Below are 229,701 nucleotides of genomic sequence, written 5' to 3' on the forward strand. Positions count from 1 at the left end.
CTGCGTTGCGACCGCAAGCGGTGCAGCCAGCCCGTCCCCCGCCGGCCGGATCACAACAAGGACGCGATGGGCGCGAACCTTGTTCAACAGAAAGGAGAAAACATCATGGCCAACATCGGCACCTTCACCACCGACAAAGACGGCTTCACCGGCACGCTTCGCACCCTGACGCTCAACGTCAAGGTCAAGCTGGTTCCCAACGACAAGGGCAGCAGCGAGAACGCCCCCGACTTCCGCCTCCAGGCCGCCGGCCACGACATCGGCGCGGCCTGGAACAAGACCAGCGAGGCCGGGCGGGAATACAAGTCCGTGACCCTCGACGATCCTTCGTTCCCGGCTCCGGTCTATGCCCGCCTGATCGAAGGCGAGGACGGCACGCACGACCTGATCTGGTCGCGCAGCAAGCCCCAGGCGGCGTGACCGCCGCAGCGCCCCGCTCATTGCGGCGGGGCGCTGTGCTGCTGTGCGCAGCACATCACCGCGTCACGCGCGCGTTTTCGCCGCGTCGCGCTCCTTCAACACCGCCTCCAGCTCCCGGCGCACCTGCGCCAGCAACTCGTCGGCCTTGCGCGGGCTGTCGCCCGCGTAGGCCAGCGTCAGCAGCGTGAGCGGGTGGATCTCCATCACCTCGCACAGCTCGGCCAGCTTATGCAGGGTCGGGCTTTTCAGGTCGCGTTCGAGGGTGCTCATATAGGTACGGCTGGACACGTCGGAGAACGCTTCCTGGCTCAAGCCACGCGCCTTCCTGACTGTCTTCAACGCCTTCGCCAATGAGTTCCCAGCCGCCACCTATGGTTTCCCTCGAAAAACCAAGATGACAGCCCATTGCGCCCTATAGGGCTACAATCTATAGTGTTCATTTGGTGTTCTACGTTTTCGTGCCTTTACGGAAATCCACATCGGCGGGTTCCAGCAAAGCCACGCAAGCGCATCCGTGCTTACACACGAAGGCGTAAATCCGGTTATGCGGTTCTGTGCTTGGGCGTGAAACCGCATCCGTGCATCATTGGATTTGTGGGATTGCCGACCATGCCCCAGCCACTCGCCACCGTCCCGGAGCGCGCGCAACTGCTCGCCAACGGCGAGGCCCGCGCCGCTGGCCGGGCCATCGACCCGGTGCCCGTGGTTCGGCTGTTCACGCCGGACGCGCATGTGACCTGGCTGCTGGCCGCGCTCGATCCCGCCGATGGCGACACTGCCTGGGGCCTCATCGACCTGGGGATCGGCATGCCGGCCCAGGGCACCGTCAAGCTGTCCGAACTGGCCGGCATCGTCGGGCCGCATCAGCAGCCCGTGATGCGCGACCTCTTCTTCCGACCGACACGCACGCTGTCGGAGTACACCCGGCTGGCTGAGCGCGACGGGGCTATCCCGGACTGAACACAGCCTACTGTGACTTTTTCAGTCCGGTGTCATACCGGATAGGTCTCAATCGAGATTCTTGCGGCGTAGCCGCACCAATCTGATCCAAATAGACATGATGCCCGGCGCGGGCTGCGGCAGGCTGGCTTGTATGGCGCCCCACATTGGGGCGCTGCCGCCGCAGCATTGAGACGTGTACCGCAACGCATCGGAGCCAATCGGTCTTGACAGCCCCAATCCACTTTTTAACCCATGACGTTCTGACGATGGCGATGTAGCGCGTAGCCCTGCCGTGGCGGCGAGTCCTGTTCGCGGGAGGTTGCGTCATGGTCGATCCCCATCACGTCGCGCATTGGTATCCCACTGCCGCATACCTGTATGTCTTTTGGCTGGATGCGCTCGCACTGGCTTGGGAATACCTGCGCAGGCATCCCGACTACCGGCTCGACTGGCTGCGCTGTCACCATCGGCCACAGGCGGCACAGGAAGCGGCGCACCGCTGGGGCTTGCGCCTGCTGGAAGACCCGATACTGGATGCACGCGACGCGCATCCGGCTTGGCTGCCTGGCCATGCAGCCGTTGTGCAGCTCTATCCCGACGCTGACCCGCCACAGGATGCCGCCGCCTTCGCGTTCTGGCGCATCCCCGGCCACAAGCAGTTGCTCCACGACGGCAAAGGGCTGGCGTTGATCGCGCGCAGCCCAGGCCATTGCCTGCGCTTCGCGCTCGCGCCTGGACTGGAAGACGGCATGGCTGTCGCCTATGCCCACCGCGGCGGTACTGCAGCGCCTGCGCGCAGCCAAGCACCCGGTGCGGCCCTGGTCGATGCCAAGCCCAGGCCAATACCTTCCGCGCTGCTGGAACTGCATACCCTGCAGGCGCTCGACGCGACCCTGGCGGGCGCGTCCTTGCGCGAGATCGGCGAAGGCTTGTTCGGCGTGGACGCCGTGGCCGATTGGTACAGCGACGGCGGGCTGCGCTCGAAGGTGCGCCGCCTGGTACGGCGTGGCGATGAATTGATGTGCGGCGGCTATCGCCGACTAGCACAGCTTCCGCCGCTTGAGAAGGGTCGTTTTGAGGACGACGCAAAACGGCCCTGAGCAGGACAGCTTGGTTTTCTGAGACTGCCTCCATCCGGTCGCGCTGTGTGGCCGGGCGCTTTCAACCGATGGAGGTTCACACCATGCGTCCCGCTCCCTTGCGGCCTGCCGCCACTGTCTCGACCGCTGCCGCGCAGCCCCAACGCTATCTCACCAACGACGAAGCCGCCGAGTACCTGCGCCTGTCGCCGCGCACGCTGGAAAAGCAGCGCGTGATCGGCGGCGGCCCGCGCTTTCGCAAGTTCGGCCGCCGCGTCATGTACGCCGTGGCCGACCTCGACGCCTGGGCCGCCGACCGCAGTTTCGAGACGACTTCCGATCCCGAATACGCCGAGCACCACTCGGCCGACAGCCGTGCGCGCTGATCGGCGGCGCGCGGCAGGCCATCGCTATGTCCAGCACCGCGCTGCCGTCCCGGCAGCGGCCGTTGCAGGAGCGCGAACAGCTCGACCTGTTCCGCGCCTTGCCCGGCGACATGGCGCCGCGCGACAGCCAGGATTTGATGGCCTATCCGTTCTTCTCGCTCGGCAAGTCCAAGCGGGTCAAGCCCATCGACTTCCGTGCGGGCAACGTGACGATCCGCGTAGAGGGCACGCAGGAGCACGGCATCGCCACGATTTGGGATGCGGACGTGCTGATATGGGCGGCCTCGCAGATCGTGGAAGCGAAGGACGCGGGCCTGCGCCCTTCGCGGCTGATGCGCGCCACGCCCTACGAGATCCTGCGCTTCATCGGGCGCGGCAAGTCGCTGCGCGACTACCAGCGCCTCAAGGCCGCGCTGGATCGGCTGCAATCGACCACGGTGGCCACGTCCATCCGCGAGACGACCGGGCGGCGCCTGCACCGCTTCTCGTGGATCAACGAATGGAAAGAACTGGCCGATGCTCGCGGCACGCCGCTCGGCATCGAGCTGATCCTGCCGGACTGGTTCTTTGCGGGCGTGCTCGACGCCGCCCTGGTGCTGACCATCGACCCGGCGTATTTCCGGCTCACCGGCGGCATCGAGCGGTGGCTGTACCGCCTGGTGCGCAAGCACGGCGGCAAGCAGGCATACGGCTGGCAGTTCGACTTCCGCTATCTGCACCAGAAGTCCGGCAGCACCGCGAAGCCCTACGACTTCGCCTGCGATCTGCGCGCGCTCGTCGCGCGGCAGTCGCTGCCCGGTTACGTCCTGGGCATCGAGCGGATGCCCGACAACGGCATGGAGCTGCTGACGTTCCGGCCCGTGCCGCAGACGGCACGGGGATAACTCCGGGAAAGCCTGTGAATGGTGTCGTGCTATCAGGCGTGCGGGGTATCGTGCTATCAGGCGTGGGACTATCGTGCTATCAGGCGTGCCGATCAGCCGCAAACCCGCGCCAGCATTGGGTTTGCGCGCCCTCTAACTTCCCTAACTTAATTTCTCTAACTTTTAGTAGAGAAACGCCGCTGCGGTGGACAACCACCACGCGGCCACAAGCGCAGCAGCAACAACCCGGCTTTCCAACACGGAGGGCCGCGCCATGATCGTCGCCCTGCTCAACCAGAAAGGTGGCGTGGGCAAGACCACGCTCGCCACGCACATCGCCGGCGAGCTGGCGATGCGCGGCCAGCACGTCGTCCTGCTGGACGCCGACCCGCAGGGTTCATCGCTGGACTGGACACAGCGCAGAAGCCAGCAAGGCTTGCCACGGCTGTTCAGCGCCGTGGGCCTCGCACGCGAAACGCTGCATCAGGAAGCGCCAGAACTCGCCAGGCGGGCCGATCACGTCATCATCGACGGCCCGCCACGCATCGCGGCACTGGCGCGCTCCGCGCTGCTGGCGGCCGAGCGCGTGCTGATCCCCGTGCAGCCCAGTCCTTACGACCTGTGGGCCAGCGCCGAGATGGTGGCGCTGATCCGCGAGGCGCAGGTGTTCCGGCCTGCGCTGCGTGCGGCCTTCGTCATCAACCGGCGCGTCAGTACCACCGTGATCGGGCGCGAAGCGCGCCAGGCGCTTGCTGACCAGCCGCTTCCTGCGCTGCGCGCGGAAGTGCATCAGCGCATCGTGTTCGCCGACAGCGTGGCCGCTGGCCGGCTTGCACGCGAGACGGCGCCGGACAGCGCCGCCGCGCGCGAAATCACCGCGCTGGTGGACGAGCTGCTGCGGTGGCCGACATGACAGCGAAGCCGCCACCTCGCGCAAAGCGTGTCGGCATCGGCGCGCGTCCACCGGCGAATCCGCACGCCGAGGCGTGGATTCGCCAGGGCGATGCCGATGCGCTGGGCAAAGGCGACCTCTACACCGCCCGCCTGACCCTCGACATCACGCCCGCGATGCGGGCGCGCATCAAGGTATCGGCCTTCACGCAGGGCGTGACCGTGGCCGACCTGCTGCGCGGCCTGCTGGAGCGCGAGTTTCCAGAACACCGCAGGGAGAACACCCCATGACCGCATCCGCTTCGCCTGCCGCTGGCGCGGCCACGGCTGCGCTCGCAGCACCTTCCGGCCAGCGTGCCAGCGCGCCGCTGACGCGCGTGGCGCTGGCCTACATCGAACCGCGCTTCAAGCTCTACCTGCGCTTCGGTGAACCTGCGCGCACGCACCAGCTCGACCGCTGGCGGCGCTGCGCGGTGTTCCTGCCGGGCGCCATGTTGTGCCGCATCCGCTGGCAGGCCAACGACTACGGCACCGTTCGCTGGCAGCTCATGGTGATGCAGGCTTGCACGCCACTGGACGCGGCGCAGCGCATCCCCGGCGTGCAGCCGGGTGCGCGCCTGCTGCTGCACGCCGAGAGCGAGAACCAGGTGCGCGCCGTGCTGGAGCGCATCGACGCCATCGAGGCGCTGGGCATCGCACCCGCCACTGTCTCGCCCGCGTACTGGCGCACGCTCGCCAACCGGCTCGCTGCGCGCCTGCCGCTACCCGAATACACCGCCGAGCGGCACGCCGCCTGGCTGGCCGGGAGGGCGCTGCCATGACCGCCGTTTCGACTGCCGGCACCGCGCCGCGTCCTCGCTCGCGCCTGCGCGCTCGCATCGTGCTGGCGGGCCTGTCCGCCTGCGGCCTCGCTGCGCTGGCTTGGGCGTCCTTCGTGCATCCGCTGCCGCGCCTGATCTACAACCCATCCGACAGCGTGGCGGTCGGCTGGTATCGCGTCGATCCGCTGGGCGACGGCACCGACTCGCTGCCACGTCCCTTGTTCGTGGGCAGTATCGTCCTGACCGCGCTGCCGCCAGATGCCGCCGCGCTGGCCGCGCAGCGCGGCTACCTGCCGGCGCGCGTGCCGCTGCTCAAGCGCGTGGGCGCCGTCGCGCCGCAGGAGGTGTGCATCACCGGCCGCGTTGTCCGCATCGACGGCGTGCCTTCGGCCGCCGTGCTGCCTGCTGACCGCTGGGGTCGGCCGCTGCCATCCTGGCAGCAATGCCGCCGCCTCGAACCCGGCGAACTGTTCCTCTTGAGTGTGACCAACCCGGCGTCGTTCGACAGCCGGTATTTCGGGCCGGTCAGCACGTCCGCCGTGATCGGCGTCGCGCATCCGGTCTGGCTGGAGTCCCGCCCATGATGGCCGCCGACTCGCTGCACGTTGCCGTGCATCTCATCGTGCCATCGGGCGTGTCGTTCTGCTGTCCGTCGCCGTGCTGTCGCGCGTGCAGTGCGAGCGCATCCACGCCGCACTTCGCGCTGCCTTCGGCGCAGCCGTCCAACGTGCAGGCGTCTTGCCTCGAACGCGCCCGGCCTGCGGCCGTGTCCGCGTTCGCCGGCGCGCTGGCTGCTCGCGCAGCAGCGCCGCCGGGCCGCCGCTGCCCGGAGCGCCAGCGAGGGGCAAAGGCGGAAGGCAAGACAAAAGGACGCGGCACCAGGCCGCGTAGAAACCCAGTCTGCACATGGGGGGAACGCAGCACGGAGCGGCTTCGCCGCCGTGCCGCGTTCGGCGCGAGGGTCGCGCCAATGCAGGCATGTCCGCGTGCTTCGCACGACAGGACACGCCAGAGCTTGCAGGGAGCACAGCCATGACCGACCGCCGCGACGACGATTTCCGGGTGCGCCCCAGCGCCCCGAAGAACCGGGGCAAGGGCCAGGGCCAGAGCTTCGTTTCCAAGGTGCTCAAGCAGGCTGGCAAGGCCAGCGGAGGCAAGTCCTCGGTGCGCCGTCCGGCATCGCCGCGTGGCACCGGCCAGCGGCCCGGTTCGCGCCTCGGGCGCGGCCACACGGCGGCGCGCTTCGCGGGGGCGAAGCTCACGCCCATGTCGCGGCGCGTGACCATCAAGACGCTGCTGGTCAACCAGCGCCAGGCCAGCCCGCAGTCGCTCGCCAAGCACCTGCGCTACATCGAACGCGATGGCGTGGGCCGCGATGGCGAGCCGGGCCAAGCCTACGGGCCGCAGACCGATGCCGCCGACCTCGATGCCTTCAAGGAACGCTGCGCCGACGACCGGCACCATTTCCGCTTCATCCTCTCGCCCGAGGACGGTGCGGAACTCGAAGACCTGCGCACCTATACGCGGCACCTCATGGGCCGCATGGAGGCCGACCTGGGCACGAGCCTCGATTGGGTGGCCGTCAACCACTGGAACACCGACAACCCGCACACGCACATCGTCGTGCGCGGGCGCGACGACACCGGCAAAGACCTCATCATCGCTGGCGACTACATCGCCGATGGCTTCCGCCATCGCGCCGCCGAACTGGCGACCGAATGGCTGGGGCCGCGCACCGAGCTGGAGATCCAGCAGACCTTGCAGCGCGAGGTGGAGCAAGAGCGGTGGACGAGTCTGGATCGCACCTTGAAGCGCGAAGCCGGCGACGATGGTCTGGTGCATGCCGAACGGCTCAACGAACCCCGCTTGCAACGCCAGCGCCTGCTGCTGATCGGCCGCCTGCAACGCTTGCAGCGACTGGGCCTGGCCGACGAGATGCAGCCGGGCACCTGGGCCGTCCATGCCGACGCCGAAAAGACCCTGCGCGCCTTGGGCGAGCGTGGCGACATCATCCGCACTATGCAGCGCGCCATGCGCGGCGAGCCGCGCGAGCTGGCGGTGTTCGAGCCGGGCGACGACGGCCGAACCATCCTCGGCCGCGTGGCCGCGAAGGGGCTGGCCGACGAGTTGCGCGACCGGGGCTATCTGGTCATCGACGGCGTGGACGGCAAGGCCCACTACGTCGCACTCAACGCCCGCGACGAGCTGGCGAACTATCCGACCGGCGCCGTGGTGGAGGTGAAGGGGTCGGCCGACGTGCGCGCGGCCGACCGCAACATCGCCTCGCTGGCGAGCGATGGCCTGTACCGCACCGATCACCACCTCGCCATCGCGCAAGGCCAGGCCGTGCCCGGTCGCGATCCGCAGGAAGTGGTCGCGGCCCACGTCCGCCGGCTGGAAGCCCTGCGCCGGGCCGGCATCGTGGAGCGCGTGGCCGTGGGGCTATGGAAGGTGCCGGATGACTTGGCCGAACAGGGCCGCCGCTACGACGCGCAGCGCCTGGGCGGCGTGGCAGTGGAACTGAAATCGCACCTGCCCATCGAGCGGCAGGCCCGCGTGATCGGGGCCACCTGGCTCGACCAGCAGTTGATCGGCGGCGGCTCGGGCCTGGGCGACCTGGGCTTTGGCGGCGAGGCCAAGCAGGCGATGCAGCAGCGCGCCGACTTCCTCGCCGAACAGGGGCTGGCCGAGCGGCGCGGGCAGCGCGTGATCCTGGCGCGCAACCTGCTGGGCACGCTACGCAACCGGGAACTGGCGCAGGCCGCCAAGGACATTGCCACCGAAACCGGCCTGGAGCATCGCCCGGTGGCCGACGGCCAGCGTGTAGCAGGCATCTACCGTCGCAGCGTCATGCTCGCCAGCGGTCGCTATGCGATGCTCGATGACGGCATGGGGTTCAGCCTAGTGCCATGGCGGCCAGTGATCGAGCAGCGGCTGGGGCAACAGCTTGCCGCGACGGTTCGCGGCGGCGGAGCTACATGGGAAGTCGGGAGACAGCGAGGTCAGTCCGTTAGCTGAACAAGTCCATGCCCAATGCTCGTCAACATAGTCACCGGCCGATTAGGAACAACACAACCAGGCCCTGTTCTTCCTTATCGACCTCGACTAACCCCGGCATCCATTTTCCGCTGCTGTCACTACCGGAACCGTGGCACGATCGCGGATGTCCTCGTGCAGGATGCGGCGCAATTCGACGATCGCCGGCGCGGTTCCCTGGACACTGTGCGCGGAATGGACGATTTTTTCGGATACGGCACCGTCCAGATGGGCGCTCCAGTAGGGCACCAGGCCGTCGTCGGATTTGGTCAGCGGAACCTCGGGATCTTGGTGGCCGATGATCGAGTGGAAGCGTACGCACGGCGAAATTGACAGCCCGGCGGCGGCTTGGACGAATGGGTCGGAGCGGTCGAGGTTATCGATGCTGTTGGGTAGCCTGAGCTTATCCCCGCCGGCCTTCGCCGCCTCGCCATGGGCAAGATCGTCCAATACGTCGGCGAAGCCTTCCAGCAGGGTCAGTGGCAGGCGCACCAGGCGCTTGGCGAAACGCCCCAGGCGACCACCGGCAACCTCGGTGCCGCGGTGCGGGGCTGCAATGAAGATCGCGCGTTCCACTTGGGGAAGCGGCTCGAAGTGCATGAGCGGGCCGACCCGCTTGCGCAGTCGCTCCAGTCTGCCATCATCGAATTCGCGTCCGGCCAGCAGCTCGTTCCACAGGGCGTCGCCCCCCGACGAGGACACCATCAATCGCGAGATCACGCCTCCCATGCTGTGACCTATCAGCACCATGTCACGGGAGGCGGCAGCGTTCCCCTGTGGATCGAAGTGCCGCAGCGCCCCGTCCAGCGTCTGACGAATCGCGTGGTGGTTCAGTGCGATCGGCATGTTGGTCGGGTAGTAAAACTGCCAGACCTGGAACCGGCGGCGAATCTCCTCGTCGCCCATCAGTTCGTTGGCCACGTTGACCCAGGCTTCCGGGCTGCTGGCCAGGCCGTGAATCATCAGGAGGATGCGACGATCCGGGTCATAGGGCTGCATCAGGTATAGGTGCGGGCGTTCGATGCCCTGCTCACGTCCGAACAGGCTGCGCAGCGATTGCCGGTTGAAACCCGAGCGCGCCAGCCACAGTCCGTAGCTGGCGGTGAAGTTCGCCGCCAACGGCACATCCTGTCCATGCAGTTCGATCTTCGCGTCCCGGTATGGGTCGTGAACGGAAAGCGCGACCTCGCGAGTGGACAGCACTTGGGCGAGGTTTTCGCCAGAAAAGCGCAGCAACGCAGTGATTGCCGCTGTCGGCATTTCGCTCCACGCTTGGCCGGGCCGCTGCGGCGGTTGCTCGGTTCCTGTGCCGCCAGAGTCCGCTGCCGCCGTCGTCACGGGATCAGGGGCCATCACTGCCACCAGTTCGGCACCGAAGCCATCGCGTCGAAACGTGCTGCGCAGCCCGGCGAACGACAGCGACGAAGCCGGCAGCAGTTCGTGCGGCAGGATTGCCCGCGCCCGACCGGGGGACACCACATCCGGCGGTTCGAGCGTCACGACCCACGGCCCATCCCTGAACATCATCTCCGCACTCGCCAGCGCCTTACCGCGATAACTGGCGAACACGAGCGATGCCGCCTCCTGCACCGCCAGGTTGTAGTAGTCGCGCACCTGAGTCTGGCGATCCTCAAAGGCGCGCGCGTCCGGCGAGCGCTCGCTGAAGAACAGGTAGGCATAGGCATGCCGAGCCACCTCCAGCCAGGCATTCAGGCGTCGATCGCCGGCATCGGGAGCGACCTGTTGCTCGGTATCCGGCAAGGTCTGCGCCTGCTGTAGCCACAACTCCGACAAGGCCGACAGGCGCTGCTCGCTGGTCAACCCCTGAACATCCGACACGGCATGGATGCACCCGGCGGCCTCCGGCTTCGCACAGGCACCATCGTCCAGACCGGCAACGCGGATCGTCTCCAGGGTGGCGGCGCTGAGCTTGCCGCTGGTCAGGATGTCGCCGCGCTTGAGCGTGATGTATTCGCCGGGCGTCATTGCGGCGACTTCCACCGCCGGGCGGAAGTCGCGCAGAACCGCACAACCGCTCAGCAGCAGCGAGGTCAGCGCCAGCATCACCAGCGTTGTGTACCGGCTTCTCATCGCGCTACCTCGTCGCTGGCGAGCGGGGACTTCTTCGGGTTTTGGCCTGTTGCGCGTACTCCCGGGATATCGCCTCCAGCCCCCCTATGGCGAAGTTGTACAGGTGGCTCGCCATCGTCTGAGAAGACATCCGGAAGATCTCCTGCAACGGGCCGGGAAAGTTGCGCCCACCGACCAGCAGCATCAGGCAGGGGGCAATCACGTTGAGTAGGCACCGGGTCAGGGCGGGGTCTTCCGGGGGTATCTGCGTGATCTCGCCGAGCATGTGCTTAAGGAGCGCCATCTTCGGCTGCGCCTCGTCCTGGAAAAGGATCTGTAGGTGCGAGGTTGGTGCCAACACTTCCCTGGCCAGGACGCGCAACTGCCACGCTTGAGGTTCCTGCATCGCGCGCTCTACCAACTGCTCGATCAGCACGCGCAACTTCGACGCTGGAGGCAACTCGCTGCCGACAAGTTGCCGCAGGGCGGCCATGTCCAGAAGCCGGCCATGGGACTCCGCCAGCACGGCTTGATACAGACCACTGCGGTTGCCGAAGTGGTAGTTGATCGACGCCAAATCCACCTGGGCCTGGGCAGCGATGGCCTTGTTGGAGGTCTCGGCATACCCCGTGGTGGCGAACAGCTCGCCCGCCGCCTCAAGTATCCGGGTTCGGGTGGCCTCGCCATCCGAGCGAAGTCCGCGTGCAGGTTTGTTCATTCCTCGATTGTCCAGAGCAGCAGGTACGGCTTGCATTCTCGCCTAGACTAAAACTAAAATCCATTTAGTGTTATCGTATCGCAGCGCATCGTTCTGCCTCCACTCCGACTTCCTGGATCGTTTGACATGAAGAAGCCCCTCATTGCCCTTGGTCTCCTTGTAGTGCTGGCGCTCGGCGCATGGGCCTGGATGCACCAGCGAGACAAAGACCACGACGGTGCGCTGGTGCTGTACGGCAACGTGGACATCCGGCAGGTGTCGCTGGCTTTCGATGGCAGTGGCCGCGTGGCCGAATTGAAGGTCGATGAAGGCGATGCGGTGAAGGCGGGTCAACTGTTGGCCACGCTGGACACGCAAACGCTGGCTTTGCAGGCCGAACAGGCGCAGGCGCAGATCGGCGTGCAGCAGCAGAACCTGTTGCGCCTGAAGAACGGCTCGCGCCCCGAAGAACTGGCGCAGGCGAGAAGTAGCTACGCCGCTGCACAGGCCGATGCCGAGCGTGCGCGCAAGGACTTGGCGCGATTGCAGGGGATTGCCGCCAATACCGACAACCGTGGGGTCAGCGCACAGGAACTGGATCGCGCCCGTGCCGCCGTGCAGGTCGCCGACGCGCAGGCGGCACAACAGCGCGACGCGCTGCGCCTGACCGAAATCGGCCCGCGCAAGGAAGACATCGCCGCCGCCGAGGCGCAACTGAAGTCCTCCGAGGCGCAATTGGCACTGTTGCAGCATCAGGTTTCTCAGGGCCAGTTGATCGCACCATCCGATGCCGTGGTGCGCTCGCGCCTGCTGGAACCGGGCGACATGGCCACCCCGCAGAAGCCGGTGTACGCATTGGCGATCACCCGTCCGAAGTGGGTTCGCGTGTATGTGAATGAACCGGATTTGGGCAAGGTCAAGCCCGGCCAGTCCGCGCGCGTCACCACCGACAGCGCACCGGACAGGCCCATCACCGGCAAGGTCGGCTATATCTCCTCGGTCGCCGAGTTCACCCCGAAAGCGGTACAGACCGAGGAACTGCGCACTAGCCTGGTCTATGAGGTGCGGGTGGTCGTCGAGGACAACGACGATGCGCTGCGCCTGGGCCAGCCTGCCACTGTCGTATTGGGCGGCGACACGCAATGAGCCGAGCCGAGCCAGCCGGCGCCAGCGTCGTCGCCGACAGCCTGCGCAAGACCTTCGAGGCGCCGGGCGGCGGGCCGCTGCACGCGGTCGATGGCGTGTCGCTACAGGTGCGCCAAGGCGAACTGACCGCGCTGGTCGGCCCGGACGGCGCCGGCAAGACCACGTTGCTGCGAATGATGGCCGGCCTGTTGAAGCCCGACACCGGCAGCCTGCGGGTGCTCGGCATCGACGTGGCGCAAGACCCGCAGGCGGTACAGGATCGCATCAGCTACATGCCGCAGCGCTTCGGCCTGTACGAAGACCTGAGCGTGCAGGAAAACCTCGACCTCTACGCCGACCTGCACGGCGTGCCGCAGGACGTGCGCCGCGAGCGCTTCGCGCGGATGCTCGAAATGACCGACATGGCGCGCTTCACCGACCGCCCCGCCGGCAAGCTCTCTGGCGGCATGAAGCAAAAGCTCGGCCTGGCCTGCACGCTGGTGCGTTCGCCGGATCTGCTGCTGCTGGACGAACCCAGCGTCGGCGTCGATCCGCTGTCGCGGCGCGAACTGTGGAAGATCGTGCAGCAACTGGTCGAGGACGAACAGCTCAGCGTGATCGTCAGCACCGCCTACATGGACGAGGCCGAGCGCTGCGCACAGGTGTTCGTGATGAACCTGGGCAAAGTATTGGCCGAAGGCACGCCGCGGGCGCTGGCCGACCGCGCACGCGGGCTGGCCTTCGTTGCGCCGCCGGCGGCAGGCACGCCAGCCCGCGACTTGCAGGCCAGGCTGATCGACGCCAGCGAGTTGATCGTCGATGCCGTTCCCAGCGGCGGCGCAGTGCGTTTCATCCGCCAGCCGAATGCGGACGAAGCAAAGATCGCCGCGTTGCTCGATGGTTCGCCCCCGCAACCGCGCACGGAAGAACTGGAAGACGCCTTCATGATGTTGCTGCGCCAGCATCAGGACGGCGACGAAGCGGCCTCGCCGCAAGCCACGACACCGCAGGAAGCGAACGTCGATGCGCCGCGCGATGACGGAAAACCCGTGATCGTGGTGCGCGACCTGGTGCGCAAGTTCGGCGATTTCACCGCCGTGGCCAGCACCTCGTTCGAGGTCGCACGCGGAGAAATCTTCGGCCTGCTCGGCCCCAACGGGGCCGGCAAGACCACGACCTTCCGCATGCTGTGCGGGCTGCTGCCGGCCACCAGCGGCCATCTGGAAGTGGCCGGACTGAACCTGCGCCACGCACGCGCGAAGGCGCGCGCGCGCATCGGCTACGTGTCGCAGAAATTCGCGCTGTACGGGAATCTTTCGGTGCGCGAGAACCTGGAGTTCTTCGGCGGCGCCTATGGCCTGCGCGGCAAGTCTCGGGACGAACGGGTGAACGCGATCATCGAGCAGTTCGCGCTGGAACCCAAGGCGATCAGCGGCCAGTTGCCCGGCGGTTACAAGCAGCGCCTGGCGATGGCGGCGGGCCTGCTGCACCAGCCGGAGATCCTGTTCTTGGATGAACCGACCAGCGGCATCGACCCGCTGGCGCGGCGCGCGTTCTGGCGCACCATCACCGCGCTGGCACAAGGCGGCACCACCATCATCATCACCACCCACTTCATGGAAGAAGCCGAATACTGCGACCGCATCGCGATCCAGGACGCCGGCAAGATGCTGGCGCTGGGCACGCCGAAGCAGGTACGTGAGCAGGCCGGCGACGTGGGGATGGACATGAACGGCGCCTTCATCGCCATCGTCGAGCAGGGTCGCGCAAAAGTGGCCGAAGGAGTGGCCGCGTGAAGGCGCACGACACGCAAAGCGGCTTCCTGCGCCGCTTCAATGCCCTGTTCCGCAAAGAAGTGCGGCAGATGCTGCGCGACAAGAGCAACCTCGCGGTCGGTCTGTTCTTGCCGGTGGCGCTGATCCTGTTGTTCGGCTACGGCCTGTCGTTCGACGTGAAGAACGCGCCGGTGGCGGTGGTGCTGGAAGACCGTTCGCCGACCGCGCGTGAACTGGTCGATGGCCTGCAAGGCTCGCCGTATCTCGCTCCCGTATTCGCCGCCGACATGCCCGAAGCGGAGCGGCTGGTGCGCGCAGGCACGGTGGACGGCATCGTCCGCGTGCCGATGGATTTCTCGCGCCGCTTCCAGGCGGGCGACGGCCGCATCCAGTTGCTGCTCAACGGCGTGGATTCCAGTTCCGCCGCGACCATCGAAGGCTACGTCAGCGGTGCGATCGGTGCCTGGGCGCAGCAGCAGGCCGACCGTGCCGGCAACAAGCCCAGCGGCATCGGCCAGGTCGAAGTGGTGCAACGGATGTGGTTCAACGAAGCCGGCGAAAGCCGCTGGTTCCTGATCCCGGGCCTGATCGTGCTGGTGCTGACCCTGATCGGCGGCTTCTTGACCTCACTGCTGATCGCGCGCGAATGGGAGCGCGGCACGCTGGAATCGCTGTTCGTCACCCCGGTGCGGCCGATGGAAATCGTGCTGTCGAAAGTCGCGCCGTACATGGTCGTCGGCGTGATCGACCTGGCGATGTGCCTGTTCACCGCGCATTTCCTGTTCCATGTGCCGATGCACGGCTCTCTGGTCGTCATCGTCGTTGCCGGCTTGCTCTATCTGCTGGTGTCGCTGCTGCTGGGCTTGCTCATTTCCGGCGTAACCCGCAACCAGTTCCAGGCGAGCCAGGTAGCGCTGTTGGTCAGCTTCATGCCGGCAATGATGCTCTCCGGCTTCGTGTTCGACCTGCGCAACGTGCCGGTCGTCATCCAAGTCATCAGCCAGGTGCTGCCGGCCACGCACTTCATGGGGCTGATCAAGACCTTGTTCATGGCCGGCGACAACTGGCCAATGATCTTCCGCGATTGCGGCATCCTCGCGGTGTACGCGCTGGTGCTGATGCTTGCCACGCGCCGCACGCTGCGCAAGAGCCTGAGGTGATTCGGATGGAAGCCTTCTTCGCCACCCTCGCCCAGATCGGTGCGCTGATCCGCAAGGAAATCCTCGCGCTGGTCAAGGAGCCGGCCAGCCGTGCATTGCTATTGGCCCCGGTGTTGATGCAGTCGCTGCTGTTCGGCTACGGCGCCACCTACGACCTGACCAACGTGCCCTACGCGGTGCTCGACCAGAGCCGCGGCGCGGCCTCGACCGAGCTGCTGGCGCGGCTGGACGGCACTGGCGTGTTTCATCGCGCCGCTACCCTGACCACACCGGCGCAGATTGCCGAGCTGATCGACGGCAACGACGCGCTGGTGGTGCTGAACATTCCCGCCGATTTTCAGCAGCGTTTGAACGCAGGGCAGAGCGCGCCGTTGCAGGTCATCCTCGACGGGCGCAATTCCTCCACCGCAGGTTCCGCCGCCAGCTATGTCGGTTCCATCGTCGCCAGCTACAACGCTTCACTGGGCGGTGGCGCAGCGGGGGTCAGCATCGAGCGCCGCGCCTGGTTCAACCCCAATCTGGAATCGCGCTGGAACATCATGCCGGCACTGATCGGTGCCTTGAGCATGCTGCAAACCCTGCTGATCTCCGCGCTTTCGGTGGCGCGTGAGCGCGAGCAAGGCACCTTCGACCAGTTGCTGGTGACGCCGCTGACCCCATTCCAGATCATGATTGGCAAGGCGATCCCGGCCATCCTGATTGGCCTGCTGCAATCGACCATCATTTTCCTGGTCATTCGCTTCTGGTTCCAGATCCCGATGAATGGCTCGGTGTGGCTGCTCTACGCGGGTCTGCTCACCTTCAACATCGCTGCGGTCGGCATCGGCCTGTCGGTGTCGGCGCTGTCGCTGAACATGCAGCAGGCGATGCTCTACACCTTCCTGCTCATCATGCCGCTGATGCTGCTGTCGGGCCTGCTGACGCCGGTGAAGAACATGCCGGAAGTCCTGCAATTCGCCACTTATGCCAACCCGCTGCGCTTCGGCGTGAGCATCGTGCGCCGGGTCTATCTGGAAGGCGCCGGTTTCATCGACATCTGGCGCGATTTCATTCCCTTGCTCGCGATGGGCGCCATTTCGCTGCCACTGGCGGCGTGGCTGTTCCGTCATCGCCTTTCCTGATCGGGTATCGCCATGCACGCACCGCGTTCTCCAAATCGTCTCGTTCCCGGCATGCTTGCCGCTGCACTGGTCGCCGCGCTGGCCGGCTGCGCCATCGGCCCGAACTTCGTCAAGCCGACGCCCGCCGCGCCGGACGACTGGACGAGCTGGCGCAGCGGCGATGCGTCGCTGCGCATCCCGACCGAAGCCACTCAGGCATTGCCGGCCCAGTGGTGGCAGGCATTCAACGACGCAACGCTCGATGCGTTGCAGCGGCGCGCTTCCGATGCCAGCCCCGACCTGCGCACCGCCGCGCTGCGCTTCGCCCAGGCGCGTGCGCAGCGCAGCACGGTGGCCGCGCAGCGCGGGCCGGAAGTCAACGCCAGCGGAAGCGCCACCCGCCAACGCCAGAGCGAGAGCGGTGCCAGCACGCGCATGATCGGCATCATGGGGGCCGACCCCAGCCTCACCGAGTTGCTGGCCGAACCGTTCACGCTGTACCAGGCCGGTTTCGACGCTTCGTGGGAGCTGGATTTGTGGGGCCGCGTGCGCCGATCCGTGGAAGCCGCCGATGCCGATGTCGGCCAACAGGCTGCGCTGCTCGATCTGGCCCGCCTCAGCCTGGCCAGCGACGTGGCACGCAATTACTTCGAGCTGCGCACCGCCCAGCGGCAGATCCGCTTGATGCGCGAGGACATCGCCGCACTGGAAGACCGCGCCGCGCTGCTGCAAGCGCGCGTGGATGGCGGCGTGCTCGACCACACCGACCTGCAACGCCAGCGCGCCGAACTGGCCGCATTGAAAGCGCAACTGCCGCCGCTGCTGGCGCAGGAAGCCGCCAGCGCCAATCAGATCGCACTGCTGCTGGGCGAACGCCCGGGGGCGCTGCGGGCCGAACTCGCGCCGCGCGAAGCCGACGCCGGGACTTCGTTGCCCGATCTTGCCCTCGGCTTGCCATCGGAAGTCGCGCTGCGCCGCCCCGACATCCGCGCCGCCGAAGCGCGCCTGCACAGCGCCACCGCCAGCATCGGCATCGCCAGGGCCGACCTGTACCCCAGCATCCGGCTTGGTGCGACGTTCGGCTACGAGTCCTACCTGAGCGACGAATTTTCCGACTGGGGCAGCCGCACATGGTCGGTTGGCCCCAGCCTCGGCCTGCCGATCTTCGACCATGGCCGACGCAAGGCCACCGTGCAACTGCGCGAACTGCAACAGCAAGAGGCCGCCATCAACTACCAACAGACCGTGCTGAAAGCCTGGCAGGAAATCGACGATTCGCTGTCCGCCTACAGCGCCGAGCAGCGTCAGGCGCGCGAACTGCAAACCCGCAGCGATGCGGCCGGCGATGCCTATCAGCTTGCACAGGCGCGCTACGACGGTGGCGTCACCGATTTCACTGCCGTACTCGACGCCCAGCGCAGCTATCTGCAAGCCCGCCGTGACCTGGCGGCCAGCGAGGGACGTTTGAGTACGCGCTACGTCACCGTCAACAAGGCCATCGGCAACGTGCCGTTGGACACGGAGAACGCGGCAGGAAAAGGAATGGAGTGAGGAGAGAACCATGCGGAAAAATGGCCCTGAGCTGGAAGCAGACATGTCGAAGGCCCCTGCCGTGGCAAGGCGCACTGCGCTGGTGGTAGGACTTGGCATCAGTGGCATCGCGTGCGCGATTGCGCTGCACCGTGCGGGGTGGCATCCCGTCGTTGTCGAACGTGCGCCAGCCCGCCGCCGGGGCGGCTACTTCATTGCCGTGATGGGTGTGGGGCGATCGGCTGCCGCCGATCTAGGAGTCGGAGATCGCTTGGTCGATCACAGGGCCGAAAGCATGACCTATGTCATCGATCGGCAAGGGAATCGATCTCCGGGCCTGAGTTTCGCCGACATACCGATCAATCCCTACCTCACCATGCGGGGTGATGTCGAAGACGCAGTCTGGAAGACATTGCAAGAGGTAGCGCCCGACACGGAAATCCACTTCTCGACCACTCCGACCGCGATCGAGCAAGATGGGGATTGTGTCGAGGTGACGCTTGAAGGGCCGCAGGGCGTGAGCCGCCGCTGGTTCGACCTTGTGATCGGTGCCGATGGCATCCGTTCCACGGTGCGCCGTCTTGCATTCCCTCCTGCGCTTGGCGGCTTGCAGCGTCTTGGCACCATGATCTGCGCCTATGCGCTTCAGGAGGATCTACCCACGCTGCCAAGCGGGGTCGGAGGGCAGATCATCGAGCCTGGTCGTTCGTTCACCGTCTTTCCCTTCGATGATCGGCGATCGACGGTACTGTTCTCCTGGTATGCGGCCAATCCCGATGCCGAGCGCAAAGGGAAGGCCACCGAACAAATCCGCAAGGCATTCGGGCCAGAGCCTCTCGGCCCTATCCTGGAAGCTGCATTGGGGCAACTGGAGACGAGCGAGGCGGCCCTGTTCGACATCGCCGAGCAGGTTCGCCTTTCCACTTGGTATCAGGGGCGCGTGGTGCTGGTCGGTGATTCGGCTTGGTGCCCATCACTTTATTCGGGCATGGGCGCGTCGAGCGGCCTGGCCGGCGCCAATGTGCTGGGCAAGCGTCTCGAAGAACATGGCGACGACATCGCAGCCGCCCTCGCCGACTGGGAAGCCACGATGCGGCCGCGGATAGCGGAGTTCCAGAAGTCGGCCGAAACCGGCATTGGCGTCTTCACCCCCGCCAGCGACAAGGCAATCCGCATCCGCAAGCGTGCGATGTCACTTTTGACCAATCCCATAGTGCGCTGGGTGTTCTCGCACGTGGGCAAATTTCTGCCCGTCATGCAGCAACGAGAACGTCCGATTTCCTGAGTGTTCACTGCCGTCAGGTTGTGGGGGGTAGAGCTTCCAATCCAAGCGTCTGATCCAGATGGCATCAGGCAAAGACAGACTTCATCAGGGGGCAGCAGAGTTATGGAGATCCGACACCTGCGCTGCTTTCTTGCGGTAGCTGAAGAACTGCGCTTTGCGCGGGCAGCGGAACGACTGCACATGGAGCAATCGCCATTGTCGCGGGCGATCAAGGAGTTGGAAGAAGACTTGGGCGTGGCGCTGTTCGTCCGCACCACGCGCACCACACGACTGACCCGCGCTGGCACGCTGTTCTTGGAACACGTGCGCCGCGTGTTCACGGCCTTGGAACAAGCACGCGACAGCGTGAAAGCGGCGGCAAACGGTTTTCATGGCCAGTTGCGCGTGGCCTTGTCGGACGGCATTACGCCCTCGCGCTTGCCGGCCGTGCTGGCGCTATGCCGGCAGGAGGAACCGGAAGTCGAAATACGGTTCTTCGAGGTGCCGCTGTCGCAGCAGCTCAAGGGCCTGCATGACGACCTGTACGACGTGGGGTTCACGCAGTCCGATGAAGTGGGCGATGGCATCACCGCCATACCTGTCTGGAGCGATCCGATCATGGTGGCGGTGCCCGCGCGGCATCCGCTGCTGGCCCATAAGCGCATTCCCCTGGATGAACTGCTGCGCTATCCGCTTGTCCTGTGTGATCCGCAAGTGTGTGAAGGCCCTGCAAAGCACGTCGATCGGATACTGCGCCGGGTAGACATGGAGCCATTGGTCGCAGAACGAGTCGCTTCGTGTGATTTGATGATGGCGCTGGTATCGGCCGGCTTCGCGCTTGGCCTGGCAGGTGCCGCGCGTATTGCCGCCAGCCATGAACCGGGCGTAGTCGCCCGGCCGCTGGCGCTGCGCGTGCCACCGCTGACGACCTACCTACTGCACGCCGCAGGCGAGCCGTCCGAGGAGCTTGCGCGGTTCATTGAGCGCGTGCAGGCCGTCGAATCACCGGAACCCCCAAGGCCCAAGCCGGGCCATCATTCCGATCACCTGGAGGAACCTGCGCCATGAAGAAGATCGTCCCATTCTTGCTGGTGGCCGTGTTGACTGCCTGCGGCCAGTCCGAAACGACTCAGAAGGCCAACACTTCGGAAGCGAATATCCCAACGGTGGAAGAACTGGCGGCCAATCCCGAACGGCTCAAGGAACTGCGCCAGCAATGCAAGACCGACCGCCCGAAGCTCGGCGACGTGCTGTGCAATCGGGTAGCCGAAGCCACACGCAAGCGGTTCTATGGCGACGGCGAAACGCCGTACACGCCGCCGAAGGAACCGCCCAAGTTCTGATCGTTGGCGGTTCGCCGCATCGTCTTCATTTTTTTGATCGACACGCCGCAATGCGCCTGCGCTTGCGGCGTTTTTCTTTGGCTGGCTGTCGCACTCATTCTGCCTTTTTGCTCGACCTTTCTGCTGAAAACGGTCTTTGACCGGCACTGACCCGGCACCGAACCTGACGCCTGCGGCACGCCCTTGTGCCGCTTCTTCCATGAGGAATCAGCGCAGGAGAAATCGGAGGCCAGGTCATGCAAGGGACGAACGTGCTGTTCGGTCAGATCGCCGTGGTATTCGGCATCGTGATCGCCGGCGTGTGGGGCGCCACACAATGGACAGCAGCGGCCCTTGGCTATCAAGTACGCCTTGGCTCGCCCTGGTTCGACTTCCTTGGCACTTCGATTTATCACCCGTGGAAGCTGTTTGAGTGGTGGTTCTTCTTCGGCGCCTATGCGCCGGAAGTCTTCGACACCGGCGGCGCCATTGCCGGCGCCAGCGGCATGGTCGCCGTGGGCGTCGCCATCGCCATGTCGGTATGGCGCTCGCGCCAAGCGCGCCTGGTCACGACCTACGGCTCTGCGCGCTGGGCCAACGCGCAGGACATTCGCAGGGCCGGCCTCACGCAGCCTGCCGGTGTGTTCCTGGGCCAGCACGATCGCCAGTACCTGCGACATGAAGGCCCGGAACACGTCCTGACCTTCGCGCCCACGCGCTCGGGCAAGGGCGTGGGCCTGGTGGTGCCCACCTTGTTGAGCTGGCCCGCGTCGGCCGTCATCCACGACATCAAGGGCGAGAACTGGCAGATCACCGCCGGCTGGCGCTCGCGCTTCTCGCATTGCCTGCTATTCAACCCGACCGATGCGAAGTCGGCGGCCTACAACCCGCTGCTAGAGGTACGGCGCGGCGCGCATGAAGTGCGCGACGTGCAGAACATCGCGGACATTCTGGTCGATCCCGAAGGCGCGCTGGAGAAGCGCAACCATTGGGAGAAGACCAGTCACGCGCTGCTGGTCGGGGCCATCCTGCATGTGCTCTACGCGGGCGAAGACAAGACGCTGCGCGGCGTCGCCAACTTCCTCTCCGACCCGGCCAGCCCGTTCGAGCTGACCTTGCATCGGATGATGACCACGCCCCACCTGGGCGATGGGCCGCATCCTGTCGTCGCTTCGGCGGCGCGCGAAGTGCTCAACAAGTCGGACAACGAGCGTTCCGGCGTGTTGAGCACCGCCATGTCGTTCCTTGGCCTGTACCGCGACCCTACGGTGGCCGAAGTCACGTCGCGCTGCGACTGGCGCATCGCCGACCTGATCGCGGCAGAGCATCCGGTATCGCTGTACCTGGTGGTGCCGCCTTCGGACATATCGCGGACGAAGCCGCTCATCCGCCTGATCCTCAACCAGATCGGCCGGCGCCTCACCGAATCGCTCGATGGCTCCGACGGCATCGAGCGCCGCCACAAGCTGCTGCTGATGCTCGATGAGTTCCCGGCGCTGGGGCGCTTGGACTTCTTCGAGACGGCGCTGGCCTTCATGGCGGGCTACGGCATCCGCAGCTTCCTCATCGCGCAGAGCCTGAACCAGATCGACAAAGCCTACGGCCAGAACCATTCGATCCTGGACAACTGCCACGTTCGGGTGACGTTCGCCACGAACGACGAACGTACCGCCAAACGCATTTCCGAAACGCTCGGTACAGCCACCGAACTGCGCGCCCAGCGCAACTACGCGGGCCACCGGCTCGCGCCGTGGCTGGGCCACCTGATGGTGTCGCGCCAGGAAACCGCGCGCCCGCTGCTGACGCCGGGCGAGGTGATGCAGCTTCCACCGGACGAGGCCGTGGTGATGGTGTCCAGCGTGGCGCCGATCAAGGCGAAGAAGCTGCGCTACTACGCGGACGCCAATTTCAAGCGCCGCGTGCTGCCGCCGCCCGCGCTTGCGGGTGCGCAGTATGCCGACGCGCCGCCGCTGCGCCCTGACGACTGGAGCGGACTGGCGATTCCGCCAACGCCTGCCGTACCGGCCACGGCATCCGCCGATGGCCTGGGCAGCTTGGCCGCCGACGACGGCGGCCCGCGCCGTCAGCCCGAGCTTTCCGAAGCCGTTGCCTATGCCCCCGAGCTGGCCGCGCCTGCGGCCGACCTCGCTCTGCTCGACGACGACGACGACCTACCGCTTCCCCTTCCTCGCCAGCTTGATCCAGCCATGCAGCGCACGGCCCGGCTGGCATCGCTGAACCCCAACGACGGAATCGAGCTATGAGCCACTACCGCCTCAACTTGTTCATCCAGCCGGAGCACGCCAAGCGCCTGGACGAGCTGGCCGCCAAGAAAGGCGTGTCCAAGTCGTCCATCGTCGCCGCTGCCTTGGCGTCCTGGCTGTCGCCGGACGCAGCAGACCAGCGCGAGGCGGCCATCGCCAAGCGGTTGGATCGCCTATCGCGCCAGGCCGAGCGCCTGGAGCGCGACCAGAACATCCAGATCGAGACGCTGGCGCTGTTCATTCGCTACTACCTCACGGTCAGCACGCCAATCCCCGAGGCGCACCAAGAGGCTGCCCGCGCACAGGGCAAAGCGCGCTTCGAGCAGTTCGTAGAACAGTTGGGCCGCCACCTGCTGCGGGGCCGAAGCCTGGTGCGCGACGTGGTGGAGGAACTGCATCCCGACTCGATGCGGATGGAGGACGCGGCGGCAGCCGCGCAAGCGCAGGAGCGTGCGTCATGAGCGCCGTTCCGCAGTCCATGAGCGCCACGTCGCTCGACCGCCGCATCCAGATGCTGCGCACGGCGATGGGGCCGCTGATCGCCGCCGCGCTCGAAGACCCGGACGTGGTGGAGGTGATGCTGAATCCCGATCGCACCCTTTGGGTGGATCGGCTTTCCAGCGGGCGCGCACCGATGGGCGTGGAGCTGTCCGAAGCGGACGGCGAGCGAATCATCCGCCTCGTGGCCGCCCACGTCGGCGCGGAGGTGCATCGCGGCCAACCGCTGCTGTCGGCAGAGTTGCCCGAGACGGGAGAACGCTTCGAGGGCATCTTGCCGCCGGCTGCACCGGGGCCGGCCTTCGCGCTGCGCAAGCGGGCCATCGGCGTGATCCCGCTGGAGCGGTACGTCATCGACCGGATGATGACCAGCGCCCAGGCGGGCTTTCTCGTTCGCGCCGTGCGCGAGCGGCAGAACGTCTTGATCGCCGGCGCCACCAGCAGCGGCAAGACCACGCTCGCCAATGCCTTGCTCGCGGAAATCGCCGCCACCGGCGACCGCGTGCTGGTGCTCGAAGACACGGTGGAGCTGCAATGCGCGGCCCGCGACCACGTACCGCTGCGCACGCGCGCAGGCGTGGTGTCCATGACCGAGCTGGTGCGTTCGTCCATGCGCCTGCGCCCGGATCGTGTCGTCGTCGGCGAGGTGCGCGGCGCCGAGGCGCTGGATCTCATCAAGGTGTGGGGCACAGGCCACCCCGGCGGCATCGCCACGATCCATGCCGGCTCTGCGCTCGGCGCGCTGCTGCGCCTGGAGCAACTGATTCTCGAAGTGGCGGTGAATCCGCCCCGTGCGCTGATCGCCGAGGCGGTCAACGTGGTGATCCACATCGCCGGGCGCGGGCGCAAGCGCCGCATCGAGAGCATCGCCCGCGTCGTCGGCTTCGACGGCGTGGGCTACCAACTGGCGGACGCGATGGACGCGCCGTTTCCCGAGCTGCCGCCCGTTTCCGATGCCGCACCCGCTGCGGCGACTTTCCCATCCCCTGACTCACTTGGAGAACTGCCATGACGCAGACGACCGTTCCTGCTTTCCGTGTTTCCGTAAATCCGCCTTCGCACCTGTCCATCCTCGCGCGGCTGCGCTGCCTGGGCCGCCCTGCGGGGCAAGGGCTGCTGCTGGCCGCGCTGCTGCTGTTCTTGGCCGGAACCGCGCAGGCCGCCGGTTCCTCGATGCCGTGGGAAGGCCCGCTGCAATCCATCCTCGAATCCATCCAGGGGCCGGTGGCGCGCATCGTCGCGGTCATCATCATCATCGCCACGGGCCTCGCGCTCGCGTTCGGCGACACGTCGGGCGGCTTTCGCAAGCTGATCCAGATCGTGTTCGGCCTGTCCATCGCGTTCGCGGCTTCGAGCTTCTTCCTGTCCTTCTTCAGCTTCTCCGGCGGGGCTGTCGTATGAGCGCCCCGGATACATTCGCGGCCGGGTTCGAGGTGCCTTTGCATCGCTCGCTCACCGAGCCGATCTTGCTGGGAGGCGCACCGCGCACCGTGGCGATTGCCAACGGCACGCTGGCCGCCGCCGTCGGGCTGGGCCTGCAACTGTGGATTCCTGGCGTGGTGCTATGGATCGTGGGCCATTCGCTGGCGGTGTGGGGTGCGCGCGTCGATCCGCAGTTCATGGCCGTGTTCGCCCGGCACATCAAGCACCGCCCGCTGCTGGACGTGTGAGGGGATGCCGCCATGCTAAACCTCGCCGAATACCGCCAGCGCCCGGCCTTGCTTGCCGACTGGCTGCCCTGGGCTGGGCTAGTCGCGCCGGGCGTGGTGCTGAACAAGGACGGGTCGTTTCAACGATCGTTCCAGTTCCGCGGCCCCGACTTGGACAGTGCGACGCAGGGCGAATTGATCGCCACGGCGGCACGGCAGAACAACGCGCTTCGCCGCACCGGCTCTGGCTGGGCCTTCTATATCGACGCCGAGCGGATGCGGGCATCGCGCTATCCGCAGTCCTCGTTTCCCGAGCCGCTGTCGTGGCTGGTGGACGAGGAACGACGTGCGGCGTTCGAGGAGTCGGACAGCCATTTCGAGAGCATCTACCACTTCACGCTGCAATACCTGCCGCCGGAGGAGTCGCGCGCCCGAGCCGCCAAGATGCTCTACGAGAACACGCCGACGAATGGCGTGGACTGGCGCGAGCGGCTGCAATCCTTCGTTGCGGAAACGGATCGGGTCTTTGACCTGCTCGATGGCGTGATGCCGGAAGTCTCCTGGCTGGACGACAGCCAGACGCTGACCTATCTGCACTCGACCATCTCGACGCGACGCTATCGCGTGGGCGTGCCCGAAGTGCCGTTCCACATCGACGCGCTGCTGACCGACTCGCCGCTGGTCGGTGGCCTTGCGCCCATGTTGGGCGACCGGCACCTGCGCGTGGTGTCGGTGCGCGGCTTCCCGACCTCGACCTGGCCGGGGATTCTGGACGACCTCAACCGCCTTGGATTTGGGTATCGCTGGAGTACACGATTCTTGTGCCTCGACAAATCCGAGGCGGAACAGGAGTTGGGGCGCTTGCGCCGGCAGTGGTTTGCGAAACGGAAGAACGTCATCGCGCTGCTGCGCGAAACGATCTTCCAGCAAGAAAGCCCGCTGGTCGATACCGACGCCAGCAACAAGGCCGCCGATGCGGACGCCGCCTTGCAGGAACTGGGCAGCGATCAAGTCGCCTTCGGCTACCTGACGGCGACCGTCACCGTCATGGACGAGGACGCCGCCGTCGCAGACGAGAAGCTGCGCATGGTGGAGCGCGTCATCCAGGGGCGCGGGTTCGTCACCATCCCCGAAACGCTCAATGCCGTGGATGCCTGGCTGTCCTCGCTCCCCGGCAACGCCTACGCCAACGTGCGCCAGCCCATCGTCTCGACGCTGAACTTGGCGCACATGATGCCGGTGTCGGCGGTATGGGCTGGGCCGGAGAAGAACGACCACCTCGATGGCCCGCCGCTGATCGTCACGCGCACCGACGGCGCCACGCCGTTCCGGCTGGTGACGCACATCGGCGACGTGGGCCACACGCTGGTCGCAGGCCCGACCGGCATGGGCAAGTCGGTCTTGCTCGCCACGCTGGCGATGCAGTTCCGCCGTTATCGCGGCTCGCGCATCTTCGCCTTCGACATGGGCCGCTCCATGCGCGTCACCATCCTCGGCCTGGGCGGTGAGCACTATGACCTCGGCACGGATGGCGAAATCGCCTTCCAGCCACTCGCGCGCATCGACCGTGAGGGCTACCGCACCTGGGCCGCCGAATGGATCGAAGGCCGCTTGCTGCACGAAGGCGTGGCGGTCGGCCCCGACGAGAAGGCGGCTATCTGGTCGGCGCTGGGAAGTCTCGCTGGTGCGCCGGTGGAGCAGCGCACGATGACGGGACTTTCCGTGCTGCTGCAATCGAACACGCTGCGGCAGGCGCTGTCGCCCTATGTGCTCGGTGGCGCCCACGGCAAGCTGCTGGATGCCGACCACGACCGGCTGGGCATGGCCGACGTGCAGTGCTTCGAGATGGAGGAGCTGATGCACAGCAAGGCCGCCGTCATGGCCGTGCTGCACTACCTCTTTGCGCGTTTCGATGAACGCTTCGACGGGGCGCCCACGCTGCTGATCCTCGATGAAGCGTGGCTGTTCCTCGATGACCCGGTGTTTGCCGCGCGCATCCGGCAGTGGCTCAAGACGCTCAGGAAAAAGAACGTCAGCGTCATCTTCGCCACGCAGAGCCTGGCCGACATCAAGGATTCGAGCATCGCGCCCGCGATCATCGAAAGCTGCGCAAGCCGCATCTTCTTGCCGAACCCGCAGGCGACTGAGCCGCAGATTCGCACGATCTACGAGGGCTTCGGCCTCAACAGGCGGCAGATCGAAATCGTCGCCACCGCGCAGCCCAAGCGCGACTACTACTACCAATCCCGCCTCGGCAACCGCCTGTTCGACCTCGACCTGGGGCCAGCGGCGCTGGCGTTTGCGGGCGCTTCCACGCCGCAAGACCAGCGCGACATAGACCGCGTGCTGCTGGACGCCGGCGTGCCCGGCTTCGCGGGCGCCTGGCTGCGCCATCGCGGCCTCGATTGGGCGGCCGACCTGCTGCCCTCGTTCCCCGGCTTCGCGCCGGGTTCCCTCGCTGACCAACCCCTGGAGAACCTGCCATGAAAAAGCGCCTTATCGCCGCCGCCATTGCGGCCATGCTTTGCACTGCCACCGCCCATGCGCAATGGGTCGTGGTCGATCCGACGAACCTCGTGCAGAACACGCTGACCGCGATCCGCACGCTGGAGCAGATCAACAACCAGATCCAGCAGCTTCAGAACGAAGCGCAGATGCTGATGAACCAGGCCCGCAACCTCGCCAGCCTGCCGTCCAGCGTGGTGAACCAGTTGCGCGCCAATCTGGCGACAACCGAACGGCTGATCGCCCAGGCCAGGGGCTTGGCCTACGACGTGACGAATCTGGATCGGGAGCTCGCGCGCCTGTATCCCGAACAGTACGCCGCCACCGTCAGCGGCGACCAGATGTACCGCGACGCGCAGGAGCGTTGGCGGAACACGCTCAACGGCTTGCAGACCACCATGCAGATGCAGGCGCAGGTGTCGCAGAACCTGGGCGAAGACGAAAGCGTGCTGGCCGACCTCGTGGGCAAGAGCCAGTCGGCCGAAGGTGCGTTGCAGGCGATGCAGGCCATGAATCAGTTGCTGGCCTTGCAGGCCAAGCAGTCGATCCAGTCGCAGCGGCTCCAGATCACGCAAGACCGGGCGGCGTCGCTGGAACTGGCGCGGCAGGCGGCAGCCACGGAGCGCGCCCGCGAGGTGCGGCGGCGCTTCCTGGGCGACGGCACGCCGTACACGCCGCAGTCCGTGAACTTCTACGGCAACTGACGGGAGGCCGCCATGCGATGCGTCCTCGTCCTGTGTGTCGCGCTGCTGGCCGCTTGCGGCGAGCAGCCGGCCGACCACCTTGCCGATGCCTTGGCCGCCGATCCCGTGCGGCTGAAGGCATTGCGCGCGCAATGCGCGGCCGACCGGCAGGCCACGGGCGAGGACGCTTGCCGTGCCGCCGCCGAAGCCTTCCGGCGGCGCTTCTTCTCCGGCCAGGCCGGGCCGGATGAATACCAGACGCTGGCCGACCTGCCGCCGATCCCGCCGAGCTTCGAGGAACCGGCCGATGGCATGGCGCCGGCCGTTCCCGCCGAACCGGAGGACACGCCATGAATGACGTGACCATCATCGACCAATTCCTCAACACCTTTGCCGCTTATATCGACTCGGGTTTCGGGCTGCTGCGGGGCGAAGTGGCGTTCCTCACGGCCACGCTGATCGTCATCGACATGACGATCGCCGGCCTGTATTGGGCCATGAGCCATGCCACCGGCCAGGGCGAGGACGTGATCGCCAAGCTGCTGCGCAAGGTGCTCTACGTCGGCGCCTTCGCCTACATCATCAATAACTTCAACTGGCTGGCCAGCATCGTGTTCCGCTCGTTTGCGGGATTGGGCATCACCGCCACCGGCTCGGCCATCACGATGGAGAACTTCTTGCAGCCTGGCCGGTTGGCGAAAACCGGCATCGACGCCGGGGCGCCGATTCTGGAGCAGATCGGCGAGATGGCGGGCTTTCCCGAAGTGTTCGTGAACCTCGACCCCATCGTGGTGATGTTCCTCGCGTGGCTGGTCGTGGTCTTGTGCTTCTTCGTGCTGGCGATCCAACTGTTCATCACGCTGATCGAGTTCAAGCTGACCACGCTCGCCGGATTCGTGCTGGTGCCATTCGCGCTCTGGAACAAGACCGCGTTCCTCGCCGAAAAGGTCTTGGGCAACGTGGTGGCCTCCGGCGTCAAGGTTCTGGTGCTGGCCGTGATCGTCGGTATCGGCTCGGGCTTGTTCGCTCAGTTCCAAGTCCATCCCGCCGAGCCGTCCATCGACCACGCGCTGGTCATCATGCTGGCCTCGCTCACCTTGCTGGCGCTCGGGATCTTCGGCCCCGGCATCGCCACGGGCCTCGTCTCCGGTGCGCCGCAGCTCGGCGCTGGCGCAATGGCCGGTGCTGCTGTCGGCGCTGCCGGCACGGCCGTCGCCATCGGCGCCGCCGCGACGGGCGTGGGTGGCGCCGTGGCTGCTGGTGCGCGCATGGCCCCGGCTGCCGCCAAGCTGGCCGGTAGCGGTGCGCGCGCCGCCACGTCGGCGGCCAGCAGTGCGAAGTCGGCGTTCCAGGCCGGTTCCGCCGCCGCTGGCGGCGGCGCGAAGGGCGCGATGGCGGGCCTGGGCAACGTCGCCAAGACCGGCGCGCAGGCAGCCGGGCGAGGCGCTGCATCCCGCGCTTCCGCTGCCGGGCAACGCATGGCCGCTCCCTTCCGCGCTGGCTGGAATGGCGCTGCTGCCGATGGCGGCGCGGGCGCGGCATCCGGTCAGGGTGCCGCAGGCGAGGCCGCATCCGGCGCCGCTACGGCGCAGACACAGGAACAGCCCGCTTGGGCCAAGCGCCTGCATCGCCGCCAGCAACTCACCCACGCCGCGACCACCACCGCCCACGCACTGCGCGGTGGCGATGGCGGCGGCTCCGGCCAGGGGCCGAGCCTGCGCGATTCCGATTCATAAGGAGAACTGACCATGCGATTCAAGAAACCGCAGGTGCGCTACGCCGACACGCCGCAGCCTGCCACGCCGTACCAAGCTGCCGGCCAGGTGTGGGACGAGCGCATCGGCTCGCCGCGCGTGCAGGCGAAGAACTGGCGCCTGATGGCCTTCGGCTGCCTGACGCTTGCGCTGCTGATGGCCGGCGGCCTGGTGTGGCGCTCGGCGCAATCCATCGTGACGCCCTACGTCGTGGAGGTGGACAACGCGGGCCAGGTACGCGCCGTGGGCGAAGCCGCCACGCCATACCGGCCCAACGATGCGCAGACCGCGCACCACATCGCGCGCTTCGTGACGCTGGTGCGCTCGCTGTCTATCGACCCCATCGTCGTCCGCCAGAACTGGCTGGACGCCTACGACTACACGACCGACAAGGGCGCGGCCGTGCTCAACGACTACGCACGGGTCAACGACCCGTTCGCGCGCATCGGCAAGGAGTCGGTGACGGTGCAGATCACCAGCGTCGTGCGCGCCAGCGACACGTCTTTCAACGTGCGCTGGACGGAACGCCGCTACGTCAACGGCGCCGCGGCGGGCTTGGAGCGGTGGACGGCCGTGGTGTCCATCGTGCTCCAGCCGCCGCGCACCGAAGAACGCCTGCGCAAGAACCCCCTGGGCATCTACGTCAACGGCCTGTCGTGGAGCCGCGAACTGGATTCTTCCGAAGGAGCCAAGCCATGAATGATCTTTTCCGTAAATCCGCCTTGCCGGTGATCTTGCTTGCCCTGGCGGGCTGCGCCACGCAGGGCAAGCCACCGCCGACCATCTCGCTCGATGAGCCAGTGCAGGCCCAGCCGCTACCCGAGCCACCCGCGCCGGTGGAGGTGGTGGCGGTGCCCGAGGTGCTGCCGATGCCGGCGCAGTTGAAGCCATTGCCCGAAGCCGAGGACGCCAAGCCCACGCCGGAGCCAGCCGACGAGAAGGTGCGCGTCTCTCGGGCCAATGCCGAGGCGCGCGTCGCACCCACGCGCGAGGGATACGTCAACGCAATTCAGGTGTGGCCGTTCACCGATGGCGCGCTCTACCAAGTCTATGCAGCCGTGGGCCGCGTGACCGTGATTTCGCTCCAGCCGGGCGAGGAGCTGGTGACGGTGGCCGCTGGTGATACCGTGCGCTGGATCGTGGGCGATACGTCGAGCGGCAGCGGTGCTGACCTGCGCGTCAATGTGCTGGTCAAGCCGATCCGCTCGGGCCTCAAGACCAATCTCGTCATCACCACCAACCGCAGGACATACCTGCTGGAGTTGGCTTCGACGGAAAAGACATGGATGGCGTCGGCTTCTTGGGAGTATCCGCGTGACCGGATGCTGGCCTTGCAGCGCCAGGCGCAGGCGGCCAGCGCCGCCGCGCCGGTGGACTCCGGCTTGTCGCTGGAGAACCTGCGCTTCCGCTACGCGGTCAGCGGTAGCAACCCGCCGTGGAAGCCGCTGCGCGCATTCGACGACGGGCAGAAGGTCTATATCCAGTTCCCCGCCGGCATCGCGCAAGGCGAGCTGCCGCCGCTGTTCGTGATCGGGCCGGAAGGCGACGGGCAACTGGTCAACTACCGCTTCCGCTCGCCGTACTACATCGTGGATCGGCTGTTCGGTGCCGCCGAACTGCGCCTGGGCGGGGACAAGGGCGACGTGGTGCGAATTGAGCGCACGGACGGCGTTGCGCGGAGGAACTGACCATGAGCCAGGACGACACCCCCGACCTCGCCATGCCGCAGGCAGGCAAGGTCGCGCCGGAAGCGGTGGCGCTGCGCGCCCAGCCGCGTCCGGTCACTCGCCTGAACCGGCGCACGCTGGCCATCCTCGTCGGCGGCCTTTCGGTCGCCGTGCTCGGGGCCACGATCTGGTCGCTGCAACCGCAGCGGCGCAGCGCCGACGAGCAGACCGAGCTATACAACGTCGATCGCGTCTCGAAGTCCGAAGGGCTGGATGGTCTGCCGGCCGACTACTCGAAGCTGCCGCCGAAGGTGCCCGAGCTGGGGCCGCCGCTGCCGGGCGACCTCGGCCCTGCCATCGTGAACTCGCAGCAGCCGGCCGTGGCCGCTTACGCGGCCCCCGGCCACGACCCCAACGATGCCTTGCGCAAGGAGGCGGAAGCCGCTGCGGCTTCGTCGGTGTTCTTCCGCTCGGGCGGCCAAGGCCAAGCCGCCGCGACCGTGGCGCAGGCGACACCGGGTGCGCCTGGTGGTGCAAGCGCGCTCGCGGCCTTCGACCCACTCGCGGCCGGGCCGGCATCGGTGGCGACGCAGCCTGCCGACCCGACCGCCGTACAGAACCGGCAAGACCAGAAAGAGGCGTTCCTGAAAGCCGGCTCTACGGAAACCCGCAATTCCGGCAATCTGGCGCTGCCGGCGTCGCCCTATCAGGTGATGGCCGGAACCGTGATCGCGGGCGCGCTGGTGACGGGCATCAAGTCGGACTTGCCGGGCGACGTGATCGCCACGGTGACGGAGCCGGTTTTTGACACGGCAACTGGCAAGTTCCTGCTGATCCCGCAGGGATCGCGCATCCTTGGGCGCTACAACAGCCAGGTCAGCTACGGGCAGAGCCGTGTGCAGGTGGTGTGGAACCGGGTCATCCTGCCGGACACGTCTTCGCTGACGCTCGACAACCTTGTGGGCACCGATCCAGCCGGCTACGCCGGCTTGGAAGACGATGTGGACTGGCACTGGAAGCGCATCGTCGCGGGCGCGGTGCTGACGACGCTGCTGGGCGTCGGCGCAGAACTGGCCGCGCCGGAGAACCGCCAAGACGGCAACCGCATCGTCATCGCCGGGCGTGACAGCGCCCAGGACAGCATCAATCAGGTCGGCCAGGAGATCACCCGACGCAACATGAACATCCAGCCGACGCTGACCGAGCGGCCTGGCCTGCCCGTGCGAATCATCGTCAACCGGGATCTGGTGCTGCGGCCGTACCAGCCGCTGTTCTTCAATCGGGGAGCTTCGCAATGAGCACGACCAAGAAGCTGCGGCTCGGGCCGCTGCCCAAGACCGAAAGCGTCAAACTGACCTTTGCCTGCCCGGCCAGCTTGAAAGCCGACCTCGACCGCTACGCCGCGCTGCACGCGCAGGCGTATGGCGAGGCGGTCGATGCAGAGAAGTTGATCCCGCACATGCTGGAGGCGTTTATGGCGGGGGATCGGGGATTCAAGCGCACACAGCCCAAGAACGGAAAAGCCGCCCCTGCGTGAACAGGGGCGGCTCTGGATTGGTGCCCGAGGCCGGAATCGAACCGGCACGCCTTTCGGCGAGGGATTTTCTTACCACTTCGACTTTCGCCGCCGCCCTGCTCAAACGCAGGGCGTTCGTGGTCTGGAGCACGCCTTCACCATAGCCTTGCGGCCGTAGGTGCCCGCCGTCTGCTCTCTACACCTTCCCAAGCTGTAGCTTGGGCTTGGCTCGGCGTTGGCTCGGATGCAAAAGCATCCAGGGCGTTCGCCGACTTTGACGGGCTTCACTTCGGGCGTTTCCCCCCGAAGGCTCAAATTGTTCAAGTCCCTTGTGTCTACCGATTTCACCACTCGGGCGTAGTGCTCAACGCACTGAAAACACCTACCTCCATCTACTGGCGCCTAGCTGGCCCCTGGCCGTCAAGCCTAGCTGCAAAGCTACAGCTCGGATGCCCGCAAACCGTTGTCACTATTGACCTTCTGGCTCGGTAGTTCTAGCAGAAAGGACTTGACAAAACAGATTTTAAGTCCCTTGCGTCTACCAATTTCGCCATCGGGGCATAACGACAAGAGCAGGGAATATATACATCAAGGCCCTGCGAAGCAAGCCTGTCGGGTGCCGAGATGGCACAAGATGTTGCATTTCAGGCAAATTAAAAAATCTCGACAAATCATGGGCCTACAAAACAACGCTGAAATACGGCTTTAGCGTTCGGACGGTCTCACAGGCGTCTGAACGTGATCACCCACACCAGCGGGTTATCGCTCCAGGATTGCTCTCGGTGTGAAACCTGCCACCAACTGGCGAAGGCGATCACCGGGGTGGGACTGAGACCGGTGTGCGGGGCGGGCAAATGATTGGCGAAGTACACCTGGATACTGTCATTCACAGGGTAAAAACCTTCAGCCTGTGCCTGCTCATCGGTGATGTCGTGCAGTTGCTCGGTACTGATACTGATGACTTCTATCAGGCCGCGTGAAGCTTGGCGGGGCATCGAGCGACTGGGGCGGTGCCACCAGGCGGGATGGTCGGCGGGCGCTGCTGCGCTATTGAACGCCTCGGGAGGTGTGTGCTGATAGCTCTGCCCGGATTGCAGGGTCATGTCCACGAAGTGTTTGAGTTGACGATGCCTTGTCAGGCTGTATCTCGATTCCCAGAGGCCATAGGCGTAACAATCCTCTTTGAGCCACAAGCGTGTGCCGGGCGGCCCGTAGGGGCAGGCCGGTGGGGAGCGGGCGGTGATCGTGCGACGGGTGACCGTCTTTCTGTCTGCCAGAATGGTATCGACCATTGTTGTGCTGAATAAAATAGAGCGTTCCATGACAATTAGCCTCACTGAATCGAATGTTCACCTCATTACAACACAGCCCGAGGCCAAGGCGAGGCCTGTCAATGGGCTTCAAGTGCCTAACCGATGAATCGTCGTCAGGAACGGCTCCGGCATTCAGTAAAGACAGCCGCAGCCCCGAATTATCGAGGCTGCGGCAATCATTTAGAACGAGTAGTTGGCCGACAGAATGGCCGCGCGCGAATCACCGTATTCGATGGCTGACGAACGCGCAGCAGTACCGTTCTGCTGACGCACACGCTCTACATAGTCTTCGTCGAACAGGTTGTTGACGTTGAGTTGCAGGTCGAAGTTCTTGTTGACCTGATAGGCCAGCATTGCGTTGTGCACCCAGTAATCATCCAGCTTGGCTGTAGTGCTGGAGCTGACGTTACGCTCGCTGACATAGCGGGCACCGTAGCCGACAGTGAAGCCTGCTGGCAGTTTGTAGGTGGTCCACAGGTTGAGCGAGCGCGGCGGGGTGTTGCCCAGCGCCTGGCCTTCACGGGCAATACCGGCAGCGGTGTCGGCGGCCTTGAGGGTTTCGCTGCTGAGGATGGTGTAGTTGGCGAACACATCCCACTCTTTGCTGATGTGGCCAGTCACGCCGAACTCGATACCGTCTACACGCTGCTCGCCAGCCAGTTGCGTCGAGCCATCAGCCATGGTTTCCCGGGCGTTGCTCTTCTCGACGCGGAAAATGGCGGCATCGAGTTGCAGGCGCTTGTCGAGCAGTTCCCACTTGGTGCCCAGTTCCCAGGTTTCGTTCTTTTCCGGGTCCAGATTCTCGGTGGTGGCGCTCAGACCGCCGCCGCTGGAGGCCAGGCTTTCAGCCGACGGGTTGAAAGAGTTGCCCCAGGCCAGGTAAATGCGACCGTTTTCGACGGGTTTGTAGACCAGGCCTGCACGGCTGCTGACTTTGTCGTCGCTCGATTTGAAGCGGCTGGTGCGGACCTTGGCGGGCGAGAAGCCGTCGGCTTCGCCTTCAAAGTGGTCGTAGCGTACACCCAGGTTCAGGTCCCACTGCTCGTGCAGGGCGATGGTGTCGAAGGCATACAGCGCGTGGTTGGTCAGCTCGGTTTCGGTATAGGCCGTAGTGGCCTTGGCGGTTGGGCCGGCCCAGTAGCCCGGCGGGTTGCTCAGCGAGTAACCGGCGGCCGGGTAGTTGCCAATGCCGTAGTTGTAGGTCTTCAGATCCAGCGTCTCGCGAGAGATCTCGACACCGGTCACCAGGTCGTGGCGCATGCCCAGCAGGTTGAAGTTGCTGATCAGGTTGGTCTGGTTGATCCACATTTCGGTGCTGGCGTGGCGGCCATAGGCTTGCGGGCCGGCTGGCAGGTAGCGACCGGCAGGCAGCCCGGCAGTGTTGACGTGGGACGCCGAGACGGTGGTGTCACGGGTGATGTGACTGAACCGGGTCAGGTTCTGCAGGCGCAGATTGTCGTTGAAGTCGTGCTCGAAATTGGCGGTGAAGGCGTTCTGCTCGATCTTCTCTTTATCGAGGTTTCTCCAGCCGAAATAATCTTCACGGCTGACCCCGGCCAGCTTCTTGCCATCAAGCGCCGGCACGCCGTAGTCCGGGGTGTTGTCGTCGGTCTGGTGGAACGCGCTGAGGGTCAGGCGCGTGTCGTCGCTCAGGCCCAGGCGCAGCGACGGCGCGATGCCCCAGCGTTCACGCTCGATCACGTCGCGGCCGGCCACGTCGTTCTTGTGGCCCATCAGGTTCAGGCGAAACGCGCTGTCGGTGCCCACCCCTTCCAGCGGCTGGTTGGTGTCGACAGTGGCGCGGTAGTAGCTGTCGGTGCCGAGACTGCCGCCCAGACGGGTGAAGGCACGATCCATTGGCTGCTTGCTGATGATGTTGATGCTGCCGCCGGTGGTGCCGGCGCCGCCGAACACCGAGTTCGGGCCTTTGATGACCTCGACCTGATCGATGTTGAACGTGTCGGTACGGCTGGTCTGGGCGCTGTCACGCAGGCCGTCGATCTGGATGTTGCTGTTGGCCGAGAAGCCGCGAATGTTGATGCTGTCGCCGGAACCGCCGCCGCCTTCACCGGCGTTGAAGGTGATGCCGGACACGTTGGACAGCACCTGGCGCAGGCTGAGGGCTTGCTGCTCCTGGATCACCTGGGCGGGAACCACGGTGATGGTCTGTGGGGTGTCGACCAGTTGCGTGGTGATCTTGCTGGACGCCGAACGTTCGGTCTTGTAAGCGCCTTCGCCGGCAGCATCGACATTGATGTTGTCCAGTTGGACAGCCTTGTCGCGGGGTTGCTCGGCCAGCGCGTGTCCGGCGCAGGAAGCAACAGCCAGGCCTAGGGCGGAGAGCATCAGCGGGTTGGCTGAGCGGGTAGGGGTAAGCTTGCTAGTCATGAACAACGCTACCTTTGAGAATCCAAGTCGTGTTTTTTTTGATAGTTATTTGCATTTCTGCGGCCGCGAATATTGCTGATAATCATTATTATTTACAATAGTTTGTAATGAAATGTTTTCTGTGTAAGCTTTTCATTACAAATGAGCGGTTTTCCCGGCGCCGATCTGGCAAAGCAGAACGGACAGTTTCGGCAATCCCGCGGAGGGAGGCAGTCAGGCCCAGGCTCCGCGATGGCCAGAGCCTGACGACAAAATGTGCAGGAAAAGGCCGTCAGGCCAGTACGGCGACGCTCTTGATCTGCGCCCACAGCGGCTGACCGGGCTGCAGTTGCAGCAGGTCGCGGGAGTAGCGGGTGATCCGCGCCAGCAGCAAGGTGCCACCGGCATCAAGCTGGACCATGACATGCGCCGGGTGGTCCGCCGCGACCTCTTTGATCACCACCACCGGCAAGCGGTTGAGGATGCTGCTGTGTTCGTCGGGTTGCCGGGTCAGGCTCACGTCGCGGGCCTGCACCTTGAACCGCAGGCGGCTGCCGACCGCCTGCGGGGCATGGGCGATGCGCATCGTCTGGTTGCTGCCGGGCAGGTTCAGGGTCAGCAACTGGTACTCAGGGTCATAACCGCCAGTTACGCCCTCAATCACTACCCCGGCATCCGCTTGCATGGCGATCGGCAAGTCAAGACGCGCCAGGGTTTGCTGCAACGGGCCGCTGGCGATGGCCTGGCCTTCGCTCATCAGTACCAGATGGTCAGCCAGCCGCGCGACTTCGTCTTGAGAGTGGCTGACATACAGCATCGGGATGCGCAGTTCGCTGTGCAGGCGCTCCAGATACGGCAGGATCTCCGCCTTGCGCTTGCCATCGAGCGCCGCCAGTGGCTCATCGAGCAGTAACAAGCGCGGGCTGGTCAATAGGGCGCGGGTAATCCCCACCCTTTGCCGTTCACCGCCAGACAGTTTGTCCGGTTGCCTGTCCAGCAAGTGACCGATGCCCATCAGTTCGACTGCCTGGTCCATCTGCACGACGCGCTGCGTGGTCGCCACGCGTTTCTGGCCAAATTCCAGATTGCCGCGCACGCTCAAATGAGCGAACAGGCTGGCCTCCTGAAACACATAACCCAGCGCGCGTTTGTAGGTGGGCACGAAAGTGCGCCGTGCCGTGTCGTGCCAGACCTCGCCATTGACCTGGATGAACGCGCTGGCGGCCTGTTCCAGGCCGGCCACGCAACGCAGGCAGGTGGTCTTGCCTGAGCCTGAATGCCCGAACAGTGCGGTAACGCCCTGGCCAGGCAGGTCGAGGTCTACATCCAGGGCGAAGTCGCTAAACGCCAGCTTCAGGCGAATCTGCAAGCCGTCGCTCATCACTCAACTCCAGACGCTTTTGTTCTTGCCGCTGGAGTAAAGCGCCAACAGAACCAGGAAAGAAAACACCAGCATGATACCCGCCAGCCAGTGGGCTTGTTCATAAGCCATGGATTCGACATGATCGAAAATCTGTACCGATACGACACGGGTCTTGTCCGGAATATTACCGCCGATCATTAATACCACCCCGAACTCTCCGACCGTATGCGCGAATCCTAAAATTGCGCCCGTCAGGTAACCGGGTTTGGCCAGTGGCAGTATAACGTGAAAGAACGTGTCCCACGGCCCGGCGCGCAGCGTCGCGGCCACTTCCAGAGGGCGTTTGCCCATGGCTGAAAACGCATTCTGTAGCGGTTGCACGACAAAGGGCAGCGAATACACCACCGAGCCGGCCAGCAGACCGGCAAAACTGAAGGTCAGGGTGCCAAGCCCCAGGCTCTGGGTCAGTTGCCCGACATAGCCGTGGGGGCCCATCAGCAACAGCAGATAAAAGCCGATCACCGTGGGCGGCAGCACCAGAGGCAGGGCCACCACAGCACCGATCGGGCCCTTGAGCCACGAGCGGGTATGCGTCAGCCACAGTGCGATGGGCGTGCCGACCACCATAAGAATCAGGGTGGTCAGCGAGGCCAGCTTGAAGGTCAGCCAGATCGCGCCCAGATCGCTGCTGTCTAACGGCATTTACAGCTCATATCCGAATGATTTGATCACCGCTGCGGCTTTCGGGCCTTTTAGGTACTCGACCAGTGCCTTGGCGGCGGCGTTGTCCCGGCCTTTGGTGAGGATCACCGCATCCTGTTTGATCGGCTCATGCAGGTTGGCCGGTACGATCCATGCCGAGCCGCTGCTCAGCTTGCCATCCTTGTAGATCTGCGACAGCGCGACGAAACCGATCTCGGCATTGCCGGTGGAAACGAACTGATAAGCCTGGGTGATGTTCTGGCCTTCGACCAGTTTGGCTTTGGTCGATTCGCTCAGGTTCAGCTTGGCCAGGACCTGGGTGGCCGCCAGGCCATAAGGAGCCGTTTTCGGGTTGGCGATGGACAGGTGTTGCCAGCTATTGGCCTTTAGAATATCGCCCTTGGCATCGACGTAACCTTCCTTGGCCGACCACAGTGCCAGGGTGCCGATTGCATAGGTGAAGCGCGAGCCTGTGACGATGTCGCCTTCTCGCTCAAGTTTTGCCGGGGTGCTGTCGTCGGCGGCCAGGAACACCTCGAACGGCGCGCCGTTTTTGATTTGGGTGTAGAACTGGCCGGTGGAACCGAAGGCCGCAACCAGCTTGTGCCCGGTGTCTTTTTCGAAATCCTTGGCGATCGCCTGGATCGGAGCGGTGAAGTTGGCGGCGACCGCTACCTGGACTTCATCGGCGTAGGCCGGCATCGCGCCCCAGACTACAGCGGCCACAGCAAGGGACTTGAACGCGACGCGCAACGCAAATGCACTCATCAAACAGCTCCGGCAAAAAGTAGTGTGGGTGTGGCTCGAATCAGTTCAGGGTTTTCGCTATAAGCAGAAATATATAGCGATAACTCATAGGCAGGGAAGTGCTGATTTCAAAGTGACAGCTCAGCAAATGCTCTCGAAACAACCTGATTGACTTTTAAAACGCTCAGTCTAATATCTATTCTCATGAACGAACCCATCATCAAGCCCCGGCGTCCGGGGCGTCCGCCCAAGCTCGATCGCGATAACCTCGAAACCCGCGAGGTCTTGATCCGTCGCGGTCTTGAGGTGCTCACCGAGCAGGGCTTTACCGCCACGGGGCTGGACTTTCTGCTCAAGCAGGTCGCCATTCCCAAGGGCTCTTTCTATAACTACTTCCCCAGCAAGGAAGCGTTTGTCCTCGTGGTGCTTGAACACTACGCCGACTATTTCGCCCACCTGCTCGATCAGCACTTGCTCAACGATGCCTTGTCACCCTTGGAGCGGCTGGTCAGTTTTGTCCAGGCCGCCAAGGCCGGCATGGCGCGTCACGATTACCGGCGAGGCTGCATGGTCGGTAACCTCGGTCAGGAAATCAGCGTGCTGCCCGAGAGCTTCCGGCCGCTGCTGGAACAGATTCAACTGGATTGGCAGGCTCGCCTTGCGACGTGCCTGCGCAGTGCACAAACGGCCGGTGAGTTGCCGCGCAGTGCCAATTGCGACGAGCTGGCGGCGTTTTTCTGGATCGGCTGGGAAGGTGCGGTACTGCGCGCCCGGCTGGTAAAAGGCGACGCACCCTTGAACACCTTCATTGCCGGGTTCCTGCGCGGCTTGCCGCAGTGACCCTTCGACGTATTTAAAACGTTCGGTCTAATTCGGAGGCGACATGGCAGATGAATCATTCAAAGGCATCCTGATCGACAAGGATGACACCGGCTACCACGTCAGCCTCCGCGAGCTGCATGAGCAGGCGTTGCCTGAGGGGGATGTGACGCTGCAGGTCTCCCATAGCACCCTGAACTATAAAGACGCCCTGGCCCTGACCGGCAGCAGTCCGATCATCAAGCGTTTCCCGATGGTGCCGGGTGTAGACCTTGCCGGTAGCGTGATTGCCAGCGACAGCCCGGACTTCAAGCCGGGCGACAAGGTGCTGCTCAATGGCTGGGGCGTCGGTGAAAGCCATTGGGGCGGTCTGGCTCAGCGTGCGCGGCTCAAGGGTGACTGGCTGATTGCATTGCCTGAGGCCTTCACCTGCGCTCAGGCGATGGCGATCGGTACCGCCGGCTATACCGCGATGCTCAGTGTGATTGCCCTGGAGAAACACGGCGTTAAACCCGCCGATGGTGAAGTGCTGGTCACCGGCGCCAACGGTGGCGTGGGCAGTTTCGCGGTGGCGCTGCTGGCCCGGCTGGGCTATCAGGTGGTGGCCTCCACAGGGCGGCCGCAAGAAAGCGACTATCTCCAGCAACTGGGCGCCGCCGCGATCATCGACCGCAACGAACTCAATCAGCCCGGGCGGCCGCTGCTCAAAGAGCGCTGGTCGGCGGTGGTCGACTCGTTGGGCAGCCATACCCTGGTCAACGCCTGCGCCGCGACGCGTTATCGCGGCATCGTCGCGGCATGTGGTCTGGCCCAAGGCATGGATTTTCCCGGCAGCGTCGCACCGTTCATCTTGCGCGGCGTCACCCTGGCCGGTATCGACAGCGTCAATCGCCCCAAACAAGACAGGATCGAAGCCTGGTCACGGCTGGCCCGCGACCTGGCCCCGACGCTGCTGCCGCTGATCAGTCATGAAGTGGGCCTGAGCGAAGTCATCGACCTGGCGCCGCGGCTGCTCGCCGGTGAAGTGCGTGGTCGGGTGGTGGTCGATGTGAATCGTTGAAAGTGCTAAACCCTTTTCCAGTGGGCGATCGCCCGCCGCCTCGGCGCCGCGCTGTCGCGCAGCAAACACGGAACCCCGTAGGACCGGCTTCAGCCGGGAAGCCTTCGCGGCTGAAGCCGCTCCTACGGTGTACTCCTTGCAAATCAAAAGGTTGTGGTCTTGTTTGACGAGCGTTGGCTTGCCAACGAATGCAGGCAAAGCAGCTTCCGTGACCTTGCAGGTGAGCGACATCCACCAGAAAACCATTGTGAAATAAAAGAAGACTTCAGCCGTGACCGACCAGCCTGCTACCTCCCTTGCGCTGCCTGACATCAGCAATCCGCTGCGTCTGTACATGGCACGCCTGGCTCCGTCGAGCCGGCAAACCATGCGCTACGTGCTGCAGGACGCTGCTGACCGGCTGGGGCTGACCGACGCCGACATCTTCGAAGTGCCCTGGCACACCTTGCAGCCAGGGCACATCACCGCCCTGGTAGCGACCCTGCGTGACGATGACTACGCGCCCAATACCACCTCGCTATACGTCAATGCCATTCGCGGGGTGATGAACGAAGCCTGGCGCCAGGACTTGATCAGCCATGATCAGTTGCTGAAAATCCGCTCGGTCAAACCCATGGCCGGCAGCCGCCTGAGCCGCGGCAGCAACATCCGCCGTAATCTGATTCGCGAGTTGATGGACGTCTGCGCCGCCGACCCGCGCCCGCAAGGTCGGCGCGATGCGGCGATTATCGCCATTTTGTACGGTTCCGGGATGCGCAAGTCAGAGTCGGTGAACATCGACCTCAACCAGGTGGACTTCGAGCAGCGTTGCCTGCGCGTGCAAGGCAAAGGCAACAAGCAACTGATCAAGTACGCCCCGGCCTGGGCCTTCGAGGCGCTGCAAGGCTGGCTGGCACTGCGCCGCGAGCAACTGCCGGCCGGCCAGGCAGACGACGCCTTTCTGTTCAACCGCATCCGCCGTGGCAGCCACATCACCCGCGAGCGCATCACCAAGCACGCCATTTACTTCATCGCCCGCCAGCGCGGTCGGCAGGTGGGCGTGAACATCATGCCCCACGACTTCCGGCGCTCGTTCATCACCCGGGTCATCGAAGAGTTCGACCTGTCCATCGCCCAGAAACTCGCCCACCACACCCACATCGCGACCACCGCCAGCTACGACATGCGCAGCGATAACGAGCGGCGGCGGGTGGTGGATCATCTGGAACTCTGAGCCTCCCGGCAGCCGAGCACCTGGCAGATCTCCCTTAGCGCATCGGTGCGTGCCAAACCCCCCGATGCCTGGTTGGCGCCCACATGGGGCGCAGTGCGCACACAAGAATCGGCAAAACTGAACGGCTGCCCGGTGTCGCGGTTAACCAACTCGCCGGCCCGTTGTTCTTCGATTCGGCACAGCCGGGCGCTTTGTGCTCCCTGAGAGACCCGCGTGGTGAGCGGCAAAGGGTAATCGAAACCGTGTTGGCCATCGGCGTAGGGATACAGCTTCACATCCTGACCCGTCTGTTGCAGGCGGGTGACGTATTCGGCACAGCGCTCTATACCGTTGTAATCATCGGCAAGACCATGGAACACCCGAACTGGTGCGGCTTGCAGGCGGTTATCCTGCTGGTAACGGGTTGCACAATCGGGATAGAAGGCAAAGAAGCCTTTGAAACCGTTCTCGCCACCCCACAACGTCTGGAAGCGTAACAGGCTGGCGTACAGGGTTGCCTGACCGCCCCGGGAAAACCCCAACAGCGCGACCTTCTGACCATCAACGCGCGGGTGCTGTTGCAGGGCCTGTAGCGCGCGATAACTGTCCAGCACCATGTTCAGGCGGCCCAGGCTGGCCTGATCCTTCGATACATTGACCAGCCCACGGCCGCTGAAGCTGTCCAGAGTCAGCGTCGCCAGACCCTGGTGGTTGAGCCGTCGCGCCCAGTATTCGGTGCCCGCACCCAGACCGCTTGAGCCGTGCAGCAGGATCACCACCGGCGCCTTGTCGACGCCCTGAGGCAGGCGCAGCTCAGCACCCAGCCGCACGGGCTGACCGTCGTTTTGGCCAGTGAGAAACTGGCGGTCGCTCAGGGTCAGGCTGTCGATGCTCAACAGTTCTACCCGTGCCGGCAGGTCAGCCAACGAATCGTCGGCCACCGCCAGCGAAGCCGCGAGCGCGAGCAAGACGCCTGAAATCAACGCCTTCATAGTTCATAGCTCAGTGACAACAGCACGGTGCGCGGATCGTTCAGGCCGTAGGCCCGGGCGCCGCTGGAGGCTGAATAAATGACGGTTTGCGGATAGGCACGATCAAGGATGTTCTTCACCCCCAGACCAGCGCTCCAGTGGCCGTCAGCGGTGATGTAACGCAGGTTGGCGTTCCAGAAGAACTGCTCGGGCAGCTCGTAGATCGGCTGGTTAAGTGCATTGGTGGTCGAGCGCGCTTGGTATTGCAGGTCGGTGTTGAAGCTCAGCTCGCCCGGCAGGTTCACCGGCAACCGGTAGCTGGCAGCCGTGGAAGCGGTCCAGCGCGGTGAGTAGGGCATGCGGTTGTCGTCGGCATCCACACCGGGCCCACCCGCATTGGCAAAACGCTCGTAAAAGGCTTCCAAATAACCAAGATTCAAGGTCAGTTGCAGGGCATCGGTGGCAGCCCACTGGTTTTCCAGCTCCGCCCCGTAGGTATGCGCGCCACCGGCATTGATCCGCGCATAGAAATTGCCGATCGACGGCGCATACGCGCTGGCTTGCAGGTCTTTGTAGTCGTTGTAGAACAGCGCCAGATTGCTGCGCAGTCGGCCATTGAAAAACTCGCCCTTGATCCCGGTTTCCCAGGTGGTGACGGTTTCCGGATCGAACGCGGTTTGTGCTGAGGCCGCTGCGGTTGCGCGGTTATCGTAGCCGCCGGCCTTGAAGCCTTGGGACACCGATGCGTATTGCATCAGCTTGTCGGTCCAGACATATTCCAGGCCTAGCTTCGGAGTCCAGGAGTTCCAGGTCTGGTTTTCATCGGCGCTAAAGCGCAGGCCGTTGGGCTGGCGGTCAGTGGTGATGTCGTAGTTGGCGAAGGTGAAACCCTTGCGCTCATGGGTGAAACGCAGGCCGGCGGTCAGGCTCAGCTTGTCGGTCAGCTTGTAGTTGCCCTGGCTGTAGATCGCCGCGCTGTCGGTACGGGTTGTGCTGTACAGGCCGTTGCCGACGATGCGGTTCTGGGCAATGTTGCGGGTCAGGCTGTCGCGCTCGGCCATGAAACGCTCATGAAAGAAGAACAGCCCGGTACTGAAATTGAAACGGTCGTAATCGCCGTTGAGCTGAAGTTCCTGGGTGGCGTAGTTCTGCTTGTAGAGGATATACGAACGCTGAATGAACGCTGCAGCCCCTGAGTTTTCCGAATTGACCCGCTGGTTGAAGGCCGACCAGGCACTGACCGACTTGAAGCTCAGATGGTCGTCGATCTGGTAGATCGCGCGCAGTACCGAACTGCCTTGGTCCAGACGGTTATGCGGTACCCAGCTCAACTGCGTAGTGAACTTGTCGTAACGACCGTTGGCGTCAAACGGGGTGTAACTGCTGCTCTCGCCATGGTCGAAGGCGCCGCTCAAGGTCAGTTGCACGTCCCAGCGCGAATCAGTCGGTGCCCAGCGCAGCTTGCCACGGTAAGCCTGACTGTCGATGTCGTTGCCATCACGGCCCAGAGTCTTGTTGCGCACCGTGCCGTCACGTTGCAGGTCCATGGCCGAGAAGCTGGCGTACAAGGTGTCGTCGACCAGCGGCCCGGAAACCAGCAGGCGGGCATTGCGGGCGCTGTAGTTGCCCAGCTCCAGCTCATAGCGGGCCCGGGTTTCCTGGCTTGGGTCGCTGGTCAGAATACGGATGGCGCCGGCGCTACTGTTGCGGCCATACAGCGTGCCTTGCGGGCCACGCAGCACCTCGACGCGCTCGACGTCGTTGAAGTCGACCATCGAACCGATGGCCCGCGGGATGTAAAGATCGTCGGCGTATACCGCCACGGCGGCCTCCTGGATCGGGTCTGACTCGCCGATGCCGCGAATCGAATAGGTCTGGGTGCTATGGCCGATGGAGTTGCGCCCCAGGCCCAGGTTCGGTACCTGGCCTGCGAGGTCGCGCACGCTCTTGACCTGGGTCTGCTCCAGGCGCTGGCTGTCGAAGGCCGAGATGGCCAACGGGGTGCGTTGCAAGTCTTCGCTGCGGTGCTCAGAGGTCACGGTTACGACCGCCAGCGCCGCAGCGGGTGGCAGGTCGCTGGTGCTCAACGGTGTATTGGCGGCGGGCGCCGGTTCAACCAGAATTCCGTGGGTGCCAGGCCGTGCCACCAGCCCGCTGCCTTGCAGAGCGGCATCGATAGCCTGCTCGTTGCTCAGGCGACCGCGTACTGCCGGAGCCTGTAAAGGTGCGACCAGTTGCGGGTCGAACGAAATCGCCTCGCCACTCTGCTCGGAAATGCTCAGCAAGGTGCTGGCCAGCGGTCCTGGGTTGATCTGGAACTCATGGTCGGCAGCCAGTACCGTCAGAGGGGCGCAAAGGCCCAAGGCAAGGCTGAGGAGCGTACGGGGAAACGGCATTCGAGCATTCCTTTATGAGTGATGCTCTGATGTGCAACGGCATGGCGTTTTGTTAAGGGGTCGTTCAGACCGGTTCGGCATAAGCTTATGTCGGACTGATTCGCACCCAATAGCGGCTGAAGAACTGCAAGCGCAGACCCAGACTGTCGCTCAGCAGGGCCAGGCTGCGGTCGGTATCGTCCAGCGGATAGATCCCGCTGACCCGGCGGGGTGCCAGGCGCGGGTCCAATTGGATAACGCCGAGGCGGTAATCCTGCAAAGCGCCGATCACCTGTTCCAGCGGCTGATTCTCGACCCGCAGCAAGCCTCGGGTCCAGGCCTCGTCGGCACTGCTGCCGGTATCAATACTCTGCAACCCGTTGGCATCAAAGTGGGCTCGCTGCCCGGCACTGAGGCTGTGCTGTTGGCCGCGAACGAGCAAGTTGGCCGAACCTTCGAGCAATGAAACGCGGCTGGCCTCAGGCTCACGCCGCATTACCAGCCGGGCTTGGTGGGCGAGCAGCGTGCCGTGGGCTGTATCGAGCTTGAAGAGTTCCCCCGCTGCGATGCTCAGGCTGATTTGTCCCTGCTCCAGCTCAAGGCAGCGCACAGCGGGGCTACGCACTGAGCTGCAGGCATCCAGGGTCAACTGACTGCCGTCGGCCAGACGCCAGTGCCCGCGTTCAGCAGTACCCGTACGCCAGTGTTCGCCGGGCTGCAGTGCACGCAACACCTGCGGGCCGGCCAGCACCCCTAGCAATGCCAGGCTCAGACCGCTGCCGGCAGCGCGCAGGAATCTCCGGCGGCTGTCCGCTGCATCGACCACCGCCGCCAATTGGCGGCTCGACAGTTGCCCCAAACCCGGCGCCTGCAAACCTTGCAGTTGGCCAGTGAGCTGACCGATGGCTGCCGCTTCGCGGGGATGTTCGCGGGCCCATTGTTCATAGTCCTGACGCTGACCCGGCGTGGCTTCTCCGGAGCTGATCAGGGCCAGCCAACGGGCTGCCTGTTGGAGCGTATCGTTCGCGCTCATGGGGCCAGCAACACTTGCAGGCAGCAGCGATAGGCCCGCTCCATGTATTGATGAATACGCGGCCCGCTGACCCCCAACTCTTGGGCGATTTGCCGATAGGTCAGGCCGCCGAAATGATAATGGATAAACGCAGCCTTGACCTTGCCAGGCAAGCCGTCCAATAACCGATCAAGCATCTGTAGCGCCTCGCTGGCCAGATACTGGTCTTGCGGCGAGGGCTGGAGTTCTTGCGGCAGGCTGGCCAGACTCTCTCGATAGGCACGCTCAAGATCGGCACGGCGCCAGCTTTCATACATCACCCTTCGGGCAATGGTGGTCAGCAGTGCACGTGGCTCGCGGATGCGCTCACCGTTATCCAGGCGCAGCACCCGCAGGAAGGTCTCGGCAGCGAAGTCTTCGGCATCATGGCGGTTCTGGGTGCGGCGTTGCAGATGGTTGCGCAGCCAGGCGAATTCACGTTCGAACAGCAAGCGGGTCCAGGCGCTGTGGCCAGAGGATGGGAGGGTAGACATGACAGATCGGCACGCAATGGATACCGCGCTGGCTCAAGTCAGTGGCGGAAGCTCCTGGAAAGATACCTGGCCGCGAAAGTTGGATGTCCACTGGCCGGCCGTTGGAGGGCTAGCCTATCCTGATGCATGAAAAATCCTAAAGAATATAAAATTTATGCATTTGAACTGAAAGGAATATAACCCTGAACCAGGTGCGTGAAAATCTGTAGGCAAAAAAAGACCACCGCACTCAAGGTGAGGTGGCCGAACAGATCTAACCAAAGGATGATGAATGGAGCACGCGCCCGCCGCCGGAGCTGGCGACGGGCCGTAAATCATCGGGGCGCACGGTAGCATCCTCACGCGCGAAAGCATCATCGCTATTATCAATAGTGACTATCGTTACGCATTGTTTGGCGCCGCAAGCCGCTGCGGGCGCGACTTTCAGCGCTGTGTAAAGCATGGCGAAGGCTCTGCAACAGTCTTCTTCACGTACCTTGAGCACGTCTGGCAAACAGCCGGTTAGCAGAATCATTAAAGAAAATGTGTCCGCTATGTCAGGAATACAGGCGCAACTAGCGCTTGGCCGGCCGCTGGTTGACCGTGCCGGGCGTTGACCATCGGGGCGCGACAAGCCCCGCCGTTCAGGGCGGGGAAGGATAGCGCGGACGGCGTAGCCGTCCCTGGTTGCCGTGGGGTGTCTGCTGCTGTTCGGTGTACGCACCGCTGCAGCATGATGTGAAGTAATACGGCGACACAGATGCCCTTCTACAGCGGTATTTCGTTACAAAGACCCAGTGGGCATGCACCTTGAAAACACCGTGCCGTCCGCGCCTAATGTCGCCTTCATTGCTCATGGCTCAAGAGCAGCATGCAACGACTTCAAGCCTTCAAGCACGAACTCATGCCAGACGGCCGGCAGGAGCGGCAAATGCGCCGCTTTGCGGGCTCCTGCCGCTTCGTCTTCAACAAGGCGCTGGCGTTGCAGAAGGAGCGCCACGAGCAAGGCGAGAAGAAGCTCGGCTATGCGGGCCTGTGCAAGTTGCTGACCGAGTGGCGCAATAGCCCGCAAACCGCATGGCTGGCCGATGCGCCTGTTCACCCGTTGCAACAGAGCCTCAAGGATCTGGAGCGGGCCTACACCAACTTCTTCGCCAAGCGAGCCGACTTTCCCCGGTTCAAGAAGAAGGGGCAGCGCGACAGTTTCCGCTATCCCGACCCGAAACAGATCAAGCTCGACCAGCCCAACAGCCGCCTGTTCTTGCCAAAGCTGGGCTGGCTGCGTTACCGCAACAGCCGCAAGACGCTGGGTACTGTGAAGAACATCACCGTGAGTCAGTCGTGTGGCAAGTGGTTCGTGAGCATCCAGACCGAACGCGAGACCGATGAGCAGCCCACGGCGCAGGGTGCGGCAGTCGGCATCGACATGGGCATTGCCCGGTTCGCCACGCTTTCGGATGGCTCGTTCTACGCACCCCTGAACAGCTTCAAACGCCATGAAACCGCGCTGTGCAAAGCGCAGCAGGCGATGAGCCGCAAGGTCAGATTCAGCCGCAACTGGAAGAAGGCGAAAGCCCGCGTCCAGCGCATTCACTCGCGCATCGGCAATGCCCGCCGCGACTACCTACACAAGTGCTCCACCACGATCAGCCAAAACCACGCGATGGTGTGTATCGAGGACTTGCAGGTACGCAATATGTCCAGGTCGGCGGCAGGCACGGCAGAGGCGCCGGGAAGAAACGTTCGGGCCAAGTCTGGCCTGAACAGGGCCATCCTCGATCAGGGCTGGTTCGAGTTCCGCCGCCAACTGGACTACAAGCTGGCGTGGCGCGGCGGCTGGCTGATTACCGTGCCGCCGCAAAATACCAGTCGCACGTGCCCCTGTTGCGACCATGTGTCGGCGGCCAACCGCCAGACGCAAGCGCTGTTCAGGTGCGTGGGATGTGGTTTTGAAGGCAACGCCGATGTGGTCGGGGCGATCAATGTACTAAGGGCGGGACACGCCCGGTTAGCCTGTGAAGTGAGCGCAGAGGTCATGGCGCCAGCAGCAGGAACCCACCGAAGCGACTCGGGGGCGGCTCGATGCCGCGCCTGAGCGCCGTAGGAATCTCCGGCCTTCAGGCCGGGGAGGATGTCAAGTAAAATCGCCAACCCAAAAAAACGGCGTGCAAAGCGAGAAGGAGCTTCGATGCAGCGGGTAATGATTATTGGCCAGCCTGGATCGGGCAAAAGCACGTTGGCGCGTAAGCTCGGCCTGCTCACAGGCTTGCCTGTCGTTCATATAGACACTATCCACTGGCAGCCAGGGTGGGTTGAACGAAGCCCGGACCAGAAGACCCAGCTTTGTCATGAGGTCGAGGCCGGTGAGCGCTGGATATTCGAAGGAGGCCATTCAGCCACTTGGGAAAATCGGATAGCCCGCGCTGATCTCTTGATATGGATTGATCGCTCGGCGACGCTTCGATCCTGGCGTGTGCTGTTAAGAACCCTGCTCCAGCGCGGCCGGTCTCGCCCCGACTTACCGGAGAACTGCCCTGACCTGTTGGCGAAGCTGCCAGAGTTTTTCGGGTTCATGTGGCGTACGAAAAAAACAGCGCGGATGAAGATGCAGCAACTCGTGGCGACTGCACCCTCAACATGCCGCGTCGTTCACCTGCGCTCTAACCGGGATACCAGGGCTTTTCTGACGCGCATTGGATATCTATCTGCTCAAGCTGCGCGAGATTGATCAAGCGTTGGCCGCTTCGATACGCAAACGGCTGACCAGACTGCAACGACCAACGCAGAACCGTACAGACCTACGTGGGAGTCGGCTCAGCCGACGAATGCTGCGGTACATCCACAGCAGATGTGCCGGTTTTACTGGCCCTTTCGCGCAACGGGGTCAACAGCTTCAAGAGCCAATGCCTGGCACCCGGCAGAATCCTGCTTGTGTTCACACCGACATCTGCAACCCCCTCAACCCTCGCGCGCCAAACTAAACCCCTTGACCCCAAACTCCGCCTCCAGCGCCAGCAGATATTCACGCAGTGCATTGCGCGTCGCTTCTTCATGCAAGCTGTGCTGCACTCGATCAACCACTTGCTCAAAGGGCATTGGCTGGCTGTCTTGCCGCCCGTCAATCCATACCAGGTGCCAGCCATACCGCGAAGCCAGCGGCCGGTCATGCAAGCCCACCGGCAAGCGCCGCACAGCCTGATCCAGTTCGGCAACCGTCTGGCCATCGCGCAGCCAGCCCAGCTCACCGCCCTGATCTTTCGACGGGCAGGCGGAATGCCGCTGGGCCAGTTCGGTAAAGCGTTGCGGTTGTTCGGCCAGTTCGCTCAGCAGGGTTTCGCCCAGCCGGTATTGAGCATCGCGAGCCTGGGCGTCGTCGGGGGCGGCGGGCAGCAGGATGTGGCGCAGTTGCAGGCGAGCGGGCAGGGCGAAGCGTTGGGTGTGGGTCTGGTAGTAGCGGCGGCAGGCGTCCTGGTCTGGCTGCGGCACTTGCAGTTCGTGTTCCAGCAACTGGGCGATGGCCTGATCGTCGTTGCCGGCCAGGCCCAGTTGCGCGGCGCGCTGGGCCAGCAGTTCGCGCACCACCAGAGCGCGGGCGGCCTGCTGCTGGGCGTCGGCCAATGAGCTGGCGGGGTGGAAGGGGGTTTCCTGGGCGATGTCTGCTTCGGTCAGTGGCGTGTCGCCGACCATGATCACCGGCAACGGATTGGCGGGCAGGTTTTCCAGCTCGATGGTTTGCATGCTCAATTCTCCTTAGCCGCGCCGCCGCACGATCTGGTAATTGCGCCCCAAGTAACCCAGCGGTGCGCTCCACACGTGCACCAGGCGGGTGAAGGGAAAGATCAGCACGATGGTCAGGCCCAGCAAGATGTGCAGCTTGAAGATCAGCGGCACACCGGCCAGATGGCTGGCGGCATCGCCCTGAAAGAACACGATGGCCTGCGCCCAGTTGGCCAGCGCCAGCATCATGTTGCCGTCCAGGTGATCGATCGAGAAAGCGATGCTGATCAGCCCGAGGCTGACCTGCAGCACCAAGAGGGCGATGATCGCCAGGTCCATGGGGCTGGACGAAGCACGTACCCGCGGGTTGAACAGCCGTCGCCAGAGCAGCATGCTGCCGCCGATCAGGCACATCACTCCGGCCACGCCGCCGAACAGCATGGCCAGCAGTTGCTTGTGCGGGGCGGACAGAAACGGCGCGTAAACCCAGTGCGGGGTCAGCAGGCCGAACAGGTGGCCGAACAGGATCGCCAGCACGCCGACATGAAACAGGTTGCTGGCCAGACGCATGTTGCGGCTGGACAGCATCTGGCTGGAGCCGGCCTTCCAGGTGGCTTGTGCGTAGTCGTAGCGCAGCAGGCTGCCAAGCAGGAACACCACACCGGCAATGTAGGGGTAGATACTGTAAAGCAGGTGCATCAAGTAGTTGTCGAACATGATCAATCTCCTGTCACTGATGCAGGCTGGATCTGGATCACTTGAGGGATCGCCGCGTGTTTGCGTTCGGCCAGGCGCCGGCCTTCGGCCGATTGCAGGCTGCAGTCCTCATCGGTCTTGGCCTTGAAGCGTACCGCTTCTTCTTCCCACACCGCGTCCAGCGCTTGCGGCGTGTTGTCCGGTTGTTCGGCGCGCACGGCGGGTCTATGCGCCTCGATGGTGTCGGTGGCGCCGATCAGCGCCAGCAGGGCGCGGGGGATGAGTGCGTAGCGGGTAGCGCGATCCTCCAGGCGGGCGGTGAGCAGGGCGAGGATGTGCTGGATGTCGCCCAGCCACTGGCCGATCTGCCCGTGGTCGCGGGTCGACAGGTATTCCAGGAACAACGGCAGGTGGTCGGGCAGTTCACGGGCATCAAGCTGCCAGCCGGCGGCCTGGTACTCGGCCAGCAGGTTGACCATCGCCTGGCCCCGGTCGCGGGACTCGCCATGCACATGCTCGAACAGCAGCAGCGAGGTGGCGCGGCCGCGGTCGAACAGATCGACGTAGGCTTCCTGCAAGTCGAGCAGGTCGCTGCTCGCCAGGCTTTGGCACCAGTCGGTCAGTTGCCCGCGCAATGCCAATGGCAGGCGTTGTTCGGCGTCGAGAATGGCGATCAGCTCGCTGCTGGCGGCCTGCAGTTGTGCGCACGGGTAGTCGAGCAGCCGGGCCAGTACCCGCAGGCTCAGCAGGCCCTGTGCTGATGATTGATGTTCATCCATGACGGCTGTCCTCCACCGGGTCGAAGCTCTGCACCGGCTTGACCAGGGTGCTGGTGTGTTTATGTCCGCCAAACAGGCTGACCGGGTTGTTGCCTCCGTGGCAGCCGTTGCCGGAGCTGAACCCGCAACCGCCGCGCTCGGCATAGGCATCGGGAATCTGCTCGCGATGGCCGCTGGGGATCACAAAGCGGTCTTCGTAGTTGGCGATGGCCAGGTAGCGATACATCTCTTCGACCTGGCGGCGGGTCAGGCCGACCTGTTCCAGTACCGCGTCGTCAAGGCGGGTGTCGACGTGCTTGCCGCGCATATACACACGCATCGCCATCAGGCGCTTGAGGGCCAGTATCACCGGGGCTTCATCACCGGCGGTGAGCAGGTTGGCCAGGTATTGCACCGGGATGCGCAGCGATTCGATCTTTGGCAGCACGCCGTCGAACTCCACGTGCCCGGCGTCGGCGGCGGACTGGATCGGTGACAGTGGCGGCACGTACCAGACCATTGGCAGGGTGCGGTACTCAGGGTGCAGCGGCAGCGCCAGTTGCCAGTCGATGGCCAGCTTGTAGACCGGCGAGGCCTGGGCGGCGGCAATCACGCTGTCGGCAATACCGTCGCGGCGCGCCTGGGCGATGACTTCAGGATCATGGGGGTCAAGGAAGATTTCGCACTGGCGGTGGTACAGGTCGCGATCATCCGGCGAGGATGCCACCTGCTCGATGCGCTCGGCGTCATACAACAGCACGCCGAGGTAACGAATGCGGCCGACGCAGGTTTCCGAGCACACGGTGGGCTGGCCGCTTTCGATACGCGGGTAGCAAAAGATGCACTTCTCGGATTTGCCGCTCTTCCAGTTGTAGTAGATCTTCTTGTACGGGCAGCCGCTGATGCACATGCGCCAGCCCCGGCACTTGTCCTGGTCGATCAGTACGATGCCGTCTTCTTCACGTTTGTAGATCGCCCCGCTTGGGCACGAGGCCACACAGGTCGGGTTCAGGCAGTGTTCGCACAGGCGCGGCAGGTACATCATGAAGGTGTTTTCGAACTGCCCGTAGATGTCGGCCTGGATGCGCTCGAAGTTGGCGTCCTTGCGCCGTTTGGCGAACTCGGTGCCGAGCAGTTCTTCCCAGTTCGGCCCCCATTCGATCTTGTCGATACGCTGGCCGGTGATCAGCGAGCGCGGTCGCGCCACCGGCTGGTGGTCGCTCTGGGCGGCGCTGTGCAGGTGCTGGTAGTCGAAGGTGAACGGCTCGTAGTAGTCGTCGATTTGCGGCAGGTCCGGGTTGGCGAAGATATTGGCCAGTACCCGCCACTTGCCGCCAATGCGCGGGTTGATCGTACCGTCGGCGTTGCGCACCCAGCCGCCGTTCCATTTCTGCTGGTTCTCCCATTCCTTGGGGTAACCGATGCCGGGTTTGGTCTCGACGTTGTTGAACCAGGCGTACTCGACGCCTTCGCGGCTGGTCCAGACGTTTTTGCAGGTCACCGAGCAGGTGTGGCAGCCGATGCATTTATCGAGGTTCAGGACCATGCCGACCTGGGAGCGAATTTTCATTTCACGGCCTCCTGGCGGTAATCATTGTGTTCCCCATCGAGCCAGTCGATGTCGCGCATCTTGCGCACGATGACGAACTCGTCGCGGTTCGAACCCACGGTGCCGTAGTAATTGAAGCCGTAAGACAACTGGGCGTAGCCGCCAATCATGTGGGTCGGCTTGGGGCAGGCGCGGGTCACCGAGTTGTGGATGCCGCCGCGGGTGCCGGTCATCTCCGAGCCGGGGATGTTCAGAATCCGTTCCTGGGCGTGGTACATCATGGCCGTGCCGACCCGCACCCGCTGGCTGACCACCGCCCGGGCGGCAATGGCGCCGTTGGCGTTGTACAGCTCGATCCAGTCGTTATCGGCCACACCAATGGCCTGGGCATCGCTTTCACACAGCCAGACAATCGGCCCGCCGCGCGACAGGGTCTGCATCAGCAGGTTGTCGCTGTAGGTCGAGTGGATGCCCCACTTTTGGTGCGGGGTCAGCCAGTTCAGAGCGATTTGCGGGTTGCCGTTATCATTCGGTGCTGTAACGCTGGCCGCTGCTTTGGTGTTGATCGGCGGGCGATAGACCATCAGGCTTTCACCGAAGGCGCGCATCCACGGGTGATCCTGATAAAACTGCTGGCGGCCAGTGAGGGTGCGCCACGGAATCAGCTCGTGGATGTTGGTGTAGTTGGCCGTGTAGCTGACGTGCTCGTCTTCCAGCCCCGACCAGGTCGGGCTGGAAATGATCTTGCGCGGCTGCGCCACAAGGTCGTGAAAGCGGATCTTCTCGTCGTGCTTGGCTCGCGCCAGATGGGTGTGGTCGCGGCCGGTGACTTTCGACAGCGCCGCCCAGGCCTTGACCGCCACCTGGCCGTTGGTTTCCGGCGCCAGGGTCAGGATCATCTCGGCGGCATCCACCGCCGAGGCCAGTTGCGGACGGCCCTCGGTCGGGCCATCGGGCTTGCGGTGGTTGAGTTTGCCAAGCAGCTCCACCTCCTCGGCGGTCTGCCAGGCAATGCCTTTGCCGCCGTTGCCGATTTCGTCCAGCAACGGGCCGACCGAACTGAAGCGTTCCCAGGTCTGCGGGTAGTTGCGCTTGACCTCGATCAGCGAAGGCATGGTCTTGCCAGGAATCGGCGGGCATTCACCTTTTTTCCAGTCCAGCACCTGAGCCTGGGCCAGTTCCGATGGGCTGTCGTGTTGCAGGGGCAGGGTCACCAGGTCGGTTTCTTCGCCCAGATGGCCAACGCACACTTGAGAAAACGCCTTGGCGATGCCGTCGTAGATCTGCCAGTCGCTGCGCGCTTCCCAGGCCGGGTCGGTGGCAGCGGTCAGCGGATGAATGAACGGGTGCATGTCCGAGGTATTGAGGTCGTCCTTTTCGTACCAGGTGGCGGTGGGCAGCACCACGTCCGAATACAGGCAGGTGGTGGACATGCGGAAATCCAGGGTCACCAGCAGGTCGAGCTTGCCTTCGATGGCCTGCTCTTGCCACACCACCTCTTCAGGTTTCTGGCTGCCGTCCTGGCCAAGATCCTTGCCGAGCAAACCGTGCCTGGTGCCGAGCAGGTACTTGAGCATGTACTCATGGCCCTTGCCGGATGAGCCGAGCAGGTTGGAGCGCCACACGAACAGGTTGCGCGGGTGGTTTTTCGGGTTGTCCGGGTCTTCGCTGGCAAAGCGCAGGGTGCCCTTGGTCAGTTGCTCCACGCAGTAGTCGGCGGTGCTTTGCCCGGCCGAGTGCGCAGCGCCTGCCAGGTGCAACGGGTTGCGGTCCAGCTGCGGCGCGCTGGGCAGCCAGCCCATGCGCTCGGCGCGCACGTTGCAGTCCACCAGGCTGCCAGTAAATTCTTCGGGCCGCGCCAGCGGCGACAGCAGCTCCTTGACCTGCAGTTTTTCGTAGCGCCACTGGCTGGAGTGGTTGTAGAAAAACGAGGTGCTGTTCATCTGCCGGGGCGGGCGTTGCCAGTCCAGGGCGAAGGCCAACGGCGTCCAGCCGGTCTGCGGGCGCAGCTTCTCCTGGCCGACGTAGTGCGCCCAGCCGCCGCCGCTCTGGCCGATGCAACCGCAGAGGATCAACATGTTGATCAGCCCGCGATAGGTCATGTCCATGTGGTACCAGTGGTTGATCCCGGCACCGACGATGATCATCGAGCGGCCACGGGTCTTGTCGGCGTTGCTGGCGAACTCGCGGGCAATACGGATCACCTGTTCGGCGGGCACGCCGGTAATCGCCTGCTGCCAGGCCGGGGTGTAAGGCCGGGCTTGCTCGTAACCGGTGGCGCCGTCATCGTCGCCACTGCCGCCGACACTGGCCTGCAAGCCCCGATCAATGCCGTAGTTGGCGGCGGTCAGGTCGAACACCGTGACCGCCAGCACGTCGCGGCCATCGGCCAGGCGCAGGCGCTTGGCCGGCACATGGTGATAGATCACCTCGCGCAGCGGCGAGCTGGGGAAGTGCTCGTGGGCGATGCCACCGAAATAGGGGAAGGCGACCCGCGCCACTTCGTCATGGCGATCGAGCAGTGACAGGCACAGGGTCACCGGCTGGCCATCGGCGTCCACCGGCTCCAGATTCCACTGGCCGCTGCCGCCCCAGCGAAAGCCGATCGAGCCACGTGGCACCACCAACCGTTCGCTGGCTTGATCCCAGGCCAGGGTCTTCCAGTCCGGGTTATCGGCCTGTTGCAGATTGTCGGCAAAGTCGCTGGCGCGCAGTTGCCGGCCCGGTACCAGCTTGCCGTCTTCGCGCTGCTCCAGCTCGACCAGGATCGGCATGTCGGTATAGCGACGGATGTAATCGGTGAAGTAGGCGCTGGGGTTGTCGAGGTGAAACTCCTTGAAGATCACATGACCCATGGCGATGGCCAGCGCCGCATCGGTGCCCTGTTTGGCGCTCATCCACTCATCGCACAGCTTGGCGACCTCGGCGTAGTCCGGGGTGATGGCCACGGTTTTGGTGCCCTTGTAGCGCACCTCGGTAAAAAAGTGCGCATCCGGGGTGCGGGTCTGCGGCACGTTGGAACCCCAGGCGATGATGTAGCCGGAGTTGTACCAGTCGGCTGACTCCGGCACGTCGGTCTGCTCGCCCCAGGTTTGCGGCGAGGCCGGCGGCAGGTCGCAGTACCAATCGTAAAACGACAGGCATACGCCGCCGAGCAGCGACAGGTAACGGGTGCCGGCGGCATAGGAGACCATCGACATCGCCGGGATCGGTGAGAACCCGGCGATACGGTCCGGTCCGTACTGGGCGATGGTGTGCACGTTGGCGGCGGCGACCAGGGTTTGCAGCTCGTCCCAGTCGGCACGCACAAAACCGCCCCGGCCACGGATCGACTTGTACTGGCGGGCCTTGTTGGGGTTCTCGACGATGCTCGACCAGGCGCGGACCGGGTCTTTATGTTCGGCCACTGCATCGCGCCACAGTTGCAGCAGCACCTTGCGCACCATCGGGTACTTGAGCCGGTTGGCGCTGTACAGGTACCACGAATAGCTGGCGCCGCGCGGGCAGCCACGCGGCTCGTGGTCCGGCAGGTCAGGGCGGGTGCGCGGGTAGTCGGTTTGCTGGGTTTCCCAGGTGACCAGGCCGTTTTTCACGTAGATTTTCCAGCTGCACGAGCCGGTGCAGTTCACTCCGTGGGTGGAGCGGGCGATCTTGTCGAACTGCCAGCGCTGGCGGTAGCTGTCTTCCCACTCGCGGCTTTCATCACGGGTTTCGCCGTGGCCGTCAGCGAATTGGGGTGGGCGCTTGACCAGATAGCGCAAGCGGTCGATGAACAGGCTCATGGTGCTCCTCCTTGACATGGCACGCTGTAAATCAGCAGCGCACCCGGGCGTTGCGGCGGGTGTAGTTGAACCAGGTCAGCGCGATGCACAGCAGGTAAAACGCGATGAACCCGTAAAGTGCCCACTCAGGGCCGCCGCTGAGGTCGAACGAACTGCCGAACGACTTGGGAATGAAAAATCCACCGTAGGCGGCCACGGCCGCGATAAAACCCACCGCGGCAGCAGACTCTTGCTCACCCTGCCGGGTCTGTTGGGCAGCCGGCAGGTGCGGAAAAAAGCCTGGGGTTTGCTGGCGAAAAATCGCCGGGATCATTTGCGTGGTGCTGGCGTTGCCGACCCCGGAGAAGAAAAACAGCAACAGGAACATCGCCAGAAAGCCCCAGAACGCGCCGGGCTGATCTTTGATAGCGATGAAATGCAGCACGCCGATGACGCAGCCGGCCATCGCGACGAACACCCACAAGGTGATCCGCCCGCCGCCAAAGCGGTCAGCCAGGCCACCGGCAAAGGCCCGGCTGACCGCGCCGATCAACGGCCCGAGAAACGCAAAGCGCAGCACCTCGACTTCCGGAAACAGCCGCCCGGCCAGCAATGGAAAGCCTGCCGAGAAACCGATGAAGCTGCCGAAGGTGCCGGTGTACAGCACGCTCATCAACCAGGTGTGCGGGCGCTTGAAAATCGCCATCTGGTCTTTGAACGACGCCTTGGCACTGGCAATGTCGTGCATGCCGAACCAGGCCGCCAGCGACGCCACGATGATCAATGGCACCCAGATGAACCCGGCGTTCTGCAGCCACAGCGGGGTGCCTTGCGCGCTGATCTGCGGCGCACCGCCCAGGCTGCCGAGCACCCCGGCAGTTATCGCCAGCGGCACGGCAAGCTGCATCAGGCTCACGCCCAGGTTGCCCAGCCCGGCATTCAGGCCCATGGCGCTGCCCTTGGCCTGCCTGGGAAAGAAGAACGAGATATTGGCCATGCTCGACGAAAAGTTACCGCCGCCCAGGCCGCACAGCAGCGCCAGGATCAGCATCACCAGGTAAGGCGTCTGCGGGTTCTGCACGGCAAAGCCGATCCACAGCGCTGGCACCAGCAAGGACGCGGTAGACAGCGCCGTCCAGCGCCGCCCGCCGAACACCGGCACCATGAAGCTGTAGAAAATCCGCAAGGTGGCGCCAGACAATGCGGGCAGGGCGGCCAGCCAGAACAGTTGGTTGGCGCTGTAGTTGAAACCGGCCAGCGGCAGCTTGGCAACCACCACCGACCAGACCATCCAGATGGCGAAGGCCAGCACCAGACAGGCAATCGAGATCCACAGGTTGCGAGTGGCGATACGCTTGCCGCTGGCGGCCCAGAAGCTTGGGTCTTCTGGATGCCAGTCTTGCAGAACGTGGCGGTCGGCGCGGCTGCTGTCGGGGGTCGCCAGTTCCGGCAGGTCATGCTGCTGCGTGTCTTGCGCCCACTCCAGCCGCTCGGCCAGGCGGATCGAGTAGTGCATCCAGGCCAGCGCCCCGGCGGCGATGACCAACAGCAGCATGAAGCAGCTCTGCCAGATGCCGATCACATCGTTGAGCATGCCGAAGGTCAGCGGCAGGCAGAAACCGCCCAGCCCGCCGATCATGCCCACCAGCCCGCCAACCACCCCGACATGCTGCGGGTAATAGGTCGGAATGTGCTTGAACACCGCTGCCATGCCCAGCGACATGAAAAAGCCCAGCACCATGATCAGCACAATGAAACCGGCCAGGCCCATGTGCATGGAGAATTCGATCTGGCCGTGCACACCGCTGACGATGTAGCGCGTTGGCGGGTAACTGAGCAGCAAGCTGCACAGCACCGACAACCCCAGCGACCAGTACATCACCCGGCGCGAACCCTGGCGGTCGGCCAGCCAGCCGCCAAGAATGCGAAACAGCGCCGCCGGCACGCTGAACAGCGCCGCCACCAGACCGGCCTGGGTCAGGCTCAGGTCGTAGACTTGCATCAGATAGTGCGGCAGCCATAGCGCCAGAGCGACAAAGGCGCCGAACACGAAAAAGTAGTACAGCGAAAAGCGCCAGACCCGCAGTTCTGCCAGCGGCGCGAGCTGTTCAGTGAACGATGCAGCAGGCTGCCGGGTATCGCTGCGCTGCGGATCGTTACGCGCCAGGAGCATGAACAGCACGCCCATCGCTGCCAGCACCGCGCCATACACCAGCGCGGTGTCGCGCCAGCCGAGACTCAGCAACAACAACGGCGCGACCAGATTGGTCAGCCCGGCGCCCACATTACCGGCACCAAACACCCCCAGCGCTGTGCCCTGCCGGGCCGGCTCGAACCAGCGCGCCACATAAGCGGTGCCGACAATGAACGAACCGCCGGCCAGGCCCACGCCAAGTGCAGCCAGCAGCAATAGCGCGAAGCTGCTGGCCACGGTCAGCAGGACCACGCACAGAGCCGAGAGCAGCATCACAATGCCAAATACCCAGCGGCCGCCATACCGGTCAGTCAGCAGCCCGAGAAAACTGCGCGACAGCGAGCCGCTGAGCACCGGCGTTGCCATCAACAGGCCCAGCTGCGTGTCGCTCAGGGAAAATTCGTTCCTGATCTGCAGACCGAGAATGGAAAACAGCGTCCACACGGCAAAACACAGCGTGAAAGCCAGGGTGCACAGGCCGAGCGCCCGGTATTGCTCCCGGGGCACTGGAGGAGTGGTCATCACGGCACGGTCCTTGTTCGATGCACGAGGCAACGGCATGGGATCAGCCAGGGCAGTGCTCTTATCGGTGGCTACTTACCCGGCGGCTGTATCAGGTCGGATACAGACTAGGCCGGATTGGCCGACAGTGCCGTGATTCAAGTCAAGAAAAGGTCGCCATTTGTCTGGCGTAACCGGGCAACGTTGGTTAGTTGCAGCCAGCACATTGAAAGTAGCCGGCCGGTTTTACTGGCCCCTTCGTCGGAGTGCCGCCCAGACCAAGGTTGGCTCCTACCGAGAGCGAGCCAGGTCCGGGATTGCTTGGCTGATTAGCATTACACCTACAGTACCCGCCTCAACCATGCGACGAGCAGGTCTCACTCAAGCGTTTGTAGTGCAACTCATGCTCCACACCCTGGCTGTCCATGTAAACCATGCTCGCCACCACCGGCTCACACAGGTCGGACTCGGGTGCCTCAATGCTCACGACTTTTTTGATATCCAGATTCTGGCCATAGCCATATTGCTGAACAACCGGCTGCTCGACAGCAGCAGTCTGGTCATTGGCTGAGGCCATCAGGCTAGCCAGCGACAGGGCGGCAAACAGAACGTATTTCATGACAATCTCCACACTTATCAGGTTGCAAAGTCGCGAATGCGCTTTGCCTATGGCCATCATTTTAAGGAGGCCCCCTGATTCCCGGAAATGGTGGCTGTCGATACACAGAATCAACGAAACCGATGGCGTTCAGTACTGGCGACCGAAGGTTATCGATCAAATTCATTGATGCGTCGCCCCTGAGCTATCCGGCGATCCGATAGCGGCCTTGCGCCAGCAATTTCATGCTTGACCCACTTCAAACAGGCGGGTCAGCGCATGGAAACCTTCGACATTTACCGGAAAACCCGATTTGGCGCCCTCGTGCACGAATACGGCCTGGACGGCAGCCGGTTGCTGCCCTGGGCAGGCTATCCGATGCCGTTTGGCGGCGGCTGGTGCGTGGTGCGGCCCGGCACCACTACGCAAACCCACACGCAAATCGATCAGGAGCTGTTCATCGCCATCGAGGGCAGCGCCCGGCTGGTGATCGGTGACCAGCAGATGCCGTTCAGCAAGGGCGACATCGCGGCCATCCCGAAACACACCCACCACTACGTAATCAACGACTCGGCCGAGGACTTTCATTTCTACGTGATCTGGTGGGACCTGAATCACGTAAACAACTTCCTTGCCCAGCACAACGACACCACCGGGTGCCTGGCATGAGCCGCTTCATCGTCACCATCACCCCGCCAACGCCCAATGGCGACCTGCACATCGGCCATATCGCCGGCCCATTTCTGGGCGCCGACGTGTTCACTCGGGTCCAGCGCCAGCGCGGTCATGATTGTGTGCTGCTGTCTTATTCCGACGACTACCAGTCCTACATGCTGCGCAAGGGCCTGGAGCAGGGCGTCGACCCCGTGGAACTGGCGCGGCGCAACAGCGACCGTATCGAGGCGTCGCTGGCGGCAGTGAATATCCAGCCGGATAACTGGATGCGTCCGTATGACAATCGGTTTTTCAGGCAGGCGGTCAGCGAGGTATTTGCCAAGCTGCAACAGGCCGGCGCCATCGAATTTCGTGATAGCCAGGAGGCGTACTGCCCGGACTGCGACAAATGGGGCTATGAAGCCTTCGCCCGTGGCCTGTGCAATTACTGCGGCCATGACTCGGACCCCAGTCAGTGCGAGCAGTGTGCCCAGGCGCCGGATGCCGCACTGATGAGCGGGCTGTACTGCAAGCTGTGCCACAAGGCGCCGCAGTTCAGGAGCACCCACCGGGCGTTTCTCAAACTGGCCGACTTCAAGGCGCCGCTGCGTGACAGCCTGCTGGGCCGACAGTGGCGTGCGCCGCTCAACGCCTGGCTGCGCGACACCCTTGAACACTTGCACGACTGGGGCGTGACCCGGCCCCACGACGCCGGGCTGGACCTGGCCGCCGACGGCTCATGCCGGGTGCACACCTGGTTCATGGGCCTGGCCGGCTACATCGCGGCGTTTCGCGAGTATGCCGAGCGCATTGGCCAGCCGGAGCTGTTCAACCAGTACTGGCGTTCGGGGCAGGGCACGCTGGTCAATTTTCTAGGCTTCGACTGTGTCTTCAGCCATTGCATCGTTTACCCGGTGCAACTGGCGGTGCATGACGAGTTGCGGGTCCGTCAGCACTTCATGCCCAACCAGTTTCTCAAGCTCGACGGGCTCAACCTGTCCACCAGCCGCAACCACGCAATCTGGGTCGGCGATCTGGTGCGCCAGGCCTGTGCCGACAGTGTGCGCTTGTACCTCGCCAGCGTTGCGCCGGAGCAGAGCGAAGGCGACTTTCGCCTGCAGCACTTTCAGCGCTGGCGCCAGGATGTGTTCCTGGACTTTGTCCCGGCGCTGCTGCAAGCCGGTCCCGATCAGCGTGAGCACGGCTGGAACGGCTTTAACGGCGCCGATGCCGGGCTGCTCGAAGCGCTGCGCCTGCAATGGTGCAAGGCCACCGAGCTCAAGCAGTTTTCGATCCGTGGCATGGCTCAGGTGCTACTCGACACCATCGCGATTACCCGTACGCGGCTGGAGGCGGGCCGCCCGGTCAGTCACTTCGCCGCGCTGATTGCGGTGTTCGGCAAGGCGCTGGTCCCGCAAACCGCCGCCGACATCGTCAATGCCTACGCACTGCCCGAAGCACGGCTGAACGCTGTCGTGTTCGGCGGTCCGGCCCCTGACTATTCGATCTGAGCGGCCATCGCATGAGCATGGATTATCAAGTCGCGGTGATCGGTGCCGGCATTGTCGGCGCGAGTATCGCCGCCCGCTTGCTGCACCTGGGCCTGAGTGTGGTGCTGCTGGAGCAGGGCAGCGTCGCCAGCCGCGGTGCCAGCGCCAGTTCCGGCGGGTTGCTGCGTTTGTACGACGCGGACCCACTTTTGATGCAACTGACAGCGCATTCGCTACGGGTCATGGGGGAGGCGCCGTTTTCCGACACCTACACCCGAGCGCTGCGGCGCAGCGGCGTGCTGTATCGCGCCGATATCGCGCATGAGAGTGCACTGGAGGCAGCGATCGAGCGCTACGCCAGCGCGGAGTATCCGCTGCGCAGAGTCCAGGGTTTCGGTCCCTGGTCGGCACGTGCGGATCGCGCTGAGCTCTACGAACCGCATGCCTGCGTCGGCGATGTGCGCGGTGCCACCGCGCGGTTGTGCCAGCGTGTGCGCCGCGATGGGCTGCTGATCGAGCATTGCCGGGTCGAGTTCATCGACTGGCAGGCCGATGGTTCGGCCCACATTCAACTGGGAGAAGCGCGCCTGGATTGCCAGACCGTGGTGCTGGCCAGCGGCGCGTGGACGCATCGGTTGTTACCGGAGCTGGCGCTGCAAAGCCGCGCGATTCCGTTGGCCAGGGTCCAGACCGAGGCCGCCTGGCCGCTGCCGTTGATCGACGCGGTCAGTGGCAGTTATGCCATCCCGCTGGGGCCACATCTCGTGCAGAGCGGTTGCGGGCTGCGTGACCGGGCGCTGCTGCCGGAGCAACTGGCGCGGCCGGATGCCCGGCATATCGAGGATGCCCGGCAACGGGTCGGCCAACTGGCCGGCGGCGGGCGGGTCAGGGTGCTGGATGTGGTGCCGGGCTTTGACAGCTACAGCGCCGATGGCCGGCCACTGCTGGGCTTTGTGGATGAGCCGCGCGGTTTGTACGTGGCTTGTGGGCTGTCCGGGGTGGGCTTCAAATTCGCGCCGGGTATTGCCGACCTTGCCGCCCGGCAGATTCAAGGCTACTTGCATGACGGGCAGCGGTCGGTTGACCCGCATTGGGCCGGGCTGGACGCGCGACGGGGTATGCCGTCATGACGCCAACCGCCATGAAAGTCGGGATCAGCGCGGTGTTCGACCCGGCTGTCACTCCCCATGCACGGACCTTTCTGCGCGCGTTGGCAGCAGGCCGCAACCTGATACCGGGGCTGGCCGGCGTGCAGTGGCACTGGCTCGACGACGGGGCCGACCCCCGGCAGGCCGCCATGGTGGCGCAACAGATGGTCGAGTGGGGCGCCGATCTGGTGCTGGGCCATTTTTCGTCCGACGCCGCGCTGGCCGCCGCGCCGCTGTATGCCTGCCACCAGATTGCGCTGCTGACACCGGCGGCTACGCTGCAAGACTTGACCCGATTCCCCAACGTGCTGCGCGGTTGCCCGTCGGATCGGCAACTGGCCGGCGAGCTGTTGGCCTGGGCCATCAGCCGCTTGTGGCAACGCCTGTATGTGCAGGCTGATGACAGCGCACACGGCCAGGCACTGGCGGCGGCGATCCGGCACAGTGCGCTGGCCCATGGTCTGCAACCGGTAACCGACCGCGAGCAAGCCGACGCCGAGGTGTTTGCCGGGCGCCTGAAATCCAGCTGCGCCTACCTGCAGGCTCGACGCCGGGCCGGTTGCAGCCGACCGCTGATATTTACCGATGACGCCGTTTCGCCGTTTTTCGGCACTGGCCAGCCGGTTGGCGACCAACCGCAAGCCACTTGGGTCATCGGCTTTCACCCAGGCCCCGAGGATTGCCCGGCGGCCCGCCAGCACCGGCAGTGGTTCGCCAGCCCGGCGCAGACCTATTACCGAGAGAGCCTGCGCCTGCTGCATGGCATTGGCGTGCTGGCACGGCGCAATCTGCCCGATCGCCGCGCCTTGCTCGACGCCTTGTGCAACGAGGTGTTGGCCACCCCGCTGGGGCCGCTGGCTTTCTTGCAGAACGAAATACGCGATGCCTCCACCCAGCTCTGGCACCTCGGGCCGCAAGGCCTGCAACCGGTCACCCCGACCTTTTAACCCCCTATTCAATCAAGGACAGATTCCTGATGAGTCTTGCAACCACCACCGTCGATGCGCTGTGCATCGGTTTCGGCCCTGCCGGGATTGCCCTGGCCTGCGCTTTCGAAGATGCCCGCGAACAGGGTCTGCCATTGGGCCGCGTAGACATGCGCTTTGTCGAGGCAGCCGCCGACAGTCAATGGCACCCTGAGCTGTTGCTGGCCGGCACCGACATCAATCACCACGTGTTCCGTGATCTGGTGACGCCGCGCAACCCGCGCAGCCGTTTCTCGTTCGCCATGTACCTCAAGGACAAGGGGCGGTTGTTTGATTTCGGCCTGCTCGGGCGCCCGGCCAGCCGTCATGAGTGGTCCGATTACCTGGGCTGGGTCTCACGCCAGGTCGATGCACGCACCTGCTTCGATACGCGTATTGACGAGGTGCTACCGGTGATTCGTCATGGCCGGTTGTGTGAGCTGCGGGTCGAGACGGCGCACGGCGCGTTCGAAACCCGCAACCTGGTGCTGTCCAGCGGTAGCGCCGCGTACATACCGGAACTGTTCCAGCCCCTGCTGGGGCCGAAGGTGTTTCATACCTCAGGCTTTGTCAGCCATATGCAAGCCTTCGCCAGTGAGCGGCCCAAGCGCTGGCTGGTGCTCGGCTCCGGGCAAAGCGCCAGTGAGTCGGTGCTGGAACTGATCGGCCGCGATCGGCAGGTCGAGATTCACTCGGTGCACCGCACCGCCGGCTTCAAACTCACTCAATTGGGGCAATTCCCCAACCGGGTCTTCGGCCCCGAGCATGTCGATTACTTCCACAGCCTGGACGCTGGCGCCCGCCAGCAGTTTCTCGCCTACAGCCGCGCCACCAACTACGCCGGCATCGACCCGGATGAAAGCCAGAAGCTGTTCTCGCTGATCTACGAAGACACCGTTGCCGGTCGTCAGCAGCTGCACACCCATCACTACCAGCACGTCACTGGCGTGCAGCTGTGTGGTGATGCGTATCAGGTCACCCTGACCGACCGTTTCAGCCAGCAGACCCGGCAACTGGAGGTGGACGGCATCGTCCTGGCCACCGGCTATCAGCAGTACCGCGTGCCGCCGCTGCTCGCCGGCCTGCAGCCATGGCTGGCCGCCGATGAGCAAGGCGCGCTGGTGGTCGATCGCGATTACCGCATCCACACCCAGGGCGCCTGCGACGTGCAGCTATGGAGCAACGGCTTGTCCGAACGCAGCCATGGCATCAGCGACAGCCAGTCGTTCTCGATGCTGGCCCTGCGCGCCGGGCGGATAGCCAGCGCCTTGCACCAGGCATCGACCCGCCCGGTCACAGCTGCCGGCTGCAAAACTACCCTGGCCTTGAGCGAGTGACCGGTATGTATGACAGCATCGGCGACATCGTCCATGACCAGACCTTCCTCAAAATCAGCGGCCTGGGCGCGGACTTTCATCTGAAAATGGAGTCGTTCAACCCGGCCGGTTCGATCAAGCTCAAGACCGCCAGCGGGCTGGTCGACGACCTGCAGGCGCGGGGGCTGATCCAGCCCGACTCGATCCTCATCGAGTCGTCATCCGGCAATCTTGGCGTAGCCTTGGCCATGCTCTGCGCCGCCCGCGGCCTGCGCTTTACCTGCGTGGTCGACCCCAACACTGCCAGCCATAACCTGCGCCTGATGCGCAGCTATGGCGCCGAGGTCATTCAGGTCGAAAAAACCGACGCCAATGGCGGCTTTCTCGGCACCCGAATCGAGTTGATCCGCCAGTTGCAGGCCAGCGACCCGCGTTACCTGTGGCTTAACCAGTACGCCAATGCCGCCAACCCCAAGGCCCACGCGCGGACCACGGCCCGCGCCATCGCCGGGCACTTTGCCCAGGTCGATTATCTGTTCGTCGGGGCCGGGACCACTGGCACCCTGATGGGCTGCGTTGAGTATTTTCGCCAGCACAGCCCGCACACCAGAATCATCGCCGTCGACAGCGTGGGGTCGGTGACCTTCGGCACACCCGCCAGCCGGCGTTTCATTCCAGGTCTGGGCACCAGCCAGCGCCCGCCGATCTTCGCCGCCGAAGGCATTCATGCGCTGGAAATGGTCCCCGAGACCCACACGGTGGTCATGGCTCGGCTGCTGGCGCGCAGCCGCGGGCTGCTGGTGGGCGGCTCGACGGCCACGGTGATCAGCGCCGTGCATGCCTGGCGCGAGCGTATCGAACCTGGAGCGGTGGTGGTGGCGGTGTCGCCGGACTGGGGCGAGCGTTACCTCGACACCCTGTATGACGATACGTGGGTTGAGCAGCGCTTTGGTCGCGAGGTGCTGGCGATGAACTTGGCAGACCTGGGGCGCGAGCCTGCACGCACCACCTGGCTGCCCACCCCACAGGCGGATTTTCATGTGCTCGACGGGCAATGTGTGGCGCAGATTCTGGCGGCTGATCCGCTGGCCTGTATCGATGACGTGCGCCAGGCCTATCTGGATCACGAAGCCGGGCGCAGCATCAACCCGGACAGCTATTTCCTGCGTTTTCCCCGGCAGCCGGCTAACCGCATCATTGCCTTGCCGGCCAGCCTGGAGGGTGAGCAGCCGGTCACCGGGATCAAGTGGATTTCCAGTTTTCCGGCCAATATCGACAACGGCCTGCAACGGGCTTCGGCGGTATTGCTGCTCAACCGGCCCGACACAGGCTATGCCTATGCCTGCCTGGAAGCCTCTCGGATCAGCGCCATGCGCACCGCGGCCTCGGCGGTGCTGGGCGCCTGGTGGAGCAATGGCCAGCGCCGCGCCGCCGACCATCTGGCACTGGTGGGGGCGGGGTTTATTGCCCGCAGCATCGTTGATCTGTTGATTGCCGATGGCTGGCGGTTCCAGCGCATCACGGTGCATGACCCGCATGCGCCGTCGGCCGCCGCCTTGATCGGCCATCTGGCCGAACAGCACGCGCTGCAAGCCGAGCAGGTTGAGCTGGCGGCCAGTCTGAGCGCCGACCTATTGGTGTTCGCCACCACCGCGCCGACGCCTTACGTGCATGAGCCGCTGCTGCGTGCCGGTCAGGTGGTGCTGAATATCTCGCTGCGCGATCTGGGGCCAGCAGTGATCGCCCAGGCCAACAACCTGTTCGATGACGTCGAGCACTGCCTGAAGGCCGGCACCTCGCCGCAACTGGCGGTCGAGCACTATCAGCAGCGCTCGTTCATCAGCGGCAGCCTGGCGCAATTGATGCTCGGCCAGATCAGCCTTGATCCGGCCAAACCGACCATCTTCTCGCCATTTGGCCTCGGCGTGCTGGACCTGGCGGTAGGGCAGCGCGTGTATCGCCGGGCGCTGGAGCAGGGCCGGGCCTTGCCGGTGCCGAATTTTTTCTTTGAATCCAGCCGCTGGTGACGACCATGTACACAATCGCCATTGTCGGTATGGGCTCGCGCGGGCTGAGCCTGCTGGAGCAGTTCATTGCCCTGAGCCGCGCCAACCCGCATCTGCCGCTGCAACTGGACCTGTTCGATCCCGCTACTCCGGGCAGTGGCCTGCACCTGAGTGACCAGCCCGATTACCTGATGCTCAACACCATGGCCGGGCAGATCTCTGCGTTCTGCACCGCCCACCCGGCCACCCAACCGCCGGGGCCGAGCTTCCTGCAGTGGTGCCAAGCGCGAGATCTGCGCCTCGACGCCCGCGGCCATGTCGACCCCAGCGGGCAGGGCCGGCCGCTGGCCTTCGCTGACTTCGTGCCGCGTCGTTTGCTGGGGCTGTACTTGCAAGACAGCTACCGCTGGCTGCTGGGGCATTGCCCGGCACAGTTGCAGGTGCGTCACTACCCGCAGCGGGTGAGCCGTGCCCTGCCTGCGGCCGGTGGTTCGGGGTGGCAACTGACCACCCAAGAGGGCACTTGTCATCACTACCACGGATTGTTCATCACCAGCGGCCATGCGCCGGCCACGCCGCTGCCGGCCGAACCCGGCGCACGGGTGGCGATCGAGGGCCTGGGCCTGAGCGCCATGGATTGCATCGCCGAACTGACCCAAGGCCGTGGCGGCCGCTACGTGGCTGATAACGGCCTGGCCGGTTGGCGCTACCTGCCCAGCGGCCGCGAGCCGCAAATCTACCTGTATTCACGCAGTGGCTTGCCGTTTCATGCCCGGCCAAGCGGTTTTGACGCGCCGTGCCAGCCTTGGCCACGGCTGTTCTTCACCGCCGAGGCCATCGAACGGCTGCGCGCAGAGTCTGGTTGCGCGCGGCTGGACTTCGCCCGCGATCTGCTGCCGTTGATCACCGATGAAATGCGCGCGGTGTTCTATCAGGCCAGCGTCAGCCTGGCCGAGCCGCAAGGGTTGCCCGCAGTCCAGCAGGCCTTGCGCGAGACGGCGCAGCGCGATGAGTTGTTTGCGCAACTGGCCCGACAGTGGGGGGCTTTCGAGCCGCTGCACTGGATGCCGATGCAGCCGTGGACGGGCGACGATTACCCGCAGTGGCTGCGCCGCTGGCTTGAGCAAGACCTGATTCGCAGCCGCCTGGGCCGCCGCGCCAGCCCACTGACCCAGGCCCTGGAAGTCTGGCGTGACTACCGCGACCTGCTGCGCCTGGCGGTTGACCACGACGGCCTGCTGGCGCACTCACGGGTGGATTTTTACCGCCGTTTTGCCGGGCTCTCCAACCGTCTGGTCGGCGGCCCGCAGCAAGAGCGCTACGAAGACCTGCTGGCGTTGCTCGACGCCGGCGTGGTGCACCTGCTGGCCCCAGGTCAGGTGCCTGCGCAACTGGACTGCATCGTTCGGGCACGCAATGCCCACAGCGGCCTGAGACTCAATGCCAGCGGTTTGCTCGGCGACCTGCAACGTCAGGGCCTGATCCGAGCCGCTCAGGCGTTTCCCGCCGACGGCGTGTTGGTCAACGACCAACACCGCGCCATCCGCGCTGATGGCTGCGCACATTCGCGGCTATGGCTGCTGGGGCCAGTGGTGGAAGGCAGCAGCTTTTACAACCACTACGTACCGACCCCCGACCCGCATTGCCTGGCGCCGCTCCAGGCGCGCCGGGCGGTGCAGGACTGCCTGGGCGCATTGGCCTCGCCGTGCGCCGTGGCCTGTTGACCCCGTTTTCTCACTGACAAGGACCGACCCCATGTACTCGATACCCTACGAACTGACCCTGCTCACCGCGCTGGCCGGCGCCTTTATCGTGCTGATCATCAGCCCGGGACCGAATTTTCTGGTCATCACCCAATTGTCCTGCAGCCAGTCGCGCCAGCAAGGCATCTGTGCCGGTCTTGGCGTGGCCTCGGGCAGTATCATCTGGGCGCTGCTGGCCGTCACCGGCCTGGGCCTGATGTTCCAGCAGTTGCCTTGGCTGCAGCCGGCCCTGCAACTGCTTGGCGGCGTTTATCTGGGCTGGCTGGGAATCAAAAGCCTGCGCAGCGCCGGCAACCCGCCGGCCCCTCGCGATATCAACGCACTGGGCATTGCCAGCCTGAGCCGCGCCTACCGCTTCGGCCTGCTCACCAACCTGACCAACCCCAAGGCGTTGGCGTTCTATACCAGCGTGTTCACCACCGTCGCTGCACCGGGCCTGCCCATCTGGGTGCGCAGCGCCGGGGTCTCGATCATCGCGGTGTTGGCCATCTCTTGGTTCGTACTGCTCGCCACCCTGTTCTCGATCCCGGCCATCCAGGCCCGCTACCAGCGCATGAAAAAAGCCATCGACATCATCACCGGGCTGTTCATGGTCGGTTTTGGCCTGCGTTTGCTGGTGGGGTTGCTCTGATTCTCTCCAAATCTCTGATTGTTAATGAATATCTCGTAGGAGCGGTCGGGCGGCGATCCGCTTTAGCCGCGAAGGCTTTTACTGATGCAGGAGAGCACCATGCACACCAGCAACTGGCATTACCCCACCTCCATCCGCGTCGGCGCCGGGCGCGTCCGTGAGCTTGCCGACGCCTGCCGCAGCGCCGGCATCCAGCGTCCGCTGTTGATCACCGACCGCGACCTGGGCAGCCAGCCGATGATCCAGCAAGCCCTGGACGACTGCCGCCGCGAACTCGGCCAGTGCGCACTGTTCGATCAGGTCAAGGGCAACCCCACCGGCAGCAACGTCGCCGCAGGCCTTGAGCGCTACAAAGCCGGCCAGCACGACGGGGTGATCGCCTTCGGTGGCGGCTCGGCACTGGACGCCGCCAAGGCCGTGGCTCTGATGTCCGGCCAGCACCGCCCGCTGTGGGATTTTGAAGACATCGGCACCAACCACCTGCGCGCCAACCCCGACGGCATTGCGCCGCTTATCGCTGTGCCGACCACCGCCGGCACCGGTTCGGAAGTCGGTCGCGCCGCGGTCATCACCGACGAAGCGGCACGGGTCAAACGCACCATCCTGCACCTGCGGATGATGCCCAAAGTGGCGATTCTCGATGCCCGGCTGACCCTCAGCCTGCCACCGGCACTGACCGCCGCCACCGGCATGGACGCGCTGACCCACTGCTTCGAAGCCTGGTGCTCGCCGGTCTGGCACCCGATGGCCGAAGCCGTGGCGGTCAAGGGCCTGCAGATGATCCGCCAGCACCTGCCGCGGGTGGTGTGCGATGGCCAGGACCTTGAGGCCCGCGAGCAAATGCTGGTCGCCTCCAGCCTCGGCGCAGCGGCGTTTCAGCGCGGGCTGGGTGGCGTGCATGCCATTGCCCAGTCGCTGGGCGCGCTCTACGACCATCACCACGGGCTGCTCAACGCGATCGTGTTGCCCTATGTGCTGCTGGCCAACGAGGCGGCGCTGCATCAACCCATGAACGAGCTGGCCCATGACCTGCGTTTGCCCAAACCGGGCTTCAATGGGGTCATGGACTGGTTACTGCAATTGCGCCACGACTGCGGCATCCCGCACACACTGACGGCATTGGCTATTGATGAGCGTGATGCCGAATTGATCGGCCGGATGGCCTTCAAGGATGGCTGCTCGCACACCAACCCGGTGCGTCACAGTGCCGAGGGCTATCAACGGATTTTCAGCCATGCCGTGCAGGGGATGTGAGGGTGCAGCAGCTCAATGACTTCTGGCTGCGGCAGGTCGACAGCGGGCGGATTGTCGGTGGGGTGTTGTTGCTGGCCGAGGCCGGTGAACTGCGCTATGCCAGTGCTTGTGGCTGGGCTGACCGCGAGGCGCAACGACCCATGCAGCGCGACACCGCCATGCGCCTGGCGTCGCTGAGCAAACTGCTGACTTCGATCGCCGTGCTGCATCTGTGCGAAACGGGCGTACTGGACCTGAACGGCCCTGTCAGTGACTGGCTGGGGTATTTTCGCCCACGCCTCACCGATGGTCGCGAGGCAGTGATAACCCTGCGCCAGTTGCTGTGCCATACGGCGGGGCTGGGCTACGGTTTTGAATTAGCGCCGGGCAACGCCTACCAACGGGCCAGGGTGTCTGACGGGCTGGATGACCCAAGCCACAGCCTGCAAGACAACCTGCAGCGTTTGGCACAGCTGCCACTGTTGTTCGAGCCGGGTACGGCGTGGCGCTACTCGCTGGGCACTGATGTGCTGGGGGCGGTCATCGAGGTGGCCTGCGGTCTGGATCTGGCTGAGGCGATCAACCGCTATGTCACAGGTCCGCTGCAGATGCGCAGCACCGGCTTTACTGCCTGCGACTCTCTGGCCCGCGCCTACAAGGACGCCCCGACGCTGCCACAACCGATCAGCGATCATGATCGTCTGCCGCTGGATGGCGGGGTGGCACTGCTCAGTGCCCGCCGGGCGTTCAACCGCCAGGCTTACGCCTCAGCCGGCGCCGGGTTGGTCGGCACCGCCGATGATTACCTGCGCTTGCTTGAGTGCTTGCGCCTGGGCGGTGCGCCGCTGCTCAGCCCGGTCAGTTGCGCGTTACTGACCGCCAACGCGTTGGGCGAGCTGCCCATGACCAGTCGCGGCGCTGGCTGGGGCTTCGGCCTGGGGCCGGCGGTGCTGCTTGACCCTGTGGCTGCCGGCCAGCCGCAAGGGGCGGGTAGCTGGGGCTGGTGCGGGTTGTATGGTTGCCACTATTGGGTCGACCCGCAGGCCCAGCGCAGCCTGGTGGTGCTGACCAATACCGCAGTGGCCGGCGCCTGGGGCGAGCTGGCAGACGGGATCGTGCAGCACATCTATTGATGAGCGGCCACAGGGTATGGCTAATGAACGCGGCGGTTCTGGCTAGCGTTGGCGTTTGTTTGCCGGTTTGCTGCGTACCGGTTGCGACGGCATCGGCGCAAAGATCGCCCTGATGCCCCTGCATTGCGGATAGTCCGCACAGCCCCAGAAGTTGTCGCCAGCCTTGGCGCCGCTACGCGCCACTTTCATGACCATGGTCTTGCGGCAATGCGGGCAGGCCGGGGCATGTGTCTTCGCATCGGGCGGCGGGGCGGCAGGCTTGGCTTCTCTGGCCTTGGGCCGGGCGGTTGTGGTTTTGCCGGTCGGCGCGGGCCGCGCCTCTTGGGCCATCGGCGGTGCGGTGTCTGGCAGACTTTCGGGGGCTGCCAGTCGCTTGCGCTCGGCAAATGCCGTGACAAGCCTGCTGATAAAAGGCAGCTTTCTGGCGAGCCTGAGCAGCAGGGAAGGCGATTGGTGTGTCATGGGGGCTGTCGTAAAAGTGAACCGTGTGGGCGCCATGCAGGTGGCGGCCGGAGTCTGATGTTAGCGCAACCCTGGCGTGGTGATTGACAGGTGTCAGGCTGCTGGGCAGTCTGATGGCCTTACGACATTTGGGATGAGGGGCATCATGGACAACGAAGCACTCAGAAACAAGCTCAACGTCATGATTGCCGAGCAACTGGGCATTTCAGAGCAGGAGGTCAGCCGTGGCTATGGCGGTTACGGTCACACCCTGGAAAATCTGGGTGCAGATGAGTACGACATCATCAGCCTGCTGATGGCGCTGTCTGGCGAGTTTGGCATCAGCATCTCGGATGAAGACGCACAGACTCTGGATACGCCGAAAGCGATTTACGAGTACATACTCAAGCAGACTAAGGGCTGACCTGAATCGATTGATGGCCAAAGGCAATCAATTTTTGCTGATGTCTTTATGATGTCATGGTAAAACACGGGCTGGAATGACTTACCAGGCCAGGGAATGCCATGCTAAAAATCGTCAGTCACGTTGTTGCCTTGTTGCTTTTGTCCTGCACGCTGGCGGTTGGAGCCAAGGAAACCCGGGTCCCCGACTCGGTGATCGTGCAACGCCTGATCGAGGAGTCCATCGCCCAATACCCCGGCAGATGCCCTTGCCCTTATAACGCCGCGAGCAATGGCAGCCGTTGTGGCAAGCGCAGTGCTTACAACCGCGACGGCGGCTATGCGCCCTTGTGCTTCAAGGAAGATGTCACCAAGGAAATGGTCCAGGCGTATCGGCAGCGTTCTGCCAGATAGCTTGCTCACCGGTACGCGTACTTATGCGCGTGATCGGTGAGCAAAGCGGCCACAAATTTACTGAGCATTGATCCAGATGGTCTTAAGCTCGGTGTACTGATCATGCGCCCACTGCGACTTGTCGCGACCGCCAAAGCCTGACTCGCCGTAGCCTCCGAACGGCGTCGAAGCGTCGCCTTCACCGAAGCAGTTGACGGTGACGATACCGGCGCGAATCTCGCGCGATAGACGGATCGCGTTGCGCAGGTTGCTGGTGTAGGCCGAGGCCGCCAGGCCGTAAACGGTGTCGTTGGCCAGGGCAATGGCCTCATCAATGGTGTTGAAGGTGGTGACGCTCAAGACCGGGCCGAAGATCTCTTCGACGAACAGTTTGTCCCCAGCTTTCACGCCATCAACAATGGTCGGCTCGATGAACACGCCATCCCGGGTGTTGCCGCCTTCGACCACTTTAAGTTGCGCCTCGACGGCGTGTTCCAGGTACGAGCGAACCTTCTCGAAATGCGCTTTGCTGACCATTGCGCCCAGGCGGTTGGCCGGGTCCAGCGGGTCGCCCAGTTGCCAGTCGCGCACGTGCACCTTGATGCGCTCGAGCAGCTTGTCTTTGACGTCGCGGTGCACGATCAGCCGCGAGGACGCCGAGCAGTTCTCGCCCATGTTCCAGAACGCACCGGCCACCAGGTACTGGGCCACTTCGTCGAGGTCTTCGACGTCGTTCATCACCACCGCCGGGTTCTTGCCACCCAGCTCCAGTACCACACGTTTGATGTTCGACTCGGCCGAGTACTTGAGGAACAGTCGGCCGGTGTCGGTCGAGCCGGTGAAGCTCACCGCCGCGATGTCCATGTGCCGGCCAATCGGCTCGCCGACTTCGCGGCCACCGCCAGGCACGATATTGAACACACCCGCCGGTACGCCGGCCTGATGGGCCAGCTCCGCGACGCGCAGGGCGGTCAGGGTGGTTTCCTTGGCCGGCTTGACCACGATCGAGCAACCGGCGGCCAGCGACGGGCCGATTTTCCAGGCCAGCATCAGCAGCGGGAAGTTCCACGGCAGCACCAGACCGACCACCCCGATGGCTTCACGCACCACGGTGGTTACCGCACCGGCGCCGGTCGGGGCGCTGAAGTCGTAAATCTTGTCGATCAGCTCGGCATGCCAGCGCAGGGTGTGGATGGTCTCCGGCACGTCGACGTTCTGGCATTCGCTGACCGGCTTGCCGCTGTCGAGGCTTTCCAGCACTGCCAGTTCATGGGCGTGGTCTTCCAGCAGTTGGGCAAAATCCAGCAGGATGTGCTTGCGCGCCGCCGGCGCCAGCTTGCTCCAGCGACCGTCTGCGAAAGACTCTTTAGCGGCTTTGACCGCCAGATCGACGTCGTCGCTGTTGCCGGCGGCGATGTTGGCCAGCAGCTCACCGGTGGCCGGGTTGGTGGTGGCGAAGGTATTGCCCGACAGCGCATCACGGAATTCACCGTTGATGAATGCCTGGGTCGGGAATTTCAGTTCAGCGGCCAGCGCCTTGTATTGGTCTTTGCTCAGCAGTTCAGCCATTGGCGTGTCCTTGATGATGGGGTCAGGGGGAGTGGAGGCGAATCAGACTTCATGCCGGACTTCACGCGACGGCGGATAACCGAACACGTCGCTGTAGCACTTGCTGAAATGGCTGCCTGACACAAAGCCGCAGGCAATCGCCACTTCGAGCATCGAAAAGGTTGAGTTCTGAATCAGCCGGCGTGATTCGTTCAGTCGCAGTTGCAGGTAATACTTTTGCGGCGAAGTCCCCAGTTGCTCGCGGAACAGCCGCTGGATCTGGCGCTTCGACAGGCCGGCATAGTGCGCCAGTTGCTCCGGCTCCAGCGGCTCTTCAAGGTTGGCTTGCATCAGCGTGATCAGTTCGCGCAACGGCTTGCAGAGCTTGCGGCGCGGTGACTCACTGGTGCGCTGAAAACGGCTATGGTCGTAGTCGAGCAGGCTGGTCACCGCCTCGGCCAGGTCCGGTTCGCAGGCCTTGGCCAGCCACTTGCGCATCACCTCGAAGGCACCGGCCGGGGTGGCGGCAGTGAGGCGGTCACGGTCGAACACCATGCTATCAAGGCTTACATTGGCATTGGGCGAGCGTTCCGAAAGGGCAGTACGCTGTTCGGAGTGAATCGCACACCGGTAACCATCGAGCAGCCCGGCCCGGCCCAGATACCAGGCGCCGTTCCACAGCCCGCCCAGAGTTATGGGAAAACCGGCGAGCTTTTTCAGCAGGCTGACCAGCCAGTCCGGCACCTGGCGCGGGGTGCGCAGGCCGCCACAGACCATCATCAGGTCGAGATCGGCGATGCGGATGTCGGTCAGTGGCGTGTTGGGCCGGATTGGAATGGCCAGGTCGCTCATGACCTCGCTGTTGCGGTAGCCGAACGTATGGACCTTGACTGAACCAGGGCGGATCAGGTTCGCGGTGGTCAGCACGTCCAGCGCCTGGGTGAAACAGGGCAGGGAGAAATTGTCCAGCAACAGAAAGCCTATGTTCGCGGTTCGCTGGGCCGCGTGCGTTGCAGGTCGGTGCTGCGCTGCCGACGTTGCAATCGTCTCGCACCAGCCATTGTCTATCGCCGTGGTCATGATGGGCATTGTTGCGTGCCAGTGTCTGAAAGAAAGCTGTCCTCAAACGGATAATGGGTCAGCAGCTCATAACCGGTGTCGGTCACCAGCAGTTGGTTCTCCAGCTTGATACCGTCACGTCCGCCGACTTCCCCTACATACGCCTCCACGCACAGCGCCATCCCCGGCTCCAGCACGCCTTCGTAGCCGTAGGACTCCAGGTCTTCCGGATAACGGATGCACGGGTACTCGTCGCACAGGCCGACACCGTGGAACATCACCCCGTAACGCTGCGCACGGCAGCTCTCAGGCAGGCGGTGGCCGCGGCTGGTCAGCTCGGTAAAGCGCACGCCGGGTTTGACCATCTCGATATTGCGGGTGATGTGCTCATGGGCGATACGGTACAGGCGCTTTTGTTCAGCGGTCGGTTCGAGGTCGCCACAAATCCAGCTGCGCGACATGTCGACACACATGCCATAGACGCCGATCAGGTCGGTGTCGAAACTCAGCAGATCACCGTCGCTCAGTACCCGCGGGCCCGATTCCTGAAACCAGGGGTTGGTGCGCGGCCCGGAGCTGAGAATGCGCGTTTCGATCCATTCACCGCCACGGCGGATATTGCCGGCATGCAGAGCGGCCCAAACGTCGTTCTCGGTGGCGCCAGCACGCATCGCCAGGCGCATCTCGGCAATCGAGGCCTCGCAAGAGGCCACCGCGCAGCGCATGGCGAGGATCTCGTCCGGGCCTTTGATGGCACGGGCGAACTCGGTGACTTCCTGACCACTGCACACTTGCACGCCAAGGGCATCAAGGGCGCGCAGCCCAGCCACTTCGATGCGATCCACCGCCAGCCGGCGATTGCTGCCAGCATGGCTGCGCAGCAGCTCATCGACTTGCCCGGCGAAGCGGCGGGCGTGCTGTTCGGTGTGTTCACCGGTCTCGAAGTAGAAAAACGAAGCGCCGCTGCGCAGCTCGCTGACCAGCGGCAGGTGCGCCGACAGGTGATCGCAGCCGTGAAAATCCCACAGCACCACATGGCCACTGGCGGCGACGAAACAGGCGCGGGCCGGGTTGTGGGTGGTCCATAACTGCATGTTGGTGGTGTCGGTGGCGTAGCGGATGTTCAGCGGGTCGAACAGCAGGATGCCGCCCAGGTCGCGCTTGACCAGTTGTTCGCGAATCCGTTGCAGGCGGTATTCACGCATGCTCGGCAGGTGCGGGGCTTGCAGTCCCAGGCTGGCCCATTCGGCGAAGGCCAGCGGGGTGGGGCCGATCTCGACGCGATCGTTATCGTCCTCTGAACCATCGGCTTTGAGGGCGGCCCGTGGTCGGGCCGGGTCGATACGGCGGGCGTGGGTGGGGATGGAAAAAGGGCTGCTCATGACGGTCCGGGCTCACGGTTATTGTTATGAAACAGGCTGCTGTAGGGCTGTAGGAGCAGCAGTGACCTTCGCAAAAGCTTCGCAGTTGAAGCTGCTCCTACGGGCCAATGCCGATCAGGAAGTCTTCGCGGCTAAAGCCGCTCCTACGGGGCCGGCAAGCGAGCTTATTGTTTGGCGGCGTCGCGTGATGCCTGCAGCCACTGGTCGAACTGCGCACGGTGCGCGGCGACCCATTCCTTGGCGTGGCGGGTGACGTCTTTGGCCTTGTTCTCGCCTTGCTGCATTTTCAGGTTCTGGGTGCTCTCGTCATCGGTGCTGATTTGCACCAGCGACAGGAACTTCAGCGCTGCGGGGTTCTTGGCAGCGAAGTCCTTGTTGACCACGGCAACCACCTTGTCCACGGCAAAGCCCAGATTTTTGCCCTGGTACATCGTATCTACGCCGTTGTTGCCGCCGGGCAGGTCGGTCTTGGGCACCGGCAGCCAGACCACGTCCTTGCCTTCGACCAATACGCCCGAGATCCACTGCGGTACCCAGGTGTAATAGAGGATCGGTTTGCCCGCCTTGTAGCGAGTGATGGTGTCGGCCATCAGCGCGAAGTACGAGCCGCGGTTGACGTTGACGGTCTTCTCCAGACCATAGGCTTTCATGTGGTGATCGATGGTCAGCTCGCAGCCCCAGCCGGGGTTGCAGCCGGTCAGGTCGGCCTTGCCGTCACCGTCTACATCAAACAGCTTGGCGATTTCCGGCTTTTGCAGGTCGGTCAGGCTGGTGATGTTGTGGGCTTCGGCGGTCTTCTTGTCGATCAGGTAACCCTGCAGCACGCCGGGCAGAATGTCGCCTGCCTTGACCAGGGTCTTGTCGCCACCGGCCTTCTGGTAGAAGGTGTCGTGCAGGGTGTTCCATAGGTGGACGGTGAAGTCGGCATCGCCGTTGGCCAGGGCAACCATCATCACGGCATATTCGGTTTCCTTGGGCTCCTGGATCTTGTAGCCCAGCTCACGCAGGCCCTCCATGGCCACTTCGCCGCGAAAACGCTCCTCGGCAATCGGCGGGAAGATCGGTGTGACCTTGACGCCATCGCCGGGTTTCTCGGCAGAGGCCGAGGCACACAGCGAGGCGATGGCCAGCGACAGCGCGGTCGCACACTGCACAAAACGCCGGGAAACGTGGATCTTGTTCATCGTTGCTTACCTTCTTCTGGTTTTTATCCAAGGGCGGCAGATCAAAAAGAGCGAGTCATCAGGCGGTCTTGCGCCGACCTGTAGAAGGGTTGGAACCCAATATTCGCAGCACCAGGCCGACCGGGCCGGTATGGAACCAGCGCCGGCCAGGCTCGGCGGCGGTTCTTTCACCCATCGCCTGGGTCAGGCGGTCAAGGAAGATCGCCAGCAGTACCAGACCGACCCCGCCGACGGTGGCCAGGCCCATGTCCAGCCGGCCGATGCCGCGCAGAACCATCTGGCCCAGGCCGCCGACGGAAATCATCGAGGCGATGACCACCATCGACAGCGACAGCATCAGGGTCTGGTTCATGCCGGCCATGATCGTCGAGGTCGCCAGCGGCAACTGGACGCGGGTCAGCATCTGCCGTGGCGTGCAGCCAAAGGCGCGGGCGGCTTCGATCTTGTCTTCCGGCACCTGGCGAATACCCAGGTTGGTCAGCCGCACCAGCGGCGGCAGGGCAAACACAATGGTGACCAGCACGCCAGGCACGTTACCGATGCCGAACAGCATCACCACCGGCACCAGGTACACAAAGGCGGGCAGGGTCTGCATGGCATCGAGTGCCGGACGAATGATCTTTTCCAGCCGGTCACTGCGGGCGCAGAGGATGCCCAGCGGAATACCGATCACCGCACAGAAAAACACCGCCGTCAGCACCAGCGCCAGGGTGGTCATCGATTCTGACCACACGCCGATCAAGCCCAGCAGGGTCAGGGTGACAAAGCACAACAGGGCCATGCGCTTGCCCGCCAGTTGCCAGCCGAGCAATGACGACAACAGGATGCCGATGCTCGGCGGGATGCTTTGCAGGATGTATTCGGTGCCGTTGAGCACCTGGTCGATGGGCCAACGGATGGCACGGAACACTTCGCGGAAGTTTTGTACCAGGTAATTGAGGGCGGCTTCTACCCAGTCACCCAAGGGAATGGTGATCGACTGGAATGGATCGAGAAGGCTGAATTCGGACATGGGGGCTACCTCTTTTTGGCGTGGGCGCTTAGTCGCGGCTCAGGGTCTGGAGCAACAGGGTCTTGGAAATCGTGCCCTTGAACGCACCGCCACGGTCCAGTACCGGAACCGGGTAGGGCAGGCGGGCGACGATGCCGAGCACTTCGTGCAGCGGGGTGTCGGTGTACACCGGGTTCTGCTTGTGCTGGTCATGGCTGGAACCGGCAACGTGGGGGCTTACCGCGCCCGAGGCATCGATATCGACGACGCCAAGTAACTGGCCTTTCTCGTCCACCAGATAACCGTACGAACCGCCGCTGCTGAATTGGGCGGCTTTGCCGTTGACCTTGCACACGCTGGCCGGATCGAATTTCGCCACGTCACCGGCCTTGAGCACCCGCGAGCTGTCGAAGCCCTTGAAAAAGGTCCGTACGTAGTCGTTGGCCGGCTGATTGATCAGCTCTTGCGGGGTGCCGATCTGCACCACCCGACCGCCTTCCATGATCGCGATGCGGTGGCCGATCCGAATGGCTTCTTCGATGTCATGAGAGATGAAAATGATGGTGCGTTGCTGCTCGGCCTGCAGGCGGATCAGTTCACCCTGCATCTCGTGACGAATCAACGGGTCGAGGGCCGAGAAGGCCTCGTCCATCAGCAGGATCGCCGGGTCGTTGGCCAGCGCGCGGGCCAGGCCGACCCGTTGTTGCATACCGCCAGACAGTTGATGCGGGTAACTGTATTCGTGACCGGCCAGGCCCACCTGACGCAGCGCTTCACTGGCCCGGGCATGGCGCTCTTGCTCGGATACGCCGGAAATTTCCAGGCCGAAGGCGGTGTTTTCCAGCACACTCATGTGCGGCATCAGGGCAAAGGATTGAAACACCATGCCCATGTCCTTGCGGCGCACGTTAAGCAGGTCCTTGTCCGACAGCCCGGTGATTTCCTTGCCGTTGAGATGAATGCTGCCGGAGGTGGGTTCGATCAGCCGGTTGAACAGCCGCACCATGGTCGACTTGCCCGAGCCGGACAGGCCCATGATCACGAAGATCTCGCCACGCTTGACTGAAAAGCTGGCATCGAAGACCCCGACCACGTGGCCGGTCTTGTTGAAAATCTCATTCTTGTCGGCGCCCTGGCGCAGCATGTCCATGGCCATGTTCGGGTTGGGACCGAACACCTTGAATATATTGTTGACCGAAAGAATTTCGTCCGCTTGGCTCATACGACCCTCTTGTTATCGTTATGACCAATTAATCAAACATGCGCAGGAAGATCCTTTCGCACACTCAGGTAAATTGGCAGTCCGTTCAAATTGAACGTGAGTCAGTTCGGTACGCAGATACTTCTGTTGTAAGGGAAGTGGATCCCTTCGCGGCTACGCACCGGGGGTAATATTGTAGTTATTGGGTGATGCGTTATTGCCTGATTCCAATCGTCTCATCGCCCGTAGGAGCGGCTTAGGTATGGCTCAGACGATACGGTTGTTACCCGCTTCGCTCAGGCGGCGGATCATCAGTTCGCTGTACCAGTCGACGAACTGGCAGACGCCGTTTTCCACCAAGGGCGAATACGGGCCGGGCTGATAAGCCGGGGAGGTCACGCCGACCTGCGCGCCCTCCACCAACATGCGATCCTGGTCATTGGTCGCCATCCAGACTTTGGTCAACCGCTCGATCTCGTAGTCCACACCCTCCACGGCGTCTTTGGGCACCAGCCATTTGGTGGTCACCACGGTCTCACCAGGCCCCAGCGGCAGCACCCGGAAGCTCAGCGCGTGGTCACCCAGGAAGTGGTTCCAGGTGGAGGGGTAGTTGAAGTACAGCAGCGCACCGATGTTGTTCACCCCACTGCGATCCAGGCGCCGGGCCACGGCCGGTTTGCCGTCCATGGTGTAGCTGCTGGCGCCATGATTGAGCGGAATGCGGGTCATGCGGAACTGGCCATTGGGGTCCATATTGATCCGGCTGGCCAGGCCTGCGGCTTCACAGGTGTTCCAGTGTTCGGCCAGTTCCAGATCCTCTTCGCCGCCCAGACCCTGGACCGAAACGTTCTCAACGAAAGAGTTGAGCAGTTCCGGGTGGGTGCCGTCACAGTGGTAGCACTCGCGGTTGTTTTCGAAGACCAGCTTCCAGTTGCCTTTTTCCACCAGACTGGCTTCGAAAGCGACCTTGCAGTCTTCCAGGTAGTGCGGGCCAATGAACGGCGAAACGGCGCTGCGAAATTTCTCGAAATCCGGTGCAACCTTGGCCACGCATACATAGATATAGCTGTGCACCACCTCGCAGTGCGCCGGGTTCAAATGGTGATCGGCCGCGTTGAAGTCCGGGCCCATGTGGCCGGCGTACAGCAGCTTGCCGTCCAGCTCGAAGGTCCACTTGTGATAGGGGCAGACCATTTTGGCGACCTTGCCCTTGGCCTCGGTGCAGACCTTCGAGCCGCGATGGCGACAGGCGTTATGGAAGGCGCGGATTTCGCCATCTTTGCCGCGAATGACCACGATCGGATAGTTGCCAATCTGCAGGGTCAGGTATTGGCCGGGTTTTTCCAGTTCGAAGGTATGCCCGGCAAAGATCCATTCACGGTGCCAGATTTGCTCAAGATCTTGCTCATAAACAGCCGGGTCGTTATAAACCGCACCAGGGAGTGCATGTTGCGCCTTGCGTTGTTTGATCAGGTCTAATACAGCGTTGATGCGGGACATTATTATGTGCACTCCAAATAAGCTGAGGCTCTTATTGCGTGGGCCGTTTATTGCACGCAGGGCGGATTCCTGAATTAATCTGTTCAAGGTTTCAGGTAATTGAGCTAGGCTCTGGCGAATCTTGCGCTGCTATCGCTGCTGCTTGCGATCAGTCTAGGGCGAGGCATCAGGTATAAAAATCAAATTTTTCTATAGTCAATTGATTACCTAAGGTTATGGTCAAACACACCGAGCCCGATCAGGCACTGATCAAAATGCCCTCCCTGCGGGCGGTCAAAGCCTTTGTGGCAGCGGCCAAGTATCAGAGTTTTACCCGTGCCGCCGAGGCGCTGTGCGTGACCCAGGCGGCGATCAGCCGACAGATCCGCGAGCTGGAAGAACACCTGGGCGCCGCACTGTTCAACCGCGCCGGGCGCACCGTGGAACTCACCGCAGCCGGGGCGATTTTCTTCGATGCGGTGCAGTTGTCGTTCACCAATATTTCCCAGGCCGCTGACCGCATTCGCAGCAGCGAGAACCCCAAGCAGGTGGTAACGCTGTGTTGTTCTTCGGCCTTTGCCAATTTCTGGCTCGGTCCACGCTTGCCGGCGTTTTTCGAGGCTTACCCGGAAATCGACATCAACCTGGTGGTGACCCAGAACTTTCTGGTGATGGAGAACGGCGTCAACCCGGACATCATCATCTGCAAGATCGCCAAGACCCACGAGGGCTATCACAGCCAGCCGCTGGTCTGTGATGTCATCTACCCGGTGTGCACCCCGCAATACCTTGAACAACACCCGCAACTGCGCAGCCTGACCGGCATTCGCGATGGCGCGCTGTTAAACCTCAGTCCGTTCGGCCGTTCGCAGATTGCCGAACATGTCGACTGGGGCGTGTGGTTCGCCTACCAGAGCATCGATATCAAGACCCGCGCCAGCGATGCGCCGCATTACTTCAACTCCAACGACTACAACCTGCTGATCCAGTTGGCCCTGGCCCATCAGGGCGTGGCCCTGGGCTGGAACTATCTGGTCGAACCGTATCTGCAAAAGGGCCTGCTGGTGCGCCCGGTGGCTGAACAATTGGTGCACCGTGAAACCCGGCATTACCTGAGTTTCAACGAGGCCAAAAGCCGCGACCTCAGTTGTTGCCTGTTACGCGACTGGCTGCTGGAACAGTTCGCCAGTGATAGGCCAGGCGAGTTTATTGAAGCCAATGCATAACGCCAGCTCATCAATTGATGGGCATAAATGTCGCTGTAACCCTCTGCTGTTCGTAATTACTCTTTAACTCAGCCCGCGCAGGCCATTTACTTGCTGAAGCGGGGTTATTTGCAACTTCCTCACCTGCGTTATCGAGGCTCAGCCACCAGGTTTGCAACGGGCATTGTCGATCTCTCGACAGCGTCTGCTGGCTGCCTGCTGCCTGGTTTTGGCTGACCTGCAACGACATCACGAACAACAAGAGGCGCGACTCAATGTCTGCATTCCAGTTTTCCGGTATCAACCTGGCCATCACCACTCCATTCGATGCTCAGGGCAAGATTGACTATGCCCGTTTCGAGCAACTGATCGAGCGCTATCTCGCGGCAGGTATTCAGGGTTTCGTGCTTAGTTCCGGTACCGGCATGCATGTGTATCTGAGCAAGGATGAGTCCAGGGAACTGGTAGCGTTTGGCGCCAGGGTCATCAATGGCCGTGCCCGCATCATTGCCCAGACCTCCGCACTGCTGGCTGACGAGGTGGTCGAGCGCACCCGGCACGCGGCCAGCGTCGGCGCTAATGGCGTGATGGTCTTGCCGCCGTTTTTCGAAGGCCCGACCGATGACCAGGGCATTATCGATTTCTACTCCACCGTCAGTGAGGCCGGGCTGCCGATCATTGGCTACAACGTGCCACAGGCGGTGGGTGTGGAAGTGACGCCTTCGCTGTTCAAACAACTGAGCGAAATCCCCAACTTTGTCTCGGTCAAGGACAGCAGCGGTGACCTGGCGGCCCAGGCGGCGCTGATCCGCACCGGTCTGCCGACCATGAACGGTGCTGACCCGCTGGTGCCCTACGCGCTATATGCCGGTGCGGCCGGGCTGATCTGGGGCGGAGCCAATATTGCGCCGCGTACCTGTGTGGCGCTGGTCAATGCTGCGCTGGAAAAACAATGGGACCGCGCGCGGGAAATCTGGCGTGAGCTGGAGCCGGTCATGTCGCTGATCTGGCAGGGTGATTATGTGCAGTCGGTGTATGCCGCCGCCGAAATCACCGGTTACGCCGCTGGTAACCCGCGCCGTCCGCTGGCCCGTTTGTCGGCCGACAAGCTGCAGCACCTGCAGGCGGTGGTCGCACCGCTGGCCGCTTATGAAACCAGCCTGGCCTGACCGTCGCGGAGCAGCAGCTATGTACGTGGCATCGAAGTTTCCCAAGCACAACAGCCTGTCGGGCTGGGTCGCCATGCTCGCGCAGCGCAAGCCGGCTCCGTTGTTGAGCAGCGTGGTCAGTGTCGATGTGGCGATCATCGGCGCCGGCTTTGCTGGCCTGTCTGCCGCCCGGCGCCTGTCACAACTGGACCCGACCCTCAAGGTCGCGGTGCTGGAAGCCGGTGTGGTCGGCGAGGGCGCCACCGGGCGCAACTCGGGGTTCATCATCGACCTGCCTCACGAAGTCAGTTCCGAAGACTTCGGTGACACCTCCACCGAGCGCGCCCGGCGCGACATTTTCCTGTACCGCACGGCCATTGGGCTGGCCACCGACATGGCCGACGAGTTTGGCTGGGGACGTGAGGTTCTCGACCGCTGCGGTCGCTACAGCGTGGCGATCAGCGCCAAGGGCGATGAGCACATCCGCAGCTACGCCAGACAGCTCGACGGCCTGGGCGAGGCGCACCGCATTCTCGACGGCGACCAGATCCATGAGGTCACCGGCTGCCCGATGTACACCTCAGGGCTGTTCATGCCTGGCACCGTGATGGTTCAGCCGGCAGCGTATATCCGGGCGGTGGCCGATGGGCTGCGCGCGCCGGTGAGCGTGTACGAGAATACCCCGGTGCAGCGTTTCGAGAAGACCGGCAACACCTGGCAATTGAAAACCCCGCAAGGCACGGTCAGCGCTGGCAAGATCATTCTGGCCAACAACGGTCATGCCGAGAGCTTCGGGTTGTTCAAGGGCACGTTGCTGCACGTGTTCACCTACGCGTCGCTGAGCGAACCGTTCGATCCCAGGCGCCTCAGTGGCCAGCGTGACTGGGCCGCCACACCAGCCTTGCCGATGGGCACCACGGTGCGGCGGATCAGCAGCGAGCAGGGCGACCGGCTGCTGATTCGCTCGCGGTATTCGTACCACGCGGGGCTGGAAATCAGCGAAAGGCACATTCGCGCGGCGGGCAGGGTCCACGACCAGAAGTTCGCCACACGCTTTGCGGGCCTGCCGGATGTGCAGATGCAATACCTCTGGGGTGGGCCGATGGCGCTGACCGTCAACAGCGTGCCGGTGTTTGGCGAGGTCGAAAACGGCTTGTACGCCGCCATAGCCTGCAACGGCCTGGGTGCGTCGAAATCCACCGCGGCCGGTATTGCGGCGGCAGAGAATGTGCTGGGTCTGGATTCGCGGATGGTGCAGATCCTCAGCGGTTACGAGCAGCCGAAGAAACTGCCGCCCCAGCCGCTATTGAGCATCGGTGCCAAGGCCAACCTGCGCCTGCGCGAGTGGCGCGCCGGACGGGAGTAGGGCGGTCGTGGCCGGTAAAATCGGTCATCGGCCATTGGCCCATTTGCCATACAGCGCCTAACCTGATTCATGAGCCCCCGCAACGGGGGCTCTTCCACACGAGGGTGGGCAACAGCCCTACCAGGGATCAGGAGGCGTCGATGTCCAGACACAACGTAATCGAGAGTCTGTACGCATGGCTGATGATTGTGGCGATCATCAGTGTCTTCAATATCCAGTACCTGATAAACGCGCTGCTGATCGGGGTCCTGATCAGCCTGGCGTACTTGCCGGCCTACAAGTTTCTCGGCGACAGCGTGCGTTCGGTGAATCGCAATGTCCTGCTGCGCTTTGTCGGCATCGGCTTTGCCATGGCGCTGGCGGCGCTGTGCGTGCTGGGCGACGAGTCCAAGGGCAACGCCATGGTCGCGGCGATCCTCGGTTACGTGGCCGCTCGCCCGGCACGGATGATGGTCAGCACCTACCTGGTGGCTGAAGACTGACCGACAGCAGGCCGGGCCGGACAACCGCCCGGCCTGCCAGATCGTCGGAAACGACCTGCGCATACCTGATTGCGTCCGATGTCCGCCATAGACAATTGGCTATCCGTTGCCTGGCTTATACCTGCGGCATCTTTCGACTGGATGCAGCCACCCTCATGCTCACCACCGCTGACAACCCGCCTGTCAACCGCACCCGCCTGGGGATCGCCCTGTGCCTGTTATCGATGCTGATCTTCGCCAGCCAGGACGGTATTACCAAGCTGCTGATCCGCGACCTGCCCGCTGCGCAACTGGTGATGATGCGTTATTGGGTCTTCGTGCTGCTGGCACTGGTGCTGGCCTGGCGACAAGGTGGGCTGCGGGTGGCCGCCCGCAGCAGCCATCGGGGCTTTCAGATACTGCGCAGTCTGCTGGGCGTTATTGAACTGGCCCTGTTTGCCCTGGCCCTGCGCTACCTGGGCCTGGCGGAAACTCATGCGTTGTATGCAGTATTCCCGCTACTGGCCATCGCCCTTGCGGTGATCTTCCTGCGCGAGCGGGTCAGCCGCCGCCAGATCGTCGCGGCGGTGATCGGCTTTGCCGGCACCCTGGTGATTCTGCGCCCTGGCGCTGCTGCCTTTGATCTGGCCGGGCTGATCCCGTTGGCCGCGGCGTTGTGTTTTGCGGTGTTCAACGTGCTCAGCCGCAAGATCGGCGGCACTGACAGTTTTGCGACCAACACCCTGTACATGGGCGTGGTCGGCGCGATGGCCTCCAGCGGTTTCGGCCTGGCCAACTGGGTTGAACCCAGCCCTGTGCAGTGGAGCCTGATCGGCGTGCTGTGCGTCACTGGCGTCAGCGCGCAACTGCTACTCATCCAGTCGCTTAAATACGCCGAAGCCTCGACCCTGCAACCGTTCAACTACTCCTTGCTGGTGTTTGCCACTCTGGTGGGCGTGTTCGCTTTTGCCGAAGTGCCAGACAGGTGGGTCGTGGGTGGATCGATCATGGTCGTGCTGGGCGGGATGCTGGCGTTCAAGAGCGGCAAAAGATGATGGTCTGCGCCATTTGCCGGGCCGGCCTCAGGTCCGAGCATGCAGAATATTCAGCAAATACCGGCAGCCCCGAGTATCAGACGCTACAAAGCTCACCGGCTGATCCACCGCGAAATCCAGGTGATCACCGCTTTGCAATTGATAGACCTGCTCGCCATAGGTGACCTGCAGCTCACCTTCGAGCAACCATAGCCGCTGCCGATACGCATTGGCCTGCCAGCGCGGATAGTCGATGCGGCTGCCGGCCGGCAGGTCGATCTCGACCAGTTCACTGCCGCTGGCCTCATCGAGCTCCGCTACCTGTCGGCGCAGATAGCCGGTGGACGGATCGCGCCAGGTTTCCTGCTCGTCGCGCCGCCTTAGCCGCGATGCATCATCGGGCGTGTCGTCGGCCAGCAATTCGGTCAGGGCTATGCCCAGCCCGGCGGCCAGCTTGCCCAGCACCACGGCGGTGGGGCTGCTTTCCAGGCGTTCGATTTTGGAAATCATCGCCTTGCTGACGCCGGAACGTTCTGCCAATTGCGCCAGGCTCAGCCGTTGTTGCGTGCGCAGGTGAGCAATACGCCGGGCGATCAGATCATCAATGCTGGGTGGGCTGGCCGTCATCTTGGCGTCTCGGTTGGGCTTCTCATGATTTAAAATCCACTATAGGATACGAATCGTCTCTAATTGTGTTTTAGCCGGGAAGCGTCATAAATGCAAATGATCGATTGCACAGAACAGCACCATGCGCAGGCCATCCTGGACATCTTCAACCACGAAATTCGCCATTCTACTGCGCTCTACGACTACCAGCCCTGGGATATCAGCGTCATGAAGGCGTGGTTCGAAACCAAGCGCGCCGGCAACTTTCCGGTCATCGGTGTGCAAGGCGAGCAAGGTCAACTGCTGGGCTTTGCCACCTACGGCACCTTCCGCACCCGCGCCGCGTACAAGTACAGCGTCGAACACTCGGTGTACATCCACCCGGATCATCGCGGTGCCGGGTTGGGTAAATACCTGTTGGGCAGCCTGATCGAACAGGCACGCTCACGCGGTGTGCATACGCTGGTTGGCGGTATCGACCTGGGTAACCAGGCGAGCATTCACTTGCATGAGCGGATGGGCTTTGAACGCAGCGGAGTGATCCGCGAGGCGGCTTACAAGTTTGGCCAGTGGCTGGATCTGGTGTTTTACCAGAAGGTGCTGGATACGCCGCTGGTGCCGACGGAAGACTGATTAGCGAAAAAAACCACTTGGCGGCATGCCGAACTGCTTCTTGAACATGCTGGTGAACGCGCTGGGGCTGTCGTACCCCAGTTGCAGGGCCACTTCAATGATCCGCTCGCCGCACGCGATCTTCTCCAGTGCCATCAGCAAACGTGCCTGCTGGCGCCATTGGCCGAAGGTCATGCCGGTGTCTTTGCGAAACAGCCGCTGCAAGGTTTTTTCATCCACCTGCAGATGCCTGGCCCAGTCGGTCATGGTGGAGTGGTCGGCGGGGTTGTGCTGCAAGGTGCGGCAGATCAATTGCAGGCGAGGATCGGCCGGTTGCCGCAGCTCCAGTGGCAGGGTTGGCAAGACCACCAACTCATCGACAATCAGGCGCAGTAGCCGGGCTTGCCGCGAGTCGTCCGGGTAGATTCCGTCCAGCCCGACCGAGGCTTTGATCAATTCGCTGAGCAGTGGCGAGATGCTCACCGCTCGGGTCTGTTGCGGCAGATCCGGGGCGCAGTGCGGCTGGACGAAGACGCTGCGCATTTTCACCGCCCCCACGCAGCGAATCGCGTGGATCTGCCCACAGGGCATCCAGATGCCCCGGCTGGGCGGCACGATCCATTGGCGGTCAGCCGAGTGCACGACCATCACCCCCTCGATGGCGTAAATCAGCTGATGTTTATTGTGTTGGTGGGGCGCAATCAGCCAGTTTTCCGGGTAATCGGTGGCGCTGCTGATGATCATCCAGGCACCGGCATCGATCTGCGCAACGAACTGTTCTTGGGGTCTGAGCATCTGGCGGTTGGTCTCGGCAGGGCGGTACGCCGGTCAGGCGTACCTTACACAATTCATGCCGCGCGGGTGCGGGGCAACAGGAGGGTGGCCAGGCCCAGCAATGGCAAGAAGGCGGTCAACTGGTAGACCCAGACAATGCCATGGGTATCGGCCAGCGCGCCCAGGCCCGCCGCAGCAATTCCGCTGACCCCGAACATCAGGCCAAACATGACCCCGGACACCATGCCGACCCGGCCGGGCACCGCTTCCTGGGCGTAGACCACCAAGGCGGCGAAGGCTGAAGACATCACCAGGCCGATAATCACCGACAGCACCGCCGTCCAGACCATGCCGACATGAGGCAAGGCCAGCGCAAAGGGCGCCACGCCGACGAACGAGAGCCAGATGACCGCCTTGCGGCCGATCCGATCACCCACAGGTCCCCCGGCGAACGTGCCGACTGCCACGGCGGCGAGGAACATGAACAGGAACAACTGGCTGTCCTGCACGCTCAGGCCAAACTGCGCGATCAGGTAAAAGGTGAAGTAGTTAGTGAACGAAGCGATGTACACGAACTTGGCGAACACCAGCAGCGCAATCACCAGCATGGCCTGGATCACTTTGCCCCGTGGCAGCCCTGCTGCTTTGTTGCGCGCCATGCTGTCGAGCCGCGCCTGGCCGTGGCGCAGGGTCCAGCCGGTGAGGCGCAGCAGCAGGCAGATTGCCAGTCCCGCGGCGAGCATGAACCAGGCAATCGCCGGTTGGCCGTGGGGTATCACCACGACCGCCGCGAGCAACGGGCCGATAGCGGAACCTGCGTTGCCGCCGACCTGAAAGGTCGCCTGCGCGGTGCCGAAGCGCCCGCCCGAGGCCAGTCGGGCAATCCGCGACGCTTCCGGGTGAAAAGTCGCCGAACCGACCCCGACCATGGCGGCTGCCACCAGCAGCATTTCATAGCTACTGGCGAAGGCCAGCAGGGCAATGCCGAACAGGGTCATGAACATGCCCGACGGCAGCAGCCACGGCAGGGGGCGCTTATCGGTGTACAGACCAATCCAGGGTTGCAGCAATGAAGCGGTCACCTGATACACCAGACCGATCCAGCCGATCTGCGCAAAACTCAGGGAAAAGTCGCTTTTAAGCAGGGGATAGATCGCCGGCAATAACGCCTGGATCAAGTCATTGAGCAAGTGGGCGAAGGCGGCGGCACCGACCACCCGGATCAGGAAGCCCTGAGGCTGGTCGGCACGGGTCGGGCTGGGAGTGGATACCGTGGGAATGGCAGTCTGGCTGGTCATGACGGACTCTTGGCTGGAGGAACACATGGACGTCTGCGGGTAGCAGAGCGTCTGCAAGGTGTGTCCAGCGTAAGGAGCGCGCCAGCGCCTGTCTTGCGAAGTAAGGGTGTGGACTATCGCGTTTCGGGCATTGGCCTGCGTGGTCACCGGAGTCAGTCACCACTCCCAGACTTTCTCGGTGTATTGCGCGGTGGGCGGCAGGACCGTTTGCAGAAAAGTCAGGTATTGCTCGAACAATGCCCTGTTGGGGAAGCGGGTCTCGAAGCCCACCGTCGGGTCTTCCACATGCACGACGATGATCGCGTATTTGCGGTCTACGGTGACGAAGTTGTACTCCGACCACGGCAGGCCGGTGTAATGCTCGGCAGGTGGTGGCTGCCAGTTTTTCAGGCGGCTGATGGTCGGTAAAGAAGCGATGAAAAAAATGATAATGGGTAAAAAAGACATGAAGTAGATGGCGGCGCCGATCAATGTCAGGATGGCGAGATTTGCAAAGGTGCTGAAGAAAAAGCGGGTGTGGGGAGAGTGTTTTAATTGCTTTGTTTCTTCGCCGTGCGAGGTGTGGATGATATATGAGAATTGTGTTTTTCTTAATATGTCGTAGGTGAAGGCTGGTAAGCAGATGGTGGCGATCGTCATACAGATCGCCCAGATGTGGAACATCTCGTCCAGGCTGTCCAAAAAGAGCCAGCTTGTCAAAATGCATTGGATCAGCCAGCCGGCAGAAAAAGTGTAGATAACCCTCTTTATTTGATTTGATGGCATGTCAATCCCTTCGGTTTGCCATGTTATGGTCGGAGTGGCAAGGGCGTTACGTGGGGTGTTGTCATGTGTCAATGTGGTATGTGTCATTTTTTCTAGTTGGTTAATATAGACGAATTTAATTTTTATGCGTTTTTTTTGTTGTGTGCTTTATTTTTCTTATGGAGCGATTAGCAAAGGGAGTGCGGTCGATCGCGACGTGTTCTTCATCAGTAGCTGAGGCTTGAGCAGTCCGTCAAAAGTGCTGTTGGAATTTACTGATATTTCCAGTTGATAAAGATAGCCCGTGTCTTCCGGTGAAGGCTTAAAAGAGTCAACGGGATACCAAATCTGGATTTCCAAATAAACTGCCTCAGGTACCAGTGGTACCCAGGTCTGCCAGATCACATCTTCGTTGTCAGGTAGTAGGGGGCAGTGGAGCCTAGGGTATGTGAATACTGGCCGCTGGTTATCGATTTTGTCCCAATGCTCAATGCTGTAAAACAGCCCATTTTCTTGAAAGGACTCTCTGATGGGGAGGGCGCCAGGTCTCAATGGAAGTAACGGCAGGATTCTTGTACTGCTACTTGTTTCAAACAAGATCGTGCGACGCCTTATCGCGTGCGGAAACTGAATTTGTATCCAAGCGCCATTCTGAAGCTGCATTTGGGAGTCTGCCATGCCCATATAAGCTCTTTCTCGGGTGCTTTTCACCAGAACTTTTGGTGTTAATTGGATTTCATAAAAAGCACGTTGCTCTTCTGCGTTACCTTGTGGGGTGTCGGGGTAGCGGGTCTCCTGAATGCGTGACCAACTGCATTTTTTTAGCCAATAGCCAACGGAATCCTGTTTTATGGTGTTAAGGATGACGCTTGCCAACAGGTAAATTAAGCCGCCTATAAAAATGATTTTGGAGAATAAGCCGCTCATTACAAGTGTGGTCGCCGTTCCTAGTTGTCTTATAGTTGTTGTTGATGCCAGTACTTGTGCGGCTGCGCCGGTGCTCATGATATATACGCCAATCATCTTCGTTGCAATTGCGGACCGTTCTTCATCAGTCTTTGCATTTTTATAATCATCTCTTAAATCCCATATTTCCATTCCTGCTGCAGCAATCCCAAAGGCTCCGGTGACAAGCAGGCGTGATCTAAGTTGTGTGACTGTCTGGCTCCAATGCGTATTGCCTTGTGCTTTCCAGAAAGCCGCAGACCGCTCCAGAATCGATACGTTTTTCCGGTTAATCATCACCGGCTTGGCGTTCTTGACAACCTCCCACGGTGCCTCGACATATACCGCCATCAATAGATTCAGTGTGTAGCCCAGGCTGTAACCCACCTTGACCAGGTCTTTGTTGTTGAGCTGTCCATCCCGGCTGACTTCCTCCCAGACCAGGGCGGTGTTGATGAAATTGAGCATGATCACGCCCCATGCGATACCTGAGCCGTGCAATCCTGTTTGTTGTACCCAGCGTCTGGCCTCTGCATTCCAGTGTTTGGCAATGTCTTTGCCGGAGTGGAAGAAATCATGGATCTTGTCGCGCAGCAGGCGTGCGTACTGGTTGTCTTGAAAGTCGATGATCAGCGGTAATTTCAGTTCGTGAGCGCGTAACCGGTCACGTTCCTGTTGCAAGAGGCTTGAAAGATGTTTGCGCTGTCCACGTTCCTGCGGGGAGTTCCAGTGCGAATACAGGGTGCGCAGGTTGGCGTTTAATCTGTTCCAGTTGGCATGCCATGTCCTGACCTCGCTTCCTATCCGGGCATCGATCACCAGCCGTTGCGGGGCATTGCCCAGAACCAGCCCGATCAGCAGGCTGCGCAGCAATGCTGGCAGATCCTTGCGTTTACCCATGGCCCGCTGGCTGTCGATGGGCAGCCAAGCCATCAGAATGGCTTCGGCGGTCTGTTTGCCCGCGCCTCGGGCCAGTTCGCGCAGGGTGTTGAAGGTATCGCGGGCCGGTTGCTGCAGCGCTTTCATCCAGGCGGTATCGGCAAAGTCCGGGTGGTTGAGCACTGTATTGAGCTCGCCGAGGCGGGTGGCGAGGTTGGTCAGGTCGTTGAAGCCATTGAGCAGTTTGTCTGCTTCGGCCTGCAGCGCCTCCTTGAGGGCCGGGGAGAAGCCATATCGCAAGGTGCCGAACAAGGTTGAGGCGTTCTGCTCCTGATCGGCCAGCCATTCGTTTGCTCCCTGGCTTTGCGTAAGGATGCTCAGCAACTCTTCAAAGCTGTTCTGCAGGAGTAAAAGGTGCTTTGGATTACCGGTATCGCAGTGCAGGCGCAGCGGTTCCAGGCCGATCTGGATCGCCCACTGCTTGATGTCTGCCTGGGTATTCTGGACTTGCCGCAATAACCGGTCATGTTCTGGCTGCTGCTGCATGATGTGTTGCCGTGCAGCCTTGAGATCGACCTCGCGGCGCCACTTTTTTCGGTCTTGCCAGGCTTGCAACTGGTCCTCAGGAACCTTGCCGTAACGCTGGATCAGTTCACGGTGCATCCGTGCCGATTTGATTTCCGATACCAGGCTAAAACTTGAAGTCGAAGCACTGCCCGCCAGTGATGCCTGGTCGATGAGCCTTTCCCTGAAGTAGGCCTCCACGTCGAGCAGGTATTGTTGCCTCAGGGCCGGATCGTCCCGAACTGACTCGGGCAGACTGGCGGTATCATCGCTGACGCCGCATAGCTGACTCACCGTGCTGGCCATGCGAAGCTTGTGTTCATGTTGGCTCAGCCAGCTCTGGTAAGCCGCCTGGTCTGCCAATAATTGCATGCCGAGGTCTTCGAGTATGGACAGCGGCGCATCCAGAGCGATCAGCAATGAGCTGTCCTTGTCCTCGACACTGCCCAGCCAATGCACATCGGCGCCCAGTGGCACCCATGGGCTACTACCGTCTTGCCGGTTAAAGGGTGGCTGCGAGCTGGGAAGTGCCGAGTCGCTGAAGCGCAGGTCCTCATTCACCTTGCAAGGGTCGATATCGGCTACCGCACTGGCAAGCTGTGCGAGCGGTAACGTGTCAGGCTCGTTCATGGTGATGCAGTAGCTGCCCAGGTCCAGGCGTTTCATCCACTGGCTGCGACCGACCGCGTTCGAGCGCATGTGCTCGCAGATACGCCAGGTCCATTGCAAGGGGGCATAGGCAATGTGTAGCACGTGGTTACGCGGGTAAAGCAGGAAGGGCTGCGCGTTGGCTGCGCCGCTACGCTCATCCTGGCCCAGATGGGCTTGGGTCCAGGTGATACGCGCAAGGTGAGCATCGCTGGCCGTGTAGAGGTATTCGTGTAGCGTCCCGGCGGTTTCGTCGTATACGTACACGTAACCATCGTACAGTTGGCGCAGTGTGTAGGTGCGGCTCTTCAGGGGCGGCAGGCGTGCCCATTTACCGGCTCTGGCCAGCGGCTTGAGGGCTTCGGGCGCCGGATCGTAGCGCGAGCGGTCCAGAGCGTAACGTACCGGGACGATAGCAATGTTCGGCCCTTTGAACGGGCACAGGCTGGTTCCGGACAGTGGTCTTTTGTCGAACTCACTGGCGCAACGTTGGCGAGCGGTTCCATATTTTTCGGTCATGAGCATCCTGCGGCATCAAGGGTCAAACAGTGAAGCGCGAGCGCTGGATAGTGCCTGCTCAGGGCGGGATAACGCTGTAGGAGAAGTGGAGAGACTTGGTAGGACACGGCCTTATTACAAAGGGAATACCCACCAGTTCGCGTAGGTGATAAACCTCTGATGCGCTGTGTCTGTGGCATGATCGCCCGTGGCAAAGGCGCAGGCTCTCTGCGCCGCCGGCCCAGAGTCATACATTTCTCACTGGATACTGCGAATGCAATGGCAGCCGGTTTTCGAAAATCCGCTGATCGATAAACAGATCCGCGCACTGACCTCGGACCAGGCCAGGCGCCTGTTAGCCAGTTATCTGTACCGTCAGTTCAGGTTGGTGCGCAGCTTTGATCAGCGCTATCAAAGCAACCTGCAGGACCTGTTTGTGCGTCAACTCAGCGTTGCTGTTGCGGGAAGTGCGGCGCACGTGGAACTGGCCATTGGCGAGGTCTATGCCGCGATTCCCGACACTGACCATCGGGGCGCGACAAGCCCCGCCGTTCAGGGCGGGGAAAGATAGCGCGGACGGCGTAGCCGTCCCTGGTTGCCGTGGGGTGTCTGCTGCTGTTCGGTGTACGCACCGCTGCAGCATGATGCGAAGTAACACGGCGACACAGATGCCCTTCTACAGCGGTATTTCGTTACAAAGACCCAGTGGGCATGCACCTTGAAAACACCGTGCCGTCCGCGCCTAATGTCGCCTTCATTGCTCATGGCTCAAGAGCAGCATGCAACGACTTCAAGCCTTCAAGCACGAACTCATGCCAGACGGCCGGCAGGAGCGGCAAATGCGCCGCTTTGCGGGCTCCTGCCGCTTCGTCTTCAACAAGGCGCTGGCGTTGCAGAAGGAGCGCCACGAGCAAGGCGAGAAGAAGCTCGGCTATGCGGGCCTGTGCAAGTTGCTGACCGAGTGGCGCAATAGCCCGCAAACCGCATGGCTGGCCGATGCGCCTGTTCACCCATTGCAACAGAGCCTCAAGGATCTGGAGCGGGCCTACACCAACTTCTTCGCCAAGCGAGCCGACTTTCCCCGGTTCAAGAAGAAGGGGCAGCGCGACAGTTTCCGCTATCCCGACCCGAAACAGATCAAGCTCGACCAGCCCAACAGCCGCCTGTTCTTGCCAAAGCTGGGCTGGCTGCGTTACCGCAACAGCCGCAAGACGCTGGGTACTGTGAAGAACATCACCGTGAGTCAGTCGTGTGGCAAGTGGTTCGTGAGCATCCAGACCGAACGCGAGATCGATGAGCAGCCCACGGCGCAGGGTGCGGCAGTCGGCATCGACATGGGCATTGCCCGGTTCGCCACGCTTTCGGATGGCTCGTTCTACGCACCCCTGAACAGCTTCAAACGCCATGAAACCGCGCTGTGCAAAGCGCAGCAGGCGATGAGCCGCAAGGTCAGATTCAGCCGCAACTGGAAGAAGGCGAAAGCCCGCGTCCAGCGCATTCACTCGCGCATCGGCAATGCCCGCCGCGACTACCTACACAAGTGCTCCACCACGATCAGCCAAAACCACGCGATGGTGTGTATCGAGGACTTGCAGGTACGCAATATGTCCAGGTCGGCGGCAGGCACGGCAGAGGCGCCGGGAAGAAACGTTCGGGCCAAGTCTGGCCTGAACAGGGCCATCCTCGATCAGGGCTGGTTCGAGTTCCGCCGCCAACTGGACTACAAGCTGGCGTGGCGCGGCGGCTGGCTGATTACCGTGCCGCCGCAAAATACCAGTCGCACGTGCCCCTGTTGCGACCATGTGTCGGCGGCCAACCGCCAGACGCAAGCGCTGTTCAGGTGCGTGGGATGTGGTTTTGAAGGCAACGCCGATGTGGTCGGGGCGATCAATGTACTAAGGGCGGGACACGCCCGGTTAGCCTGTGAAGTGAGCGCAGAGGTCATGGCGCCAGCAGCAGGAACCCACCGAAGCGACTCGGGGGCGGCTCGATGCCGCGCCTGAGCGCCGTAGGAATCTCCGGCCTTCAGGCCGGGGAGGATGTCAAGAGTATGCGCAGCAGGAGGGTGCCTATGCCCAGAACCTGATGATTGCCTTGTGGTATCTGCTGTCGTTCGCTCATGAGCCAGACACCGAGCTTTTACAGGCGGCGGCCAATGCTGCGCTAAATAATGTCGACCTGCTGAACCATGAACTGGACGAGCATTACGACGAGTCAGCGGTGGTGGCCCGGGAAGTGGTGGTCGTCAGGCAGATGCTGCGCCGCATGCGCGCGGGCGCTGCCTGCTCAGGGGATGTTGCGGTGGATATTGCAGATTTGGCTGGCGGTCTGGCGCTTTGAGCGCTGCATTGGTGGATTGTTGCATCCAGCTTGCTCGACTGAAGACTTTGATATTGAACTCAAAGACGACCATCGGCATCACTGGCGGCTTGAGCAATCAAATCGTGAATCTCGACGGTTACCGCAGGCTCACCTTGCCGAGACCTCACAGTTTCAGCAAGACGCATATTGTCGATCAACTCCAGCATGGCTGCGTAGCGAGCTGGGGGCACAGCGTAAAACGCTGGTTTGTTTCGGTATGGCGTTTGATTTGGCTGGGGAGGCGACGCGACGCTATCGAGCTGAACCGCCAACCCGGAGAGAGTGGCCGCTCGGCGCTCCGTGTATCGAAGTGCTGAACCACAACGAAGAGGGCGGCTCATTTGCAATAGATGCAAGAACATTACCGGCCTCTTCGCTACCAAGGTAGCTCCCACAGAGGTATGCAGGGTGTAACCGAACAGTATTGGGCTTAGCGACGGTCATCAGACCGCAATGACCCGAGCACCCGGTTCCATAAGCCGGGCTTGCGTACAGGCAGGTGAGGCAGCACCTGCGGCATATCTTCCCAACGCACCCAGGACTTGTCGCGCCAGTGCAGCATCAGCAGCGAGCTGCCCAGCCAGTTCAGGCGGCTCAGGCACGGTTCGTCACCTGAGCCGTCATCCAGGCGGCGCAGTTGCGGCAGCACTTCATGGGCCAGCCATTGGCGCAGGGAACGGTTCTCGGGGATGTAGTGGTGAACCAGCAGGGCATAGACGCCCGATTCGCTGACCAGTACGCACTTTTCCAGACGGCCATGAGCCTCTACCCAGCCCATGCGGCGCTGGTCGGGATCAAGCTTGACGGTGGCCCGCTCATCCAGCCGGGCGCCCATCAGTCGCGAAATATCGGGCAGACAGAACCATGCCTGGGCATCGCGGTAGACGGCGCGCAGAAGACGGTGGTGGCGGAAGAAGAGGACGGCTTCGAAATGGTCATGGCACGGGGCCATGGGATCTAACGTATGCATCAGTAAGCTCTCATTTATTCAGTTGGAGAGCCACCGCCTACCGTCGCCAAACAATAAGGGTGGCAGCTGTGTGAGGGTTGGCGAACCGGGGCAAATGAGAAACCCGGCAGACCCGAAGGCCTCCCGCACACAGCCGCCATAACGCATGGCAACGCGCGCAACAAGACACCGGCATGTCTCATGCCGGTGTTGTTGAATCTCAAATGCTTGAAGGGTCGCCAAACCCGACTCACCGATTTGGCGGCGAGCGGCGCGCAGGTTAGCTAAACACGAGGGATAAGAGCAAGTGCTGGCCAAGTGGGCCGGCCAAGGTATCGCTGCTGAAACCAATCCTGACGGGATAAGGACCGCGCACCCGTCGGCCAGCCAACCCCCACCGAGTACGCGTGATACTCCAGTAGTGGCTAATACGCCGATTTGGTGAGCGTCGTCGGCCAGTGCTCCGTTACCCAGCGAGGGCTATGGCATGCCCACAGACAAACCGAACGACTTGCAGGGCCCCATGGAGCCGCCTACCGGCCTACCGAACAGTTTTATGTTTAAACCTCAAGCCCGCGCAAACTGCTTGCGGTAGCTGGTCGGGCTGACCCCGACCAGGTTGCGAAAATGCCGTCTGAACGACTCTTCCGATCCAAACCCGGTCTTTTCCACCACTTCACTGAGCCGCACCCGCGATGACTCCAGCAGTTCCTTGGCATACGCCACGCGCTCGCCCAACAGCCAGTCATACGGGGTCAGGCCGGTGCAGTCCATGAAGCTGCGGTGCAGGGTGCGGGTGCTGACCGCGGCTTTGTCGGCCATGTCTTTGATGGTGATGGGGCGCTGCAGGTCGCTGCGGATCCAGTCCATCAGGTTGGAGATTGGCGCGTCGCTGGTGCTGACCAGTTGCCGGGTGGCGTACTGTGACTGGCCACCCTCGCGGTGTGGCGGGATGACCATGCGCTGGGCGACCATGTTGGCGACCTTGGCGCCGTGGTCCTTGCGGACCAGGTGCAGCATCATGTCCAGGCCAGCCGCAGAACCGGCGGCGGTGACGATGCTTTCTTCGTCGACATACAGCTCGTTGGGCTGGATGGTCAGTTCCGGGTACATGCTGGCCAGCAGGTCGGTAAAACGCCAGTGGGTGGTGACCCGGTGGCCGTTGAGCAAGCCTGCAGCGGCCAGCACGAAGGCGCCGGTACAGATCGAGCAGATCCGCGCGCCGCGCGCATGGGCGGCCTGTAACTGGTCGATGAGCTTTTGTGGCACTTCGGACTCAACCCCGCGCCAGCCGGGCACGATGATGGTGTCGGCATTTTCCAGCAACACATCGCCCGCCGTCGGCGTGATGGTGATACCGCCAGCAGCGGTGATCGGCCCTTCGTCCACGGCGTAGGTGGCGAACTCGTACCAGGTTACGCCCAGCTCCGGGCGCTTGAGGGCGAAAACCTCAACCGTGCAGCCGAATTCGAAGGTGCACAGCTGGTTATAGATGAGTGCGACGACGAGATGATTCTTCATGGCGCGATGTGACCGGATATTGGCGTTACCGACAGTAGTTGCGTCTGATGCTACTCAGTAATCTGGCCCCTGTCACTGCTGTGCAGTTTTTACCAAGGGAGCCCGCCTCACATGACACTCAATATCGGCATCTACGTGTTCGACGACGTCGAAGTCCTGGACTTTGCCGGTCCCTACGAAGTGTTTACCACCGCGACCCGCATGCATAGCCGCAACAGCCGCGACGACAAGCCGCTGTTCAACGTGTTCACCGTCGGTCGCAGCACCGCGCCGGTGCGTGCCAGGGCAGGGCTGAAGGTCGACCCGGACTACTCGATCCATGATCACCCCGGCATGGACTGCCTGATCGTACCGGGCGGGGTCATCACCGCTGAGCTGGAAAAGAAAGACGTGATCAACTGGATCAGCGATCAGGCGATTCCCAGCCGCCTGGTGGCGTCGGTGTGTACCGGTGCATTTCTGTTGGCACAGACGGGCAAGCTGAACGGTCGGCAGGTTACCACCCATTGGGAAGATATCGCTGACCTCAAGGAAATGTTTCCTGCCGTCGATGTACTCAGCACCCTGCGCTGGGTCGATGAAGGCGCGTTCATTACCTCGGCCGGTATTTCTGCCGGTATCGATATGAGCCTGCACCTGGTTGAGCGCCTGCACAACCGTGCCCTGGCCGAGCGTACTGCGCTGCAGATGGATTTCGACTGGACCGAGAACGACTGAAACGCTCACTTCCTGCCCGGCGCCGCCGGGCAAGCTCGCGCCATCTGCTACAGACTCTCGCGGATTAAGCTCGCACGCTCTGGCCTGCTCGCCGTTGTCACGACTTCGTCCGGGGCGCGGGTCACTCAGCCAGCTTCCTTACCCATTGCCTGATCACAGGCCTGCGTCCCCTTGCCATGCAGAGTGCAGGAACCATGAAAACCCATTTCTTCAAGATCGTTCAAACCGTCGCGCAGCATGGCTCGTTCTCGGAAGCCGCCGCTATCCTCGGTTGCAGCCAGTCGAACATCAGCTACGCCATCAAGGAAGTCGAAGACTACTTCGAGAAACGCCTGTTCATTCGCAGCCGCACCGGCTGCACCCTGACCCCGGAAGGGCAGATCATCACCCAGAACCTGAGCAATATGCTGGCGACTCTGGAGCAGCTAAAAAAAATGGAGTCAGTGGCCGTGTAGCCATCCATTACAGCACCCATGTCCAAGAGACCAACCTCGGCGCATCTCTGGACTTTCTCGCCCGCAACTACCCCGATATCCAGTTGAGCGTGTTGCATAGCAACGACCCGCATCCCAGCCTTGACCCCTTGCAGCGTGAGCTGGCCGATATCCTGATTCTGCCCAGCACCGTGCTTGACGAGCAGCACATCGAACACCATCGCTGGTCAGACCACTACGTGCTGGTCATCGCCCGCCACCTGTATAAAACCGCGCCGCCCTTGAGCGATCTGGCGCGCTCGGTGCGCTATGTCGCCTGGCGCCATCCCGGTCAGGAGCGGCTGCACAGCCAGATGGCCAGCGCGCAGTTACGCCTGAGCCATCGCGGCGAACTAAGCTGCCTGGACACGTTGCTGGATCTGGTGATCAAGGGCCACTGCCTGACCGTGTTGCCCAGTGCGCTATTGCCGGTGCCCAACCCTGGCCTTGAATACCTGACCTTGCCGGTACCGGTCACGCGGCGAATCAGCGTGGTGGCGCGGCCCACCTCATTGCTGTCCAGCGCGGCGACAGTGGTGATCGACGCATTGAAAAAGTCTTCGGTATTTCAGGCGCGCGGCAAGCAGACGGCAGACGCGGTCTGACAAACCCGATGCAACGAATACTGCCGACAGGGCTCATACACAGTAGGCAAGATTTCATGGGGCCGACGGCCCCGGTCATACCACTTTGAACGGACCAATGGACGCCATGACGAAACCGGACAAGCAGTATGTGGACTGGCTGGTCGACCAATCGATGCTCAATGCGGCACGCCAACGGGCCAAGACCTATGGCGGTCAGGGCCGGCTCTGGCAGCGGCCGTTTGCCCAGGCCCGGCCACGCGACGCCACGGCGATTGCTTCAGTATGGTTCACCGCCTATCCGGCCTCGATGATCACTCGCGAAGGCGGTTCAGTGCTTGAAGCCTTGGGCGATGAGTCGTTGTGGCGGGCGTTGTCGGAGATCGGTATTCAGGGCGTGCATAACGGGCCGTTGAAGTTGTCGGGGGGCTTGCAGGGTTATGAGCGCACCCCGAGTGTCGATGGCAACTTCGACCGTATCAGCTTCGGTATCGACCCGGACCTGGGCGATGAAGCGCAATTGCTCAATCTCAGCCGTATTGCTGCCGCGCACAATGCCGTGGTGGTCGATGATGTGATTCCATCGCACACCGGCAAAGGCGCGGACTTTCGGCTGGCCGAGATGGCCTACGAGGATTATCCCGGCCTTTACCACATGGTCGAAATACGCGAAGAGGACTGGCCGCTGCTGCCCGACGTGCCTCAGGGCCGTGATGCAGTCAACCTGCTGCCGGAAACCGTCGATCTGTTACGTGACAAGCATTACATCGTTGGTCAGTTACAACGGGTGATCTTCTTCGAGCCGGGGGTCAAGGAAACCGACTGGAGCGCCACTGATGTGGTGGTCGGGGTCGACGGCAAGGCCCGGCGCTGGGTGTACCTGCACTACTTCAAGGAAGGCCAGCCATCACTGAACTGGCTTGACCCAAGCTTTGCCGCGCAGCAAATGATTATCGGCGATGCGCTGCACGCCATCGATGTGATGGGCGCGCGGGTGTTGCGGCTGGATGCCAACGGTTTTCTCGGGGTAGAGCGCAAGCTTGAAGGCGGGGCCTGGTCGGAAAGCCATCCGCTGTCGATCACCGGTAACCAATTGCTCGGTGGCGCAATCCGTAAGGCCGGCGGCTTCAGCTTTCAGGAGCTGAACCTGACCGTCGATGACATTGCGGCGATGTCCCATGGCGGCGCCGACCTGTCTTACGACTTCATCAACCGCCCGGCCTACCAGCATGCCTTGCTGACCGGCAGTACCGAATTCCTGCGTCTGATGCTGCGCCAGGTGCATGCGTTCGGCATCGACCCGGCCTCGCTGATTCATGCCTTGCAAAACCACGATGAGCTGACTCTGGAGCTGGTGCATTTCTGGACCCTGCACGCCCACGACACCTACCACTATCAGGGCCAGACCTTTCCGGGCAACATCCTGCGTGAGCACATCCGTGAAGAGATGTATGAGCGCCTGGCGGGTGAGCATGCGCCGTACAACCTCAAGTTCGTCACCAACGGTGTGTCCTGCACCACGGCGAGCATCATCACCGCGGCGCTGGGCATTCGGGATCTTGAAACCATCAGCGAGGACGATGTTCGCCAGATCCAGCACATCCATCTGCTGCTGGTGATGTTCAATGCCATGCAGCCCGGCGTATTTGCGCTGTCAGGCTGGGACCTGGTCGGCGCGCTGCCGCTGGCTGCCGAACAGGTCGAACACCTGATGCGCGATGGTGATACCCGCTGGATTCATCGTGGCGCCTATGACCTGGTGGACCTTGACCCGCAGGCCGAGCAGTCGCGGGGCGGGATGCCCAAGGCGCGGACCTTGTACGGCAGCCTGGCCGAGCAATTGCAACGGCCAGACTCGTTTGCTTCGCAACTGAAAAAAATCCTCGCGGTGCGCCGCGCTTACGACATTGCGGCCAGCAAGCAGATTCTGATTCCCGATGTCGAACACCCCGGCTTGCTGGTCATGGTCCACGAACTGCCCGCCGCCAAGGGCACCCAGATCACGGCGCTGAACTTCAGCAACCAGCCGATCACCGAAACCCTGCACCTGCCGGCAGATATCATTCCTGGGCCGGTGGTGGACATCATCAACGAGCGGGTCGAAGGCGACCTGACCGAGCAGGGCGAGTTCACCATCAATCTGGATGCCTATGAAGGCCTGGCACTGCGGGTGGTGAGCAATCTGGTATGAGGATGCGGTGCAGCCGGGGATTCGTGATTTAATACCCGGCTTTGATCAATTGTTTCCAGAAAAGGCGGTTATGGACACAGGCGCACGACTCAAGCTGGTTCGCGAAAGCCACAAACTGTCACAACGCGAGCTCGCCAGACGCAGCGGCGTGACCAACGCGACCATCTCGCTGATCGAGCAGAACCGCGTCAGCCCCTCGGTCAGTTCACTGAAAAAACTGCTCGAAGGCATTCCCATGAGCCTGGCGGAGTTCTTCACCTTCGATCAGCCGCCGGGGCAGGTCAACGAGCGTTATGTGTTCCGCGCCGGTGACCAGCCCGACCTGGGCCGCGACGGCCTGCGTTTGCTGTTGATCGGCGCCACCCTGCCAGAGCGGCAAATGCGCCTGCTGCGCGAACTCTACGCGCCCGGCGCAGACTCCGGTGACGAACCGATCGTGCATGCCGAAGGCGAAGAGTGCGGCCTGGTAACCCGCGGCACCATCGAGCTGACCATTGACGGCCAGATCCACACCCTCGGCCCCGGTGACGGCTACTACATCCCGACCACCTTGCCCCATCGGTTTCGCAACATCGGTCAGGACGAGGCCGAAATCATCAGCGCCAACACGCCGGCGAATTTCTGATTTCTGGTTTTCCAGCGGACGTGTGCCGTGCTCAAAAAGCAGCTACGACGCCAGCTCGCCGGGAGATCACCCGTCGCCCCGGCGCCGCGCTGTCGCGCAGCATAATCAGATCGAGGGGCTTTCCCTGAACCATCGATCCAGTTCCATTTGCCAGCATCCTGTCGGCTGGTTACTGTGCAGCCATCCAGTGTCTCCTGACCGCCCCGCACTCCGGTAGCCGCGCTTGAATTCCGCCGTATCCCCAGCAGATCCTGTTCCCGTCAGCGGCACCCGCTACAGCGTTGCGGTACGTGCCTTGTGTGAATTCACCGCCAAGGCCGGAGACCTGGACCTGCGCTTCACACCGTCGCCCACCGCCCAGGAAGGCATTATCGGCCACCAGAAAGTCGCGGCCCGGCGCGGCGATCGCTATCAGACCGAACTGAGCCTGAGCGGCGACTACGGCGCGCTGACAGTACGCGGCCGCGCCGATGGCTATGACCCGGTGCTGCGTCAGCTCGAAGAGGTCAAGACCTACCGTGGTGATCTCGCCGCCATGCCCGATAACCACCGGCAATTGCACTGGGCCCAGGCCAAAGTGTACGGCTGGCTGCTGTGCCAGCAACTCGACCTGCAGCAGGTCACGGTGGTGCTGGTGTACTTCAACGTGGTCAGCGAAAAAGAAACCCCGATCCGTCAGGTAATCAAGCGCAAAGAGCTGCAGGCGTTCTTTGAGCGCCAGTGCCAGTTGTTCATCGCCTGGGCCGAACAGGAGCTCCGGCATACGGCCACACGCAATGCGGCACTGACCGCGCTGACCTTTCCTCATGCCGAGTTTCGCGCCGGGCAGCGGGTATTGGCCGAGTCGGTCTATAAAGCCGTGAGCACTGGCCGCTGCCTGATGGCCCAGGCGCCTACCGGCATTGGCAAGACGCTGGGCACACTGTTCCCGCTGCTCAAGGCGATGCCCGGCTGCGGCACTGAAAAACGCGGGCTGGACAAGCTCTTGTTCCTCACCGCCAAGACCCCCGGCCGGCAGTTGGCGCTGGACGCGCTCAATACCTTGCAACGGCACACGCCGCAGTTACCGCTGCGGGTGCTGGAACTGGTGGCCCGCGACAAAGCCTGCGAGCACCCGGACAAAGCCTGTCATGGCGAGGCCTGCCCGTTGGCCAAAGGCTTCTATGACCGGCTGCCTGATGCGCGGCATGCCGCACTGCAACAGCCGTGGCTGGATCAGGCCGGGGTGAGGGCGGTGGCGCTGGCGCATCAGGTTTGTCCCTATTACCTGAGCCAGGAACTGGCGCGCTGGGCCGATGCGGTGATCGCCGACTATAACTACTGGTTCGACCTCAATGCTCTGCTGTTCGGCCTGGCCCAGCTCAATGGCTGGCAAGTGGCGGTGCTGGTGGACGAAGCTCATAACATGGTCGAGCGTAGCCGGGGCATGTACAGCGCCAGCCTGGACCAACACACGCTGGCCGAGGTGACGTCGAGCGCGCCGGACAAGGTCAAAAAAGCCCTGCAACGGCTCAACCGTCAATGGAATGCCTTGAACAAGGACCAGCTCGCCGCGTACCAGGCCTATGAGCAACCCCCGGTGAAGTTTCTCACCAGCCTGACCGGTTGTATCACCGCCCTGAGCGAGCACTTCAACGACAACCCGCAACTGGCGGTCGACGCTAGGTTACAGAACCTTTATCTGGAGCTGATTGGCTTTGCACGTATCGCCGAGCTGTTCGATGAGCACTTTCTGTTCGATATCACCCGCCGTGACATTGGTCGCCAGCGCAGCCGCTCGCGACTGAGTTTGCGTAACGTGGTGCCGGCGCGCTTCATTGGCCCGCGCTTGCAGGCGCCGCGCAGCACGGTGATGTTTTCTGCAACCCTCAGGCCGCAGTCGTTCTATAGCGACCTATTGGGTTTGCCGACCGGGACGGTGTGGATCGACGTCGAGTCGCCATTCGACCCCGACCAGTTGCAGGTGCAGATCGTCAGCCGCATTTCCACCCGCTACAACCATCGCCAGGCATCACTGGCGCCGATCGTCGAGCTGCTGGCCGAGCAGTATCGGGCACGGCCTGGCAATTACCTGGCGTTCTTCAGCAGTTTCGACTACCTGCAACAGGTGCTCGAGCTGCTGCGCACGCTTCATCCGCAGTTGCCGGTGTGGAGCCAGGCCAAGGGCATGAGCGAGACCGAGCGTCAGGCTTTTGTGCAACGCTTCACCCCGCACAGCCAGGGCATCGGTTTTGCCGTGCTCGGTGGCGCGTTCGGTGAAGGCATCGACCTGCCAGGGGCACGCCTGATTGGCGCCTTTATCGCCACCTTGGGGCTGGCCCAGCTCAACCCGGTCAACGAGCAGTTCAAACAGCGCATGGCTGCCTTGTTCGGCGCGGGCTACGATTACACCTACCTGTATCCGGGGCTGCAAAAGGTTGTGCAGGCGGCCGGGCGGGTGATCCGCACCCGTGACGACCGCGGCGTGGTGATGCTGATCGACGACCGCTTTGCCGAGCCCCGCGTGCAACGGTTACTGCCGGATTGGTGGCGGCTCAATTAACTCAACGGTTTGGTGAATCAAAACCGAGCAAGCCAGTCAAAGTGCCAGTAAACTGCCGCTTGCTATTGTTGCTGCGGCACCTTGTAGGACCGGCTTTAGCCGGGAAGGCTTCGCAGATGAAACACATCCCCTAGTCGCTCCTACAAAATTGCAGATATCTACCCTTTGGAGGTTGCATGAGTATCAGTCCACTCGCCGGCAAGCTGGCGCCCGAGCACCTGCTGGTCGATATCCCGCGGCTGGTCACGGCCTATTACACCGGCCAGCCAGATGCCTCGGTAGCCACCCAGCGCGTGGCCTTCGGCACCTCCGGGCACCGCGGCAGCTCCTTTGAACTGAGCTTCAACGAATGGCACGTTCTGGCCATCAGCCAGGCGATCTGCCTGTACCGGCAGAGCAAGGGCATTGACGGCCCGCTGTTCCTTGGCGCTGACACCCACGCACTGTCGACCCCGGCCGCTGCCACGGCGCTGGAAGTGCTGGCTGCCAACGGCGTGCAGGTGATGATCTCGCACAACGACGAATACACCCCGACGCCAGCGGTGTCCCACGCGATTCTTTGCTACAACCGCGGGCGCAGCAGCGGCCTGGCTGACGGCATCGTCATCACCCCGTCGCACAACCCGCCGCAGAGCGGCGGCTTCAAGTACAACCCGCCCAATGGCGGGCCGGCCGACAGCGACGTGACCAAGTGGATCGAAAACAAGGCCAACGAACTGCTCGCCGAGCGGGTGGTGGGGGTGTCGCGCATCAGCCATGAGCAGGCACTGCGCGCCGACACGACCCATCGCCATGACTACGTCAACACCTACGTGGCGGACCTGAGCAGCGTTATCGACCTGCAAGCCATCCGCGATGCCGGTCTGAAACTGGGCGTTGACCCGTTGGGCGGCGCTGGCGTGCGTTACTGGCAGGCGATTGCCGAGCATTACCAACTCGATCTGGACGTGGTCAACCCGCATGTGGACGCGACCTTCCGTTTCATGAGCGTCGACTGGGACGGCCAGATTCGTATGGACCCGTCGTCCAGCCACGCGATGCAGAGCCTGATCGGCCTCAAGGACCGTTATCAGATCGCGTTCGCCTGCGACCCGGACCACGACCGCCACGGCATCGTGACCCCGACGGGCGGCCTGATGACCCCCAACAGCTATCTGGCCGTGGCCATCGACTACCTGTACCAGAACCGTCCGCAATGGCGCGCGGATGCCGCCGTGGGCAAGACGGTGGTCAGCAGCGGCCTGATCGACCGGGTGACGGCACGTCTGGGCCGCCAACTGTACGAAGTGCCGGTGGGCTTCAAGTATTTCGCTGACGGTCTGTTCAACGGCAGCCTGGGCTTTGGCGGCGAAGAGAGCGCCGGCGCGTCGTTCCTGCGCCGTGACGGCAGCGTCTGGAGCACCGACAAGGACGGTCTGATTCCGGCCTTGCTGGCCGCCGAAATGACCGCCCGCAGCGGCCTGGACCCGAGCCAGCGTTACGCGGCGCTCACCGCCGAACTGGGTGAGCCGTTCTCGACCCGTGTCGACGCCAAGGCCAATCCGCAGCAAAAAGCCGCGCTGGGCAAGCTGGCACCCGAGCAGGTCAAGTCGACCGAGCTGGCCGGCGAGCCGATCCAGCAGGTCCTCAGCCATGCGCCGGGCAACAACCAGGCCATCGGCGGCCTCAAGGTCATGACCGCCAACGGCTGGTTTGCGGCACGCCCGTCGGGCACTGAAGACATCTACAAAATCTACGCCGAAAGCTTCATCGGTAACGATCACCTGCAGCGTCTGGTCGGCGAAGCCCAGGCCTTGGTCGACGAGGCCATCGCTGTACGATGAGGTGAAGTTCGGGCGGTGCGGCCCATACCGGGCCGCCCGCCAGACATTCATTCAGTGCATCAACCCCCACAAGGCCAGCAACGGTGCGTCTTCCGACTGCATCGAATGCACCACAGACGGGGCATTCCATAGCATCCCGCCCATTCCGGGCTGCCACCAGCCATCGCCTTGGCGATACCATTGCCCTTCAGACAGCACGATGTAGAACTCCTGCGGCGGATGCTGATGAAAGGGGTAGCGGGTTTCGGGCGCCATGACGGCCAGGCCCAGGGTCAGGGTCGGGCACGCCACCGGGCTGCCGTTGCCCAGCAGCAGCGCATGACGATGGCGTTCGACAAACGCGGGGTCTTCGCCATGCGCCGCGCTGCGTTTGATCCAGCGGGCATGCGCCAGCAGCGCTTGCAGGGCGTCCAGCAACGGATGGTCAACTGCCGGGTTGTGCCTGGCCAGCGCCAGGCTGGTGGCCAGCCAATGCTCAATGACGCCAGGGTCTTCCTGCTCAGGCACAGGCCGGCGCGCCAGGCTCAGTTGCGCATCGGCCGTGAGCTGGCCGCTGGCCTTGATCTGCTCGGCATGCCGCTCGCCCTGATAGCCGGTCAGCAGCCGGCTGATGGCGAATGTGAGCGCTGCTGCGTGGGTCAGGATTTCAGAGTCATGCATGGCGTCGGTTCCTATGCTTCGATGAGCCGAGTCTGACGCCGGACCGTTGAGCCTGCCATCCCAGGAGCGACACATAACGTACTGAGTAGTGGCACACAGCCAAGGCTGGAGCTTGCGCGTGTTTTTAGCCACCATAGGCGGCATTTTAGCCACCCCACGGAAAACCGCGTGTCTGACCACCTGCCTTCTGCAATGCCCCCGCAACTGGATATCGACCTGCAAGCCTGTGAGCGGTTGCCCTGGCTCAAGCGTGTCTTGGCCCGCGTCCTGGGCCGTGGCCTGAACGGTCTGGGTGCGCAACACCAGGCGTCCTGGGCGCAGGGGCATACCGACGGTTACCTGGCCGGGCACGGCGAAGGGGTCAATGAAGGCTACGCCGAGGGGCATCTGGACGGGATCGAGAAGGGCCGGCGCATGCTGTTGATCCGCGATACCCGGCCTGAAGCGCATCGCGGCCCGCAGGTCGAGGATCACCTGTTTGAAGATTGGCGGTTACCGCTGAGCGCCGAGCTGATCAAGCGCATCAAGGCCGACGTGGCGCAAAAGCTGCCGAGCCACGCCCAGCCCAGTGCCGCCCAGTGGAAGATGATCCTCAGCGATACCCCGGCGACTTGCGTGATCGCCGGCGCCGGGGCAGGCAAGTCGACCTCACTGGTGCTGCGCATTGTGCTGCTCACCCACTACCTGGGTTTTGAGCTGGACAGCATGACCGTGGTGACCTTCACCCGTGAGTCACGCAAGGACTTCATGACGCGGCTGATCGACGTCATGGCGCTCTGGGGCCATGCGCTGACTGCCCGTCAGGCGCGCGAGCTGGTCCGCACCTTTCATTCACGCATCCTGCCGCTGGTGCGCAGCCTGCCAGGCTTCGAGCATCTGCAAGCCTTCGAGACGCTGGGCAGCCAGAGTTCTGGCGTTGAAGAGATCGATAGCAACCCGTTTGATCTGCGCATCAACGATGCCCAGCGCGAGCAACTGAACCTGTGCTATCGCGACCTCTACGCCGCTGAGCCGCGCTTTCGTGAGGTCATCGCGCCGTTGTGTCGCCAGGCCCGGCAACTGAAAGAGATCGACCGCGACCACCCGGATGTGCAGAAGCGCGCCGCAGTGACCGAGCTGTCGGCCAAGCGTGACAAGGACTGGTGCGACACTGTCGAGACACAATGGCGGCGTGCCGGCGCCTGGCCGATTGCGGGGATCACACCGCAGCGCGAGAGCCTGCAGGTCAACGGCCATGCCTTTCACGTGCATGGTTACGCCGCCGAGCTGGACGCCTGGGTGATACTCGGTTGCGATGAGTGCGAAGATCGCGACTTCAAACGCCCCGGTGCCAAGCTGCCGCTGTGGGCCGAGGGAGTGATCAAGCGCACGCTGTTTCAGGCGTTTTGCAGCAAACCGGTGATCTGGCTCGAGAGTTATCAGGCGGGCAGCCAGTTATTGCACAACCTCACTGGCAACGCGTTGGCCGGGCCGGGGTTTGAGTACAAGGTCAAGGGTGAGCTGGCCAGCGCACCGCTGCTCGACTGTTTTGTGCTGGTCGCCGGTTTCATCGAAAACCTCGGGCTTGACGTGTCGGCGGCAGTGGCGCAGATGAGTTTTGCCAGTCATGACCCGGACCGGTTTTTCTTCGAGGCCCTGAGCCTGTTCTGGAAACGCTTCGAGTCGCAGTTGCTGGACCAGACCCCGCCGGTGATGACTTACAACCGAATGTTCGCGCTGTTCGGCGAAACTGCGCCGGAGAATCTTGCGCAACTGGACGACGAAGCGCTGCGCCCGCTGTCGCACCTGATGATCGACGAGTTCCAGGATGTGTCGCCGCAGATCGTCTCCTGGCTGCGTGCCAGTTTGCGTGAAATCCGTCGGCGTGGCCCGGCCATGCATGTGGGGCGCCGGGCCCATCATGCCTCGCTGCTGTGTGTCGGCGATGACTGGCAGTCGATCTACGGCTGGCGCGGCAGTTCACCGCATTACTTCATGGCGTTCAACGAGGAGTTTTCATCGCCGGCCAGCACTCGGGTAATGCTCAGCGAAAACTACCGCAGCCATCAGCACATCATTGATGCCGCCGAACACATCGTCCGCGCCGCGCCGGCGATTGCCGGCAAAAAGGCCAAGGCCAGCGGTAACCAGCAAACACTGTGGCCGGTGGTCGTGCTCGAGCGCGATGACCAGGTTCTGTTCGAACGGGTTCAGGCTCACCAGCAGCAGGGCGACAGCATCCTGCTGCTGTACCGCAAGGGCAGCGAGCGTCAGCGGATGTCGGAGCAACTGCTGGCATTGCTGCAGGCCGATGCCGCGCAAACGCGGCAGATCAAAACCCTGAGTTACCACAGTGCCAAGGGCTTGCAGGCTGATGCCGTGTTTTTGCTCGGTGATTGCCAGCACCTGACCCAGTCGCCGGCCAAAAACCAGCTGTACCGGATTGCCGGACTGGGTGATAAGGGCGAACCGCAGGCGTACGACAAGGCCCAGCAGGACGAGGTGCTGCGGCTGGCGTATGTGGCGATTACCCGTGCGGTACGCCAGTGCTACTGGTTTATCGATAGCCAGGACCAAGGCAACGGCCCGAAAGCCTCGGACCGGGTGGCCGCCGACCAGGCGTACTTCGACGACCAGCGGCTGGGCAAAGTGTGATCAGGCCCGGCGGTTGCTCAAGATAGCTGCGAGGTCATGACCGGCAGGCTGAACAGCTCCATTTCTGCTTCGATGGCTTCGATGATGATTTCCACGTCACGGGCGTTCATAACCGTGGCGCAAGGCAGGCCGGCAATGGCCACGAAGGTCTGGCCGCTGGCGCGATCGAACAGGCGGGCGATCATACTGCTGGGCGCGTCCATGGTGGCTTCAAAACCGACCGGATGGAAATGCCAGCGCATGAGCTGGCAGGCGTTGGGGAACGTGACCTTGTTCATGGGACCCACCTGTATCATGCGCGCATCATCGATGCAGCGAGTGGCAGGGCAAGACGTGGCTGAGCAAGCACTTATCCGAGGTGCTGTCGGAATTTTCCGGCACAATTGTCAGGCTTGTCTTGGTGAATAATGAAGATAGCACCGCCATATGAAACAAGCCGAAATATTTATCCCGAGGTTACAAAAAGTTCGATTTTTTTGACGTGAATCATGCTTGGGTGGGCTTGCGTACCGTCGGTCCGGTTTGCGCCGTTCGCTGGCCGCGTTGATGCTCTGTGCGGCGGTACTTTTTTCGTTGCTGTGCAGGTCGATAGAAGGCAAGCTGACAGCATGACGTCGAAGGGGTGCGCCATGTTCAAGTACACCATGCTGGGATTGCTGATGGCGGCCTCGGCCTCGCATGCAGCCGGGACGGTTAATGTCCACAACTGGACCGACTACATCGCCGACGATACCCTCAAGAACTTCCAGGCCAGCACCGGCATCAAGCCCATTTACACCACCTTCGAAAGCAACGAAGAACTCAACGGCAAGTTGCTGGCCAAGGGCTCGGGGTACGACGTAGTGTTCCCCTCGGTGCATTTCATGGCCCAGCAGATCAACGCCGGTGCGCTCAAGAAGCTCGACCTCAGCCAGTTGCCCAACTGGAAGAACCTCAACCCGGTGCTGCTCAAGGCTCTGCGGGTCAACGATCCGGGCAACACTCACGGCTTCCCTTACCTGTGGGGCAGCACCGGCATCGGCTATGACCGTGAGCAGATCGTTGCGGTGCTGGGCGAGAATCCGCCGGTGAACTCCTGGGATCTGCTGTTCAAGCCCGAGTACCTCAAGAAGGTCGCCCAGTGCGGCGTGGCGATCATCGACAACGCGCCGGAAATGCTGCCGATTGCCCTGAACTACCTGAACCTGCCGCCGCACAGCGATGTGCCGGCAGATTACGCCAAGGCCGAGGCTTTGCTGACCAGCGTGCGACCTTATGTGCGCTACTTTCATCTCAACAATTACATTCGCGACCTCGCGGCTGGAAAAATCTGTGTGGCAGTGGGTTTCTCCGGCGACATCGATCAGGCTCAGGACATCGCGGAAAAGGCCGGGCACAAGGACATTCTCTATTCGGTGCCTATGGAAGGGGCGCCGATGTGGTTCGACATGGTCGCCATGCCGGTGGATGCGCCCAATGAAAAGGCGGCCTACGCGTACATGAACTACCTGTTGCGCCCGGAGGTGATTGCCGCGATCACCAACCAGATGCATTACGCCAACGGCAACGAGAAAGCCGATGCGTTGATCGTGCGTGAGGTATGGTCTGACAAGACGGTGTACCCCGACGATGAGACCATCAGCCGGATGTTTGTTCTCGAGCCGGTCAATCCGGAGATTGACGCGCTGCGCAATCAGATCTGGGACCGGATCAAAAACCTCAAGTAAGCGGCCCGCATTCAGCATGGGTAGTCATATTTACTGACAACTGGGGCTGGTTTTTTTCGTCCGTTGTGCAACACAACGGCATTTTCCGACTCCCATAGAGGCTTATCGAGTCTGTCCGGGGGCAATGTTGCCCATGCCCCCGCTCATTCTTCATTGTGCAACATCTCCCGATTAGCCTTGGTAACAGGCTGTGCGAGGGATCGCGCACCGGCCTTCGAACGGACTCGTGAACCCGCCAGGTCTGGCAAATTTGCCGCAGTGACTGGACAGATTGCACCCGACTAACCTGTATCGGATTCAGAGAATATGACCCGTTTCAACTCATTGCTGACCAACGTGCGACAGCGCCGCTGGCTGGCGCTGCCAGCCGTTCTGACGGCCTCGGCAATTTTCTGGTTTTCCATCGGCGACGGCGTGCTGGCCGAACCCAAGAATGGCACCCAGACCCTGGTATTTCTGCGCCATGCCGAAAAACCTGCCATGGGCCTGGGGCAACTGAACTGCCAGGGTCTGAACCGCGCCCTGGACCTGGCCGAGCTGTTGCCCAATGAGTTCGGCAAGGCCGATTTCATCTTTGCGGCTGACCCTGGCCGGCATGTGGAAGAGGGCGAGGGCGATCATTCCTACAGTTACGTGCGGCCGTTGATGACCATCGGCCCGAGTGCTATCAAACTGGGCCTGCCGGTGAATATCGATTTTGGCGCCAATGACACCAGCGACCTGGCTCATGAACTGATGGACGTCAAATACCACGACGCGACGATTTATACCGCCTGGTCCCACGGTTATCTGCCGGAACTGGTCAACAAGGTCGCCGAAGAGGCCTCCGGCAAGAAGATGAACCTGATCGACGACTGGACGGGTACCGACTTTGACTCGCTATTGGTCATGACTCTGGAATGGACCAACGGTAAAGCCAGCATGGAGTATCAGGTGGTCAAGCAGAACCTCAACAACGGTGCCGCGAGCTGTCCGGGCAGGGCATGAAACACTGGCTTTAGCGGGGCCGGGTCGCTAGTGTGTGCGGCCATCCGCTCAGCCGTCTTGAGCGGGGTTGTCGCGGACCCTTCATGAATGTTTTGAACGCCCTGTGCCTGTCGGCCGTCTGCCTGTTGGCGGGCTGCATCGGCCCGCCCGTGCCGCTTACCGAACAGACCCGCACCCAGTTGAGCCAGCAGGCGCCAGTGCGCTTTGTGCTGACCTTCGACGACGGTCCCAGCGGCTCGGGCTGGTGGAACCCGACCGCACGAATCCTGGATGATCTGGCTGATAACCCGGTGATGCCCGGGATCAAAGCCGTGTTTTTTGTCCAGACCGGGGCAATCGGTGGCGGTGGCAGCGACACGGGCCGGGAACTGCTGCGCCGTGAAGGCCGTGAGCTGCATATTCTCGGTTTTCACAGTGCTACGCCACGACACACCAACCACCGCTCGTTGAGCCCTGAGCAACTGGAGCAGTCGTTACGCGACGGGCTGCGGATCATCGCTGAGCAAAGTGGTCAGCAGGCCACGTTGCTGCGCCCGCCGTTCTGGAACTATGACCATCGTACATTCGCGGCTTATCGGGCGAAGGGGCTGCGAGTGCTGCTCACCGACCTGAGTGCCAACGATGGCAAGATCTACGGCTTCAACATGAGCCCGCGCCGCCGCGCAAACCTGCTGCTGCAAGTCTCGCAAGTGCGCGAGCGGATCGCCAGGGGCGAGTTGCCCACGGTCGATGGCGCGACTCCGGTGGTGGTCACTTTCCATGACGTCAACCGTTATACGGCGCGGCATATCCATGAGTACTTGCAGATCCTGATCGACAGCGCCAGGGCCGATGGCTTGCCGCTGGCGGCCAAGCCGTTCTACGACGACCAGGCCCAATTACTGCGCGCCGCCACCGCGCGCACCGTACCTGATGATGGACGGGGCGTGCACCTGCCGGGGATCTGGGACTGGCTGTGGGACCATAACGGGCATTGAAACACTCGTTTCGACCGCGTCTGAGGTGTCGCAGCTAAAGCCAATACTGTTCAGATAAGCACTGCATGCCTTTGTGGGAGCGAGCTAGCTCGCGAAGAGGCCAGTAAAAGCACTAAATCTGCTGCGAATGTACCGCCGTCTTCGCCGGGAGGCCGGACCACAGCAACCGGAGTGCCGGCCGGCTGCTCCCACCAGTCTAATTGAACATTCTCGCCATCAGGCTTTATCCCGCCCGCCATGGGTCGCGCGCGCCTGGGCGAAGATTGCGTCCATGCGCCAGTGCTGGTTCTGGTAGCGCGGGTCTTCGGCCCATTCGTGCCAGCCTGAATCACGGCGGTACTGCCCGAGCAGGCCGCTGTGGCGAATCTGCCCGGCGTCCAGAACGTGTGGCTGGCTGCAATCGGGATCGACGTACAGCGCATCGCGGGTGCAGTACAACTCACACATGAAGCAGGTCTGGCAGGCCGACTGGTCGCCAATCGCTGGCAGGCCGTCGGCGTCCAGGGTCAAGGCGTTGGTCGGGCACACCTGCACGCAGGTGCCGCAGCCGTCGCACAGGTCTTTGAAGATCAGTTCAATCATGCCGGGGCTCCTTGCGCGCAGTGCGGTGTCGCAGGCTGGGGTTGCAGGGCATCGAAGCGATGCCAGTTGTGGTCCAGGCCGCCGATGCGCAAGTGCGCGTCGAAGCGCGCCAGTTGGGCAGGGCAATCGCTGCGCTGGTGCATGCCACGGCTTTCCTGGCGTTGTTCGGCGGCCCGGTAGCACCAGCGTGCGGTGGCCGCCATGGCGGCCAGCTCACGGGCGCGCAGCGGGTTGCCGAGCGGGCTGGCAGCCGCATGGCGGAGCTGGTCCCAGACGTTGTCCAGTGCCTGCAAGGAGCGTTGAATCTGTGCGCCGCTACGAAACAGGTTCTTGTCCAGCGGATGAACTTCGTCCTGAATACCGCGGATCACGGCCTGGCTGTCCTGAACGGTCGCATTCAGGCCCAGGCCGGCAAAGCCCAGCAGCGCACCGCCAGTGCGGCCCTTCTGCAAGGCGTGCCGGGCGGCGGCGCGGCCGGCCCATTGTCCGGTCGACAGCGCCCAGGCCGAGTTCTGCGCACCGCCGCCGGAGGTCGCCCCGGCAATCGGCTCACGGCTGGCGGCGTCTCCGGCGGCGTACAGGCCCGCCACGCTGGTCTGGCAATCCTCGTTGATCAGGCGCAAACCGCCCACGCCACGGATGGTGCCTTCCGGATGCAGGGTCACCGCAAAGCGCTGGCGGTACGGGTCGATGCCGCGACGGTCGAAGGGCAGCATCAGGTTGGGCTGGATGGTCGGCAACTGTTGGCGGATGTCGTGTGGCACCCGATGCAGGCGGCAGTACACCGGGCCGTTGAGTAACGCACGGGCCAGTTGTTCGGTAAAACCCGGTCCCTGGCTGATCGGCAGTTCCCGGTCATGGGCGTCATAGTACTGGCCGAAGCTGTAGACCATCGAACGGGTCATGCTGCTGCCCGCCGCTGCGATGCAGTAATAGTTGGAGAACTCCATGCCTGACAGTTCGGCACCGGCTTCGGCGCCCATCAGGTAGCCATCGCCGGTATTGTTGTGACTGCCCAGCAGGCTGGACAGAAACGCGCAGCCGCCGCTGGCCAGTACCACCGCTGGCGCCTGCACCTGCCAGTGACCGCCGGCCTGGCGCCGCCAGCCGCGCGCGCCGGCCAGGGTGCCGTGGGCATCGCGCAGCAGTTCCAGGGCCGGGCTGTGGTCGAGGACCGTGACGCCGCTATCCAGCGCCAGGCGGCGCATGCCGCGCATGTATTCCGGGCCGCGCAGGCCCCGGTAATGAGTCACGCCTTGGGCGTCGGTGGGGAAGTGGTAGTAACCCTGCAGGCCCGGCAGGCTGGTCCAGGTGGTGTCGATGGCGCGGGCCATCCAGTGCGGATCAGCCAGGCCAAACGCGGTTGCCAGGCGCTTGTCGATGGCCGCTTGACGCAACCCTGCATCCGGCGCCACCCACCAGTGGCCGGGGCCAGCGGTGGCCGTTACACCGCTGGTACCGCAGTAGCCCTTGTCGACCAACACCACCCGTGCACCTTCGCGTGCTGCCGCGACGCCCGCCCAGGTGCCGGCCAGGCCGCCGCCGATAATCAGCACGTCGGCTTGCAGTTCAAGGTCGGCAGAGGGGTGCAAGGGTGTGCTCATCAATGGCTCCAGGCAGCTCAGGATCAGGGCCTCCGCCTGGCAAGGGGTCGGTATCGCTGCGAATCTAAGCATAAAGATTATTTTTAATATTCTATTTTTTAATGATTAGCTTAGAAGAAAATGTGCTTTTTAAAGATCGCGTTATACGCATAGTCTGGGTGGCACGTGCTTCACGCAGCCATTTCAGGAGTTTCACCATGAGCAATGTCAGTGCCCTGCCGGTTCAGCCACCTTCCGCGTCGTCTGAAAGCAGCGTGCGCGAGCGGGTGTCTGCCGAAGAGTGGGAAGTGCGGGTCAAACTGGCCGCTGCCTACCGCCTCGCGGCACTCAAGCGCTGGACCGACCACATTTACACGCATTTCTCGGCGCGGGTGCCGGGCCCTGAAGAACACTTTCTGATCAACGCCTTCGGCTTGTTGTTCGATGAAATCACCGCGTCGAACCTGGTCAAGGTCGACATTGACGGCACCATCGTCGACGACCCTACCGGGCTGGGCATCAATTACGCCGGCTATGTGATCCACAGTGCGATCCACGGTGCACGCCCGGACCTGCAGGCTGTGCTGCACACTCACACCCGCGACGGCATTGCCGTGTCGGCGCAAAAGAGCGGCCTGTTGCCGATCTCGCAACATGCATTGGGTTTCTCCGGGCGTGTGGCCTACCACGACTATGAAGGCGTGGCACTGGAGCTGGACGAGCGCGGGCGGTTGATCGCCGACCTGGGTGACAAGGATGTGATGATTCTGCGTAACCACGGCCTGCTGACCGCCGGGGTCAGTGTCGAACACGCCTTTCAGCAACTTCAGGGGCTGGAGTACGCCTGCAACATTCAGATCGCCGCGCAATCGGCTGGCAATGACGAGTTGATCCTGCCGCCGCCCCAGGTGGTGGCCAAGGTCGAGGAGCAGGCCAAGGTGTTCAAGGACGGTAACGGACCGGGTGTGCAGCGACACTGGAAAGCGCTGATTCGTGAACTGGATCGTCACGGCACCGATTACCAGCATTGAGCGGTGTTTTAACTTCGCGCCTTGGTGTAGTGTGCGCTCCCAAAAACACGGGGCGCCCTGCATGCAAGAGCTGTTGAACGAAATCCTCGAAGAAGTCCGTCCGCTGATCGGTCAGGGCAAGGTTGCCAATTACATCCCGGCACTGGAGCTGGTGCGGCCCGATCAACTCGGTATTGCGGTGTACGCCAACAGCGGCGAGATCTATCAGGCCGGCGATGCGATGACACCGTTTTCGGTGCAGAGCATCTCCAAGGTGTTCAGCCTGGTGCAGGCCATCAGTCACTCGGGCGAGGCGATCTGGGAGCGGGTCGGTTATGAGCCATCCGGCCAGCCGTTCAACTCGCTGGTGCAGCTTGAGTTCGAGCGCGGCAAACCACGCAACCCGTTTATCAATGCCGGCGCCCTGGTGATTTGTGATATCAATCAGGGCCGTTTTGCCGCGCCGGCCTTGTCGATGCGCGACTTCGTGCGCCGCTTGTGCGGCAACCGCACCATCGTCTCCGATGCCAAGGTCGCCGAGTCCGAGTATCAGCACCGCTCACGCAATGCGGCGGCGGCCTGGCTGATGAAGTCATTCGGTAACTTCAATGGTGAAGTCGAAGATGTACTGCGCAGCTATTTTCATCACTGTGCGCTGAGCATGACCTGTGTCGACCTGGCCAAGGCCTTTGGTTTTCTGGCCAACGAAGGGTTCTGCACCCACAGTGGCGAGCAGATTCTCAGTGCCCGCCAGACCACTCAGTTGAATTCGATCATGGCCACCAGCGGGCTGTACGATGAGGCCGGTAACTTCGCCTATCGGGTCGGATTGCCCGGCAAGAGCGGGGTAGGTGGGGGCATTATCGCTGTGGTGCCGGGACGTTTTTCGGTGTGCGTATGGTCCCCGGAATTGAACGCGGCCGGCAATTCGCTGGTCGGAATGGCGGCGCTGGAACGATTGAGCGCGCGGATCGACTGGTCGGTGTTCTAACCCTCGCCTTGATCCGCTTACCCATTTAAGGAGCAAGATCAAGGTGAACTCAAGCCTGCTGTCGAGTCTGCTGCTGGCCAGCCTCCTGCTTGGGGGGTGCGCCAGCCGCCCGTCAGGGCCGCCACCGTTAAGCCCTGAGCAGGCCCGCGAGCGCGTGCAGGCACTGTTGCCGGCCAGTGTCGTCGACCGCCAGGGCTGGGCTGCTGATATCCAGACGGCGTTGACCACCCAGGACATCGCTGCGACCCCTGAAAACATCTGCGCGGTACTGGCGGTAACCGAACAGGAGTCAACCTTTCAGGCCGACCCGCCGGTGCCGGGGCTGGCGCGCATTGCCCGCGAAGAGATTGACCGCCGCGCGGCCCGCTTGCGGGTGCCCGCCAGCCTGGTGGATGCAGCGCTGGGGATTCGTTCGCCAGATGGCAAAACCTATAAACAGCGCTTGGCGGCTGCGCGCACCGAGAAGCAACTGAGCGCGATCTTCGATGATTTCACCGGCATGGTGCCGTTGGGCCAGACCCTGTTCGGGCGGTTCAATCCAGTGCACACCGGCGGTCCGATGCAGGTCAGCATCGCCTTTGCCGAGCAGCATGCAGGCAGCTACCCCTATGCCGTGGATGGCAGCATTCGCCGCGAAGTCTTCAGCCGCCGTGGCGGCATGTACTTCGGCACCAGGCACCTGCTGGGTTATCCGGCTGACTACCCCGAGCCGCTGTACCGCTTCGCCGATTTCAATGCCGGCTGGTACGCCAGTCGCAACGCGGCGTTTCAAAGCGCGCTCAGCCGCCTGACCGGTATCGAGCTGGCCCTCGATGGCGACCTGATCATCCACGACTCGCTGGCCACCGGCGCCACCGAGCGTGCGGTACGCAGCCTGGGGCCGCGGCTGGGGCTGAATAACCCGGCCATTTACAACCAGTTGAAAAAGGCCGACGGGCCGGATTTCGAAGACACCAAGGTGTACCGTCAAGTGTTCGAACTGGCCGAGCAGACAGCCGGTAAACAGCTACCCCGCGCCATACTGCCGGGTATCACCCTGCAAAGCCCGAAGATCACCCGTAAACTGACCACCGCCTGGTTTGCCAAGCGGGTCAATGAACGCTACCTGCGCTGCATGCAGCGTAACTGAAGGGTACCTCTAAAAACGTAAGCGATGGCAACGCAGGTAGTTTTTAGAGGTGCCCTGAACTGCTATTCATCACTCGATAAAAGGGAGTCATCGATGCAATTTCGTTCACTCGGCAAGACTGATATCTCGGTCAGCGCCATCTGCCTGGGCACCATGACCTGGGGCGAGCAGAACACTCAAGCGCAGGCCTTCGAGCAGATTCGCCTGGCCAAGGACGCGGCGGTCAACTTCATCGACACCGCCGAGATGTACCCGGTCCCGCCACGTGGCGAGACCTACACCCGCACTGAAAGTATCATCGGCGAGTACTTCAAGCAGTACGGTGATCGTCAGGATTGGGTACTGGCCAGCAAGGTGGCCGGGCCGGGCCGTATGGAGCACATCCGCGACGGCAATCCGCGCCTGGACCGGCGCAATATCACTGCCGCTCTGGAAGGCAGCCTCAAGCGCCTGAACACCGATTACCTGGACCTGTACCAGTTGCACTGGCCGGACCGCAAAACCAATTTCTTCGGCGTGCTGGGCTACCAGCATGATGCTGACGATCAGTCCACCGCCATTGAAGAAACCCTGGATGTGCTCGATGAGCTGGTCAAAGCGGGCAAGGTGCGCCATGTCGGCCTGTCCAACGAGACCCCGTGGGGCACCCAGCGTTTCCTGAATCTGGCCCAGACCCGTGGCCAGACCCGCGCCGTGTCGATCCAGAACCCCTACAGCCTGCTCAACCGAACCTTTGAAGTGGGGCTGGCCGAAATCGCCATTCGCGAGCAGATCGGCCTGCTGGCCTATTCGCCGCTGGCGTTCGGGGTGCTGGCCGGCAAATACCTCAATGGCGCCCGTCCGGCCGATGGCCGCCTGACCCTGTTCGATCGCTTCCAGCGCTACAACAACCCGCAAGCGGTCAGTGCCACCGCCCAGTACGTGGCGCTGGCCCGTGAACATGGCCTGGACCCTGCGCAGATGGCCCTGGCTTATGTCACCAGCCGGCCGTTCGTGACCAGCAACATCATCGGCGCGACCACCCTGGAACAACTGACCAGCAACCTGGCGAGCATTGATCTGGTGTTGTCCGACGAAGTGATCGCCGGCATTGAGGCGATCCACGTCAAACAGCCGAATCCGGCGCCGTAACAAAACCAGGGTTCATCAGGCGGCAGGTTGCGGTCATAATGACCGCAACCTGACCGCCTGCCTGTGGAGCCTTGATGCCTCATCCTTTGCTGCGTTCGCTGTTGCCGCTGGTAGCCGACTTGTCGCGTGAGCTGCCTGACGAAGAACGTTATCGGCGCCTGCTGCATTCGCTGCGTCAGTTGTTGCCCTGCGATGCGGTGGCTTTGCTCAAGCTTGAAGACGACATGCTGGTCCCGCTGGCGGTGGATGGTTTGAGTCCGGACACCCTGGGGCGGCGTTTTCGGGTCAGTGAGCATCCGCGGCTGGAAATCCTCTTGTACAGCGGCAAGCCAGTGCGCTTTGCTTCGGACTGTGAACTGCCCGATCCCTACGACGGCCTGCTTGATGGTCATGGGCATCTGGAAGTCCACGACTGCCTCGGCTGCCCATTGATTATCCAGGGCGCGCCGTGGGGGCTGATTACCCTTGATTCACTGGACCCGGCCAGCTTCGGCAGTGTCGATCTCGACACCTTGCAAGGCTTTGCCAGCCTGGCTGCGGCCACGGTCATGGCCAGTGAGCGCATCAAGCAACTGGTGCGCGGCTTCGAGGACCAGCGGCAACTGCTTGAAGTCTACAAACACGTTGCCGGCGGCCATGCGCCCCGCGAGCTGGTTGGCCAAAGCCCGGCGCACAAGCGCATGGGGCAGGAAATCCAGCTGGTGGCCAACAGTCCGCTGACGGTGCTGATTACCGGTGAAACCGGGGTCGGCAAGGAATTGGTCGCCGAGTCGATCCATCTGCATTCACCCAGGGCGCACAAGCCGCTGATCAGCATCAACTGCGCTGCACTGCCGGAAACCCTGGTGGAGAGTGAGCTGTTCGGCCATGTCAAAGGTGCATTTTCCGGCGCACTCAACGGCCGCAGCGGCAAGTTTGAACTGGCCGATGGCGGCACGCTGTTTCTCGATGAGGTCGGCGAATTGCCGTTACCGGTGCAGTCCAAGCTGTTGCGGGTGCTGCAGAGTGGCCAATTGCAGCGTCTGGGGTCAGATCAGGAACATCATGTGGATGTGCGCATCATCGCCGCGACCAACCGCGATCTGGCCCAAGAGGTACGCCTGGGGCATTTTCGGGCGGACCTTTATCACCGCTTGAGCGTCTACCCGCTGAACGTGCCGCCACTGCGTGAGCGCGGCCGTGACGTGCTGTTGCTGGCCGGTTATTTTCTCGAAGAAAACCGCGTGCGCATGGGCCTGCGCAGTCTGCGCCTGAACACCGATGCCCAGCAGTTGCTGGTGGCCTGGCACTGGCCCGGCAATGTCCGGGAGCTGGAGCACCTGATCAGCCGGGCGGTGCTCAAAGCGATCTCGGCACATGCCGAGCGGCCCAGGGTGTTGACCATCGAGGCCTCGATGCTCGGACTCGAAAGTGAGCTGGCTGCTGCTACTTTGCTCCAGGTGCCGGACGACGAGCCACTGTTGCCTGCCCAGGCAGGACTCAAAGCGTCGGTGGACGGCTTCCAGCGTCGGCTGATCGAGCAGGCTTTGCAGCGCCATGACGGCAAATGGGCGCAGGTGGCACGCGAGCTGGACGTTGACCGCGCCAACCTCAGTCGGCTGGCCAGAAGGCTGGGGATTCGCTGAACAGACGGCTCGCCATACGACCGTTGGGAAAAAACACGGAATCTTTCCTTTGGTGTGTGTGTCCCTTTATTCGCAGTGTCCGATTATTGCCAGGCTATTGCAGTGTCAAGGCAAAGCGTTGCGCACCGGGCACGGGGATTATTCAGACAAGGGAGGCAATGCCGTTAATGGCTCAGGAAAAACACTACCGGATCGACTACCTGTTGAACGGTGCATTTAAAAGCTTCTACATCCGATCTGTGCACATGGACAATGCCGAGGCCTGGCATTACGCAAGCGTCGATGCAGGCCTGGCACGCATTCCCAAGTACCGTCTGGAGAAGGTGGCGCGAGTGTCCAAACCCTACGCCGAACATTTTGGGATTACCAATGTGGAGTGGGCGCAGGCTTGAGGCGTCAGCCTGATCAGTCGCCGTCGTACGGGAACTCTTGCAGCGCCTCCAGCAGGGGACGGTCACCCGGCCCTTGCAGGTTGTCCAGAACCCAGCACTGCGAGGTCGGGTTCTTCGCCATCAGCAGCCGGGTGGTCTGTTCGACACCCTGCTGCCCGGGGGCATTCTTGTAACCCAGCAAATAGCTCATCTCGACGACCACCTGGCCGTCACTGTTGGACACCTGCTTCCAGGTGACCGGCTGTTGCACTTCGCCGTCCTGAGCGTCAGTCCAAGGGTTGGCGGTGATGGCGCAGACATCCCCGCCGCCCTGGCAGGCCCAATCCTTCTTCAGCCACTCCAGTAACGTTGCCGACAGGTATTGCGGCCCGCCCTTGCCCTTGACGTAGAAATCAGCGTGCTGAGTGTAGATCCAGCGTGCGGTATCGGTAGGCGTCGGCGCGGGGCAGGCGGCCAGCGCGGTTGTGCAAAAACTGAAGGCAACGACGCAAGCGATGGCTTTGTACATGGGCTGAACTCGATAAAAATGAAGATAATGGCTAAGGGCTGCCTTATAACTGGCATTTGTAGAGTTAAACAGCAAAAAAGCAAGAGCGCAGGCGCATTTCTGTGCTGTGGCCGCGAGTGAGGGTAATTTCCTTCAATACAGCTGTACGGACCTGTCACTACCTTGGCGCAGTCATTTCGATTGTGTGTGAGGTAGGCATGAGTGTCCTGATTTCCATGGCGACGTTTGCGCTGGCATCGTCCATTACCCCTGGGCCGGTCAATATCGTTGCGCTCAGCGCCGGGGTGCGCTTTGGTTTTGTGGCCAGCATGCGGCATGTGCTGGGGGCAACCCTGGGCTTTACCCTGTTGCTGGTGCTGATCGGCTTCGGCCTGCATGAAACCCTGCAACACTGGCCGTTCCTGACCCGGATGATCCAGTGGGGCGGGGTCGCCTTTCTGTTGTACATGGCCTGGAAACTGGCTGCTGATAATGGTGAATTCAGCGTCGAGCAGTCCCAGGCCCGGCCGACCCTGCTGCACGGAGCGATGATGCAATGGCTCAACCCCAAGGCCTGGCTGGCGTCCATTGCCGGCATGGGCGCCTTCGTCGCCGACGGCCAGGCCAGCCTGATCTGGCAGTTTGCCGGGCTTTACCTGGTGATTTGCTACCTGTCGCTGGGCTGCTGGGCCTATGCGGGCGCACGGTTGAGCCACTACCTGGGCAGCGCCGCCAGAATGCGGCTGTTCAACCGAACCATGGCCGCGCTGCTGGTGGGCTGTGCGGTGTATCTATTGGTCCCGTAGGAGGTAATGCCGTAGGAGGGGCTTTAGCCGCGAAGGCTTAGCCGCACAAGCTTTGCTCCTGCAACCGATACTGCCCAGGCGTCGCGGCCAGGTGTTTCTTGAATTCGCGCTGCAGGTGCGCCTGGTCGGCAAAGCCGGTTTCACACGCCACATCGGCGATCAACCGGCCACTGCGCAACTGGCTGTGCGCATGCTGAATGCGCCGGTTGAGCAGGTAGGCGTGCGGGGTCATGTGGTAGCGCTGTTCAAAGGCGCGGATCAGGTAAGACGGCGACAGCCCCACAGCGCGACAGATATCGTCCAGGCGCACGGCGTCTTTGAAATGGGCGTTGATGTAGTCAGCCGCCTGTTCGACCCGTGGTGCCGGCTTGCCCGCCAGCGGCCGTGCACCGCCGAGCAGATCCTGCATCAGGCCAAAAAACGCCACCGCCGTGCATTGCTTGTGCAGCAGCGAAGCGTCGCTATCCAGCAACGTGGCGTACAACCCCAGCAAACCTGCAAACAGCTGAGGGTCATGGCTGTGCGACGGGGCCAGCGGCGCAAAGCCGGTGGCAGTGTCATGCGAGATAGCGGCCAGCCACTGTGGGTCGACATACAGCATGATGTACGACCAGGGCTGGTCATCGATGGGGTTGCAGGCATGCACCTGGCCGGGATTCATCAGCACCACGGTCCCGGTGGCGATGCGCAGGGTGGATTTTTCCAGCAGGTAGGTACTGCAACCGGCGGTGATCGCACCGATGGAAAACACCTCATGGGAGTGCGGGGCGTAACACACCTGACGACCATCGGCCACCGAGCGGGCTTCGATGAACGGCAGGTCGGCGTGGCGCCAGAACAGGGGCCTGGCGGTGTGCTGAGGCTTGATTGCGCAGTCCATGTCCAGTGCTCCACCCACCCGATTATCCAGAGCGGGCAGGGTAGCCTGATTGGCGCCGCGATACCATGCCATTGGGCGCCTCACGACTGGCCTGGGTCGTTGCGCAACCGCCACAACAACGCTTGCCGCGCATGGGCGACCCGTGGCTGGCGCAGTGCGCTGGGTGTCCATAGCAGGTAGTAATTGAGTTGCGTGCGGCCCTGCGGGGCGGCAATCTCCATCAGTTCGCCGCTGGCGATCTGGTGCTGGCACAGGTACTGCGGCAAGACGCTCCAGCCCATCCCCTTGACCAGCACATTGCGCAGGGTGCGCAGGTCCTGGCCGACCATCGCCGGTCGCAGCGTCGGCAGTTGCAGGCGGTTGCGCTCCAGCCAGTGGTTGATCAGCGGCAATTCCAGGTTGTAGGCCAGCAGCGGTTGGTCAAGCAGCGCCGCCGCCAGTTGCCTGGCGGCGTTCAGGCGCTGTACGACGCTGGGCGCTGCCACCGCCAGCACGTCGGTGGTCAGAATAAGCTCGCTTTTCAGGCGCTTGTCGGTAGCGCCAAAAGCCGAGATACCCAGATCGCAGTGACCTTCGAGCAGCATCTGGGTGATCAGGTCAGCGCTGCCGGTATGCAGGTGCACCCGGATGCCGGCCTGCAGCAACGGCGGCAACTGATCGACGATCACCTCGGCGAGAAAATCGGCATGGCCGATGATCTGCAGCACCCCCGAAACGTCCTGCGAGCGTGCCCGAGCCGCCGATAACGCGGCCTCGGCGGCATCGAGCCGGTCACCGACATCGGCGGCCAAGTCATCAGCGGCGCTGGTCGGCTGGACGCCATTGTTCAGCCGCTCGAACAACTGTCGGCCGACCGCGACTTCCAGCCCGGCGATGTGCTGCGAGACCGCCGGCTGGGTCAGGTTGAGCGCCCGCGCTGCGCCGCTGATCGAACCCTGGCGGTAGACCTCGATAAAAGTACGTAAGCGAACCAGTGACACGCCAAACCCCATAAATATATTTATGCCTGTCGCAAAATAGCCTTGTTAGCGCGTTCAGGCCAGCCTCCGTAACCTGTTGGCAACCGTAATTGACCCCTTACGGAGGGATCCGACATGTGTGATCAACCCACCGCCGCCGAACTGCAATGCCGTCTGCGCGCCATGCAACAGGCGCACTTGCGGGCCGGGCCGGCAAGCGCCCAATTGCGTCGGGATCGTTTGCAGCGCAGTGCGCGACTGATTCGTGAAAATCATCAGGCACTGAGTCAGGCATTGAGCGAAGACTTCGGTCATCGCAGCCACTATCAATCGCTGGTGGTCGACATGCTGACCACGGTGAAGATGCTTGAAGAGTCTGCCGAGCAACTGGAGCAGTGGATGCAGCCTGAGGTCGTCGCGACTCCCGCCGCAGGCATGCAGGCCTGGATTGAGCAGCAGGCGCTGGGCGTGGTGGGCGTGATCAGCCCGTGGAATTTCCCGATCAATCTGGCCTTCGGTCCGCTGGCCGGTATCTTTGCTGCCGGCAATACCGCCATGCTCAAGCCTTCGGAGCTGACCCCGGCCACCTCGCAGTTACTGGCCGAACTGATCGCCCGTTACTTTGACCCCAACGAGCTGGCCGTGGTGCTGGGCGATGCCAGTGTCGGCCAGGCCTTCAGTGCCCTGCCTTTCGATCACCTGGTCTTTACCGGCAGTACCAGCGTCGGTCGCCATGTAATGCGCGCTGCGGCCGAGAATCTGGTGCCGGTCACCCTGGAACTGGGCGGCAAATCACCGGTGGTGATCGACAGCGATGCCGATATTGCCCAAGCGGTGCAGCGCACGCTGACCATCAAAACCTTCAATGCCGGGCAGATCTGCCTGTCGCCGGATTATGTATTGATGCCCGAAGCCGCAGCCCAGGCGTTTGTCGACGCGGCCAAGGGCTTCATGGCCAGCAGCTTTGCCACGCTGCAGGACAACCCGGACTACACCGCGATCATCAGCCCGCGGCATTATCAGCGGCTGGTTGGCCTGCTGGACGACGCCGTCAGCAAAGGCGCGACGGTGGTGAGCCTGGCGCCCCATGGCGAGCTCGCCTACGACCCTGACACGCGCAAGATCGCGCCGCATCTGGTGCTGGGTGCCACCGATGACATGGCCATCATGCAGGAAGAAATCTTTGGTCCGTTGCTGCCAATCAAAGCGGTTCAGGATCTCAATGAGGCCATCGGCTACATCAACGCTCAACCCCGGCCACTGGCGGCTTACTACTTCGGTGCTGATCCGGCACGCCAGGCTCAATTCAATCAGCGGACCACGTCCGGAGCCCTGGTGATCAACGATGTGATGACCCATGCGGCCATCGACACACTGCCGTTCGGCGGGGTCGGGGCTTCAGGAATGGGCGCCTACCATGGGGTGCATGGTTTCCGGCGCTTTACCCATGCCAAGGCGGTGGTGGTGCAGAGCACCGATGGCGCCTCGAACCTTCGACTGCGCGCGCCGTATGGTGAAAAACATAACGAACTTGTGGCCCTGCTCAAGGCCTGAATACCTATTCACATGGAGAATGCTATGAAAATCCTGATGGTTCTGACCTCTCACGATCAACTGGGCAACACGGGCAAAAAAACCGGCTTCTGGCTGGAGGAGTTTGCCGCGCCTTACTACACCTTCAAGGACGCAGGTGCCGAAGTGGTGCTGGCATCGCCGGCCGGCGGCCAGCCGCCGCTGGACCCGAAAAGCGCAGAGGCTGATTTTCAGACTGAGCTGACCCACCGGTTCAATGCTGACCCGGCCGCGCAACAGGCGCTGGCCAGCACCGTGCGCCTTGATAGCGTCAAGGCTGACGACTTCGATACGGTGTTCTACCCAGGCGGTCATGGTCCGCTGTGGGACCTGGCCGAATCAAAAGACTCGATTGCCCTGATCGAAGCATTCGAGCGCGCCGGCAAGCCCGTCGGCTTTGTTTGCCATGCGCCGGGTGTACTGCGTCACGTCAAGGCTGCCGATGGCCAGCCATTGATCAAGGGCCGTCGGGTGACCGGCTTCACCAACGGCGAAGAGGCTGACGTACAGCTCACCGACGTGGTGCCGTTTTTGATCGAGGATGAATTCATCCGCCTGGGTGGCGTGTACCAGAAAGGCCCGAACTGGGCACCTTATGTGGTCGAGGATGGCAAGCTGATTACCGGGCAGAACCCGGCCAGTTCCGAAGAGGTCGCCAAGGTATTGCTCAAGCAACTGGCCTGAGCCGGATGCGGGGGCGTGGCTACCACGCCCCTGCATGACTTCAGCGTTTTTTGACGTCGACGATTTCCATGATCCGGTTGTTAGTGATCTGCACTCGCAGGTACTTGTCTTCTACCTGAACCCACTGGCTTTCCTTGTCTGGCTCGGGCAGGCCTTTGGCCTTCCAGTCGATGGCGGCAGCAGGGCGGTCCGAATCACCGGGCGCTTTTTCGCCCACCTTGATCGGTGACGGATGCAGGACACCGCCCTTGGCTTCGGTTTGTGGCTGGGGTTGTTGTGCGTTGACCGCCAGGCTGGTGCCGCACAGGGCACCGGCCAGGGCCAGGGCCGCGATCAATGAGGTGCTTTTCATGCGTCTCTCCCTATTCAATCAGCAAAGTGGCGGCTGTATGCCATGCCTGATTAATGGGACAGAGCGGCGAGCAAATCATTCAGCGAATTTTCCCGAGCCTTATTCCAAGGCATATGGGTACCTCTAAAAACGTAGGCGAGACAGTCAGCGCAAGGCGAAAACAGGCGAGGAAGCGGAGTTTACGGGTTGTAAATGAGCATTCTGAGCCTGTTTTCAACGCAGCGATGACAACGCAGGTAGTTTTTAGAGGAGCCCATCCGCTAGGGTTTGCTGCCACGCAGTGGTCGGCCGCCCGATCAACTGGCTCAACTGCTTGCCCTCTTCGAACAGTCCGCCTTGCGCGGCACCGTTGTCGGAGTCAGACAGCAGATCGGCATAGATCAGCGGCAGACCGGCCTTGAGCAGCGCGGCCTGATAGTCGGCTGGCGACAGGTTGACGTAGGGCAGTGGCTGGCCGGCCAGCTCAGCGGCCTTGGCAGCAAACTCGGCCAGCGTGTAGCTACTGTCGCCCGCCAGCTCATAGACCTTGCCGGTCTGGTCATTGGCGGCCAGCAACACCGCCACCGCCGCAGCGGCATAGTCGGCGCGGCTGGCCGAGCTGATCCGGCCTTCGCCGGCGGCGCCATACAGGGTGCCCAGCTGCAGTGCACTGTCGATGGCGGAGGCGTAGTTCTCGGTGTACCAGCCATTGCGCAGCACCACGAACGGTACGCCGCTGCTGCGCAGATAGGCTTCAGTTTGGTGATGCTCGGTGCCCAGCGCCAGCGGTGTGCTGTCGGCACGCAACAGGCTGGTGTAGGCAAGCAATTTGACCCCGGCGCGCTGGGCGGCGTCGATAACGGCACGATGCTGAGCGGTACGCTGCCCCACTTCGCTGGATGATACCAGCAGTACCTTTTCGGCCCCGGCCAGGGCGCTGTCCAGGGTAGCCGGCTGGTTGTAGTCGGCCTGCCGCACCTGCACGCCCAGCGCCTTCAGGTCGCTGGCTTTTTCCGGGCTGCGTACGGCAGCGACAATCTGCGCCGCCGGGATTTTTTCCAGCAGTTGTTCGATAACCAGGCGGCCAAGTTGGCCAGTAGCACCGGTGACGACGATCATGATGATTTCCTTGCGTCTGATTGAAGATGAACCGAGCCTAAACCTTGTGCTAACTTTTAGTAAGTACGTACTAAAAGGTTAGTGCCATGTCAGATATTCCGGCTGCTCCCTCGGTCTTCAGCCAGTCCGTTTTTACCCGCCCTGGTGAATTGATGGCCAGCGAGTGCCCGTCACGCTCGGTGCTGACCCATGTCTGCAGCCGCTGGGGCGTGCTGGTGCTGGTGGTGTTGCGTGGCGGCATGCACCGCTTCAGCGAATTGCGCCGCAAGATCGGCGGGGTCAGTGAAAAAATGCTGTCGCAGACCCTGCAGAATCTGGAGCACGACGGCTTCGTCGAGCGCCGCTCGCTGCCGGTGGTGCCGCCCCATGTCGAGTACCGTTTGACGCCGATGGGCGAGGAGGTCGCCGCGCAGGTCGATGGCCTGGCCAGCTGGATCGAGCTCAACCTGCCGCGCATCCTTGAAGCGCGAGAAGCGTCCAGCGAGCCTGCGGCAGTCTGAAATGAGCGTGGCAGTTTTTCTGAACTGCCAGTGCAGGGCAGCGGTCGACCACAGCAGACCTTCAGCTTCGAGCTTTCAGTTTCGATAGGGAACCCTGCATGTCCAAGACCATTGCCGACCATCTTGCGCTCAGTCTCGCCGCTTCCGGTGTCACCGATATCTGGGGCGTTTCCGGCGACAGCCTCAACGGCCTGTCCGACAGCCTGCGGCGGTTGGGCAAAATCCACTGGCGCCACACCCGTCATGAAGAAGCCGCAGCCTTTGCTGCCGGTGCCCAGGCTGCGGCCAGTGGCCGCTTGGCGGTGTGCGCCGGCAGTTGCGGGCCGGGCAATCTGCACCTGATCAACGGCCTGTACGATTGCCATCGCAGCCGGGTGCCGGTGCTGGCGATAGCTGCGCATATCCCGTCCTCGGAAATCGGCCTGGACTACTTCCAGGAAACCCACCCGCAGGAACTGTTTCGCGAGTGCAGCCACTTCGTCGAACTGGTCAGCAGCGCCGAGCAGTTCCCTCGGGTGCTGGAACGCGCCATGCGCGCGGCAGTCAGCCAGAAGGGCGTGGCGGTGATCGTGGTGCCCGGTGATATCGCCTTGCAGGACGCCCCCGAAGCGCCGTTGAGCAAGGTCGAACCTATCGAGGCCAATGTCGTGCCGGGCGAAGCCGGCCTGCAAGCCCTGGCTGATCGTCTCGATGCCAGCAAGGCGGTCACTCTGCTGTGCGGCGCCGGTTGTGCCGGTGCCCATGAACAGGTGCTGGCGCTGGCCGAGCGGCTCAATGCGCCGATTGTCCATGCGCTGCGCGGCAAGCAGCATATCGAATACGACAACCCCTATGACGTTGGCATGACCGGGCTAATCGGCTTCAGCTCCGGTTACCACGCCATGCTGGGCTGCGACACGCTGGTGATCCTCGGCAGCAGCTTTCCCTATCGCAACTTTTATCCGCCAAAGGCCAAGGTGGTGCAAATCGACCTGGACCCGACCCAGATCGGCCGCCGGGTGCCGGTGGACCTCGGCCTGGTGGGCGGCGTCCGCGAGACCCTCGATGCGCTGTTGCCGCGCCTCAAGCCGCACAGTGACCGACGGTTTCTCGACAAGGCACTCAAACACTACGCCAAATCCCGTGCCGAACTGGATGAACTGGCGACCCCAAGCCCGGCGGGCGAGCCGATTCACCCGCAGTACCTGACCCGGATGGTCGATCAACTGGCCGACCCCGATGCGGTGTTCAGCGTCGATGTCGGCACCCCGACCCTGTGGGCGGCGCGTTACCTGCACATGAACGGCCAGCGCGGTTTGCTCGGCTCGTTCAGCCACGGCTCGATGGCCAACGCCATGCCCCAGGCGCTGGGTGCCCAGGTCGAGTTTCCTGAGCGGCAGGTAGTGGCACTGTGTGGCGATGGCGGATTGTCGATGCTGCTCGGCGACCTGTTGACCGTGCGCCAGTTGAACCTGCCGATCAAGATGATCGTGTTCAACAACAGTTCGCTGGGCTTCGTTGACATGGAGATGAAGGCCGGCGGGTATGTGCCGTTTGGCACCGACTTCAGCGAGATGCACTACGCCGGCATCGCGCTGGGCGCGGGCATTCTCGGCATTCGCGTAGAAAACGCCAGCGAGCTGCCGGCCGCCTTGCGCCGGGCCTTCGATCACCCTGGGCCGGTGCTGCTTGATGTGGTGGTGGCCAAACAGGAACTGGCGATCCCGCCGAAGATCAAGCTGGCCCAAGCCAAGGGCTTTAGCCTGTACATGCTCAAGGCGGTGCTGAGCGGGCGGGGCAGCGAGGTGCTGGAGCTGGCGAAAACCAACTTGCGTTAGCTGCGAGTTGCCAGGGTTTACCAAGCTGGCGCGAAAAGCCCCTTCCTTCAGGTGGGTGATGAAAGCGCCACCGCGAAGCGGTCATAGGGGTTAAGATCCATAAAACCGCCCTATCCTGTGTTTCATGACTGAAATGAAAGCGACCAAAACCCTCAGGATTCGAGTGCGAGACAAGCATGCAGCGCAGCTGCGTGAAGCTTCTCGTGCTGTGAATTTTGTGTGGAACTACGTAAACGAGTTGAGCAGTCGCTCGATTCGTGAGCACGGTCGTTTTCTGTCGGCGTTCGACATTCACAAGTACACCAACGGGGCTGGCAAGGATCTGGGACTGCACAGCCAATCGGTGCAGGCTGTTGCCGACGAATATGTCACACGGCGCAAGCAGTTCAAAAAGTGCCAGCTACGCTGGCGTTGCTCGGGCGGCACTCGGCGCAGCCTGGGCTGGGTGCCCCTAAAGGCCGGCGCTGCTGTCTGGAAAAACGGCCAGGTCGTCTTCAACAAACAGCACTTCAAGGTCTGGGACAGCTACGGCCTGGCGGGTTTTAAATTCAGATCCGGTAGCTTCAACGAAGACACCCGTGGACGCTGGTATTTCAACGTCGTGGTCGAGGTCGACCGGCAGTTATCGCCAGGCCAGGACGCGGTGGGTATCGACCTCGGACTGAAAACCACGGCCACCTGCAGCGACGGTGATCGCCTTGAAAGCGGCAGGTTCTACCGGGATCTGGAGAGCGCCCTGGGCACGGCCCAGCGCGCCGGCAAGAAAGCCCGTGTGCGGGCGATTCACGCCAAGGTTGCGAACCGTCGCAAGGATGCCCTGCATAAGTTCAGCAACGCGCTGGTCGCGCGTTGTGGCGTCATTGTGGTGGGCGATGTGAACTCACTGAAACTCGCGAAAACCAGGATGGCCAAGTCGGTGCTGGACGCCGGCTGGGGTCAATTGAAAACCATGCTGGAATACAAATGCGATCACGCAGGCACGGTTTTCAAGGTTGTTAGCGAGAGAAACACCACCCAAACCTGTTCGAGCTGCAAGCAATTGCCGGACTCGAGGCCGAGAGGTATCGCAGGGCTTGGAATAAGGGAATGGACTTGTTGTGGGTGTGGTGTCACCCACGACCGCGACGTCAACGCCGCAAAGAACATTCTCGCGCTCGGGCATGAGCGTCCAATTGTGGGAATCCCCGCCCTTTAGGGCGGGGAGGATGTCAAGGCTAACAGCGGGCGACTGATGTTTCAGTTAAGGCTGGAGAATGCGCTTAAAGAATACTGGCTAATTGCTAACTAGTGGCCTGTAACCGCAGGGAGGCGGTTACAGAAAATCTTGAATTTCAGCGTTGTGGCCGACGCTGATAATGAACAGATTAACCCGGCATTCAGTGCCAACTAATCGGGCGCAGGCCCGGCCTGTCTAGTTCGGCGTGGGGCATTGAATCGATGCCTTTAAAGATGGATTAGCGCGCTGATCAAGAGTGTGAAAAGTCTGGTAACAGGTTTTTCATTGAGCTGGATCCGTTGGATCGCTTAAAAAGCCACCCGCAAATCAGAATCGCTCAACATGGAAGTAAGCTTTTGCAGGATGCAGTTAAAGGACCTACTGCCGAGGTCCCGTTGTTTCGCCCCGAGGCCATGGCCTCGACGCAGGTGAACCGGTTCGGTCGCGTACTCATTCAGCAACCCTTGGGTTATACGGTTTCGGCGCTGCTGGCGGTGGCGTTGATTGCGCTGATCGCTGCATTCGCCTACTTCGGCACCTACACTCGAAAAGCGACAGTGACCGGTCTGCTGATGCCGGAGCAGGGCATCTTTCGCCTGGCTTCAAGCGGGGCGGGTTACATCGCCCAAGTCAAGGTTAAAGAAGGCCAGGCCGTTGAGCCAGGTGACGTTCTTTTTGTCGTCTCCGGCGAACGATTAAGCGCGGCCGGCGCGACTCAGCAACTAATCTCCGAACAACTGAACCAGCGCCAGTTGTTGCTACAGCGCAACAGAACGCTGGCTGATGAACGAACTCATGGCCAGTTACGCATGCTGGACGCGCGGCTGCGTTCTGTTGAGGAAGAGCAGGCTCGGTTGAGTGAAGAAGTGCAGTTGCTGGGGCGGCGCGTTGAACTCTCCCACGCCCACTTGAAACGCCAACAGGAACTGGTGGCGGCCAATTTTATTTCGCTTGCCCAACTTCAGCAGAGCGAGGCGGACCTGCTCGCGCTGCAGGGGCAGCAGCAGAGCCTGAGACGTACCCAGGCCAATCTGCGGCGTGAACGCACGGACCTGCTGGCGCAGCGGCAGGACACCGAGCATCGTCATCAGGGCGAAATTTCCGACATCGACAGCAGCGTAGCCGTGATCCGCCAGGAACAGGCCGAAAACGAGGTGCGTGGCGAACAGATCATTGCTGCGCCGTTCAGTGGCGTGGTGACCGGCTTGAGTGTTCAGCCCGGCCAGCAGGTGGCGGCCGGCGCGTTGCTGGCCAGTGTCATCCCTCGCCAAGTCAAACTGGCTGCCCATGTCTATGTCGCGGCGCGTCAGGCTGGGTTTGTCGAGCCGGGGCAAACGGCGCTGATGCGTTATGCGGCCTATCCGTACCAGAAATTCGGATCGGCCCGTGCCACGGTGCAGGACATTGTCCGCAGCCCCTATGCCCTGCAGGAATTGCCCGCGCACATCGCCAGCGTGCTGCAAAGCGCAGAGGGGGCCACGCAATTGTTCTACCGCGTGAGCCTGGCTATCGAGGCGCAGGACCTGTTGGTCTACGGCCAGCGCCAGCCGCTGCAGGTGGGCATGCTGCTCGAAGCAGACATCATTCAGGACAAGCGCCGCATCTATGAGTGGGCCCTGGAGCCTATCTACTCAGTGACTGGAAAGTGGTCCACTCAATAAACAAGGATTGTCATGGTGCGTTTTATCGTTTCGGCGTGGCTGGTGCTGGTGGCCATGCCGGGTCTGGTGCAGGCCGATACCCGGCAACCGGTGATGGCCGTCGAGCACATTGCCGAGTACCGGCTGGCCAACGGGCTGACCGTCATCCTCGCCCCCGATAGCTCGGTCGGTACGCTTAACGTCGATCTGGTCTACCGAAGCGGCTCGCTGGCTGACCCGCAGGGCCGCAGCGGTACTGCACACCTGCTTGAACACCTGATGTTCAAAGGCACACCCCAGCGCAGCGGCGAACAACTGACCGATGGTTTGCGCCAGCGTGGCATCCAGTTCAATGCCACCACCAGCTACGATCGCACCCGCTACTCGGCGGTGCTGAGTGACGACCCTCAAGCACTGGATTACCTGCTGGCGCTGGAGGCCGAGCGCATGACGGCGCTGCGCTTCGAGCCTGCGGCCTTGCAGGCGGAAACCGAGGTTGTTCTGCGTGAAATGGAGCGTGCGCAGGGCCAGGCGTTACCGGCCTTGACTCAACAGTTGCTGGCCGCCAGTTGGCAGGACCAGGGCTATGGCCGTCCAGTGCTGGGGCACCGTGATGAACTGCGGCGCATCAGCCTGGACGAGTTACGCCGTTTTCACGCGCTTCATTACCACCCCGCCAATGCCGTTCTGGTGCTGACCGGCAAGTTCGACAAGGCGGCTGCACTGGCGACCATCGACCGGCATTTTGCGCCGCTGCGCTCAACAGCCGAGGCCCCTGCGCTGGTGCTCACCGAACCTGCGGCAGCGCAAGCTCCGGTCACGGTCGAGCTCAAACAGGGCAAGCAGTGGGTGGTTGCCTTGAGCTACCCACTGCCGGCCGCTGCCGACGAGCGCAACCTGGCTGTTTCGGTGCTGGCCGATGCGCTGGCGGGCGAGCCGCATGGCCGTCTTTATCAGGCACTGGTGGTGCCGGGGCATGCGAGTGCTGTGTATGCCGTGCAACAGGTCTTTGGCCGGGGTGGACACTACCTGTTCGGTGCGTTGCTGGAGCATGAAGCGTCCCGTGAGACGGTGCAGCGCATCTTGCTTGAGCAGGTCAAGTTGCTGGCGACCCAGCCGCTGTCTGCCGCCGAACTGCAGCGTTCGAAAACCGTGGCTGCGCACAGCAAAGCACAGTGGTTGAGCAATCCGGCCCTGTTGTCCAGCGTACTGGCAGAGTCGGCGGTGGCGGGCGGCTGGTCTCTGCCGTTCCAGCGCCTGGAGCGCCTGGCACAACTGGATGTGCAGACGGTGAGCGTGCAAAACCGGGCATTGCTGGCCGAGGCCGTGCCGGTGATCGGGCACCTGGCTGCCGGCAGCGGCGCAGCTGTGGCTGTAAGTGAGCCGCCGCCGCGCCCGGTCGCACCGGCCGCCAGCACCGCAGCCGCGACTGAACCGGCGCAGCCCTTGGCGGGAGTGGATGTGCCAGCGTTCAATCAACGCATCATGGCGATTGAAAACGGTATCGCGCGTGGCAGCCTGAACAACGGCATGAAGGTGGCACTGCGACCGTTGCCGGGTTCTGCGCGACCGGTGCAGGGCACCCTGAACCTGCGCTTTGGCGATCTTGAAAGCCTGTGGGGCCAGCGTGCGGTGGCCGAACTGGCTGGCACCTTACTGATACGTGGCAGTCAGCATTCCAGCTATCAGCAGATCGTCGATCGGGTTAACCAGCTGGGCGCGGGTTTGTCTGTGGTGCCGCATGGCGGGGTACTGACGGTGCGTTTCCAGAGCCCGAAACAGAACCTGCCCGAGCTTCTGGCCCTGCTGGCCGAAGTGCTGCGCCAGCCGTCTTTTCCTGCCGAGGGTTTCGACCAGATCAAACGCCAGCGCCTGCAAGCCTTGCGCTCGCCCGCCGAGCCACCTGCGGCTGCCGCAAGCCGGGCATTGCGCCAGCACACTGAGCGTTACGCCCCCGGGGATATCCGCCACCATCCCGCGCCTGACCAGATGTATCAGGCGGTCGAGGCCGTCAGCCGCGATCAGGTACTGGCCTTCTACCAGAAATTCTACGGCACCCAGCACGGTGAACTGGCGCTCAGCGGCGACTTCGATGCCGAGCAGGTGCAGGCGCAACTGAACACCCTGTTTGGTGACTGGCTCAGCCAGGCTCCCTACCAGCGCATCGTCCCGCGTCATGAACCGGTCGCGGCGCTGCGTCAGCACGTGAAGTCCGATCCGGCACCGAGCGGGCATTTTATTGGCCGGCTGCATTTTGCCGCCAATGGCAGCGACGAAGACGCCGCCGCGCTGTTCGTCATCGAGCATATTCTGGGTCGTCATCCGCTGGCCTCGCGGCTGGGCAAGCGCCTGCGCGAGCGGGAGCAACTGAGCTACGACCTGCGCTCTTCAATCCGTATTCCGGCTGCCGGTGACGCCGCCTGGCTCAGCATCCAGGGTGACTACCCGGCCGGTCAGGGTGCCCGGCTGGCCGATATTGTTGCTGAGGAAGTACGGCTGCTGGCGACCAGTGGCATTTCCCAGGCCGAGCTGAGCCTGGCCAAACAGACCATTCTCGGCGAGCGCCAACGCGTGATGGCCGATGATCAGAGCATTCATAACCTGTTGATCGGCCAGATGAGCGAAAACGTGACGCTGGCGGCCTGGGTGACACGCAACGAGGCGTTTGCAGCGGTGACCCAGGAGCAGGTCAACACGCTCGCCCGTCGTTACCTTGAAGTGCCCCGGATGACTGAAATCATGGCTGACGCCAAGCCTGAAAGTACCTCAAGCCATTGAACAGGCGATCCAATGTATCCCTCTTATAAGGGCTTGATGACAGTTGGTCTTTTTCTGCTATTCGCCACGTTGTTGCAACTGGCTTGTCGGTTGTTTTTGCACCTTAACAAACGCCCTTATAACAGGCGTAAAACAGACCCGCTGGTGCTGATGGCGCAGATGATGCTGGCTTGGCTATTTGCCAATACGTGGGTCGGTCTGTTTCTTGATGAGTGACATAACCAGACCGTTTTCTGGTTTTTTGCAGCCGTGCCGGTTTTCAATATCAGCCGAGCCGGTTGCCTGTTTCAAAGACTGCAGCGGTCCAAGGTGTGCAATGGATCCTATGAAGATTAAGTATCAGGGCGTTGTTTTTCGTAGCGGAGGCACGAACGTAAATGGGTTTCTTTAGTGAGCTGCTGTTGACTGTGTTAGTGATGGGGTTGACCTATGGCGTGCTGTACGGTGGTTACCGGGCGTTGAAGGTTGTGACCGGACGCCGGCAAGACAAGAAGTTGGGGCATATTGAAGCTATTGTTTTGATCGTATTGGCGGTTGTGATCGGCAATATGATTATGTCGTTGGCCGTTAAAGGCTGATTTAAACCAGAAAAGGGAATGTAATAATGCGTGAATTGTCCATGAAGGATATGCAGATGGTGGCCGGTGCAGTCGGCCCGGTGGGCGCGGCCATTGGCGCTGCCAGCGCAGCGTCGATGTACTACGGATACTCTGCTACCTCCGGTTCAGGAAGTATGGCCGGATTCGTGGGAAGCGTTGTTGCCGGTGGCGTTGCAGGCTTTTTCACCGGCCCCGCCGTGACCGGTGTTCTGCAGGGCGGGGCTGCCACGATCCTGGGTACCCAGGCCGGTTTCTATGGTGGCATGGCGGGAGGGATGGTCGAAAGCGGGATCAACTCGGCGGGCACCGACTATGCCGGTACAGGTTATCAGTAACAGCGTTGTCAATTGTTCGCGTCTGAAAGTAGCGACCCTCAGTGGATGAGCGTTGCTATTCATGACGCCTGACACGTGTGCTTGTTAATCCATCGCCCAGCGATGGTTAATGTGAGTTTAATTCGACCGTGAGAGTAGGGCGGTGGCCGGTTTATTAACCGGCCACCGCCTGTCAACGCCATCAATGAATATGAATTTTGGTTTGTCCGCTGCCGAGTTTGCCGCGCAGTATCAGGAAAAGAAGCCGCTGCTGATAAAGGGTGCCGTTGAACCTGGCCTGTTTGACTGGGATGAGGTCAATCAGATTTTCGAGCGTAGTGATGTGGCGTCCCATGACTTCAAGTTGTCCTGTGACGGTATCCGGCCCAAACATGAGTACGTCGAAAGTTACTGGGATATCGGGACGCTGCGTCAGCGTCTGATCAAACCGGTGGTCTATGATTATTTACGCCAGGGCGCAACCCTGATTGCCAACAAGATTGCCAATGAGCCGCGCATCAATCATTTTTCCCGGCAGGTTGCCCAGTTTACCGGCAGGCAAGTGGTCAACAGTGCCTATGCCGCGTTTGGCACCCGCGATTCGTTTCGGGCGCATTGGGATACCCGCGACGTATTTGCCATTCAACTGATTGGCCGCAAGCGCTGGATTGTTTACGAGCCGACATTTGCAGCGCCGCTGTTCACTCAGCAGAGCAAGGATTACGAGCATCTTTATCCGTGCCCGGAAACACCGTACATGGATTTTGTGATGGAAGCCGGTGATGTGTTTTATCTGCCGCGTGGCTGGTGGCATAACCCGCTGCCGCTGGGCGAGCCGACGTTTCATCTGGCGCTGGGGACCTTCCCGGCCTACACCATGGATTACCTTGGCTGGGTCATGCAGCAACTGCCGCAGTTCGTGCAGGCCAGGCAGTCATTAAGCGATTGGTCGAACGATCAGCCTGCACTGGCCGATGTGGGCCGGCTCATCGACGGATTTATCAACGATCCCCACAACTACCAGCGCTTCATGGACGAGTTCACCGGGGCGCTGCGAGTGGAGTCGCCGTTGGCCATCGAGGTGTTTGGCGATCCGGCCAACCTTCAGCTCGATGACCAGACGCGCCTGCGTCTGAGTGCCCAGCGGGTTCAGGGGCTGGGTGAGGGTTATGTGATTGCCAACGGTGCCCGGCTGGTGCTGGACGAGCAGGGTGTGCAGCTGATTCGCTTGATCATCGAGCATCCCGGTATCAGCCTGGCGCAACTGCGCGCCGCCCATCCCGGCACCGATGCCGCACGGTTGCACAGGCTGGTTGCCGATCTTTGCCAGCAGGATGTGCTGGAGCGTGTACGTGACTGACCGGGCGATCTCATGAAGGCTGTATTGCAAGCAGAAAGCCAGGAGTGTGGGCTGGCCTGTCTGGCAATGATCGCCAGTTACCACGGGCTGTACCTTGATTTGCAGGACTTGCGCCGACGCTTTTCGATTTCGCTCAAGGGCACCAACCTGGCGCAACTGGTGCGGTATGCGCAGAATCTGGACTTCAATTGCCGGCCCTTGCGGCTGGAGCTTGAGGAGATGGGCAAGCTGAGGCTGCCTTGTATCCTGCACTGGAACATGAACCACTTTGTGGTGCTGGAAAAGGTTCAGCGCAACCGTTTGCATGTGGTCGATCCGGCTGGCGGCAGGCGGGTACTGACGCTGGCCGAAGCCTCGCGGCACTTCACTGGCGTGGCCCTGGAACTGAGCCCGAATGCCACCTTCCAGCCTGCCGAGCGAAAACCGCGGATTCGTCTGCGTGATCTCACCGGGCGGGCAACCGGACTCAAGCGTGCGCTGGGCAACATCTTCATATTGGCGCTGGCGCTGGAGGTGGTGGCCTTGCTGGCCCCGCAGGTGACCCAGTGGGTGGTCGATGGTGCGCTGGTCTCGGCAGATCGCGATCTGTTGCTGCTCGCCGTGCTGGGTGGCTGCCTGCTGATGCTGATCGATTTTGTCCTGCGCATGGCGCGCGGCTGGATGGGCTTGCGGCTCAACCAGCAACTGACCTTGCAGTGGTCGGGCAACCTGTTCAGTCATTTGCTGCGGTTGCCCTGGCCATTTTTCGAGAAGCGCCAACTGGGCGACATCACCGCGCGCTTCCAGTCGCTGGCGGCCATTCGCGGGGTGCTGACCAACGGCGCGATCATGGTGGTGCTCGATGGTCTGGTGACACTCATTACCCTGGGCATGATGCTGCTCTACAGCACCACGCTCAGCGCCGTTGTACTGGTGGCCTTGCTGTTGTACGCCATCTTGCGGGCCGTGTTCTACCAGCCGCTGCGTACGGCCTCGGAAGAGCGCATCGTGCTGGCCGCCCGCGAGAACTCCTACTTTCTTGAAACGATCCGCGCGGCGCAGCCGCTCAAACTGTTCAATATCGCCTCACTGCGCCTGGCCACCTGGCAAAACCTGCTGGCCGATGTGCAGAACCGGGACGTCGCCACGCAGAGGCTGCTGCTGGTGTTCGCCAGCCTCAATACCCTGATCTTTGGGCTGGAAGGCATGTTGTTGCTCTATGTGGGCGGGATCGCGGTACTGGAGCGTGAGCTGTCGCTGGGCATGCTGCTGGCCTTTATTGCCTACAAGAGCCAGTTCACCAGCCGGGCCAGCCAACTGATCGATCTGGGCGTGGAGATCCGCATGTTGTCGTTGCATGCCGAACGGCTGGCGGACATCGCGCTGGAACCCGCCGAGCCGGAAAGCAACCTGGAAACCGACCTGATGCGCATCGAGCCGCGCCTGGAGCTGCGGGATGTGTCATTTCGTTATGCCGAGGGTGAGCCCTGGGTGCTGCGTAACCTGTCGTTGAGCATCGACGCTGGCGACAGCGTGGCGATCGTCGGCCGCTCCGGGTGTGGCAAAAGTACGTTATTCAAGTTGCTGCTGGGGCTGTTGGTGCCTACCGAGGGCGATATTCTGGTTGGCGGTATTCCCGTGCGTCAGTTGGGACCGCAAGCGTTGCGAAACCTGGTGGGGGCGGTCATGCAGGAAGATCAACTGCTGGCCGGTTCCCTGGCGCAAAACATTGCCGCGTTCGATCCGGACGCGGATCAGCAGCGGGTCGAGGAGGCGGCGCGCCAGGCGCATATTCACCAGGCCATCATCAACATGCCAATGGGCTACCAGACGCTGGTCGCGGAAATGGGTAGCGGTCTTTCCGGTGGCCAGAAGCAACGCTTGCTGCTGGCCCGTGCGCTCTACAAGCAGCCACGTATTCTGGCCTTGGACGAGGCGACCAGCCACCTTGATCTGCACAGTGAGCAGCATGTCGTGCAGGCCTTGCACCAGATGCCGGTAACCCGAATCACCATTGCCCACCGCCGCGAGACGATCGCTTTTGCCAAGCGGCTGGTCTGCCTGGAAAACGGCAACGTGGTTGAGGACGTGCGTCTCGATCAGCAGCAGGCAATCAGCTGATGGCCGGGCTAGTCGCGCAGTGCCTGACCGTAAGCCTGATGATGCTGAGCTTGCCGCTGATGGCCCAGACCAGCGATCTGCTGGGCGTCTACCGCCAGGCGCTGGACAACGATGCGCAGTACGCTGCGGCCCAGGCGCAGCGGCGGGCCGGGCAGGAGCGTGAGCTACAGGGCCGGGCCGGCTTGCTGCCGCAGATATCCTTCGATGCCCAGACCAGTTGGAGCGAGACCGAGTATGAAGTGGTCAATGGCCGTCTGGAGCAGCGCCGCCAGAACCGCAGCTACGGCATTCAATTGGTGCAGCCGCTGTTTCGCTGGCAGAACTGGATCGAGTACCGCCAGGGCGGGCTGCACAAGGCGCTGGCCGAGCTACGCGCGCGCAGTGCCGAGCAGGCGTTGATTCTGCGAGTGGCGCAAGCCTACTTCGAGGTCTTGCATACTCAGGACGTGATTGCCGCCATGCTGCAGTTGCAGGCCGCTGATCTGGAACAACTGGCCAGTGCGCGCAAGAATTTCGAGCTGGGCAACGCCAATATCGTCGATGTGCATGAGGCGCAGATGAGCTACGACAGCACTCGCGCACAGTTGATCAAGGCCCGCAGCGATCTGGGCGTGGCGCGTCATGCGTTGGCGCGGCTGACTGGCCTGCCGGCGCAGGAACTCAGTGCGCTGGGCGAACAGATCAACCTGGTGTCGCCCGAACCGGGCGATGTCGAAACCTGGGTCCGGGCGGCCGAGCACAGCAGCCTTGAGGTGCAGATCCAGGAACTGACCACCGAAGTGGCTGAAAATGAAGTGCGCAGTCGCAAGGCAGAGCATCTGCCCAGCATCGACATGGTGCTTAGCCAGAACATGCAGCAGAACCCCAATGCCAACACCCAGCGCAGTGAGTCGGCGGCTATTGGGTTGCGGCTGAGCTTGCCGCTTTACAGCGGTGGGCGACTGACGTCCTCGGCACGCGAGGCCGTGGCGCTGCACCAGCAGGCTCAATACCAATTGCTCGATACCCGGCGCGCCGCTGCGCTGGCCACCCGTGAGGCCTGGGCGGGTGTGACCGATGGCATGGCGCAAATCAAGGCTCTGGAGGTGGCGCGGGTTTCGGCCCAGTCTGCGGTTGACTCCAATCGTTTGGGTTATCGCGTCGGGGTGCGCGTTGGTGCCGATGTGCTGGAGGTGCAGAGCCAGCTCAGCGAGATCGTGCGTCAGTTGGCGAAATCCCGTTACGATGCCTTGCTTGCCCAGTTGCAACTCAAGGCGGCGATTGGTGCGCTGGGTGAAGGTGATCTGGCTGACATCAATGCCTTTTTGCAATGAACGCCAGTCTGATGTTCAAAGCACCAGAGCGGCCTGCGCACATCCGTACAAGCGCTGGCTGCTGGTTTCATGCCTACTGATGCAAAGTCTTGCCTTGCCCATCAGAGTCCGAACTCATGAACCGTAACGACCTGCGCCGTGTCGACCTCAACCTGCTGGTGATTTTTGAAGCGCTGATGTTCGAGCGCAACCTGACCCGGGTGGCGGAGAAGCTGTTCATTGGCCAGCCGGCGGTCAGTGCGGCGCTGGGACGTCTGCGCGATCTGTTCGATGATCCGTTGCTGCTGCGCAATGGCCGGGTCATGGAGCCGACGGCGCGGGCGCTGGATATTCTTCAGGAGATTCGGCCGGCGCTGGACACCATTTCCGGCGCCGTGAGCCGCGCCAAGGACTTCAACCCGGCCAGCAGCACCGAGGTGTTTCGCATTGGCCTGTCGGACGATGCCGAGTTTGGTCTGTTGCCGCCGCTGATGGCGCAGTTGCGCGAGGAGGCGCCGGGTATCGTCGTGGTGATCCGCCGGGCCAATTACCTGCTGTTGCCCGCGCTGCTGGCCTCGGGAGAAATCTCGGTGGGGGTGAGCTGGACCGTGGACCTGCCGGCCAACGCCAAGCGCAAGAAACTGCGTGACATCCCGTGCAAGGTGATTCGCGGGGATAGCCGCCCCGAGCCGCTGACTCTCGACGACTATTGCCGACGGCCGCATGCCATGGTGTCGTTCTCCGGGGACCTGTGCGGCAATATCGATATGGACCTGGCGAGGGTCGGCCGGACCCGCAAGGTGGTGCTGGCGGTGCCGCAGTTCCATGGTTTGCGCGCATTGCTGGCCGGCACCGAGATGATTGCCACGGTGCCTGACTACGCCGCTTGCCCATTGGTCGAAGGCACTGCCCTGCGGGCTGAAGATCCGCCATTCCCGATCGATCCGGCCGAGTTGTCGATGGTCTGGAGCGGCGTCCATCACAATGACCCGGCCGAGCGCTGGTTGCGCGAGCGGATTGCCCACTACATGAGCAGGGCGCTGCCGATTGGTTGATGTTCAAGGCGCTGCTGAGCGGGCGGGTGCCAGTTGTAGAATATCGGGATGAAAGGGGTGCCCGGATCAATGCTGTTCGGGCACCTACGTGGACCTTCAGAAGTACACAGGGTTGTACGAGTGGAGTGCTATCTTTTTGAGGTTTTCAAGTTTCAACGGAAAGTCGCTGGCTTTTTTTACGACGTTGATCGTGAAGTTCTGTGCGGCATAATTGCTCAAGGCCGCTTCTGCCGAAAGTCCTCCTAGTGCCGAAGGTGAAAGGTTGCTCAGTTTTGCGATTTTGTCTGCCAATAAAGCACCGTCGTGTGACGCCGTCACCGGACCCACAAATGCTTTGACGGGCTTGTTGGTCAGGTTTCTGAATTGTGCCGCAAATGAATTGGCGCCTCCGTTGCCTGAATAGCAAATAATCAATCGAGTCGAGTCATAGAGCTTGGGATCAACGCCCTTGCCATTGAGTAACGTCAACACTTCTGCTGCTGAATATCCCTTGCCTTTGATGACGACCAGAGAGGGTTCATTCAATATGACTTCTTCGACAAAACTCAGGCTTTTGCCATGGATCGACAGATTTAGACGGCTCCCACCTTTGTACGTGTCGACAAATGTATACAGATCGTCCTGAACCATGGTCAGTTGCTTCATCGTGCCGCCCATGGTGACGTATTTAGTGGTGTTTTCGGTGCCACTCTTCACCGCACTGATCACCCGACGCTCGGAGTTCATGGCCGCGCCCATTCCCGAAGCCCCGGCGTAACGGCTGACTTTACTGACGGCGCTCAGCCCGGTAATCGCGCCTGCTATTGCGGTTACAAATGACAGCCCTGAAAACGCACTGGCCGCCTGTGGGTCGCGTTCTGCCAGCAGTGCCGCCGCGATACCGAACGCGCCTGAGGTGATTTCCAGGCCCAGCGCGGCAATGGCAAGACCCGATCCCACACCGCCAGTGGCCAGGGTTAGTCCGACCCCGATCGCCATGTTCATGCCAGCCTGCACGACTCTGTTCTGCGCCAGTGCCTCGTGGGTCACCGCGCTGTAGTGCGTGAGTTCCTCGTAGTGCCCGCTGGGGTCACTGAAGTTCACCGGGTCGTTACTGCAATACACATAGCCATTGGGGCCACCGTCACCGAACGGGCTGAGGTTGTCAGGGGTCTGGAACGCTTGCAGGGCAGTGTTGTAGACCCGGGCGCCGTTGCCCAGCAAATAGTGGCCGGTGGGCCTGTCCAACGGCTGGCCATTGAAGCCCAGCCAGTGGCGTTGGGTTTTATCGTCGGGGCGGTAGCCGAAGGGCGTGTAGCTGAACAGGGTCAGCGCCTTGGGAGTGGCGGTCAGATCGTAACTGGCGATAACCGAGCCTGCGGCATTTTTGAGCTCAAAGCTGCGCGTGGTGGTGTCGCTGCCGCCTTGCGGTTTGAGCGTCTGCTGCATGAGGACGCAGGCGGGGCTCTGGTTGGCCAGCAGCGAGAAGCGGTTGTGATAGACGTTTTTGATCATCACCCAGCCCTTGCGGGCATATTGCTGATCGTCACGGTAGTAAAAGCTGTCTTCGCAATCGTTGCCATAGCACGACCGTAGTTTGCCTTCCTGGTCATACAGGTAGTTGTATTCCCTGAACCCGCCATCGGTACGGTACATCTGGCTCAGCAGCCCGCTGCCGTTGTAGTCCAGCGTGTAGCCTGACTCGTTCTTCTTCAGTCGCCCCAAGGCATCGTAGTCGAGCTTGGCGGTGGCGATGCCTGCTGCGCTATGGCTGATCGAACGGAGTTGGGTCTGATCAGCGGTATCGCAGGTGTAGGTGGCTGTGTCCTGGCCGCCGTCAAAGACGCTGACGCAGCTGCTGATGTTGCCCAGCGTCGTGTAGGTGAAGGTTTGCTTGCTGAGCTTTTTGCCATGCACATCCACCGGCCGTTGCGTGCCACTGCATTGATACACCGCCAACTGGCCAATGGGAGTGTAAGTAAAGCTTTCCTGGGAGGTTTCGGTGCCGTCACGCAGGACCTTGACGCTGGCCAGCCGGCCATCGGCGTCGAACGCCTGGCGCACAACCAGGGTCGACAAGCCGCTGGCGCTGAATGTGCGTTCGGTTTCGCGGTCCTGGGTATAGTACTTGTAGGTGATGGTCATCGAGGTCTTGCCGACTTCGTCGGTGACAGTTTCCTCAGTCAGGCGCTCATTACTGTCGTAGCTCAGGCGGGTGCTGACCCCCGGTGCCGAAGTCTTGACCAGGCGGCCCAGCAAGTCATAGCTGTAGAGGGTCTTGTTGCCGAAGTCGTCGCGGTGCTCCAGCAGCAGACCGCGCATGGAGAACACCGAGGTCGCGGTTGTGGTTGTTCCGCCACGGTCTGTGGTCGTCAGGTTTACACCCGTGGTCGCAGCGTCATACCCGCGCTGGGTGCTGACCTGACCTGCAAGGTTTACCGCCTGGGGAACGGCGCTGGCAAGCAGGCCCCAGTCGTTGCTGCCGCTATAGCTGTAGGTTTTCTTGCGGCCTGCCACTTGTTCGGCAGTGACCCGTTCGAGGCCGTCGAAGGTGCGGCTGCCCCATTCATAATTGAACGTGTCCGCCGGTTTGCTGATCGCCAGGCGTGATGCCTGGGCCGAGGCGATGTGCGCCGGGTACTCGACAATACGCTCGATACCTTCACTGCTCAGCTTGACCAACCGGTCGAAGCTGTCCTAGGCAAATTGCTTGACCGAGCCTTTGAGTGGGGTTTGCCTGGTGACCCGCCCGGCGTTGTCGTACTGGTATTGCAGTGACTGATATTCGCTGCCACTTGCATCGCGCCAGGTCTGTTTTTCAATGCGCCCCAGTGCGTTGTAGTGGGTGGTCTGGCTGAGGTAGGACGCAGCCTGATACTGCTGTTTCTCCACCATGCTCCGGGTGACGGGATCGTATTCGCGGTATTGCGCCATACCGCCCACCACCAGAGATTTGCAGGGCTGCCCCCAGTTATCGTAGAACTGCTCCAGTTGGCGCTTGACGATGGCGGTGGCGGCATCGGTGGCGGGTTGGTAGTCGTACTCGGTGGTGAGCTTTTCCCGGCCCAGGCCATCGTAGGTAGTGCTCGATAGTTGTTTCCAGGCCACGCCGACGGCACTCGAGCGGCGCGCCTCGGTACTGGCGATGCGGTTGTGGGCGTCACGGATTTCCCGGTATTGCTCACCGCCTGGAAAGGTCGTGGTGACCGCGGGGCCGCCCTTGCTCAGCGAATACTCATAGCGGGTCTGTTTGGCACTGGTGGCTTCTTGCTCCTTATCTTCCTTGCTGAGCATCTGGCCATAGACATCGTAACTGTAGGCCACGCTATTGCCCTTCTGGTCCTTGGAGAACAGCAGTTGCTGGGTGCGCATGCAGTGCGTGACTTCGCTCGTGTCCTGGGTTTTTTCGGCCGACTCGAAGGTCATGGTGGTGGTCAGCTTGTCGCCTTCCAGCGTATAGGCGTAGCGGGTTTTCTGGATGGACAAGGCGATGTCTTGGCCTGTCGAGTCGAGCAGTCGCTGGCTCAGGGATTTTATCCGGCCGAACGAGTCTGTATCGGTCTGGGTGTAGTACTCGGTTTGCTGAACCACCAGGCAGCTGTTACGCCAGTTCTTCAGACGGATGCCGTCGTCGGACTGTGGCTGATGGATGACCAGTTTCAGCGAAGGTTTTACGGCGCTGCCCCGGACTGTAGTGCTTTTTACCGGGATTTCGGTGTAGCCATAGTAAGTCCAGCTCAGCTCTACCCGTTTGCCATCCACCGTCCGGTAGCATTTTTCCGACTCCACATTGACGCGGAAGTAGTTGGGGCCGCCGGGGTGGCTGATGTTGACCGGCAAGTTGTAAAGAAGCTTGCCGCCGTCGGTCGGCACCGGCTCGCGTATGACTGTGCGGTCCTCCACGGTGCCCCAGGTCATTCCCTGTTTGCCGAACGCCTGCATCGCCCAGCCAATTGCACCAAAGTGGTCTATCCAGTACCCGAGTTTTCCATGGAAGCCCGACGTGTCCGTGAAGGTGGATGTATTGGTGACGATGGTCGAGTCAACAGACTGGCCCTTGTAGTAGGTGTACTCGGTGGTGACATCGCCTTGCACCTGTTTGATCAGGTTGCCGGCGGCCTCGTAGACTTGCAGCTCGGTTTCGGTTCGCTGCGCGCTGCCTTTGCTGTAGGTGATCTGGGTTTCCAGGCTGAATTGCTGGGCTTTGCTGTCGAAGTTCCGTTTGAATTGCCGGGTTGTGACGCAATCGCTCTGGCTGCTGATCTGTTTGCTCAACACGTCGTTGATGTCGTAGTGCAGCTCGTTCAGTACTGTGGTGCCGTCGAAGGTTCTGGTCTGCCTGGCGAAGCTGGAGGTGAAGGTGTAGTCCTCCACCAGGTCCGATGAGGCATTACTGCCGCTCAGGCTGTAGCGCGCAATACGGCTGTCTGCCGTGTAGCTGATGGTTTCTTTTAAACCACGTGAAGACTCGATGGCAGTGAGTTGCTTGTTGGTGTAGGTGAACTCCTGGGATTCGGTGGCGCCTGCGTTGAACCATTCATGTCTGACCAAGCGGTTGTCTTTGTGGTAAAGGTTGCAGCGTTTGACCGGCTCTTTGTCGGGGTATTGAGTGAAGTCGAGGGTGTCGAGTTCGACTTCCTTACCGGCGAGGGTGGTTTTTTTCTTGAGTACCGCGGTTCTCAGTAATACCTGACGGTCATCCGAGACTTCGCTCAGGGTCACGTTCTGGCCGCTGCTTTCTGGAAACCCTTCCTGCAACAAAGTGCCGGGGTCTATTCGCCATTTAAGGTACAGAGAGTGGCCCAGGCTGTTGCTGATCTGGGTAGGTAACACATAAAGCGCCGAATCGACACTCGAAGCTTCTTGGCCCGGTGCTGGTTCAAAGGCTTGGGTCATGCACTCTACGGTTCCATCTTTGTGGATGATCTTTGCCTGCGCCCAAATCCCGTGACGATCTCTAACGGTGTTGAAGCTGCTGATTTAAAGACCCGGCATTGGCGAGTACGGCACCAATGGCTGCGCGACAGTAATGGCCTCGCCGGTGTGCAAGTGTAATTTGAGCACACCGCTGTCATAGAGTATGAAGTAACTGAAACGCGGCGCCCAGCCGCCTTTGGTGAATGCGACATCGGGTGAATAGTAGTAATTGAGCGGCAGTACCGGGCCCATGCCGGCATTGCCGATCAGCGTGGTAATGGGCAGAAAGGCATTGAATTCGCCGGTCTGGATATTACCGCCATTATTCTCGGGGGCGCTGGTATTGAAAATAGCCTGGTGGCCCAGCATTAACGGATAGCTACAGCCGTGCAGGCTGTACTCGATTGACAGAATATTGTCAGTGTTAAGGACGGTGTTTCTTTTATAGACCGTATTGAAGATGGTCAGCGTCTTGTTGGGGATGTCGAGGCTGACCAGGTTGCCGGTCTCCAGGGTGGAATATAAGGACCCAAAGTTTCCCTGTATTCTCAGCCCGGTGTTCCTGGGCAACTGGTCGAGTTGCTTCAGAAGTATCTTTTCCATGATCTGCTCCGCAACCCGATTGGCTGCCCTGGTTCTTGTCCTTGAGAATTGATGGCCCGTAAGAGGGTGTCCACAAAATGGCTGCACTCGGCAATACGGCGTTGAAATCGACCTGGATCGCCGGCCCGATCAAAATGCTCAGGTACTTATGTACACTGCGCTTTTTCGCCCGATTACGCCTTGTCTTGCCTTCGTTCGCCTATTTTGTAAGCACCCTCTAAGCCCATACCCTGTGAGTTTCAGGCGTCAGGCGCGGGGGTGTCTGCTAGCAGAGCTATTGGGTGGCCAGGGTTGCAGGAGGCTTCGCACTCATTGTGTTAGCGCGGGGAGGGAGGGGAGGTCGAGCGTTGCGCCCAGGATTTAAGCTGGCTGTTGCAGCATCGCGCCTTTGATCAGCAGCGTTTCAAAGCATTAACTGTAACGACCTGCGTCGGTGCCGATCAATCCGGCCGAGTTGTTGATGGTCTGGAGCGGCGACCATGACAACGACTCGGCCGAGCGCTGGCTGCGCGAGCGGATTGCCCACTACCTGAGCCGGGCGCTGCCGATTGGCTGATTGATGCGCTGCTTAATCGGCGATCTTGCTGGCGGAGCTTTGCAGCAGCCAGTTCTTGCGCTGCGGCATCAGTAGACCCTCAAGGACCGACACACGGTGGTCACGTTGTGAAATACGCTCTTGCTCGAACACCTCGTTGATCATGCTCAGCAGGTTGCGTGACTCGGTGACCGAAGCCGGAGTCTGCAGGTCACGGGTCAGGTCGCCATTGACGTAGGTGCGGACCCGCTCGTTCTGGGTGGACTGTTGAGTGGCGCTGGCCTCGATCAGCCTGCCCTTATGGTAAGCGATGCGGGTGCTGCTGCTGGCCTGGTCATTGATCTCGTAGTAGCGATAGTTCTGAGATTCACGCTCGCTGCTCAAGGTCAGCGCGACCAGTGGGTTGAGGCTCTGGTGGTAAGACGCCTTGAGTGCGCTTTGCTGTTGTTGCTGTACATCCAGCTCCAGCGGTTTTTCATCGTTGACGCTGCTGGTTTGCGAAACAGTGTAGCTAAAGCGCTCGGCTTCCAGCGGCCGCATCGGGTTGTTGTAGCGCTCGGTCTCGTTAATCGAGGCGCTGAAGTCGGCCAGGCCGCTGAGCAAGGTGCGGTCCTTCTCGCTCAGCCGATCTTCGGCTGCTGCGCTGCGCTGGTCGTCAGCGCTGTTGAGCTGAACGAAGGCGTCCTTGAACAGGCTGATCAGATCCTTGTCACCCTGGCCGCGTTTTTGTGCGGCATCGAACTGTTCAAGGTAGTTGTTGATCGCTGACTGGCGCTGAGTGACGTTGCCGAGCAACTGAAGGTTGCTGGCATCAAGCTCCAGTTTCAGCTCGCCGCTGGGACCTTGCAGGCTGACGCTGCGGGATTTTTCATCCAGGCGCAATTCGAAAAGTTGGTCGCCGTCCGGGGTCTGTAATTTGGCATTGAGCTGCAGTGAGGTGAACAGCTTTGGATCTAGTTGGGTCAGTTCGCCCAATTGCAGTTTGGGCGGCACTTGGCTCAGGCCATCAATGGCGGACTGGAAAGAACTGGCCAGAGCGCTGAGGCCCTTGAGTTCGCTTGCGCTCAGCTCACCGCCCAGTACCTCGGCATTGACCGCCAGGCCTTGATCGTTACTGGCCAGAGACAACTGCACCGTGGCGCCGGAAGCGGTTGTCAGACTAAACGTCAGGCTATTGTTCGGGTGTGCGCGTAGATCGTCCTGTAGCGGCTTGAGTGCAGCAGGTCCGCTGATCTCGGATCCAGAGGCAAACACGGATTGGGAAATGGCTTTGCCGCCATTGGCTGCCAGTTGTTCAAGCAACGCCGCGCCCAAACCCTGAAAACGGGCACCGCTCGGGCCTGATTTGAGTTGCGCAAGTATCAAGGCGCTGAGTGGGTCTGTGGCATCCGCTTCCCAGCTGTAATGGGTCTGCGCACCAGGCATTTGGCCTTGGCGTGAATAGGTCTGCGAGTCACTGACACTGTTGTCTTGGCCGAGGATGACGCTGGTCGCCGGCAGGCTGGTATCGGCCGAAGTCTGGCCGGCGGGCTGCACGGGCAGCGTGGTGCTCAGCTGAGTTTTGTACAGTGGGCTTAGCGGGGTGAGGCCTGTAATAGCGTTCATAAACGGCTTCCAATGTCGTTATGCGCAGGTTATCGGCCGTACAACGGAAATCAGTAGCGATATCTGAGGATTTGTATCGGGTCTGTAGCCAACACAGCACATGCATCCAATTCTCGTCTGGCAATCAGCGGCACCATCGCACTCTCATCGAAGCCGGGCTTGAGCAGTTCGACGCCCGCTTCTCAATCCGTGCCATGGAGCGCCGAGCATGTCCGACACCCTTCACCCCGACGCAGCGGCGGGCGAGTCAGCTCGTGAAGTCGTGACCCTGGTGATCCGCCACCGGATCAAGACCGGCCTGGAAGTGCAGTACGAACAGTGGTTGCGGCGCATTGTCAGCATTGCCGCCAAGCAGCAGGGCCATCTGGGCGTGGATGTCATGCGTGGGCGCAGCGACGGGCTGCAGACCTTTACCTCGGTTTTGCGCTTTGCTTGCACTCAGAGCCTGCAGCAATGGCTGGACTCGCCGCAGCGGCGCGAGCTGGTGCGTGAGGCCGAGCCGATGCTGGCCGATGGCGATCAGACTCAGGTCACGGCCCACAACGAATTCTGGTTCAACTCAAGCGTTGAAGAGGCGCGCCAGCCGCCGCGCTGGAAACAGGCGGTGGTGTCTTACCTGGTGATTCTGCCGTTGAGCCTGCTGGTGCCGCTGCTGTGGGGGCCGGTGCTGGGGCTGAGCCCGCTGCTGTCAGGTTATGTGATGAGCAACGTGCTAATCACCCTGACCATTGTCCTGTTGGTGGTGTACCTGATGATGCCTGCCGCCACGCGATTGTTCGCTGCCTGGCTGAATGCCCCAGCCTCAGACAAAGGGAGTAACTGATCCATGAGTGATGACAACAACACCGATCTGCAGCGCCGGCGCTTTATCGCCAACAGCTCGTTGCTCAGCGCTGCCGCGGCGATCCTCCCGGCCTTTTCCTTCGCCGGCCAGGCCGGCACTTCTCAATCTTCAGTCAAAGGTACTGCTATGAATACTGTCGAGCTGATCCTGTTCAACGGCAAATTCCACACCGTCGACCGCGAAAAGCCCCAGGCCAGCGCGGTAGCGATCAGCGCCGGGCGTTTCGTGGCCGTTGGCAGCGAGGCCGAAGTCATGGCCCTGCGCGGCAGCGCCACTCAGGTCATCGACCTCAAGGGCCGTACGGTGATTCCGGGGCTTAACGACTCGCACTTGCATCTGATCCGCGGCGGCCTGAATTACAACCTGGAACTGCGCTGGGAAGGCGTGCCATCGGTGGCCGACGCACTGCGCATGCTCAAGGACCAGGCCGCGCGCACGCCCACCCCGCAGTGGGTACGCGTGGTCGGTGGCTGGAACGAATTCCAGTTCGCCGAAAAACGCATGCCGACCCTGGAAGAAATCAACCAGGCCGCCCCGGACACCCCGGTGTTTCTGCTGCACCTTTACGATCGCGCCTTGCTCAATCGTGCCGCGTTGCGGGTCGCCGGTTACACCCGCGATACGCCGAACCCGCCGGGTGGCGAGATCGTGCGTGACAGCAGCGGTAACCCGACCGGCATGCTGGTCGCCAAACCCAACGCAATGATTCTCTACGCGACGCTGGCCAAGGGGCCGAAGCTGCCACTGGAGTATCAGGTCAACTCGACCCGTCAGTTCATGCGCGAACTCAACCGGCTGGGTATCACCAGTTGCATCGATGCCGGTGGTGGTTTCCAGAACTACCCCGATGACTACCAGGTGATCGAGCAACTGAACAAAGACAATCAGTTGACGGTGCGCATCGCTTATAACCTGTTCACCCAGAAGCCCAAGGAAGAACTGGCCGACTTCAAGAATTGGACCAGTTCGGTGAAGCTTCACCAGGGCAATGACTTCCTGCGGCACAACGGGGCAGGGGAGATGCTGACGTTCTCCGCCGCCGACTTCGAAGACTTCCGCGAGCCGCGCCCGGACCTGGTCCCGGACATGGAAAGCGATCTGGAACCGGTGGTGCGCCATCTGGTCGAGCAGCGCTGGCCGTTCCGCCTGCATGCCACCTATGACGAATCGATCAGCCGCATGCTGGATGTGTTCGAGAAGGTCAATCGTGAGATCCCGTTCAACGGCCTGCCATGGTTCTTCGACCATTGCGAAACCATCACCCCGCGCAACATCGAGCGCGTGCGGGCGCTGGGCGGCGGCATCGCGATCCAGGACCGTATGGCTTTCCAGGGCGAATACTTCGTCGAGCGTTACGGCGCCAAGGCCGCCGAGGCCACGCCGCCGATCAAGCGCATGCTCGCTGAAGGCGTACCGGTGGGCGCCGGCACCGATGCCACCCGGGTATCGAGCTACAATCCCTGGACCTCGCTGTACTGGATGGTTAGCGGTCGCACGGTGGGCGGCCTGGAGCTGTACCCGGAAGGTTTGCCGCGTGCGACCGCGCTTGAGCTGTTTACCCACGGCAGCGCCTGGTTCTCTTCCGAGCAAGGCAAGAAAGGCCAGATTCGCGTCGGTCAACTGGCTGACCTGGTGGCACTGTCGGCAGACTTCTTCAGCGTCGATCAGGAAGCCATCAAATGGATCGAGTCGGTGCTGACGGTGGTCGACGGCAAGGTGGTGTACGGCGCCGACGACTTCGAGCCGCTGGCACCCAAACCTATTGCGGTGCTGCCAGACTGGTCGCCCGTGGCCAAGGTTCAGGGCCACTGGCGCCCGTCCTCACCGGTACTGGCAGCGGTTCACCAGTGCAGTGGTCCGTGCGCCGTGCATTCCCATAGCCATGAAAAAGCCCGCCTCTCCAATGCCCCGGTCAGCGACTTCCAGGGGTTCTGGGGCGCGTTTGGCTGTTCGTGCTTTGCGTTCTGATTCTGCCCGTTCTGATGTGTGTCACCTGCGTGCAACTGCCGGGTCGTCCTGACCCGGCTTTACTCGAAAAATGGAGTCAATCATGAGCACTAACCCGTACAAGCGTTTGAACAAAGATGATGCTGTCGTACTGCTGATCGACCACCAGACCGGCCTGATTTCTCTGGTCCAGGATTTCTCGCCGAACGAGTTCAAGAACAATGTGCTGGCCCTTGGCGATCTGGCGAAATTCTTCAACCTGCCCACCATTCTGACCACCAGCTTTGAGCAAGGCCCGAACGGCCCGTTGGTGCCAGAGCTCAAAGAGCAGTTCCCGGATGCGCCGTACATTGCCCGTCCCGGCCAGATCAACGCCTGGGACAACGAAGACTTCGTCAAGGCGGTAAAAGCCACTGGCCGCAAGCAACTGATCATTGCCGGGGTGGTGACCGATGTCTGTGTCGCGTTCCCGACCCTGTCGGCACTGGCTGAAGGCTTCGAGGTGTTTGTGGTGACCGACGCCTCTGGCACCTTCAACGAAACCGTGCAACAGGCTGCCTGGGCGCGCATGAGCGCTGCCGGTGCGCAACTGGTCAACTGGTTCGCAGTGGCCTGCGAGCTGCACCGCGACTGGCGCAACGACATCGAAGGGCTGGGTAACCTGTTGTCCCAGCGGATCCCCAACTACCGCAACCTGATCAACAGCTACAGCGCATTTACCCAGTAAGGCGACGCTGCTGCGCGATCCTGCGTAGCAGTGGTCGGGCGGCGATCCGCTTGAGCCGCGAACAAGGCTGTTCGCGGCTCAAGCGGATCGCGTTAAAAAAAATACAAGCTATTGATTTTTAATGGATATCTCCTAGGAGCGGCTTTAGCCGCGAAGGCTTCGCGGCTAAAGCCGCTCCTGCAAAGTCTCGTGTTTGCTGCGCGACAGTGCGGTGCCAGTTGATTCTCCAGTGGTTTGTAAAGTTATGTAGTGACTTTAAAAAATCACTACATAACTGTTGACGCATGCCTTTCGATTAAGCATGATGAGGCCATCTCCCCGATCGGGAGTGCTGAAAAAGGTGTACAGAACAGGCCCGACAAGCCGTCGGGATGTTCCAGGATGTAGGCTGCCCACAAGGCAGATTGACGAAGATGACCCGGCCCGCGTCGTTACAGGACCAAGAGCTGGCGAACCGACTTCATGACGTGCTTGTGGCTGATCTGTTCCCGATCGCCCGTCGAGTTTTCGGCTTTCGCTATTTCGCCTCCCGGATTCGATGCTGTGTTGTAGCGGCTTCCCGTCAAGGCTACCTGCATTTCCTTCAAGTCCGAATGTCACCTGACGAATGCTGCGTACCGCAGTTTCCCGGTCATTCCAGAAGTGTCCGTAGTCGATGTATCAAGCCTATTGAACAGTGCACGAGCGAAGGAGCATCAACATGACTATCCACAACCTGACCATTGATGAGCTGGCTCGTCTGTTTGCCGCCCGTAAGGATACTCTCGACAGCCACATGCTGTGGGTTACCCATGGCGGTGAAGTGCGCCTGGATCCGATGAGGGCCTGTTCCGAAGAGCAGGAGTTCCGCGCCGCCCACCCGCAACTGTGTGTTGCACTGAAAATGTTCCGCCGTGGGCAAGGCTATGTTGGCAAGAAGGCTGCTGCGGACCTGTCGTTCGTTGAAGAGCAGCTGGGGCTGTTGCGTAACGAGTGGCACAAGGCTCATGCCCGTGCCCGGGTGGCCTGACAAAACCGTTTGAAACAGGCCAATTGAAACCGGTATGCAGTCTCTCGGGAGCCTGTGTACCGGTTTTTTGTGCTGCGTCGATCATCCGCAAATGGCCCGAAGAATCTGTCATGGGCGTGTTACATATTTCAGACAAGTTATTTCACTGAATATACAAGTTCTGCCGGGTGGTATAGGTTATGTATCAAAGAGCCAGTGGGTGGCGCTGATTTGGCCCACTGAGGTCTAGACCATTCCGCTGGCTCTTTTCTCATCTTGTGCCGGTCATCGATTGACGACCTCTTTTGAGGGCTGCTCCATGAACGCGTTACGCTGGTTATCACTGGCTTTGGTGTTAGCCTGCGCCAATGCAATGGCCGACTGGCGTGAAGCGCTCCCAAGTGCCCGGATGGTAGGAGCCGGCGACCTGCGGCTCTGGGGTTTCAATATCTACACCGCGCGCCTGTTCAGCCCGGTGGTGCCTTTTAAGGTGGGCGCGCCGTTGGCGCTGGAACTGACTTACCACCGCGCCATTTCACGCGATGATCTGATCCGCGTCAGCCTTGAGGAGATCCAGCAAACCTCAGGTGCACGGGTCAATGCCGAGCAGTTGGCCGTGTGGCGTAAGGAAATGCAGCAGGCATTCATTGATGTCGAACCCGGCATGACCATCACTGGCGTTTATGTGCCGGGACGCGAAGCACGCTTTTACCTTGGCAAGCGTTTGCTGCATGTCATTGGCGACGCTCAATTTGCCGAGGCGTTTTTCGCCATCTGGCTTGACCCTTCGACCAGTAACCCGGACCTGCGCGCCAAATTGTTGGGAAAGTCATAAGACCCGCGCTAATCAGCCGCCGGTCATATTCATGAAGCGCACCACCTGCACCTCATCGTCCAGGCGAAAATCATGGCTCCAGGGCTTGAGTTGCATCGCCTGAATAATCGCTTCGCGTAACACCTCGGGTTGCTCAGGGTGATCGCGCAGGACCTGTTTGAGATCAGCCGAATGCTCATTGCCCAGGCACAGTAACAGTCGGCCTTCGACGGTCAAGCGTACCCGGTTGCAGGTCGCGCAAAAGTTATGGCTGTGCGGCGAGATAAAGCCGATCCGGATCTGCGGGGCTTCAGCCAGGCGCCAATAGCGCGACGGTCCTTGGGTCGAGTCGGTGGAGGGCAGCAGGGTATAGCGTTCGGCGATACGCTCGCGGACCTGCTCGCTGGAGTAGAACGCCTCCTTGCGACTGTGCTCGCTGATTGCCCCCAGGGGCATCTCCTCGATAAAGGTGATGTCCAGTTGGCGGTCGATGGCGAAGGCCACCAGGTCGTTGATCTCGTGGTCATTGCGGCCGCGCATCACCACACAGTTGAGTTTGGTGTGGGTAAAGCCGGCGGCGTTGGCCGCATCGATGCCCTCGATCACCTGGTGCAGGTGGCCGGTGCGGGTCAGTTCGTGAAAGCGCTGTGCGTCGAGGCTGTCGAGGCTGACATTCAGGCGTTTGACCCCGGCCTTGAACAGCGGTGCTGCCAGCTTGCCCAGTTGCGAGCCGTTGGTGGTCAGGCACAGTTCGCGCAGGCCGGGCAGGGCGGCAATCCGCTCACACAGGCCCACGATGCCCTGGCGCACCAGTGGCTCACCACCGGTCAGGCGGATCTTGCGGGTGCCGAGCGCGACAAAGCCCTGAGCGACCTGAAACAACTCTTCAAGGCTCAGGATCTGCTGGCGCGGCAGAAACGTCATGTCTTCGGCCATGCAATACACACAGCGGAAATCGCAGCGATCTGTCACCGACAGTCGCAGGTAATCGACCTTGCGTGCAAAGCGGTCCATCAGGACGGAATCAGCCATTTCACCCTCACAACTCATGACAGGCGCAAGCTTGCGTGTGTCGCCCGCCACAGTCCAATCGGTTGTGACAATAGCATGATCGAGCCGCTCTATGCGGGTCGCTTGCCATTAGTCCTGGCGGACCTCGGGCCGGCTCAGTTGGCGTTCATAACGGTCCAGCAGCGGCTGGGTACTCAGGCCGTGCAGGATGATGCTCAAACCTACCACCGAGAGGGTCAGGCCCGTGACGCCTTGGGCGATCTGTGGCTGCAAGCCATGACCGAGCGCATAAAACAGGTAGTAAAGGCTGCCGATCCCGCGGATGCCAAACCAGCCCACCAAGGCTTTCTGCCTGGCATCAAACAGCTTGCGGCCGAGTAGCAGCCACACGCTGGCCGGCCGGATAATGCAGAACAGCGCCAGGCCCAGTGGTATGGCGCGCCAGTCCCAGTACAGTGCCAACGAAGCGCCGAGCAGGGTGATCAGCAGCACTTCCATGGCCCGCTCGATGAGGTTACCGAACAGCAGCATATCGCCCATCATCACCCCGGCGGCCAGTTGTGAGTCGCTGAGTTCTTCGATCTGCGTCACCGTGGCCCGCTCCCGCTCGACTCTGGTGTGCGCCAGGACCGGCTGCGCCACGTGTTCTGAGGGCAGCTCTGAATGGGTGATGCGGGCCTCGGCCTGGCGCAGACCGAAGCCGGCGGCAAACACCGCCAGAAAGCCGAAGGCGCCGAGTGCCTGCGCGGTAACGTAGGACAGGGCGATCAGCGCCAGAGCGAGAAAGTCATTGGGCGATGTGGTGCTGTCCGCGTTGCGGATACGCAGATGAATCATCAACTGCCCGACCCCGCGGCCCATGCCATAGCCCAGCAAAAGACCGGCCGGCACGCCCCACAGCAGGTGTTTGAGGACCCAGGCGCCAAGCCAGTCCTGCACGGCGCCCTCCTGGGTCAGAAGCAGCAGAGCCAGGATCACGAAGGGAAAGGCCGTGCCGTCGTTCAGCCCGGCTTCACCGGACAGCCCGAAGCGCAGCCGATCCTGATCCTGGGCATCATTGACCTGCACCAGGCTGGCCAGCACCGGGTCGGTCGGTGACAGCACTGCGCCGAGCAACACCGCCAGCCCCCAGGACAACGCCAGCAGGTAATGGGCAACCAGCGCCATGCCAACGATGCTGGCCAGCATCACCGGGCCGGCCAGCCAATAGGCCGAGTGCCAGGCTCTGGCACGCAAGGGCAGGCGAAGCTTGATGCCGGTGTTGAACAGCGAGAACAACACCGCCACTTCGGTCAACCGCTCCAGCCATTCATGCGACCGCTGGACATCCAGGGTAATCAGTTGCAGGCCCGCCGGGCCGATGGCAAAACCGAACAGCAGGCACAGCGCCGAGGTGGTGACCGGCAGCCAGCGCAGCCAGGAAGAGGTCAGGGCCAGCAGCATCAGCAAGACGCCAAGCACGCCCACGTACACCATGAAGCTCATCGCTCGATCCTCGCCGGCCATCCCTTATGGGTATGACTGCTGATCAAGCAGGATGTTTTCAGTTTTGCGCAGGCGCATCCTCACGAAACTGCAGCACATTGCCCTCCGGGTCGAAGCCGTCGCAGGCACTGAAGTTACGCGCTTGCCATTGCTGGTCGAGCGGATTGAGGCCACCGCCCAGTTCGCTGGCCTGTTGCCGTGCCAGAGCAAGACTGGCCACCGGCAAGACCAGCTTGAGCGGCAGGTCAGTGCGCAGCTTTGGCGGGCTATCGATTACCAGCTTTTTCGCTACCGCCGGCGGCAGGGCGTGCAGCACCAACTGAAACGAATCGGACTCCAGTACCATCAGCCGGTTCTCTTCGAGGGTGATGCTCAGGTTGGCGAGCTGCGAGTAAAACCGCGCCAGACGCGGCAGATCTTTGCCGAACAGCACGGCGCCGGGCTTGGGGTGTAGCGGCATGATCAACCTCCTCAATTATCCAGCGTGAACACCAGTGCCTTCAGCCCGCCTTCGGCACTGGCATCGGCAAACTCCGGCGGGTTGTCCAGCCGTTCGACAAAGCGCAGCGCCGGGGCTTCACGGGCCGTCTGTTCGATCAGAAATTGCGACGCGACCAACGGGTCGTTCATGCAGGCCAGCACCTGACCGCCGGGGCTGAGCAACTGCGGCAGGCGGCGCAGCACCCGCTGGTAGTCCTTGTCCAGCACAAAGCTGCCTTTCTGAAACGACGGCGGGTCGATGATGATCAGCTCATAGGGGCCGCTGCGGGTCACCTTGCCCCAGGAATTGAACAGGTCGTGGCCAAGAAAACTCACCCGGTGCATTTCGTGGCCATTGAGCTTGTGATTCTCCCGACCACGATTCAGCGGCCCTTTGGCCATGTCCAGGTTCACCACCTGTTCAGCACCGCCGGCAATCGCCGCCACCGAAAAGCCACAGGTGTAGGCGAACAGGTTCAGCACTCGCTTGCCACTGGCCTGGGCCCGTACCCAGTCGCGGCCGTAGCGCATGTCGAGAAACAGCCCGGTATTCTGGTTGCGGCCGAAATCGAGCTTGTAGCGCAGGCCGCTCTCGGTGATCAGCCAGTGATCCCGGTGTTCACCGATCAGCCACTCGGTATCGCTGTGCGCCGTATAACGGTGTTGCAGCAGCAGGCTATGGGCCTTGCTGTTGCGCCATGCCTGGCTATTGGTCAGTTCCTGCAGCAGTTGTTTGAGCGCAGCAAGCTCCTCGGCCGCCGGCTCGCGGAACAGCGCCACCAGCACCACCCCCTGCATCCAGTCCACGGTGAGGTGTTCAAGCCCCGGCCAGACCCGCCCGCGGCCGTGAAACAAGCGACGGGTTTCAGCCGGGGCGGGGTCCAGGGCGGTGAGCAGATGCTGGTGCAGGGTGGCGAGTGCTTCGGAATTCATGGCGCGAGTCGTTGATCAAAGGGCGTGTATGGTAGCAGCCCCGGATCAGGCCGGTTAAATGCAAACGGGGAAGCCAATGGCTTCCCCGTCGGGTCCTGCAACCTGCCGGCTCAGAGGTTCTGCGAGCTGGCAATCATGGCCTGGGCCATCTGTTCTTTCTGTGCGTCGGTCATGGTGTCCCAGATCTGGGTCTTGGCGTAGTAACCCAGGCCGCCCAGGCAATAGCAGCTCAGCGCGACGACCAGCAGGATCGACTTCAGGCTCCAGCTTTGTTCGCGTTCGGTTTCACGGGTGAAGTCGCGCGAGTAGGGCTGGTCAGCATGATGGCGAGGGTCCTGTTCCGAAGAGAAGCGTTTGAGCCATTGGAACAGGTGGGATACAACGTACCGCAGCATGGGAAAAAACCTCAATTTCATCGAATGGGTTGGCCGGTCAGCGCTTGCGCAGCGCACCGGCAGATCAGGCAATGCAAATACTGAAAACGAAAAAAGCCCGTCATAGGACGGGCTTTCTTTTTATTAGGAGATCAAGTCGAGGGGATGTCGCAATCGACCTTCAAGAAGCACTGCCGCTTGAGGCTTGGACATTACGCTTGTCTGTGTTGCAACATCTTAGTACAAAAAATGCTCGAAACTCCAGTAGTAATCTGCTGTTGTCAGACAACTGGCACTCTCTTGGGTGCGGTCAATTGTCACAGCGCATGGCTGCAGGCACGATGATTTCGAAATGCCGTCAAGCTTTGTAATAAATATTCTGCATGGTAATTGTGACTCGTTGTTGTACGCTTCTGTCCCGCATTCAATTTCAGGATTTTATGAACACCCTCCAGGAACCCCCCAGTCGCTGTGCACACGCCTTTGCACATTCACCCTTCTGCGACCCGCCTCAACGCAAACTCCTTCGGCCCGGCGTCCTGCCAAGCCTTCCCCGTGTCAGCGCTTCTTCCTTTGAGCAAAGCCCGGCTGTCCAACGCCGTTTGCTGACGTTTGCCCTTTATTTTTCCAAGAAAAAGAACTGACCTCATGGAATGGATTGCTGACCCCACGGCCTGGCTGGGCCTGCTGACCCTTATCATTCTGGAACTGGTACTGGGTATCGATAACCTGGTGTTCATCGCCATTCTGGCCGACAAGCTGCCGCCACATCAGCGCGACAAGGCGCGAATCATCGGCCTGACCCTCGCACTGCTGATGCGTCTGGGCCTGCTGGCGAGTATCTCGTGGATGGTGACCCTGACCGCGCCGCTGTTCGAGGTGTTCGGCAAGAGCTTCTCGGGCCGTGACCTGATCATGCTGTTCGGCGGTGTGTTCCTGTTGTTCAAGGCCACCATGGAACTGCACGAACGGCTCGAAGGCCATGTCAGCCAGCGCGCCACCACCGGCACTTACGCGCTGTTCTGGCCGATCGTTGCCCAGATTGTGGTACTCGATGCGGTGTTCTCGCTCGATGCGGTCATCACCGCCGTCGGTATGGTTGAGCACCTGTCGGTCATGATGATCGCGGTCATCATCTCGATCGGTGTGATGATTGTCGCCAGCAAGCCGCTGACCACCTTCGTCAACCGGCACCCGACCGTGATCATGCTGTGTCTGGGCTTTTTGATGATGATCGGTTTCAGCCTGACCGCCGAAGGTCTGGGCTTCCACATCCCGAAAGGCTACCTGTACGCGGCGATCGGCTTCTCGATCCTGATCGAGGTGTTCAACCAGGTTGCCCGCAAGCGCCGCAAGGCGTCCGCGCATGGCAGCCTGCCGCGTCGTGAGCGCGCTGCCCATGCGGTGATGCGCCTGCTGGGTGGCCGCCAACTCGAAGAGGGCTCTGTCGATGAAGAAATCAGCGACATGGTTGACTCTGCCGGCGGAACCGAAGCGGTGTTCGATCGTCGTGAGCGGGTGATGATCAGTGGCGTGCTGCAGTTGGCCGAACGGCCGATCCGCACAGTGATGACGGCACGTGCAGAGGTGGAATACATCGACCTCAAGGACGACGCCGACAAGATCCGCCTCAAGCTGATGCATTCATCGGTGTCGCGTCTGCCGCTGGTGGGCGAGGCCGGGATCGATGAGCCGCTGGGCTATGTGCACAAGAAAGAACTGCTGCGTGAGCTGCTGGCCGGCAACCAGCCGGACATGGCGCTGATGGCCCGCAAGGCGATCAACCTGCTGGAGAACTTTTCGATCCTCAATGCGCTGGAGCAAATGCGTAAAGAGTCGACGCACATTGCTTTTGTGGTCAATGAGTTCGGCGACTTCATCGGTATCCTCAGCATGACCGACATCCTGGAGTCGATCGCTGGCCAGTTGCCGGACGCCAGTGAAATGGCCGGGCCGGATATCGTCACCCAGGGCGAGGACTTCGTTGTTTCCGGTGCCCTGAACCTCAGCCTGATCCGCGAGCGCACCGGCTTCCAGGCCCGCGTCACCGAGGACTACCAGACGCTGGCCGGCCTGGTGATGAGCCTGCTGGATCGTCTGCCAGTGATCGGTGACCAGCTGGAGCATCAAGGCTGGTCGTTGAAGGTGACCGGTGTCGAAGAGCGGCGGGTGACCAAAGTGTTGCTGCAACGCCAGCAGCAAGCCACCGGCAAGTAACCCGCCTCAAGCTGCGGTTTGCTGACCGCCAGGCTGCCATCGACGCGCCAAATGCGTCGATGGCATGCAACTGGTCGGCTCGATTCAACAAGATCGAATAAGGCTGGTCTATCCTGCCTCACTCCCGTGGCTTCAACCTGCAGTCAGCCACTCCACCTCTCGGAGCCTGCCATGACTGCTGCTTCCCTGTTCAATCCCAACCTGACCTATGACGTGATCTCGACCCGCAAGGCCTACCCGGTCTGGCGCATCCGCGAGCGCAAGGTATATGCCTACCTTGAGCATGACCCGCGCCGTGACTGGAGCGGGGAGATCGGCTTCTTGAGTCTGGGAACGCCCCAGCGGCTGGTCGACCATGATGGTCAGACCATCGCCTGGATCGTTGGCAATGAGGTTCGCGATACCAAAGGGCAACGCTTCGCCCTCAGCCAAGTCAAGGATTGACCGATTCGGACGGTACCTGGCTTTGTGGCCGCGACCTTGGTCTGGGCGGCATTGCGACGAATGGGCCGGTAAACCACGGCAAATGCAGTGACTTTGCTGGCCTCTTCGCTACCAAGGTAGCTCCCACAGAGGTACATAGGGCCTAAACGATCAGGTTCAGCGCCGACGCGGCCGTGATACCACCGACTCGATATTTTTCCGGCCGATCAACAGTGGGCGCTCTGGCTCAGCTGTAACAGCCGGTTGTTCGCCCAGCCATTTGTACATCACCAGACAATCCACCAGGCCCAGCCGGGCGTGACGGTAGGCGCGTGGCAGGCGGCCGACGGTGTCGAAGCCCAGCTTGCCCCACAGCGCGACGGCCACTTCGTTGCTGGCCACCACCGAGTTGAACTGCATGGCCAGAAAACCGCTTTGCCTTGCCAACTGCTGCGAGTGCTCGCACATCAGCCGGGCCACGCCACGGCCACGCGCAGCCTCGGTGACCATATAGCCGCAGTTGCTGACATGGCTACCGGGACCTGCGGCATTGGCCTTGAGGTAGTAACTGCCCAGCAATACGCCGTGTTCTTCAGCGACCAACGTGTGCAGCGGATAATTCAGCCACAGCTCGCGGGCCTGCTCAAAGGTCAGGGCCGGGTCATAGGCGTAGGTTTCCCGGGCGCTGACGACGGCCTGGAAGGTTGGCCAGAAGCCGTCGAAGTCGGCGGCGGTCATGGGGCGGATCTGGATCATGTCGGTCCTTGCGGTGTACGGCGTGAGGCGCACCTTATGTGTTCAGGCCAACGATCTGCAAGTCTGGCTTGCCGAGCAGCAACCAATGGCGGTATATGCTCAGCCCGGTATCTGGCCAATTTCAAGGAAGTCCATGCCCAGCCCTATTCTTGCTGACCTGAAGTCTCCCCAGTCATCCATGAGCCATGTGTTCTGGCTCACCGGCCTGCCTGCTGCCGGCAAGACCACCCTGGCCAAAGCGCTTGAACAGCGCCTGAAGGCTGTGGGCCGCCAGGCACTGGTGCTCGACGGTGACGAGCTGCGCCGCGGCTTGTGCGCCGATCTGGGCATGAGCGATGCCGACCGCCGGGAAAACATTCGCCGGGCCGGTGAGGTCGCTGCGTTGTTGCAGCGTTCAGGGCTGGATGTGATCTGCGCGTTCGTCTCGCCCTTCAATGAAGACCGCCAGCGGGTACGCCAGCTGTTCGCAACCGGGCAGTTCACCGAGGTGCATGTCAGCACCAGCCTGCAGGTGTGCATGCAGCGCGACCCCAAAGGCCTGTACGCCCGCGCACAACGAGGCGAGCTGCACAATCTGACCGGTTGGGATGCGCCTTTTGAGGTGCCGCTGGCGGCCGAATTCAGCTTCGACAGCCATACCATGAGCACTGAACATTTGCTTGATGCGCTGTGTGAACGTGCAGTGCAGGCGAGTTAACCCGGCTCCATGCCCCACAACTGCAGGGCGTATTCGACAAAGCTGCGCAGTTTCGGCAACCGATAGCGGTCTTGCGGGTAGATCAGGTGCATGGGCCTGCCCGGCAAGCGGTACTCGGGGAGCAAGGCCTTCAGCCGACCCTCTCGCAGGTCCTGTTCGACCAGCGCGTCGGGCAGCATCACGATGCCCATACCGGCCTTGGCGGCCTGATACAGGCCCGCTGAAGAATTGATCATCAACGGCCCGTTGACCGGCACCGAGACCTCGCCGTCTGGTCCGTTGAGTCGCCAGTGTTTTTCGGTGGAACTCCAGTCATCGCCCGCCAGATAAGCGAACGCCAGGCAGTCGTGCTGCTGCAGGTCCTGGGGATGCCGGGGTGTGCCGCGCCGCGCCAGGTATTGCGGCGCGGCGCAGATGGTCAGGGTGTAGTCCTGCAAGGGGCGGGCGATCAGGCGCGTCGAGGTAGCCAGTTCGCCCATGCGGATGCCTACGTCGAAACCGTGGTCCAGCAGGTCCATGCGCTGGTTGGTCAGCACGACATCCAGGCGAATCTGTGGGTAGCGCCGGGAGAACTCGCTCAGGGCCGGGGCCAGACGCTCCGAGCCGAAGGTCAGCGGCGCGGTGATGCGCAAGGTGCCCAACGGTTCGCCCAGTGCCTGTTCAGCCAACTGTTCGGAATCGACCACCAGCCCCAGAACTTCCACGCAACGCTGGTAGTACGCTTCGCCAAATTCGGTCAGGCGCTGGCGGCGGGTGGTGCGCTTGAGCAGGCTGACGCCCAGGCGCTGTTCCAGTGCACGCAAATGGTTACCGACCATGGTCGTGGAAATTGCGCATTCGCGGGCGGCGGCCGTCATGCTGCCGGATTCGACGACCTTTACGAATACCGACATTGCCTGGAACAGATCCATTATCAATCCATGCTTGAAAATGTTTGAAGTTATAGCCGGTTTATCCAGCGAAAGGGGCTAACGATACTGCAAACCACCCCTGACCACTATGGAGCCGCCGACCATGACCAGCGCTTGCCTGATGCACACCTACCAGCCATTACCTTTGAGCTTTGTGCGCGGCCTGAATACCCGCGTATGGGACCAGGACGGGCGCGAATACCTCGATGCAGTGGCCGGTGTGGCAGTGACTAATGTCGGCCATGCCCATCCGGCCCTGGTGGCGGCCATCAGCGAACAGGCCGGGTTACTGTTACACACCTCCAATCTGTACAACATTGACTGGCAGCAACGTCTGGCACAGGCGCTGACCGGGCTGTCGGGCCTTGAGCGGGTGTTTTTCAACAACTCCGGCGCCGAGGCCAACGAGACCGCACTCAAACTGGCCCGCTTGCATGGCTGGCACAAAGGCATTGAGCAGCCGCTGGTGGTGGTCATGGACAATGCGTTTCATGGCCGTACCCTGGGAACTCTGGCCGCCAGTGATGGCCCGGCGGTGCGGCTTGGGTTTGCCGGTTTGCCGGGTGATGTGCTGCGCATCGCGTTCGGCGACCTGGCAGCCTTCGAGCAGGCCTGTGCCAGCCATGGCTCGCGGATCGCGGCGGTGCTGCTTGAGCCGGTGCAGGGCGAGGGCGGGATTCGGGTCGCGCCGGCCGGCTATTTGAAGGCATTGCATGAGCGTTGCCGGCAGCGTGACTGGTTGTTGATGTTCGATGAAATCCAGAGCGGCATCGGCCGTACCGGGCGCTGGTTCGCCTTTCAGCATGAAGGTATCGTGCCGGATGTCATGACCCTGGCCAAAGGGCTGGGCAACGGCATACCGATTGGTGCTTGCCTGGCGCGCGGCAAAGCGGCAGGGCTGTTCACTCCTGGCAGTCATGGCAGCACGTTTGGCGGCAACCCGTTGGCCTGTCGGGTCGGCTGCACGGTGCTGGAGATCATCGAGCGGCAACAATTGGTCAATAATGCCCGGCTGCTGGGCGATTATCTGATAGAGCGTCTGGGGCAGGCGCTGAACGATAACCCCAAGGTCGTCGCGATTCGCGGTCGCGGGCTGATGATCGGCATTGAGTTGCAGCAACCGATTGCCGACCTGAGTCTGATGGCCGCCCGGCATTACGGGCTTCTGATCAATGTGACGCGCGGCCGGACCATCCGCTTGCTGCCGCCATTGACCCTCAATCACGACGAGGCGGATACGATTGTGCAGGCCCTGCACAGCCTGCTTGAGTAACCGGTTTGATGGGGGCGAGTAAATTTTGGGCTATACCGGAAAGATACAGTTACGGTAGAAACACACATGGGAATTGCGAATCAAAGCAATATGCCGACCCACCGATTAACAAGGAGCCCCCCATGCCTATCCGGTCACTGACCCTTGCTACTCTGCTGCTCGTCGCTGCCCCGGTGTTTGCCGCCGACAGTGATGCACCGCTGGCACAGGAGCGCGGCAAGGCCAGGCCTTTGGTCATCATTGCCCCTAGCCAAAGCGACCAGACGCTGGTCAGCTTGAAAAAAGCGCTTGAAGAACCCGCCAACCGCAAGGCCTTTACCGAGCGCAACATGGTGCTCTACACCGTGGTCAACACGCTTGGCCAGCGTGACGGCAAAAATCTGGATGCGCAGACCAGCATGGCGCTGATCCGCGAGTTGAAGCTGGGCGCCGGGGGCAAGACCCGGGTCATCCTGATTGGCAAGGATGGCGAGAAGAAGCTCGAAACCGAGAGCATTCAGGTTCAGGAAATCTTCGCCACCATCGATCAGATGCCAATGCGTGAAAAAGAGGCCAGCGCACCGGCAGCGGCGCCAGCCAGCAGTACCGCGCCACCGCCGGAAAAAGCGCCAAAGGCCGGCAAGGGCGGGGCGCCGACCCTCGACGACTGAGGGGGCATCAGCCGTGAAAACAAAAAGCCCGCTGCAGAGTGTTCTGCAGCGGGCTTTGGCTTTGGCGCCAACCCCCCGAGGGTTCACTCGCCGCGAATGTACTGTTCCAGCTGTTGAATCAGGCTCGCCTGTTCAGCGATGGCTTCCTTGACCAGGTCACCGATCGACAGCAAACCGAGCAGTTCGCCGTTGTCGACCACCGGCAGGTGGCGCAAGTGGCCGTCGGTCATGATGTTCATGCAGTCTTCGACGCTGCGTGAGGAGTCAACGGTGATGACCTTGCTGCTCATGATCGTGCTCACTGGCGTGCCGGCCGAAGAGCGGCCAAGCAGGACCATCTTGCGGGCGTAGTCGCGTTCGCTGACCACGCCGACGACCGCGCCGTTTTCGACCACGGCCAAGGCACCGATATTCTTCTCGGCCATCAGTTTCAAGGCGTCCAGCACCAGCGCGCCGGGTGCAATAGTGTGAACCTGACGGTGTTGTTCAGGCTTGAGTTTGAGCAATTGAGCTACGGTTTTCATGGCGCTCTCCAGTGGCGAGACCTTGTTATCAGGGACCCTTCTGCGGGGTGGTTAAAGCATCCGGCAAGCCATGAGCTGCCGCAAGCTTGAAAGCGCCTTGCAGGGGTGCGAAAGCGTCAAACATCCAGTGCGTGCACATTTTGCCCTTCGATTGCCTGAAGCAGCGCTGCCAAGGGCATCGGCCGGTTCAGCAAATAACCTTGAGCTTCGTCACAGGTCAAGTCCTGCAAGTGTTGCAGTTGCTGCCCGGTTTCCACACCTTCAGCGGTGATCGTCAAGGATAGCGCACGTCCCAGATCAATGATTGCCCGCACAATGGCACGTCCTTGGGCGCTGTGCTCGATTTCGCTGATGAAACTGCGGTCGATCTTCAGGGTGTCAAACGGCAGGTCCTTGAGGTAGCTCAGCGACGAGTAACCGGTGCCAAAGTCATCCATCGCCAGTCTGACCCCCAGGTGCTTGAGCGCCGTCATCAATTCCAGGCAGGAGGGCGCGTCCTCGATCACCACCCGCTCGGTCAGCTCCAGTTCCAGCCGGTGCGGTGGCAGCCCGGTGGCCGCCAGTACCGAGCGAATGCGTTCGACCAGGCCGCCGAGGCGAAACTCGATGGCAGAAATATTCACCGAGACCAGAACGTCGTCACCCCATTGCATCGCATCGCTACAGGCCCTGCGCAACACCCAGTCACTGAGCGCTACGATCAGGCCGTTCTCTTCGGCCAGGCTGATGAACTGATCCGGCATGCACAGCCCAAGCTGCGGGTGTTCCCAGCGGATCAGTGCCTCGGCACCGCAGATCCGCCCGCTGCTCACCGCATGACGGGGTTGATAGCGCAGGGTGAACTGGCCGTGCCTGAGGGCGATATGCAGGTCTCTTTCCAGTTCGCGGCGCTGCTGCATACGCTCGGTCATCTGTGGCTCATAGAAGCGCCAGGTGTTACGCCCATTGTGCTTGGCCTGATAGAGCGCCAGGTCAGAAAAACGCAGCAGATCATCCGGCTCAATGCCGTCTGTGGGGGCACAGGCGATGCCGATGCTCAAACCGATCGTGATCTCCTGACCATTGAGTATAAAAGGCTGGCAGATGCTGGCGATCAGCGTCAGGCACAGCTGTTCCACCGCGTGTCGACTGGCCAGTGCCGGGGCCACCATGATGAATTCGTCACCGCCCTGGCGGGCCAGCAAGGCGCCTTGTGGCAGGCAGCGCGCCAGACGCCGGGCCACCTCGCGCAACACGCTGTCGCCACCGCTGTGGCCGTACAGGTCATTAACCGGCTTGAAGTGATCCAGGTCGAGGCTGAGCAGGGTCAGCGGCATGCCCTGGTGAGGCAGTTGCTGCAACTGCGCTTCAAGAAATTCCCGCAACTGGCTGCGATTGGCCAGTCCGGTCAGGGCGTCGTGCCATGACAGTTGGCGCAGCCGTTGTTCAACGGCCACTTCCCGGGTGATGTCCGAGGCGCTGCCCTGATAACCGACTATCTGCCCGTCGTGCAGGATCGGCTTGACAGCAATCAGGCTGGTCAGGGTTTGCCCGTCGGGGGCTTGATGGGTGCAACGGATCACCGAGCGGGTCACGCTGGCGTGCTGAGCGTGGATCCATTGGTCGAGCCGTTGCTCGGGGCAGTCGAGCATTTCATCCAGACGGCGGCCCAGCCAGTCTTGCGCCGCCTGCCCGGTGACGGCGGTGAAGCGTTCGGACAGGTAAGTGATGCGCAGGTCCGACGCGGTTTCCCAGAACCAGTCCGATGCGGCCTCGGCCACATTGCGAAAGCGCGCTTCGCTGCTGGCCAGGGCGCTGCGGCTGGCGCTGATCATGGCGTACTGCTGGTCCATCAGTTGCGCGTTGTTCAGCGCTCGCCGACTGATGCCGCGACTGACAAGCAACAGCGCGCCAAGCAACAGCAGCAAAATCGGCAACAGCACCCGCAGCAAGCGATGACCGGGCCGCTCTGGATCCCAGCGCAACAGCAACTGCGGGTCGATCTGCAATTGCGGCTGGCGGGTCGCATCTTGATGGTCGAGCGGTATGCGTAAATGAGCGATTTCGTAGCTGTTGCCCAGATGCTTGAGCTTTTGCGGACTCAAACGGTACGCCAGCACCAGCACTGACTGTACACCGGCCAGGCGTTGCACTGCCGGGTCGGTGCCAGGGGTCAGGCGGGCGGCGCTGAAAAACACCGGTTGACCCTGCACATTGAGGATCCGGGTGGCGACGTGTTCCTCGTCTTCGCTGTTGCGCGCATCCTCTATCAGGCTGGCCGGAAAACTGCCGAGCCAGCTCTGTAGCGTGGTGTCGCTCAGGTTACCCTGGTCCAGGGCGTAGGTTGTCTGGTTTTGCCCATTGATCACGAAAACCCCTTCGAAGTGAAAGGTCTTGAACAGTGAAGCCCCCAGATTATCCCGGTCATAGGCCCACTCTGTGTCGTGTTGCAGGTGCAGGGCGCGATAGGCCTCACCCCAAAAGGCGTAGTCGCGTGTGGTGGTGATCAGTTGCTGGTGGGTTGCTCGCCAGAGTTTGTCCACCAGCCGTTGGCTGTGGTTGCTGGCATCGCGATTCAATTGCAGGGCAATCAGCAGCAGGGCGGCGACCATTACCAGTGAAATCACCGCCAGTAGACCCAGCAAGGCAGACAGGGTGCGCCTGGCAAGCCAGACATTGCGTGGGTCGGACTCAGGTGTTCTGGGTGCTGGGGGCATCGGGGCTGACTCCATCACACGACTACTGATCATTTATAGACCCGGCAACGCGACCCTGCGCGGGTGGACCGCGTAGAATGCCTGCGGTTTGCAGATGGGTGAGGCGAGAACGTTGGATTTACAGCGGGGTTTCATACTCAGTCGGCACTGGCGCGACACGCCGGCGGGCGTTGAAGTCGAGTTGTGGCTGGCGACCGAGCACGGGCCGCAACACATTCGCCTGCCTGCCCAGCCGGCAGTGGCCTTCATGCCGGCTGTCCAGCGTGAACGCGCAGAGGCCTTGCTGCGCGGCGAGCAGGGTGTGCAACTGCGCGAGCTGGAGCTGCGCGACTTTCGTCATCGGCCGGTGTTGGGTATTTACTGCAATCAGTATTGGCAGTTGCTGAACATCGAAAGGACCCTGCGCAAGGGTAACCTGGATGTCTATGAAGCTGACATCCGGCCGCCGGACCGGTACCTGATGGAGCGTTTCATCACCGCGCCAGTGCTGTTTGGCGGTACACCGCAGGCCGACGCAACGCTGATTGAGGCGTATATCCGACCGGACCCGGACTACCGGCCAGCACTAAGGCTGGCCTCGCTGGACATCGAAACCACTGAGCACGGCGAGCTTTACTGCATCGGGCTTGAAGGCTGCGGCCAGCGTCAGGTGTACATGCTCGGGCCGGCCAATGGCGACGCCAGTGGCGTGGATTTCAACTTGCAGTACTGCGCCAGCCGCGCCGAGCTGCTGCAGGCCCTGAACCACTGGATGGCGAAGCACGACCCGGACGCGATCATCGGCTGGAATCTGGTGCAGTTTGACCTGCGGGTGCTGCAAGAACACTCCAAACGCTTGGGCATCCCGCTGTTGTTGGGCCGTGGCGGCCAGCCGCTGGGCTGGCGTGAGCACGGCAGCCGTCAGCATTTTTTTGCTGAAGCCGCCGGCCGGCTGATCATCGATGGCATCGAAGCGCTGCGCTCGGCGACCTGGAGTTTTCCGTCATTCAGCCTGGAATCTGTCGCCCAGACCTTGCTCGGTGAGGGTAAGGCCATCGACACGCCGTACCAGCGCATGGACGAGATCAACCGCCTGTTTGCCGAGGATAAGTCGGCGCTGGCGCGCTATAACCTCAAGGACTGTGAGCTGGTCACGCGGATCTTCGCCAAGACCCAATTGCTCACCTTCCTGCTGGAGCGCGCCACGGTAACGGGCCTGTCGGCCGATCGCAGCGGCGGTTCGGTCGCAGCGTTCTATCACCTGTACATCCCGCTGATGCACCGCACCGGCTTCGTCGCGCCGAATCTGGGCGAGCGCATGCCCGAGGCCAGCCCCGGCGGTTTTGTGATGGACTCGCAGCCGGGCCTGTATGAGTCGGTGCTGGTGCTCGATTACAAGAGCCTGTACCCCTCGATCATCCGGACCTTTCTGATCGACCCGGTCGGTCTGATCGAGGGGCTGCGTGAGCCGGATGATGAGCGCTCGGTCGCAGGCTTTCGTGGCGCGCGCTTTTCCCGCACCCGGCACAGCCTGCCGAGTATTGTCGAGCGGGTCTGGCAAGGCCGCGAACAGGCCAAGCGTGACGGCAACGCGCCGCTTTCCCAGGCCCTGAAGATCATCATGAATGCGTTTTACGGTGTGCTGGGCTCCAGTGGCTGCCGGTTCTTCGACACCCGCCTGGCTTCATCGATCACCCTGCGCGGCCATGAAATCATGCAGAAGACCCGTGAGCTGATCGAGGCGCGTGGCTATCAGGTGATCTACGGCGATACCGATTCAACCTTTGTCTGGCTTGGCAAACCGCACGCCGAACCTGACGCGGCAGCCATCGGGCGGGGCCTGGTCGAGGAGGTCAACCAATGGTGGCAGAGTCATTTGCAAGCGCAGTACGGGCTGTCCAGTGCTCTGGAGTTGCAATACGAGATCCACTATTCGCGCTTTCTGATGCCGACCATTCGCGGTGCGCAAGAGGGTAGCAAGAAGCGCTACGCCGGGCTTGTCACGCGCAGCGATGGCCGCGAAGAAATGGTCTACAAGGGGCTGGAGTCGGTACGCACCGACTGGTCGCCGCTGGCCCGGGAATTTCAGCAGCAACTTTATCTGCTGATTTTCCAGCGCCAGCCTTATCAGGCGTTTGTCCGTGAATATGTGCGCCGGACCCTGGCCGGTGAACAGGATGAGTTGCTGGTGTATCGCAAGCGTCTGCGCCGCCGACTCGACGACTACGAGCGCAATGTCCCGCCGCATGTGCGTGCTGCGCGTCTGGCCGACAACTGCAACCAGCGTCTGGGGCGACCGCTGCAATACCAGCGTGGCGGCTGGATCAGTTACGTGATCTCCACCAATGGCCCTGAACCCCTTGAAGCCCGCCAGGCGCCCATCGATTACGATCACTACGTCACCCGCCAGCTTCAACCGATTGCCGACGCGATCCTGCCGTTCGTGAATGATGAGTTCGCCACGCTGATTGGTGGGCAACTGGACCTGTTCTAGCGGCAAGACTGTTCAATTAGGTGCTAAAAATCTCTGCGGGAGCAGCCGGCCGGCGCTCTGGTTGCTCGTGAAGAGGCCGGTGAAGTCACAGCATCTGCTGCGAGTTTGCCGCCGTCTTCGCGAGCAAGCTCCCCACCGGGGACATAAAGCACTTAACTGAACAGTATTGGTTCTAGCAACAATCCTGTAGGAGCGACTTTAGTCGCGAAAATCGCGAAAATCGCGAAAGTCGCGCAAGCCAGGAGGCTCTGCCAGGCGCACAACCAACTGCGGCAATAGCTCTTCACACGGATCATCGAATTTCGCCGTCAACAGCTCATCGGCGCGGGTAATGCCTTGATTGATGGCCAGGATCGGCTTGCCTTGCTCAGCCATGGCTTTGCACAGCCGAAAGGCCGACCAGGCCATCAGTGACGAGCCGACCACCAGCACGCCTGCAGCTTCAGTGGCCAGGGCCGTGGCGTCAGCGGCGGTCTGGCGGGCGACATTCTCGCCAAAGAACACCACATCCGGCTTCAGCCGCACGCCTTCACAGTGCGCGCAGGAGGGGACCTGAAAACCGCCGATGCGGGCCTCATCAAGCAACGTGTCGCCGTCCGGTGCCTGCATGGCCTCGACCTGCTGCATGTGCGGGTTATCGGCTTGCATCTGCGTCTGGATAAGCGCCCGATCGTACTGCGCCTGGCAATCGAGGCAGCGCACCCGGTGCAGGCTGCCGTGCAATTCAATGGCTGCACTGCCAGCGCGCTGGTGCAGGCCATCGACGTTCTGGGTAATCAGGCCGCTGATTCGTCCTGCGCTTTGCAGCTCGGCCAAGGCCAGATGCGCGGCGTTGGGTTGTGCCTGGAGGATTCTCGGCCAACCGAGCATGGCCCTGGCCCAGTAACGCTGACGCGCCGCCGGGTCGACAATGAACGTCTGATACATCATCGGCTGGCTGCCACGGCGCACACCTTGGCGGTCCCGATAATCCGGAATACCGGAGGCGGTGCTGATGCCGGCGCCGGTAATCACCAGCAGCGGGCGTTGCAGATACTCATAAAGCCTATCGAGGGACATACCGAACTCCAGACAACGTCATCTACCCAGTCTAATGATTATTGTGCTTTACCTCGGTTCAATCGCTATGCCACCCTCGCCAGCTTTAGTTTGGAAAGGATGCCCAGCGTGCGCCGCCACCCATTTCAGCAACTCGACGTATTCACTGACCAACCCCTGCAAGGCAACCCGCTGGCGGTAGTGCTGGAGGCCGATGATTTGGATGAGCAGCGCATGGCCGCGCTGGCCAACTGGACCAACCTCAGCGAAACCGCATTCCTGCTGCAACCCACTGATCCGCGGGCGGACTATCGGGTGCGGATCTTCACCACCCTCAAGGAATTGCCGTTTGCCGGGCACCCGACGCTGGGCGCCTGCCATGCCTGGCTGCAGAGCGGCGGGGTGGCCAAAGGCAGGGAAATCATTCAACAGTGCGGTATCGGCCTGGTGCGCATTCGCCGTGACGGCGAGCTTCTGGCCTTTACGGCGCCGCCACTGTTGCGCGCCGGGCCGCTGGGACCGGCACTGCTGGAGCAGCTGATTGCCGCGCTGGGGCTTACGGATGATCAAGTGCTGGATGCTCGCTGGGTCGACAACGGCGCGGGCTGGGTTGCACTGCGACTGGCCAGCCGCGAGCAGGTGCTGGCGGTTACTCCGGACTTTTCCCGGATCCTCGGCATGGCCGTGGGTGTTTTTGCCGCATGGCAGGCCGAAAGCGCTGAAGGCCCGGCCAGCTTTGAAGTCCGCGCCTTTGTCGGCGGCGACGGCATGCCGGAAGATCCGGTCACCGGCAGCCTGAATGCAGGCATTGCCCGCTGGTTACTGGAGGAAGGGCTGGCACCTGATCGTTACCTGGTCAGCCAGGGCACAGCCCTGGGCCGCAATGGCCGGGTGCATGTGCAACGTATTGGTGAAGATATCTGGGTCGGCGGTGCCTGTGTGACCTGTATCGAGGGCCAGATCAGCCTTTAATTTGCCGGCCGGATTCTTTTGCCGGGCAGGGCGGCAACGCTGCTGGCCTGGCCGTCGCGTTGCTTGCCGGTGCGGGCCTGGCTAATCAGCTCCGGAATCAGCGGGCCTTCGGGCAGGTTCTTCCAGAACCGCGCGGGCAGATGGCCCTGCATGACCTTGGGGTTGAGCCGCGCCGGGTTGAAGATGTTCTGGTAATAGGTCAGCCACAGCGCACCTTCAGGGTCTTGCGGTTGGCGTGCCAGCGCTCGCCAGGCATCAGGGCACTGACGATGGTGGATCAGACGACTGGCGTCGTAGAACACCGCATCCTTGGGCGTTGCAATCAGCCAGCGGTGGCGGCCCATGCGGCCGATAAAATGCGTGCTGGCACTGGCCAGGATATCGTGGGCCGGCTCATGCCAGGCGATGTAGTCCGGCGCGTTGTCGTCTGGCCATGAGGTGCCTGACGGCACGGCGACGAACCGCAGGAAGGCATGCAGGTGATGGGCTTCGCGACTGACCTGCTTGAGCCGGCGCTGCAGTTCGCTACCCAGTTGATCGCCGGCCAGCATGGCGCTGCGATCGCCATGGCTGACCCGCCATAACACTTCATACAACAGGCTCCAGCGCTGCTCGCCGCAATATTGCGAGGCGGCGCGCAGTTGCTCCAGCAGCGCCAGCGGCACCCGAGCCTGGAACGGGCCAAGGCCGTCTGGCAACGCTTCGTCGCTGCCGAACAGGTCCGCTTCTCGCTCGCCTTGCCAACTGACCCGGCTCGGATCGATGCCGTGGCTGAGCAGCCAGCGGGCCTGTTGCCGCCAGACCTCGAACAGGTCGTCGCACTCCAGGCAAATCACGCCCAGAGCCCCAACTGTTGCGGTTGCGGACGGTCACGCAACTGCTGGTGCAGGCGCTCGCTGGGCGTTTCGGCCTGGGACGGCCGGTAATCGCTGGTGATGATGAACGGCCGGGCCTTGGCCAGCACACAGCGCATCCGCGCCAGGTCTTCATAGCGGATACGGCGCAACCGGCGCAGTTCGACCAGCCGCTGAGCGGTGCGCAGGCCAATGCCCGGGATGCGCGCGATCAGGCTGGGCTCGGCGCGGTTCAGGTCCAGCGGAAACACCTCCCGGTTATTCAAGGCCCAGGCCAGCTTGGGGTCGATGTCCAGCGCCAGATCCCCCGGCCCGTTGAGCAGCTCATTGGCCTTGAAGCCATAACCGCGTAATAGAAAGTCGGCCTGATACAGCCGATGTTCTCGCAGCAGAGGCGGGGCGGCCAACGGTACGCTGCTTGGGCTGTTGGGAATCGGGCTGAACGCCGAGTAGTAAACCCGCCGCAGTTTGTAATGGCTGTACATGGACTGGGCGCTGCGCAGGATGGTGCTGTCGTCGGTGCTGTCGGCGCCGACGATCATCTGAGTGCTTTGCCCGGCAGGGGCGAAGCGAGGCGCCCGTGGCTCGCCCTGAACGTTCTGCTCGGCGCTGTGGATGGTGTGCATGGCCCGGCGAATCGAGCTGACGTTTTTCTCCGGGGCGAGGATTTGCAGGCTGCTGTCGGTCGGCAGCTCGATATTGACGCTGAGGCGATCGGCATATTGACCGGCCAGCGCAATCAATGCCGGGTCGGCGTCCGGGATGGTCTTGAGGTGAATGTAGCCGCGGAACTCGTGTTTCTCGCGCAGCAGGCGGGCGACCTCGACCAGTTGCTCCATGGTGTAATCCGAAGAGCGGATGATCCCTGAGCTGAGAAACAGCCCGCTGACACAATTACGACGGTAGAAGTCCAGGGTCAGGCGCACCACTTCTTCGGGGCTGAAGCGCGCGCGCGGTACATCGCTGGAGCGGCGATTGACGCAATACTGGCAGTCGTACAGGCAGAAGTTGGTGAGCAATACCTTGAGCAGCGAAACGCAGCGGCCGTCGGGGGTATAGCTGTGGCAGATGCCCATGCCATTGGTCGAACCCAGTCCGGCCTTGCCGGCCGAACTGCGTTTGGGCGCGCCGCTGCTGGCGCAGGAGGCATCGTATTTGGCGGCGTCGGCCAGAATGCTCAGCTTTTCAATCAACTGCATGAAAAAACCCGATACTGTTTTTACATACAGTATCGGGCTTCGCCCTGAGGCTCAAGTGCCGCTGGTAAGGCCGGTGCAGGATCAGTGCTGCTGGTAGGCCGTCGCGTAACGCCGGTTGATGCTCACGCAATCGGCATAGACCTTGAGTGATTTACGGTATTCATTGCCGGAATTGGCCGACGACGCGGATTCTTCTGTCTGTCCTTCCCAGAACGGGCTGAAGTCGCTCTCGGCGCTGCCTTCGGTCTTGATGGTCTCGATGAACTCATCGAGGGTGAACCACTGCGGCTGGCCATTGCTGTAGCTCATGATCCGGCTGTCCGGGTGCATGGCGCGGCGCAACAGCGCCTCATCGGCGAAGACCATGCCTGCAACATAGTTACCGACGGCCTGTTCGATGTAATCGTCTTCTGGCGGAGTCATCATGTTTTAGTCCTTTAAGGTGCAGAGCATTGCTGAAATGGGTAAGAAATTGATGTCGCACGCGACCAGTCAAGCTTAGTCGGCCTGTCTCGATTGACAGGGCTGTGCGACAAATGGCCCCAATCGGGAAAAATTCCGATTGGCGGAAGGGTTCGAGTTAAATAGAATTATTCTCATTTCTTGAGTCGAACCCAAAGAGTGCTCCGCGCATGACCGATGCCGCTCAACCCATGCAGGCTGGCTTGGACAGTTTTTATCGCGAACACAGCAGTTGGCTGGAGTCCTGGCTGCGTCGGCGGCTGGGCAATGGCTGGGATGCCGCCGACCTGAGCCAGGAGACCTTTCTGCGGGTGTTGGCCAGCCCTGGCGGCGAACCGTTGGCGGCCTTGCGCGAGCCGCGTGCGTACCTGGTGACAGTCGGCAAGCGCCTGCTGCTCAACCATCAGCGGCGCCGGCAACTGGAGCAAGCCTATCTTGACGCACTGAGCCAGTTGCCTGAAGCCGTGACGCCGTCGGCAGAGCAGCGCTGGATCGTCCTGCAAACCCTGCAAGCGCTGGATGATCTGCTCGATGGGCTGGCACCGGCGGTGCGCCGGGCGTTCCTTTGGGCGCAGCTTGAGGGGTTGAGCTACGCGCAGATTGCCGAGCGGCTGCAGGTCTCGCAGCGCACCGTCAAACGCTATATGGCGCAAGCCTATGAGCACTGCCTGGTGGCTGATCTGTGAGCGGCGACAGTCAGGATCAGGCGCGTCAGCTGGCGCATGCAGCAGCCTATTGGCTGGCGTTGATCGAATCGGGCAGCGCCAGCGCCGAGGATCTCGCACGCTTGCGTCACTGGCGCGAACAGTCGCATCACCATGAGCAGATGTGGCAGAAGGCCCAGGGGCTGCGCCAGCGCTTTGCCGAGGTGCCTGCCCAGCTTGCGCTGGCCAGCCTCGACCGGCCCGGCCCTGACCTGCAACGACGCGCCGTGCTCAAGCGGGCGCTGGTGGTGGCGGCATTGTTGCCGACGGGCTGGCTGCTGAGCCGGCAACTGCCGCTGGCCAACTGGAGTGCCGACTTGCGGACCGCCACCGGTGAGCGGCGCATGGTCGGCTTGCCCGATGGCAGTCAATTGCAGCTCAACACCGCCACGGCGGTGGATCTGGAGTGGCGGGCCGGCCAGCACCAGTTGCGACTGATCGACGGTGAACTGGCACTGAACATGGCCGCTGATGCGCAGCAGGTGAGCATTCAAACCCGTCTTGGGCAGATCAGTGCCAGTGCCGCCGAGCTGTGTGTTCGTCAGGATGCCCGGCGCTGCCGGGTGTCGGTCAGCCGCGGCAGTGTCGAGTTGCGCTCGGCCAGCGGTGCTATCGAGCGCCTGCAGGCCGGGCAGCGCGCTTCGTTGAATATCGACGGCATCACGCCGATAGAACGCTTCGACGCCCGTCAGCCGGATTGGCGCATGGGCGTGCTGAGTGTCGAAAATCGCCCGTTGGGCAGCTTCCTGACCGAGCTTGGCCGCTACCGGCCGGGCATCTTGCGTTGGGAGCCTGGCCTGGAGCAGTTGGCCGTGACTGGCTCCTTCCGGCTGGACGACACCGAACAGATCCTCGACCTGCTGGCCGCCAGCCTGCCGATTCAGGTACAGCGCCGGACGCGCTACTGGGTCACCCTGGTCGCGCGCCCGAAAGTCGTCTGAGCCGCTCAGCGCCGCACGATCACCACTTCAAGATATTCCGCCGGGACGATCAGCGATTCGCTACCGGCCCGGTTCATGCGTTTTAGCAGGTCGCTCAAGTCCTGTTGCAAGCGCTGCGCGTCGTTCGCGGACAAACTGGCAAAGGCCATGTGCAGTGGCCCGTACCAGGCGCGGAAGGTGTCGATAAAGTGCTGCGCAGAGCGATAACGCATATTGAACAGTCGCGGTGTTACCCGCACCTCGCTGGCGGTGGCGGCAAACAAGTCGTCCAGGCAACTTCTGTTACCCCACTGCAACGGTGAGCGTATGCCTTCAGGTGGCGGTACATGCCTGGCAAGAGCCTTGAACATCTGTCCGACAAAACCGTCCGGCGTCCAGCAGGCCAGGCCAATGCGCCCGCCGGGCCGGCAGACCCTGGCCAGTTCAGCTGCAGCGCGAGGCTGGTCAGGGGTGAACATCACACCAAAGGTCGACAGCACCGCGTCGAAGCTGGCATCGGCAAACGGCAGGGCTTCGGCATCGGCTTCCAGAAAACTGATGTCGAAGCGCTCGGCCCTTGCCCGTTCGCGCCCGCGCTCAAGCAGCGCGCCGACAAAGTCGGTGGAGGTTACCACGCAGCCGCGCCGGGCGGCGGCAAGGCTGGCGTTGCCGTTACCGGCGGCAACGTCCAGCACGGTTTCGTCGTAGCGCAAGTCGCAGGCTTCGGCAAGCAGTTCAGCCGTGAGCAGCAGTCCGGTGCCGATCACGGCGTAGTCGCCGCTGCTCCAGACCTGGTTATGGCGCTTTTTGAGTTGTTGCAGATCCACGGGGGCTTTCATCAGGGGTCACCTGTCGGCGGGATGCAGGTAGAGGGCGGGAAACCCCGATGAGCGAAGAAAGGTAACGGCTTGCAGACCCGGCTTTGTCTCTGGGCTGGTAAGCGTATGCCAGCCGGTGGAGTCTCTCGATGCAGGAGTGATCAGCATAGTCAGTGCGCTGACTATGCTGGGCAAGAGTCGCCATATGGCTGGATGAATGGTCCTGGAGGGTGTAGCAAAACTGCCTGCGCTCGCCGACTTTCTCTAAAAGCCTAAACGAGCCGCGCGGTGGTGTAGATCAGCCGCAGCGCCGCCAGGCTGATGGATTCAGCCTCATTGCACAGCGCGTCGAGCGAACAGGCACCGTCAGGCTCGGTATGCTGGGTTCTGGCTTCCAGCATACGGGTCATCTGGTACAGGTTGCGGCTCATGCCATGCAGGCTTTCATGCAGGGCGGCGATGACGTGCTCCAGATTTTCGCTCGGCTGCGCAGACGATGCGTCATTGGCGGGAGGTGGGCGAGATTGCCCGGTGACCACATAGCTGACATCAACGCCAACTTCCGATACCCGTGAGAGGTAATCGGCCCTGGGGTATCTCATGCCGTTTTCATAATTGCCCTGGGCGTTGGTTTCAACGCCACCAATGGCCCCCAGCGCGCTCTGGGAAAGTTTCAGGCGTACACGTTCACGCTTCAGGCGTGGACCAATCCCGGTCATCCGTTTGTCCTCGATCAATCTTTCGCGCAGGCGTAAACCCGGCGAAGGCATAGTGATTTGAAGAGCGAACAGACCTGCTGCCCGGACGGGCAGCAACTGAAGGTCATCCGAAAAGTTCGCGGACCATATGATTTGGTGCGCGCACGATACCCGGAAATACCCCGGTGGAGTAGTGGCCATTAGTACTTTTTTGTACGAAGTGGAACGTTTTGATGCTAAGCATTGTTAAAAAAATAACAGGTATAAACCGGGTTGAATTTTGTTCTGGTTTATCCAGAACGTGCGTTTGTAGAGTGCCTTATGCGGCAGGCAAGCGGCTCATTCAGGCCGCAGCAAAGCCCGTCAGTACACACTGACGGGCATGGCCGCTGTCAAGGGCAGCCGGCACTACGCTGCTGCGACCAGTTACGGCCTGTCTGGGCAATCTGCTCGGCCAGGCGGCTCACGGCGCGTTGATGGGCCAGCACCAGGTTTTCCATGCTGGCTGCGGCATTTTCGCGGATCACGCTGCTGCAGGTCAGGTTCTCGCGCTTGCTGCCGCTCGGGCCGCTACGCAAGCTCAGATTCCATACCACGTCGATCAGCGCAAACTGGCCGGGCACCGATTCAAAGCGGCGTACGTCAGCGCGCAGTGACAGCAGCGGCTCATCGCTGTTTTTGGGCAGCCCCGCCACATCGCGGCGATTCCACAGCCGTTCGAGCTGGGCGGTCAGAGCGTCATGAAACTCATCGCCCAGCGGCGCGCCCCAGCGCTCAGTGTCGAGTATCGCTAGGCTGCCATCGCCCTGGCGCACGACCAGCGGCGGCTGGTCGACCTGCACCGGCAGCAGCACCGGGAGCATTTCAAACTGGAACGGCGCCGGTGCGCTGCGTTGCGGGGGGGCGGAGTCCATGGGCGCGACCAGGGTGTAGTAGCGCAGGGTCGGTGACGAGCAGGCGGCCAGACCGAAAACGGCGGCCAGAACAGCAAACTTGCGGCGCAGGGTCATTCTTGTGGCTCCACATTCTTGTTACGCGACGACGAGCTTTTGAACGAGGCCGGTGCAGCATCACTGCTGCGGCCCCGAATCAGCGATTCGGGCTGGCGACCGAGGAAGTCGGTCAGCACCCGCACCGAGCGGGCTGCGCGTTGTACTTCATCCAGTGCCTGACCAAGCTGCTGGCGGCCAGGAGAGTCTTCGCCCAAGGTGTCGTTGGCGCTGGCCAGGGTTTTCTCGGCCTGTTGCAGGGTGCCACGCATTTGCGGCAATACGCTGCCGTTGACGGTTTTCAGGGTTTTTTGCAGCTCGCTCAGGCTGCCATTGAGGTTGGTCGCCAGCTCGTCGATCGGCAGGCGGCTGAGTTTGTCGACAAAGGCCTGCAACTGCTCCTGTAGCTTGTCGAAGCTGCCTGCCACGGTCGGGATCTCCAGCGGCCGGGCGCGTTGATCGAAAGCCACTTTCGGTGCCTTGGGGTCGAATTCCATGGCAATGTACAACTGGCCGGTGAGCAGGTTGCCGGTGCGTACCTGGGCGCGCAGGCCATTGCTGACGAAGGCGCCGAGAATCCGCGCCGATTGCTCGTCTTCATCGCCATTGCCCGCCAGCTTCTGGAGTTTTTCCTCGGCGGCGCCGAGGCGCTTGGGATAGATCACCGCCCCCACTACGCCGGGGAAGGTCTTGGTGTCGCCGTCGTAGTCGAGATCGACCGACACCACTTTGCCGATATTGACGCCCAGGAAGTCCACCGGTGCATTGACCGCCAGGCCGCGCAGTGACTGTTTGAAGCGCATGCGGATATAGCGCGGCTCGCCATCTGGTGGGGCCAGGGCGGTGGCCTGATCGTCGAAGATGCGGAACTCGGCATACTCGTCAGCAGGTTTGGCATCCGGGCTCCAGTTCGGCTCACGGAAGGCGATACCGCCGGAGACGATCGACGCCAGCGACTGGGTATCGATTTTCAGACCCGCTGCGCCCACGGTGACGTCCACCCCGCTGGCGTTCCAGAAGCGCGTGTCGGTGGTGATGTACTTATCGTTGGGCGAATTGATGAAAATCTGCACGTCGACGCCTTTGCCGTTGTCAGACAGGTTATAGCCCACCACCTGGCCGACCTGGATGCGCCGGTAATAGATCGGCGAGCCGATATCCAGCGATCCAAGGTCATCGGTACGCAGCACGAAGCGCTTGCCCTTTTCACCGAAGGTCACCGGCGGCGGGGTTTCCAGGCCGGTGAAATGATCTTTGGTCTGCTCGGCATTGCCTGCATCGGCGTTGATGAACGCGCCGGAGAGCAGGGTGTCGACCCCGGACACGCCGTGTGCACCGATGCGCGGGCGCACCACCCAGTATTGGCTGTCGACCCGGGTGAAGGGCGTGGCGCTATTGTTCAGCTCGATGGTGGCCAGGATGTGGGTACGATCCTCGCTCAGGTCGATGGCAGTGACCGTACCGATCACCACGTTCTTGTATTTGACCTGGGTCTTGTTGGCTTCCAGGCCTTCTGCGGTCTGGAAACTGACCTTGATCTTCGGGCCGATGTTCATCCAGTCGTGGGCGGCCATGGACAGGCCGATCAGGCCGGCCACGATCGGCACCAGCCAGACCAGCGAGATCCTCGCCCGGCGCGGTTTGATCTCCGGGCGGGTAGGGACTGCCGCGGACGTAGGGGGGGTGTTATCGGACATCTTCAACCTCTGCATCCCAGATGAGCCGGGGATCAAAACTCATGGCGGCGAACATTGTCATCACCACGACCAAACCAAAGAACAGGATGCCGATGCGCGGCTCGATGCTGCTGAGTTCGCGAAACTGCACCAGTGACGCCACCAGAGCCACGACCAACACGTCGAGCATCGACCAATAGCCGATCAGCTCGATGAAACGATACAGCCGGGTACGCTCAACCATCGCCCACTGACTGCGCCGCTGGCAGGTCACCAGCAACATGCCCAGCACCGCGAACTTCAGGCACGGCACCAGAACGCTGGCGATAAAGATCAGCAGCGCGATGTCCCACGAGCCGTGGTGCACAAAATCGATGACGCCGGCCATGATCGTACTTTCGCTGCTGTTGCCGAGCATGTTGGTGTACATCACCGGCAAGACATTGGCTGGAATATAGAAAATCAGCCCGGCGATCAGAAACGCCCAGGTGCGCGTGAGGCTGTTGGGTTTACGCCGATGCACCGGTGAATCACAGCGTGGGCAACAGTGCAGCTCTTGTGCGCAGGCGTAGCCACAGATGTGGCACAGGTTGAGTTGATGCTCATGGGCATAAGGGATGTGGCTCATGAAGGCTTCACCTCAAGGATGTCCCATAGCCGGCGAATGTTGCGATTGGCGATCAGCAGGATCAGCACCATTAACATGCCCATCGCCCACAGGCCTATCCCTGGATGTACATCAAGCATGCCCGACAGTTTGATGATTGCCACCAGGATGCCAAGCATGCAGACCTCAAGCATGCTCCACGGCCGCAGATGCTCAAGGGCGCGCATGCATGCCTTGAAGCCGGGCGCAACAATGCCGCGCTGGGCATGCAGCAAGACCCAGAGCAGCAGCGCGATCTGCAGCAGCGGGGCAAAGATGATCGACAGACCGGCGACCAGCGCAATCAGGGTGATACGTCCCTGAGCCAAGGCTTCGACTGACTGCCAGAGCGTGACTTCGTTGCTCAGGCCTTTCATGCTGATGCTGATCACCGGAAAGATATTGGCCAGCAGAAACAGCATGGCGGCCGTCACGGTCAGGGCCAGCCATTGCTCCAGTGACATGCGTTGACCGCGGCCAAGCAGCGCGCGACAACGCAAGCAGTAAGCGGACTCGCCTGCGCGCAAGGGATGAATTTCATACAGCGAGTCGCAGTGCTCGCAAATAATCAGGGCCGGCTGTGGCTGGCTGGACGTTTCAGTGCTCATCGATGCCGTGGCTGCTGGTTCTGGAAAAGGCTACAACGCAAGGTGCAGGAAGATACCTGTTTGCTGCCGCTGAGGCTTGTATTTATGCACATTGATTGAGGCGAAAGTGGCTCAAGGATGGACCACAGGGGCAGAATGACGTTCCCATGTCACAGAGCCATTATTTCACGGATTTACCCTGCAAATGTGGCCGGTTGCGCTGAGTCCTCTCATCGGCGGGACGCTGGCCTCGCGGGGCTGATATTTCGTGAAATATCTGATTACATGATCAAAAAACAGCACAGGCGACCCGGTCGCTGCTGCAAACGCCCGGCTGCTGGCGCTATGACGGCATCCAGCAGTGGCCGGTTGATCGAGCACCTGGCTGCGTCACCTTAGCGCAACCGGTCGCTGAAGCGGTGCACAGTGATAGACTCCTGCCTCGATCAGTCAGGAGCAGTTCGACGTGCGCAAAATGGTAATGATAATGGCGGCACTGGCGTTGACCGCATGTGATGCCGGCAAGTCCCCGACGCCAGCCCATGAGTCTGCTGCCAGTGCCCAAGTGCAGGCGCCGCAGGTCAGTCAGCCTAAGTGGTACATCCAGATGAACACCCGTGAGGCGATCAGCGACACCAGCGCGTGGCTGCTGGAGCGTCATTATGCGCCGGTGATCGTCAATCTCGATGGAAAGCAGCAGATCCTGCTGGGGCCTTACGAGTCGCAGGAGCAAGGCCAGGAACAGCTGACCGGGCTGGAAGCCAAAGTGGCCAAATCGCACCGCTTTGCCAAACCTGCACTGGTCAATCGCGCACTTTAAGGCGCTTCTATGTGGCTGGAACCGGCACTCTGTCGAGCCCGTTCCAGCGACAATGATTTTTAGCGACGGCCCAGCAACAGGCCGACAACCAGCCCGAACCCTGCCGATATCGCAACGGTCTGCCATGGGTGGCCGCCGATATAGGTCTCGGTCGCCTCGACGGCCGGGCGCGCACGCTCACGCACGCTGGTCACCGCTTCCAACGCCTGATTGAGCTTCAGGCTCAATTGCGCTTTCAGCGTTTCGGCGTCTTCTCCGACCAGCGCGGCGCTGTCTTTGAGCAGCTTTTCCGATTCTTCGATCAGCGACTGCAATTCGCTGAAAGCCTGATCCTTGATCTGGTCAGCAGGGTTTTGCGCGGCGGTTTTGCGGGCCATGGTGGTTTCCTTTCAGTGGATGGCATTTGAACCATTGAGTACCGGGCGGCGGCAAAAGTTGCAAGTTGTTCAATCGGCTGTTCGGCGTCATGGTCCTGGCCGTGTAAGATTGCTCCCGGTTTTTGTAAGAGGTAACCGCCATGAGTTTCAATCTCGCCAACCTTTCCCAGGCCGAACGTGCCGAGATCGAAGACGAAAAATCGCGTCTGTTCGAGCTATGGCAGAGCAATCTGGGCAAGGCCAAGGGTGATGCCGCGCGTCTGATCGGCGAAAAATCCAAACGCAAGGGCAAGTGGGCCGAATGGGTACGTGGCGAACTGGATGCCATGAGTCCGCCTGAGTACGCCAACATGGTGCGCAGTGAGGTCAATCGTTTGATGGCCGCTGCCCGCTAACTGCCCCGCCAGACTCACCAGCCGCCGGTGGCGCTGCCAGGCAGGTTCAAGGTGCCGCTGCTGCTGAAGCGCTGGGTGCCGAACGGGCCGCCGCCGAACTTGCCGTGCAAGGTGTACGGCAACCCGTCCAGCGGCCGACCGCGTGCCTGCGCCTCGCCGAGCCCCAGAGTCTGGCGCAGTACAGAGAACGCCGTGATGCTCACCGGCACAGTGATCAGCGCCTGCGAATAGCTGGCCACCCGGCCATGCTGGTCACTGACCCCGGAAGCCAACAAGCGGTCGTTGACCTCCAGGCGCAGGGCCACGCCGTTGTAGTGGATCTCGCTGTCGTTGGGGTTCTGAACCCGCAACTTCACGGCCATGCGCACTTCCAGGCCCTCGCCGGGTAGCGGCTCGATGCCTGCCACTTCGATCACCAGTGGATCACGATCCGGTAACCACGCGCAGGCGCCCAGTGCGCAGAACAGTGAGACAAGCAGCAGGCGACGTGTATGGCGCAACATGGCGGGCTCCAGAAAGGCAACACAGAATCTGACCATCGAGGCCGGCAGATATTCGCCGCACCGGTCGCCTGGGTTTTTCCACTAAGCTCAAGACTGTATGGCGGGTGCCACCATCGCGTTGGGCATCTGGCCGAGCAATCTTGTGTTCAGGAGGAGAGTTCCATGACCGTTCAGAGTCATCAGGACCCGGTGGTTATCGTCAGCGCAGCGCGCACGCCGATGGGCGGCTTTCAGGGTGAATTGCGCAGCCTGAGCGCCCCGCAATTGGGGAGTGCAGCCATCGCTGCGGCCGTCGCCCGGGCCGGTATCGAGCCGCAGGCGGTCGAGGAGGTGCTGTTTGGTTGCGTGCTGCCGGCCGGGCTGGGTCAGGCACCGGCCCGGCAGGCTGCACTGGGCGCCGGGCTGAGCATGGCGACGCGCTGCACGACCGTGAACAAGATGTGCGGCTCTGGCATGCAGACGGTGATCCAGGCGCATGATCTGCTGCTGGCCGGCAGCGCCACGGTCGTGCTGGCCGGTGGCATGGAAAGCATGTCCAACGCGCCTTACCTGCTGGACCGGGCGCGTGAGGGGTATCGCATGGGCCATGGTCGGGTGTTGGATCACATGTTTTACGACGGCCTGGAGGATGCCTTCGAGCCCGGTCGGCTGATGGGCACCTACGCCGAGGAGTGCGCGCAATCGCACGGCTTCACCCGCGAAGACCAGGACGCATTTGCCCTGGCATCGCTGAGTCGCGCTCAACATGCCATGGCCAATGGCTGGTTCGAGGAAGAAATCGTCCCGCTTGAGGTCAGCGTCGGGAAAGAGCGCAAGCGTATCAGCCAGGATGAGCAGCCACCCAAAGCCCGGCCGGACCGGATCGGCTCGCTCAAACCGGCATTTGTCGATGGCGGAACGGTAACGGCGGCCAACTCCAGTTCCATTTCCGACGGTGCCGCTGCGCTGCTGTTGATGCGCCGCTCAGAGGCCGAGCGCCGTGGCCTGAGCGCGCTGGCCGTGATCCATGGTCATGCTGCCTATGCCGATAAGCCAGGCCTGTTCACCACCGCGCCGATTGGCGCGATTGAGGCGCTGTGGTCGAGGACCGGCTGGTCAGCCGATCAGGTTGATCTGTTCGAAATCAACGAGGCTTTTGCGGTGGTGACGCTGGTGGCGATGAACAAGCTGGGGCTGGATCATGCACGGGTCAATGTCCACGGCGGCGCCTGTGCGCTGGGGCATCCGGTGGGGGCCTCGGGGGCGAGGATTCTGGTGACCTTGCTGGCGGCGCTGCGGCGTCACGGCAAGCGCCGTGGGGTGGCGGCAATCTGCATCGGTGGTGGTGAGGCTACGGCCATGGCTGTTGAGTTAATAAGCTGAGGTTAATCAAGAGGTTATGATTGGATATGAATGTTGATTGTTCAATTTGGTGTTAACCGCCCGTTTCAAATAAAAAGGATAAAAAACAATGGCTTATAGCGAAATCCTTGCCGAGGTCAGAGACAGGGTTGCGCTCATCACACTCAACCGTCCGCAGGCATTGAATGCCCTTAATGCCCAATTGATCGATGAGTTGAACCACGCGCTGGATCAGTTCGAGGCCGATTCGCAGATCGGCTGCATTGTGCTCACCGGCTCACAGAAAGCGTTTGCCGCCGGTGCAGACATCAAGGAAATGGCCGAGCTGACTTACCCGCAGATCTACCTGGACGATCTGTTCAGCGAAAGCGACCGGGTCGCCGGGCGGCGCAAGCCAATTATCGCTGCAGTGGCTGGTTTTGCCCTTGGCGGTGGTTGTGAGCTGGCATTGATGTGCGACTTTATTCTGGCCGCCGACAACGCCCGTTTTGGTCAGCCGGAAATCAATCTGGGGGTGTTGCCCGGGATGGGCGGCACACAACGCCTGAGCCGGGCGGTAGGCAAGGCCAAGGCCATGGAAATGTGCCTTACCGGGCGTCTGATGGATGCCCATGAAGCCGAACGCGCCGGGCTGGTGTCGCGGGTGGTCGCCACAGAACGGCTGCTCGATGAGGCCCTTGAGGCCGCCGCGGCCATCGCTGCCAAATCGCTGCCGGTGGCGATGATGGTCAAGGAAAGCGTCAATCGTGCATTCGAGGTCAGCCTGGCCGAAGGCATCCGCTTTGAGCGACGGGTGTTTCATGCGGTGTTCGCCAGCCAGGACCAGAAAGAAGGCATGGCGGCATTTGTAGCCAAGCGCCCGCCGCAGTTCAGGGGGCGTTAATCTGTTTGCGGCGCGGTGGCGGCATCGAGCAACGCCTGATGCAGGGCATCATTGCTGCTCTGGCGCAGATAGTGATGCAGCGTGACACAGTGGCCGGGGTGCAGCAGGCACAGCGTCTGCGCACCCCGGGCATATTCCATGGCCAACCGGCGCCGCTGCTCGGCAGTCATGCCCAGATAGCCCTGATCGTCCGTGCGGCCCTCGAATAACACATGCTCCGGGTCAAGCAGAGACAGATTTTCCAGCCCCGGCTTGTCCATGTGGACGATATACCAGACGCAATCGCGCAGCGGCGTGCCTTGCACGACCAGGCGTAGATCCTGCAGTGGCTGTTGTTGCCTGCGTCGGGTCAATTGCAGCCTGGCTGCGCTGACCTCGATGCCCTGGTGCCCGAGCCGAATGCTGGCCAGCGCGCCGCTCAGGCTCAGCGCTTGGGTGGCGCAGATCTGCAAGTGTTGACCGCGTTGGACCGCCAGTTGTTCTGTGCCCGGCTCAATCGGGCAGCCATCAAGGCTCAAGCGCAGCGGCCCTGCAGCGATGCTGCCAGGCAACAGGGCGCAGATCGTCGGCCGGTCCGGGTCGCCGTCCAGATAGGCCACCCGAACCCGGCTGCCGGGCAGCAGCGGTTGATCGGCGGGCAAGCGACCGGGGATTAGCTGCGCCTGTACCGGAGCGCTGCCGGTTGTCTGCCAGTCGAGCCGGATCTTCAGGCTGGCCTGGCGATTGGCTGTGCTGTCGATCAGCGTTGCCGCATGCAGCCCGTTGATTCGGGGTTTTGGATGGCGCAAGGCCGGGCGAAACGGCTGGGTCCAGGGTATGACCGCAAAGTTGTTGCCGTATCCGGGATCGCTGTGCTCGCCCAGATCCAACAGCGGGGCGTTGAGCGCCCAGTCATGAGTATCGGCAGCGGCAAGGTTGCGCACGATCGTGGCAATCTCGTGGGGGTCTTGCCCTTCGAATACGCCCATCTGCCTGCCGTAGTGATGCACGCGGGTCACCAGCCAGTGGTCGTTGTAACGCTGCTCGGGGTGTCTGGCAATGCGTATGACCTGCCCGCAGCGCAGCGCCGCATCGCGGCTCTGCCCGCTGAGCTGACGAGCACCGCAGCGCAGTCGTTCCAGGTCACGGCTGCGCTGCTGTAATTGCCAGGCTTGCGGGTGGGACGGCGTGGCACCGTGGGTTGCCTGGCGCAGCGTCGGGGTGACGGGTTGTAAACCGCGAAATTCACAGAGCTGATCAAGCAGGCCGCTCCGGTCGGAGGGCAGGTGGGCCAGCAACGGCTCCAGGCGCTCGGTAAAACTTGCCGGGTCATCCGAGAACACCAGTTGCTGACCGTCGAAGTGAAAGTGAATACCTTCTTCTTCACACACCCGCTGCAGCAGATGCAGGTCGCTCTCTTGATACTGAATGCACTGATTGCGGGCCGGATACACGCCGTGCAGGTGTTCGAGGCGCAGCTCTGTTGGATCGTACCCGTTTTCACTCAGTAGACGTTCGATGAGCTGCAGGCTGCTCTGGCCGCTGAACAATCGTTGCCTTGGGGGGCTGGTCATGCGTTGCAGGCGCGGCGCCAGACTGATGCGGTAATGGCTCAGGCAGGTGCCGGCGTACAGCTGGCAGGCGTCAATGATTTCACCGTCGACAGCAGGATGCCCGGCGCGGGCGATGAAACTCGCCGGTCGGCCGTGCAGCCTGGCAAGCTCCAGGCCTGGATCGCGGCTGATCAGATCGATCGTATACCGCCACGGCTCGTTCAAGGCTTCCTGGCCGCTAAAGGCGGCAACCCTGAAGTCCATCGGCAGGCCTGGGATTTTCAGGCTGATCGGGCAGGCAGAATCATTGAGCATGCACAGATGCTCCCTCCTCAGGGGGTTAAGGCTGCGAAGGGTACGAAAAGCCGGAGCGCAAAGGCATAGTTGCCGGTTATTTCAGAAATGGCCTACAGCCCTGTAGGGCTCTGGGGTAATTGTCGGACAGCGGTTATGAAATTGTTGGAGGGGTTCCATCTATACGTCGGGCGTATAGAATGCTCGCCCTGTGTTCGGAGTATTCCGGGCGATACCTTTTTCAGCGTTCTGTCATCTTGTCGTGGCGGGACGCCAGTGAAGCGAGAGAGAGCAGCAGACATGGGCGCACAGTGGAAAGTCAAACATAAAGAAGCGGCCGCCAATGCCAGGGGCAAGATCTTCGGCAAGCTGTCCAAGGAAATCATGGTTGCCGCCCGCGGCGGTGCTGATCCTGACATGAACTCGCGCCTGCGCCTGGTGGTCGAGCAGGCCAAAAAGGCCTCGATGCCGCGTGACACGCTGGAGCGCGCGATCAAAAAAGGCGCCGGCCTGCTGGGTGAAACCGTCAGCTTCGAGCGGGTCACCTATGAAGGCTTCGCGCCGCACCGGGTGCCGGTGATCGTCGAATGCCTGACCGACAACGTCAACCGCACCGTCGCGGAAATCCGCGTGCTGTTTCGCAAGGGCCAGTTGGGCGCTTCGGGTTCGGTATCCTGGGACTTCGCTTATCAGGGCATGATCGAGGCGGTCGCCAATTCGGCGGATATCGACCCTGAAGAGGCTGCCATCGAAGCCGGTGCCCAGGATTGCGAGCCAGGCGAGGAGGGGGTGACCCTGTTCCTCACCGAGCCGACTGACCTGGACCTGGTGTGCAAGGCATTGCCCGAGCAGGGGTTTACCGTGCAGTCGGCGAAACTGGGTTATCGCCCCAAGAACACCGTCGACGGCCTGACCGATGAGCAGATGGCTGAAGTCGAGGCGTTCCTGGAAGCGCTCGACAACAACGATGACGTGCAAGACATGTACGTCGGGCTGGCGGGCTGATTCAGCCTGCGAGGGCTTGCAGGCAGTCATGGACTTCCTGCATCCCTGGCCTCAGCGCCACAGCTGGCTGTACGCAACGTGCAGCCAGTCGTGCCAGCGCCGGGCAGGAGTCACTGTCCGGGCAGTGACTCAGCAGCTCTTCGAGCAAAATCCCGAATGCCCGTACCTCGATGCGCTCCAGCGCAGTGCTGATGCGAGCATGCGGATGAAAGGCGGCGGCGCCAAAGTCGCCCAGCAGGCACTGGCCGTCTGCTTGCCAGAGGATGTTATGCCCATACAGATCACCATGAGTGATGCCGATCGTGTGCAGATGGGCCACCACTGACGCGATACCGGTTGCCAGGCGCAGCACCACCGGCAGGCTCAGCACGGTGTCTGGCGGGTAGATATCCCGGCTGCAGGAGGCCAGGCTTGGCGGGCCGGCCAGGTTGCGCAGCGCAGGGTCAATCAGGCCCATGACCAGGCCACGACGCTGATCGGGGTGGCCGTCGACCTCGCCGATGACCTCAATCAATTGCGGATGCGCCCCGGCGGCCATGCACGCGAGCATTTCATCCTGTGGCGAGCCATCGCTGGTCAGCTCGCCCTTGTACAGTTTGATCGCCACCGCTCTGCTGCCTTCAGCGCTGTGCCATAGCCCTTGCTGGATGACCCCCGAAGCCCCTTCGCCAAGCCGTTGCTGCAGTTGCAGTTGCGCCCAGGGGATGCGTTTGATTGCCGGCTGCTCAGGGCTGCGACTGAACGGGTTGCCGGAGTGCGCCAGCCAGGCCAGGGCCGGCATTTGCATCAGCCAGTCAGGCAACGCCGGCAGTTGGTTGGCGGACAGGCGCAGCAATTCCAGCTGCTGACAGTTCGCAAGGCTTGCTGGCAGGCTTTGCAGGCGGTTACCGGCGAGCATCAGTTTCTGCAGCATCGGGCACCGGCCAAGCTGCTCCGGCAAGGTCTCCAGGCGGTTATCGGTAAGGATCAGCCAGCGCAGCTGCGGCGGCAGCGACTCGGCGGGTACGTGTTCGATGCGGTTGGCCTTGAAGCCGATCATGCTCAGCCGTTCGCAGCGCCCGAGTACGGGTGGCAGCTCGGTGAACAGGTTGTCAGAAACAAACAGCACTTCGAGTTTTGTCAGGCGGTGCAAATCATCCGGCAGGCTGCTCAAGGCGTTGCCGCTCAGGTTGAGGACTTCCAGCGAGTCGGCCAGGTCAAAGATTTCCTGCGGGAAGTGCTCCAGGCCGCAGCTCAGATCAAGGCGACGGATGCCGGCCAGTTTGCCGGCGCGCAGGTCTGCAAGAGAATGCATGGGTCGGGATTATCCAGGTTACCGGTGTGGTAGGGGAGATTCAGCGTAACGCCTGAACCATTTGCGCCAGAGCACCGAGCACGTCACGGCCCAGCGCCTTTGAGCGTTGCCCGGACCAGCCGGTGTGCGGGTTCGGGGCGTTGTCGTGATCCTTGAAGGGCATTTCCAGGGTCAGCGCCAGGCATTGGTAGCGTTCACCGACACTGTTACAGGCCAGGCTCATATTGGCCTGCCCAGGCGCGCTGCGGGGGTAGCCGTGCAGGCTCTGGAAGTCCGGAGTGATACCCTCCAGGGTGCTGCGAAACTGCGCCTCAAGCGCGGCCTGCCTGGGGCTGTAACCCGGATTGCCTTCGCAGGCGGCGGTGAAGACATAAGGGATGTCTTCGTCGCCATGGGCATCGATAAAGGCATCCACGCCATACTGTTCCATTTGTTGCTGGATGAAGAACACCTCCGGCGTGTCCTGGGCATTGCTGTCTTGCCAGGCGCGGTTAAGGTCTTTGCCGCGGGCATTGGTGCGTAGATGGCCATGAAAGGCGCCGTCCGGGTTCATGTTCGGCACCAGATACAGGTCGGCGGCGGCGAGCAAGGTCTGCAACGCGGCGTCGGCAGGCTCCTGTAAACGCTCGATGATGCCTTCGATAAACCACTCGGCCATATGCTCGCCCGGATGCTGTTGGGCGATGATCCAGATCTTGCGCTTGCCGGGCGCGCCGTCGCCTTTGCGCAGCAAGGCAATATCGCGGCCTTCGACGCTGTGCCCGGTGGCCAGCAACTGGCAGCCGGCATTGCTTAGCGCCTGTTCGATCAGGCGCGTATGGCGCTCACGGCTATAGGGTTCGAAATAGGCAAACCAGGCCTGGCGGTGACTGGCTTCGAAACGGAAACTCAGCGCCTGGCCGTCGAAGCTGGAGGGCACGCGAAACCAGCTCTGGTGGTCAGTGGATGCCACCGCGTTGTAGCCGTGCCAGGCATGCCCGTAGCTTGCGTCGGCAGCATTGCCGAGCCTGAAGTGGTAGTGCTGGCCGGGAATCAGGCCATCGACCTTGAAGTGGAACCACTGGTAATGCGGGCTGTTACTGTCGGGGCGGATCGCCAGTTCGATGCGCTGGCTGTCGCTGGCATCGATGACTTCAATATTGCCGCTGTCAAAATCGGCGCTGATGTTCAGACTCACGGTGTCTCCCTGTATGCGCAAGTGCCGGGGTGTGGCAATTACTTTACAGGGATCTTGACGGGCTTTTCAGTCGTCGATCGGTCATTAGTGATCAGCTGAAGGCTTCGGCAGTCACCATCAGGCTGCCAATGAACGCCGTCAGCAGGTACCAGCCCAGGTAGCCGCGGCGTTTGCGTCGGTGCCAGCCAGAGGCGCCCAGAAGTGCAGCCGCCGGTTGCAATTGCCGCCAGAGCCGCTCGCTGGCCTGGAACGCCGCCAGATTGGCCGGATCGGCGTCGATCCAGTGACGAAACTCGATACGCTGGCTGGCAGTCGCCGCCGGGCTTTGCAAGTGGATATACCAGGCGTCGGCCTGATCGTGGGTCGCCAATGGCGCGTGGGTGTCCGCCAGGTCACGGTGCGCGTGATGCATGACCCGCAACATGGCGCGTTCGACCTTGTCGGTGGCAATCCCCATGAAGCTGGCGATCTCGGTGTGCGAGAGCTGTTCCAGGCGGCTAAGCAGAAATACCTGGCGGATATGCCGCGGCAGTTTGCCCAGGCGTCGGGTCAGTTCGAGCGTTTGCGTAGTAGCCTCAGCGTCGGTCCGGATGGGCATATGCAGTAAAGATGAGAGTTGGCTACTCATGTTCTACGCTCGCTGATCTTGCGTGGAGGGCGGGGACGTCCTTGGTTCAGGGATGTCACCCGTGACATGCGTACAGATTAGTGAGGTCGAGAATCATTCTCAAGTGAAAAGTGTCAACAATTGCCAATTTTCATAGAGATATGAGTTAAAAACTATGACGCAGTTCAATATCGCTTTGCTATGATGCCGCCCATGAGCAACAGCAAAGACTTCATTAGCCTGAAGCAGCGAGAAAAAACCAAAAAAAAGACCCGGCAAAAAGCCGGGTCAAAAACCGTGATTAGCCTGATGAGGAGATAATCCTGGAGTCGACCTAAGACTCCTGGGTTATCCGCCGGTCTCGCGACCAGCTGATGAAATAATAATCATTATCATTTTTAGGTCAACGCTTTTTTGCCCCTCATTGAAATTTACAATCCATTGCCCCGCACTGATGGATTTTCTCTAGGGTATACGACTCTTCTTGCTGCCCGCTTGGTCGCACTTCATTTCAGATCAGAATCGGGGGGGGGAGCGACCGGGCGGCGATCCGTTCTGGTCGTGAAGGGGCGGGTATGAGCCCTGAATCTGCTGTGCATGTGCCATTGTCTTCACGAGCGAGCTCGTTCCCACTTTGTTTCAAGTCAGAATCGGGGCGGGGGCGGCCGGGCGGCGATCCGTCCTGGTCGTGAAAGGGGCGGTAAGGGCTGTGCATGGGCAGTGGCTGTACCGCACATAGCACGAAGGGGAGCCTGGGCTCCCCTTCAAGGTTTCTTGGTATGCTCTTTTTATTGTTCGGGTGGCCTGTTGTTGTTTTTGGTGACCGTACCCGTTACCGCTTTGGCGATCCCCATACGGGATCAAGAGCAAACGTATTTTTTTGAGCGCTGATCAGCTTTCATCAAACGATCCAACCAGTCGGGCAGCTGCCTTGGGCAGTCTTGTTGTTCTTTGACGGGTTGCGAGGACAAAGCCCCGGAAAACTATCGACTCCAAAAAAATCTGTTGGCTGCGCCTCTGTGCGTGTTGTTCTTGTTATGTCAGAGCCGTACATCTTGTTTTTATTGGTGTGTCGCGTTTTTTTGTTCTTGTTGTACTGGAATATATAGCAGAAGCCGTGCCAACTTTTTAAAAGCCCCGTAATCCGGGGATTTCATCCGTGCATCGTCCTGCTGTAGGCCGAGTCACGCAATTGAAATGTTTCCGTGCTACCCGAATCCTGATGCATTCATCAACAAGGGTAACACTGTGTGACAAGGTGTCGCACGTGCTGCCCGACGCGCGTGCTGCTGTCAAGCGCAAACCCTGTTACCCAGCGCTTCAGGTGGGCTATTCCAGGCACATCGCCAGGCAAAGCTCGATCAGCTGTTCGCGCATCCAGCGGTTGGCCGGGTCATGGTCGGTGCTTTCATGCCAGTAAAGGTGGGTTTCCAGTAAGGCGGGTTGTTCGACCGGCAGATTGACCCAATGCAGAGCGTGCTGACGAGCGAAGTGTTCCGGCACAGTCATGATCAGGTCGGTCTGTTGCAGGGCGTGCCAGGCCATCAGGTGATTGCGCGAGCGCAGGGCGATGCGTCGTTGCCGGCCTAGCCTGGCCAGTGCCAAGTCAATGCTATGAGGTTTGTCACGCGGGTGGGCCACCAGAATCTGCGGCTGGGCAAGGTATTGCTCAAGTTCCAGAGTGTCATGCTGCGCCAGCGGATGCTGCTTGCGCATTGCGCACACGTAGCGGTCTTCAAGGAGTTTGAGGTGGTGTATCTGTGCATCGCCCGGCGCGGGCGCGTCGATTGCCAGATCAAGGTGTCCTGCCGCCAGTGCCTGGGGAATTTCGTGGTGGCGGCTGCCAAAACTTTCGATGCACAGGTCTGGCGCCAGTTGCTGCAGGCGTTGCAGCAGCCTGGGCAGCAATAAAACCTCACTGAGGTCGTTCATGCTGATGCGCAAGGTTCTGTTGCTCAGCAAAGGATCGAAACCCCGGCTTTGCTGCACCGACACCTGTAGCAGCGAAAGGGCGTTACGGATCGGGCCGACAATCCGCCGGGCCATCGGGGTGGGGATCATGCCGTGCGCGGTGCGCAGGAACAATGGGTCATTGAAGGTTTCGCGCAGCCGCGCCAGCGCATTGGAAACGGCCGGCTGAGTGATACCGATATTTTGCCCGGCGCGGGTCAGGCTGGACTCGGTGTAAATGGCATCGAACACCACGAACAGATTCAGATCGACTTTATGCAGCGTCATCGTGCAGGCGCCTCTTGTCGTGGCCCACGGCCATGTTCAAATTGATCATAGCCGTGCCTGCAGCAACTGCACGCCACCCTGCTGGTCAGTGCACCCAGACCTCCACCCGCCGATTGCGGATTCGCCCCTGCGCTGTATCGTCATCGGCGACCGGCATGTCCTCACCCTGGCCCAGCACGTCGCGCAGGATCACATCATGGCGCAGCAGCTCACGGCGCACCGCCATGGCCCGCAGGCGCGACAGCAGCAGGGCGCGTTGCGGGTCGTCCTTGGCATCGCCAAACCCCACCAGGGTGACCTGTCGATCGAGTTTGTCATGGGCGCTCAGGTAATCCACCAGGCGCTGCACGTCAAACAATGCCTTGTTATCCAGCCGGGCGCTGCCCTGTTCAAAGCGGAAATTCACTGACAACCGCTGCGCGTGGCGGCTCAATGCCTGGTATTGACTGCTCATCTGTAGGTCGGGGCGCGTCTGTATGGTCTGGATCTGCTGTGCCACGAAGCCACTGGCGGCAACAATCGCCTGCCCCTGGCGGCTTTGGGCAAACCGCACCAGAGCCTGCGCCCAGGGATTTTGCAGGTGCGGCGGCAGATACAAGTAAAGCCGCCGCGTCAGCGGATAGTCTTCCGTGGCAATCGATTCGATCGTCGGCAGCAGCGGTTGCGCGTCGCCGTCAGCAATGGCCAGCGCGCGGGCGCGGCGGACCCAAGGCAGACCGATGAAACCGATGGCGTTGGGCGTGCGACTGACTTCGTCGGCCAGTTGCTCGCTCGACTCCAGCCGTCGCGCCCCGGCTGACAGCGCTTTGGCATGCGCGGTCAACACCAGCTCACGAAACGTTTCCCAAGTCCCGGATTGCTCATCGCGGGCATACAGCACTATTCGCCCAGGCGTGCCGCCAATGGTCTGCCAGTCGCTGATTTCGCCGCTGAAAATACGCGCCAGGGTCTGGGTGTCGAGCTGGCGCAGCGGGTTGCCCGGATGCACGATCACCGCGACGCCATCAATGCCAATCACGTGCTCGGCCTGTGGGCTGCGCAGATCCCCCAGGCTGGCCAAGGCCAGCAGCTCCTGGTGCTTGATCGGTCGCGACGAAGCGGCGACATCGGTCAGGCCGCCTTGCAGTGCCTTGAAACCGGTGCTGGAACCATGCGCGGCGACCTGTGCCTGCCAGATGCTGGCGTCGATATCCTGGCCGGTGACACGTTGTTCATTGGCCACTGCACTGGCACGGGTCTGTATCTGCTGCAGGCCTTGTTCGCGCATCAGGCCTTCGATCAACCTCGGGCCTAGCTGAGCGTTGATGGTATTGGAGCCTTGCAGGCGCAAGACCGGGGCCGGACTGTCCGGCGCGGTCTGCGCCGCCACGGACAGCATTGAACCTGCCAGCAGCAGCGCAAACAGCAGCGCACGAAACATCGACATCACCTTGAAGCATGCAAGTGCCGCAAGATTAAGACACAAACATGACGGCGCGATGACGCCGCAACGCCAGACGTCGCCAGCGCCGATGGCTCAGCTCAGTTCCAGCCAGATCGGTGCATGGTCCGAGGGTTTTTCCATGCCGCGCAGGTCGTAATCGATCCCTGCCGCCTTGACCCGTGGCAGCAAGCCCTGAGTGGTCATGATCAGGTCGATGCGCAGGCCGCGTTTGGGTTCATCCTCAAAACCCCGGCTGCGGTAGTCGAACCAACTGAAGCGATCACTGACCTCAGGGTTGAGATGGCGGAAGCTGTCGACCAGCCCCCAGTTTTTCAGGCGTTCCATCCACTCGCGCTCTTCAGGTAAAAAGCTGCATTTACCGGTTTTCAGCCAGCGCTTGGCGTTGTCGGCACCGATGCCGATATCGCAGTCCTGCGGAGAAATATTCACATCGCCCATCACCACCAGCGCCTGGTCATTGCTGAAGCGGCTTTCCAGCAGCGCCTGCAGGTCGCTGTAGAAGCGCTGCTTGGCCGGGAACTTGGTGGGGTGGTCGCGGCTTTCGCCCTGCGGGAAGTAGCCGTTCATGATGGTCACCGGCTGGCCGTTGTGGTCGGCATAGGTACCCCAGATGAAACGCTTCTGGGCCTCTTCATCATCCGTATCGAAACCTTTATGCAGCGCCAGCGGCATGTTCTTCGACAACAGCGCGACGCCGTAATGGCCTTTTTGCCCGTGGTAATGCACGTGGTAACCCAGCGCCTCGATCTCGGCATGGGGGAACTGTTCGTCAGCGACCTTGGTTTCCTGCAGGCCGATCACGTCCGGCTGATATTTCTCGATCAGCGCCGCCAACTGGTGGGGGCGGGCGCGCAGGCCATTGATGTTGAACGAGACAATTTTCATAGCGTGCAGGTCCTGGCAAAAACGAAACCGCGATGCTAACCAACCTGTGAGTTCGGGGCCAGTCTGTAGACGGCTGTTACCAAGCTGGCGCGAAAAGCCCCCTCCTTCAGGTGGGGGATGAAAGCGCCACCGCGAAGCGGTCATAGGGGTTAATATCCATAAAGCCGCCCCTATTCTGTGTTTCATGATTGAAATGAAAGCGACCAGAACCCTCAAGATTCGAGTGCGAGACAAGCACGCAGCGCAGCTGCGTGAAGCGTCTCGTGCTGTGAATTTTGTGTGGAACTACGTAAAAGAGTTGAGCAGTCGCTCGATTCGTGAGCATGGTCGTTTTCTGTCGGCGTTCGACATTCACAAGTACACCAACGGGGCCAGCAAAGACCTGGGACTGCACAGCCAATCGGTGCAGGCTGTTGCCGACGAATATGTCACACGGCGCAAGCAGTTCAAAAAGCGCCAGCTCCGCTGGCGCTGCTCGGGCGGTGCTCGGCGCAGCCTGGGCTGGGTGCCCCTCAAGGCCGGCGCTGCTGTCTGGAAAAACGGCCAGGTCGTCTTTAACAAACAGCACTTCAAGGTCTGGGACAGCTACGGCCTGGCGGGTTTTAAATTCAGATCCGGTAGCTTCAACGAGGACAGCCGTGGACGCTGGTATTTCAACGTCGTGGTCGAGGTCGACCGCCAGCTGTCGCCGGGCCAGGATGCCGTGGGTATCGACCTTGGGTTGAAAACCACGGCCACTTGCAGCGACGGTGACAGGCTCGAAAGCGGACGCTTCTACCGAGACCTTGAAAAGTCGCTGGGCACGGCCCAGCGCGCCGGCAAGAAGGCCCGTGTGCGGGCGATTCACGCCAAAATTGCGAACCGCCGCAAGGATGCCCTGCACAAGTTCAGCAACGCGCTGGTCGCGCGTTGTGGCGTCGATTGTGGTGGGCGATGTGAACTCACTGAAACTCGCGAAAACCAGGATGGCCAAGTCGGTGCTGGACGCCGGCTGGGGCCAATTGAAAACCATGCTGGAATACAAATGCGATCACGCAGGCACGATTTTCAAGGTTGTCAGCGAGAGAAACACCACCCAAACCTGTTCGAGCTGCAAGCAATTGCCGGACTCGAGGCCCAGAGGTATCGCAGGGCTTGGAATAAGGGAATGGACTTGTTGTGGGTGCGGTGTCACCCACGACCGCGACGTCAACGCCGCAAAGAACATTCTCGCGCTCGGGCATGAGCGTCCAGTTGTGGGAATCCCCGCCCTTTAGGGCGGGGAGGATGTCAAAAGGCCTGAATTTTGTTGGAACTGTCGCAGATGGCCATGACTCTGACCCAGTGCATCCCGAGCGTTGCTGTATCTGCGCTGCCCTTTATCACGAGGTTTGTTGTATGCCTGACTCTACTGCCCCCCAGATCGATATCCGTCAACTCGACAGCGGTTACAGTCGTGAAACCCGTAATCTGCTGTTTCAGGCCTATCGCAACGATCCTAATTTCTCTTACGTATTCAATGCCCAGCGGGCGGGCTACGAGCAACGGGTCAAGGCCACGGTCAGGGAATTGGTCAAGCAGCACTTTTTGCAGGACTTGCCGGCGCTGGGGCTGTTTGTCGAGGACAGGCTGGCGGGCGTGGCGTTGATCGCGCCGCCGCAGCGCCGGCTGGGGGTGACCGAAAGCTGGGCGTGGCGGTTGCGCATGGTGCTCAGCACCGGCCTGAGCTGCACCCAGCGCTATCTGGACTACTACAACGCGGTGCTCGCTTGCCTGCCGACCCAAGCGGTGCACGTGCTGCCGCTGGTCGGTCTGGACCCCGCCTATCAGGGCCAGGTGCTGGGCCAGCGCTTGTCTGAACGGCTGTTGCAGGCGCTGCATGACTGGTGCGCAGTTGATGAGCATTCACGTGGCGTGGTCCTCGACACTGGAAATCCCCGCTATCTTGAATTCTATAAACAGCAGGGCTACGAGCAAATCGGTGAAGTGGCGGTAGGACCGATTCGTGAGCATGTGTTCTTTCACCCAAGTCCACGGGCTTTGGCGCAACCTGCTACCTAAGGGATTGAAACTTCGACGCTTTGTCCGCTCACGGGCGTGCCACTGAGTCGTGTTAGCATCGGGACCCATGAAGCTTTCCAGATTATTCAGCAGCTTGTTCGTTGTCTCCATGAGCGCCACGGTCCATGCCCAGGCGCGTCTGGAGGTGGATATCAGTCCCGCCAATGCGGCGCTCAAGGAGAACGTTGAAGGTTACATTGGCAGCCTGGGCGATCGTAATGCCCAGGCGCTGGAGCAGTTTCGCCTGGGCGCCGTGCAGCAGGCGCAGACCGCTGCGCAGGCGCTGGGCTATTACCAGGCCAGGATCGATACCGAGGTTCGCGATGGCAAACAGCCGCAGCTGATTATCCGGATCGAGCCGGGCGAGCCGGTGCGCTTGCGCAATGTCACCGTACGGGTCGAAGGCCCGGCTGCTCAAATGGCGGCGTTCAAGGTGCCCAGAAGTGAAGCGCTGCAACCCGGCAAACCGCTCAACCATGGCCTCTATGAAGACGCCAAGAAGCTGATCCAGAACCAGGCCTCACGCTATGGGTTCTTCAGCGGCCGCTTCAGCCGTCAGCAACTGCGGGTCGACCCGCAGGGCGCCGTGGCGGATATCGAGCTGGTGTATGACAGCGGCCCGCGCTATGTGCTGGGGCCGGTCAGTTTCGGCGGCGACACACCGCTGGACCCGGACCTGCTGCGCCGCATGGTGCCGTTCAAGGAAAACACCCCCTACGATTCACAACTGATCGCCGAACTCAATCAGGCCATGCAATCGAGTGGCTATTTTGAAGGCGTGCGGGTCGATGCGGCGCCGACCGCCGCGCAAGGCCAGGTCATCCCGGTCACGGTGCAGCTTGAAACCCGCAAGCCCCGGACCATGGGCCTGGGGCTGGGCTTTTCCACCGACGTCGGGCCGCGCGGCAAAGCCAACTGGACCCGCCACTGGGCCAACCCCCAAGGGCACAGTTATGGCTTCGAATCGGAATTGTCGGCACCCCGGCAGAACATCGGTCTGTACTACGATGTGCCGCTCGACCCGCAGCTGACTGACAAACTGCGGTATGCCGGTGGTTATCAGTATGAAGAGATCGCCGGCACTGACACCCTCAGCAAACTGCTGACCCTTGGCCCGGAGTGGCACAGCAAGTTGCCCAGCGGCTGGGAGCGGGTGGTATCGTTGAAATGGCAGCGCGAAGAGTATCGGCTTGGCGATGATTCCGGGCTCAGCACGTTGCTGATGCCCGGTGTCAGCTATTCATTCCTGCGCAGCGATAACCGGATTGACCCACACAACGGTTATCGGTTGCAGTTCGATGCTCAGGTCGCGGCCGAGGGTATGTTGTCCGATACCAACCTGCTGCGCGGCAGCGCCATGGCCAAGGGCCTGACCACCCTGGGCCAGAATCACCGCTTTCTGGGCCGGGTGCAGATCGGCGGCAACTGGACCAATGGCTATTCCTCAATTCCGCCGTCACTGCGCTTCTTTGCCGGTGGTGACCAGAGCGTCCGGGGTTATGACTACCAGACCCTGTCACCGACCAACTCCGATGGTGACCGGATCGGTGGCCGCTACATGGTCGCTGCCAGCGCTGAATACCAGTATTCGATTGCCGAAAAGTGGCGCCTTGCGGCATTCGTCGACCAGGGTAACGCCTTCAATAATCTGGACCTGCCGAGCCTGAAGACCGGGGTCGGCTTTGGTGTGCGCTGGGTGTCGCCGGTCGGTCCGTTGCGCCTTGACCTGGCCCATCCGCTCGATGGCGATGGTGGCGTACGCCTGCACTTTTCCATGGGGCCGGAACTATGAATACTCGCCGCATCGGACGTGGCCTGATGATCGCCGCGCTCAGCCTGCTGGCTGTGATTATTGTTCTGCTGCTGGTCCTGTCCGGTCTGCTCGGCACTCAGGCTGGCAGCCAATGGCTGCTGCGCCAGGTGCCGGGTTTGCAGGTCGAGCAGTTCAGTGGTCGGCTGGGTGGGCATTGGCAGGCCGAAAAACTGCACTGGCAACAGGGGCAGCAGCAGGTGCTGGTCGTCAATCCCGAGCTCGACTGGTCGCCCGCTTGTCTTTGGCGCATGACGCTGTGCATTGAACGTCTGCATAGCGGCCCGATCAGTCTGCAATTGCCGGCCAGCGAAGCTGACACGCCGAGCGGGCCGCTGCAATTGCCAGACTTGAGCCTGCCACTGGGCATCGAGGTGCAGGACATCAGGATCGCCAGCCTGCAGATCGACGGCGTGCAGCAACTTCAAGACCTGCAAGTGGCCGCTCACTGGACCGCCGCAGGGCTGCAGCTCGACCGGATCCACCTGCAACGTGATGATCTGCAAGTGGACGTGTCCGGGCTGTTGCAGCCGGTCGGTGACTGGCCGCTGAACATTCAGGGTCAGGTCCAACTGCCGCCGCAAGGCGAGCAAAGCTGGACGCTGGCGCTGGATATTCAGGGCGATCTGCGCAAGACCCTGCAATTGCAAGGGCAAAGCAGCGGCTATCTGGACGCGCTGCTCAGCGCTGAGCTGCAGCCGTTGGCCGAGCAGTTGCCGGCACGCTTGAACATCACCAGCGAGGCATTCAAGGCCAGTGCCGATCTGCCCGACACCTTGACCCTGGAAAAGCTGCAACTGACTGCCGCGGGCAATCTGCAGCAGGGCTATCAGCTGCACGGCAACGCCAGCCTGCCGGCAGAAAAAGGCCCGGTGGCATTGCGGCTGGAGGGCAAGGTGGATGCGGCCGGTGCGCAGATCGCCGGGCTGGAGTTGACCGCCAGCGAGCAGCAACGCGTCACCCTCAAGGGCACGCTGGGCTGGGCTGAAGGCCTTAAAGCCGATGCCAGCCTGGACTGGCTGGACTTCCCCTGGCAGCGCCTGTACCCGGCAGTGGCCGAGCCGCCGGTGGCGGTGCGTCAGTTCAAGGCCGTGGTGTCTTACACCGATGGCAAATACCTGGGCAACTTCAGCGCCAAGGCTGATGGCCCGGCCGGTGCGTTCAGCCTGCAAAGCCCGTTCAGTGGCGATCTGCAAGCGGTCTATCTGCCACAGCTTGAACTGGAGGCAGGGCAGGGCAAGGCCAGCGGCTATCTGAATCTGGCGTTTGCCGAGGGGGTGGGGTGGGACACCGATCTGAAACTCAGCGCTCTGAACCCGGCCTTCTGGGTCGCGCAACTGCCCGGCACCCTGGGCGGTCAGTTACGCAGCAAGGGCAGCATGCAAGGCGACACGCTCGAGCTGCTGGCTGATCTGGACCTTGCCGGTCGTCTGCGTGGCCAGCCGGCGGCGTTGCAGGCCAAGGCGGCGGGCGATGGTCAGCAATGGCAACTCGACAACCTGCTGGTGCGGCTGGGCGACAACCGGATCCAGGGTAAAGGCGGGCTCGATCAGCGCCTGCGCGGGCAGTTGAGTCTTGACCTGCCGCGTCTGGCGCAGCTGTGGCCGGGGCTGCAAGGTCAGGCCAGGGGGCAACTGGAGGTTTCCGGTACGCTGCAAGCTCCGCAAGGTCTGGTCAAGCTCGCGGGGAGCGGCCTGGGCTTTGAGGATAATCGGCTGCAACGCCTGAATCTGGATGGCAAGCTCGATCAGGCGCAGCGCGCGACCCTGAGCCTCAAGGGCGATGGCATCCAGAGTGGCGACACGCGACTGGGCACGCTGCAGGCTGACGCTCAAGGCACGTTAAAGAGCCAGCAACTGAACGTCGACCTGCAAGGGCCGTTGTTGAAACTGGCGCTGGCGCTGGACGGCAATCTGGATCAAGGCAACTGGCGCGGGCGGCTGGCCAGCGGTGAAGTACAAAGCGGTGGTCAGCAGTGGCGCCTGCAAGCGCCGGCGCGCCTGGAATACCTTGCCAGCGGCACGCTCAATTTTGGCGCGCATTGCTGGTTATCGGGCAACGCCAGCCTGTGTGGCGAAAATCAGCGGCTGATGCCCGATCCGCGCTTGCGCTACCAACTGAAGAATTTCCCTATCGACAGCCTGGCGCAATGGATGCCAAAGGACTTCGCCTGGCGCGGCATCCTCAATGCCGATGTGGCCCTGGACCTGCCGGCCGCAGGTCCAACGGGGCAGATCAGTGTGGATGCCGGCGGTGGGACCTTGCGTATTCGTGACCAGCAGCAATGGCTGGATTTCCCGTACCGCACCCTGCAACTGACCAGTAAGCTGACCCCCAAACGCATCGACTCACGGCTGGAGTTCGACGGTGACCGGCTCGGACGTTTGCTGCTCAATACGCGGATCGATCCGCTGGCGCGCAACAAGCCGATCAGCGGCGACTTTTCGCTGAGCGGCCTGGATGTCGCCGTGGCGCGGCCGTTTGCGCCTATGGTGCAGACCTTGGCGGGTCGCCTCAGTGGCAGCGGGCGGATTTCTGGCGGGCTGCTGGCGCCGCTGGTCAACGGCAACCTGAGCCTGGAAGGCGGTGAAGTCAGCGGGCCTGAGTTGCCCTTGCAGGTCAAGGATCTGCGTCTGAATGCGCAGATCGCCGGCGAGAACGTGCAGCTCAGCGGCGGCTGGAAAAGCGGCGATGTTGGCCAGGGTAACGTGAGTGGTCAGTTGGCCTGGGGCGACGCCCTGGCAGTGGATGTGCGGGTGCGCGGCACTCGCCTGCCGATCGTGGTCCAGCCTTATGCGGAACTTGAGGCCGCACCAGACCTGAATATCACCCTGCAAGGCGGTCAACTGAAAATCGCCGGGACCGTACAGGTGCCCAAAGGGCGGATCACGGTACGCGAGTTGCCGCCCTCAACCGTCAAGGTCTCCGGCGACACGGTTATCGTCGGCCAGCAGACCGAGCAGGGTGCACCGCCTTTGGCCATGGCCATGGATATCAATGTGTTGGTCGGGCAAGAGCAATTGGCCTTTTCCGGTTTTGGCCTGACCGCCAACCTGGCCGGTCGTGTGCACATCGGTGACAATCTCGACACCCGTGGCGAACTGAACCTCAACGAGGGCCGCTACCGCGCCTACGGCCAGCGCCTGACCATTCGTAAGGCACGGCTGTTCTTCGTCGGGCCGATCGACCAGCCGTATCTGGATATCGAAGCGATTCGTCAGGTCGATGAAGTGGTGGCCGGGATCCGCCTGAGCGGCAGTGCCGAACAACCGACCACCACGGTGTTCTCTGAGCCGGCCATGAGCCAGGAGCAGGCGCTGTCCTATCTGGTCATGGGCCGCCCGCTGAGCACCAACAGCGAAGACAACAATATGGTTGCCCAGGCGGCATTGGCTCTGGGGGTGGCGGGCAGCGCCGGAACCACCGGCAAGCTGGCCAGTAACCTTGGGATCAAGGACTTTGAGCTCGATACGGCTGGCACCGGCAATCAGACCAGTGTGGTGGCCAGCGGCAAGATCACCGACAAGCTCAGCTTGCGTTATGGCGTTGGAGTTTTTGAGCCGGCCAATACCATCGCGCTGCGTTATCTGCTGAGTAAACGGGTGTATCTGGAGGCAGCCAGTGGCCTGGCCAGCTCACTGGATATCTTCTATAAGCGGGATTTCTGAGGCGGCCAGTAGACAAGTGGCATGGATCAGTTGAGAATCATTCGCCTTTATGGGTCGGCTGGACCGATCAGAGCGTGCTTTAAGGTGTCTTGTAGCCTCTAGGTCATATGACTGATTCATGCTTAACTGCCGATCCCATCCAGATCATCTTGAACAAGGATCCTGTTTCATGGCTCAAGTAACTCTCAAAGGCAACCCGGTCAGCATCAACGGCGAACTGCCTGCCACCGGCAGCACTGCCCCGGCGTTTACCCTGGTCGGCGCTGGCCTGGCCGAGGTTTCGCTGGCTGACCTGGCCGGCAAGCGCAAAGTGCTGAACATCTTCCCAAGCGTTGACACGCCGACCTGCGCCACCTCGGTGCGCAAGTTCAACGCCCAGGCCAACGAACTGGCCAACACCGTGATGCTGTGCATCTCGGCTGACCTGCCATTCGCCCAGGCACGCTTCTGCGGCGCCGAAGGTCTGGAAAACGTCAAGAGCCTGTCAACGTTCCGCGCTGCCGGCTTCGCCAGCCAGTACGGTGTTGCGATTGCCGATGGCCCGCTGGCCGGCCTGACCGCTCGCGCTGTGGTCGTGCTCGACGAGAACGACAAGGTCCTGCACACCGAGCTGGTGGGCGAGATCGCTGAAGAGCCTAATTATGAAGCGGCGCTTTCCGTTCTGAAATAACACCTCGCGCTGCCTGACGGCCTGAGAATGGGCCGGCGCTGTTTCGTTTCATCAACGAAATTTCGCCGGTCTGTGATCCAGGCCGTTTTCATTTGCGTATCAGATGGTTAGCGAAGGTAAGCGCTTGGTAAAGGCGCTTTGCTTGAAGCTCATCTGTGCTTATTGTTCAGCCTTCGAAAAAGCCCCCACCTGCAATGGTTGATTTATTCATGCAATCGTCTGGTCCCCGTAACTCTCGTCGCTGGTTGGTTAGTCTGTTGGTCCTGCTGGCGATCATCGGCCTGTGCTGGTGGTTCTGGCCGGCCTCCACGCCGCACAAGACCGCCGAGGCGGGCCATTCAGGCGGGCGTGGCGGCATGGCCCGCCCCGGTTTCGGTGGCTCGACCCAGGCAGTGCCGGTGCGGGTTGCTCCCGCCACTCAGGCGGACTTCCCGATCTATTACAAGGCGCTGGGTACGGTCACAGCGACCAACACCATCAACGTGCGCAGCCGGGTGGCCGGTGAGCTGATCAAGATCCACTTCCAGGAAGGCCAGATGGTCAAGGCCGGTGACCTGCTGGCGGAAATCGACCCGCGTACTTACCAGATTGCCCTGCAACAGGCTGAAGGCACGCTGGCGACCAATCAGGCATTGCTGCGTAACGCCGAGCTCGATGTGCAGCGCTACCGCGATCTGTACCGCGAAGACAGCATTGCCAAGCAGACCCTCGATACCGCCGAGTCGCTGGTCAACCAGTACAAGGGCACGATCAAGACCAATCAGGCCGCGGTCAACGAAGCGCGGCTGAATCTGGATTTCACTAAAATCCGTGCCCCGATTGGCGGTCGGGTAGGCCTCAAACAACTCGATCTGGGCAACCTGGTCGCGGCCAACGACACCACCGCACTGGTGGTGATCACTCAGACCCAGCCAATCTCGGTGGCCTTCACCTTGCCGGAAACCGACGTGCCGGCGGTCATAGAGCGCTATCGCAGTGGCGACAAGCTGCCGGTCGAGGCCTGGGACCGGGGTGATCAGAAGCAGCAGGGCAGTGGCGTGCTGGCCAGTCTCGACAACCAGATTGACGCCACCACTGGCACCCTGAAATTCAAGGCACGCTTTGATAATCGCGATGAATCGCTGTTGCCTAACCAGTTCGTCAACGTGCGGCTGCTGGCCAATACCCTCAGGCAGGCCGTGCTGGTGCCCACCGCTGCGGTGCAGTACGGCACCAAAGGGACCTTTGTTTACTCGCTGGGCGATGACAAGAAGGTCAAGATCAGCCTGCTCAAGACCGGCCCGAGCAACGAGACCTACACCGTCGTGACTGAAGGCCTGGCGGCCGGCACCCAAGTGGTGCTCGAAGGCACCGACCGGCTGCGCGAGGGTACTGAGGTCGAGATCGTCTCCGACAGCAAGGACGTGCCGGCCACGCCGAGCCAGAAACTGCAGGGCAAGCCCGGCAAAGCCGGTGAAGGCTCGGCTTCTGCAGGCGCGGTGGAAAACAGCCAAGCATGAATATCTCCCGCCTGTTCATCCTGCGCCCGGTCGCCACCACGCTGAGCATGCTGGCGATTTTGCTGGCCGGCCTGATCGCCTACACCCTGCTGCCGGTTTCGGCCTTGCCGCAGGTGGATTATCCGACCATCCGGGTGATCACGCTGTACCCCGGTGCCAGCCCGCAGGTGATGACCAGTGCGGTGACCGCGCCGCTGGAGCGCCAGTTCGGGCAGATGCCCGGCTTGACCCAGATGGCCTCCAACAGCTCCGGTGGCGCCTCGGTGATTACCTTGCGTTTCAGCCTTGAGCTGTCGATGGACGTCGCCGAGCAGGAAGTCCAGGCCGCGATCAATGCTGCCAGCAACCTGTTGCCCAGCGATCTGCCGGCACCACCGGTGTACAACAAGGTCAATCCGGCCGACACCCCGGTACTGACCATCGCAGTCAGCTCCAAGACCATGCCGTTGCCGCAGCTCAACGAGCTGATCGACACCCGCATGGCGCAGAAAATTTCCCAGGTGACCGGCGTGGGGATGGTCAGCATTGCCGGCGGCCAGCGCCAGGCGGTGCGCATCAAGGTCAACCCGCAGGCCTTGGCGGCCAATGGCCTGAACCTGGCCGATATCCGCACCTTGATCAGCGCGTCCAACGTCAACCAGCCCAAGGGCAACTTCGACGGTCCGATTCTGACCTCGATGCTCGACGCCAATGACCAGCTAAAATCGGCCGCCGAATACGCCAACCTGATCGTCGCCTATAAAAACGGTGCGCCGCTGCGTCTTAAGGACGTTGCACAGATCGTCGACGGTGCCGAGAACGACCGCCTGGCGGCCTGGGCCAACCAGAACCAGGCAGTGCTGGTGAACATCCAGCGTCAGCCAGGGGCCAACGTCATTGAGGTGGTCGACCGGATCAAGGCGATGCTGCCGCAGATCACCGACAACCTGCCGGCCGGCCTGGAAGTGGTGGTGCTCACTGACCGGACCCAGACCATTCGTGCCGCCGTCACCGACGTGCAGCATGAGTTGATGTTCGCGGTGATTCTGGTGGTCATGGTGACCTTCCTGTTCCTGCGCCGGATCAGCGCCACGATCATTCCGTCAATCGTGGTGCCGCTGTCGCTGATCGGCACCTTTGGCGTGATGTACCTGGCCGGTTTCTCGATCAATAACCTGACGCTGATGGCGCTGACCATCGCCACCGGTTTTGTGGTGGACGATGCGATTGTGATGCTGGAGAACATCTCGCGTCACATCGAGGAGGGCGAGACGCCGTTTCAGGCTGCGCTCAAGGGCGCCCGGCAAATCGGCTTCACCCTGGTGTCGCTGACCCTGTCGCTGATCGCCGTGTTGATTCCGCTGCTGTTCATGGCCGATGTGGTGGGCCGGTTGTTCCGCGAGTTTGCCATCACCCTGGCGGTGGCGATCCTGATTTCGCTGGTGGTGTCGCTGACCCTGACACCAATGATGTGTGCCCGCCTGCTCAAGCGCGAGCCCAAGCAAGAAGAGCAGAGCAAGTTCTATCGGGCCAGCGGCGCCTGGCTGGACTGGCTGATCGAAGCCTACGAGCGCAAGCTGCGCTGGGTGCTCAATCATCAGGCACTGACCATGCTGGTCGCGATCGGCACCATGGCGCTGACCGTGGTGCTGTATATGGCGGTGCCCAAGGGCTTCTTCCCGGTGCAGGACACCGGGGTGATCCAGGGCATCAGCGAGGGGCCGCAATCGGTGTCGTTCACCTCCATGAGTGAGCGCCAGCAGGCCCTGGCGGCGATTATTCTCAAGGACCCGGCGGTGCAAAGCCTTTCGTCCTATATCGGTGTCGATGGTGATAACGCCACGCTCAACAGCGGGCGCATGCTGATCAACCTCAAGCCGCACAGTGAGCGTGACCTGACCGCCGCCCAGGTGATTCAGCGTCTGCAACCGCAATTGGACCAATTGGCCGACATCCGGTTGTTCCTGCAACCGGTGCAGGATCTGACCATCGAAGACCGGGTCAGCCGCACTCAGTATCAGTTCAGCATGTCGTCACCGGACGCCGAACTGCTGGGCGAGTGGAGCGAGCGCCTGCTGCAGGCGCTCAAGCAGCGCCCCGAACTGATCGACGTGGCCAGCGACCTGCAGGACAAAGGCTTGCAGGTGTACCTGGCCATCGACCGCGATGCCGCCAGTCGGCTGGGGGTGACCACCGCCAACATTACCGATGCGTTGTACGACGCCTTCGGTCAGCGGCAGATTTCGACCATTTATACCCAGGCCAGTCAGTACCGGGTGGTGCTGCAGTCGGCGTACTCCAACGAGCTGGGGCCCCAGGCGCTGGAGCAGATCTACGTCAAGACCACCGATGATCGCCAGGTCAAACTGTCCAGCCTGGCGCGGGTAGAACAGCGTCAGGCGCAATTGTCGATCGGTCACCTTGGCCAGTTCCCGGCGGTGATGATGTCGTTCAACCTGGCACCGGGCGTCTCGCTGGGCCAAGCGGTGCAAGTCATCGAACAGGTCCAGAAAGACATCGGCGTGCCGCTGGGCGTGCAGACCCGCTTCCAGGGCGCTGCCGAAGCCTTCCAGGCCTCGCTGTCGAGTACCCTGTTGCTGATCCTGGCGGCAGTGGTGACCATGTACATCGTGCTCGGGGTGCTTTACGAGAGCTACATCCACCCGATCACCATCCTGTCGACCTTGCCGTCGGCGGCGGTAGGCGCGTTGCTGGCGTTGATCCTCAGTGGCAACGACCTGGGCATGATCGCGATCATCGGCATCATTTTGCTGATCGGCATTGTGAAAAAGAACGCGATCATGATGATCGACTTCGCCCTGGATGCCGAACGCAACCGCGGGCTGGACAGCCGCACGGCAATCTATGAAGCGGCGCTGCTGCGGTTTCGACCGATCCTGATGACCACCCTGGCGGCATTGTTCGGTGCCTTGCCGCTGATGCTGGCCACCGGTTCAGGTGCCGAACTGCGCCAGCCACTGGGGCTGGTGATGGTCGGCGGGTTGCTGGTCAGCCAGATCCTGACCCTGTTCACCACCCCGGTGATCTACCTGTACTTCGACCGTCTGGGGCGTCGCTGGGGCCGTAAGCCTGACACCGCGCACGCTGCGCCACAGGCTGACGCATGAACCTGTCGGCGCCTTTTATAAAACGACCGGTCGCGACCATGCTGCTGAGCCTGGCGATCATGCTGATCGGCGGGTTTGCCTTTCGCCTGATGCCGGTCGCGCCGCTGCCAAACATGGACTTTCCGGTGATCGTGGTATCGGCCAGCCTGGCCGGCGCCAGCCCGGAAATCATGGCGTCGAGCGTCGCCACGCCGCTGGAGCGCACCCTGGGTACGATTGCCGGGGTCAGCTCGATGAGCAGCAACTCCAGCCAGGGTTCGACCCGAGTGGTGCTGGCTTTCGACCAGGGCACTGACATCAATGCCGCGGCCCGCGAGGTTCAGGCGGGTATCAATGCCTCGCGCAATCTGCTGCCCAGCGGGATGCGCAGCATGCCGACCTACAAGAAGGTCAACCCGTCACAGATGCCGATCATGGTGCTGTCGCTGACCAGCGAGGTGCTGAGCAAGGGCCAGCTCTACGACCTGGCCTCGACCATCCTGTCCCAGAGCCTGTCCCAGGTGCAGGGCGTCGGTGAGGTGCGCATCGGTGGCAGTTCGCTGCCGGCGGTGCGGGTCGAAGTCGAACCGCATCTGCTTGAGCAGTACGGGGTGTCGCTGGACGATGTGCGCAACACCATTACTGCGGCCAACGTACGCCGTCCCAAAGGCTTTGTCGAAAACGACCAGCACAACTGGCAGGTACAGGCCAACGATCAACTGAGCAAGGCCAAGGATTACGCACCGCTGATCATCCGTTACCAGGATGGTTCGGTATTGCGCCTGGCGGATGTCGCCAAAGTTCGCGACGACGTCGAGAGCCGTTACAACAGCGGTTTCTTCAACGATGAGAAGGCGGTACTGCTGGTGATCAATCGCCAGGCAGGGGCCAATATCATCGAAACCGTGCAGCAGATCCAGGACCGCCTGCCGTCACTGCGGGCGGTCATGCCGGCCAGTGTCAAACTGGGGGTGGCCCAGGACCGCTCGCTGGTGATCAAGGCCACCCTGCATGAAGCGGAGCTGACCTTGCTGATCGCGGTGGTGCTGGTGATCATGGTGGTGTTCCTGTTTCTCGGTAACCTGCGGGCCTCGCTGATCCCGACCCTGGCGGTGCCGATCTCGCTGGTCGGTTCGTTCTCGATCATGTATCTGTGCGGGTTTTCCCTGAACAACCTGTCGCTGATGGCGCTGATTCTCGCCACCGGTCTGGTGGTGGACGACGCTATTGTGGTGCTGGAGAACATTTCCCGACATATCCACGAAGGCAAGTCGCCGCTACAAGCCGCGTTTGTCGGCGCCAAAGAGGTGGGCTTCACCCTGCTGGCGATGAACGTGTCGCTGGTGGCGGTGTTCATCTCGATTCTGTTCATGGGCGGGATGATCGAGAACCTGTTCCGTGAGTTTTCCATCACCCTCTCGGTGGCGATCCTGGTGTCGTTGGTGGTGTCGCTGACGTTGACTCCGATGCTCTGTGCGCGCTGGCTCAAGCCTGAAGTCGAACATGAGCGCACCGGGTTCCAGCGCTGGAGCGACCGGGTCAACGCCCGCATGGTGGTGGCCTATGATCGCAGCCTGAGCTGGGTGCTGCGCCATCCGCGCCTGACCCTGGCCAGCCTGTTGCTGACCATCGCCGGTAATGTCGCGTTATTCGTGATCGTGCCCAAGACTTTCCTGCCGCAGCAGGATACCGGCCAGATCATGGCGTTCATCCGGGGTGATGACGGCCTGTCGTTCCGGGTCATGCAGCCGAAGATGGAAATCTTTCGGCGCGCTGTGCTGGCTGACCCTGCGGTGCAGAGCGTGGCCGGTTTTATTGGCGGTGAAGGCGGGATCAACAACGCGTTCATGATCGTGCGCCTCAAGCCCATCAGCGAGCGCAAGCTCTCGGCAGACAAAGTGGTCGAGCGGATTCGCAAGAACCTGCCGCCAGTACCGGGCGGGCGGCTGTTTTTGCAGGCCGAGCAGGACATCCAGGTCGGTGGTGTGCGCGAACAGGCCAGCTCCCAGTACCAGTACGTGTTGCAGAGCGGCAATCTGGCCCTGCTGCGTGAGTGGTATCCGAAAGTGGTCGCGGCGTTTCGCGGCCTGCCGGAGTTGACGGCCATCGATGCCCGGGAAGGCCGGGGTGCACAACAGACCACGCTGATCGTCGACCGTGATCGGGCCAAAAGTCTGGGCATCGATATGGAAATGGTCACTGCGGTGTTGAACAACGCCTACAGCCAGCGCCAGGTTTCGACCATCTATGACACCCTCAACCAGTACAAGGTGGTCATGGAGGTCAATCCCAAGTACGCCCAGGACCCCAGTACGCTTGAGCAGATCCGGGTGATCACCGCCGACGGTCAGCGCGTGCCGCTGTCGACCATTGCCCATTACGAGCGCAGCCTGGAAAATGACCGGGTCTCTCACGAAGGGCTGTTTGCTTCGGAAGATATCTCGTTCGATCTGGCCGAAGGCGTTAGCCTGGACACTGCCACCATGGCCATCGAGCGTGCTGTTGCCGGTCTGGGTCTGCCCACCGATGTGATCTCGAAAATGGGCGGCACCGGCGATGCCTTCGCCAAGGCCCAGAAGAACCAGCCGTTCATGATTCTCGGTGCGCTGGTGCTGGTCTATCTGGTGCTGGGCATCCTCTACGAGAGTTACATACACCCATTGACCATCCTCTCGACCTTGCCGTCGGCGGGAGTAGGTGCCTTGTTGAGTATCTATGTGGTCGGTTCGCAGTTCAGCCTGATTTCCTTGCTCGGTCTGTTCCTGCTGATCGGCATCGTCAAGAAGAACGCGATCATGATGATCGACCTGGCGCTGCAACTTGAGCGTGACAACGGCATGAGTCCGCAGGAGTCGATCCATCAGGCGTGCCTGCAGCGTTTGCGGCCGATCCTGATGACCACCATCGCGGCCATCCTTGGCGCACTGCCGCTGCTGCTGAGCACCGCCGAAGGTTCGGAAATGCGCCAGCCACTGGCGCTGACCATCATCGGCGGCCTGGTGTTCAGTCAGGTCCTGACCCTTTACACCACTCCGGTGGTTTACCTCTATCTCGATCGTCTGCGCCATCGTTTCAACGACTGGCGCGGTGTGCGTACCGACGCTGCCCTGGAAACTCCGCTATGACTCATTGCCCGGCCACTCCATCCTTGCGCCTGCGTCCGCTGGCGGCCTGCCTGTGCGCGCTGTTGCTCAGTGGCTGTGCCGTCGGCCCCGATTACCAGGTGCCGCAGCTCATTGCCACGGCGCAGTTCAAGGCTGCCGACGGCTGGCGTCAGGCGGCGCCGAGCGACGCGCTGGCGCGTGGCGCCTGGTGGGAAATCTACCAGGACCCGCAGCTCAACCAACTGGTCGAGCGCCTTAATGCCTCCAACCAGACCGTCGCCCAGTACGAGGCTCAGTACCGCCAGGCTCAGGCGCTGGTGCGCAGTTCCCGGGCTTCGCTGTTTCCGACCCTGAACCTGACCACCGGCAAGAACCGCTCGGCGCAGGGCACCGGTAGCAGCAGCTCAAGCCTGTCGAACAACAGCAGCGGCATCCGCGACACTTACAACGCGCAACTGGGGGTGAGCTGGGAGGCCGATGTATGGGGCAAGTTGCGTCGCGGCCTGGAGGCGGGTGAGGCCAACGCCGAAGCCAGCGAGGCGGATCTGGCCGCGATGCGCCTGAGCCAACAGTCGGAGCTGGTACAGAATTACCTGCAACTGCGGGTGATCGATGAGCAAAAGCGTCTGCTCGAAGCGACGGTCCAGGCCTACCAGCGCTCGCTGAAACTCACCGAAAACCAGTACCGCGCCGGGGTTTCCGGACCCGACGCGGTGGCGCAGGCACGCACCCAGCTCAAGAGCACTGAGGCAGACCTGATCGATCTGGTCTGGCAGCGTGCTCAGTTTGAAAATGCCATTGCCGTGCTGATGGGCATGGCCCCGGCCGAGTTCAATCTGGCGGCGACCGATGACATCCCGCCATTGCCGGCCATTCCGGTGGGGGTGCCCTCGACGCTGCTGGAGCGACGTCCCGACATCGCTGCCGCCGAGCGTTCGGTGATGGCGGCCAACGCCAATATCGGCGTTGCCAAGGCCGCTTATTTTCCCGACCTGACCCTGAGCCTCAGTGGCGGTTACAGCAGCAGCTCGTTCTCCAACTGGATCAGCCTGCCCAACCGCTTCTGGTCGGTGGGGCCGCAACTGGCCCTGACCCTGTTCGATGCCGGCAAGCGTTCGGCGGAAGTCGACCGGGTCGAAGCGGTCTATGATCAGACCGTCGCCCAGTATCGCCAGACCGTGCTGACCGGCGTTCAGGAGGTCGAGAACTACATGGTCCAGCTCAAGGTTTATGAGCAGGAGGCGGGCGTGCGTGACGAAGCACTGGCGGCTGCGCGTGAGTCGCTGCGCCTGACCGACAACCAGTACAAGGCCGGCCTGATCGGCTATTTGGACGTGGTCAATGTCCAGGCTACGGCGCTGAGCAACGAGCGCAGTGTGCTGAATGTGCTGCAAAGCCGGCTGGTTGCCAGCGTGCAACTGATCGCGGCGCTGGGCGGCGGCTGGCAGGGCCTGGAGTCTTCCCAGGCGCAATGATCACGGCTTGACCGAGAAACCGCATTTTTTCTGGCTATTTGCCACTTTTTGTCGGGGCGAGCCTATCGGTTGGCGTGGAAGCGGGTAGAATCATCCCCATTGTGATTGGCATGGATGCGCTTACCCGGTCTACGTCATGAGGCATTCCCCGTGATTGGCAGCTACGTTCCCTCGCTGGTCATTATCTCCATCCTGGTCGCAGTCCTGGCGTCCTATACGGCGCTGGATCTGGCCGGTCGTGTGGCCACTGCCAAAGGCCGTAGTGCCTACCTGTGGATGATTGGCGGCGCGTTCGCGATGGGCATCGGTATCTGGTCGATGCACTTCATCGGCATGCTGGCCTTCGTGCTGCCCATCGAGCTGGGTTATGACCTGCTGCTGACACTGGGTTCGCTGCTGATCGCCATGCTTTCATCGGGCTTTGCGCTGTGGCTGGTCAGCCAGCCAACGTTGCCATTCTCGCACCTGGCCCTCGGTGCTTTGCTGATGGGGGCAGGCATCAGTTGCATGCATTACTTGGGCATGGCCGCGCTGCACATGCAGCCGATGATCAACTACGATCCGCTGCTGTTCGGCCTGTCGCTGGTGATTGCCGTGGCCGCTTCAGCCGCGGCGTTGTGGATCGCGTTCAGTCTGCGGCAAAACACCCCGTATGTTTACCTGGCACGTTGCGCGGCCGCGCTGGTCATGGGCCTGGCGATCGTCGGCATGCACTACACCGGCATGGCGGCAGCCAGCTTTGCCGACGGCAGTTTCTGCGCTGCGCTGACTGACGGCCTGAAGACCGATGGCCTGGACAAGCTGGTGCTGGTCACCACTCTGGCGGTGCTGAGCATTGCTTTGCTGACCTCGGTACTGGATGCCCGGCTTGAAGCACGCACGGCCATCCTTGCCAATTCACTGTCCAGGGCCAATCAGGAACTGACCCACCTGGCGTTGCACGACAATCTGACCGGGCTGCCGAACCGGGTGCTGCTCACCGACCGTATCGATCAGGCCATGCGCGCCGCGCAGAAAAATCACAGCAGTTTTGCCCTGATGTTCATGGACCTGGATGGTTTCAAGCCGGTAAACGATGCCTTTGGCCATTATATTGGTGATCAACTGCTGCGCGATGTTGCCCAGCGCCTGCGCGCCAATCTGCATCGCCAGGACACCCTGGCGCGCATCGGCGGTGACGAGTTTGTGTTGCTCATGGAACTGGATGATGTTGGCGAAGCGGTGGCCGTGGCCTCGCGTCTGGTCGAGGTCATTTCCCAGCCGTTCGATGTCAATGCGCACACCTTGCACGTCTCGGTGAGCATCGGTATCTGCCTTTATCCTGGTAATGGCGCCGATCAGCACGAGCTGTTGATGAACGCCGATGCCGCCATGTATCACGCCAAGGCCAATGGCAAGAACGGTTACAGCTTTTTCGAGGCGTCGATGAACACCGACGCCCGCAACCAGTTGCAGTTGCTTCAGGAGCTGCGGGTGGCGATCAGAGAGCGGCAATTCTGTCTGTATTACCAGCCCAAATTCGACGCGCTGAGCGGCCTGCCGGTGGGCGCCGAGGCGTTGCTGCGCTGGAACCATCCGCAGCACGGCTTGCTGGCCCCGGATCGTTTTATCGGCCTGGCGGAAAAGACCGGGTTGATCATTCCTCTTGGTGAATGGGTGCTGGATGAGGCCTGCCAGCAAATGAGCCTGTGGCTGGCACGCGGTTACCAGCATTGGCGGATCGCGGTGAACCTGTCGGCCTTGCAGTTCTGTCATGCCGGGCTGGTGGATGTGGTCAGCGATACGCTGGCGCGGCATCGGTTGCCGGCCAACTGCCTGACCCTGGAAATCACCGAGAGCACGGCCATGAATGACGCCGATGCGAGCATGACCGTGCTCAACAAGCTGTCTGAAATGGGCGTGGACCTGTCGATCGACGATTTTGGCACCGGTTATTCCAGCCTGATGTACCTCAAGCGTCTGCCGGCCAACGAGATCAAGATCGACCGGGGCTTTGTTCATGACCTTGAGCACGACAGTGACGACGCGGCCATTGTGTCGGCGATTGTGGCGTTGGGCCAGGCGCTGGACCTGCGGATCGTCGCCGAGGGTGTCGAGACCGATGTCCAGCAGAGTTTCCTGACCCGCCTGGGGTGTGATTCGCTGCAAGGCTACCTGCTGGGCCAACCGTTGCCGGCCCAGCGCTTTCTCGAAGAAGTCCAGGCGTCTGAGCAACGCGTGCGGGCTGCAGAGCTACCGGCAATTTGATACCCGCCGATTGCCAATACCGCTCAGGCAGTCGGATACTCCCGTTTCCTATCGGATCACAAGAAAAAAATATGGAAAAAGTGCTTCTCGTTACTGGCGGTTCTCGTGGCATCGGCGCCGCCACCGCATTGCTGGCTGCCACTGAAGGCTATCGAATCTGTATCAACTATCTCTCTGATCACAGTGCTGCCGAGCAGGTCTGTAGCCAGGTCCGCGCACTGGGCGCGCAGGCGATTGCCGTGCAGGCCGATGTCAGTAACGAGGACGAGATCATTCGCCTCTATTCCCGGATCGATGCCGAACTGGGGCCGGTCACCCACCTGGTCAACAATGCGGCGAGCATCTCCCACGCGTCACGGGTCGAAGATATGTCGGAGTTTCGTCTGCTCAAGATCATGATGAGCAACGTGGTCGGCCCGATCCTGTGCAGCAAACATGCACTGCTGCGCATGTCACCGCAGCACGGCGGGCAGGGTGGCAGTATCGTCAACGTCAGTTCCGTGGCCTCACGGCTGGGTGCGGCGAACGAGTACGTCGACTATGCGGCGTCCAAGGGCGCGCTGGATACCTTTACCATTGGCCTGGCCAAAGAGGTTGCCGGGCAGGGCATCCGCGTCAACGCGGTGCGTCCGGGCTATATCTTTACCGATTTTCACGTTCACTCGGGCGACCCGTTCCGGGTCAGCAAGCTCGAAGGCGACCTGCCGATGCGCCGGGGCGGAACCGCACAGGAAGTGGCTGAGGCGATCATATGGCTGCTCTCGGACAAGGCGTCCTATGCGACCGGCACGTTTATTGATGTCGGCGGCGGGCGCTGAATTGAAAGCCACTGATTTTTAATGGGTATCGCGTAGGAGATTGCCCGCCGTCTCGGTGCCGCGCTGTCGCGCAGCACACATGGAGCCACGTAGGACCGGCTTTGGCCGCAATACTGTTCAAATAAGCACTGCGGACCCGGTGGGAAGAGCCGGCCGGCGCCCCGGTCTGCTCGCGAAGAGGCCAGTAAAGTCACAGCATCTGCTGCGAATGCGCCTCCGTCTTCGCCAGCAGAGCTGCCTCCCACCGAGATTTGTGGACTTAACTGAACAGTATTGGCTTTAGCTGCGAAGGCTTCGCAGCTGAAGCTGCTCCTACGAGAGGATCAATAACCGGCCACGCAGGTTTGGCAGATTTGCATGGCTGGCCGACAACCCCTAATGTGACCGCGATAAACCCACGCCAAGGAGCGGTCATGAATTCGTGGTGGCAACAGGTACTGGCAACCGTACAATCGGAGTTCGCCGATATTGGCGATATCGAGCAACTGACCCGCGTGACGCTGCGCCTGGCCACTGCCGCGATCCTTGGCGGCATCCTCGGTTTCGAACGTGAGCATCGCGGCAAGGCCGCCGGTGTTCGTACCCACATGCTGGTCAGCATGGGCGCCGCCTTGTTCGTCCTCGCCCCGGACATGGCCGGCGCCGACGACACTGCCTTGAGCCGGGTCATCCAGGGCATCGTCGCCGGCATCGGCTTTCTTGGTGCCGGCACCATCCTCAAAGAGCACGCCAAGAACATCTCCCAGGTCAAGGGCCTGACCACCGCCGCAGGACTCTGGATGACCGCCGCCATCGGCGTGGCCGCAGGCATGGGCCGCGAGGTCATGGCGATCCTCAGCACCTTGCTGGCCTTGGGCATCCTCAGCCTGGTGCCGCATGTCGTGGACCGTCAAGAGCCTAAACCGAAGAATCATGGCGACGGGGCTGAGGCAGATAACGAGCATACCGACCGCCAGGAAGTGTCCTGAGCGTGTGAGCGCGATCGCAACCGGCCGCACCGGTGGTTCGAGACGGAGGCTGACCGTCAGCCTCCGGCCGGTTCATAGTTTCGCCGGTGCTTCTTCGCTGGGTGGGTCGCCCATCGGTGTGCCCTTGTCGGCAGGCGGGGCAATGGGCGGTGGTTCCTCTTCGGTTGGCGGAACAGGAATAACCGGATCGTCGATATTCGGATCCGGTGCTTCAGGCGGGATTGGAATGTTCATCGGGCTCTCCTGGCGGGGGAATGTCTATCGTTCGATTTGCCGCTGCGGGCAAAATTCCCGCTGATTCACGCCAGCCGATTCTTGGCCTCGATCCATTGCGCCATGTACTGGGTACTTTTGTGCTGATGGTGGCGCAACATGGCCCCGGTGAAGTTGTTCAGGCGATGGCGTGGCAAGTCATTGCGCAACTGCTCGATGCGTCCGATCAGGCTCGCGCAGTGGGTCGGGTAGCCATAGCGTGTTTGCAGCAACTGCCAGCCGTCGCGCTGCGCCTGCTCCCAGCTCGGCTGGTTTTGGTACAACTGCACGGCTGCGTCAGCAATGGCCTGCGCCGTTTCAGCGATCATGCCGGGCCAGGGCAGGGTGCCCTGCATGGCTTCGCTGCCGATCGGTGTGGTTACTGAGGGGGTGCCACACAGCATGGCGTCGATCAGCTTGCCCTTGATGCCAGCACCGAAGCGCAGTGGCGCCAGGCACACACGGGCCGCCGCCATGACCTGCAGGGCATCTTCGGCCCAGTCTTTGACAAGAAAGCCCTGCGCCGCATTGTGCAGCGCGGTGGCTTTGGGCGGCGTGTAGGCGCCATACACATGCAACTGCGCGTGAGGCAATTGTTTGCGGATCAGCGGCCATACGGCATTTTTCATCCATAGCACCGCGTCCCAGTTCGGCGCGTGGCGAAAGTTGCCGATGCTCAGAAAGTGCGCTCGCTCGGCAAAGCCGGTTGTGCTGGCCGGGCTGCCTTCGAGCATCAATGGGCACCAGTGCAGAAGCTGCGCCGCAACGCCGAAGCGCTCGTTGAGCAACTGCATTTCAACGTCAGAGGTCATCAGGTTCAGGTCGCAACGGTAGAGCGCGGCGATTTCGCGCTGAGCCAGGTCGCTGGCGGCCATGCGGGTAAATAAACCGTGGTGATCCGGCTTGAAAAGCTCGGTTAAATCAGCGCCTTGCGCATCAGCCTTGAGGATATCGCGCAAGATTGCCTGGCGCGCATGGCGCAGGCTCTGCAAATCCGAGGTCTCAAGGATGCGCAGTGCACCAGGGCACTGTTTTTCGACTCGCCAGCCAAACTGCTCCTCGATCATGAATTGATCGAACACCACAATATGTGGGTCAAGTTCGCTGACAAAGGTGTCGAAACTGCTGTTATTGAGCTCGATGCTGCATTCATCAATACCCAGGCTGCGCAAGTCGGCCTTGTGCGGTCCTTCAGTGGCCGGGCTGGCGAACGTGATCTGCCAGCCTTGTTCGATGAAGCACTGCAGCAGTTGCATCACGTGACCGCTGGCGGCAGAAGAGCGTGGTTCCGGCCAGACGTAACCGATAAACAACAGGCGGGTCAGTTGCCCGGCGTGGGGGTGTGGATCATGGGTTGCCAAGAATGTGTTTTACCTTGTCGCGTAATTGGTCGATGGAGAAGGGCTTGCCAATTGAATGCATGCCTTCGGGAATATCGATGATTTCTGCATAGCCGCTGGCGAACAATACCGGCACCTGCGGGCGGATCTGGCGCGCCTGGCCGGCAAGGTCGGTGCCTTTCATATCAGGCAGGCCTTGGTCGGTCATCAGCAGATCAATATGCACTGCGCTGTCAGTGAGCATTTTCAGGGCGGCAGCGCCGTCTTCGGCCTCCAGCACGGCGTACTCGAGTTCTTCCAGAACATCGACAATCAGCATGCGCACGATGTCGTCATCTTCGACCACGAGAATGGTGCTGGTTTGGGCTGGCATGGGTAACTCCCTAAAAAATGGCATTGAAAGCCACATTGCTGTGACTCCCTATGTCTGTAAGTAAAACACCGTCAGAAGTTCCCTTAATGGCTCTGCGCCATAGTGCTGCTCCCGTTAATCGTCACCATTGTGTGATGCAGGCGACTTATTGCCAATTTATGTCTGAAATTTCAATCCCGTATGAGCGAAAACGGAATCTTTTTGTTAAGTTTGCGTCACACTGTGTCATTTCACCGGGCCATCAGGGATTTTTCATGAATCGTCCGTCCAACGTCGATGAACAGCGTTTTCGTAAATTACTGGGACGTAACGTCAGCCTGCCACTGGGTGTGGGCGTGCTCAGCGCGGTGTTTTTCATCATTCTGATCAACTACCTGCTGGCCGCGATCCAGTGGGTCGAGCACACCGATCGGGTGATCAACAACACCAACCGCTCGCTGAAACTGTCGATTGACATGGAAACCGGCCTGCGTGGTTATCTGCTCACTGGCGATGCGCAGTTTCTCGACCCCTATGAGGTCGCCCGGCCGTTGCTCAAGGCCGAGCTGCAAGGTTTGCAGACGCTGGTTACCGACAACCCGACGCAACTGGACCGTTTCCGCCGTCTGTCGACCCTGCAGGATGAGTGGGAGAGCTTTGCCCAGGAAATGATCCAGTTGCGCCGCAGCAGCGGTGACTTCCTGACACCGACCCGCGCCGGGCGCGGCAAGCGCATCACCGATCAGATCCGTGGCGAGTACGACCAGGCCGTGGCCATGGAACAGCAGCTGCGTCTGAATCGCAACGCCGACGTCACCCGCATTACCATTTTGTCGGTGAGCCTGTACCTGGTCTTTGTGCTCAGTGTCAGTGCCATCCTGGCCTGGATGGGGCGTCGCGATTTGCTCACCTTGTCAAACACTTACGGCGCCAATCTGAAGCTGCAGCAAGACAATGCCGAGCGTCTGGAGAAGGTCGCCTGGCTGCGTAATGGTCAAAGTGAGCTGGCCGAGCAGGTGATCGGTCAGTTGACCCTCAATCTGGTCGGTCGCAACGTGCTGCAGTTTTTTGCCCGCTACATGGGCGCTGCGGTGGCGGCAGTTTACGTACGCCAGGAGCACGGCGGCCTGGTCCGGGTGGCCGCTTACGGTTTTTCTCGCGAGCAGGAACAACACGAGCAATCGCTGTACGCCGGTGAAGGGGTTATTGGTCAGGCGGTCGATGAACAACGGATCCTGACCCTCGATTCGCTGCCCACGGACTATTTCAAGATCAGTTCCGGGCTGGGTACTGGCAACCCGTCCAGCGTGGTGATTGTGCCGACCCGCAATGACGAGCAGGTCAACGGCGTCATTGAGCTGGGCTTTCTGCGTCCTCTGGCTGAGCGTGACATCGAGTTTCTTGAGTTGGTGGCCGGCAATGTCGGTACCTCCATCGAAGCGGCGCGTTATCGTCAGCGGCTGCAAGAGGTGCTGAGCGAAACCCAGCAGCTCAACGAAGAGCTGCAGGTGCAGCAGGAAGAATTGCGCACCGCCAATGAGGAGTTGGAAGAGCAATCACAGATCCTCAAGGAATCCCAGGCACATCTGGAAACCCAGCAGGCAGAACTGGAGCAGACCAATGTGCAGTTGGCCGAGCAGGCCCAGGCGCTGGCCGAGCAGCGCGATGCACTGGACCGCAACAATGACGAACTGAGCAATGCGCAGATCGAATTGCAGGCCCGTGCCGACCAATTGCAGCGCTCCAGCCGTTACAAGTCAGAGTTCCTGGCCAATATGTCCCATGAGCTGCGTACGCCGCTCAACAGTTCGCTGATTCTCGCCAAGCTGCTGGCGGAGAATCCGACCCGTAACCTTAGTGACGAACAGGTCAAATTTGCCGAGTCGATCTATTCGGCGGGCAACGATTTGCTCAACCTGATCAACGATATCCTCGATATCGCCAAGGTCGAGGCCGGCAAACTTGAAGTGCGGCCGGAAAACTGCAGCCTGGAGCGACTGCTCGAAGGGCTTGAACGAATGTTCCAGCCACTGGCCCGCCAGAAGCAGTTGCAATTGAGTGTCGAGCTGCAACCCGGTACGCCTGCGCTGCTGCACACCGATGCGTTGCGCCTGGAGCAGATTCTCAAGAACTTGCTGTCCAACGCAGTCAAGTTCACCGAGCGAGGCAGCGTCAGCCTGATCGCTTCGGCGCGGCCTGAGGGCGGCGTGGCGTTCGCTGTCTGTGATTCCGGAATCGGGATCGCCGCTGATCAGCAACTCAGTGTCTTCGAGGCGTTCCATCAGGCTGATGGCACCACCAATCGTAAATATGGCGGCACCGGGCTGGGGCTGTCGATTTCACGCGACCTGGCCGCCCTGTTGGGTGGTTCGATCAGCGTCTCGAGTACATTGGGCAAAGGCAGCGTGTTCACCCTGTTGATGCCCCAGGTCTGGGTCGCCTCCGGCGAGGGCAGCGAGCACGTCATTAGCCCGGTGGTCAGCACGCCAGTGGCGAGTTTAAGCGCCGCCGCCTTGCCGGCCAGCACCCCGCAACCGGCGCTGGCAACGCCAGAACCGAGCGAGCCAGCGCTGCAAACATTCGCGGATGATCGTGAGCTGGCGCCCTTTGTGGGGCGTTGCATTCTGGTGATCGAGGACGACGTGAGGTTCGCGCAGATCCTCTTTGATCTGGCGCACGAACTGGGTTACCGCTGCCTGGTCGCCCATGCGGCCGATGAGGGGTTTGATCTGGCGGTGCAATACTCGCCCGATGCGATCCTGCTCGACATGCGCCTGCCGGATCACTCCGGCCTGACCGTGTTGCAGCGCCTCAAGGAACAGCCCGGCACCCGGCATATTCCGGTTCATGTGATTTCTGTCGAGGACCGTCAGGAAGCGGCGCTGCATATGGGCGCCATTGGCTATGCGGTCAAACCCACCACCCGTGAAGAACTCAAGGATGTGTTTGCCAAGCTTGAAGCCAAGCTGACCCAGAAGCTCAAGCGTGTGCTGCTGGTCGAGGACGATGCGTTGCAGCGCGACAG

199 protein-coding genes and 2 pseudogenes (1 of these 201 only partly in view) are annotated in these 229,701 nt (G+C 62.0%); 123 read left to right on the forward strand and 78 right to left on the reverse strand.

Annotation, left to right across the window (positions count from 1 at the left end; translation table 11 throughout):
- Nucleotides 1–105 precede the first annotated feature (105 nt).
- Nucleotides 106–420, forward strand: a complete 315-nt coding sequence (locus PSCI_RS20710) for a DUF736 domain-containing protein (protein WP_003107092.1) — start codon at nt 106–108, stop codon at nt 418–420.
- 63 nt (nt 421–483) lie between these two features.
- Here the strand turns inward: PSCI_RS20710 and PSCI_RS20715 are convergent, their stop codons facing one another.
- Nucleotides 484–789: a helix-turn-helix domain-containing protein gene (locus tag PSCI_RS20715; RefSeq protein WP_036193277.1), complete on the reverse strand. Its 306-nt coding sequence runs from the start codon at nt 787–789 to the stop codon at nt 484–486.
- Between the two features lie 240 nt (nt 790–1,029).
- Here PSCI_RS20715 and PSCI_RS20720 point away from each other — a divergent pair, with 240 nt between their 5' ends.
- The 9 genes from PSCI_RS20720 to PSCI_RS20760 all read left to right on the forward strand — a co-directional run bounded on the left by PSCI_RS20720 (nt 1,030) and on the right by PSCI_RS20760 (nt 8,420).
- Nucleotides 1,030–1,380 (forward strand): DUF2958 domain-containing protein, encoded by a 351-nt coding sequence (locus PSCI_RS20720; protein WP_036193275.1) that lies wholly within the window; start codon nt 1,030–1,032, stop codon nt 1,378–1,380.
- 308 nt (nt 1,381–1,688) lie between these two features.
- Nucleotides 1,689–2,462, forward strand: a complete 774-nt coding sequence (locus PSCI_RS20725; RefSeq protein WP_036193272.1) for a DUF2285 domain-containing protein — start codon at nt 1,689–1,691, stop codon at nt 2,460–2,462.
- Nucleotides 2,463–2,560: 98 nt separating this feature from the next.
- Nucleotides 2,561–2,827 carry a helix-turn-helix domain-containing protein gene (locus PSCI_RS20730; RefSeq protein ID WP_020228437.1) on the forward strand — a complete coding sequence of 89 codons (267 nt, stop codon included), beginning with the start codon at nt 2,561–2,563 and terminating at the stop codon, nt 2,825–2,827.
- 26 nt (nt 2,828–2,853) lie between these two features.
- On the forward strand, nt 2,854–3,711 hold the full coding sequence (locus PSCI_RS20735) for a replication initiator protein A (RefSeq protein WP_036193270.1): 858 nt from the start codon (nt 2,854–2,856) through the stop codon (nt 3,709–3,711).
- A 253-nt stretch (nt 3,712–3,964) separates the two neighbouring features.
- Nucleotides 3,965–4,603, forward strand: a complete 639-nt coding sequence (parA, locus tag PSCI_RS20740; protein WP_033834762.1) for a ParA family partition ATPase — start codon at nt 3,965–3,967, stop codon at nt 4,601–4,603.
- Entirely contained in the window at nt 4,600–4,872 is a 273-nt protein-coding gene (locus PSCI_RS20745) for a hypothetical protein (protein ID WP_003111892.1), read from the forward strand. Before parA ends, PSCI_RS20745 begins: the two co-directional genes overlap by 4 nt.
- Nucleotides 4,869–5,402, forward strand: a complete 534-nt coding sequence (locus tag PSCI_RS20750; protein WP_036193262.1) for a DUF2840 domain-containing protein — start codon at nt 4,869–4,871, stop codon at nt 5,400–5,402. The genes PSCI_RS20745 and PSCI_RS20750 overlap by 4 nt, the downstream gene beginning before the upstream one ends.
- Nucleotides 5,399–5,986: a S26 family signal peptidase gene (locus PSCI_RS20755; RefSeq protein WP_036193260.1), complete on the forward strand. Its 588-nt coding sequence runs from the start codon at nt 5,399–5,401 to the stop codon at nt 5,984–5,986. Before PSCI_RS20750 ends, PSCI_RS20755 begins: the two co-directional genes overlap by 4 nt.
- 448 nt (nt 5,987–6,434) lie before the next feature.
- On the forward strand, nt 6,435–8,420 hold the full coding sequence (locus tag PSCI_RS20760) for a relaxase/mobilization nuclease domain-containing protein (protein WP_045490619.1): 1,986 nt from the start codon (nt 6,435–6,437) through the stop codon (nt 8,418–8,420).
- Nucleotides 8,421–8,507: 87 nt separating this feature from the next.
- Here PSCI_RS20760 and PSCI_RS20765 read toward each other — a convergent pair whose 3' ends face one another.
- Nucleotides 8,508–10,502 carry an esterase/lipase family protein gene (locus PSCI_RS20765; RefSeq protein WP_231906451.1) on the reverse strand — a complete coding sequence of 665 codons (1,995 nt, stop codon included), beginning with the start codon at nt 10,500–10,502 and terminating at the stop codon, nt 8,508–8,510.
- Between the two features lie 31 nt (nt 10,503–10,533).
- A complete protein-coding gene (locus tag PSCI_RS20770) occupies nt 10,534–11,226 on the reverse strand; it encodes a TetR/AcrR family transcriptional regulator (RefSeq protein ID WP_045490623.1) in 693 nt (230 codons plus the stop codon).
- Between the two features lie 126 nt (nt 11,227–11,352).
- Between PSCI_RS20770 and PSCI_RS20775 the strand changes: the two genes are divergently transcribed.
- The 22 genes and pseudogenes from PSCI_RS20775 (at nt 11,353) to PSCI_RS20875 (ending at nt 33,038) form a co-directional block, all read left to right on the forward strand.
- Entirely contained in the window at nt 11,353–12,351 is a 999-nt protein-coding gene (locus PSCI_RS20775) for an HlyD family efflux transporter periplasmic adaptor subunit (protein WP_013721761.1), read from the forward strand.
- Between the two features lie 83 nt (nt 12,352–12,434).
- Nucleotides 12,435–12,809 (forward strand): annotated as a pseudogene (locus tag PSCI_RS30255) (ABC transporter ATP-binding protein); the annotation flags it as partial.
- 468 nt (nt 12,810–13,277) lie between these two features.
- A complete protein-coding gene (locus tag PSCI_RS30260; RefSeq protein ID WP_442965477.1) occupies nt 13,278–14,126 on the forward strand; it encodes an ABC transporter ATP-binding protein in 849 nt (282 codons plus the stop codon).
- Nucleotides 14,123–15,265, forward strand: a complete 1,143-nt coding sequence (locus PSCI_RS20785) for an ABC transporter permease (RefSeq protein ID WP_045490629.1) — start codon at nt 14,123–14,125, stop codon at nt 15,263–15,265. The genes PSCI_RS30260 and PSCI_RS20785 overlap by 4 nt, the downstream gene beginning before the upstream one ends.
- A 5-nt stretch (nt 15,266–15,270) precedes the next feature.
- Nucleotides 15,271–16,386, forward strand: a complete 1,116-nt coding sequence (locus PSCI_RS20790; RefSeq protein WP_045490631.1) for an ABC transporter permease — start codon at nt 15,271–15,273, stop codon at nt 16,384–16,386.
- 51 nt (nt 16,387–16,437) lie between these two features.
- Nucleotides 16,438–17,916 carry an efflux transporter outer membrane subunit gene (locus tag PSCI_RS20795; RefSeq protein ID WP_045490633.1) on the forward strand — a complete coding sequence of 493 codons (1,479 nt, stop codon included), beginning with the start codon at nt 16,438–16,440 and terminating at the stop codon, nt 17,914–17,916.
- Nucleotides 17,917–17,926: 10 nt separating this feature from the next.
- Nucleotides 17,927–19,180 carry an FAD-dependent monooxygenase gene (locus tag PSCI_RS20800; protein ID WP_084710054.1) on the forward strand — a complete coding sequence of 418 codons (1,254 nt, stop codon included), beginning with the start codon at nt 17,927–17,929 and terminating at the stop codon, nt 19,178–19,180.
- A 102-nt stretch (nt 19,181–19,282) separates the two neighbouring features.
- Nucleotides 19,283–20,227 (forward strand): LysR family transcriptional regulator, encoded by a 945-nt coding sequence (locus PSCI_RS20805; protein WP_045490635.1) that lies wholly within the window; start codon nt 19,283–19,285, stop codon nt 20,225–20,227.
- Nucleotides 20,224–20,502, forward strand: coding sequence for an EexN family lipoprotein (locus PSCI_RS20810; RefSeq protein ID WP_045490637.1), 279 nt, complete (start codon nt 20,224–20,226; stop codon nt 20,500–20,502). Before PSCI_RS20805 ends, PSCI_RS20810 begins: the two co-directional genes overlap by 4 nt.
- Before the next feature lie 236 nt (nt 20,503–20,738).
- Nucleotides 20,739–22,745 (forward strand): conjugal transfer protein TraG, encoded by a 2,007-nt coding sequence (locus tag PSCI_RS20815; RefSeq protein WP_045490639.1) that lies wholly within the window; start codon nt 20,739–20,741, stop codon nt 22,743–22,745.
- Nucleotides 22,742–23,206 (forward strand): ribbon-helix-helix protein, CopG family, encoded by a 465-nt coding sequence (locus tag PSCI_RS20820; RefSeq protein WP_045490641.1) that lies wholly within the window; start codon nt 22,742–22,744, stop codon nt 23,204–23,206. The genes PSCI_RS20815 and PSCI_RS20820 overlap by 4 nt, the downstream gene beginning before the upstream one ends.
- Entirely contained in the window at nt 23,203–24,255 is a 1,053-nt protein-coding gene (gene trbB / locus PSCI_RS20825; RefSeq protein ID WP_045490643.1) for a P-type conjugative transfer ATPase TrbB, read from the forward strand. The genes PSCI_RS20820 and trbB overlap by 4 nt, the downstream gene beginning before the upstream one ends.
- Nucleotides 24,252–24,644: a TrbC/VirB2 family protein gene (locus tag PSCI_RS20830; RefSeq protein WP_045490645.1), complete on the forward strand. Its 393-nt coding sequence runs from the start codon at nt 24,252–24,254 to the stop codon at nt 24,642–24,644. Before trbB ends, PSCI_RS20830 begins: the two co-directional genes overlap by 4 nt.
- The gene (locus PSCI_RS20835; RefSeq protein WP_033453500.1) at nt 24,641–24,913 is read left to right on the forward strand and encodes a VirB3 family type IV secretion system protein; all 273 of its coding nucleotides are present in this window, start codon (nt 24,641–24,643) and stop codon (nt 24,911–24,913) included. Before PSCI_RS20830 ends, PSCI_RS20835 begins: the two co-directional genes overlap by 4 nt.
- Nucleotides 24,914–24,925: 12 nt before the next feature.
- Complete coding sequence (trbE, locus tag PSCI_RS20840; protein ID WP_036193236.1) at nt 24,926–27,379, forward strand: conjugal transfer protein TrbE; 2,454 nt, start codon at nt 24,926–24,928, stop codon at nt 27,377–27,379.
- A complete protein-coding gene (gene trbJ, locus PSCI_RS20845) occupies nt 27,376–28,101 on the forward strand; it encodes a P-type conjugative transfer protein TrbJ (RefSeq protein ID WP_036193234.1) in 726 nt (241 codons plus the stop codon). Before trbE ends, trbJ begins: the two co-directional genes overlap by 4 nt.
- A 12-nt stretch (nt 28,102–28,113) precedes the next feature.
- Nucleotides 28,114–28,434: a hypothetical protein gene (locus PSCI_RS20850; protein WP_017677041.1), complete on the forward strand. Its 321-nt coding sequence runs from the start codon at nt 28,114–28,116 to the stop codon at nt 28,432–28,434.
- Nucleotides 28,431–29,816 (forward strand): P-type conjugative transfer protein TrbL, encoded by a 1,386-nt coding sequence (gene trbL / locus PSCI_RS20855; protein WP_034011154.1) that lies wholly within the window; start codon nt 28,431–28,433, stop codon nt 29,814–29,816. Before PSCI_RS20850 ends, trbL begins: the two co-directional genes overlap by 4 nt.
- 12 nt (nt 29,817–29,828) lie before the next feature.
- Entirely contained in the window at nt 29,829–30,533 is a 705-nt protein-coding gene (gene trbF, locus PSCI_RS20860) for a conjugal transfer protein TrbF (protein ID WP_005304512.1), read from the forward strand.
- On the forward strand, nt 30,530–31,522 hold the full coding sequence (gene trbG, locus PSCI_RS20865; protein WP_005304503.1) for a P-type conjugative transfer protein TrbG: 993 nt from the start codon (nt 30,530–30,532) through the stop codon (nt 31,520–31,522). Before trbF ends, trbG begins: the two co-directional genes overlap by 4 nt.
- Nucleotides 31,523–31,524: 2 nt before the next feature.
- Nucleotides 31,525–32,799, forward strand: a complete 1,275-nt coding sequence (locus tag PSCI_RS20870) for a TrbI/VirB10 family protein (RefSeq protein ID WP_036193230.1) — start codon at nt 31,525–31,527, stop codon at nt 32,797–32,799.
- On the forward strand, nt 32,796–33,038 hold the full coding sequence (locus tag PSCI_RS20875; protein WP_036193229.1) for a DUF2274 domain-containing protein: 243 nt from the start codon (nt 32,796–32,798) through the stop codon (nt 33,036–33,038). Before PSCI_RS20870 ends, PSCI_RS20875 begins: the two co-directional genes overlap by 4 nt.
- 701 nt (nt 33,039–33,739) lie before the next feature.
- On the opposite strand, the gene PSCI_RS29215 is transcribed toward PSCI_RS20875, so the two are convergent.
- From PSCI_RS29215 to modA, 5 genes are all read right to left on the reverse strand, one after another.
- Complete coding sequence (locus tag PSCI_RS29215; protein ID WP_144403300.1) at nt 33,740–34,339, reverse strand: hypothetical protein; 600 nt, start codon at nt 34,337–34,339, stop codon at nt 33,740–33,742.
- Between the two features lie 171 nt (nt 34,340–34,510).
- Complete coding sequence (locus tag PSCI_RS20885; protein WP_045490650.1) at nt 34,511–36,718, reverse strand: TonB-dependent receptor; 2,208 nt, start codon at nt 36,716–36,718, stop codon at nt 34,511–34,513.
- A gap of 271 nt (nt 36,719–36,989) precedes the next feature.
- Nucleotides 36,990–38,078, reverse strand: a complete 1,089-nt coding sequence (modC, locus tag PSCI_RS20890; protein ID WP_045490652.1) for a molybdenum ABC transporter ATP-binding protein — start codon at nt 38,076–38,078, stop codon at nt 36,990–36,992.
- A 3-nt stretch (nt 38,079–38,081) separates the two neighbouring features.
- Nucleotides 38,082–38,762: a molybdate ABC transporter permease subunit gene (gene modB, locus PSCI_RS20895; RefSeq protein WP_045490654.1), complete on the reverse strand. Its 681-nt coding sequence runs from the start codon at nt 38,760–38,762 to the stop codon at nt 38,082–38,084.
- On the reverse strand, nt 38,763–39,464 hold the full coding sequence (modA, locus tag PSCI_RS20900) for a molybdate ABC transporter substrate-binding protein (protein ID WP_231906608.1): 702 nt from the start codon (nt 39,462–39,464) through the stop codon (nt 38,763–38,765).
- Between the two features lie 249 nt (nt 39,465–39,713).
- Here modA and acuR point away from each other — a divergent pair, with 249 nt between their 5' ends.
- The 3 genes from acuR to PSCI_RS20915 all read left to right on the forward strand — a co-directional run bounded on the left by acuR (nt 39,714) and on the right by PSCI_RS20915 (nt 42,601).
- On the forward strand, nt 39,714–40,349 hold the full coding sequence (acuR, locus tag PSCI_RS20905; protein ID WP_045490658.1) for an acrylate utilization transcriptional regulator AcuR: 636 nt from the start codon (nt 39,714–39,716) through the stop codon (nt 40,347–40,349).
- Between the two features lie 43 nt (nt 40,350–40,392).
- Nucleotides 40,393–41,388, forward strand: a complete 996-nt coding sequence (gene acuI / locus PSCI_RS20910) for an acrylyl-CoA reductase (NADPH) (RefSeq protein WP_045490660.1) — start codon at nt 40,393–40,395, stop codon at nt 41,386–41,388.
- Nucleotides 41,389–41,722: 334 nt separating this feature from the next.
- Nucleotides 41,723–42,601: a site-specific integrase gene (locus PSCI_RS20915; protein WP_084710255.1), complete on the forward strand. Its 879-nt coding sequence runs from the start codon at nt 41,723–41,725 to the stop codon at nt 42,599–42,601.
- On the opposite strand, the gene PSCI_RS20920 is transcribed toward PSCI_RS20915, so the two are convergent.
- The 4 genes from PSCI_RS20920 to PSCI_RS20935 form a co-directional block, all read right to left on the reverse strand.
- A complete protein-coding gene (locus tag PSCI_RS20920; RefSeq protein WP_045490664.1) occupies nt 42,586–43,572 on the reverse strand; it encodes a dienelactone hydrolase family protein in 987 nt (328 codons plus the stop codon). The two genes, PSCI_RS20915 and PSCI_RS20920, sit on opposite strands and share 16 nt — an antisense overlap.
- The gene (locus PSCI_RS20925; RefSeq protein WP_052483460.1) at nt 43,569–45,947 is read right to left on the reverse strand and encodes a TonB-dependent receptor domain-containing protein; all 2,379 of its coding nucleotides are present in this window, start codon (nt 45,945–45,947) and stop codon (nt 43,569–43,571) included. The genes PSCI_RS20920 and PSCI_RS20925 overlap by 4 nt, the downstream gene beginning before the upstream one ends.
- Before the next feature lie 85 nt (nt 45,948–46,032).
- Nucleotides 46,033–46,959, reverse strand: a complete 927-nt coding sequence (locus tag PSCI_RS20930; RefSeq protein ID WP_045490666.1) for a FecR domain-containing protein — start codon at nt 46,957–46,959, stop codon at nt 46,033–46,035.
- On the reverse strand, nt 46,956–47,471 hold the full coding sequence (locus PSCI_RS20935) for a sigma-70 family RNA polymerase sigma factor (protein WP_045490668.1): 516 nt from the start codon (nt 47,469–47,471) through the stop codon (nt 46,956–46,958). Before PSCI_RS20935 ends, PSCI_RS20930 begins: the two co-directional genes overlap by 4 nt.
- Nucleotides 47,472–48,321: 850 nt before the next feature.
- On the opposite strand from PSCI_RS20935, the gene PSCI_RS20940 reads away from it, so the two are divergent.
- Together PSCI_RS20940 and PSCI_RS20945 are read left to right on the forward strand one after the other, a co-directional pair.
- On the forward strand, nt 48,322–49,545 hold the full coding sequence (locus PSCI_RS20940; RefSeq protein ID WP_045490670.1) for an RNA-guided endonuclease InsQ/TnpB family protein: 1,224 nt from the start codon (nt 48,322–48,324) through the stop codon (nt 49,543–49,545).
- 93 nt (nt 49,546–49,638) lie between these two features.
- Entirely contained in the window at nt 49,639–50,178 is a 540-nt protein-coding gene (locus PSCI_RS20945) for an ATPase AAA (protein WP_045490671.1), read from the forward strand.
- 230 nt (nt 50,179–50,408) lie between these two features.
- On the opposite strand, the gene PSCI_RS20950 is transcribed toward PSCI_RS20945, so the two are convergent.
- The 7 genes from PSCI_RS20950 to PSCI_RS20980 form a co-directional block, all read right to left on the reverse strand.
- Nucleotides 50,409–51,188, reverse strand: coding sequence for a peptidylprolyl isomerase (locus PSCI_RS20950; protein ID WP_045490673.1), 780 nt, complete (start codon nt 51,186–51,188; stop codon nt 50,409–50,411).
- 12 nt (nt 51,189–51,200) lie between these two features.
- Nucleotides 51,201–51,884: a respiratory nitrate reductase subunit gamma gene (narI, locus tag PSCI_RS20955; RefSeq protein WP_045490676.1), complete on the reverse strand. Its 684-nt coding sequence runs from the start codon at nt 51,882–51,884 to the stop codon at nt 51,201–51,203.
- A gap of 2 nt (nt 51,885–51,886) precedes the next feature.
- Nucleotides 51,887–52,642 (reverse strand): nitrate reductase molybdenum cofactor assembly chaperone, encoded by a 756-nt coding sequence (gene narJ / locus PSCI_RS20960; RefSeq protein WP_045490678.1) that lies wholly within the window; start codon nt 52,640–52,642, stop codon nt 51,887–51,889.
- Entirely contained in the window at nt 52,635–54,191 is a 1,557-nt protein-coding gene (gene narH, locus PSCI_RS20965) for a nitrate reductase subunit beta (RefSeq protein WP_045490680.1), read from the reverse strand. Before narH ends, narJ begins: the two co-directional genes overlap by 8 nt.
- On the reverse strand, nt 54,188–57,952 hold the full coding sequence (locus PSCI_RS20970; protein ID WP_045490682.1) for a nitrate reductase subunit alpha: 3,765 nt from the start codon (nt 57,950–57,952) through the stop codon (nt 54,188–54,190). Before PSCI_RS20970 ends, narH begins: the two co-directional genes overlap by 4 nt.
- Nucleotides 57,953–57,983: 31 nt before the next feature.
- Complete coding sequence (locus tag PSCI_RS20975; protein WP_331711509.1) at nt 57,984–60,686, reverse strand: nitrate/nitrite transporter; 2,703 nt, start codon at nt 60,684–60,686, stop codon at nt 57,984–57,986.
- Between the two features lie 295 nt (nt 60,687–60,981).
- Nucleotides 60,982–61,245 carry a DUF2790 domain-containing protein gene (locus PSCI_RS20980; protein ID WP_045490686.1) on the reverse strand — a complete coding sequence of 88 codons (264 nt, stop codon included), beginning with the start codon at nt 61,243–61,245 and terminating at the stop codon, nt 60,982–60,984.
- 258 nt (nt 61,246–61,503) lie between these two features.
- On the opposite strand from PSCI_RS20980, the gene PSCI_RS20985 reads away from it, so the two are divergent.
- The 10 genes from PSCI_RS20985 to PSCI_RS21035 all read left to right on the forward strand — a co-directional run bounded on the left by PSCI_RS20985 (nt 61,504) and on the right by PSCI_RS21035 (nt 73,563).
- Nucleotides 61,504–61,893 carry a cupin domain-containing protein gene (locus PSCI_RS20985; protein ID WP_045490688.1) on the forward strand — a complete coding sequence of 130 codons (390 nt, stop codon included), beginning with the start codon at nt 61,504–61,506 and terminating at the stop codon, nt 61,891–61,893.
- Nucleotides 61,890–63,389 carry a methionine--tRNA ligase gene (locus PSCI_RS20990; protein ID WP_045490690.1) on the forward strand — a complete coding sequence of 500 codons (1,500 nt, stop codon included), beginning with the start codon at nt 61,890–61,892 and terminating at the stop codon, nt 63,387–63,389. Before PSCI_RS20985 ends, PSCI_RS20990 begins: the two co-directional genes overlap by 4 nt.
- Before the next feature lie 11 nt (nt 63,390–63,400).
- The gene (locus PSCI_RS20995; RefSeq protein WP_045490692.1) at nt 63,401–64,498 is read left to right on the forward strand and encodes an NAD(P)/FAD-dependent oxidoreductase; all 1,098 of its coding nucleotides are present in this window, start codon (nt 63,401–63,403) and stop codon (nt 64,496–64,498) included.
- Nucleotides 64,495–65,463 (forward strand): ABC transporter substrate-binding protein, encoded by a 969-nt coding sequence (locus tag PSCI_RS21000; protein WP_045490694.1) that lies wholly within the window; start codon nt 64,495–64,497, stop codon nt 65,461–65,463. Before PSCI_RS20995 ends, PSCI_RS21000 begins: the two co-directional genes overlap by 4 nt.
- A gap of 29 nt (nt 65,464–65,492) precedes the next feature.
- A complete protein-coding gene (locus PSCI_RS21005; protein ID WP_045490696.1) occupies nt 65,493–66,818 on the forward strand; it encodes a SidA/IucD/PvdA family monooxygenase in 1,326 nt (441 codons plus the stop codon).
- A gap of 5 nt (nt 66,819–66,823) precedes the next feature.
- Nucleotides 66,824–68,824: a 2,3-diaminopropionate biosynthesis protein SbnA gene (gene sbnA / locus PSCI_RS28790; RefSeq protein WP_084710058.1), complete on the forward strand. Its 2,001-nt coding sequence runs from the start codon at nt 66,824–66,826 to the stop codon at nt 68,822–68,824.
- A gap of 5 nt (nt 68,825–68,829) precedes the next feature.
- Nucleotides 68,830–70,527, forward strand: coding sequence for an FAD/NAD(P)-binding protein (locus PSCI_RS21020; RefSeq protein ID WP_045490698.1), 1,698 nt, complete (start codon nt 68,830–68,832; stop codon nt 70,525–70,527).
- Nucleotides 70,528–70,558: 31 nt separating this feature from the next.
- Nucleotides 70,559–71,197 carry a LysE family transporter gene (locus tag PSCI_RS21025; protein ID WP_045490700.1) on the forward strand — a complete coding sequence of 213 codons (639 nt, stop codon included), beginning with the start codon at nt 70,559–70,561 and terminating at the stop codon, nt 71,195–71,197.
- Between the two features lie 99 nt (nt 71,198–71,296).
- A complete protein-coding gene (locus PSCI_RS21030; RefSeq protein WP_045490701.1) occupies nt 71,297–72,451 on the forward strand; it encodes an iron-containing alcohol dehydrogenase in 1,155 nt (384 codons plus the stop codon).
- A 2-nt stretch (nt 72,452–72,453) separates the two neighbouring features.
- Nucleotides 72,454–73,563: a serine hydrolase domain-containing protein gene (locus PSCI_RS21035; protein WP_045490703.1), complete on the forward strand. Its 1,110-nt coding sequence runs from the start codon at nt 72,454–72,456 to the stop codon at nt 73,561–73,563.
- A gap of 42 nt (nt 73,564–73,605) precedes the next feature.
- On the opposite strand, the gene PSCI_RS21040 is transcribed toward PSCI_RS21035, so the two are convergent.
- On the reverse strand, nt 73,606–74,025 hold the full coding sequence (locus PSCI_RS21040; RefSeq protein WP_045490705.1) for a topoisomerase DNA-binding C4 zinc finger domain-containing protein: 420 nt from the start codon (nt 74,023–74,025) through the stop codon (nt 73,606–73,608).
- 145 nt (nt 74,026–74,170) lie between these two features.
- On the opposite strand from PSCI_RS21040, the gene PSCI_RS21045 reads away from it, so the two are divergent.
- Both PSCI_RS21045 and PSCI_RS21050 read left to right on the forward strand, forming a co-directional pair.
- A complete protein-coding gene (locus tag PSCI_RS21045) occupies nt 74,171–74,428 on the forward strand; it encodes an acyl carrier protein (protein ID WP_045490707.1) in 258 nt (85 codons plus the stop codon).
- Nucleotides 74,429–74,529: 101 nt separating this feature from the next.
- Entirely contained in the window at nt 74,530–74,820 is a 291-nt protein-coding gene (locus PSCI_RS21050; RefSeq protein ID WP_045490709.1) for a hypothetical protein, read from the forward strand.
- Between the two features lie 57 nt (nt 74,821–74,877).
- On the opposite strand, the gene PSCI_RS21055 is transcribed toward PSCI_RS21050, so the two are convergent.
- The 7 genes from PSCI_RS21055 to PSCI_RS21085 all read right to left on the reverse strand — a co-directional run bounded on the left by PSCI_RS21055 (nt 74,878) and on the right by PSCI_RS21085 (nt 83,664).
- Nucleotides 74,878–76,368: an aldehyde dehydrogenase gene (locus PSCI_RS21055; protein ID WP_045490711.1), complete on the reverse strand. Its 1,491-nt coding sequence runs from the start codon at nt 76,366–76,368 to the stop codon at nt 74,878–74,880.
- A gap of 42 nt (nt 76,369–76,410) precedes the next feature.
- The gene (locus tag PSCI_RS21060; protein WP_084710256.1) at nt 76,411–77,427 is read right to left on the reverse strand and encodes a GlxA family transcriptional regulator; all 1,017 of its coding nucleotides are present in this window, start codon (nt 77,425–77,427) and stop codon (nt 76,411–76,413) included.
- Complete coding sequence (dddP, locus tag PSCI_RS21065) at nt 77,424–78,788, reverse strand: dimethylsulfonioproprionate lyase DddP (RefSeq protein WP_045490712.1); 1,365 nt, start codon at nt 78,786–78,788, stop codon at nt 77,424–77,426. The genes PSCI_RS21060 and dddP overlap by 4 nt, the downstream gene beginning before the upstream one ends.
- 164 nt (nt 78,789–78,952) lie before the next feature.
- Nucleotides 78,953–79,972 (reverse strand): glycine betaine/L-proline ABC transporter substrate-binding protein ProX, encoded by a 1,020-nt coding sequence (proX, locus tag PSCI_RS21070; RefSeq protein WP_045490714.1) that lies wholly within the window; start codon nt 79,970–79,972, stop codon nt 78,953–78,955.
- Between the two features lie 58 nt (nt 79,973–80,030).
- The gene (gene proW, locus PSCI_RS21075; RefSeq protein ID WP_045490716.1) at nt 80,031–80,984 is read right to left on the reverse strand and encodes a glycine betaine/L-proline ABC transporter permease ProW; all 954 of its coding nucleotides are present in this window, start codon (nt 80,982–80,984) and stop codon (nt 80,031–80,033) included.
- A gap of 28 nt (nt 80,985–81,012) precedes the next feature.
- Nucleotides 81,013–82,185 carry a glycine betaine/L-proline ABC transporter ATP-binding protein ProV gene (proV, locus tag PSCI_RS21080; RefSeq protein ID WP_045490718.1) on the reverse strand — a complete coding sequence of 391 codons (1,173 nt, stop codon included), beginning with the start codon at nt 82,183–82,185 and terminating at the stop codon, nt 81,013–81,015.
- Between the two features lie 246 nt (nt 82,186–82,431).
- A complete protein-coding gene (locus PSCI_RS21085; protein ID WP_045490720.1) occupies nt 82,432–83,664 on the reverse strand; it encodes an aromatic ring-hydroxylating oxygenase subunit alpha in 1,233 nt (410 codons plus the stop codon).
- Between the two features lie 215 nt (nt 83,665–83,879).
- On the opposite strand from PSCI_RS21085, the gene PSCI_RS21090 reads away from it, so the two are divergent.
- From PSCI_RS21090 to PSCI_RS21110, 5 genes are all read left to right on the forward strand, one after another.
- Nucleotides 83,880–84,869 (forward strand): LysR family transcriptional regulator, encoded by a 990-nt coding sequence (locus PSCI_RS21090; RefSeq protein ID WP_045490722.1) that lies wholly within the window; start codon nt 83,880–83,882, stop codon nt 84,867–84,869.
- Nucleotides 84,870–85,123: 254 nt separating this feature from the next.
- Nucleotides 85,124–86,017, forward strand: a complete 894-nt coding sequence (locus tag PSCI_RS21095) for a dihydrodipicolinate synthase family protein (protein ID WP_045490724.1) — start codon at nt 85,124–85,126, stop codon at nt 86,015–86,017.
- 19 nt (nt 86,018–86,036) lie between these two features.
- Entirely contained in the window at nt 86,037–87,362 is a 1,326-nt protein-coding gene (locus PSCI_RS21100) for an NAD(P)/FAD-dependent oxidoreductase (RefSeq protein WP_084710059.1), read from the forward strand.
- A 140-nt stretch (nt 87,363–87,502) separates the two neighbouring features.
- A complete protein-coding gene (locus PSCI_RS21105; protein ID WP_045490728.1) occupies nt 87,503–87,844 on the forward strand; it encodes a hypothetical protein in 342 nt (113 codons plus the stop codon).
- 155 nt (nt 87,845–87,999) lie between these two features.
- Nucleotides 88,000–88,878 (forward strand): DMT family transporter, encoded by an 879-nt coding sequence (locus tag PSCI_RS21110; protein WP_045490730.1) that lies wholly within the window; start codon nt 88,000–88,002, stop codon nt 88,876–88,878.
- Nucleotides 88,879–88,905: 27 nt separating this feature from the next.
- Here PSCI_RS21110 and PSCI_RS21115 read toward each other — a convergent pair whose 3' ends face one another.
- The gene (locus tag PSCI_RS21115) at nt 88,906–89,484 is read right to left on the reverse strand and encodes a helix-turn-helix domain-containing protein (RefSeq protein WP_045490739.1); all 579 of its coding nucleotides are present in this window, start codon (nt 89,482–89,484) and stop codon (nt 88,906–88,908) included.
- 90 nt (nt 89,485–89,574) lie between these two features.
- On the opposite strand from PSCI_RS21115, the gene PSCI_RS21120 reads away from it, so the two are divergent.
- Complete coding sequence (locus PSCI_RS21120) at nt 89,575–90,096, forward strand: GNAT family N-acetyltransferase (RefSeq protein WP_045490741.1); 522 nt, start codon at nt 89,575–89,577, stop codon at nt 90,094–90,096.
- Here PSCI_RS21120 and PSCI_RS21125 read toward each other — a convergent pair whose 3' ends face one another.
- The 4 genes from PSCI_RS21125 to PSCI_RS21140 all read right to left on the reverse strand — a co-directional run bounded on the left by PSCI_RS21125 (nt 90,097) and on the right by PSCI_RS21140 (nt 96,446).
- Nucleotides 90,097–90,870: an AraC family transcriptional regulator gene (locus PSCI_RS21125; RefSeq protein WP_045490743.1), complete on the reverse strand. Its 774-nt coding sequence runs from the start codon at nt 90,868–90,870 to the stop codon at nt 90,097–90,099.
- 53 nt (nt 90,871–90,923) lie between these two features.
- Nucleotides 90,924–92,147 (reverse strand): MFS transporter, encoded by a 1,224-nt coding sequence (locus PSCI_RS21130; protein ID WP_045490745.1) that lies wholly within the window; start codon nt 92,145–92,147, stop codon nt 90,924–90,926.
- A 156-nt stretch (nt 92,148–92,303) separates the two neighbouring features.
- Complete coding sequence (locus PSCI_RS28275; protein WP_144403301.1) at nt 92,304–92,984, reverse strand: hypothetical protein; 681 nt, start codon at nt 92,982–92,984, stop codon at nt 92,304–92,306.
- An 84-nt stretch (nt 92,985–93,068) separates the two neighbouring features.
- Complete coding sequence (locus PSCI_RS21140) at nt 93,069–96,446, reverse strand: toxin VasX (RefSeq protein WP_045494702.1); 3,378 nt, start codon at nt 96,444–96,446, stop codon at nt 93,069–93,071.
- Nucleotides 96,447–96,699: 253 nt separating this feature from the next.
- On the opposite strand from PSCI_RS21140, the gene PSCI_RS21145 reads away from it, so the two are divergent.
- The 3 genes from PSCI_RS21145 to PSCI_RS21155 all read left to right on the forward strand — a co-directional run bounded on the left by PSCI_RS21145 (nt 96,700) and on the right by PSCI_RS21155 (nt 98,765).
- Complete coding sequence (locus PSCI_RS21145) at nt 96,700–96,996, forward strand: hypothetical protein (RefSeq protein ID WP_052483464.1); 297 nt, start codon at nt 96,700–96,702, stop codon at nt 96,994–96,996.
- 208 nt (nt 96,997–97,204) lie between these two features.
- Nucleotides 97,205–98,428, forward strand: a complete 1,224-nt coding sequence (locus PSCI_RS21150) for an RNA-guided endonuclease InsQ/TnpB family protein (RefSeq protein WP_045490747.1) — start codon at nt 97,205–97,207, stop codon at nt 98,426–98,428.
- Between the two features lie 82 nt (nt 98,429–98,510).
- On the forward strand, nt 98,511–98,765 hold the full coding sequence (locus tag PSCI_RS21155; protein WP_052483467.1) for a hypothetical protein: 255 nt from the start codon (nt 98,511–98,513) through the stop codon (nt 98,763–98,765).
- 451 nt (nt 98,766–99,216) lie between these two features.
- On the opposite strand, the gene PSCI_RS21160 is transcribed toward PSCI_RS21155, so the two are convergent.
- Both PSCI_RS21160 and ftrA read right to left on the reverse strand, forming a co-directional pair.
- Nucleotides 99,217–99,756, reverse strand: a complete 540-nt coding sequence (locus PSCI_RS21160) for a BRO-N domain-containing protein (RefSeq protein ID WP_045490749.1) — start codon at nt 99,754–99,756, stop codon at nt 99,217–99,219.
- A gap of 546 nt (nt 99,757–100,302) precedes the next feature.
- Nucleotides 100,303–101,256, reverse strand: coding sequence for a transcriptional regulator FtrA (ftrA, locus tag PSCI_RS21165; RefSeq protein WP_045490751.1), 954 nt, complete (start codon nt 101,254–101,256; stop codon nt 100,303–100,305).
- Nucleotides 101,257–101,367: 111 nt separating this feature from the next.
- On the opposite strand from ftrA, the gene PSCI_RS21170 reads away from it, so the two are divergent.
- From PSCI_RS21170 to pgm, 7 genes are all read left to right on the forward strand, one after another.
- Nucleotides 101,368–101,973 (forward strand): DJ-1/PfpI family protein, encoded by a 606-nt coding sequence (locus PSCI_RS21170; protein WP_045490753.1) that lies wholly within the window; start codon nt 101,368–101,370, stop codon nt 101,971–101,973.
- 194 nt (nt 101,974–102,167) lie between these two features.
- Nucleotides 102,168–102,428 (forward strand): LysR family transcriptional regulator, encoded by a 261-nt coding sequence (locus PSCI_RS21175; protein WP_045490755.1) that lies wholly within the window; start codon nt 102,168–102,170, stop codon nt 102,426–102,428.
- Nucleotides 102,429–102,430: 2 nt separating this feature from the next.
- Nucleotides 102,431–103,051: a LysR substrate-binding domain-containing protein gene (locus PSCI_RS21180; RefSeq protein WP_231906610.1), complete on the forward strand. Its 621-nt coding sequence runs from the start codon at nt 102,431–102,433 to the stop codon at nt 103,049–103,051.
- A gap of 106 nt (nt 103,052–103,157) precedes the next feature.
- Nucleotides 103,158–105,221 carry a maltose alpha-D-glucosyltransferase gene (gene treS / locus PSCI_RS21185; protein WP_045494713.1) on the forward strand — a complete coding sequence of 688 codons (2,064 nt, stop codon included), beginning with the start codon at nt 103,158–103,160 and terminating at the stop codon, nt 105,219–105,221.
- A gap of 70 nt (nt 105,222–105,291) precedes the next feature.
- Complete coding sequence (locus PSCI_RS21190; protein WP_045490757.1) at nt 105,292–105,846, forward strand: cupin domain-containing protein; 555 nt, start codon at nt 105,292–105,294, stop codon at nt 105,844–105,846.
- A 223-nt stretch (nt 105,847–106,069) separates the two neighbouring features.
- Nucleotides 106,070–108,388: an ATP-dependent DNA helicase gene (locus PSCI_RS21195; protein WP_045490758.1), complete on the forward strand. Its 2,319-nt coding sequence runs from the start codon at nt 106,070–106,072 to the stop codon at nt 108,386–108,388.
- A 176-nt stretch (nt 108,389–108,564) separates the two neighbouring features.
- Nucleotides 108,565–110,211: a phosphoglucomutase (alpha-D-glucose-1,6-bisphosphate-dependent) gene (gene pgm / locus PSCI_RS21200; protein ID WP_045490760.1), complete on the forward strand. Its 1,647-nt coding sequence runs from the start codon at nt 108,565–108,567 to the stop codon at nt 110,209–110,211.
- 51 nt (nt 110,212–110,262) lie between these two features.
- Here pgm and PSCI_RS21205 read toward each other — a convergent pair whose 3' ends face one another.
- On the reverse strand, nt 110,263–110,871 hold the full coding sequence (locus tag PSCI_RS21205; protein ID WP_045490762.1) for a dimethylsulfonioproprionate lyase family protein: 609 nt from the start codon (nt 110,869–110,871) through the stop codon (nt 110,263–110,265).
- A gap of 168 nt (nt 110,872–111,039) precedes the next feature.
- Between PSCI_RS21205 and PSCI_RS21210 the strand changes: the two genes are divergently transcribed.
- On the forward strand, nt 111,040–113,505 hold the full coding sequence (locus PSCI_RS21210; RefSeq protein WP_045490764.1) for a UvrD-helicase domain-containing protein: 2,466 nt from the start codon (nt 111,040–111,042) through the stop codon (nt 113,503–113,505).
- A gap of 17 nt (nt 113,506–113,522) precedes the next feature.
- On the opposite strand, the gene PSCI_RS21215 is transcribed toward PSCI_RS21210, so the two are convergent.
- Nucleotides 113,523–113,801, reverse strand: coding sequence for a DUF1652 domain-containing protein (locus PSCI_RS21215; RefSeq protein ID WP_084710063.1), 279 nt, complete (start codon nt 113,799–113,801; stop codon nt 113,523–113,525).
- 333 nt (nt 113,802–114,134) lie between these two features.
- Between PSCI_RS21215 and PSCI_RS21220 the strand changes: the two genes are divergently transcribed.
- The 3 genes from PSCI_RS21220 (at nt 114,135) to PSCI_RS21230 (ending at nt 117,175) form a co-directional block, all read left to right on the forward strand.
- A complete protein-coding gene (locus PSCI_RS21220) occupies nt 114,135–115,211 on the forward strand; it encodes a polyamine ABC transporter substrate-binding protein (RefSeq protein ID WP_045490768.1) in 1,077 nt (358 codons plus the stop codon).
- 306 nt (nt 115,212–115,517) lie between these two features.
- A complete protein-coding gene (locus tag PSCI_RS21225; protein ID WP_045490770.1) occupies nt 115,518–116,198 on the forward strand; it encodes a hypothetical protein in 681 nt (226 codons plus the stop codon).
- Between the two features lie 83 nt (nt 116,199–116,281).
- The gene (locus tag PSCI_RS21230) at nt 116,282–117,175 is read left to right on the forward strand and encodes a polysaccharide deacetylase family protein (RefSeq protein ID WP_045490771.1); all 894 of its coding nucleotides are present in this window, start codon (nt 116,282–116,284) and stop codon (nt 117,173–117,175) included.
- Between the two features lie 216 nt (nt 117,176–117,391).
- Here PSCI_RS21230 and PSCI_RS21235 read toward each other — a convergent pair whose 3' ends face one another.
- Nucleotides 117,392–117,757 (reverse strand): 4Fe-4S dicluster domain-containing protein, encoded by a 366-nt coding sequence (locus PSCI_RS21235; RefSeq protein WP_045490773.1) that lies wholly within the window; start codon nt 117,755–117,757, stop codon nt 117,392–117,394.
- The gene (locus PSCI_RS21240; protein WP_045490775.1) at nt 117,754–119,361 is read right to left on the reverse strand and encodes an FAD-binding protein; all 1,608 of its coding nucleotides are present in this window, start codon (nt 119,359–119,361) and stop codon (nt 117,754–117,756) included. The genes PSCI_RS21235 and PSCI_RS21240 overlap by 4 nt, the downstream gene beginning before the upstream one ends.
- A gap of 197 nt (nt 119,362–119,558) precedes the next feature.
- Between PSCI_RS21240 and PSCI_RS21245 the strand changes: the two genes are divergently transcribed.
- The 6 genes from PSCI_RS21245 to PSCI_RS21270 all read left to right on the forward strand — a co-directional run bounded on the left by PSCI_RS21245 (nt 119,559) and on the right by PSCI_RS21270 (nt 125,618).
- Nucleotides 119,559–120,371, forward strand: coding sequence for a class II aldolase/adducin family protein (locus PSCI_RS21245; RefSeq protein WP_045490777.1), 813 nt, complete (start codon nt 119,559–119,561; stop codon nt 120,369–120,371).
- A 61-nt stretch (nt 120,372–120,432) separates the two neighbouring features.
- Entirely contained in the window at nt 120,433–121,341 is a 909-nt protein-coding gene (glsB, locus tag PSCI_RS21250) for a glutaminase B (protein WP_045490779.1), read from the forward strand.
- Between the two features lie 43 nt (nt 121,342–121,384).
- Nucleotides 121,385–122,470: a DUF1615 domain-containing protein gene (locus PSCI_RS21255; RefSeq protein WP_045490781.1), complete on the forward strand. Its 1,086-nt coding sequence runs from the start codon at nt 121,385–121,387 to the stop codon at nt 122,468–122,470.
- Between the two features lie 93 nt (nt 122,471–122,563).
- Nucleotides 122,564–123,601 carry an NADP(H)-dependent aldo-keto reductase gene (locus PSCI_RS21260; RefSeq protein WP_045490783.1) on the forward strand — a complete coding sequence of 346 codons (1,038 nt, stop codon included), beginning with the start codon at nt 122,564–122,566 and terminating at the stop codon, nt 123,599–123,601.
- Between the two features lie 74 nt (nt 123,602–123,675).
- A complete protein-coding gene (gene norR, locus PSCI_RS21265; protein ID WP_045490785.1) occupies nt 123,676–125,226 on the forward strand; it encodes a nitric oxide reductase transcriptional regulator NorR in 1,551 nt (516 codons plus the stop codon).
- A 167-nt stretch (nt 125,227–125,393) separates the two neighbouring features.
- Nucleotides 125,394–125,618: a DUF6555 family protein gene (locus tag PSCI_RS21270; protein WP_045490787.1), complete on the forward strand. Its 225-nt coding sequence runs from the start codon at nt 125,394–125,396 to the stop codon at nt 125,616–125,618.
- A gap of 13 nt (nt 125,619–125,631) precedes the next feature.
- Here PSCI_RS21270 and PSCI_RS21275 read toward each other — a convergent pair whose 3' ends face one another.
- Complete coding sequence (locus PSCI_RS21275) at nt 125,632–126,126, reverse strand: hypothetical protein (RefSeq protein ID WP_045490789.1); 495 nt, start codon at nt 126,124–126,126, stop codon at nt 125,632–125,634.
- Nucleotides 126,127–126,323: 197 nt separating this feature from the next.
- Here PSCI_RS21275 and PSCI_RS21280 point away from each other — a divergent pair, with 197 nt between their 5' ends.
- Nucleotides 126,324–126,911: a LysE family translocator gene (locus PSCI_RS21280; protein ID WP_045490791.1), complete on the forward strand. Its 588-nt coding sequence runs from the start codon at nt 126,324–126,326 to the stop codon at nt 126,909–126,911.
- 37 nt (nt 126,912–126,948) lie between these two features.
- Here the strand turns inward: PSCI_RS21280 and PSCI_RS21285 are convergent, their stop codons facing one another.
- Complete coding sequence (locus PSCI_RS21285) at nt 126,949–127,791, reverse strand: helix-turn-helix transcriptional regulator (RefSeq protein WP_045490793.1); 843 nt, start codon at nt 127,789–127,791, stop codon at nt 126,949–126,951.
- Nucleotides 127,792–127,871: 80 nt separating this feature from the next.
- Nucleotides 127,872–128,771 (reverse strand): LysR family transcriptional regulator, encoded by a 900-nt coding sequence (locus tag PSCI_RS21290; protein WP_045494716.1) that lies wholly within the window; start codon nt 128,769–128,771, stop codon nt 127,872–127,874.
- Between the two features lie 114 nt (nt 128,772–128,885).
- Here PSCI_RS21290 and PSCI_RS21295 point away from each other — a divergent pair, with 114 nt between their 5' ends.
- Both PSCI_RS21295 and PSCI_RS21300 read left to right on the forward strand, forming a co-directional pair.
- Nucleotides 128,886–130,304 carry a coniferyl aldehyde dehydrogenase gene (locus PSCI_RS21295; protein WP_045490795.1) on the forward strand — a complete coding sequence of 473 codons (1,419 nt, stop codon included), beginning with the start codon at nt 128,886–128,888 and terminating at the stop codon, nt 130,302–130,304.
- Nucleotides 130,305–130,328: 24 nt separating this feature from the next.
- Complete coding sequence (locus PSCI_RS21300; protein ID WP_045490797.1) at nt 130,329–131,006, forward strand: type 1 glutamine amidotransferase domain-containing protein; 678 nt, start codon at nt 130,329–130,331, stop codon at nt 131,004–131,006.
- Nucleotides 131,007–131,046: 40 nt separating this feature from the next.
- On the opposite strand, the gene PSCI_RS21305 is transcribed toward PSCI_RS21300, so the two are convergent.
- Together PSCI_RS21305 and PSCI_RS21310 are read right to left on the reverse strand one after the other, a co-directional pair.
- Complete coding sequence (locus PSCI_RS21305) at nt 131,047–131,358, reverse strand: RcnB family protein (protein ID WP_045490798.1); 312 nt, start codon at nt 131,356–131,358, stop codon at nt 131,047–131,049.
- Nucleotides 131,359–131,601: 243 nt separating this feature from the next.
- A complete protein-coding gene (locus tag PSCI_RS21310; protein WP_045490799.1) occupies nt 131,602–132,456 on the reverse strand; it encodes an SDR family oxidoreductase in 855 nt (284 codons plus the stop codon).
- An 86-nt stretch (nt 132,457–132,542) separates the two neighbouring features.
- Here PSCI_RS21310 and PSCI_RS21315 point away from each other — a divergent pair, with 86 nt between their 5' ends.
- From PSCI_RS21315 to PSCI_RS21370, 12 genes are all read left to right on the forward strand, one after another.
- Complete coding sequence (locus tag PSCI_RS21315; protein WP_045490800.1) at nt 132,543–132,956, forward strand: winged helix-turn-helix transcriptional regulator; 414 nt, start codon at nt 132,543–132,545, stop codon at nt 132,954–132,956.
- Nucleotides 132,957–133,054: 98 nt separating this feature from the next.
- Nucleotides 133,055–134,773: a ubiquinone-dependent pyruvate dehydrogenase gene (gene poxB / locus PSCI_RS21320; protein ID WP_045490801.1), complete on the forward strand. Its 1,719-nt coding sequence runs from the start codon at nt 133,055–133,057 to the stop codon at nt 134,771–134,773.
- A 133-nt stretch (nt 134,774–134,906) separates the two neighbouring features.
- Nucleotides 134,907–135,968: an RNA-guided endonuclease InsQ/TnpB family protein gene (locus tag PSCI_RS21325; protein WP_045490802.1), complete on the forward strand. Its 1,062-nt coding sequence runs from the start codon at nt 134,907–134,909 to the stop codon at nt 135,966–135,968.
- A 377-nt stretch (nt 135,969–136,345) separates the two neighbouring features.
- Nucleotides 136,346–137,650 (forward strand): HlyD family secretion protein, encoded by a 1,305-nt coding sequence (locus PSCI_RS21330; RefSeq protein WP_144403303.1) that lies wholly within the window; start codon nt 136,346–136,348, stop codon nt 137,648–137,650.
- A gap of 12 nt (nt 137,651–137,662) precedes the next feature.
- Nucleotides 137,663–140,407: a M16 family metallopeptidase gene (locus PSCI_RS21335; RefSeq protein WP_052483470.1), complete on the forward strand. Its 2,745-nt coding sequence runs from the start codon at nt 137,663–137,665 to the stop codon at nt 140,405–140,407.
- 12 nt (nt 140,408–140,419) lie between these two features.
- A complete protein-coding gene (locus PSCI_RS21340) occupies nt 140,420–140,623 on the forward strand; it encodes a hypothetical protein (RefSeq protein ID WP_045490805.1) in 204 nt (67 codons plus the stop codon).
- Nucleotides 140,624–140,784: 161 nt separating this feature from the next.
- A complete protein-coding gene (locus PSCI_RS21345; protein WP_045490806.1) occupies nt 140,785–140,985 on the forward strand; it encodes a hypothetical protein in 201 nt (66 codons plus the stop codon).
- A gap of 26 nt (nt 140,986–141,011) precedes the next feature.
- Nucleotides 141,012–141,341, forward strand: a complete 330-nt coding sequence (locus PSCI_RS21350; RefSeq protein WP_045490808.1) for a hypothetical protein — start codon at nt 141,012–141,014, stop codon at nt 141,339–141,341.
- A gap of 184 nt (nt 141,342–141,525) precedes the next feature.
- Nucleotides 141,526–142,680, forward strand: a complete 1,155-nt coding sequence (locus PSCI_RS21355; protein WP_045490810.1) for a JmjC domain-containing protein — start codon at nt 141,526–141,528, stop codon at nt 142,678–142,680.
- Nucleotides 142,681–142,692: 12 nt separating this feature from the next.
- On the forward strand, nt 142,693–144,780 hold the full coding sequence (locus tag PSCI_RS21360; RefSeq protein WP_045490812.1) for a peptidase domain-containing ABC transporter: 2,088 nt from the start codon (nt 142,693–142,695) through the stop codon (nt 144,778–144,780).
- Complete coding sequence (locus PSCI_RS21365) at nt 144,780–146,093, forward strand: TolC family outer membrane protein (RefSeq protein WP_045490814.1); 1,314 nt, start codon at nt 144,780–144,782, stop codon at nt 146,091–146,093. Before PSCI_RS21360 ends, PSCI_RS21365 begins: the two co-directional genes overlap by 1 nt.
- A gap of 116 nt (nt 146,094–146,209) precedes the next feature.
- Nucleotides 146,210–147,127 (forward strand): LysR substrate-binding domain-containing protein, encoded by a 918-nt coding sequence (locus tag PSCI_RS21370; protein WP_045490816.1) that lies wholly within the window; start codon nt 146,210–146,212, stop codon nt 147,125–147,127.
- 96 nt (nt 147,128–147,223) lie between these two features.
- Here the strand turns inward: PSCI_RS21370 and PSCI_RS21375 are convergent, their stop codons facing one another.
- From PSCI_RS21375 to PSCI_RS21385, 3 genes are all read right to left on the reverse strand, one after another.
- Nucleotides 147,224–149,788, reverse strand: a complete 2,565-nt coding sequence (locus tag PSCI_RS21375; RefSeq protein WP_045490818.1) for an RHS repeat-associated core domain-containing protein — start codon at nt 149,786–149,788, stop codon at nt 147,224–147,226.
- A gap of 15 nt (nt 149,789–149,803) precedes the next feature.
- Nucleotides 149,804–152,002 (reverse strand): hypothetical protein, encoded by a 2,199-nt coding sequence (locus PSCI_RS21380; protein WP_045490819.1) that lies wholly within the window; start codon nt 152,000–152,002, stop codon nt 149,804–149,806.
- 84 nt (nt 152,003–152,086) lie between these two features.
- The gene (locus PSCI_RS21385) at nt 152,087–152,626 is read right to left on the reverse strand and encodes a hypothetical protein (protein ID WP_045490822.1); all 540 of its coding nucleotides are present in this window, start codon (nt 152,624–152,626) and stop codon (nt 152,087–152,089) included.
- Between the two features lie 433 nt (nt 152,627–153,059).
- On the opposite strand from PSCI_RS21385, the gene PSCI_RS29240 reads away from it, so the two are divergent.
- The gene (locus tag PSCI_RS29240) at nt 153,060–153,182 is read left to right on the forward strand and encodes a hypothetical protein (RefSeq protein ID WP_373568511.1); all 123 of its coding nucleotides are present in this window, start codon (nt 153,060–153,062) and stop codon (nt 153,180–153,182) included.
- 12 nt (nt 153,183–153,194) lie between these two features.
- Here PSCI_RS29240 and PSCI_RS21390 read toward each other — a convergent pair whose 3' ends face one another.
- The gene (locus tag PSCI_RS21390; protein ID WP_045490824.1) at nt 153,195–154,766 is read right to left on the reverse strand and encodes a hypothetical protein; all 1,572 of its coding nucleotides are present in this window, start codon (nt 154,764–154,766) and stop codon (nt 153,195–153,197) included.
- A 208-nt stretch (nt 154,767–154,974) separates the two neighbouring features.
- Between PSCI_RS21390 and PSCI_RS21395 the strand changes: the two genes are divergently transcribed.
- From PSCI_RS21395 to PSCI_RS21415, 5 genes are all read left to right on the forward strand, one after another.
- Nucleotides 154,975–155,589, forward strand: coding sequence for an antibiotic biosynthesis monooxygenase (locus PSCI_RS21395; RefSeq protein ID WP_045490826.1), 615 nt, complete (start codon nt 154,975–154,977; stop codon nt 155,587–155,589).
- Between the two features lie 147 nt (nt 155,590–155,736).
- Complete coding sequence (locus tag PSCI_RS21400; RefSeq protein ID WP_045494719.1) at nt 155,737–157,578, forward strand: amidohydrolase; 1,842 nt, start codon at nt 155,737–155,739, stop codon at nt 157,576–157,578.
- A gap of 82 nt (nt 157,579–157,660) precedes the next feature.
- Nucleotides 157,661–158,284: an isochorismate family cysteine hydrolase YcaC gene (gene ycaC / locus PSCI_RS21405; RefSeq protein WP_045490828.1), complete on the forward strand. Its 624-nt coding sequence runs from the start codon at nt 157,661–157,663 to the stop codon at nt 158,282–158,284.
- A gap of 700 nt (nt 158,285–158,984) precedes the next feature.
- Nucleotides 158,985–159,293, forward strand: a complete 309-nt coding sequence (locus PSCI_RS21410) for a hypothetical protein (RefSeq protein WP_045490830.1) — start codon at nt 158,985–158,987, stop codon at nt 159,291–159,293.
- A 298-nt stretch (nt 159,294–159,591) separates the two neighbouring features.
- Complete coding sequence (locus tag PSCI_RS21415) at nt 159,592–160,107, forward strand: chalcone isomerase family protein (RefSeq protein ID WP_045490832.1); 516 nt, start codon at nt 159,592–159,594, stop codon at nt 160,105–160,107.
- A 12-nt stretch (nt 160,108–160,119) separates the two neighbouring features.
- Here the strand turns inward: PSCI_RS21415 and moaA are convergent, their stop codons facing one another.
- The 5 genes from moaA to PSCI_RS21440 all read right to left on the reverse strand — a co-directional run bounded on the left by moaA (nt 160,120) and on the right by PSCI_RS21440 (nt 164,390).
- The gene (gene moaA / locus PSCI_RS21420; RefSeq protein WP_045490834.1) at nt 160,120–161,118 is read right to left on the reverse strand and encodes a GTP 3',8-cyclase MoaA; all 999 of its coding nucleotides are present in this window, start codon (nt 161,116–161,118) and stop codon (nt 160,120–160,122) included.
- A gap of 108 nt (nt 161,119–161,226) precedes the next feature.
- The gene (locus tag PSCI_RS21425) at nt 161,227–162,582 is read right to left on the reverse strand and encodes a cation:proton antiporter (protein ID WP_045490836.1); all 1,356 of its coding nucleotides are present in this window, start codon (nt 162,580–162,582) and stop codon (nt 161,227–161,229) included.
- Between the two features lie 58 nt (nt 162,583–162,640).
- Nucleotides 162,641–163,042, reverse strand: a complete 402-nt coding sequence (locus PSCI_RS21430; protein WP_045490838.1) for a glyoxalase/bleomycin resistance/dioxygenase family protein — start codon at nt 163,040–163,042, stop codon at nt 162,641–162,643.
- 11 nt (nt 163,043–163,053) lie between these two features.
- On the reverse strand, nt 163,054–163,995 hold the full coding sequence (locus PSCI_RS21435; protein WP_045490840.1) for a class I SAM-dependent methyltransferase: 942 nt from the start codon (nt 163,993–163,995) through the stop codon (nt 163,054–163,056).
- A gap of 110 nt (nt 163,996–164,105) precedes the next feature.
- The gene (locus PSCI_RS21440) at nt 164,106–164,390 is read right to left on the reverse strand and encodes a hypothetical protein (RefSeq protein WP_045490842.1); all 285 of its coding nucleotides are present in this window, start codon (nt 164,388–164,390) and stop codon (nt 164,106–164,108) included.
- A 627-nt stretch (nt 164,391–165,017) separates the two neighbouring features.
- Between PSCI_RS21440 and PSCI_RS21445 the strand changes: the two genes are divergently transcribed.
- Nucleotides 165,018–166,586, forward strand: coding sequence for a TerC family protein (locus PSCI_RS21445; RefSeq protein ID WP_045490844.1), 1,569 nt, complete (start codon nt 165,018–165,020; stop codon nt 166,584–166,586).
- A 171-nt stretch (nt 166,587–166,757) separates the two neighbouring features.
- Nucleotides 166,758–167,030 carry a hypothetical protein gene (locus PSCI_RS21450; protein ID WP_045490846.1) on the forward strand — a complete coding sequence of 91 codons (273 nt, stop codon included), beginning with the start codon at nt 166,758–166,760 and terminating at the stop codon, nt 167,028–167,030.
- A gap of 156 nt (nt 167,031–167,186) precedes the next feature.
- On the opposite strand, the gene PSCI_RS21455 is transcribed toward PSCI_RS21450, so the two are convergent.
- Nucleotides 167,187–167,765 carry a GNAT family N-acetyltransferase gene (locus tag PSCI_RS21455; protein WP_045490848.1) on the reverse strand — a complete coding sequence of 193 codons (579 nt, stop codon included), beginning with the start codon at nt 167,763–167,765 and terminating at the stop codon, nt 167,187–167,189.
- Between the two features lie 133 nt (nt 167,766–167,898).
- Here PSCI_RS21455 and cysC point away from each other — a divergent pair, with 133 nt between their 5' ends.
- Complete coding sequence (gene cysC / locus PSCI_RS21460; RefSeq protein ID WP_045490850.1) at nt 167,899–168,462, forward strand: adenylyl-sulfate kinase; 564 nt, start codon at nt 167,899–167,901, stop codon at nt 168,460–168,462.
- Here cysC and PSCI_RS21465 read toward each other — a convergent pair.
- On the reverse strand, nt 168,459–169,373 hold the full coding sequence (locus tag PSCI_RS21465) for a LysR family transcriptional regulator (protein ID WP_045490852.1): 915 nt from the start codon (nt 169,371–169,373) through the stop codon (nt 168,459–168,461). The genes cysC and PSCI_RS21465 overlap by 4 nt on opposite strands.
- A gap of 103 nt (nt 169,374–169,476) precedes the next feature.
- Between PSCI_RS21465 and PSCI_RS21470 the strand changes: the two genes are divergently transcribed.
- Nucleotides 169,477–170,646 carry an aspartate aminotransferase family protein gene (locus PSCI_RS21470; protein ID WP_045490854.1) on the forward strand — a complete coding sequence of 390 codons (1,170 nt, stop codon included), beginning with the start codon at nt 169,477–169,479 and terminating at the stop codon, nt 170,644–170,646.
- 122 nt (nt 170,647–170,768) lie between these two features.
- Nucleotides 170,769–171,296 carry a DUF4174 domain-containing protein gene (locus tag PSCI_RS21475; RefSeq protein ID WP_045490856.1) on the forward strand — a complete coding sequence of 176 codons (528 nt, stop codon included), beginning with the start codon at nt 170,769–170,771 and terminating at the stop codon, nt 171,294–171,296.
- An 83-nt stretch (nt 171,297–171,379) separates the two neighbouring features.
- Here PSCI_RS21475 and PSCI_RS21480 read toward each other — a convergent pair whose 3' ends face one another.
- A complete protein-coding gene (locus tag PSCI_RS21480) occupies nt 171,380–171,820 on the reverse strand; it encodes a CBS domain-containing protein (RefSeq protein WP_045490858.1) in 441 nt (146 codons plus the stop codon).
- 116 nt (nt 171,821–171,936) lie between these two features.
- A complete protein-coding gene (locus PSCI_RS21485; RefSeq protein WP_045490860.1) occupies nt 171,937–174,516 on the reverse strand; it encodes a bifunctional diguanylate cyclase/phosphodiesterase in 2,580 nt (859 codons plus the stop codon).
- Nucleotides 174,517–174,628: 112 nt separating this feature from the next.
- On the opposite strand from PSCI_RS21485, the gene PSCI_RS21490 reads away from it, so the two are divergent.
- Nucleotides 174,629–176,989 (forward strand): DNA polymerase II, encoded by a 2,361-nt coding sequence (locus tag PSCI_RS21490; protein WP_045490862.1) that lies wholly within the window; start codon nt 174,629–174,631, stop codon nt 176,987–176,989.
- A gap of 198 nt (nt 176,990–177,187) precedes the next feature.
- Here PSCI_RS21490 and PSCI_RS21495 read toward each other — a convergent pair whose 3' ends face one another.
- Nucleotides 177,188–178,048 carry an NAD-dependent protein deacetylase gene (locus PSCI_RS21495; RefSeq protein WP_045490864.1) on the reverse strand — a complete coding sequence of 287 codons (861 nt, stop codon included), beginning with the start codon at nt 178,046–178,048 and terminating at the stop codon, nt 177,188–177,190.
- Nucleotides 178,049–178,156: 108 nt separating this feature from the next.
- Between PSCI_RS21495 and PSCI_RS21500 the strand changes: the two genes are divergently transcribed.
- Nucleotides 178,157–178,999, forward strand: coding sequence for a PhzF family phenazine biosynthesis protein (locus PSCI_RS21500; protein WP_045490866.1), 843 nt, complete (start codon nt 178,157–178,159; stop codon nt 178,997–178,999).
- Here PSCI_RS21500 and PSCI_RS21505 read toward each other — a convergent pair.
- From PSCI_RS21505 to PSCI_RS21515, 3 genes are all read right to left on the reverse strand, one after another.
- Nucleotides 178,996–179,835 carry a TIGR03915 family putative DNA repair protein gene (locus PSCI_RS21505; RefSeq protein ID WP_045490868.1) on the reverse strand — a complete coding sequence of 280 codons (840 nt, stop codon included), beginning with the start codon at nt 179,833–179,835 and terminating at the stop codon, nt 178,996–178,998. The genes PSCI_RS21500 and PSCI_RS21505 overlap by 4 nt on opposite strands.
- On the reverse strand, nt 179,832–181,052 hold the full coding sequence (locus tag PSCI_RS21510) for a putative DNA modification/repair radical SAM protein (protein WP_045490870.1): 1,221 nt from the start codon (nt 181,050–181,052) through the stop codon (nt 179,832–179,834). The genes PSCI_RS21505 and PSCI_RS21510 overlap by 4 nt, the downstream gene beginning before the upstream one ends.
- An 81-nt stretch (nt 181,053–181,133) precedes the next feature.
- Nucleotides 181,134–181,478 (reverse strand): nuclear transport factor 2 family protein, encoded by a 345-nt coding sequence (locus tag PSCI_RS21515; RefSeq protein ID WP_045490871.1) that lies wholly within the window; start codon nt 181,476–181,478, stop codon nt 181,134–181,136.
- A 206-nt stretch (nt 181,479–181,684) separates the two neighbouring features.
- Between PSCI_RS21515 and PSCI_RS21520 the strand changes: the two genes are divergently transcribed.
- Nucleotides 181,685–182,200, forward strand: a complete 516-nt coding sequence (locus tag PSCI_RS21520) for a sigma-70 family RNA polymerase sigma factor (protein WP_045490873.1) — start codon at nt 181,685–181,687, stop codon at nt 182,198–182,200.
- Nucleotides 182,197–183,159: a FecR domain-containing protein gene (locus PSCI_RS21525; protein ID WP_045490875.1), complete on the forward strand. Its 963-nt coding sequence runs from the start codon at nt 182,197–182,199 to the stop codon at nt 183,157–183,159. Before PSCI_RS21520 ends, PSCI_RS21525 begins: the two co-directional genes overlap by 4 nt.
- Before the next feature lie 5 nt (nt 183,160–183,164).
- Here PSCI_RS21525 and PSCI_RS21530 read toward each other — a convergent pair whose 3' ends face one another.
- From PSCI_RS21530 to PSCI_RS21555, 6 genes are all read right to left on the reverse strand, one after another.
- Nucleotides 183,165–183,977 (reverse strand): class I SAM-dependent methyltransferase, encoded by an 813-nt coding sequence (locus PSCI_RS21530; protein ID WP_045490876.1) that lies wholly within the window; start codon nt 183,975–183,977, stop codon nt 183,165–183,167.
- A 251-nt stretch (nt 183,978–184,228) separates the two neighbouring features.
- The gene (locus PSCI_RS21535) at nt 184,229–184,675 is read right to left on the reverse strand and encodes a helix-turn-helix domain-containing protein (protein WP_045494721.1); all 447 of its coding nucleotides are present in this window, start codon (nt 184,673–184,675) and stop codon (nt 184,229–184,231) included.
- A gap of 371 nt (nt 184,676–185,046) precedes the next feature.
- Entirely contained in the window at nt 185,047–185,664 is a 618-nt protein-coding gene (locus PSCI_RS21540; protein ID WP_045490878.1) for a PqiC family protein, read from the reverse strand.
- The gene (locus PSCI_RS21545) at nt 185,661–187,340 is read right to left on the reverse strand and encodes a PqiB family protein (protein ID WP_045490880.1); all 1,680 of its coding nucleotides are present in this window, start codon (nt 187,338–187,340) and stop codon (nt 185,661–185,663) included. The genes PSCI_RS21540 and PSCI_RS21545 overlap by 4 nt, the downstream gene beginning before the upstream one ends.
- Nucleotides 187,330–187,947: a paraquat-inducible protein A gene (locus PSCI_RS21550; protein ID WP_045490882.1), complete on the reverse strand. Its 618-nt coding sequence runs from the start codon at nt 187,945–187,947 to the stop codon at nt 187,330–187,332. The genes PSCI_RS21545 and PSCI_RS21550 overlap by 11 nt, the downstream gene beginning before the upstream one ends.
- Complete coding sequence (locus PSCI_RS21555; RefSeq protein ID WP_045490884.1) at nt 187,944–188,573, reverse strand: paraquat-inducible protein A; 630 nt, start codon at nt 188,571–188,573, stop codon at nt 187,944–187,946. Before PSCI_RS21555 ends, PSCI_RS21550 begins: the two co-directional genes overlap by 4 nt.
- Nucleotides 188,574–189,018: 445 nt before the next feature.
- Here PSCI_RS21555 and PSCI_RS21560 point away from each other — a divergent pair, with 445 nt between their 5' ends.
- On the forward strand, nt 189,019–189,372 hold the full coding sequence (locus PSCI_RS21560) for a hypothetical protein (protein WP_045490886.1): 354 nt from the start codon (nt 189,019–189,021) through the stop codon (nt 189,370–189,372).
- 59 nt (nt 189,373–189,431) lie between these two features.
- On the opposite strand, the gene PSCI_RS21565 is transcribed toward PSCI_RS21560, so the two are convergent.
- Entirely contained in the window at nt 189,432–189,749 is a 318-nt protein-coding gene (locus tag PSCI_RS21565; protein WP_045490887.1) for a DUF883 family protein, read from the reverse strand.
- Between the two features lie 140 nt (nt 189,750–189,889).
- Between PSCI_RS21565 and PSCI_RS21570 the strand changes: the two genes are divergently transcribed.
- Nucleotides 189,890–190,144 (forward strand): hypothetical protein, encoded by a 255-nt coding sequence (locus PSCI_RS21570; protein ID WP_045490888.1) that lies wholly within the window; start codon nt 189,890–189,892, stop codon nt 190,142–190,144.
- A 14-nt stretch (nt 190,145–190,158) separates the two neighbouring features.
- Here PSCI_RS21570 and PSCI_RS21575 read toward each other — a convergent pair whose 3' ends face one another.
- Nucleotides 190,159–190,647 carry an LEA type 2 family protein gene (locus PSCI_RS21575; RefSeq protein WP_045490889.1) on the reverse strand — a complete coding sequence of 163 codons (489 nt, stop codon included), beginning with the start codon at nt 190,645–190,647 and terminating at the stop codon, nt 190,159–190,161.
- Between the two features lie 162 nt (nt 190,648–190,809).
- Between PSCI_RS21575 and PSCI_RS21580 the strand changes: the two genes are divergently transcribed.
- Together PSCI_RS21580 and PSCI_RS21585 are read left to right on the forward strand one after the other, a co-directional pair.
- Nucleotides 190,810–192,009 (forward strand): acetyl-CoA C-acyltransferase, encoded by a 1,200-nt coding sequence (locus PSCI_RS21580; RefSeq protein WP_045490890.1) that lies wholly within the window; start codon nt 190,810–190,812, stop codon nt 192,007–192,009.
- Between the two features lie 88 nt (nt 192,010–192,097).
- Nucleotides 192,098–192,871 (forward strand): enoyl-CoA hydratase, encoded by a 774-nt coding sequence (locus tag PSCI_RS21585; protein WP_045490891.1) that lies wholly within the window; start codon nt 192,098–192,100, stop codon nt 192,869–192,871.
- On the opposite strand, the gene PSCI_RS21590 is transcribed toward PSCI_RS21585, so the two are convergent.
- Complete coding sequence (locus PSCI_RS21590; RefSeq protein WP_045490892.1) at nt 192,868–194,718, reverse strand: type VI secretion system Vgr family protein; 1,851 nt, start codon at nt 194,716–194,718, stop codon at nt 192,868–192,870. The two genes, PSCI_RS21585 and PSCI_RS21590, sit on opposite strands and share 4 nt — an antisense overlap.
- A 279-nt stretch (nt 194,719–194,997) precedes the next feature.
- Between PSCI_RS21590 and PSCI_RS21595 the strand changes: the two genes are divergently transcribed.
- The gene (locus PSCI_RS21595; protein WP_045490893.1) at nt 194,998–195,702 is read left to right on the forward strand and encodes a YebC/PmpR family DNA-binding transcriptional regulator; all 705 of its coding nucleotides are present in this window, start codon (nt 194,998–195,000) and stop codon (nt 195,700–195,702) included.
- Between the two features lies 1 nt (nt 195,703).
- On the opposite strand, the gene PSCI_RS21600 is transcribed toward PSCI_RS21595, so the two are convergent.
- The 6 genes from PSCI_RS21600 to xthA all read right to left on the reverse strand — a co-directional run bounded on the left by PSCI_RS21600 (nt 195,704) and on the right by xthA (nt 203,347).
- A complete protein-coding gene (locus PSCI_RS21600; protein ID WP_045490894.1) occupies nt 195,704–196,996 on the reverse strand; it encodes a leucine-rich repeat-containing protein kinase family protein in 1,293 nt (430 codons plus the stop codon).
- Between the two features lie 40 nt (nt 196,997–197,036).
- Nucleotides 197,037–198,173 (reverse strand): M14 family metallopeptidase, encoded by a 1,137-nt coding sequence (locus PSCI_RS21605; RefSeq protein WP_045490895.1) that lies wholly within the window; start codon nt 198,171–198,173, stop codon nt 197,037–197,039.
- A gap of 91 nt (nt 198,174–198,264) precedes the next feature.
- A complete protein-coding gene (locus PSCI_RS21610; protein ID WP_045490896.1) occupies nt 198,265–198,801 on the reverse strand; it encodes a DUF4880 domain-containing protein in 537 nt (178 codons plus the stop codon).
- A 1,308-nt stretch (nt 198,802–200,109) separates the two neighbouring features.
- Nucleotides 200,110–201,018, reverse strand: a complete 909-nt coding sequence (locus PSCI_RS21615) for a LysR family transcriptional regulator (RefSeq protein WP_045490897.1) — start codon at nt 201,016–201,018, stop codon at nt 200,110–200,112.
- Between the two features lie 85 nt (nt 201,019–201,103).
- Nucleotides 201,104–202,438 carry a substrate-binding domain-containing protein gene (locus tag PSCI_RS21620; protein WP_045490898.1) on the reverse strand — a complete coding sequence of 445 codons (1,335 nt, stop codon included), beginning with the start codon at nt 202,436–202,438 and terminating at the stop codon, nt 201,104–201,106.
- 96 nt (nt 202,439–202,534) lie between these two features.
- Nucleotides 202,535–203,347 carry an exodeoxyribonuclease III gene (xthA, locus tag PSCI_RS21625; protein WP_045490899.1) on the reverse strand — a complete coding sequence of 271 codons (813 nt, stop codon included), beginning with the start codon at nt 203,345–203,347 and terminating at the stop codon, nt 202,535–202,537.
- Between the two features lie 193 nt (nt 203,348–203,540).
- On the opposite strand from xthA, the pseudogene PSCI_RS21630 reads away from it, so the two are divergent.
- The 12 genes and pseudogenes from PSCI_RS21630 to PSCI_RS21685 all read left to right on the forward strand — a co-directional run bounded on the left by PSCI_RS21630 (nt 203,541) and on the right by PSCI_RS21685 (nt 224,732).
- Nucleotides 203,541–204,603: pseudogene (locus tag PSCI_RS21630) on the forward strand (RNA-guided endonuclease InsQ/TnpB family protein).
- Nucleotides 204,604–204,724: 121 nt separating this feature from the next.
- Entirely contained in the window at nt 204,725–205,387 is a 663-nt protein-coding gene (locus PSCI_RS21635) for a GNAT family N-acetyltransferase (RefSeq protein ID WP_045490900.1), read from the forward strand.
- A 67-nt stretch (nt 205,388–205,454) separates the two neighbouring features.
- Nucleotides 205,455–207,179 (forward strand): autotransporter assembly complex protein TamA, encoded by a 1,725-nt coding sequence (locus tag PSCI_RS21640; protein ID WP_045490901.1) that lies wholly within the window; start codon nt 205,455–205,457, stop codon nt 207,177–207,179.
- Entirely contained in the window at nt 207,176–210,865 is a 3,690-nt protein-coding gene (locus PSCI_RS21645) for a translocation/assembly module TamB domain-containing protein (protein WP_045490902.1), read from the forward strand. The genes PSCI_RS21640 and PSCI_RS21645 overlap by 4 nt, the downstream gene beginning before the upstream one ends.
- A 169-nt stretch (nt 210,866–211,034) precedes the next feature.
- Nucleotides 211,035–211,535 carry a thiol peroxidase gene (gene tpx / locus PSCI_RS21650; RefSeq protein ID WP_045490903.1) on the forward strand — a complete coding sequence of 167 codons (501 nt, stop codon included), beginning with the start codon at nt 211,035–211,037 and terminating at the stop codon, nt 211,533–211,535.
- Nucleotides 211,536–211,729: 194 nt separating this feature from the next.
- The gene (locus tag PSCI_RS21655) at nt 211,730–213,034 is read left to right on the forward strand and encodes an MdtA/MuxA family multidrug efflux RND transporter periplasmic adaptor subunit (RefSeq protein WP_045490904.1); all 1,305 of its coding nucleotides are present in this window, start codon (nt 211,730–211,732) and stop codon (nt 213,032–213,034) included.
- Nucleotides 213,031–216,141 carry an MdtB/MuxB family multidrug efflux RND transporter permease subunit gene (locus PSCI_RS21660; protein ID WP_045490905.1) on the forward strand — a complete coding sequence of 1,037 codons (3,111 nt, stop codon included), beginning with the start codon at nt 213,031–213,033 and terminating at the stop codon, nt 216,139–216,141. The genes PSCI_RS21655 and PSCI_RS21660 overlap by 4 nt, the downstream gene beginning before the upstream one ends.
- Nucleotides 216,138–219,245, forward strand: a complete 3,108-nt coding sequence (locus tag PSCI_RS21665) for an efflux RND transporter permease subunit (RefSeq protein ID WP_045490906.1) — start codon at nt 216,138–216,140, stop codon at nt 219,243–219,245. The genes PSCI_RS21660 and PSCI_RS21665 overlap by 4 nt, the downstream gene beginning before the upstream one ends.
- The gene (locus tag PSCI_RS21670) at nt 219,242–220,699 is read left to right on the forward strand and encodes an efflux transporter outer membrane subunit (RefSeq protein ID WP_045490907.1); all 1,458 of its coding nucleotides are present in this window, start codon (nt 219,242–219,244) and stop codon (nt 220,697–220,699) included. The genes PSCI_RS21665 and PSCI_RS21670 overlap by 4 nt, the downstream gene beginning before the upstream one ends.
- 114 nt (nt 220,700–220,813) lie before the next feature.
- Entirely contained in the window at nt 220,814–222,946 is a 2,133-nt protein-coding gene (locus PSCI_RS21675; RefSeq protein WP_045490908.1) for a putative bifunctional diguanylate cyclase/phosphodiesterase, read from the forward strand.
- 71 nt (nt 222,947–223,017) lie between these two features.
- Entirely contained in the window at nt 223,018–223,764 is a 747-nt protein-coding gene (locus PSCI_RS21680) for an SDR family oxidoreductase (RefSeq protein ID WP_045490909.1), read from the forward strand.
- Between the two features lie 413 nt (nt 223,765–224,177).
- Nucleotides 224,178–224,732: an MgtC/SapB family protein gene (locus PSCI_RS21685; protein ID WP_045490910.1), complete on the forward strand. Its 555-nt coding sequence runs from the start codon at nt 224,178–224,180 to the stop codon at nt 224,730–224,732.
- Nucleotides 224,733–224,804: 72 nt separating this feature from the next.
- Here PSCI_RS21685 and PSCI_RS29565 read toward each other — a convergent pair whose 3' ends face one another.
- From PSCI_RS29565 to PSCI_RS21695, 3 genes are all read right to left on the reverse strand, one after another.
- A complete protein-coding gene (locus tag PSCI_RS29565; protein ID WP_173426696.1) occupies nt 224,805–224,966 on the reverse strand; it encodes a hypothetical protein in 162 nt (53 codons plus the stop codon).
- Nucleotides 224,967–225,031: 65 nt separating this feature from the next.
- Nucleotides 225,032–226,345, reverse strand: a complete 1,314-nt coding sequence (locus tag PSCI_RS21690) for a glycosyltransferase (RefSeq protein ID WP_045490911.1) — start codon at nt 226,343–226,345, stop codon at nt 225,032–225,034.
- Nucleotides 226,332–226,697, reverse strand: coding sequence for a response regulator (locus PSCI_RS21695; protein ID WP_045490912.1), 366 nt, complete (start codon nt 226,695–226,697; stop codon nt 226,332–226,334). The genes PSCI_RS21690 and PSCI_RS21695 overlap by 14 nt, the downstream gene beginning before the upstream one ends.
- 254 nt (nt 226,698–226,951) lie before the next feature.
- On the opposite strand from PSCI_RS21695, the gene PSCI_RS21700 reads away from it, so the two are divergent.
- Nucleotides 226,952–229,701, forward strand: the 5' portion of a protein-coding gene (locus PSCI_RS21700) for a response regulator (protein WP_045490913.1). The gene runs 772 nt beyond the window's last position; the window shows 2,750 of its 3,522 coding nt (coding positions 1–2,750); the start codon lies at nt 226,952–226,954; its stop codon lies beyond the right edge, outside the window.

The organism is Pseudomonas sp. StFLB209, assembly GCF_000829415.1.
Classification (GTDB): Bacteria; Pseudomonadota; Gammaproteobacteria; order Pseudomonadales; family Pseudomonadaceae; genus Aquipseudomonas.

Excerpts from the sequence above, each read along its gene's own strand:
- PSCI_RS20710 (WP_003107092.1), top strand. The coding sequence starts at position 106 with ATGGCCAACATCGGCACCTTCACCACCGACAAAGACGGCTTCACCGGC.
- PSCI_RS20720 (WP_036193275.1), top strand. The coding sequence starts at position 1,030 with ATGCCCCAGCCACTCGCCACCGTCCCGGAGCGCGCGCAACTGCTCGCC.
- PSCI_RS20725 (WP_036193272.1), top strand. The coding sequence starts at position 1,689 with ATGGTCGATCCCCATCACGTCGCGCATTGGTATCCCACTGCCGCATAC.
- PSCI_RS20735 (WP_036193270.1), top strand. The coding sequence starts at position 2,854 with ATGTCCAGCACCGCGCTGCCGTCCCGGCAGCGGCCGTTGCAGGAGCGC.
- parA (WP_033834762.1), top strand. The coding sequence starts at position 3,965 with ATGATCGTCGCCCTGCTCAACCAGAAAGGTGGCGTGGGCAAGACCACG.
- PSCI_RS20745 (WP_003111892.1), top strand. The coding sequence starts at position 4,600 with ATGACAGCGAAGCCGCCACCTCGCGCAAAGCGTGTCGGCATCGGCGCG.
- PSCI_RS20750 (WP_036193262.1), top strand. The coding sequence starts at position 4,869 with ATGACCGCATCCGCTTCGCCTGCCGCTGGCGCGGCCACGGCTGCGCTC.
- PSCI_RS20755 (WP_036193260.1), top strand. The coding sequence starts at position 5,399 with ATGACCGCCGTTTCGACTGCCGGCACCGCGCCGCGTCCTCGCTCGCGC.
- PSCI_RS20760 (WP_045490619.1), top strand. The coding sequence starts at position 6,435 with ATGACCGACCGCCGCGACGACGATTTCCGGGTGCGCCCCAGCGCCCCG.
- PSCI_RS20765 (WP_231906451.1), bottom strand. The coding sequence starts at position 10,502 with ATGCTGGCGCTGACCTCGCTGCTGCTGAGCGGTTGTGCGGTTCTGCGC.
- PSCI_RS20770 (WP_045490623.1), bottom strand. The coding sequence starts at position 11,226 with ATGAACAAACCTGCACGCGGACTTCGCTCGGATGGCGAGGCCACCCGA.
- PSCI_RS20775 (WP_013721761.1), top strand. The coding sequence starts at position 11,353 with ATGAAGAAGCCCCTCATTGCCCTTGGTCTCCTTGTAGTGCTGGCGCTC.
- PSCI_RS30260 (WP_442965477.1), top strand. The coding sequence starts at position 13,278 with ATGTTGCTGCGCCAGCATCAGGACGGCGACGAAGCGGCCTCGCCGCAA.
- PSCI_RS20790 (WP_045490631.1), top strand. The coding sequence starts at position 15,271 with ATGGAAGCCTTCTTCGCCACCCTCGCCCAGATCGGTGCGCTGATCCGC.
- PSCI_RS20795 (WP_045490633.1), top strand. The coding sequence starts at position 16,438 with ATGCTTGCCGCTGCACTGGTCGCCGCGCTGGCCGGCTGCGCCATCGGC.
- PSCI_RS20800 (WP_084710054.1), top strand. The coding sequence starts at position 17,927 with ATGCGGAAAAATGGCCCTGAGCTGGAAGCAGACATGTCGAAGGCCCCT.
- PSCI_RS20805 (WP_045490635.1), top strand. The coding sequence starts at position 19,283 with ATGGAGATCCGACACCTGCGCTGCTTTCTTGCGGTAGCTGAAGAACTG.
- PSCI_RS20810 (WP_045490637.1), top strand. The coding sequence starts at position 20,224 with ATGAAGAAGATCGTCCCATTCTTGCTGGTGGCCGTGTTGACTGCCTGC.
- PSCI_RS20815 (WP_045490639.1), top strand. The coding sequence starts at position 20,739 with ATGCAAGGGACGAACGTGCTGTTCGGTCAGATCGCCGTGGTATTCGGC.
- PSCI_RS20820 (WP_045490641.1), top strand. The coding sequence starts at position 22,742 with ATGAGCCACTACCGCCTCAACTTGTTCATCCAGCCGGAGCACGCCAAG.
- trbB (WP_045490643.1), top strand. The coding sequence starts at position 23,203 with ATGAGCGCCGTTCCGCAGTCCATGAGCGCCACGTCGCTCGACCGCCGC.
- PSCI_RS20830 (WP_045490645.1), top strand. The coding sequence starts at position 24,252 with ATGACGCAGACGACCGTTCCTGCTTTCCGTGTTTCCGTAAATCCGCCT.
- PSCI_RS20835 (WP_033453500.1), top strand. The coding sequence starts at position 24,641 with ATGAGCGCCCCGGATACATTCGCGGCCGGGTTCGAGGTGCCTTTGCAT.
- trbE (WP_036193236.1), top strand. The coding sequence starts at position 24,926 with ATGCTAAACCTCGCCGAATACCGCCAGCGCCCGGCCTTGCTTGCCGAC.
- trbJ (WP_036193234.1), top strand. The coding sequence starts at position 27,376 with ATGAAAAAGCGCCTTATCGCCGCCGCCATTGCGGCCATGCTTTGCACT.
- PSCI_RS20850 (WP_017677041.1), top strand. The coding sequence starts at position 28,114 with ATGCGATGCGTCCTCGTCCTGTGTGTCGCGCTGCTGGCCGCTTGCGGC.
- trbL (WP_034011154.1), top strand. The coding sequence starts at position 28,431 with ATGAATGACGTGACCATCATCGACCAATTCCTCAACACCTTTGCCGCT.
- trbF (WP_005304512.1), top strand. The coding sequence starts at position 29,829 with ATGCGATTCAAGAAACCGCAGGTGCGCTACGCCGACACGCCGCAGCCT.
- trbG (WP_005304503.1), top strand. The coding sequence starts at position 30,530 with ATGAATGATCTTTTCCGTAAATCCGCCTTGCCGGTGATCTTGCTTGCC.
- PSCI_RS20870 (WP_036193230.1), top strand. The coding sequence starts at position 31,525 with ATGAGCCAGGACGACACCCCCGACCTCGCCATGCCGCAGGCAGGCAAG.
- PSCI_RS20875 (WP_036193229.1), top strand. The coding sequence starts at position 32,796 with ATGAGCACGACCAAGAAGCTGCGGCTCGGGCCGCTGCCCAAGACCGAA.
- PSCI_RS29215 (WP_144403300.1), bottom strand. The coding sequence starts at position 34,339 with ATGGAACGCTCTATTTTATTCAGCACAACAATGGTCGATACCATTCTG.
- PSCI_RS20885 (WP_045490650.1), bottom strand. The coding sequence starts at position 36,718 with ATGACTAGCAAGCTTACCCCTACCCGCTCAGCCAACCCGCTGATGCTC.
- modC (WP_045490652.1), bottom strand. The coding sequence starts at position 38,078 with ATGAGCGACGGCTTGCAGATTCGCCTGAAGCTGGCGTTTAGCGACTTC.
- modB (WP_045490654.1), bottom strand. The coding sequence starts at position 38,762 with ATGCCGTTAGACAGCAGCGATCTGGGCGCGATCTGGCTGACCTTCAAG.
- modA (WP_231906608.1), bottom strand. The coding sequence starts at position 39,464 with ATGCCGGCCTACGCCGATGAAGTCCAGGTAGCGGTCGCCGCCAACTTC.
- acuR (WP_045490658.1), top strand. The coding sequence starts at position 39,714 with ATGAACGAACCCATCATCAAGCCCCGGCGTCCGGGGCGTCCGCCCAAG.
- acuI (WP_045490660.1), top strand. The coding sequence starts at position 40,393 with ATGGCAGATGAATCATTCAAAGGCATCCTGATCGACAAGGATGACACC.
- PSCI_RS20915 (WP_084710255.1), top strand. The coding sequence starts at position 41,723 with ATGGCACGCCTGGCTCCGTCGAGCCGGCAAACCATGCGCTACGTGCTG.
- PSCI_RS20920 (WP_045490664.1), bottom strand. The coding sequence starts at position 43,572 with ATGAAGGCGTTGATTTCAGGCGTCTTGCTCGCGCTCGCGGCTTCGCTG.
- PSCI_RS20925 (WP_052483460.1), bottom strand. The coding sequence starts at position 45,947 with ATGCCGTTTCCCCGTACGCTCCTCAGCCTTGCCTTGGGCCTTTGCGCC.
- PSCI_RS20930 (WP_045490666.1), bottom strand. The coding sequence starts at position 46,959 with ATGAGCGCGAACGATACGCTCCAACAGGCAGCCCGTTGGCTGGCCCTG.
- PSCI_RS20935 (WP_045490668.1), bottom strand. The coding sequence starts at position 47,471 with ATGTCTACCCTCCCATCCTCTGGCCACAGCGCCTGGACCCGCTTGCTG.
- PSCI_RS20940 (WP_045490670.1), top strand. The coding sequence starts at position 48,322 with ATGCAACGACTTCAAGCCTTCAAGCACGAACTCATGCCAGACGGCCGG.
- PSCI_RS20945 (WP_045490671.1), top strand. The coding sequence starts at position 49,639 with ATGCAGCGGGTAATGATTATTGGCCAGCCTGGATCGGGCAAAAGCACG.
- PSCI_RS20950 (WP_045490673.1), bottom strand. The coding sequence starts at position 51,188 with ATGCAAACCATCGAGCTGGAAAACCTGCCCGCCAATCCGTTGCCGGTG.
- narI (WP_045490676.1), bottom strand. The coding sequence starts at position 51,884 with ATGTTCGACAACTACTTGATGCACCTGCTTTACAGTATCTACCCCTAC.
- narJ (WP_045490678.1), bottom strand. The coding sequence starts at position 52,642 with ATGGATGAACATCAATCATCAGCACAGGGCCTGCTGAGCCTGCGGGTA.
- narH (WP_045490680.1), bottom strand. The coding sequence starts at position 54,191 with ATGAAAATTCGCTCCCAGGTCGGCATGGTCCTGAACCTCGATAAATGC.
- PSCI_RS20970 (WP_045490682.1), bottom strand. The coding sequence starts at position 57,952 with ATGAGCCTGTTCATCGACCGCTTGCGCTATCTGGTCAAGCGCCCACCC.
- PSCI_RS20975 (WP_331711509.1), bottom strand. The coding sequence starts at position 60,686 with ATGCCGTTGCCTCGTGCATCGAACAAGGACCGTGCCGTGATGACCACT.
- PSCI_RS20980 (WP_045490686.1), bottom strand. The coding sequence starts at position 61,245 with ATGAAATACGTTCTGTTTGCCGCCCTGTCGCTGGCTAGCCTGATGGCC.
- PSCI_RS20985 (WP_045490688.1), top strand. The coding sequence starts at position 61,504 with ATGGAAACCTTCGACATTTACCGGAAAACCCGATTTGGCGCCCTCGTG.
- PSCI_RS20990 (WP_045490690.1), top strand. The coding sequence starts at position 61,890 with ATGAGCCGCTTCATCGTCACCATCACCCCGCCAACGCCCAATGGCGAC.
- PSCI_RS20995 (WP_045490692.1), top strand. The coding sequence starts at position 63,401 with ATGAGCATGGATTATCAAGTCGCGGTGATCGGTGCCGGCATTGTCGGC.
- PSCI_RS21000 (WP_045490694.1), top strand. The coding sequence starts at position 64,495 with ATGACGCCAACCGCCATGAAAGTCGGGATCAGCGCGGTGTTCGACCCG.
- PSCI_RS21005 (WP_045490696.1), top strand. The coding sequence starts at position 65,493 with ATGAGTCTTGCAACCACCACCGTCGATGCGCTGTGCATCGGTTTCGGC.
- sbnA (WP_084710058.1), top strand. The coding sequence starts at position 66,824 with ATGTATGACAGCATCGGCGACATCGTCCATGACCAGACCTTCCTCAAA.
- PSCI_RS21020 (WP_045490698.1), top strand. The coding sequence starts at position 68,830 with ATGTACACAATCGCCATTGTCGGTATGGGCTCGCGCGGGCTGAGCCTG.
- PSCI_RS21025 (WP_045490700.1), top strand. The coding sequence starts at position 70,559 with ATGTACTCGATACCCTACGAACTGACCCTGCTCACCGCGCTGGCCGGC.
- PSCI_RS21030 (WP_045490701.1), top strand. The coding sequence starts at position 71,297 with ATGCACACCAGCAACTGGCATTACCCCACCTCCATCCGCGTCGGCGCC.
- PSCI_RS21040 (WP_045490705.1), bottom strand. The coding sequence starts at position 74,025 with ATGACACACCAATCGCCTTCCCTGCTGCTCAGGCTCGCCAGAAAGCTG.
- PSCI_RS21045 (WP_045490707.1), top strand. The coding sequence starts at position 74,171 with ATGGACAACGAAGCACTCAGAAACAAGCTCAACGTCATGATTGCCGAG.
- PSCI_RS21050 (WP_045490709.1), top strand. The coding sequence starts at position 74,530 with ATGCTAAAAATCGTCAGTCACGTTGTTGCCTTGTTGCTTTTGTCCTGC.
- PSCI_RS21055 (WP_045490711.1), bottom strand. The coding sequence starts at position 76,368 with ATGGCTGAACTGCTGAGCAAAGACCAATACAAGGCGCTGGCCGCTGAA.
- PSCI_RS21060 (WP_084710256.1), bottom strand. The coding sequence starts at position 77,427 with ATGACCACGGCGATAGACAATGGCTGGTGCGAGACGATTGCAACGTCG.
- dddP (WP_045490712.1), bottom strand. The coding sequence starts at position 78,788 with ATGAGCAGCCCTTTTTCCATCCCCACCCACGCCCGCCGTATCGACCCG.
- proX (WP_045490714.1), bottom strand. The coding sequence starts at position 79,972 with ATGAACAAGATCCACGTTTCCCGGCGTTTTGTGCAGTGTGCGACCGCG.
- proW (WP_045490716.1), bottom strand. The coding sequence starts at position 80,984 with ATGTCCGAATTCAGCCTTCTCGATCCATTCCAGTCGATCACCATTCCC.
- proV (WP_045490718.1), bottom strand. The coding sequence starts at position 82,185 with ATGAGCCAAGCGGACGAAATTCTTTCGGTCAACAATATATTCAAGGTG.
- PSCI_RS21085 (WP_045490720.1), bottom strand. The coding sequence starts at position 83,664 with ATGTCCCGCATCAACGCTGTATTAGACCTGATCAAACAACGCAAGGCG.
- PSCI_RS21090 (WP_045490722.1), top strand. The coding sequence starts at position 83,880 with ATGGTCAAACACACCGAGCCCGATCAGGCACTGATCAAAATGCCCTCC.
- PSCI_RS21095 (WP_045490724.1), top strand. The coding sequence starts at position 85,124 with ATGTCTGCATTCCAGTTTTCCGGTATCAACCTGGCCATCACCACTCCA.
- PSCI_RS21100 (WP_084710059.1), top strand. The coding sequence starts at position 86,037 with ATGTACGTGGCATCGAAGTTTCCCAAGCACAACAGCCTGTCGGGCTGG.
- PSCI_RS21105 (WP_045490728.1), top strand. The coding sequence starts at position 87,503 with ATGTCCAGACACAACGTAATCGAGAGTCTGTACGCATGGCTGATGATT.
- PSCI_RS21110 (WP_045490730.1), top strand. The coding sequence starts at position 88,000 with ATGCTCACCACCGCTGACAACCCGCCTGTCAACCGCACCCGCCTGGGG.
- PSCI_RS21115 (WP_045490739.1), bottom strand. The coding sequence starts at position 89,484 with ATGACGGCCAGCCCACCCAGCATTGATGATCTGATCGCCCGGCGTATT.
- PSCI_RS21120 (WP_045490741.1), top strand. The coding sequence starts at position 89,575 with ATGCAAATGATCGATTGCACAGAACAGCACCATGCGCAGGCCATCCTG.
- PSCI_RS21125 (WP_045490743.1), bottom strand. The coding sequence starts at position 90,870 with ATGCTCAGACCCCAAGAACAGTTCGTTGCGCAGATCGATGCCGGTGCC.
- PSCI_RS21130 (WP_045490745.1), bottom strand. The coding sequence starts at position 92,147 with ATGACCAGCCAGACTGCCATTCCCACGGTATCCACTCCCAGCCCGACC.
- PSCI_RS21140 (WP_045494702.1), bottom strand. The coding sequence starts at position 96,446 with ATGACCGAAAAATATGGAACCGCTCGCCAACGTTGCGCCAGTGAGTTC.
- PSCI_RS21145 (WP_052483464.1), top strand. The coding sequence starts at position 96,700 with ATGCAATGGCAGCCGGTTTTCGAAAATCCGCTGATCGATAAACAGATC.
- PSCI_RS21150 (WP_045490747.1), top strand. The coding sequence starts at position 97,205 with ATGCAACGACTTCAAGCCTTCAAGCACGAACTCATGCCAGACGGCCGG.
- PSCI_RS21155 (WP_052483467.1), top strand. The coding sequence starts at position 98,511 with ATGATTGCCTTGTGGTATCTGCTGTCGTTCGCTCATGAGCCAGACACC.
- PSCI_RS21160 (WP_045490749.1), bottom strand. The coding sequence starts at position 99,756 with ATGCATACGTTAGATCCCATGGCCCCGTGCCATGACCATTTCGAAGCC.
- ftrA (WP_045490751.1), bottom strand. The coding sequence starts at position 101,256 with ATGAAGAATCATCTCGTCGTCGCACTCATCTATAACCAGCTGTGCACC.
- PSCI_RS21170 (WP_045490753.1), top strand. The coding sequence starts at position 101,368 with ATGACACTCAATATCGGCATCTACGTGTTCGACGACGTCGAAGTCCTG.
- PSCI_RS21175 (WP_045490755.1), top strand. The coding sequence starts at position 102,168 with ATGAAAACCCATTTCTTCAAGATCGTTCAAACCGTCGCGCAGCATGGC.
- treS (WP_045494713.1), top strand. The coding sequence starts at position 103,158 with ATGACGAAACCGGACAAGCAGTATGTGGACTGGCTGGTCGACCAATCG.
- PSCI_RS21190 (WP_045490757.1), top strand. The coding sequence starts at position 105,292 with ATGGACACAGGCGCACGACTCAAGCTGGTTCGCGAAAGCCACAAACTG.
- pgm (WP_045490760.1), top strand. The coding sequence starts at position 108,565 with ATGAGTATCAGTCCACTCGCCGGCAAGCTGGCGCCCGAGCACCTGCTG.
- PSCI_RS21205 (WP_045490762.1), bottom strand. The coding sequence starts at position 110,871 with ATGCATGACTCTGAAATCCTGACCCACGCAGCAGCGCTCACATTCGCC.
- PSCI_RS21215 (WP_084710063.1), bottom strand. The coding sequence starts at position 113,801 with ATGATACAGGTGGGTCCCATGAACAAGGTCACGTTCCCCAACGCCTGC.
- PSCI_RS21220 (WP_045490768.1), top strand. The coding sequence starts at position 114,135 with ATGTTCAAGTACACCATGCTGGGATTGCTGATGGCGGCCTCGGCCTCG.
- PSCI_RS21225 (WP_045490770.1), top strand. The coding sequence starts at position 115,518 with ATGACCCGTTTCAACTCATTGCTGACCAACGTGCGACAGCGCCGCTGG.
- PSCI_RS21230 (WP_045490771.1), top strand. The coding sequence starts at position 116,282 with ATGAATGTTTTGAACGCCCTGTGCCTGTCGGCCGTCTGCCTGTTGGCG.
- PSCI_RS21235 (WP_045490773.1), bottom strand. The coding sequence starts at position 117,757 with ATGATTGAACTGATCTTCAAAGACCTGTGCGACGGCTGCGGCACCTGC.
- PSCI_RS21240 (WP_045490775.1), bottom strand. The coding sequence starts at position 119,361 with ATGAGCACACCCTTGCACCCCTCTGCCGACCTTGAACTGCAAGCCGAC.
- PSCI_RS21245 (WP_045490777.1), top strand. The coding sequence starts at position 119,559 with ATGAGCAATGTCAGTGCCCTGCCGGTTCAGCCACCTTCCGCGTCGTCT.
- glsB (WP_045490779.1), top strand. The coding sequence starts at position 120,433 with ATGCAAGAGCTGTTGAACGAAATCCTCGAAGAAGTCCGTCCGCTGATC.
- PSCI_RS21260 (WP_045490783.1), top strand. The coding sequence starts at position 122,564 with ATGCAATTTCGTTCACTCGGCAAGACTGATATCTCGGTCAGCGCCATC.
- norR (WP_045490785.1), top strand. The coding sequence starts at position 123,676 with ATGCCTCATCCTTTGCTGCGTTCGCTGTTGCCGCTGGTAGCCGACTTG.
- PSCI_RS21270 (WP_045490787.1), top strand. The coding sequence starts at position 125,394 with ATGGCTCAGGAAAAACACTACCGGATCGACTACCTGTTGAACGGTGCA.
- PSCI_RS21275 (WP_045490789.1), bottom strand. The coding sequence starts at position 126,126 with ATGTACAAAGCCATCGCTTGCGTCGTTGCCTTCAGTTTTTGCACAACC.
- PSCI_RS21280 (WP_045490791.1), top strand. The coding sequence starts at position 126,324 with ATGAGTGTCCTGATTTCCATGGCGACGTTTGCGCTGGCATCGTCCATT.
- PSCI_RS21285 (WP_045490793.1), bottom strand. The coding sequence starts at position 127,791 with ATGGACTGCGCAATCAAGCCTCAGCACACCGCCAGGCCCCTGTTCTGG.
- PSCI_RS21295 (WP_045490795.1), top strand. The coding sequence starts at position 128,886 with ATGTGTGATCAACCCACCGCCGCCGAACTGCAATGCCGTCTGCGCGCC.
- PSCI_RS21300 (WP_045490797.1), top strand. The coding sequence starts at position 130,329 with ATGAAAATCCTGATGGTTCTGACCTCTCACGATCAACTGGGCAACACG.
- PSCI_RS21305 (WP_045490798.1), bottom strand. The coding sequence starts at position 131,358 with ATGAAAAGCACCTCATTGATCGCGGCCCTGGCCCTGGCCGGTGCCCTG.
- PSCI_RS21310 (WP_045490799.1), bottom strand. The coding sequence starts at position 132,456 with ATGATCGTCGTCACCGGTGCTACTGGCCAACTTGGCCGCCTGGTTATC.
- PSCI_RS21315 (WP_045490800.1), top strand. The coding sequence starts at position 132,543 with ATGTCAGATATTCCGGCTGCTCCCTCGGTCTTCAGCCAGTCCGTTTTT.
- poxB (WP_045490801.1), top strand. The coding sequence starts at position 133,055 with ATGTCCAAGACCATTGCCGACCATCTTGCGCTCAGTCTCGCCGCTTCC.
- PSCI_RS21325 (WP_045490802.1), top strand. The coding sequence starts at position 134,907 with ATGAAAGCGACCAAAACCCTCAGGATTCGAGTGCGAGACAAGCATGCA.
- PSCI_RS21335 (WP_052483470.1), top strand. The coding sequence starts at position 137,663 with ATGGTGCGTTTTATCGTTTCGGCGTGGCTGGTGCTGGTGGCCATGCCG.
- PSCI_RS21340 (WP_045490805.1), top strand. The coding sequence starts at position 140,420 with ATGTATCCCTCTTATAAGGGCTTGATGACAGTTGGTCTTTTTCTGCTA.
- PSCI_RS21345 (WP_045490806.1), top strand. The coding sequence starts at position 140,785 with ATGGGTTTCTTTAGTGAGCTGCTGTTGACTGTGTTAGTGATGGGGTTG.
- PSCI_RS21350 (WP_045490808.1), top strand. The coding sequence starts at position 141,012 with ATGCGTGAATTGTCCATGAAGGATATGCAGATGGTGGCCGGTGCAGTC.
- PSCI_RS21355 (WP_045490810.1), top strand. The coding sequence starts at position 141,526 with ATGAATATGAATTTTGGTTTGTCCGCTGCCGAGTTTGCCGCGCAGTAT.
- PSCI_RS21360 (WP_045490812.1), top strand. The coding sequence starts at position 142,693 with ATGAAGGCTGTATTGCAAGCAGAAAGCCAGGAGTGTGGGCTGGCCTGT.
- PSCI_RS21365 (WP_045490814.1), top strand. The coding sequence starts at position 144,780 with ATGGCCGGGCTAGTCGCGCAGTGCCTGACCGTAAGCCTGATGATGCTG.
- PSCI_RS21370 (WP_045490816.1), top strand. The coding sequence starts at position 146,210 with ATGAACCGTAACGACCTGCGCCGTGTCGACCTCAACCTGCTGGTGATT.
- PSCI_RS21380 (WP_045490819.1), bottom strand. The coding sequence starts at position 152,002 with ATGACCCAAGCCTTTGAACCAGCACCGGGCCAAGAAGCTTCGAGTGTC.
- PSCI_RS21385 (WP_045490822.1), bottom strand. The coding sequence starts at position 152,626 with ATGGAAAAGATACTTCTGAAGCAACTCGACCAGTTGCCCAGGAACACC.
- PSCI_RS21390 (WP_045490824.1), bottom strand. The coding sequence starts at position 154,766 with ATGAACGCTATTACAGGCCTCACCCCGCTAAGCCCACTGTACAAAACT.
- PSCI_RS21395 (WP_045490826.1), top strand. The coding sequence starts at position 154,975 with ATGTCCGACACCCTTCACCCCGACGCAGCGGCGGGCGAGTCAGCTCGT.
- PSCI_RS21400 (WP_045494719.1), top strand. The coding sequence starts at position 155,737 with ATGAATACTGTCGAGCTGATCCTGTTCAACGGCAAATTCCACACCGTC.
- ycaC (WP_045490828.1), top strand. The coding sequence starts at position 157,661 with ATGAGCACTAACCCGTACAAGCGTTTGAACAAAGATGATGCTGTCGTA.
- PSCI_RS21410 (WP_045490830.1), top strand. The coding sequence starts at position 158,985 with ATGACTATCCACAACCTGACCATTGATGAGCTGGCTCGTCTGTTTGCC.
- PSCI_RS21415 (WP_045490832.1), top strand. The coding sequence starts at position 159,592 with ATGAACGCGTTACGCTGGTTATCACTGGCTTTGGTGTTAGCCTGCGCC.
- moaA (WP_045490834.1), bottom strand. The coding sequence starts at position 161,118 with ATGGCTGATTCCGTCCTGATGGACCGCTTTGCACGCAAGGTCGATTAC.
- PSCI_RS21425 (WP_045490836.1), bottom strand. The coding sequence starts at position 162,582 with ATGAGCTTCATGGTGTACGTGGGCGTGCTTGGCGTCTTGCTGATGCTG.
- PSCI_RS21430 (WP_045490838.1), bottom strand. The coding sequence starts at position 163,042 with ATGCCGCTACACCCCAAGCCCGGCGCCGTGCTGTTCGGCAAAGATCTG.
- PSCI_RS21435 (WP_045490840.1), bottom strand. The coding sequence starts at position 163,995 with ATGAATTCCGAAGCACTCGCCACCCTGCACCAGCATCTGCTCACCGCC.
- PSCI_RS21440 (WP_045490842.1), bottom strand. The coding sequence starts at position 164,390 with ATGCTGCGGTACGTTGTATCCCACCTGTTCCAATGGCTCAAACGCTTC.
- PSCI_RS21445 (WP_045490844.1), top strand. The coding sequence starts at position 165,018 with ATGGAATGGATTGCTGACCCCACGGCCTGGCTGGGCCTGCTGACCCTT.
- PSCI_RS21450 (WP_045490846.1), top strand. The coding sequence starts at position 166,758 with ATGACTGCTGCTTCCCTGTTCAATCCCAACCTGACCTATGACGTGATC.
- PSCI_RS21455 (WP_045490848.1), bottom strand. The coding sequence starts at position 167,765 with ATGATCCAGATCCGCCCCATGACCGCCGCCGACTTCGACGGCTTCTGG.
- cysC (WP_045490850.1), top strand. The coding sequence starts at position 167,899 with ATGCCCAGCCCTATTCTTGCTGACCTGAAGTCTCCCCAGTCATCCATG.
- PSCI_RS21465 (WP_045490852.1), bottom strand. The coding sequence starts at position 169,373 with ATGGATCTGTTCCAGGCAATGTCGGTATTCGTAAAGGTCGTCGAATCC.
- PSCI_RS21470 (WP_045490854.1), top strand. The coding sequence starts at position 169,477 with ATGACCAGCGCTTGCCTGATGCACACCTACCAGCCATTACCTTTGAGC.
- PSCI_RS21475 (WP_045490856.1), top strand. The coding sequence starts at position 170,769 with ATGCCTATCCGGTCACTGACCCTTGCTACTCTGCTGCTCGTCGCTGCC.
- PSCI_RS21480 (WP_045490858.1), bottom strand. The coding sequence starts at position 171,820 with ATGAAAACCGTAGCTCAATTGCTCAAACTCAAGCCTGAACAACACCGT.
- PSCI_RS21485 (WP_045490860.1), bottom strand. The coding sequence starts at position 174,516 with ATGCCCCCAGCACCCAGAACACCTGAGTCCGACCCACGCAATGTCTGG.
- PSCI_RS21495 (WP_045490864.1), bottom strand. The coding sequence starts at position 178,048 with ATGTCCCTCGATAGGCTTTATGAGTATCTGCAACGCCCGCTGCTGGTG.
- PSCI_RS21510 (WP_045490870.1), bottom strand. The coding sequence starts at position 181,052 with ATGCAGTTGATTGAAAAGCTGAGCATTCTGGCCGACGCCGCCAAATAC.
- PSCI_RS21515 (WP_045490871.1), bottom strand. The coding sequence starts at position 181,478 with ATGATGACTCCGCCAGAAGACGATTACATCGAACAGGCCGTCGGTAAC.
- PSCI_RS21520 (WP_045490873.1), top strand. The coding sequence starts at position 181,685 with ATGACCGATGCCGCTCAACCCATGCAGGCTGGCTTGGACAGTTTTTAT.
- PSCI_RS21530 (WP_045490876.1), bottom strand. The coding sequence starts at position 183,977 with ATGAAAGCCCCCGTGGATCTGCAACAACTCAAAAAGCGCCATAACCAG.
- PSCI_RS21535 (WP_045494721.1), bottom strand. The coding sequence starts at position 184,675 with ATGACCGGGATTGGTCCACGCCTGAAGCGTGAACGTGTACGCCTGAAA.
- PSCI_RS21540 (WP_045490878.1), bottom strand. The coding sequence starts at position 185,664 with ATGACCCTGCGCCGCAAGTTTGCTGTTCTGGCCGCCGTTTTCGGTCTG.
- PSCI_RS21545 (WP_045490880.1), bottom strand. The coding sequence starts at position 187,340 with ATGTCCGATAACACCCCCCCTACGTCCGCGGCAGTCCCTACCCGCCCG.
- PSCI_RS21550 (WP_045490882.1), bottom strand. The coding sequence starts at position 187,947 with ATGAGCCACATCCCTTATGCCCATGAGCATCAACTCAACCTGTGCCAC.
- PSCI_RS21555 (WP_045490884.1), bottom strand. The coding sequence starts at position 188,573 with ATGAGCACTGAAACGTCCAGCCAGCCACAGCCGGCCCTGATTATTTGC.
- PSCI_RS21565 (WP_045490887.1), bottom strand. The coding sequence starts at position 189,749 with ATGGCCCGCAAAACCGCCGCGCAAAACCCTGCTGACCAGATCAAGGAT.
- PSCI_RS21570 (WP_045490888.1), top strand. The coding sequence starts at position 189,890 with ATGAGTTTCAATCTCGCCAACCTTTCCCAGGCCGAACGTGCCGAGATC.
- PSCI_RS21575 (WP_045490889.1), bottom strand. The coding sequence starts at position 190,647 with ATGTTGCGCCATACACGTCGCCTGCTGCTTGTCTCACTGTTCTGCGCA.
- PSCI_RS21580 (WP_045490890.1), top strand. The coding sequence starts at position 190,810 with ATGACCGTTCAGAGTCATCAGGACCCGGTGGTTATCGTCAGCGCAGCG.
- PSCI_RS21585 (WP_045490891.1), top strand. The coding sequence starts at position 192,098 with ATGGCTTATAGCGAAATCCTTGCCGAGGTCAGAGACAGGGTTGCGCTC.
- PSCI_RS21590 (WP_045490892.1), bottom strand. The coding sequence starts at position 194,718 with ATGCTCAATGATTCTGCCTGCCCGATCAGCCTGAAAATCCCAGGCCTG.
- PSCI_RS21595 (WP_045490893.1), top strand. The coding sequence starts at position 194,998 with ATGGGCGCACAGTGGAAAGTCAAACATAAAGAAGCGGCCGCCAATGCC.
- PSCI_RS21600 (WP_045490894.1), bottom strand. The coding sequence starts at position 196,996 with ATGCATTCTCTTGCAGACCTGCGCGCCGGCAAACTGGCCGGCATCCGT.
- PSCI_RS21610 (WP_045490896.1), bottom strand. The coding sequence starts at position 198,801 with ATGAGTAGCCAACTCTCATCTTTACTGCATATGCCCATCCGGACCGAC.
- PSCI_RS21615 (WP_045490897.1), bottom strand. The coding sequence starts at position 201,018 with ATGACGCTGCATAAAGTCGATCTGAATCTGTTCGTGGTGTTCGATGCC.
- PSCI_RS21620 (WP_045490898.1), bottom strand. The coding sequence starts at position 202,438 with ATGTTTCGTGCGCTGCTGTTTGCGCTGCTGCTGGCAGGTTCAATGCTG.
- xthA (WP_045490899.1), bottom strand. The coding sequence starts at position 203,347 with ATGAAAATTGTCTCGTTCAACATCAATGGCCTGCGCGCCCGCCCCCAC.
- PSCI_RS21635 (WP_045490900.1), top strand. The coding sequence starts at position 204,725 with ATGCCTGACTCTACTGCCCCCCAGATCGATATCCGTCAACTCGACAGC.
- PSCI_RS21640 (WP_045490901.1), top strand. The coding sequence starts at position 205,455 with ATGAAGCTTTCCAGATTATTCAGCAGCTTGTTCGTTGTCTCCATGAGC.
- PSCI_RS21645 (WP_045490902.1), top strand. The coding sequence starts at position 207,176 with ATGAATACTCGCCGCATCGGACGTGGCCTGATGATCGCCGCGCTCAGC.
- tpx (WP_045490903.1), top strand. The coding sequence starts at position 211,035 with ATGGCTCAAGTAACTCTCAAAGGCAACCCGGTCAGCATCAACGGCGAA.
- PSCI_RS21655 (WP_045490904.1), top strand. The coding sequence starts at position 211,730 with ATGGTTGATTTATTCATGCAATCGTCTGGTCCCCGTAACTCTCGTCGC.
- PSCI_RS21660 (WP_045490905.1), top strand. The coding sequence starts at position 213,031 with ATGAATATCTCCCGCCTGTTCATCCTGCGCCCGGTCGCCACCACGCTG.
- PSCI_RS21665 (WP_045490906.1), top strand. The coding sequence starts at position 216,138 with ATGAACCTGTCGGCGCCTTTTATAAAACGACCGGTCGCGACCATGCTG.
- PSCI_RS21670 (WP_045490907.1), top strand. The coding sequence starts at position 219,242 with ATGACTCATTGCCCGGCCACTCCATCCTTGCGCCTGCGTCCGCTGGCG.
- PSCI_RS21675 (WP_045490908.1), top strand. The coding sequence starts at position 220,814 with ATGCGCTTACCCGGTCTACGTCATGAGGCATTCCCCGTGATTGGCAGC.
- PSCI_RS21680 (WP_045490909.1), top strand. The coding sequence starts at position 223,018 with ATGGAAAAAGTGCTTCTCGTTACTGGCGGTTCTCGTGGCATCGGCGCC.
- PSCI_RS21685 (WP_045490910.1), top strand. The coding sequence starts at position 224,178 with ATGAATTCGTGGTGGCAACAGGTACTGGCAACCGTACAATCGGAGTTC.
- PSCI_RS29565 (WP_173426696.1), bottom strand. The coding sequence starts at position 224,966 with ATGAACATTCCAATCCCGCCTGAAGCACCGGATCCGAATATCGACGAT.
- PSCI_RS21695 (WP_045490912.1), bottom strand. The coding sequence starts at position 226,697 with ATGCCAGCCCAAACCAGCACCATTCTCGTGGTCGAAGATGACGACATC.